At 70.9% G+C, this 164852-nt stretch carries 150 protein-coding genes, 1 tRNA gene, 4 pseudogenes and 1 riboswitch; of the genes and pseudogenes, 78 read left to right on the top strand and 77 right to left on the bottom strand.

What is annotated here, in order from left to right; all coding sequences use genetic code 11:
- The 6 genes from Q8W67_RS10955 to Q8W67_RS10980 all read right to left on the bottom strand — a co-directional run.
- On the bottom strand, positions 1-1402 hold a 1402-nt coding region (locus Q8W67_RS10955; protein ID WP_305545116.1), incomplete at its 3' end, for a HAMP domain-containing protein.
- A gap of 547 nt (positions 1403-1949) precedes the next feature.
- Positions 1950-3458, bottom strand: coding sequence for a carbohydrate porin (locus Q8W67_RS10960; protein WP_305545119.1), 1509 nt, complete (start codon positions 3456-3458; stop codon positions 1950-1952).
- Between the two features lie 445 nt (positions 3459-3903).
- Positions 3904-5172 carry a bifunctional phosphopantothenoylcysteine decarboxylase/phosphopantothenate--cysteine ligase CoaBC gene (gene coaBC / locus Q8W67_RS10965; RefSeq protein WP_305545122.1) on the bottom strand — a complete coding sequence of 423 codons (1269 nt, stop codon included), beginning with the start codon at positions 5170-5172 and terminating at the stop codon, positions 3904-3906.
- Between the two features lie 41 nt (positions 5173-5213).
- Complete coding sequence (locus Q8W67_RS10970) at positions 5214-5936, bottom strand: di-trans,poly-cis-decaprenylcistransferase (protein ID WP_305545125.1); 723 nt, start codon at positions 5934-5936, stop codon at positions 5214-5216.
- A 77-nt stretch (positions 5937-6013) separates the two neighbouring features.
- A complete protein-coding gene (locus tag Q8W67_RS10975) occupies positions 6014-6403 on the bottom strand; it encodes a transcriptional regulator (protein ID WP_305545127.1) in 390 nt (129 codons plus the stop codon).
- Positions 6390-7007 carry a hypothetical protein gene (locus Q8W67_RS10980; RefSeq protein ID WP_305545130.1) on the bottom strand — a complete coding sequence of 206 codons (618 nt, stop codon included), beginning with the start codon at positions 7005-7007 and terminating at the stop codon, positions 6390-6392. The genes Q8W67_RS10975 and Q8W67_RS10980 overlap by 14 nt, the downstream gene beginning before the upstream one ends.
- 434 nt (positions 7008-7441) lie before the next feature.
- Here Q8W67_RS10980 and uvrB point away from each other — a divergent pair, with 434 nt between their 5' ends.
- Positions 7442-10159, top strand: coding sequence for an excinuclease ABC subunit UvrB (gene uvrB / locus Q8W67_RS10985; protein ID WP_305545133.1), 2718 nt, complete (start codon positions 7442-7444; stop codon positions 10157-10159).
- A 17-nt stretch (positions 10160-10176) separates the two neighbouring features.
- Here the strand turns inward: uvrB and Q8W67_RS10990 are convergent, their stop codons facing one another.
- Positions 10177-10395, bottom strand: coding sequence for a hypothetical protein (locus Q8W67_RS10990; protein ID WP_305545135.1), 219 nt, complete (start codon positions 10393-10395; stop codon positions 10177-10179).
- Positions 10396-10534: 139 nt separating this feature from the next.
- Here Q8W67_RS10990 and Q8W67_RS10995 point away from each other — a divergent pair, with 139 nt between their 5' ends.
- Positions 10535-11062 carry an ankyrin repeat domain-containing protein gene (locus Q8W67_RS10995; RefSeq protein ID WP_305545137.1) on the top strand — a complete coding sequence of 176 codons (528 nt, stop codon included), beginning with the start codon at positions 10535-10537 and terminating at the stop codon, positions 11060-11062.
- 82 nt (positions 11063-11144) lie between these two features.
- Entirely contained in the window at positions 11145-12902 is a 1758-nt protein-coding gene (locus Q8W67_RS11000) for a pyrroloquinoline quinone-dependent dehydrogenase (RefSeq protein ID WP_370693857.1), read from the top strand.
- 42 nt (positions 12903-12944) lie between these two features.
- Here the strand turns inward: Q8W67_RS11000 and Q8W67_RS11005 are convergent, their stop codons facing one another.
- Positions 12945-14270: an O-antigen ligase gene (locus tag Q8W67_RS11005; protein WP_305545140.1), complete on the bottom strand. Its 1326-nt coding sequence runs from the start codon at positions 14268-14270 to the stop codon at positions 12945-12947.
- A gap of 397 nt (positions 14271-14667) precedes the next feature.
- Here Q8W67_RS11005 and Q8W67_RS11010 point away from each other — a divergent pair, with 397 nt between their 5' ends.
- Together Q8W67_RS11010 and Q8W67_RS11015 are read left to right on the top strand one after the other, a co-directional pair.
- Positions 14668-15687 (top strand): NAD(P)-dependent alcohol dehydrogenase, encoded by a 1020-nt coding sequence (locus Q8W67_RS11010; protein ID WP_305545143.1) that lies wholly within the window; start codon positions 14668-14670, stop codon positions 15685-15687.
- A gap of 66 nt (positions 15688-15753) precedes the next feature.
- Positions 15754-16023: an N-acetyltransferase gene (locus Q8W67_RS11015; RefSeq protein WP_305545145.1), complete on the top strand. Its 270-nt coding sequence runs from the start codon at positions 15754-15756 to the stop codon at positions 16021-16023.
- A 174-nt stretch (positions 16024-16197) separates the two neighbouring features.
- On the opposite strand, the gene Q8W67_RS11020 is transcribed toward Q8W67_RS11015, so the two are convergent.
- From Q8W67_RS11020 to Q8W67_RS11030, 3 genes are all read right to left on the bottom strand, one after another.
- Entirely contained in the window at positions 16198-17100 is a 903-nt protein-coding gene (locus Q8W67_RS11020; RefSeq protein WP_305545148.1) for an alpha/beta hydrolase, read from the bottom strand.
- 83 nt (positions 17101-17183) lie between these two features.
- On the bottom strand, positions 17184-18194 hold the full coding sequence (locus tag Q8W67_RS11025) for a lytic transglycosylase domain-containing protein (RefSeq protein ID WP_305545151.1): 1011 nt from the start codon (positions 18192-18194) through the stop codon (positions 17184-17186).
- 31 nt (positions 18195-18225) lie between these two features.
- On the bottom strand, positions 18226-19602 hold the full coding sequence (locus Q8W67_RS11030; protein ID WP_305545154.1) for a CoA transferase: 1377 nt from the start codon (positions 19600-19602) through the stop codon (positions 18226-18228).
- 89 nt (positions 19603-19691) lie between these two features.
- Between Q8W67_RS11030 and Q8W67_RS11035 the strand changes: the two genes are divergently transcribed.
- The 4 genes from Q8W67_RS11035 to Q8W67_RS11050 are packed head-to-tail and all read left to right on the top strand — an operon-like array spanning position 19692 to position 24060.
- Complete coding sequence (locus Q8W67_RS11035) at positions 19692-21329, top strand: ABC transporter ATP-binding protein (protein ID WP_305545157.1); 1638 nt, start codon at positions 19692-19694, stop codon at positions 21327-21329.
- A gap of 2 nt (positions 21330-21331) precedes the next feature.
- Positions 21332-22552, top strand: coding sequence for a phosphopentomutase (locus Q8W67_RS11040; RefSeq protein WP_305545159.1), 1221 nt, complete (start codon positions 21332-21334; stop codon positions 22550-22552).
- A 13-nt stretch (positions 22553-22565) separates the two neighbouring features.
- Positions 22566-22757 (top strand): DUF1192 domain-containing protein, encoded by a 192-nt coding sequence (locus Q8W67_RS11045; RefSeq protein ID WP_305545161.1) that lies wholly within the window; start codon positions 22566-22568, stop codon positions 22755-22757.
- Between the two features lie 4 nt (positions 22758-22761).
- Entirely contained in the window at positions 22762-24060 is a 1299-nt protein-coding gene (locus Q8W67_RS11050; RefSeq protein ID WP_305545163.1) for a leucine-rich repeat-containing protein kinase family protein, read from the top strand.
- A 171-nt stretch (positions 24061-24231) separates the two neighbouring features.
- Here Q8W67_RS11050 and Q8W67_RS11055 read toward each other — a convergent pair whose 3' ends face one another.
- The 4 genes from Q8W67_RS11055 to fliL all read right to left on the bottom strand — a co-directional run bounded on the left by Q8W67_RS11055 (position 24232) and on the right by fliL (position 27569).
- Positions 24232-25083, bottom strand: a complete 852-nt coding sequence (locus Q8W67_RS11055) for a MotE family protein (protein ID WP_305545165.1) — start codon at positions 25081-25083, stop codon at positions 24232-24234.
- Positions 25080-25583, bottom strand: a complete 504-nt coding sequence (locus Q8W67_RS11060) for a DUF6468 domain-containing protein (protein WP_305545168.1) — start codon at positions 25581-25583, stop codon at positions 25080-25082. Before Q8W67_RS11060 ends, Q8W67_RS11055 begins: the two co-directional genes overlap by 4 nt.
- A gap of 74 nt (positions 25584-25657) precedes the next feature.
- Complete coding sequence (gene fliM / locus Q8W67_RS11065; RefSeq protein ID WP_305545506.1) at positions 25658-26875, bottom strand: flagellar motor switch protein FliM; 1218 nt, start codon at positions 26873-26875, stop codon at positions 25658-25660.
- A gap of 133 nt (positions 26876-27008) precedes the next feature.
- Positions 27009-27569, bottom strand: coding sequence for a flagellar basal body-associated protein FliL (gene fliL / locus Q8W67_RS11070; RefSeq protein ID WP_305545170.1), 561 nt, complete (start codon positions 27567-27569; stop codon positions 27009-27011).
- Positions 27570-27826: 257 nt separating this feature from the next.
- Between fliL and flgF the strand changes: the two genes are divergently transcribed.
- The 4 genes from flgF to flgH are packed head-to-tail and all read left to right on the top strand — an operon-like array spanning position 27827 to position 31345.
- The gene (flgF, locus tag Q8W67_RS11075; protein ID WP_305545173.1) at positions 27827-28567 is read left to right on the top strand and encodes a flagellar basal-body rod protein FlgF; all 741 of its coding nucleotides are present in this window, start codon (positions 27827-27829) and stop codon (positions 28565-28567) included.
- 14 nt (positions 28568-28581) lie between these two features.
- Positions 28582-29373: a flagellar basal-body rod protein FlgG gene (gene flgG, locus Q8W67_RS11080; RefSeq protein ID WP_305545175.1), complete on the top strand. Its 792-nt coding sequence runs from the start codon at positions 28582-28584 to the stop codon at positions 29371-29373.
- 46 nt (positions 29374-29419) lie between these two features.
- Positions 29420-30565, top strand: coding sequence for a flagellar basal body P-ring formation chaperone FlgA (flgA, locus tag Q8W67_RS11085; RefSeq protein WP_305545177.1), 1146 nt, complete (start codon positions 29420-29422; stop codon positions 30563-30565).
- A 33-nt stretch (positions 30566-30598) separates the two neighbouring features.
- Positions 30599-31345, top strand: a complete 747-nt coding sequence (flgH, locus tag Q8W67_RS11090; protein WP_305545179.1) for a flagellar basal body L-ring protein FlgH — start codon at positions 30599-30601, stop codon at positions 31343-31345.
- A 6-nt stretch (positions 31346-31351) separates the two neighbouring features.
- Here the strand turns inward: flgH and Q8W67_RS11095 are convergent, their stop codons facing one another.
- The 4 genes from Q8W67_RS11095 to Q8W67_RS11110 all read right to left on the bottom strand — a co-directional run bounded on the left by Q8W67_RS11095 (position 31352) and on the right by Q8W67_RS11110 (position 34509).
- Positions 31352-32650: a Gfo/Idh/MocA family protein gene (locus tag Q8W67_RS11095; RefSeq protein WP_305545182.1), complete on the bottom strand. Its 1299-nt coding sequence runs from the start codon at positions 32648-32650 to the stop codon at positions 31352-31354.
- A gap of 87 nt (positions 32651-32737) precedes the next feature.
- Positions 32738-33166, bottom strand: coding sequence for a PilZ domain-containing protein (locus Q8W67_RS11100; RefSeq protein ID WP_305545184.1), 429 nt, complete (start codon positions 33164-33166; stop codon positions 32738-32740).
- Between the two features lie 25 nt (positions 33167-33191).
- A complete protein-coding gene (locus tag Q8W67_RS11105; protein WP_305545187.1) occupies positions 33192-33953 on the bottom strand; it encodes a phosphatase PAP2 family protein in 762 nt (253 codons plus the stop codon).
- A 37-nt stretch (positions 33954-33990) separates the two neighbouring features.
- Positions 33991-34509, bottom strand: a complete 519-nt coding sequence (locus Q8W67_RS11110) for a 2'-5' RNA ligase family protein (RefSeq protein WP_305545509.1) — start codon at positions 34507-34509, stop codon at positions 33991-33993.
- A gap of 133 nt (positions 34510-34642) precedes the next feature.
- Here Q8W67_RS11110 and Q8W67_RS11115 point away from each other — a divergent pair, with 133 nt between their 5' ends.
- Positions 34643-35605 (top strand): hypothetical protein, encoded by a 963-nt coding sequence (locus Q8W67_RS11115; RefSeq protein WP_305545190.1) that lies wholly within the window; start codon positions 34643-34645, stop codon positions 35603-35605.
- Here the strand turns inward: Q8W67_RS11115 and Q8W67_RS11120 are convergent.
- Entirely contained in the window at positions 35599-35823 is a 225-nt protein-coding gene (locus tag Q8W67_RS11120; RefSeq protein ID WP_305545192.1) for a hypothetical protein, read from the bottom strand. The genes Q8W67_RS11115 and Q8W67_RS11120 overlap by 7 nt on opposite strands.
- 235 nt (positions 35824-36058) lie before the next feature.
- On the opposite strand from Q8W67_RS11120, the gene Q8W67_RS11125 reads away from it, so the two are divergent.
- From Q8W67_RS11125 to Q8W67_RS11150, 6 genes are all read left to right on the top strand, one after another.
- Positions 36059-37033 (top strand): glutathione S-transferase family protein, encoded by a 975-nt coding sequence (locus Q8W67_RS11125; protein WP_305545195.1) that lies wholly within the window; start codon positions 36059-36061, stop codon positions 37031-37033.
- Positions 37034-37127: 94 nt separating this feature from the next.
- On the top strand, positions 37128-37583 hold the full coding sequence (locus tag Q8W67_RS11130) for a hypothetical protein (protein WP_305545198.1): 456 nt from the start codon (positions 37128-37130) through the stop codon (positions 37581-37583).
- 83 nt (positions 37584-37666) lie between these two features.
- A complete protein-coding gene (trxA, locus tag Q8W67_RS11135) occupies positions 37667-38581 on the top strand; it encodes a thioredoxin (protein WP_305545201.1) in 915 nt (304 codons plus the stop codon).
- 49 nt (positions 38582-38630) lie between these two features.
- Positions 38631-39296 (top strand): LON peptidase substrate-binding domain-containing protein, encoded by a 666-nt coding sequence (locus tag Q8W67_RS11140; RefSeq protein WP_305545204.1) that lies wholly within the window; start codon positions 38631-38633, stop codon positions 39294-39296.
- 12 nt (positions 39297-39308) lie between these two features.
- Entirely contained in the window at positions 39309-39515 is a 207-nt protein-coding gene (locus Q8W67_RS11145) for a Trm112 family protein (protein ID WP_305545206.1), read from the top strand.
- A gap of 262 nt (positions 39516-39777) precedes the next feature.
- A complete protein-coding gene (locus tag Q8W67_RS11150; protein ID WP_305545209.1) occupies positions 39778-40167 on the top strand; it encodes a hypothetical protein in 390 nt (129 codons plus the stop codon).
- 6 nt (positions 40168-40173) lie between these two features.
- Here the strand turns inward: Q8W67_RS11150 and Q8W67_RS11155 are convergent, their stop codons facing one another.
- The 6 genes from Q8W67_RS11155 to Q8W67_RS11180 all read right to left on the bottom strand — a co-directional run bounded on the left by Q8W67_RS11155 (position 40174) and on the right by Q8W67_RS11180 (position 46415).
- Entirely contained in the window at positions 40174-40536 is a 363-nt protein-coding gene (locus Q8W67_RS11155) for an STAS/SEC14 domain-containing protein (RefSeq protein ID WP_305545212.1), read from the bottom strand.
- A 76-nt stretch (positions 40537-40612) separates the two neighbouring features.
- The gene (locus tag Q8W67_RS11160) at positions 40613-42844 is read right to left on the bottom strand and encodes a primosomal protein N' (RefSeq protein ID WP_305545214.1); all 2232 of its coding nucleotides are present in this window, start codon (positions 42842-42844) and stop codon (positions 40613-40615) included.
- Positions 42845-42909: 65 nt separating this feature from the next.
- Positions 42910-44076 (bottom strand): MFS transporter, encoded by a 1167-nt coding sequence (locus Q8W67_RS11165; protein ID WP_370693858.1) that lies wholly within the window; start codon positions 44074-44076, stop codon positions 42910-42912.
- Between the two features lie 54 nt (positions 44077-44130).
- Entirely contained in the window at positions 44131-44388 is a 258-nt protein-coding gene (locus tag Q8W67_RS11170; RefSeq protein ID WP_305545221.1) for a hypothetical protein, read from the bottom strand.
- A gap of 312 nt (positions 44389-44700) precedes the next feature.
- Entirely contained in the window at positions 44701-45993 is a 1293-nt protein-coding gene (locus tag Q8W67_RS11175) for an App1 family protein (protein WP_305545512.1), read from the bottom strand.
- 23 nt (positions 45994-46016) lie between these two features.
- Complete coding sequence (locus tag Q8W67_RS11180) at positions 46017-46415, bottom strand: DUF3775 domain-containing protein (protein WP_305545223.1); 399 nt, start codon at positions 46413-46415, stop codon at positions 46017-46019.
- A 304-nt stretch (positions 46416-46719) separates the two neighbouring features.
- Between Q8W67_RS11180 and Q8W67_RS11185 the strand changes: the two genes are divergently transcribed.
- Entirely contained in the window at positions 46720-48183 is a 1464-nt protein-coding gene (locus Q8W67_RS11185) for a hypothetical protein (protein ID WP_370693861.1), read from the top strand.
- 60 nt (positions 48184-48243) lie between these two features.
- Positions 48244-49566 (top strand): HlyC/CorC family transporter, encoded by a 1323-nt coding sequence (locus tag Q8W67_RS11190; protein ID WP_305545226.1) that lies wholly within the window; start codon positions 48244-48246, stop codon positions 49564-49566.
- 23 nt (positions 49567-49589) lie between these two features.
- On the opposite strand, the gene Q8W67_RS11195 is transcribed toward Q8W67_RS11190, so the two are convergent.
- Positions 49590-50978, bottom strand: a complete 1389-nt coding sequence (locus Q8W67_RS11195; protein WP_305545230.1) for an aminotransferase — start codon at positions 50976-50978, stop codon at positions 49590-49592.
- A 151-nt stretch (positions 50979-51129) separates the two neighbouring features.
- On the opposite strand from Q8W67_RS11195, the gene Q8W67_RS11200 reads away from it, so the two are divergent.
- Together Q8W67_RS11200 and Q8W67_RS11205 are read left to right on the top strand one after the other, a co-directional pair.
- A complete protein-coding gene (locus tag Q8W67_RS11200; protein WP_305545233.1) occupies positions 51130-51666 on the top strand; it encodes a hypothetical protein in 537 nt (178 codons plus the stop codon).
- A gap of 61 nt (positions 51667-51727) precedes the next feature.
- Positions 51728-52222 (top strand): glutathione peroxidase, encoded by a 495-nt coding sequence (locus Q8W67_RS11205; RefSeq protein WP_305545518.1) that lies wholly within the window; start codon positions 51728-51730, stop codon positions 52220-52222.
- A gap of 472 nt (positions 52223-52694) precedes the next feature.
- Here the strand turns inward: Q8W67_RS11205 and Q8W67_RS11210 are convergent, their stop codons facing one another.
- The 4 genes from Q8W67_RS11210 to Q8W67_RS11225 form a co-directional block, all read right to left on the bottom strand.
- Positions 52695-53483, bottom strand: coding sequence for an ATP12 family chaperone protein (locus Q8W67_RS11210; protein WP_305545236.1), 789 nt, complete (start codon positions 53481-53483; stop codon positions 52695-52697).
- A 149-nt stretch (positions 53484-53632) separates the two neighbouring features.
- Complete coding sequence (locus tag Q8W67_RS11215) at positions 53633-54298, bottom strand: HAD-IA family hydrolase (RefSeq protein WP_305545239.1); 666 nt, start codon at positions 54296-54298, stop codon at positions 53633-53635.
- 52 nt (positions 54299-54350) lie between these two features.
- The gene (locus tag Q8W67_RS11220) at positions 54351-54728 is read right to left on the bottom strand and encodes a hypothetical protein (RefSeq protein WP_305545243.1); all 378 of its coding nucleotides are present in this window, start codon (positions 54726-54728) and stop codon (positions 54351-54353) included.
- Between the two features lie 233 nt (positions 54729-54961).
- Positions 54962-56353: an RluA family pseudouridine synthase gene (locus Q8W67_RS11225; RefSeq protein WP_305545246.1), complete on the bottom strand. Its 1392-nt coding sequence runs from the start codon at positions 56351-56353 to the stop codon at positions 54962-54964.
- Positions 56354-56936: 583 nt separating this feature from the next.
- Here Q8W67_RS11225 and Q8W67_RS26810 point away from each other — a divergent pair.
- Positions 56937-57068, top strand: a pseudogene (locus Q8W67_RS26810) (hypothetical protein); the annotation flags it as partial.
- Positions 57069-57268: 200 nt separating this feature from the next.
- Here the strand turns inward: Q8W67_RS26810 and Q8W67_RS11230 are convergent.
- Positions 57269-57622: a HigA family addiction module antitoxin gene (locus Q8W67_RS11230; protein ID WP_305545249.1), complete on the bottom strand. Its 354-nt coding sequence runs from the start codon at positions 57620-57622 to the stop codon at positions 57269-57271.
- A 578-nt stretch (positions 57623-58200) separates the two neighbouring features.
- A riboswitch (cobalamin riboswitch) is annotated at positions 58201-58396 on the top strand.
- Positions 58397-58687: 291 nt separating this feature from the next.
- Here Q8W67_RS11230 and Q8W67_RS11235 point away from each other — a divergent pair.
- Both Q8W67_RS11235 and Q8W67_RS11240 read left to right on the top strand, forming a co-directional pair.
- Positions 58688-60877, top strand: coding sequence for a TonB-dependent siderophore receptor (locus Q8W67_RS11235; RefSeq protein ID WP_305545252.1), 2190 nt, complete (start codon positions 58688-58690; stop codon positions 60875-60877).
- Positions 60874-62343, top strand: a complete 1470-nt coding sequence (locus Q8W67_RS11240; protein WP_370693859.1) for a PepSY domain-containing protein — start codon at positions 60874-60876, stop codon at positions 62341-62343. The genes Q8W67_RS11235 and Q8W67_RS11240 overlap by 4 nt, the downstream gene beginning before the upstream one ends.
- A gap of 79 nt (positions 62344-62422) precedes the next feature.
- Here Q8W67_RS11240 and Q8W67_RS11245 read toward each other — a convergent pair whose 3' ends face one another.
- Positions 62423-64567 carry a TonB-dependent receptor gene (locus tag Q8W67_RS11245; RefSeq protein ID WP_305545258.1) on the bottom strand — a complete coding sequence of 715 codons (2145 nt, stop codon included), beginning with the start codon at positions 64565-64567 and terminating at the stop codon, positions 62423-62425.
- A gap of 156 nt (positions 64568-64723) precedes the next feature.
- On the opposite strand from Q8W67_RS11245, the pseudogene Q8W67_RS26815 reads away from it, so the two are divergent.
- Positions 64724-65093 (top strand): annotated as a pseudogene (locus Q8W67_RS26815) (GTP-binding protein); the annotation flags it as partial.
- Between the two features lie 106 nt (positions 65094-65199).
- Here Q8W67_RS26815 and Q8W67_RS11255 read toward each other — a convergent pair.
- The 3 genes from Q8W67_RS11255 to Q8W67_RS11265 form a co-directional block, all read right to left on the bottom strand.
- Entirely contained in the window at positions 65200-65721 is a 522-nt protein-coding gene (locus tag Q8W67_RS11255) for a MarR family winged helix-turn-helix transcriptional regulator (RefSeq protein ID WP_305545261.1), read from the bottom strand.
- Positions 65722-65910: 189 nt separating this feature from the next.
- Complete coding sequence (locus Q8W67_RS11260; protein WP_305545263.1) at positions 65911-66300, bottom strand: response regulator; 390 nt, start codon at positions 66298-66300, stop codon at positions 65911-65913.
- 132 nt (positions 66301-66432) lie between these two features.
- Positions 66433-67698, bottom strand: coding sequence for an adenosylmethionine--8-amino-7-oxononanoate transaminase (locus tag Q8W67_RS11265; protein WP_305545521.1), 1266 nt, complete (start codon positions 67696-67698; stop codon positions 66433-66435).
- Between the two features lie 128 nt (positions 67699-67826).
- On the opposite strand from Q8W67_RS11265, the gene Q8W67_RS11270 reads away from it, so the two are divergent.
- The 3 genes from Q8W67_RS11270 to Q8W67_RS11280 all read left to right on the top strand — a co-directional run bounded on the left by Q8W67_RS11270 (position 67827) and on the right by Q8W67_RS11280 (position 70508).
- Positions 67827-68960, top strand: a complete 1134-nt coding sequence (locus tag Q8W67_RS11270; RefSeq protein ID WP_305545266.1) for an aminotransferase class I/II-fold pyridoxal phosphate-dependent enzyme — start codon at positions 67827-67829, stop codon at positions 68958-68960.
- Positions 68961-69125: 165 nt separating this feature from the next.
- A complete protein-coding gene (locus Q8W67_RS11275; protein WP_305545268.1) occupies positions 69126-69635 on the top strand; it encodes an OsmC family protein in 510 nt (169 codons plus the stop codon).
- A 15-nt stretch (positions 69636-69650) separates the two neighbouring features.
- On the top strand, positions 69651-70508 hold the full coding sequence (locus Q8W67_RS11280; protein WP_305545271.1) for a class I SAM-dependent methyltransferase: 858 nt from the start codon (positions 69651-69653) through the stop codon (positions 70506-70508).
- Positions 70509-70522: 14 nt separating this feature from the next.
- On the opposite strand, the gene Q8W67_RS11285 is transcribed toward Q8W67_RS11280, so the two are convergent.
- A complete protein-coding gene (locus Q8W67_RS11285; RefSeq protein ID WP_305545274.1) occupies positions 70523-72118 on the bottom strand; it encodes a gamma-glutamyltransferase family protein in 1596 nt (531 codons plus the stop codon).
- A gap of 120 nt (positions 72119-72238) precedes the next feature.
- Here Q8W67_RS11285 and Q8W67_RS11290 point away from each other — a divergent pair, with 120 nt between their 5' ends.
- Both Q8W67_RS11290 and Q8W67_RS11295 read left to right on the top strand, forming a co-directional pair.
- Positions 72239-73696 carry a carbohydrate porin gene (locus Q8W67_RS11290; protein ID WP_305545276.1) on the top strand — a complete coding sequence of 486 codons (1458 nt, stop codon included), beginning with the start codon at positions 72239-72241 and terminating at the stop codon, positions 73694-73696.
- Positions 73697-73750: 54 nt separating this feature from the next.
- Positions 73751-75286 carry a sodium:proton antiporter gene (locus Q8W67_RS11295; protein ID WP_305545279.1) on the top strand — a complete coding sequence of 512 codons (1536 nt, stop codon included), beginning with the start codon at positions 73751-73753 and terminating at the stop codon, positions 75284-75286.
- A gap of 9 nt (positions 75287-75295) precedes the next feature.
- Here the strand turns inward: Q8W67_RS11295 and gshB are convergent, their stop codons facing one another.
- Together gshB and Q8W67_RS11305 are read right to left on the bottom strand one after the other, a co-directional pair.
- Positions 75296-76252, bottom strand: a complete 957-nt coding sequence (gene gshB / locus Q8W67_RS11300; protein WP_305545282.1) for a glutathione synthase — start codon at positions 76250-76252, stop codon at positions 75296-75298.
- 46 nt (positions 76253-76298) lie between these two features.
- A complete protein-coding gene (locus Q8W67_RS11305; RefSeq protein WP_305545285.1) occupies positions 76299-76592 on the bottom strand; it encodes a hypothetical protein in 294 nt (97 codons plus the stop codon).
- Positions 76593-77034: 442 nt separating this feature from the next.
- On the opposite strand from Q8W67_RS11305, the gene Q8W67_RS11310 reads away from it, so the two are divergent.
- On the top strand, positions 77035-77229 hold the full coding sequence (locus Q8W67_RS11310; protein WP_305545288.1) for a hypothetical protein: 195 nt from the start codon (positions 77035-77037) through the stop codon (positions 77227-77229).
- A gap of 59 nt (positions 77230-77288) precedes the next feature.
- Positions 77289-78107: a hypothetical protein gene (locus Q8W67_RS11315; RefSeq protein WP_305545292.1), complete on the top strand. Its 819-nt coding sequence runs from the start codon at positions 77289-77291 to the stop codon at positions 78105-78107.
- 7 nt (positions 78108-78114) lie between these two features.
- Here the strand turns inward: Q8W67_RS11315 and Q8W67_RS11320 are convergent, their stop codons facing one another.
- From Q8W67_RS11320 to Q8W67_RS11330, 3 genes are read right to left on the bottom strand one after another with little or no spacing between them, the layout of a single operon-like run.
- Complete coding sequence (locus tag Q8W67_RS11320) at positions 78115-78741, bottom strand: hypothetical protein (protein ID WP_305545295.1); 627 nt, start codon at positions 78739-78741, stop codon at positions 78115-78117.
- Positions 78729-79433, bottom strand: coding sequence for a DUF1214 domain-containing protein (locus Q8W67_RS11325; RefSeq protein WP_305545298.1), 705 nt, complete (start codon positions 79431-79433; stop codon positions 78729-78731). Before Q8W67_RS11325 ends, Q8W67_RS11320 begins: the two co-directional genes overlap by 13 nt.
- Before the next feature lie 4 nt (positions 79434-79437).
- Positions 79438-81741 (bottom strand): transglycosylase domain-containing protein, encoded by a 2304-nt coding sequence (locus Q8W67_RS11330; protein WP_305545301.1) that lies wholly within the window; start codon positions 81739-81741, stop codon positions 79438-79440.
- A gap of 329 nt (positions 81742-82070) precedes the next feature.
- Here Q8W67_RS11330 and Q8W67_RS11335 point away from each other — a divergent pair, with 329 nt between their 5' ends.
- Positions 82071-82562: a YcgN family cysteine cluster protein gene (locus Q8W67_RS11335; RefSeq protein WP_305545303.1), complete on the top strand. Its 492-nt coding sequence runs from the start codon at positions 82071-82073 to the stop codon at positions 82560-82562.
- Positions 82563-82610: 48 nt separating this feature from the next.
- On the opposite strand, the gene Q8W67_RS11340 is transcribed toward Q8W67_RS11335, so the two are convergent.
- From Q8W67_RS11340 to Q8W67_RS11365, 6 genes are all read right to left on the bottom strand, one after another.
- Positions 82611-83288, bottom strand: coding sequence for an NrsF family protein (locus Q8W67_RS11340; RefSeq protein WP_305545305.1), 678 nt, complete (start codon positions 83286-83288; stop codon positions 82611-82613).
- Entirely contained in the window at positions 83288-83971 is a 684-nt protein-coding gene (locus Q8W67_RS11345) for an RNA polymerase sigma factor (protein ID WP_305545307.1), read from the bottom strand. Before Q8W67_RS11345 ends, Q8W67_RS11340 begins: the two co-directional genes overlap by 1 nt.
- Complete coding sequence (locus Q8W67_RS11350; protein WP_305545310.1) at positions 83968-84687, bottom strand: thioredoxin family protein; 720 nt, start codon at positions 84685-84687, stop codon at positions 83968-83970. Before Q8W67_RS11350 ends, Q8W67_RS11345 begins: the two co-directional genes overlap by 4 nt.
- A 73-nt stretch (positions 84688-84760) precedes the next feature.
- Positions 84761-85555: a creatininase family protein gene (locus Q8W67_RS11355; protein ID WP_305545312.1), complete on the bottom strand. Its 795-nt coding sequence runs from the start codon at positions 85553-85555 to the stop codon at positions 84761-84763.
- Between the two features lie 119 nt (positions 85556-85674).
- On the bottom strand, positions 85675-86208 hold the full coding sequence (locus Q8W67_RS11360) for a protein phosphatase CheZ (protein ID WP_305545315.1): 534 nt from the start codon (positions 86206-86208) through the stop codon (positions 85675-85677).
- Positions 86209-86317: 109 nt separating this feature from the next.
- Positions 86318-86701 carry a response regulator gene (locus Q8W67_RS11365; RefSeq protein ID WP_305545317.1) on the bottom strand — a complete coding sequence of 128 codons (384 nt, stop codon included), beginning with the start codon at positions 86699-86701 and terminating at the stop codon, positions 86318-86320.
- Between the two features lie 294 nt (positions 86702-86995).
- On the opposite strand from Q8W67_RS11365, the gene Q8W67_RS11370 reads away from it, so the two are divergent.
- Both Q8W67_RS11370 and Q8W67_RS11375 read left to right on the top strand, forming a co-directional pair.
- Positions 86996-87982 (top strand): bifunctional riboflavin kinase/FAD synthetase, encoded by a 987-nt coding sequence (locus Q8W67_RS11370; protein ID WP_305545319.1) that lies wholly within the window; start codon positions 86996-86998, stop codon positions 87980-87982.
- A gap of 62 nt (positions 87983-88044) precedes the next feature.
- Positions 88045-88263: a DUF2093 domain-containing protein gene (locus tag Q8W67_RS11375; protein ID WP_305545321.1), complete on the top strand. Its 219-nt coding sequence runs from the start codon at positions 88045-88047 to the stop codon at positions 88261-88263.
- A gap of 3 nt (positions 88264-88266) precedes the next feature.
- Here the strand turns inward: Q8W67_RS11375 and lpxK are convergent, their stop codons facing one another.
- Genes lpxK through Q8W67_RS11390 form a run of 3 tightly spaced genes read right to left on the bottom strand, consistent with a single transcriptional unit; the run spans position 88267 to position 91363 of the window.
- A complete protein-coding gene (lpxK, locus tag Q8W67_RS11380; RefSeq protein ID WP_305545324.1) occupies positions 88267-89250 on the bottom strand; it encodes a tetraacyldisaccharide 4'-kinase in 984 nt (327 codons plus the stop codon).
- Entirely contained in the window at positions 89250-90581 is a 1332-nt protein-coding gene (locus tag Q8W67_RS11385; RefSeq protein WP_305545327.1) for a 3-deoxy-D-manno-octulosonic acid transferase, read from the bottom strand. Before Q8W67_RS11385 ends, lpxK begins: the two co-directional genes overlap by 1 nt.
- On the bottom strand, positions 90578-91363 hold the full coding sequence (locus Q8W67_RS11390; protein ID WP_305545330.1) for a lysophospholipid acyltransferase family protein: 786 nt from the start codon (positions 91361-91363) through the stop codon (positions 90578-90580). The genes Q8W67_RS11385 and Q8W67_RS11390 overlap by 4 nt, the downstream gene beginning before the upstream one ends.
- Before the next feature lie 267 nt (positions 91364-91630).
- Here Q8W67_RS11390 and Q8W67_RS11395 point away from each other — a divergent pair.
- Both Q8W67_RS11395 and Q8W67_RS11400 read left to right on the top strand, forming a co-directional pair.
- A pseudogene (locus Q8W67_RS11395) lies at positions 91631-92122 on the top strand (VIT1/CCC1 transporter family protein); the annotation flags it as partial.
- Positions 92123-92187: 65 nt separating this feature from the next.
- Positions 92188-93096, top strand: coding sequence for a metallophosphoesterase (locus Q8W67_RS11400; RefSeq protein ID WP_305545335.1), 909 nt, complete (start codon positions 92188-92190; stop codon positions 93094-93096).
- 69 nt (positions 93097-93165) lie between these two features.
- On the opposite strand, the gene Q8W67_RS11405 is transcribed toward Q8W67_RS11400, so the two are convergent.
- Positions 93166-93327, bottom strand: a complete 162-nt coding sequence (locus tag Q8W67_RS11405; RefSeq protein ID WP_305545337.1) for a hypothetical protein — start codon at positions 93325-93327, stop codon at positions 93166-93168.
- A gap of 322 nt (positions 93328-93649) precedes the next feature.
- Between Q8W67_RS11405 and Q8W67_RS11410 the strand changes: the two genes are divergently transcribed.
- The gene (locus Q8W67_RS11410) at positions 93650-95044 is read left to right on the top strand and encodes an amidase family protein (protein WP_305545340.1); all 1395 of its coding nucleotides are present in this window, start codon (positions 93650-93652) and stop codon (positions 95042-95044) included.
- Between the two features lie 46 nt (positions 95045-95090).
- Here Q8W67_RS11410 and Q8W67_RS11415 read toward each other — a convergent pair whose 3' ends face one another.
- Genes Q8W67_RS11415 through Q8W67_RS11430 form a run of 4 tightly spaced genes read right to left on the bottom strand, consistent with a single transcriptional unit; the run spans position 95091 to position 101659 of the window.
- Positions 95091-96233, bottom strand: a complete 1143-nt coding sequence (locus Q8W67_RS11415; RefSeq protein WP_305545523.1) for a M20/M25/M40 family metallo-hydrolase — start codon at positions 96231-96233, stop codon at positions 95091-95093.
- 11 nt (positions 96234-96244) lie between these two features.
- Complete coding sequence (locus tag Q8W67_RS11420) at positions 96245-97726, bottom strand: M81 family metallopeptidase (RefSeq protein WP_305545343.1); 1482 nt, start codon at positions 97724-97726, stop codon at positions 96245-96247.
- A gap of 34 nt (positions 97727-97760) precedes the next feature.
- Positions 97761-100118: a penicillin acylase family protein gene (locus Q8W67_RS11425; RefSeq protein ID WP_305545346.1), complete on the bottom strand. Its 2358-nt coding sequence runs from the start codon at positions 100116-100118 to the stop codon at positions 97761-97763.
- Positions 100115-101659: an acetolactate synthase large subunit gene (locus Q8W67_RS11430; RefSeq protein ID WP_305545525.1), complete on the bottom strand. Its 1545-nt coding sequence runs from the start codon at positions 101657-101659 to the stop codon at positions 100115-100117. The genes Q8W67_RS11425 and Q8W67_RS11430 overlap by 4 nt, the downstream gene beginning before the upstream one ends.
- A gap of 207 nt (positions 101660-101866) precedes the next feature.
- Here Q8W67_RS11430 and Q8W67_RS11435 point away from each other — a divergent pair, with 207 nt between their 5' ends.
- The 5 genes from Q8W67_RS11435 (at position 101867) to Q8W67_RS11455 (ending at position 107195) form a co-directional block, all read left to right on the top strand.
- Positions 101867-103468: an ABC transporter substrate-binding protein gene (locus Q8W67_RS11435; protein ID WP_305545349.1), complete on the top strand. Its 1602-nt coding sequence runs from the start codon at positions 101867-101869 to the stop codon at positions 103466-103468.
- 5 nt (positions 103469-103473) lie between these two features.
- Positions 103474-104865, top strand: a complete 1392-nt coding sequence (locus tag Q8W67_RS11440; protein ID WP_305545352.1) for an amidase — start codon at positions 103474-103476, stop codon at positions 104863-104865.
- A gap of 54 nt (positions 104866-104919) precedes the next feature.
- Positions 104920-105828: a LysR family transcriptional regulator gene (locus Q8W67_RS11445; RefSeq protein WP_305545355.1), complete on the top strand. Its 909-nt coding sequence runs from the start codon at positions 104920-104922 to the stop codon at positions 105826-105828.
- A 164-nt stretch (positions 105829-105992) separates the two neighbouring features.
- Positions 105993-106748 carry a glucose 1-dehydrogenase gene (locus Q8W67_RS11450; protein WP_305545357.1) on the top strand — a complete coding sequence of 252 codons (756 nt, stop codon included), beginning with the start codon at positions 105993-105995 and terminating at the stop codon, positions 106746-106748.
- A gap of 33 nt (positions 106749-106781) precedes the next feature.
- Positions 106782-107195 (top strand): cupin domain-containing protein, encoded by a 414-nt coding sequence (locus tag Q8W67_RS11455; protein WP_305545360.1) that lies wholly within the window; start codon positions 106782-106784, stop codon positions 107193-107195.
- A gap of 63 nt (positions 107196-107258) precedes the next feature.
- Here Q8W67_RS11455 and Q8W67_RS11460 read toward each other — a convergent pair whose 3' ends face one another.
- Positions 107259-107960 carry a sigma-70 family RNA polymerase sigma factor gene (locus Q8W67_RS11460; protein ID WP_305545363.1) on the bottom strand — a complete coding sequence of 234 codons (702 nt, stop codon included), beginning with the start codon at positions 107958-107960 and terminating at the stop codon, positions 107259-107261.
- A gap of 203 nt (positions 107961-108163) precedes the next feature.
- Here Q8W67_RS11460 and nthA point away from each other — a divergent pair, with 203 nt between their 5' ends.
- The 4 genes from nthA to Q8W67_RS11480 all read left to right on the top strand — a co-directional run bounded on the left by nthA (position 108164) and on the right by Q8W67_RS11480 (position 110091).
- Positions 108164-108823 (top strand): nitrile hydratase subunit alpha, encoded by a 660-nt coding sequence (nthA, locus tag Q8W67_RS11465; protein WP_305545366.1) that lies wholly within the window; start codon positions 108164-108166, stop codon positions 108821-108823.
- Positions 108820-109479: a nitrile hydratase subunit beta gene (nthB, locus tag Q8W67_RS11470; protein ID WP_305545368.1), complete on the top strand. Its 660-nt coding sequence runs from the start codon at positions 108820-108822 to the stop codon at positions 109477-109479. The genes nthA and nthB overlap by 4 nt, the downstream gene beginning before the upstream one ends.
- Positions 109476-109799 carry a nitrile hydratase accessory protein gene (locus tag Q8W67_RS11475; protein ID WP_305545371.1) on the top strand — a complete coding sequence of 108 codons (324 nt, stop codon included), beginning with the start codon at positions 109476-109478 and terminating at the stop codon, positions 109797-109799. Before nthB ends, Q8W67_RS11475 begins: the two co-directional genes overlap by 4 nt.
- A gap of 115 nt (positions 109800-109914) precedes the next feature.
- Positions 109915-110091, top strand: a complete 177-nt coding sequence (locus Q8W67_RS11480) for a hypothetical protein (RefSeq protein ID WP_305545536.1) — start codon at positions 109915-109917, stop codon at positions 110089-110091.
- An 82-nt stretch (positions 110092-110173) separates the two neighbouring features.
- Here Q8W67_RS11480 and Q8W67_RS11485 read toward each other — a convergent pair whose 3' ends face one another.
- Both Q8W67_RS11485 and Q8W67_RS11490 read right to left on the bottom strand, forming a co-directional pair.
- Complete coding sequence (locus Q8W67_RS11485; RefSeq protein WP_305545374.1) at positions 110174-111049, bottom strand: MBL fold metallo-hydrolase; 876 nt, start codon at positions 111047-111049, stop codon at positions 110174-110176.
- A gap of 59 nt (positions 111050-111108) precedes the next feature.
- A complete protein-coding gene (locus Q8W67_RS11490; RefSeq protein ID WP_305545376.1) occupies positions 111109-112119 on the bottom strand; it encodes an SDR family oxidoreductase in 1011 nt (336 codons plus the stop codon).
- Between the two features lie 301 nt (positions 112120-112420).
- On the opposite strand from Q8W67_RS11490, the gene Q8W67_RS11495 reads away from it, so the two are divergent.
- The 5 genes from Q8W67_RS11495 to Q8W67_RS11515 all read left to right on the top strand — a co-directional run bounded on the left by Q8W67_RS11495 (position 112421) and on the right by Q8W67_RS11515 (position 120602).
- Positions 112421-112648, top strand: a complete 228-nt coding sequence (locus Q8W67_RS11495) for a hypothetical protein (protein ID WP_305545379.1) — start codon at positions 112421-112423, stop codon at positions 112646-112648.
- Between the two features lie 739 nt (positions 112649-113387).
- Complete coding sequence (locus Q8W67_RS11500; protein ID WP_305545382.1) at positions 113388-116801, top strand: acyl-[ACP]--phospholipid O-acyltransferase; 3414 nt, start codon at positions 113388-113390, stop codon at positions 116799-116801.
- Between the two features lie 195 nt (positions 116802-116996).
- A complete protein-coding gene (locus tag Q8W67_RS11505) occupies positions 116997-117185 on the top strand; it encodes a hypothetical protein (RefSeq protein ID WP_305545385.1) in 189 nt (62 codons plus the stop codon).
- Between the two features lie 88 nt (positions 117186-117273).
- Positions 117274-119415 carry a penicillin-binding protein 1C gene (gene pbpC / locus Q8W67_RS11510; protein WP_370693860.1) on the top strand — a complete coding sequence of 714 codons (2142 nt, stop codon included), beginning with the start codon at positions 117274-117276 and terminating at the stop codon, positions 119413-119415.
- Between the two features lie 143 nt (positions 119416-119558).
- Entirely contained in the window at positions 119559-120602 is a 1044-nt protein-coding gene (locus Q8W67_RS11515; protein ID WP_305545391.1) for a cytochrome-c peroxidase, read from the top strand.
- Between the two features lie 42 nt (positions 120603-120644).
- On the opposite strand, the gene Q8W67_RS11520 is transcribed toward Q8W67_RS11515, so the two are convergent.
- Together Q8W67_RS11520 and Q8W67_RS11525 are read right to left on the bottom strand one after the other, a co-directional pair.
- The gene (locus Q8W67_RS11520) at positions 120645-121082 is read right to left on the bottom strand and encodes a hypothetical protein (RefSeq protein ID WP_305545394.1); all 438 of its coding nucleotides are present in this window, start codon (positions 121080-121082) and stop codon (positions 120645-120647) included.
- Positions 121079-121915, bottom strand: coding sequence for an ArsA-related P-loop ATPase (locus Q8W67_RS11525; protein ID WP_305545397.1), 837 nt, complete (start codon positions 121913-121915; stop codon positions 121079-121081). The genes Q8W67_RS11520 and Q8W67_RS11525 overlap by 4 nt, the downstream gene beginning before the upstream one ends.
- A 1232-nt stretch (positions 121916-123147) precedes the next feature.
- On the opposite strand from Q8W67_RS11525, the gene Q8W67_RS11530 reads away from it, so the two are divergent.
- Positions 123148-124200, top strand: a complete 1053-nt coding sequence (locus Q8W67_RS11530; protein WP_305545400.1) for a hypothetical protein — start codon at positions 123148-123150, stop codon at positions 124198-124200.
- Between the two features lie 19 nt (positions 124201-124219).
- On the opposite strand, the gene Q8W67_RS11535 is transcribed toward Q8W67_RS11530, so the two are convergent.
- Both Q8W67_RS11535 and Q8W67_RS11540 read right to left on the bottom strand, forming a co-directional pair.
- On the bottom strand, positions 124220-124933 hold the full coding sequence (locus Q8W67_RS11535) for a MarC family protein (RefSeq protein WP_305545403.1): 714 nt from the start codon (positions 124931-124933) through the stop codon (positions 124220-124222).
- Between the two features lie 60 nt (positions 124934-124993).
- Positions 124994-125728, bottom strand: a complete 735-nt coding sequence (locus Q8W67_RS11540; protein WP_305545405.1) for a methyltransferase domain-containing protein — start codon at positions 125726-125728, stop codon at positions 124994-124996.
- 141 nt (positions 125729-125869) lie between these two features.
- Between Q8W67_RS11540 and gloB the strand changes: the two genes are divergently transcribed.
- From gloB to lpdA, 9 genes are all read left to right on the top strand, one after another.
- Positions 125870-126646: a hydroxyacylglutathione hydrolase gene (gloB, locus tag Q8W67_RS11545; protein ID WP_305545407.1), complete on the top strand. Its 777-nt coding sequence runs from the start codon at positions 125870-125872 to the stop codon at positions 126644-126646.
- A gap of 308 nt (positions 126647-126954) precedes the next feature.
- Positions 126955-127572, top strand: coding sequence for a TetR family transcriptional regulator (locus tag Q8W67_RS11550; RefSeq protein ID WP_370693862.1), 618 nt, complete (start codon positions 126955-126957; stop codon positions 127570-127572).
- 428 nt (positions 127573-128000) lie between these two features.
- Positions 128001-128963, top strand: a complete 963-nt coding sequence (gene mdh, locus Q8W67_RS11555) for a malate dehydrogenase (RefSeq protein WP_305545415.1) — start codon at positions 128001-128003, stop codon at positions 128961-128963.
- 72 nt (positions 128964-129035) lie between these two features.
- Entirely contained in the window at positions 129036-130232 is a 1197-nt protein-coding gene (gene sucC / locus Q8W67_RS11560; protein ID WP_305545418.1) for an ADP-forming succinate--CoA ligase subunit beta, read from the top strand.
- A 2-nt stretch (positions 130233-130234) separates the two neighbouring features.
- Entirely contained in the window at positions 130235-131119 is an 885-nt protein-coding gene (gene sucD, locus Q8W67_RS11565; protein WP_305545421.1) for a succinate--CoA ligase subunit alpha, read from the top strand.
- Positions 131120-131377: 258 nt separating this feature from the next.
- Positions 131378-134368, top strand: a complete 2991-nt coding sequence (locus tag Q8W67_RS11570) for a 2-oxoglutarate dehydrogenase E1 component (RefSeq protein WP_305545424.1) — start codon at positions 131378-131380, stop codon at positions 134366-134368.
- 92 nt (positions 134369-134460) lie between these two features.
- Positions 134461-135780 carry a 2-oxoglutarate dehydrogenase complex dihydrolipoyllysine-residue succinyltransferase gene (gene odhB, locus Q8W67_RS11575; protein WP_305545427.1) on the top strand — a complete coding sequence of 440 codons (1320 nt, stop codon included), beginning with the start codon at positions 134461-134463 and terminating at the stop codon, positions 135778-135780.
- Between the two features lie 7 nt (positions 135781-135787).
- Complete coding sequence (locus Q8W67_RS11580) at positions 135788-136543, top strand: SDR family oxidoreductase (RefSeq protein WP_305545430.1); 756 nt, start codon at positions 135788-135790, stop codon at positions 136541-136543.
- A 67-nt stretch (positions 136544-136610) separates the two neighbouring features.
- Entirely contained in the window at positions 136611-138011 is a 1401-nt protein-coding gene (gene lpdA, locus Q8W67_RS11585) for a dihydrolipoyl dehydrogenase (protein WP_305545433.1), read from the top strand.
- A 37-nt stretch (positions 138012-138048) separates the two neighbouring features.
- On the opposite strand, the gene Q8W67_RS11590 is transcribed toward lpdA, so the two are convergent.
- The 3 genes from Q8W67_RS11590 to Q8W67_RS11600 all read right to left on the bottom strand — a co-directional run bounded on the left by Q8W67_RS11590 (position 138049) and on the right by Q8W67_RS11600 (position 141713).
- On the bottom strand, positions 138049-138906 hold the full coding sequence (locus tag Q8W67_RS11590) for a response regulator (protein WP_305545435.1): 858 nt from the start codon (positions 138904-138906) through the stop codon (positions 138049-138051).
- A 152-nt stretch (positions 138907-139058) separates the two neighbouring features.
- Positions 139059-140027 carry a tyrosine recombinase XerC gene (locus Q8W67_RS11595; RefSeq protein ID WP_305545438.1) on the bottom strand — a complete coding sequence of 323 codons (969 nt, stop codon included), beginning with the start codon at positions 140025-140027 and terminating at the stop codon, positions 139059-139061.
- A gap of 147 nt (positions 140028-140174) precedes the next feature.
- The gene (locus tag Q8W67_RS11600; RefSeq protein ID WP_305545441.1) at positions 140175-141713 is read right to left on the bottom strand and encodes a PAS domain-containing protein; all 1539 of its coding nucleotides are present in this window, start codon (positions 141711-141713) and stop codon (positions 140175-140177) included.
- Between the two features lie 187 nt (positions 141714-141900).
- On the opposite strand from Q8W67_RS11600, the gene Q8W67_RS11605 reads away from it, so the two are divergent.
- Positions 141901-142221 (top strand): YnfA family protein, encoded by a 321-nt coding sequence (locus Q8W67_RS11605; protein WP_305545444.1) that lies wholly within the window; start codon positions 141901-141903, stop codon positions 142219-142221.
- 6 nt (positions 142222-142227) lie between these two features.
- Here Q8W67_RS11605 and Q8W67_RS11610 read toward each other — a convergent pair whose 3' ends face one another.
- Positions 142228-142800, bottom strand: a complete 573-nt coding sequence (locus tag Q8W67_RS11610) for a peroxidase-related enzyme (RefSeq protein WP_305545445.1) — start codon at positions 142798-142800, stop codon at positions 142228-142230.
- Positions 142801-142935: 135 nt separating this feature from the next.
- On the opposite strand from Q8W67_RS11610, the gene ruvC reads away from it, so the two are divergent.
- Positions 142936-143559 carry a crossover junction endodeoxyribonuclease RuvC gene (gene ruvC, locus Q8W67_RS11615; RefSeq protein ID WP_305545446.1) on the top strand — a complete coding sequence of 208 codons (624 nt, stop codon included), beginning with the start codon at positions 142936-142938 and terminating at the stop codon, positions 143557-143559.
- A gap of 17 nt (positions 143560-143576) precedes the next feature.
- On the opposite strand, the gene Q8W67_RS11620 is transcribed toward ruvC, so the two are convergent.
- Positions 143577-143660 (bottom strand) — tRNA-Tyr (locus tag Q8W67_RS11620).
- Between the two features lie 256 nt (positions 143661-143916).
- On the opposite strand from Q8W67_RS11620, the gene Q8W67_RS11625 reads away from it, so the two are divergent.
- The 4 genes from Q8W67_RS11625 to Q8W67_RS11640 all read left to right on the top strand — a co-directional run bounded on the left by Q8W67_RS11625 (position 143917) and on the right by Q8W67_RS11640 (position 147201).
- Positions 143917-145767 carry a DEAD/DEAH box helicase gene (locus tag Q8W67_RS11625; RefSeq protein ID WP_305545449.1) on the top strand — a complete coding sequence of 617 codons (1851 nt, stop codon included), beginning with the start codon at positions 143917-143919 and terminating at the stop codon, positions 145765-145767.
- Between the two features lie 16 nt (positions 145768-145783).
- A complete protein-coding gene (locus Q8W67_RS11630) occupies positions 145784-146107 on the top strand; it encodes a hypothetical protein (protein WP_305545452.1) in 324 nt (107 codons plus the stop codon).
- 344 nt (positions 146108-146451) lie between these two features.
- Entirely contained in the window at positions 146452-146619 is a 168-nt protein-coding gene (locus tag Q8W67_RS11635; protein ID WP_305545454.1) for a hypothetical protein, read from the top strand.
- Positions 146620-146793: 174 nt separating this feature from the next.
- On the top strand, positions 146794-147201 hold the full coding sequence (locus Q8W67_RS11640) for a DUF3597 domain-containing protein (RefSeq protein ID WP_305545457.1): 408 nt from the start codon (positions 146794-146796) through the stop codon (positions 147199-147201).
- Positions 147202-147294: 93 nt separating this feature from the next.
- Here Q8W67_RS11640 and Q8W67_RS11645 read toward each other — a convergent pair whose 3' ends face one another.
- The gene (locus Q8W67_RS11645; protein ID WP_305545528.1) at positions 147295-148431 is read right to left on the bottom strand and encodes a polyamine ABC transporter substrate-binding protein; all 1137 of its coding nucleotides are present in this window, start codon (positions 148429-148431) and stop codon (positions 147295-147297) included.
- Positions 148432-148460: 29 nt separating this feature from the next.
- Positions 148461-148817, bottom strand: a complete 357-nt coding sequence (locus Q8W67_RS11650) for a RidA family protein (RefSeq protein ID WP_305545459.1) — start codon at positions 148815-148817, stop codon at positions 148461-148463.
- 181 nt (positions 148818-148998) lie between these two features.
- On the opposite strand from Q8W67_RS11650, the gene Q8W67_RS11655 reads away from it, so the two are divergent.
- Positions 148999-149262 carry a GlsB/YeaQ/YmgE family stress response membrane protein gene (locus Q8W67_RS11655; protein WP_305545530.1) on the top strand — a complete coding sequence of 88 codons (264 nt, stop codon included), beginning with the start codon at positions 148999-149001 and terminating at the stop codon, positions 149260-149262.
- A gap of 98 nt (positions 149263-149360) precedes the next feature.
- Here the strand turns inward: Q8W67_RS11655 and Q8W67_RS11660 are convergent, their stop codons facing one another.
- From Q8W67_RS11660 to rpsO, 3 genes are all read right to left on the bottom strand, one after another.
- Positions 149361-149582: a YgaP-like transmembrane domain gene (locus tag Q8W67_RS11660; protein WP_305545463.1), complete on the bottom strand. Its 222-nt coding sequence runs from the start codon at positions 149580-149582 to the stop codon at positions 149361-149363.
- A gap of 193 nt (positions 149583-149775) precedes the next feature.
- On the bottom strand, positions 149776-151998 hold the full coding sequence (gene pnp / locus Q8W67_RS11665; RefSeq protein ID WP_305545466.1) for a polyribonucleotide nucleotidyltransferase: 2223 nt from the start codon (positions 151996-151998) through the stop codon (positions 149776-149778).
- Between the two features lie 211 nt (positions 151999-152209).
- Entirely contained in the window at positions 152210-152479 is a 270-nt protein-coding gene (gene rpsO, locus Q8W67_RS11670) for a 30S ribosomal protein S15 (protein ID WP_007560136.1), read from the bottom strand.
- Between the two features lie 261 nt (positions 152480-152740).
- Here rpsO and Q8W67_RS11675 point away from each other — a divergent pair, with 261 nt between their 5' ends.
- From Q8W67_RS11675 to Q8W67_RS11685, 3 genes are all read left to right on the top strand, one after another.
- A complete protein-coding gene (locus Q8W67_RS11675) occupies positions 152741-154750 on the top strand; it encodes a hypothetical protein (protein WP_305545480.1) in 2010 nt (669 codons plus the stop codon).
- Entirely contained in the window at positions 154743-155363 is a 621-nt protein-coding gene (locus tag Q8W67_RS11680; RefSeq protein ID WP_305545483.1) for a hypothetical protein, read from the top strand. Before Q8W67_RS11675 ends, Q8W67_RS11680 begins: the two co-directional genes overlap by 8 nt.
- Positions 155364-155813: 450 nt before the next feature.
- On the top strand, positions 155814-157217 hold the full coding sequence (locus Q8W67_RS11685; protein ID WP_305545533.1) for an amino acid permease: 1404 nt from the start codon (positions 155814-155816) through the stop codon (positions 157215-157217).
- Here Q8W67_RS11685 and Q8W67_RS11690 read toward each other — a convergent pair.
- The 4 genes from Q8W67_RS11690 to Q8W67_RS11705 all read right to left on the bottom strand — a co-directional run bounded on the left by Q8W67_RS11690 (position 157201) and on the right by Q8W67_RS11705 (position 160749).
- Positions 157201-157611 (bottom strand): flagellar biosynthesis protein FlgC, encoded by a 411-nt coding sequence (locus Q8W67_RS11690; RefSeq protein ID WP_305545486.1) that lies wholly within the window; start codon positions 157609-157611, stop codon positions 157201-157203. The genes Q8W67_RS11685 and Q8W67_RS11690 overlap by 17 nt on opposite strands.
- An 82-nt stretch (positions 157612-157693) precedes the next feature.
- Entirely contained in the window at positions 157694-158554 is an 861-nt protein-coding gene (locus Q8W67_RS11695; protein ID WP_305545488.1) for a formyltransferase family protein, read from the bottom strand.
- Positions 158554-159321: an SDR family oxidoreductase gene (locus Q8W67_RS11700; RefSeq protein ID WP_305545491.1), complete on the bottom strand. Its 768-nt coding sequence runs from the start codon at positions 159319-159321 to the stop codon at positions 158554-158556. The genes Q8W67_RS11695 and Q8W67_RS11700 overlap by 1 nt, the downstream gene beginning before the upstream one ends.
- A gap of 120 nt (positions 159322-159441) precedes the next feature.
- On the bottom strand, positions 159442-160749 hold the full coding sequence (locus Q8W67_RS11705) for a capsule biosynthesis protein (protein ID WP_305545494.1): 1308 nt from the start codon (positions 160747-160749) through the stop codon (positions 159442-159444).
- A 338-nt stretch (positions 160750-161087) separates the two neighbouring features.
- On the opposite strand from Q8W67_RS11705, the gene Q8W67_RS11710 reads away from it, so the two are divergent.
- The 3 genes and pseudogenes from Q8W67_RS11710 to Q8W67_RS11720 form a co-directional block, all read left to right on the top strand.
- On the top strand, positions 161088-162584 hold the full coding sequence (locus Q8W67_RS11710; RefSeq protein WP_305545497.1) for a capsular biosynthesis protein: 1497 nt from the start codon (positions 161088-161090) through the stop codon (positions 162582-162584).
- A gap of 373 nt (positions 162585-162957) precedes the next feature.
- Positions 162958-164448, top strand: a complete 1491-nt coding sequence (locus tag Q8W67_RS11715) for an LTA synthase family protein (protein ID WP_305545500.1) — start codon at positions 162958-162960, stop codon at positions 164446-164448.
- Between the two features lie 207 nt (positions 164449-164655).
- Positions 164656-164852 (top strand): annotated as a pseudogene (locus Q8W67_RS11720) (sugar transporter); the annotation flags it as partial.

Here is a 164852-nt window from a genome sequence, read left to right on the forward strand (position 1 = left end):
CGACGTTGGAAGCCGCTTCCTCGGCGGCGGCCGCGACCGTGGTCGACTGGCTGGCGGTCTGGGTGGCGGTGGCGGTCATGGTCTGCGCGGTGGCCTGCAGTTCGGTGGCCGAGGCCGAGACCGACCCGATGATGCCGCCGACCGCGGCCTCGAAGCCCTCGGCCATCCGGCGCATGCCGGCCCTGCGCTGCTCCTCGACGGCCAGCCGCGCCTGTGCCGCTTCGTCCTCGAGTTGGCGGCTCCGGATCAGGTTGTCCTTGAACACCTGGACCGCCGCCGCCATCGCGCCGATCTCGTTGCGAAATTCGCGCTGTGGCAGCTCGACGGATGCATCTCCCGCCGCCAGCGCCTGCATCGTCGCCGTCATCGTCCGGATCGGACGCAACACGAAGCGGAACAGGGCGAACAGGCCGAGGCCGACAAGCAGCACGGAGACCAGCAGGGCCGCAGCATTGCGGACCAGCATGCTGCGGGCCTCATGGGCCAAGGCTTCGGCGCGCTCGATCATCTCGTCGAGGCAGACGAAGGCGAGATCCACGAGGGTGCCCTGTTCGGGCGTGTCGAATTTACGCGCCTGCTGAAGCGTAATCTCTGGAGGCTCATGCCGGCTCAGGGCCGTCGCAACGGCCAAGCGTCGGGCGAGGGGCACCCCCTCGAAATTGTTGGCTTGGGCTCGTTCGAAGGCGACCCGAACCTTGTCCGAAACGTCGAGAGCGGCCTCCGTGGCGGCCTTCCACGTGGCGTCGACCCGCCCGCGTTCTTCAGCGGCAGCCACGGTCTCGGCCGGCGACCAGAAAGTCCCGGCCGACAGGGATGTTTGCACCCGCAGCGCGACGGCTCCGCTCGCCATGCGCGCGGCCCAGGCCGCCCGCTTCAGGGCCAGGCCGCGCTCGAGGATCGCGTCGGATCGGGGGATCGCGGCATCGACCGCGTCGGTCGTCGCGATAAGGGTGTCCAGCAAAGCCTGGAACGCCGTCCGCGCCTCGTCGGTCACCGCGGCGTCGCGCTGCGTCCTGGGAACACGCAGAGCCGCGTCGATCCGCGGGCGGAGAGGGTCGACGCGTTCGCGAGCCGCCTGAAACCGGCCGAGCGTCGCCTTGACGGCCGGCAGGTCGAGGCCGCTCACCAGCGCCATGGCCTCGGTCATGCCGGTGATCACCCGCTGCCGGTCCCCGTAGAGCGACGACAGGGTTTCGCCGTCCATGGGCTCGTCAGCGGCGAGGAACTGCAAGGTGGACCCCCGCTCAAGCCGCGTCATGTACAGGGTTTGGAGCAACGCGCGGCTTGCCTGCACCAGGGTGATGACGGTCTGCGATTGTGCCGCCTGCGTCCGTACCGCGATGAGAGCACCCGTCGCATAGGTCAAAATGATGAGACCCAGGACGAAGAGCACGAGGCACATCGTTGATCGGATCGACAAACTCCGTACGCGAAACATTCCTCGTCTCCAGCGGCCATAAACAAACGATATCATGTATGCAAACAAATTTTTCAAGACATATGATAATTGATATAAAATATAAATCTGACTTACTATATGGAATGATCAAATAAAATATCTGTATAAAATTTGAAAATCAAGATTTTTATATCGAATTTTTTCAGCAGAAATGTCTCGACCTATTTCAGCGGAAGTACAACGATGGTCCAGCTTTTCTTTATCGTTGCCGAGAGGTGCAATTCGGATCGCCTCGCTCAGACAATCTTGCTTCGCGCACATACGGACGGGGCAGCGGCCGAGTCCTCTCGGCATGCGCGAGTCTCGCAGGGGCGGCCACCGGCTCGGCCGGAGCGCGAGATGCGGGCCGAGCGGATGGGCGACGCCGCGGGGCGGGCCTGTCGGAAACCCCGCGCGCCGACCACCGTTCATGCATGGAAGCATCCGCAGCCTCGACCGCTGTGGAATCGGACGAGGCGGAGAAGCGGGACGTGTCGTTCCGCATCATGCCCTAGAAATTGATCAGCGACTTCAAGCCCAGGACCACGACATCGGGCTTCGCCTCCGGGCTTCCTCGACGCGTAATATATTGAATGTTTGGCCTGATTATGATGTTTTCAGCAACATCTATACTATAGAAGGCCTCGACAAAGCGCTCCTGGGTCGGGGATCTCTTGTTCGACCGATTGAAGAGGTTGCTCATCGCGATGGCGTCGACGGCCCTGGGGTTGGGCGTGGTCTGACCGAGGCCCAAACCGATCCAGTCGTTCGGGCGCTCCGCACACCAGCCCTTGTAGATGAATCCGCTCGTCACCTGGGCCGAATACGTGGATGTCTCCTCATCACCGGCCACGGCCCGAACGAAGGCCGCGACGTTGCGCGTGGTGTTCGAAGGGTCCGGACGGTAGACCTCCTGGACGCCGACGAAATAGATGCCGTGTCGGTCGCCGCGATGCAGCGGCTGCCCTCGGTACGCGGCGAGGGGAAGCCAGCGCGTGTTCAGATAGACATCGTTTCCACCGCCGGTCTCGTACCATCCACCGACCCTGTAGCTACCCGCGAGGCTTAGGCTTCCGAATTTCGGGAACCAGGCCGCTTCCGAGAGGATGAGTGCGCCCGTCCCCCGGCTGAAATCGAAGCTGAGGCCGTCGGCGAGATTGTCCGGATTGACCTGATACGCCCCGATCTGCAGGTAACCCGAGTCTGCCGTACCGAGGCGGAGGCGGGTCGCCCATTGGCTGACCGGGAAGTTGTAAAGGTAGCTCCCGGCAATCTTGCCGGTCGGCATGGCGCACAGCGCGTTCATCTGGAACTCGCAGGAGAACCCCGCAAAGTCGTCACCGGTCGGCAGGCGGCCGAATTTCAGGTCGATCCACGGACTGAGTTTCTGATCGTACCAGAATTGGCTCAACCGCCAGATACGGCCCCGCCCGAAAACTTCTTCGACACTCGTCTGCGTGCCGAGATGCGCATCCAGCGTCACGTCGCGGCCTTCCCGGTGGGTGAAGGTGATGCCGCCGGATCCGCCTTCCAGACCGAGCAAGCGCTGGAAGTCGAACAGGCCGCGCGCGGCAAACTGGCCGGCGCCGCGCACGAGGGTCCGATCGCCGCCGGCCACGTTGGTCGCGGGCTGGTAGGCGTAATCCATGTTGAGCCGGATGCCGTGCGCCCACAGCACGTCGCGGATGCCACCCAGATTGCCGAAAACTCCGAATTGCGGCGGCACGCTGCGGGTGTCCGCCGAGCCCTCGGCGGGACGCGTGCCCGCCGCAGGCGTCGAGGGCCGCTCAAGGGGCAGCCGCTGCGGCGCGTCCGGACTGGTCACGAGCGGCGATTCGTCCCCATCGATCGGCGATAAAGGCCGCGCAATCGCTATTTCCGAAACTGAAGATCCGTATACGATCAGCAAAACTGATGCCGCGCGTTGAATAATTCTGTTCGACATGGTCGTTTTAGCCCAGACGTCGAAATTTGTTCCGACAATCCCTGCCAACAAGGCCCAAAATATGCGCCTTTGCAACCGTATATCCTTTTTTCTAAATTCGTATGTAGCTCTATTTCTATTTATATCGATATATAAATCCCATTTCAGCGTGCATTCGGAAGCTTGTTGATTGTTTTTGCAAGTATTTACCCGAAATATTCGATCATTTTAATTATCTCTATGAGAATTTAATGATTTTAAAATTGCGCGATCCGATTTCGTGACCGGAATATCGCGACCCGCCGGCGGTCGGGCCGCTCGGGAGAATCGGCTCTGTCGACGAGCGACATGGATCGAGCCGGTCGCGTCCGCCGCTGTTGGGTCGTGGCCGATCGGACGGAGGCGCGCAGCCGCGCGACCGAAGCCGCTCGGCTCGTCGGCTCCCGGGCCGCGACCCGCGTCGTCTCGCGTCAGCGGCCCTGCGGGCCGGACACGCGCCTGCCCGGGACGGCCCCGATATCGCGCCCGGAATCTAGAGGCTTCAGCTGTCCAGCAACTCGGCCAGATGCGCCACGAGGCGCCGCGCGACCTCGTCTTTGCCGAGGCGCGGCCACGACTCCTCGGCGCCGTCGCGGTGGATCAGGTGGACCGCGTTGTCGGAGCCCCCCATGACGCCGCCCTCGGCCGACACGTCGTTGGCCACGATCAGGTCGCAGCCCTTGCGGGCGATCTTCGCCCGCGCGTGGTCGAGCACCGTGTCGGTTTCCGCGGCGAAGCCGACGACCAGGGCCGGGCGTCCCGGGTTCATGCGCGAGACCGTGGCGAGGATGTCCGGATTCTCGACGAGGGGCAGCGGCGCCGGGCCGCTGCCGTCCTTCTTGATCTTCTTCGTGCCGGCCTCGCTCTGCGGGCGCCAATCGGCCACCGCGGCCGCGAAGACCGCGATGTCGGCCGGGAGCGCCGCCTCGACGGCGGCGAGCATCTCGCGCGCGGTCTCGACCCGGACTACGGCGACGCCGGCAGGGTCGGGGATCGCCACCGGGCCGGAGACCAGGGTCACGGCGGCGCCGGCCTGCGCGGCGGCGGCCGCGATGGCGTGGCCCTGGCGGCCGGACGAGCGGTTGGCGATGTAGCGCACCGGATCGATCGGCTCATGGGTCGGCCCGGAGGTCACGAGCACGCGCCGGCCGGCGAGCGGGCGCGGCTGCGCCTCCGCCCGCCCCGCCAGGAAGCCGAGGCCCGGGCGCGCGTCGCCGGCCTGCGCCAGCATCCGTTCCAGGGCGTCGGCGATCTCGTTGGGCTCGGCCATGCGGCCGGGGCCGGATTCGGGCTCGGCCATCCGGCCGGCGTTCGGTCCGACGAAGCACACGCCGTCGCCCTCCAGGGTGGCGCGGTTGCGGCGTGTGGCCGGATGCGCCCACATGCGCACGTTCATGGCCGGGGCGATCAGGATCGGCAGGGTGGTCGCCAGCAGGACCGTGGTCGCGAGATCGTCCGCGTGGCCGCCGGCCATACGCGCCATGAGGTTGGCGGTGGCGGGCGCCACCACCACGGCGTCCGCCTGGCGCGCCAGCTTGATGTGGCCGATATCGGCCTCCTCGGCCCGGTCGAACAGGTCGGTATGCGCGCGCTCGCCGGCGAGCGCAGCCGCGGCCAGGGGCGTGACGAATTCCTGGGCGCCCGCCGTCAGCACCGGGCAGACGCTGGCACCGCGCTCGCGCAGGCGCCGGATCAGGTCGAGGGCCTTGTAGGCCGCGATGCCGCCGCCGATGACGAGGAGGACGCGGCGGCGGGCGAGGGTCTCGGTCATGCGGGCGACCCTCTGCGCGCCGCGGCGCGCCCGTCAAGCCGTCAGGCCGCGGCAGGCACGGCCGCCGTCTTGAGGCCGCCAAAGCGGCGCTCCCGGCGGGCGAACTCGGCGACCGCCGCGGCGAGGTCGTCGGGGCCGAATTCGGGCCACATCCGGTCGGTGAAGTGGAGTTCGGCATAGGCCGCCTCCCACAGCATGAAATCCGACAGCCGCTGCTCGCCGCCGGTGCGGATCAGCAGGTCGACGTCTACCGGCGAGCCGTGCATCGTGCCGGCCACCAGCTCGCCGAAGCTCTCGCGCGTGGCCTCGCCGCCCTGGAGGCGCTGCGCCGCCGCGATGATCGCGTCGCGAGCGGAGTAGTCGACGCAGATGCGCAGGTGCAGCCGGCCGCCCGAGGCGGTGGCCGCCTCGGCCTGCGCGATCGCCTCGGGTATGCCGTTGGGCAGCCGGTCGCGGCGGCCCACGACGCTGAGCCGGGTTCCGGTGCGGGCGAGCCGCTGGGTCTCGTTGCGCAGGTAGGAGCGCAGCAGCCGCATCAGGCCGCCGACCTCGTCGGCCGGCCTCTGCCAGTTGTCGGCCGAGAACGCGTAGAGCGTGAGCGTGCCGATGCCGAGATCCGGGCAGGCCTCGGCGGTGCGCCGGATTGCCTCCACGCCGCGATGGTGCCCGGCCAGGCGCGGCAGACCGCGCTGCGTGGCCCAACGCCCGTTGCCGTCCATGATGATCGCGGCGTGCAGCGCCCCCGGCCCCGCTTCGCTTTGCATCGTAAAGTCTCCCGACATGGGCGTATCGCTGAGGTTTAATCGGATTGTGTTGAGAATCTCTGCGCGATCCGGCGTTCTCAGGCCGGTTTCGTGGCCGGATCGAGGCCGCGCAATCCGGCCTCGGGACTTCGCCCGGCGGCCACCGCGGCATCGCGCACGACCTGTTCGAGCACGCCGAGATAGCCGATGAAGCGTTGGCGCCCGGTCGCCGTCATGCGGCACACGGTCTGTGACCGGTTGTGGGCGAAGCCCTTCTCGAGACTCACCAGCTCGGCCTCGCTGAGCACGGCGAGGTGGCGGCTCAGGTTGCCGTCCGTGAGCCCGCACAGGCGCTTGAGATCGGGGAAGGGCAGCCCTTTCGGGTGCGCCACCAGGGAGGTCAGCACGCTCAGCCGCGCGCGCTCGTGGATGATCCGGTCCAGCCCCTCGTAGGAGAAGCGCCCGTCGGTGCGGTCAGAGGTCGTCATCGAAGGCCCGGGCGCCACGATGGATGATACCGGCCAGCCATCCCTGGCCGACCAGGAAGGGCAGGCCCATGGTCCAGGGGGAGAGGGCGTGCGACCCGGCGGCGATCGCCAGAACGGCGAGCCCCGTGAGCAGATACCATGCGCCGACACCCTGGACCGCGCGCGGCAGGATGCGCGCCGAGGCGAACAGGCCGAGCCCGACCAGAACCTGCCAGAGACCCGGCAGCATCCAGACTTCGCCGGGCGCGAAGCGGGCGATGACCAGGGCGAGGCAGGCGCCGGTCCCGGCGGCCGGCAGGAACACCTCGATCGCGTTCCACACCATCGCGTCCGCGAGGCCGGAATGGAGCCGCCGGCTCCGCCGCACCGCCTCGACGCCGATCAGCGCGAAGGCGACCAGGGCGGCCGCCACCCACAAGGCGAAGAACAGCCCCGGCCGCGCGGCCGGATCGCCGAGCCAGAGAGCCTGTCCCGCCGCGCAGGCCAGCGCCAAACCGCCGGTCGCCGCGACGGTGGCCGCGCCCAGTCCGCGAAAGGCCGTGTCGCGGGCGATCTGCGAACGGATCGCCACGATGTCGGCCAGCGCCTTGTCCAGATCCTGCATGTGCGTCAGCCCCCGCGCTGCATCATGCTTTGCACTGCAAAGTACCGGCTGGTCTCGGCCGTCGCAAGTCAATTCGCTGCGTCCAGATGCCCAATTTTCTCAGCATCGGGCCGATTGGTCGAGGCCAATGCACGGTGAATTCTACCTAAGTGTGGTAATTGCCCGTCCAGCCGCCGATGGTCGTCGAGATCGAACGGCGCCTTGACCATCCGCGAGGCCCCGTCGGTCGCGCGCTGGCCGAGCGCGGGATGAGGCCGCGGATGCCGCCCCGGAAGGCGAGCGCCCGGTCCGGGTCCGAGACCTCGGGATGGAGGCGCCCGATGCGGGTCCGCGGGCGGATCGGCCCGGCCCTCGGCGCCGCAACGCCACGGAAGATGAAAAACGCCGCGGCGGACAGGGTTTCTCGCGGCGCGTGCCGGGCCCATATTGTTCTCATGCCCGCTTCGAAGAAACCGCGCGCCGCTTCCGTCTCGGCCTCGTCCGCCAAGGCGTCGAAGCCCGAATTGAAACCCCTCGACACCTATCTGGCGGCGCTGCTGAACCCGGCGCTGAACCGCAACCGGCCGACCCCGCTCGAACCACAGTCCGAAGCGCCGCCGCGGCCGGGCAAACCCAAGAAGGCCGCCACCCGCCGGGCGGCGATCGCCCGCGACGGCTTCGCGGAGGCGCCACAGGCCGGCTACGCGCTGGGCGATGCGGCGGATGTCGATCCGCGCCTCGCCCAGGCGCTCGGGCTGACGCCGCCGGAGGACGGACCGGCGCCCGAGGGCGCGGACCTGCCGGATCCGGGCGGCGACGGCGGCGCGTCGGCGACCGTGAAGGCGCTGGAACAGCTGCTCACCGAGGGCAACCCGCTGTTCAAGGACGGGCAGACCTGGACCCCGCACCGGCCCGAGCGGCCGCAGAAGTCCGAGGGTGGCCTCCGGTTCACCCTGAAATCCGAGTTCGAGCCGGCCGGCGACCAGCCCACCGCCATCGCCGAACTGGTCGCGGGCGTGAACGCCCGGGAGCGCGATCAGGTCCTGCTGGGCGTCACGGGGTCGGGCAAGACCTTCACGATGGCCAAGATCATCGAGGAGACCCAGCGCCCGGCGCTGATCCTCGCGCCCAACAAGACCCTGGCGGCGCAGCTCTACGGCGAATTCAAGGCGTTCTTCCCCGACAACGCGGTCGAGTACTTCGTCTCGTACTACGACTACTACCAGCCCGAGGCCTACGTCCCGCGCTCCGACACATTCATCGAGAAGGAATCGTCGATTAACGAGCAGATCGACCGGATGCGCCACTCCGCGACCCGTGCGCTGCTGGAGCGGGACGACGTGATCATCGTCGCCTCGGTGTCGTGCATCTACGGCATCGGCTCGGTCGAGACCTACACGGCGATGTCGTTCACCGTGAGTCTGGGCGAGAAGATCGAGCAGCGCCAGCTCGTGGCCGATCTGGTGGCCCTCCAGTACAAGCGCATCCAGTCGGATTTCGCCCGCGGCACCTTCCGGGTGCGGGGCGATTCCATCGAGCTGTGGCCGGCCCACCTGGAGGACCGCGGCTGGCGGATCGGGATGTTCGGCGACGAGGTCGAGTCGATCGTCGAGTTCGACCCGCTGACCGGCAAGAAGATCGCCGAGCTGAAGTTCGTGAAGGTCTACGCGAACTCCCACTATGTCACGCCGCGTCCGACGCTTCAGCAGGCGATCAAGGGGATCAAGCACGAGCTGAACGGCCGGATCGAGGAACTCACCAAGATGGGCCGGCTGATCGAGGCGCAGCGCATCGACCAGCGCTGCACCTTCGACATCGAGATGATCGAGGCCACCGGCGCCTGCAACGGCATCGAGAACTATTCGCGCTACCTCACCGGCCGGAAACCCGGCGAACCGCCCCCGACCCTGTTCGAGTACCTGCCCGACAACGCCCTGGTGTTCACCGACGAGAGCCACGTCACCGTGCCCCAGATCGGCGGCATGTACCGGGGCGACTTCCGCCGCAAGGCGACGCTCGCCGAATACGGCTTCCGGCTGCCGTCCTGCCTCGACAACCGCCCGCTGCGCTTCGAGGAATGGGACGCGATGCGCCCCCAGACCGTCCACGTCTCGGCCACCCCGGGCAAGTGGGAGATGGAGCGCACCGGCGGCGTCTTCGCCGAGCAGGTGATCCGACCGACCGGGCTCGTCGACCCGGTCATCGAGGTGCGCCCGGCCCGGGCACAGGTCGACGACCTGCTGGGCGAGGTGAAGGCGGTCTCCCAGGCCGGCTACCGCACGCTGGTGACCACGCTCACCAAGCGCATGGCCGAGGACCTCACCGAGTACCTGCACGAGAACGGCGTGCGGGTGCGCTACATGCACTCGGACATCGACACGCTGGAGCGCATCGAGATCATCCGCGACCTGCGGCTCGGCGCCTTCGACGTGCTGATCGGCATCAACCTGCTGCGCGAGGGCCTCGACATCCCGGAATGCGCCCTTGTGGCGATCCTGGACGCCGACAAGGAGGGCTTCCTGCGCTCCGAGACCTCCCTGGTCCAGACCATCGGCCGGGCGGCCCGGAACGCCGACGCGCGCTGCATCCTGTACGCCGATTCCATCACCGGCTCGATGGAGCGGGCGATGGCCGAAACCGAGCGGCGGCGCACCAAGCAGCTCGCCTACAACGAAGAGCACGGCATCACGCCCCAGAGCGTGAAGCGCGGGATCAGCGACATCCTGAACAGCGTCTACGAGCGCGACCACGTCCAGGTCGACACCGGCCTGGCCAAGGATGCGATCACGGTGGGGCACAACCTCAAGGCGGTTATGGCCGACCTGGAGAAGCGGATGCGGGCAGCTGCCGCGGATCTCGACTTTGAGGAGGCGGCGCGCCTGCGCGACGAGCTCAAGCGGCTTCAGGCCACGGAGCTGCTGGTCTCGGACGACCCGATGGCCCGGCAGGGGGATGTGGAGCGCGAGGCCGGCAAGTACGGCCGCAAGGCGCCCCGGGGCAATGGGACGACCCGCATCTCCAAGCCGGACCTCGACAATATGGGCCCCGGCACCGACCGCGAGATGCCGGCGGGCGCCGTGCCGTGGCAGGAGCGGCCCAAGCCGCGCTCGACGCAGGGGCTCGGTGGCCAGAAGCCGAAATACAAGGGTGGGGGCGGCCGGAAGCGCGGGTGATCGGCGCACCGGGGCCGTCAGGCGGCCTCGATGTCCCGTCTCCCGGGGCGCATCGCCGAGGCCTCGCCCTCATCGACGATGGCCTGCGCGATCCGGACCACGAGGGCGTGGCAGGCCTCGTCGTAGCCGTGATGATCGCCCTGGACGGCCGCCCGGGCGACGGCACCGGCCCGTTCGCGGACGATCTCGCGCGCGATCCGGAGGGCATCGGCGAAGGGCTCATAGGGGCGCGGCATCGTCGCTCCGGCGGCGTCGAGCCTTCACGGCCCGGGTGGCCCCTGCAACGACCATCCCGCCGAAAGCGTTCCGGGCGGCGCTGGACGCGGGTGCCGTCCCGGCCCAGATCTGCCCGTGGTTGAAGCAGGCGAGCACGCGATGGCCCCCGAGACGAACACGCCCCCCGGCCTCGACGACGAGACCCTTGCCTTCGCGGCCCGGGTCTTCCAGTACGCCCGCATGGGCCACGCGGAGGAGCTGGCCGAGCTGTTCGCCCAGGGACTTCCGGCCAACCTGCGCAACGACAAGGGCGACAGCCTGCTGATGCTCGCGGCCTATAACGGCCAGGAGGACGCGACCCGGGTGATCCTTGAGGCCGGCGGCGACCCGGGACTCGCCAACGACCGCGGCCAGACGCCGCTCGCCGGCGCCGCCTTCAAGAACGAGCTCGGGATCGCCCGGCTTCTGCTCCGGCACGGGGCCGCGGTGGACGGGGTCGGCGACGGCTCGCGCACCGCCCTGATGACCGCGGCGATGTTCGACCGCACCGAGATGGTCGATCTGCTGCTCGCGCACGGCGCCGACCCGGACCGCCGCGACGCCTCCGGCCAGAGCGCCGCCGACTTGGCGCGGGCCATGGGCGCGCAGGCGACGCCGGCGCAGCTCGATCGCGCCGAGCGGCGTTGAAGGTCGGCAGGCGCCCATGCCTGCCAGTGCCGCCCACTTTGCACGGATACCGGCGCGCCAGACGCCCCACAGGAGAACAGCCTTGCCGCGATCGATTGGTGCCGCTGCCCTGGCCTGCCTCGCGGGGCTTGCGCTGCCCAGAGCAGCCATCGCCGCAGAGACCCCCTGGCCGGCCTTCGGTCACGACCACAGCAACCGCAACTTTTCCGACCTCGCACAGATCGACCGCGACAGCGTCGCCCGGCTGCGGCCCGCCTGGATGTTCCAGACCGGCGTGACGGGCTACTTCCAGGCGCAGCCCGTAATGGTCGACGGTGCGCTCTACGTCTCCACGACGCAGAACAACGTCGCGGCGCTCGACGCGCGCACCGGAAAGCCGCTCTGGACCTATACCCACACGCCGCGGACCGAAAAGATCTTCGGGCCGCCCTCCAACCGCGGTCTCGCCGTGTCGGACGGCCTGGTGTTCGAGGCGACCATGGACGGGCGGCTGATCGCCCTCGACGCCAAGACCGGCCGGATGGTCTGGGACCAGGAGGCGGTGCGCCCGGAGGAGGGCGAGAGCGAGACCGCGTCGGGGCTGGCCGGCAAGCTCGGCGGCAAGGCGGTGCAGGGGTCGAGCCGGCTCGGCTTCAAGATGCCGCCTCTGGTGGCCGAGGGGCTGGTGATCGTCGGCGTGACAGGCGCCGGCTACGGCCTGCACGTCGAGGATGCCGAGGGCGGCCTCGACGGCGGTGCCGTCGTGGGGATCGAGGGCGGCTACGGACGGCGCGGCTGGCTCGCGGCCTACGACGCCAAGACCGGGGCGGAGCGGTGGCGCTGGTACGTCACACCGTCCGAGGGCTGGGAGGGCGGCTTCGTCGGAGCCACGGCGGACGGCACGCCGCTCCATCGCGACATCGCCGCCGAGAAGGCTGCGGCGCCGGACCATCGCGACGCCTGGCGGGTGGGCGGCGGCTCGCTCTGGATGACGCCGGCCTACGATCCGGATCTCGGCCTGATCTTCCTCGGGACCGGCAATCCGGCGCCGCAGAATTTCGGCCTGTCGCGGCCGGGGGACAACCTCTACACGATGTGCCTCGTGGCCCTCGACGTGCGCACCGGCCGGCTGCGCTGGTATTCCCAACAGGTGCCGCACGACGAATGGGGCTACGACGTCGCCGCGCCGCCGTTCCTGCTCGACGGGCCGAACGGCGCGAAGGCCGTGGCCTCGGCGAGCAAGACCGGCTGGATCTACGTCCACGACCGCGCGACGGGAAAGCTGCTCGAACGCTCGGCGCCCCTCCTCGACCAGAAGAACCTGTTCGCGCCACCGACCCCGCAGGGCACCGTGGTCGCCCCCGGGCCGCTCGGCGCCGTGTCGTGGCCGCCCACCGCCTATGACGGGCGGCTCGCCTACGTGCAGGTCCGTCACGGAGCGACGACCTACACGGTCAAGACCGTGCCGGCCGCCGCGGGGCGCCCGGAGATCCGCTACACCGAGACCAGCGACGCCAAGGGCGAGCCGTCGTTCAGCACGCTCACCGCCGTCGACCTCGCCGACGGGGGCAAGATCGCCTGGTCGGTCCGCTCGGGGAGCCGGCTCTCGGGCGGCACGCTGGCGACCGCCGGCGGCCTCGTCTTCTCCGGCGAGGAGGACGGGCATCTCGACGCGCACGACGCGCGCACCGGCACGGTGCTGTGGCGCTTCCAGTGCGGGGCCGGCATCAGCGGGCCGGCGATGACCTACGCGCTCGACGGCAAGCAATACGTCGCGGTGGCGGCGGGGGGCGCCTCCTACACCAAGGCGGCCGGGTTCGGGACCGGCGACGCGCTGCTGGTCTTCGCACTGCCCGATTGACCCCGGCCGGGGCCGGCGACGGGGTCCGGCCTCTGGGCCGCCTCAGCCGGCCGCGATGGCGTAGCGCGTCCGCAGGCGCAGGCCGAACACCGCCATCATGAACATGCAGCAGGTGGCGTTGTTGCCGTTGTACAGCACCGTCTCGAACGAGGCCGAGACGAGGCCGAGGAACCACAGGCGCAGGAACAGCAGCGTCTCCGCGTCGAGCCTCGTTCCGCCGGCCACGCGCTGGAGGTCGCGCACCGGCCCGATCACGAACGCCGCCACGGTCAGCACGAGGAACGGGAAGCCGCCGATCAGGGCCGTGTCGAGATAGGCGTTGTGCGCGTGGTCGGCGGTGTTGACCCAGGTCAGCTCCTCGGAGCCGGCATACATGGTGCGCTCGGTCATCCAGAACGCGCCGATCCCCCAGCCGCGCCACGGGCGGATCAGGATGTTGTCGATGGCGAATTGCCAGATCTCGCTGCGCCCCGTGAAGGTCGCGTCGGTCAGGAGCGCGCCGACCGCGTCCTGGATCGCCGGGACCAGGACGGAGCCGATCGAGACCAGCGAGAACCCGACGATGGGGCCGAGCAGCAGCAGCGCCCGCAGGCCTCCGCCGGCCAGGATGCGGCAGAGGCCGGTAACGGCGAGGATCACCGGCAGCAGCAGGATCGCGGTCTTGGAGCCGCTCGCCACCAGGAAGCCGAGGGCCAGCAGCACGATGCCCCAGCCGAGCACCCGGCTCGCCGCGGCGGCGACGTAGAGGCCGACGATCACCAGGATCACCATGGCGGCGCCGGCCTCGTTCTTGTGCGGGAAGATGCCCCGCCACAGGCCCGGATGGCTCGGGTCGGAATTCACGTCGAAGGCCGAGTGGATCGCGAGGTTCGGCACCAGGGCGACCGCCAGGTAGGACGAGACCAGGATCACCAACGCGGCTCCGGCCATGGTCAGCGCCAGCTGCCGCGGGGACCGGGCCACGATCAGCACGCCGGCCGAGAGCATCGCCGCGATGGCGAACAGGGCCAGCCGTCGCAGCGACAGGCTCGGCTCGATCGACAGGAGGGCGGTGATCCCGAGCCAGAGGGCGCACAAGGTCAGGGAGCGCGTGGCGAGCGGGCGCAGATGGCGAAAGCCGATCCGGTGGATCGCCGCGGCCATCCCGAGGCCCGCGATGGCGAAGAGCACCTGGGTGAGCAGGCTGCCTCCCTCGGAAGCCGCGAGCGAGGACCGGTCGGACAGGTCCTCGAACCAGACGTGGTTCCAGAGGAGGACGAACACGGCCCCGTTCAGGAGCACCCGCAGGACGTCCGGCAGGTCGCGCCCGGCGACGCCGTGCCGCGCCTTCTCGGCCGGGATCTCGATCGCCGCGTCCGCCGAAGCCATGCCGTTCCACCGCGAGGGCCGCGTGTTGCGGCTCCGCCCATTCTAGCGGCGCACGGCCCTGGGACGATGGCTCAATCGGCCGTTGCACCCGATCATCTGCCGATAACCTTAGCACGGTCGCCGAACCGGTGACCGGCCCGCGGGCGGTCGTCAGTCGGCGATCGGGACGGCGGCAGGAGTCCAGGCCCTCCGGCCTGCAGCCGACGCGGCGGCTTTGCGACTGCAGACGCCGTTGGTCGAGGCGGTTAAAAGCGGTCGGAGGCGAGGTCGGCTCCAGTCCGGACGGGAGCGATCTCGACGCGACACACCAGGCCCGCCACCATCGCGGCACCGGCGCCGATCGCGCAACGCCGTGCGGAGCCGGTGCGCCATGCCCGACGCAACGAAGAGGTGCACCATGACCCTATCGGCATCCCGAGCCGTCATCGTCCAGCCGGGCGGCGGCTTCGACAAGGTGGGCTTCGGCGAGCGCCCCGTGCCGGAGCCCGGGCCCGGCGAGATCACCGTGCGCCTGCGTGCGAGCTCGCTCAACTATCACGACTACGCCGTGGTCAGCGGTATGTGGGGTCCGAGCGAGCCGCGGGTGCCGATGTCCGACGGCGCGGGCGAGGTCGAGGCGGTGGGCCCGGGCGCGAACCTCTTCGCGGTCGGTGATCGGGTCGTCAGCACGTTCTTTCCGACGTGGCTGGAGGGCGCGCCGCAGGTCGAGGGGTTCGCGACCGTGCCTGGCGACGGCATCGACGGCTACGCCCGCGAACGCATCACGGCGCCGGCGACGGCCTTCACCCATGCCCCCCGGGGCTGGGACCACGCCGAGGCGGCCACGCTGACGACGGCCGCGCTGACCGCGTGGCGCGCCCTACACGCGGATGCCGGCCTCAAGAGCGGTGATGTCGTGCTCGTGCAGGGCACCGGCGGCGTGTCGCTGTTCGCGCTGCAATTCGCCAAGGCCGCGGGTGCGACGGTGATCGCCACTTCGTCCAGCGACGAGAAGCTCGACCGCCTGCGCGGGCTCGGCGCCGACCACGTCGTCAACTACCGCGCCGATCCGGCCTGGGGCGAGACGGCCCGTGGCCTGACGGACGGACTCGGCGTCGATCACGTGCTCGATGTCGGCGGCCCGGCGACGCTGGAGCAGTCGATGGCCGCCGTGCGGGTCGGCGGCCACATCTCGGTCATCGGCATCCTCACGGGCGTGGCAGGCCCCCTCCCGCTGGTCCCGGCGCTCATCCGCCAGATCCGGCTCCAGGGCGTGCTGGTCGGCAGCCGGCGCCATCAGATCGAGATGGTCCGCGGCATCGAGGCATGCGGATTGCGGCCCGTCGTCGACAGCCGCTACCCCCTGGCGAACCTCGTGGAGGCGTTCCGGCACCAGGAGAGCAACCGCCATTTCGGCAAAATCTGCATCGAGATCTGACAAGCCGTCGCTGCGGCGCAGGAGGCACGACGGTGTCTCCTGCCGTCGTCCAATCCCACCGCCTCGATGAGCCTCGGGGTCGACAGCCCCGCTCTTCGCCACGCCGAGGCGAACGTGGGTCTCCTGGAACTGGATGTTCGCCAGCCGGGCACCGGCGAACTCGCCGACTTCGGCCTCACCTCGGGCGCGATCGGCCAGGGGATTGGCCGCGCGCTGGTGAACGCGGCAATCGGCCGGCCTTGGTCCCGCCCTATCGAGCGGCTCTGGTTGCATACCTGTACGCTGGACCACCCGGCAGCGCTCGATTTCTACCGGCGCTCCCGCTTCGAGCCCTAGGCCGTCCAGGTCGAAGTGGCGCCTGATCCGCGCCTCACCGGAGCACTGCCCCGGGATTGTGCTCCCCTGTGCCGGTGCTGGAATGCCGGCGCCGGTGTTCGGGTGGAACGCAAACGGGCGCCGGAAACCGGTCTCGCCGCGCGGGCAAGCGGCCGTGACGCCGGTGCAGTCCGATCACCGCCGCATCGTGTATTGCGACCGCCCCGCCGCCTGCCGCATCAGGAACGAGGCCATCTCGGCGAGTTCAGGAGCCTTGGAGCGGAATGTCACCGAGAGGGCGAGCAGCGTGTCCTTGTGGTCGAGCCCGGCATAGAGCCGCTCCTGCACGGGCACGTGCGCGGCGCGCAGCTTCGCGGCGAGACTGACCGTGTGCCTCGGCCGCACCACGGTGTCGGCGTCGCCGGTCGCCAGGAAGGTGGGCGGCGAGAGCGGGCCGGCGAAGGCCACCGGCTGCGTCGCGGCCAGGTCCAGGGCCTTCCCGAACACCTTGAGGGTGGTGTCCTGGTCGAGCGGCAGGAAGTCGTAAGGGCCGGACAGGCCCGCCACCGCCTTGATCACCTTGGGGTCGACGCCGGCCGCGGTCACGTAGCGCGGGTCGAGGCCGAGCATCACGGCGTTGTAGGCCCCGGCCGAATGGCCGGCCAGGACGATGCGGCGGGGGTCACCGCCATAGGCCGCGATGTTGTCCCGCACCCAGGCCAGGGCCGCGGCCCCGTCCTCCAGGAACCCCGGGAAGGGCGCCTCCGGGTAGAGACGGTAGTCGGGCAGCACCGTGACGAAGCCCTGCGCGGCGAGCGCGTGCCCAACGAAGGCATAATCGTCCTTGGAGCCGCTCTGCCAGGAGCCGCCGTAGAAGAATACCAGGACCGGCGCGCGCTCCGCCGCCACGGTGGGAACATACACGTCGAGCCGGCGCCGCGGCCCCTCGCCGAACGGCTCGTCCCGCGCCGCGAGGCGGCCGCCGGGATCCCGCGGGCCGATCGCGTCGAACAGGGCCAGCGGCGAGGCGGCGCTGAAGCCGAATGCCGCGAGACCGAGGCAGAGCAGGCTTGCAAGCGCGGTGAGTAGGCGTGTCATATCCCGTCCGGTTGCCCCGATCGGCGCATACGGCGCTCCGCTCGGGGCGGATTGATGACGGAAGCGGGGCCGGCCGGAAAAAATCAGGTCCGCAGCACGATGCAGGCGCCCCCGACCTTCCGGATGCGCCCGCACAGGTCGTCGGCGGCCTGCCGGCTCTGGGCCGGGAGCCGGATCCGGTAGAAGGCGCGGGTGCCGCGGTTGCGCAGGCGCGTCCCGATGATCATGGGCCGGGCCTCGCCGATCACCCCGGCATAGGCGGCTCGGGCGCGGTTGAAGCTCTGGAGTGCCAGCGCCTTGGAAAAGTTGCCGGCGAGCTGGATGCCCCAGGGCGCCGCGGGTCCCTCGTTCGGGCCCAGCGCGAAGCGGTCGCCGCGGGACGGGATGCGCAGGCTGGCGGTGACCTGCATGCAGGTCCGCGGCGCCTCCGGCTTGGCGGCGCCCTTGGGATCGCCCTTGGGATCGCCCTTGGCCTCGGACTTCGCGTCGGACTTCGCGTCGGACTTCGCGTCGGACTTGGCCTCGCCCTTCGCGTCCTTCCTCTCGGGCGCCCCGCCCTCGGGATACTCGATCGCCGCCGCGGGACCGCCGCGCCAATCCTCGGCCGGCGCCCCGGTGATGGCGGCGACGTAGGCGCGGGTCTCGGCGGGCAGGCCGCCATCCCCGGCGAGCCACTTGCTGACCCGCGCCGCGCCGCCGTTATAGGCGGCCGCGGCGAGCCCGAGATTGCCGAACTGCGTCTTCAGGTCCGCCAGCAGGTGGGCGGCGTGCGGGATCGCCTGTTCGGGGTCGAACGGGTCGAGGAGCCCACGCTCCCGCGCCGTGCCGGGCATGAACTGAGCCACGCCCTGCGCCCCCGCCGGACTGACGACGCCCACGCGAAAGCTGCTCTCGCGCCAGATCAGCCGGGTCAGGAACGGCACCGGCAGCCCGCGGGCCTTGGCGGATTCGTCGATCAGGCGGCACAGCGCCTGCTCGACAGTCTCGGTCGCGCCCTCGGACGGGGCGGCCGCGGCCGGGCTGGCGAGGGCGAGGGCGAGGGCGAGCGGGAGGAGGGCGAGCGGCGCGCAGAGGCGCAAGCAGAGGGTGTTCACGGCAGGGCTTGTAGCGGGCTCCCGATGCGGATCAATCCGCCCGTTCCACCGCCCAGGCCGGGGCGTCGTCCCCGAGCAGGCGCGCCGCCCGCCCCCAGCGCATCGCGACGCCGGCCACCGCGACCGGCGGCCGTAGGCGCCGCGCCGGCCCCCAGGACGTCGCCTCGACCTCCCGGGCGAGATCCTCGGGCCCCTCGGGCGCGGGCTCCTCCTCCGCAGCCGACGGCCCCGCCGCGGCCAGGAGCGCCGCCGTCCGGGCCAGGGACAGCCGCGCCGCGCCGCCGGTGCCGTCCGCCAGTCGCCGTGCGAGGAGACGGAGCACCGCCGCCGCCATGAGGTAGCCGGTGGCGTGGTCGAGGGCTTGGACCGGGAGCGGCACCGGCCTGTCGGCCCCGCGCCAGAGCTGCCCGGCCCGGGCGATCCCGCAGCTCATCTGAACCAGGCTATCGAAGCCGCGCCGGCCCGCCCAAGGGCCGGTCCAGCCATAGGCATCGAGGGACACGTCGACGAGGCCCGGCGCCAGCGCCCGCCGGGCCTGCGCCCCATAGCCGAGCCCGTCGAGCGCGCCGGGCCGGTAGCCGTGGACGAACACGTCGGCGCCCGCGAGCAGACCCTCGAAGGTCGCCCGGTCGGCATCCCGGCGCAGGTCGAGCCGGGCGCAGGTCTTGCCCAGCGTCACCTCCGGCACGAGGGCGGGCTCGTCCCAGTCCGGCGGATCGATCCGCAGCACGTCCGCCCCGAAGCCGGCGAGGAACCGGGTCGCCACGGGGCCGGCGAGCACCCGGGTCAGGTCGAGCACCCGCAGGCCCTCCAGAGGGCGCCCTGGAAGGGGCCGCCAGCGCGAGGCCGTCCGGTCGGCGGCGGGCTCGAACGCCACCAGCGGCTCGGCCGCCACAGCGCGGCCCTGCGGATGCGCCGCCCAATCGTCGAGCCCGCGCATCTCGGCCGCGCAGCCGCCCTCCGCCAGGATCGCGGCTTCCAGCTCCGCCTTGGCCCACCCCGCCACCGCCCGCCCCATGCCGGCCCGATCCGCCTGCGAGCCCAGCACCCGCTCGGCCGCCGCCCGGTGGTGCGGGGCGTTGGTGTGCAGCCGGATCCAGCCGTCCCGGGCCCGGTAATCCCCGGCGACCGGATCCCACGGGGCCGGCACGCGCCAGCCCTCCGGCCGGAGCGCGGTCGCGAACCAGAAGGAGGCGAGCCGCCGGTCAACCTTGACCGGTCCGTCGACGCCTGCAACCTCCGCGAGCGCCAGAGCGGCGGCCGCCACCGTGCCGGCGGCGAGGTCCGAGACCCGGAACGCCGACGGCAGGGCGCCCGCCCCGATGACGCGCAGTTGCGCGAGGGACCGGGGCGATCCTTCGAAGACACTCCAGATTTGCGCAGCGATAGCTTCGGCGAATTCCGGCATCTCGATCTCCCCGGCGGCCCAACCCGCACGATCGCCCCTCCGGCGCACGATAGACTAGGGTCCCGGCCCGGGCGCGCTATAAGGGCCCCATGTCAGAGGCCGAAACCCAGCCGCTCCTGTCCGTCGAGGGCCTGTCCGTCGCCTTCCGCTCCCGAGAGGGCGATACCGCCGCCGTCGACGGGATCGCCTTCACCATCGGCCGGGGCGAGACCGTGGCGCTGGTGGGCGAGTCGGGTTCCGGCAAGTCCGTCACCGCGCTGGCGATCCTGCGGCTGCTCGACGGAGCGGCGCGCCAGAGCGGGCGGATCCTGTTCAAGGGCCGCGACCTCGCCAGCCTGCCGGAGCGGGCGATGCGCGACGTGCGCGGCGCCGACATCACCATGGTGTTCCAGGAGCCGATGACCTCGCTCAACCCGCTCCACACGATCGAGCGGCAGATCGGCGAGGTTCTGGGCCTGCACCGCGGCCTGTCGGGCAAGGCCGCCCGCAAGAGGATCCTGGAGCTGCTGGAGCTGGTCGGCCTGCGCGACGCCGAGCGTCGCATGGGCGCCTATCCGCACGAATTGTCCGGCGGCCAGCGGCAGCGGGTGATGATCGCCATGGCACTCGCCTGCGAGCCGGACCTGCTTGTCGCCGACGAGCCGACGACCGCGCTCGACGTCACCGTGCAGGCGCAGATCCTGGCGCTGCTGGCCGACCTGCAGAAGCGGCTCGGCATGGCGATGCTGTTCATCACCCACGATCTCGGCATCGTCGAGCGTATCGCCGATCGGGTCTGCGTGATGCTGCGGGGCAAGATCGTGGAGACGGGCGAGACCGGGGCGGTGTTCGCAGATCCACAGCACGAGTACACCCGTCGACTCATCGCGTCGGAGCCGAAGGGCCGCGCCAACCCGGTCCCGGCTGACGCGGCGCCCCTGCTCGAAGCCGGCCCGCTCAAGGTCTGGTTCCCGCTGAAGACGGGCCTGCTGCGGCGCGTCACCGGCCACGTCAAGGCGGTGGACGGGGTCTCGCTGAAGGTCCGCGCCGGCGAGACCGTGGGGGTCGTGGGCGAATCCGGCTCCGGCAAAACCACGCTCGGCCTCGCCCTGCTGCGGCTGACCGGGTCGGAGGGCCCGATCGTGTTCCTCGGCAAGGCCATCGACGGCTTCGGCGTGGCGCAGATGCGGCCGCTCCGCCGGGACATGCAGGTGGTCTTCCAGGACCCCTACGGCTCGCTCTCGCCGCGCATGTCGGTGGCCGACATCGTGGCCGAGGGTCTGGTGGTCCAGGGCGCCGTGCGCTCACGGGCGGAGCGCAGCGCCGTGGTGTCCAAGGCGCTCACGGATGTCGGTCTCGACCCGGCCGCCATGGACCGCTACCCGCACGAGTTCTCCGGCGGCCAGCGCCAGCGCATCGCCATCGCCCGGGCCATGGTGCTCAACCCCCGCTTCGTCGTGCTCGACGAGCCGACCTCGGCGCTGGACCGCTCGGTGCAGGCGCAGATCGTGACGCTGCTGCGCGACCTCCAGCGCGAGCGGGGCCTCGCTTACCTGTTCATCAGCCACGACCTGAAGGTGGTCCGGGCGCTGGCGAACTACGTGGTGGTGATGCAGAACGGCAGGGTGGTCGAGGAGGGCCCCGCCGAGACGATCTTCGCGGACCCGCAGAACCCCTATACCCGCGCCCTGTTCAAGGCCGCCTTCGCCCTCGACAGCGACGCCCCCAGCGAGCTGGAGCCGGCCTGACCGTGGCGCGCGCGCTCCTCATCGTCCTCGATTCCGTCGGCATCGGCGGCGCACCGGATGCCGACGCCTACGGCGACGTGGGTGCCGACACGCTCGGGCACATCGCCGAGGCTTGCGCGTCCGGGCGCGGCGACCGGGCGGGGCTGCGGGCCGGCCCGCTGCGCCTGCCCCATCTCGCCGCCCTCGGGCTCGGACTGGCCGCCGCGGGGGCTTCCGGCCGGATCCCCCCGAACCTCGCCCCCGAGGGGTCGCCCAGCGGCGCCTACGGCCATGCCGTGGAGACGGCCGCCGGCAAGGACACGCCGTCGGGCCACTGGGAGATCGCCGGGCTGGCGCTTCCGCAGCCCTGGGGGCACTTCCCCGACACGCAGCCGACCTTCCCGGACGTCCTCACGCAGGCTCTGATCGCGCAGGGCGGCCTGCCCGGCATCCTGGGGGACCGCCACGCGCCGGGCGTGGCCATCGTCGACGCACTCGGTGCCGAGCACGTCCGTACCGGCAAGCCGATCTGCTACACCTCGGCCGACAGCGTGTTCCAGATCGCCGCCCACGAGGAGGCATTCGGTCTCGAGCGGCTCTACGCGCTGTGCCGCGTCGCGCGCCGCCTGTGCGACCCCTACCGGGTCTGCAGGGTCATCGCCCGGCCGTTCGTAGGCACGGCGGAGGCGGGCTTCCGCCGCACCGGCAACCGCAAGGATTTCGCGGTCGAGCCCCCCGGGCGCACGCTGCTCGACCGCGCGGAGGCGGCTGGCCGCAGCCTCGTGAGCGTCGGCAAGATCGGCGACATCTTCGCCCATCGCGCCACCGGCCGGGAGATCAAGCCGGGCGCCAACGCGGACTGCCTCCTGGCGGCCCTGGAGGCCTTGAAGGCCCTGCCCGACGGCGGCCTCGTCTTCGTCAACCTCGTGGATTTCGACACGGAGCACGGCCACCGCCGGGACGTGCCGGGCTACGCCGCGGAGCTGGAAGCGTTCGACGCCCATGTGCCGGAGATTCTGGCGGCCCTCAGGCCCGGCGACCTCGCGGTGATCACTGCCGATCACGGCAACGATCCGACCTGGGCGGGAACCGACCACACCCGGGAGCAGGTGCCGGTCCTGGCCTTCGGCCCGGGCGTGGCGCCCCGAGCGATCGGCCGGCGGGAAAGCTTCGCGGATATCGGCGCCACCCTGGCGGCCCATCTCGGCCTGGCCTGGGACGGCGCCGGACGAGAGTTCCTGTAGGGAGGAGGAAGACGTGCGAGACGACGACGACCGGCCGCGCAAGGCCGTCGCTCACGAGATCGGGCAGCCCCTCGACACGCTCTCGCTCTCCGATCTCGACGCGCGCATCGCGCTCCTGCGCGAAGAGATCGCCCGGATCGAGGCGGCGCGTGCGGCCAAGCAGGCGGCGCAGGGCGCGGCCGACGCGTTCTTCAAGCGGAGCTGACGGCTTGGACCGGACCGAAACCCTCGCCGCCCTGCGGCGCGGCGATCGCGCGGGCGCGCGCGAACTGCGCCTGCCCGACGGGCTCGCCGCCTTCCCCCGCGAGGTTTTCGACCTCGCCGACACGCTGGAGGTGCTGGACCTCGGCCGGGGCGGCCTGACAGACCTGCCGGACGATCTCGGCCGCCTGCGGCGGCTGCGGGTGCTGTTCGGCTCCGGCCATCCCTTCCCGCGCCTGCCGCCGGTCCTCGGGGATTGCCCGACCCTCAGCCAGCTCGGCTTCCGGGGCTGCGGCATCCGGGAGGTCAGGGCGGACTCGCTGCCGCGCGACCTGCGCTGGCTGACGCTGACCGACAACCGGATCGAGCACCTGCCCGCCGCCATCGGCGAGCGCCCGCTGCTGCAGAAGCTCATGCTGGCGGGCAACCGGATCGCGCAGCTGCCCGACAGCCTCGCGGAGGCGCGGAACCTCGAACTGATCCGCCTGTCCTGCAACCGCCTCGACGCGCTTCCGCCCTGGCTCGCGCGCCTGCCGCGCCTCGCCTGGATGTCCTACGCGGGCAATCCCGCCGAGCCGGCGCCGGAGCCTGCCGGGGCGACCCGCGTACCGTGGACGGACCTGGAGGTCGGCGACCTGCTCGGGGAGGGGGCCTCGGGCCGGGTCCATCAGGCCCTGTGGCGCGGGCCCGGCGGCGGCCGGGCCGTGGCGCTCAAGCTGTTCAAGGGCGCGATGACCAGCGACGGCCTGCCCGAGCGGGAGATGGAGGCCTGCCTCGCCGCCGGCACGCATCGGGCGCTCACCGGCGCGCTGGGCCGGCTCGACGGCCACCCCGAGGGCGCGCAGGGGCTGCTGCTCCGGCTGCTGCCGTCGCATTGGCGCGTGCTCGCCGGCCCGCCGAGCCCGGCGAGCTGCAGCCGCGACGTCTACGACCCGGCCCTACGGCTCGACCCGGGTCAGGGCCTGCGGATCGCGCGCTCGGTGGCGGAGGCCGTGGCTCACCTGCACGGGCGCGGTCTGCTCCACGGGGACGTCTACGCCCACAACACGCTATGGGATGCGGGCACCGGCGCAGCCGTGCTGAGCGATTTCGGCGCCGCTTCGGCGCTCCCGGCCGGATCGGCCGGCGCGGCGCTGGCGCGGATCGAGGTGCGGGCCGTCGGCATCCTGCTCAGCGAGCTGCTCGACCGCTGCGAGGGGGCGCCGGACGGTTTGCGGGCGCTGGCGGACGCCTGCACACAGGCGGACCCCGCAGGGCGGCCGAGCCTGAGCGAGGTGGTCGCTGAGCTTGGGCGGCGACCGGACTGAGCCGACCGGGTGGACCTGGATCCGGCCGACACGTCAGAAAAATGCTGCCCTTGAGGCTCAAGTCTCATGCGCTCGAACCACGCAACATATTTGCGTGACCGGCAACCGTGTGAGAAGTGCCGCCTTCATCCGGAAAGGCGCCCCGACAGCCGGGCCGACCGGTTTCAGCCCCTAGCGTGCCATCGGCCCCGGATCGATCGCCGGCAGCTCGTTCGCCGGCAGGGCCGCCCCGGCCTGGGCCTGCGCGCCCGCGGTGCCGCGGGCGCGGTTGGCGAGCGTCACGGTCAGGCGCTCGGCGGTCTCGGGCTGCATCGCCGAGAGCACCTCGGCCATCTTGCGCGGGTTCATGGCCAGCACGATGGGTACGAGCACGTCCTGCCCGAGCCGGTCGAAGACCCGGGCGGCGTCCTTGGGCTTCATGGTCTCGTACATCGTGACGATGTTCTTGAGCCCCTGCTTTTCGGCCTCCTCGCGGGCCTTGGCGGCGGAATCGACCTTGTCCTCCGCCTGCTTGAGGTCGCCCAGCCCGGTCTCGAGCTTGCGCTCGGCCTCGTTGAGCATCTTCTCGCGCAGTTCCAGTTCGTCGCTCTTCTGGCGCAGCGCGTCACGCCGGGCGCCGAGCTTCTCCAGGAGCGCGCGCTCGGTGGGCGAGCCCGGCTGCGCCTTGGCAGCCTCCGGCCGCGGCATCTCGGGCGACTTATCGGGCGCAGGCGGCGGCTCCTCCTTGGCGCCGACCGAGCCCGTGGTGACGGGATCGGGGGGCTCGTAGCCGGTGCGGGCCCGGGCCACCGCCCGGCCGTATTCGGGCAGCGTTCCCGTGCCCGGCAGGCCCACCTGCGCCAGGGTGAGCAGCTTGAGCAGGAGCAGGCCGCCCGCGGCGATCGCCACGGCATCGATCAGGCGCAGCCGCATCGGCCGCACCGGCTTCAGGCGCGAGCGGCGCAGGGCCGTGCCGGCGCGGCGCGGCGCCTTCGGGGTGGGCTGCGGCGCCGGCGGGAGCTTAGGGGCCGGGACGCCGGTCACGCGGCCCGGGCCCGGACGCGGGCGAGGGCGCGCTCGCTCATGGCCAGGGCCGCGGCCGCGGCGGCGCCGAGGCGCTCGCCGTTCGGGCTGACGGGCTCGGCCCGCGGCGCGACGGGCGCCTCGGGCTCGGGCACCGGCCGCGGGGCCGGCGGCTCCGCCCGGACCGGCGTGGCGCGCATCTGCGCCACGATCGCGCCGATGCGCGCCACAACGGTCTCCCCGGCCGCGACCTGGGCGGCCAGCTCGGCGGAGCGAGCGCTGGCGGCCTCGATGCGCGTGGTGAGGGTGCGGTCGCCGTCGTCGATCGCCGCGCGCAGGCCCGCGATGGCGCGCTCGGCCGTGCCGGTGGCCACCATCAGGTCGCCGATGGTCTGGCGCAGGGCCGCCTCGTCGCCCTTGAGCTGGCTGATCCGCCGCGACAGGCGCAGGGAGCTGACGATCGTGACCGCCAGGAGGACCGCGACCAGGATGTCGGCGGCGAGCGTGACGAAGAGACTCATGATCCGGCCCTCATCAAGCTGTCGTTCGTTCGGATCGCATGATGAGTCCGGAGCACCGGTTTCCGCGTCATGCCCTAGCTGTCCGAACGGTTGTTCATCGAGGCCTCGTAGGCCTGGAACGTCGTGCGCGAGCGGCGCAAAGGCCGCGTGACCTGCACGGCGATGTTGCCGTCGACCTGGCCGATCCGCCCCTGGGTCAAGGCCCAGTCGCCGCAGCGCACGGCGATCAGGTCGGACGGCTTGGCGTCGAACATCAGGGTGTCGCCGACCTTGAGGCGCATCACCTGCTTGAGCGGCAGCATCATCTCGTGCAGCACGGCCTCCATGGCCACGTCGGCCTGCCAGATCTCGGTGGCGAGGTGGCCCTCCCAGACATGGTCGCGGCCGAGCTTCTCGCCCATGAAGCTCTGGGTCAGCAGCTCCCGGATCGGCTCGATGGTCGCGTAGGGGAACAGGATCTGCAGCATGCCGCCGCGCCCGTCGACATCCAGGCGCAGGCTGATCAGGATCGCGGCGTTGCCGGGCCGCGTGATGGTGGCGAAGCGCGGGTTGGTCTCGATCCGGTCGATGCCGAAGCTCACGGGCGAGAGCGGCTGGAACGACATCTCCAGGTCGCCGAGCACGATCTCCACGAGGCGGCGTACCAGCGTCATCTCGATCGCCGTGAACGGCCGGCCGTCGAGACGGCTGGAGGAACCGCCGCGCTTGCCGCCGAGCAGCAGGTCGAAGGTCGCGTAGGCTAGATTCGAATCGACCGTGACGAGGCCCGAATTCTCCCATTGCTCGGCGCGGAACACGCCCAGCAGGGTCGGCAGCGGGATCGCGTTGAGGTAGTCGCCGAAGCGCACCGACGTGATGTTGTCCAGCGTCACCTCGACGTTGTCCTGGAACAGGTTGCGCAGGGAGGTCGACAGCAACCGGATCATCCGGTCGAAGACGATCTCCAGCATCGGCAGGCGTTCGTACTGGACGACGCCCGAATCGACGATGGCCTGAACGCCCCCGGCCCCCGAGGCCGAGAGCTCGCGCATGGAGAAGCCGAGGACGCCGTCGATCTCGTCCTGGTTCAGCACCCGGTCGTTGCCGGCGAGTTCGGGGAGGTTGTCGCTCTCCCCGTCCTCGATCATCGTCGCCCATTCGGCGGCGACGTCTCCGGCGTTGCGCGTGGTGCCCTGCTCGGCGAGCGCCGCGCCCCATTCCTCGGCGAGCGACGTGTCCCCGCCCTCGGCACCCTGCTCCAGGAGGGCCGCCGACCAGTCGTCCTCGGGAAGTTCGTCCTCGGGTTCCATCAGGAGCGCTCGTTCAATGCCGGGTTCGGAGCGACGCTGGAGCCGTGACCGGCTTCCAGCCGTTGGTGCGACGCGCGCTCTTTCGCCGAACCGGCATCACCGTCGGCGGTGAGCGCACTGCGGGCCTTCGGCCGGTTCACTGGACGATCACGTCCTTGAACAGCACCGCCTCCACCTTGGCTGGGTAGACGGCGACGTTGACGCGGCGCAGCAGCTCCTCGCGCAGCCGGTAGAGGCCGACCGAGCCGGCGAGGTCGCTCGGACGCAGCTCGCGCATGTAGACCTGGAGCGCATCCTCGACCCGCGGCATCACGGGCTTCACCTCTTCCTCCGCCTTGGCGTCCTTGAGTTCCAGGGTGATGCGCAGCTTGGCGTACTTGGCCTTGTCCTGCGGCATGTCGGGGCTGAGGTTCAGAAGCATCTCGCGCAGGTCGACGAACACCACCGGCTTCTTGCCGTCCGGGCCGACAGCGTCGTCGCCGTGGCCGCCCCCGTGGCCGCCGCCATGCCCCCCGCTCTGCGCAGCCTCCTTGCCGTCGCCGTGCCCGCCGCCGTGGCCCATCATCAGGAACGCGCCCGCGCCGCCGACCACCAGGACCGCGGCGGCCACGATGATCATGAGCTTCTTCTTGCCCTTCGGAGCCGCGTCCGCGCCGGCCTCGCCGTCCTCGGCGGCCTTTTTGGGCTTCTTGGCCATGGGAAATAATGCTCTCTCGCGGACGTCCGCGCGCCGGTTACCCTCGGATATCGAAGCATCACGGTTAACGCGCCGTTAAGCGGGCAATTCCTGCCGAGTCAGGTTTGCCGCGGCGCAGCCCCGGCCTCGCGACGGAGTCTCCGACCCCTCAACCAAATCCCTAAAATCAAACGGGAAATCGGCGCCGCAGCCGTTGGCACAGCGGATGCTGAATGGATCGTCGCCGCCACCGCGGCGCGCCAGTTCCAGAGTCCACGATGCAGAATGCCCTCTTCGTCGGCGTATCGAGCCAGATGGCACTCCAGCGCGAGCTGGACGTGATCTCCAACAACATGGCCAACGTCTCGACCACGGGCTTCAAGGCCCGGAACACCCGCTTCCAGGAATACCTGATGCCGGTGGCGAGCGCGGATAGCTTCGCCCGGCCCGACCGGCGCCTCTCCTACGTGATCGACCAGGGCACGAGCCTCGACCTGGGACAGGGGCCGATCGAGCAGACCGGCAACCCGCTCAACGTCGCCATCAAGGGCTCGGCGTTCATCGCGGTCCAGTCGCCGCAGGGCGAGCGCTACACCCGCAACGGCGCCTTCGAGATCGACCAGACGGGCGCGCTGGTCACGAGCGACGGCTACAAGGTCGCCGGCGACGGCGGGCCGATCACCATCAACCCGCAGGAGACCGGGCTGACGATCGGATCGGACGGCACCGTGTCGACCAACCTCGGCATCCGCGGCAAGATCAAGCTCGTCACCTTCGCCAATCCGCAGCGGCTCACCAACGAGGGCGGCAACCTCTACGCCTCGCCGGATCCCGCGCGACCGGCCGGGATCGACGGCCGGCTGGAATCGGGTGCGCTGGAGCGCTCGAACGTCCGGCCGGTGATCGAGATGACCCGGCTGATGGACGTGAACCGCTCCTACGCCATGGTGTCGAGCATGATCACCCGCCTCGACGACCTGCGGGGCACGGCGATCCGCCGCCTCGCCGACGTCGCGTAAGGGGGGCCCTTTCGATGCGCGCCCTCTATTCTGCCGCCACCGGGATGGCGGCCCAGGAACTGAACGTCCAGGTCATCTCGAACAACATCGCGAACCTGCGCACCACCGGCTACAAGCGCCAGCAGGTGCACTTTCAGGATCTGCTCTACCAGAACCTGCGCCGGGCCGGCTCCTCGACCTCCGAGCAGAACACCCAGCTCCCCGCCGGCCTGGCCCTGGGCTCGGGCGTGAAGACCACCTCCACGGCCCGGGTCATGTCGCAGGGCACCCTGAGCTCCACCGAGAAGGATTACGACGTCGCGATCCGCGGCGAGGGCTTCTTCCGCGTGACGATGCCGGACGGCCGCACCGCCTATTCCCGGGACGGCTCCTTCGACCTCTCGGCCACCGGACAGCTCGTCACCCGCGACGGATACCTCCTCGATCCGGCGATCACCGTGCCGCAGACGGCGACCTCGGTGACGATCAGCGCCACGGGCGCCGTCCAGGCGACGCTGCCCGGGCAGACGGCACCGCAGGCGCTCGGCCAGTTCCAGCTCTCGCGCTTCGTCAACAAGGTCGGCCTCGAGTCGATCGGCGACAACCTGTTCGTCGAGACCGCGGCCTCGGGGCCGGCGATCAGCGGCCTGCCGGGGGCGGAAGGCTTCGGCAACCTCCAGCAGAGCTACCTGGAAGAGGCGAACGTCAACGCCGTCACGGAGATCTCGTCGCTGATCGCCGCGCAGCGCGCCTACGAGATGAACTCGAAGGTCGTCACCGCCGCCGACCAGATGCTCTCCACCACCTCGCAGATGTTCCGCAGCTGACCGCGCGTCGCGCCCTCGCTTCAGGTCTCCGCCCATGTATGCCGGCATGCTCCCCGATTCCGCACTCTCCGACCTGCCCCTCGTCAGCACGGCGGTGGACGAGAGCGACCTCAGCCCGATCGTCCCCCGCACCCGCCCGCGGGTGTCGCCCCTCGGGGCCGCGGTGCTGCTGCGCGCGGCGCTCGCCTTCCTGACCTTCGCGGCCCTCGGCGCCCTGGCGATCCCCGCCATGGCGGAGACGGGCGTGCAGCAGGTGGCCCCGCCGAAATCCGAGCCGCGGCTGCGCGGCGACGTGACCGCGCGGGGCGATGTCCTGACGCTGGCCGACCTCGTCGAAAGCGCCCCGGAAGCCCTGGCCGGACGCCCGTTGTTCCGTGCCCCCGCGCTCGGCGCCACCGGAACGATCCAGACCCGCCGCATCGTCGAGGCCGCGACCGCCCTTGGGATCCAGGGCCTGGAGACCGGCGGCCGGATGCAGATCGCCGTGCAGCGCGCCGCCCGGCGCCTCGGTCCGCCGGACATCGAGGCGGCCCTGAAGCGCGGCCTGGAATCGGGCTACGGTCTCGACCCGCGCAGCGTGGCGGTCCGCTTCGACGGCGATGGCCCGACGCTCCTGGCGCCGGTGGACCTGAACGGGCAGGCCGCCGCCCTCGACATGACCTACGATCCGCGCTCCCACAGGGTGTCCGGCCTCGTCAGCCTCGGCGAGCGGCAGGCCTCGCTGCGGGTCTCGGGCGTGGTGATCGAGCTGCGCGAGGTGGCGGTGCTGACCCGGGCGCTCAATCGGGGCGAGCCGGTAAAGGAGAGCGACCTCGTCACCGAGCGCCGCCCGCGCGAGGCCGTGGCCGGCGACGCGCAGGCCGGCGCCTCGGCGGCTGTGGGCGAGGTCGCGCAGCACGCGCTTGCGGCCGGCACGATTCTCAGGATCTCCGACACGGCCCCGCCGGAACTCGTGGCTCGGGGCGAGAGCGTCACCATCGTGTACGAGACGCCGAGCGTCAGCCTGTCGATGCGCGGCCTCGCCAACGAGGGCGGCCGCCTGGGCGCCGTCGTCAACGTCGTGAACGTCACCTCGAAGAAGGTCCTCCAGGCGACCGTGATCGGGCCGGGCCGGGTCTCCGTCGGTCCCGGCCCCGTCGCCCAGCAGGGCGCCACCGCCCCGCAAGTCCAGGCGACCGCGTCCCTGCGCTGATCGCCCTCCTTAATGCGTCAACGAGTTCTCCCGATGGCCCGCCGCACTGTCCTGACCCCGCTCGCCGCCATGCTGGTCGCCGGCCTCGGCGCCTGCAACACCGCCGACCGGCTGTCGCAGGTCGGCGCCACCCCGGCCCTGTCGGCGATCGAGGATCCGACGACCCAGCCCGGCTATAAGCCGGTGCGGATGCCGATGCCCGACGTGCAGCCGGTCTCGTACGCGCCGAACTCGCTCTGGCGCACCGGCTCCCGGGCATTCTTCAAGGACCAGCGAGCCGCGCGGCTCGGCGACCTCCTGACCGTGAAGGTCAACGTCACCGACCAGGCCAACATCAGCAATGAGACCAAGCGATCCCGGGCCAGCGCCGAGAGCTTCGGGTTGCCGAACGCCTTGGGGCTGGAGAACAACGCCGTCGGCAAGTCCTTCGGCGTCGGCGGCACCGCGCTGCTCGCCGCCACCTCGGCCACCTCCAACGATGGCGCCGGCTCGGTCCAGCGCGCCGAGACCGTGACGACGAACGTCGCCGCGGTGGTCACCCAGGTCCTGCCCAACGGCAACCTCGTGGTCGAGGGCAAGCAGGAGATCCGCGTCAACTTCGAGGTTCGCGAGATGGTGGTGGCCGGCGTGGTGCGGCCGGAGGACATCGAATCCGACAACACCATCGACTCGACCAAGATCGCCCAGGCCCGGATCGCCTATGGCGGCCGCGGCCAGATCACCGACGTGCAGCAGCCCCGCTACGGCCAGCAGATCGTGGATATCCTGCTGCCGTTCTGAGACGCCTCAGCCTGCCTCCTCCGGCTCCGGCCCGCGTGTCACGTCGAGGCCGGACCCGGCGCCGGGGGGTGGGCCGACCTTGACCGGGCCGCCGGTGCGGGCGGATTCGTAGATCGCCTCCATCAGCACCTGGTCCTGCAGCCCCTCCTCGCCGGGCGTGCGCGGGCGCAGGTTCTCCTGGATGCACCGGGAGAAGTGGTCCATCTCCAGGGCAAACTGGTTCTTCGGGCTCAGGACCTTCTCGTCGCGGGCGCCGCTCTTGCCGTCGCGGTGCGCCACGAACAGCCGCTGGCCTTCGTACGCGAAGGCGTTCTGGAGATCGATGGTGGCGTTGCCGGTGTGCAGCGTCAGGCTGCGCGCCTCGTAGACGCCGTAGCTCGACAGGCACTGCGCGATCACGCCGGACGGGAAGCGCAAGGTGAAGCTGACCGTCTCCTCGACCTCGCGGAACTTCGGATCGTCGGGTGGCGCGTAGATCTGGGCGGTGATCAGCTCGGGCTCCTCGCCGAGCACCGCCCGGGTGGTGTTGAGGCAATAGAGCCCGATATCCGGCAGCGAGCCGCCGCCCGCCAGGGCCTTCTTGAGCCGCCATTGCTCCGGCAGCCCGGTGGTCTGTCCGTTGAACGCCTGGATCAGCCGGGGCCGGCCGAACTCGCCCGAGCGGGCGAGCCTGATCGCGGCACGGTTGTGCGGCTCGTACTGGCAGCGATAGGCGATCATCAGCTTGACATCGGCCTTGGCGCAGGCCGCGATCATGGCGCGGCATTCCGGCGACGAGACCGCCATGGGCTTCTCGCAGAGGACCTGCTTGCCGGCCGACGCCGCGGCCACGACGTTGTCCCGGTGCACGCCGTTTGGGGTGACGACGTAGACCGCCTGGACGTTCGGATTCGCCTTGAGCCGGTCCCACTCGTCGTAGCCGTAGACCGCGTCCTCGGGCAGGCCGTACTGCCGTGCCACGAGCTTGGCCTTGTCGGGGGTCCCCGACATCACCGCGGCGAGTCGCGAGCGCTTGGCCTCCCCGAAGGCCGGGAGGATCTCGTCGAGGCTCAGGCGCCCGAGCCCGACCACGCAGTAGCCGACGCGCTGGCCCGGGGGTTGCGGCGCCGGGCTCGGCGACGGCGGTCGATCACCGGGGCCGCGCCAGTTCGGGAACATCACGCGCCCGCCCTGGACCGCGCCGGTATCGGCCGGGACCGACGGGCCGGGTTGGGCCGCACGGGCCCCGCCGCCGAGGCCGGCGCCGGCCAGAGCGCCCCCCGCGGCGAGGAGGTTGCGTCGTGAGAGCCGGGTATCATCCGCCATGAGCCTTGCCGTTCTGCCGGATCGGGATCGCAGCACGGAGGCGCTGCAGCGTGGGCTGCGAACCACCGGTCGCCGGGCCCGTCCCGCTCAGTGAACGCAGGCGGGCTCCGGGCCGTTTCCCGCCATGAGCGCGGCGCGCAGACGCGCCACCTCCGCCTCGCTGTCGGCGAGGCGCCGGGCGACCGCTTCCGGCTCGGACGCCGCTGTCGTCACGTCGAAACCGATTCCGAACACATCGCCGTCACGCCAGGCCACCCAGGCCCGACGCGTTTCGCTCCGGCACGGGATGAACAGGTCGAAGCAATCCGGCAGCGTGGCCGTGGACGGGACGCGGATCTTCGCGCCGCCCAGGGAAACGTCGCGCACGATGCAGTCGATCTCTGGCAGGAAAGCGGCCACCCGCACGTGCCCGCCGAGGCAGACGCGGCGGCGGGCGGTGTGGCGGCGCTCAATCACGATCTCTTGTCCCCCTTGTTGCCGATCATCGCGACAACCGCCATCCAGCCCGGATGGCACCCTTAGGTCCACCTTAACTTCCGGTTTATCTTAACGGCGGCGGCGGGTCCGGCGCCTCGACCTCACCCCGGCGCTGGAGCTGGAGGGCGACGAACCAGCATAGAGACGCCCAGGCCGCGCCGATGCACCAGCCGGCCAGCACGTCGCTCGGCCAGTGCACGCCGAGATAGATCCGGCTGATCCCGACGAGCAGCGTCACCGCGACCCCGAGCCCGAGCACCAGGGCCTTCGCGCGCCGGTTGCGGTCCACCCGGGCGATCAGAACCGCCAACGTCAGGTAGGCGATGGCCGACATGGTGGCGTGGCCGCTCGGGAAGCTCGCCGTGAACACCTCCATGCCGTGCGGCACGAGGTCCGGCCGGGGCCTGCGGTAGAAGACCTTCAGCACCGTCGAGACCAGTTCGCCGCTGCCGACCGCGGCGAGCACGAACAGGCCGAGCCGCCGCCGTCCCGAGACCGCGAGATAGGCCGCGACCGCGCAGGTGAGGAACAGGACCGTGAAGACGCTGCCGAGCCCGGTGATGTCGCGCATCGTCTCCTCAAGCCAGGGCGGCCCGATCGGGTCGGACAGGTCGGCGGGGTTGCGCAGGCTGAGCAGGATCTTGCGGTCGAGCGCCGCGGTCGAGCCCTCGCCGACCTCGTGAGCGAGGTAGAAGAAGCCGTAGCCCAGGATGCTGACGCACAGCAGCGCGACCAGCGGGCCGACCTCGTTCAGCCGCAGGCGCAGCCAGACCGCCATCGCCCGCCCGGTGAGTGGATTGCGCCGCAGGTGGACCGGTGCCCTCATGGCCCGATCCCCGGAGGGGGCGTGAAGGCAGCCGACATCACGCGTTCTCTCCAAATGGCAGGCGCGCGACCCGCTCCCAGGGGCCGCCGAGATAGCGCCACAGCAGGGTCGCGGGCGCGGAGAAACGGAACGGCGCGAAGCCGGCCGCCAGGTCGGCGTGGAGCGCGCGCGCCACGTCCGGGGCGACCTTGTTCTGCACCGTCACGTGCGGGCGCCAGCCCTGTCGGTCCTGGGCGGTGAGCTGGGGCTCGAAGGCCCTGGCGAGGCGGGACCGGAAGTCCGACAGCGCGGCGCATTCCAGGACATAGGCGACGCCTCGCCCGGTGAAGCGCAGGCCGGTCACCGCGACCTCGGGAGGCGGGAGAGTGCGGGCCAGCGCCGTCGCCACCTCGATCACGCCCCGCTCCCGGTCGCCGGGCAGGAGATGGAACAGCGTCGCGTGGGCCGGGATGTGATTCAGGGCCTCCGGGAAGTGGAGGCGCCGCTCGCGATCGAAGCGCGCGAAGGTCGGCTCGTCGAAGGCGAGCGTCAGGATCAGGGGCTTAGCCTCATGCATGGCGGGCGACATGGCGCCCGAACCGGCTCAGGTCCAGTAGAGCACCCGCGCGGCCGGCGTCGCCAGGAGGCGGCGCGGGCGCCGGAGACGGGCTGGCCTAGGCGCCCGCTTGCGGTGCGGCTAAAGCACCGGCATGTCTGCAGGCAGGGAGAGCGTTCATGTCGGCCGCGATGGCTGGTTGTTCCTCATCGGGGGCAGCAACCGCGTCATGGACCGCTACCGGGGCGGCCTGCGGCACTGGCTGCTGCTGCGCGGCTGGACACGGCTGATCAAGGCCCGGGCCGCGCGGGCCGAGCGGCTCGGCATCCGCTGCCTGCACGTGATCGTCCCGGAGAAGCTGTCGGTCTACGACGACAGGACCGACGGCCTGCGCTACGCCCCGGACAAGGCCTCGACCCGCCGCCTCGCCCGGCGCCTGGCGCGGCACCCGGCCTATCTCGATCTCCTGGCTCCGCTCCGGGCGGCCCGCGACGGCCAGGTGCCGCTGTACCTGCGCACCGACACGCACTGGACCGCGCAGGGATGCCTGCTGGCCTACCGCGCGATCATGCGCGCCCTTGGGGCGATCCCGCCCGCCGATATCGGCGCGCGGCCGCAGGTTTTCTCCGATGAGGTGATGGACCTCGGCGAGAAGCTCCGCGACCGCCCCAGGGAGCGGCTGGACCGGTTCATGCTGCAGCGCGATGCGAGGCGGGTCGAGGTGGGGCCGCTGCTCGCCGCCTACGAGGCGCAGGGGCGCGACCGGGAGGCGCATGTCGGCGCCCATGTGGTCTATCGCAACGAGGCGGCGGGCGCCGACCCCCGGCGCCTGGTTCTGTTCGGAGATTCCTGCGCGCATTTCGACCCGTTCCTACTGACCGGGCTGCTCGCAGAGAGCTTTCACGAGGTCCACTTCGTCTGGTCGTCGAGCCTCGACTGGGAATACATCGAGCGGATACGCCCGGACATCCTGCTGTTCGAGCTGGCCGAGCGCTTCCTCGCCCGACTGCCGAGGGACGATTTCGACGTCACGGTCGCAGGCCAGCGCGGCACCGGCGGGCGCCTCGCCCGCCTCCGGACCGCATGGCCGAACGAGGGCCGTTCCCCCGCTCAGTAGAGAGCGGGATCCAGGCGGGCGAAATCGGTGGTGCTGGCCGCCTGATACGCGGCTAAGGATTCCGGCGCGCAGGCGATCCCGATCATCAGCACGAGGAGCGTCGCCACGCATGCCAGCGTCGCCGTGACCACATCCGCATGGCGCCTCAGGGCGTGGATCACCAAGCACCCGAGGGTGAACAGGGCCGCCTCCGCGACGGGCACCAGCGCGAGCGACATCGTTCACCTCCATCCGGTCTCCCGCCGAACCGGGACCGCTGCGGGCACGCAGCGACGGCGGGTGGCCGGAAAATGGCGGATCATGCCGCACCGCAACAGAAGCGTGGGCGCAAACCTGCGTTGCACGTAGCACTTTGGGGTTCCCGAACCGGTTCGGACGGCCGGCGGACGGCCCTTTCCGCTGCGCGGCACGGCCCCATCTCGCTTCGACTGCCTTCGGCTAAGGGACACGACGATGGGCCTCCTCGTAGACGGCGTCTGGCGCGACCAATGGTACGACACCGCCTCCACGGGCGGCCGCTTCGAGCGCAAGGCGTCGCGCTTCCGAAACTGGGTGACCGTGGACGGGGCGCCCGGCCCCTCGGGGGAGGGCGGCTTCCGCGCGGAGCCGGGGCGCTACCATCTCTACGTCTCGCTGGCCTGCCCGTGGGCCCACCGCACCCTCATCGGTCGCGCCCTGAAGGGCCTCGAGCAGGCGATCACCGTCTCAGTGGTCGACCCACATATGGGCCCCGAGGGCTGGGTGTTCGGCGACACGCCCGGCGCGACGGCGGACCCGATCCACAGCGCCCGGCGGCTCTACGAGGTCTACCTCGCGGCGGACCGGTCCTATACCGGCCGCGTCACGGTGCCGGTGCTCTGGGACCGGCAGCGCGCCACCATCGTGTCGAATGAATCCGCCGAGATCCTGCGGATGCTGAACGGCGCCTTCGGAGGCACCGGGCCCGACCTGTATCCGGAGGACCTGCGCGGGGCGATCGATGCCGTGAACGGCCGGGTCTACGATCGGGTGAACAACGGGGTCTACAAGGCCGGCTTCGCCACCGCGCAGGACGCCTACGAGAGCGCCTTCCGGGCTCTGTTCGACGAACTCGACGCGCTGGAGGCGAGCCTCGACCGCAGCCGTTATCTCTGCGGCGACCGTCTGACCGAGGCGGATGTGCGGCTGTTCACTACGCTGGTGCGGTTCGATGCGGTCTATGTCGGGCACTTCAAGTGCAACCAGCGCCGGATCGCCGATTACCCGAACCTGTCGAACTACCTGCGTGACCTGTTCGCTCTGCCGGGCGTCGCGCCCACCGTGAACCTCACGCACATCAAGCGGCACTATTACGAGAGCCACCCGACCATCAATCCGACCGGGATCGTGCCGCTGGGGCCGGACCTCGACTTCTCGGCCCCGAACGACCGGGCCCTGCGGTTCGGCTGAAGCGCCCGTCGCCCGGACGACCGGCGCCCGCGACCCTCGACTCGCGGCCGTAAGCGCCTAGTTCGATGGGAAAACGGAGGATCCCCGGTACGCCATGATCAACAACCTGCGTCTCGCATTGCTCTGCACTCTCCTCAGCCTGCCGAGCGCGGCGCACGCGCAGGCCGCGCTCCGGCTGGAGGGCTCCTGCGAGAAGCTGGTCATCGATGGCCAGGACCTCAGCCAATCCTGCAGCAACGTCCTGATGAACGCCGTCAGCCGCAACCGCACCAGCTTCGATTTCACCGCCGCGGACGGCCGGACGCTCAGCTTCAGCGGCAACGGCGCCCAGCAGGAGGCCACCGAGGAGACCGACCCGCTGCAGCCGATCAACCTCGTCATTGCCGGCAAGGACGGCACGCCGACGCTCGCGATCGGCGCCTGCCGCTTCTCCGCGCCGGAGCCCGGCCGCACCGCAATCACCTGCGAAGCCACCGCGGCGGACGGTCGCGCGTTCGCCGGCACCTTCGTCACCGCCGCGAAGGCGGCGCCCGGTGCGCCGGGACGCTGAGCGGGCGGCATGCGCCGGGCTGGTCAGAGCGCGTCCGAAGCCCCATTTAGGGGCTTCACGAAAAAGGTTCCGAAGCCAGACCGATGCTGAACGACACCCTCGCCGCGGGCGCTGCCCCGGCCGGCGAAACCGGCGCCTTGATCAAGGACACGACCACCGCGGGCTTCCGGCAGGACGTCATCGCGGAGTCGATGCACCGCCCGGTCCTCGTCGATTTCTGGGCGCCCTGGTGCGGCCCCTGCAAGCAACTCACCCCCGTCCTGGAGAAGGTGGTCACGGCGGCCGGCGGCGCGGTGGCCCTGGTCAAGATGAACATCGACGACCACCCGTCGATCGCGGGCCAGCTCGGCATTCAGTCGATCCCCGCGGTGATCGTCTTCCAGAAGGGCCAGCCCGTCGACGGCTTCATGGGCGCGGTGCCTGAGAGCCAGATCAAGGAGCTGATCGCCCGGGTCGCTGGTCCGATGCAGGATCCGGTCGAGGCGGCGATCGCCGAGGCCGCGAGCCTGATCGAGGAGGGCGACCTCGCCGGCGCTTCCGAGATCTACGCGGCGGTGCTGGAGCAGCAGCCCGACAACGTGGCGGCGCTGGCCGGCCTCGCGAAGATGCAGCTTGACGCGGGTGAGATCGAGAACGCCAAACGGGTTCTGGCAATGGTCCCGGAGGCGAAGGCCGCCGACCCGGCGCTCGCGGGAATCCGCGCCGCCCTCGAACTCGTCGAGCAGGCGGCCTCGCTGGGCGACCTCGCGGGTCTGCAGCGGGAGGTCGAGTCCAACCCGGACGCACACCAGGCGCGGTTCGACCTCGCACTGGCGCTCGCCGCCAAGGGCGAGCGCGGGCAGGCCGTCGATCACCTGATCGAGTTGCGCAAGCGCGACAAAGGCTGGAACGAGGACGGCGCGCGCAAGCAGCTCCTCCAGTTCTTCGAGGCCTGGGGCGTGATGGATCCCGACACGATCCGCGGGCGGCGCAAGCTCTCGACTCTGCTGTTCTCGTGAGTCGCCAGCCCGCGCTCTGGCCCACCCTGCGGCCCATTTGGGAGGCCCTATGAGCACGCATGCGACCTACAAGGGTCCGGGGGATTGCCCTGTCGTGATCCCGGTCTTCCCCCTGTCGGGCGCGCTGCTGCTGCCGCGCGGGCAGATGCCGCTCAACATCTTCGAGCCGCGGTATCTGGCGATGGTCGACGACGCGATGCGCACGGACCGGATCATCGGGATGATCCAGCCCGACCCCGAGGGCTCGGGCGCGGCGAACCCGAAGCTCTACCGGGTGGGTTGCGCGGGGCGGGTGACGCAATACGCCGAGACCGGTGATGGGCGCTACCTGATCTCGCTCACCGGCGTCAGCCGGTTCCGGATCACGAGCGAACTGGCCTCAACCAGCGCCTATCGCCGCTGCCACGTCTCCTATGACGACTTCGCGGTGGACTTCGAGCCCCGGGCGGGCGAGGAGCTTGTCGACCGCGACGGGGTGCTCAAGGCGCTGCGCGACTTCGTGGAATCGAACGACCTCAAGGTGGATTGGGCGGGGATCGACGAGGCGCCCGACGAGGCGCTGGTCAACGCCCTCTGCATGATGAGCCCGTTCGGCGTGCGCGAGAAGCAGGCGATGCTTGAGGCGCCGGACCTCAAAACCCGGGCCGAGATCCTGATCGCGGTCACGCAGATGGAACTGGTTCGCGGCTCTGGCCCCGAGCCGACGATGCAATAGGTTGCACGACCGATGACCAACGACCTCACCGTTCCCGTCGAGGCGACGCGCGTCGACCCGAAGCTTCTGGAGATCCTGGTCTGCCCCCTGACCAAGGGCACCCTGGAATACGATTCCGTCCGGCAGGAGCTGATCAGCCGCTCCGCCAAGCTCGCCTATCCGATCCGCGACGGCATCCCGATCATGCTGCCGGAGGAAGGCCGGCCGCTGATCGACTGACCACGACTGTCCGGGGCCGTGACGGGACCGACAGGACGGTCCGGCATGGGCCCGCCAACGTGTTTCAGCCATGCTCGCCAGCATTAGCCTGTGCCAGCTTGACTATTCAGGGCCCGATCGCCACTGGAACCTGATTTGGTCGGACGTGCCCGGCGGCCACACTATCGCCGCTTCTTTCGTTCAGCGTCAGGTCATCCTCGATCGATGATCCTGTTCCAGCGCCGCCGGATGAACGGCGCGCAACGCTGAAAGATTCCATCGCATGATTAAGCTGGTCGCTGCCGCGGGTCTCGCCGCCGGCCTGTCCCTCCCGGCCTGCCTGCCCGCCGTCGCGGCACAGGGCGCGACGAACGGGATCTGGTCGGTCGAGTTGGTCACGGAGAGCGGTCTGTGCAGTGCCCGCTACTCCTATGCGCTGGCGATCCGGCAAGGGCAGGTGCAGCTCGTCTCGGGCGGCGCGGGCGCGCGGGTCAGCGGCCATGTCGGCGCCGACGGCCGCGTCGGGCTCTCCGTCACCAACGGAACGGCCAGCGGCACCGGCACCGGGCGGCTCCAGTCCAGCAACGGCTCGGGCACCTGGCAGGTCGCCTCCCTCTGCTCCGGCCGCTGGACCGCGCGGCGCAGCGACGACCGTACCGCGCAGGCCGACTGATCGCCCTCAGGCGGCGGCGGCGAGCCAGGTGCGCGCCTCGTCGAGGCGGGCGCGCTCGAACACCTTGATCTGAGTCGGCGAGACGAAATTGAAGGTCTCGGCCAGCGCCTTCAGCCAGGGCGCGTCCGTCACCAGGGCGACGTGGCTGACGCTCTTCATCATCGAGAAGCCGAATCGGGGATCCTTGAAGAAGGCCGCCGGCTCCATGCCTTCGAAGGCGCGGATATCCTCGAGCAGCTTGATCTTGCCGCCCTGATCGAGGTCGGCCTTCATGGCGGTCATCGCCGCGTTCATTTCCTCGTCGGTGATCTTCCCGTCGACCACGATCTCGGCGACGTTCGAATCCGTTTTCTTGGTGTAGGTCAGCACTGATCGCTCCTCCGGGAACCGCACGCGTCCCGCAGCCGGTATCCGGCCGGGGTCCGCGGCCCGTGCGCGGAGTGTCTTACAAAAAGCTCTGCGGGTCGACATCGATCGCGACCCGGATGTTGCCGCGCACCTTGGGGCCCCGGGCGATCCAGGCGCGCAGGTAGGCCTGCATGTCGATGTTGCGCTCGGTCTTCACCAGCAGCCGGAATCGGTAGCGGCCCCGCACCAGGGCGAGGGGCGCCTCGGCCGGGCCGAGCACCATCACGCCCTCCGGCGGGTCGGCGGCGCGGGCCAGAGCCTGCCCGTGCGCCTCCGCGACCTCGCGCTCCGTGGCGGAGACGATCAGTGCGGCAAGCCGCCCGAACGGCGGCAATCCCGCCGCCTCCCGGGCCTGGATCTCCTCCGCGTAGAAGCGCTCGGCGTCCCCCGACAGCAGGGCCGCGATCACCGGATGCTCGGGCTGGTAGGTCTGGACCAGCGCCCGCCCGGGCCTCTCGCCGCGTCCGGCCCGGCCGGTGACCTGCTGGAGGAGCTGGAAGGTCCGTTCCGCCGCCCGGGGGTCGCCCGAGGTCAGACCGATATCGGCATCGAGCACGCCGACCAGGGTCAGGCCCGGGAAGTTGTGGCCCTTGGCCACGAGCTGCGTGCCGATGACGAGATCGCATTCCCCGGCCGCCACCGCCTCCAGTTCCTGCCGCAGGCGATCGGCGCCGCCGGGGAAGTCGCTCGACAGGACGACGATCCGGCGATTCGGGAACAGCTCGGCGGCTTCCTCGGCGATCCGCTCGACGCCGGGGCCGCAGGCGGTGAGGTTGTCGAAGATGCCGCACTCGGTGCAGGCCTCCGGCCGGCGCTCGGCATAGCCGCATTGGTGGCAGACGAGCGCCCGGCGGAAGCGGTGCTCCACCAGCCAAGTCGAGCAGTTCTTGCACTGGTAGCGATGCCCGCAGGCCCGGCACAGGGTCAGCGGCGCGTAGCCCCGGCGGTTGAGGAACAGCAAAGCCTGCTCGCCGCGCTCCAGGGTGGCCTTCACGGCGTTGACCAGAGGCGGGCTGAGGAAGCGCCCGCGCTCGGGCTGATCCTTGCGCATGTCGATGGCGGCGATGTCGGGCAGGCGCCGTCCGCCGAAGCGCTCGGGGAGCACCACGTGCCGGTAGCGGCCCCGGGCGGCGTTCACCCGGGTCTCGATGGAGGGCGTCGCCGAAGCCAGCACCACCGGGCATTCCTCCAGCCGCCCGCGCACCACCGCCATATCGCGGGCGTGATAGTGGACGCCGTCCTCCTGCTTGTAGGCGGCCTCGTGCTCCTCATCGACCACGATCAGGCCGAGGCGCGCGAAGGGCAGGAACAGGGCCGAGCGCGCCCCGACCACGACCAGCGCCTCGCCGGCCGCCACCGCGGCCCGCAGGCGCTCGCGCCGCTTTCCGCCGATGCCGGAATGCCAAGCCGCCGGCCGCACGCCGAAGCGCTGGGCGAAGCGGTCCAGGAACTGCGCCGTCAGGGCGATCTCGGGCATCAGGATCAGTGCTTGTCGCCCCGCCCGGATGCAGGCCGCGACCGCCTCGAAATAGACCTCGGTCTTGCCCGAGCCGGTGACGCCCTCGAGCAGGACAGGCCGGATATCGGCCGCGCCGGACGGGGACGCCGGCCCGGAGGCCGGGTCGCCGGCGGTATCGTCGGCCGGCGGCCGGTGCCATGGGAAGGGCCCGACCAGGGCCGCCACCGCGTCGGCCTGGGCCGGCGACAGCGGCGCCCGCGGGAAGTCGGGATCGGGGCGCGGGGCGGCCGGCTCGGGCTCGACCGCCACCGTCTCCAGGGCGCCGTCGTCGATCAGGCCGTCGACCACCGAGAGCGAGACTCCAGCCTCCTTGGCGAGCGCGCTCTTGCCCCGCAGCGCGCGGTCGGCGGCCACCGCCAGCACCTTGGTCCGCGCCGCGGTCGGCCGGGCGGGGAGCTTGTCGGTGATGCGCACCGCCACCCGGGCGGTCTCGGCCGCGGCGGCCTCGTCGGGCAGGCGCAGCACCATGGCAAGCGCCGAGCCCTTCGGCGCCAGCGTGTACCGGGCGATCCAGTCGACAAGGCTGCGCAGCGGGTCCGACAGCGGCGCGAACGGCAGGCGGTCCGTCACCGGGCGCAGGTTCGAGCCGCCCGCCGTCTCGGTCAGCCCCCAGACGACCCCCACGATCTCGCGGGGCCCGAGCGGGACCTGGACCACCGCGCCGACGGTGAGGTCCAGTCCGGCGGGCACGACGTAGCTGTAGGGCGTGTCGAGCCCCAGCGGGATCAGGATCTCGGCGACAGAGGGCATGCAGGGCTTATCGGGCGGGTCCGTTCCGGGTCCGTACCACAGGGCCGGCAAAAGAGCCCACGCCTTCAGCCTCGGCGCAGGCCCGGCACCAGCGGCAGGGCGGCGAGGCTCAAGCCCGCCATCGCCCAGAAAGCCGGTGCCCCGAACGCGCCGTAGAGGGCGCCGGACGCCAGGGTGGCGAGCACCCCGGACAGGCCGAGGCCCAGCGTTCCGTAGAGTGCGAGCGCGGTGGCCCGGAGATCCAGGGGTGTGGACTCCTCGATGAGCCCCAGACAGGCGAGATGCAGGAGCGCGAAGCTGAACCCGTGCAGGGCCTCGACAGCGGCGAGATACGGGATCGCGGTGGTCCAGCCCAGCACCGCCCAGCGCAGGCCGCCGGCGCAGGCCGCGACCGCGACCCCGGCCGGAAGCCCGATCCGCGCCAGCAGCCGGGGTCCCGCGAACAGGAAGACCAGCACCTCGGCCGCGACCGATTCCGACCAGAGCAGGCCGGCGGTGCCGGGTCCGATCCCGGCGCCGCGCCACAGGATCATAGCGAAGCTGTCATGCATGGCGTGTGCGCCGATCACCAGCGACGCGGCGAGCACCGTGCGGCGGAAGCGCGCCACCCGGACCAGTCGGGAGAAGCCCAGCCACGGCGGTCCGGCATTCGCCGCGACCGAGGCGCCGGACGGCAGAGCCAGCGCCGCCCCGGAAGCGGCCGTGAACAGGATTCCGCTCGCCACTAGGGCGCCTGAGAGGCCGAAGGCCGCGATCAGCCAGCCCGCGGCGCCGGTCGCGGCGATGAAGGCGGCCGACCCGGCGGCCCGGACCCAGCCGTACTGGAAAACGGACCCGCCCCGGGCGGCGGCGAGGGCCAGGGCGTCGGCGAGCGGCGCGGGGGCCGCGGTTCCGAGTGCGTAGAGGAGGGCCGGCCCGAGGAGCTGCGCGAAGCCCGTGCCGGGCAGGTGAGCCAGGGTGGCGAGACCCGCGAGCGCGACGCTCGCCGCCAGGATCGGGCGGGCCGCCTTCCGCCGGTCGGCGAAGGACCCGGCCAGCGGCCCGACCACGAGGCGCAGGGCGCCCGCGGCAGAGAGCAGGATGCCGATCTCGCCGGGCGTGAGGCCCCGCGCGGCCAGGAAACCCGGCAGGATCGGGGAGAGGCCGCCATAGGCGCCGTAGAGGGCGGCGTACAGGACGAGGAAGCGGACGAGACCGCCCCTCCATGCCACGCTGGTCGCCCCCTCCCGCATGGGCCGACCTTAGCAGCCCGGTGCCCCCGCGTCAGAGGCGCCGGAGAGAGACCCTCAGGACGGGCGGCGGACGGCGTAGCGGTAGCGGCGCCCCTGCGCGTCCAGCAGCTCGCTGTCGGACCCCTCCTGCCAGACGACCTCGTCCTCGGGGCCCGCGGCGTTCGTGAGGACCGCACCGCGGACGATGTCGAGACTGAGGCCGAAGCCATAGTTGGTCGCAGTGGCGTCCGTGATGGCGGCCGAGATGTCGGCCTCGTCGGGCAGGCAGGCGAACAGCACGCCGTCGGCGATGGCAAGGGTGTAGGTTTGCACGGAAAGGCTCCAGAGATTTCCAAGAGCGGGGGCCGGCGCGCGAGCGCCCGAAGCTAGGAGGCCCGTTCGGGAAGTGAAGCGCGTTCTCCGAAATGCTGCATTGCAACATGGTGTGTTGGCGCCGAGGCGCAAGATCCTCGGAGCCTCAGACGTCAGCAGGCCAGATGCGCGTCCAGGGAGCGGGCCGTCTCGCCGACGGCCCGGCGGGTCTCAGGCGCGTCCAGGCTGACAGGTCCTGCGCGCGCGACAGGCTCTCGAATACCGGCAGGGATGCCGCGATCTCGGGGGCGCGGGGGGTGATCCCGCGCGGGATCAGGTCTCGACCCGGGGCAGGGCGGCCGGATGCTCCGGCGCGACCACCACGGTGGCGGGGACGAGGCCGTCGCCGGCCAGAGCACCCGCAACGGCCTCGGGCGAGATCGTGGGCTCGTCGAAGGCCCCGCCGGGCTCCGGAGGTTCGGCGGTGATCCGCGTGGTCGCCCGGCGCGGCTCCACATCCGCCCCGGCGGCGTGCTCGTCGGCGACGCCCGCGACGGCCTCGGGTGCGATCAGGCCGATCCCGGCCGCGTGCTCCGCCATCGCGACGCTGTCGGCGGCGAGAACCAGGCTGGAGCCCGCCCGGGCGACGGCACCGGCGAGCCGCACGATCTCCTCCGCCCGGGCGGCATCGGTGGAGACGTTGCGGATGTAGACGGCGAGCACCCGCCCGGGATGCTCCTCCACGATCTGCGCGTAGACTTCCGGGTCGTGCTGCCCGCTGTCGCCGATCAGCACGAAGGGCAGGTGCCGGTAGAGGGCCATCATGTGCCGGATCAGCGCCTGCTTGTGATCGGTGGCCCGGCGCGGCAGCGGGTGCGTCCAGGACAGGCCCCATTCCCGCAGGAACAGCACCGGCCCCGCCGGGATGCCGTGGCGCTGGAAGAAGTCCGAGAGCATCTCGTACAGGCCCCAGGGGGCGCGGGAGACGTAGAGCATCGGGTTGCCCTCGGCGCCGCCGGCGCCGGCATGCAGGGCCCGGTACAGGGCGGCGACGCCGGGGAACGCCACGCGGCTCTCGGCATCCTCCACGAACAGCCGCCAGAGCATCTTCAGCTTGTTGGCGACCCCGGTGTGCATCACCGTGTCGTCGATGTCGCTGACGACCACGCAGCGGGCACCGTCGGGCGGGATGAACACCGCGCCCTCTGCGGAGATCGGCGGATCATCCTCCAGGACCAGGTCGACCGGGTGCCATTCGTCCGGGCGCCCAGAGAGATCGCGCGGAAACAGGTGCAGGCGGAAATAGCCGTCCCGATCGGTCTCGACGCGCGTCGCGTCCCCTCTGAACCGGGCCGTGACGGCGGCACCCGCCACCTTGCGCCGGGCGATGCGGCGGCGCAGGTCGCGCCACTGCGCCCGCAGGGACTCGGGATCCTCCCCGGGATTGCCCGGGGATTGCCGGAAGACCCGACCGATCAGGAAGATCTCCTCGCGCGAGCCGTAGCCGCGGTAGGGCTCGACCACGAGCCCCCCGCGGCCCTTGCCGCCGTGCCCCTGGGCGCGGCGGACCGGGCGGGTGAGGACCCGCAGCGCCTTGGTCGCACCCCGGCGCGCCCGGGAAACCATGGCGCCGATCTCCGGTCGGGTGCTCACGCCTGCGGAAGTTCGGGGCTGAGCCCCATCGCGTCGAGGCCCTCCTCCAGGAGGTCGCCCGCATCCGGCGTCCGCAGCAATTCCCGCAGGGCGCCCTCGCCGGCGACCTCGCGCTCGCGGGCAAACCGCACCGCCTCGCCCCACTCCTCCGGCTCCATGTCGCCGCGCCCGATATAGAGCAGCGCCAGCAGCTCGGCGCGGGAATCGTCGTCGAGACCGGAGATCACGCCGCGGACCTCGGATTCGGTGGCGTCGTCGGTGCCCGAAACGAGGACGTCGGTGGACCCGTCGTCGATCGGGTTGGAGCCGGAATCGGGATCGGTGTTGCCCTCCTTCACCTCGATGGCGCGCAGCCGCAGGACGATGTCGGTGACGGTTTCGACGGCGATATCCATGGGCTGTTCTCCGGACGCTCACAGGGTCGGGCGTTGCGGCCCTCAAGCCGCGACAACGGGCGAGCGGGCACCGGGTTCGCTTCGCCGGGCGGCGGACCCGGGGATGGGTGGTCCGCACCACTTCCCGGTCTCATGACGGTGGGATAGAGGCTGCGAGGATTTTCCGACAACCGGATCAACATCGGCGATCGACGTGAATTCATCGAAGAGTGCCGGGGCGACGCCTGCCGATATCGTCGATCCCAAGCCCCGGCCCAAGTTTCGGCCAGAGTTTCGGCGCCCGGCGGCGCGTCGCGGGACGCTCCTGGCGGCATCCGCGATCGGGGGCCTGATCGCGTCGGCGCCGGGTCCCGTCCAGGCTCGCGCAGCGAGCTACGAGGGCAGCGCGCCGAGCTGCTTCGTCACCGGCGGCGGGAGTCTGGAGATCTGCCGGGACGGCACAGAGGCCGAGGGCGTGCTGATCGCCCCGGCGCCCTGCGCCTTCGTCCGCGGCGTCCAGATCCTGCGGCTGGCCCGTGCCGAGGCGCCCGGTCCGCTCCAAGCGATCTTCCAGGGGCAGACCCCGGTCGCGGCGCGCCACCGGGACGAGCCCTGCCCGGAGCGGCGCGCGACCGACAGCCGCGACGGCGGCTCGCTGCGCACCGGCCGCAGCCCGGAGGCGCTGGCCACGACGTTGCCGCCCTCGGCAGACCGTTTCTGGGTCGACCTCCCGGAGGAGCGCGCGCACAAGCGCGGCTGGTCGGAGCCGACGCCCGCCGCCGAGGGCATCGGACCGCGCGACCCGGTCGCGGTCTCCGGCCGCGACTGGGCCGGGGAGGCCTACAGCTATGTCTTCCTGCTCGGGCAGGAGCGGGTGGGCGTGTCCGGGGATCAGGACGAGGACACGAAGGGTCGCAAGCGGCGCGGGCGGGACGATCCCGCGGAGGGACCGGCCGACGTCCGGCGCCGGGTGCAGATCGAAGCCCGGACCCTCGACTTCCAGACCTTCGAGATCCGCACGCGCACCCCGGACGGCTACGGGCTCACCTGGACGCCGTTCGCGCCCGACGCCGACCGCGGGCGCGGCACCCCGCCCAATCCAGCGGCGGTGATCGACGAGGCGGGCAAGCCGATCGCCTCGGCCTGCACGGCGCCGGCCTTCGAGACTCACGGGCTCTCCGGCTCGATCAGCATCGTCGATCGGACCTACCACTACGTCTACACGGACGTGCTGCCCGAGGATTGCGGCCTCGCGCCCGAGAAGCGCCGCACCGCGCTCTACCTGCGCACGTCGCAGGACCTCTCGGCGCCGAAGGTGTGGTCCGCGCCGCGCCGGCTCGCCGGGCCGCTGCCGCCGGGGAGCCTGGTGCGGGTGGCGCGCGCCAAAGGCATGCAGCGCTGGGCGGTGTCCTACACCTGCCAGCGGCCGGCCAACGCCCCCGGTGGCCCCGTGGCCGATATCTGCCTGCAATACACATCCGACATGACCCTCGACGGGATCGGCGCGCTCAAGCTCTACGCCGATCCGGTGGAGGCGGGCCGCTCGCCGGCCTATCTCGGGCTGCGCTCAGGCGGAGACGGCAGCGGCCGCTACGACCGGAGCGCGCATTTCTGGATGACGGACCCCCAGGGCAACCTGGAGACCCCCGCGATCTATCCGGGCAAGGCCGGCCTCCTGACCTGGCTCGACCGCCTCGCTCCGACCGCCTCCGGCCGGGACACGTCGAGCCTCTACGGGCGGCCGGTCTATTGGGCGACGTGGACGGTGCGTTCAATCGGCGGGCAATAAGCCCCGGGAGACGCTATATGGGCGCCCGAACCGCCGTGTGAGGCGCGCCTGACGGACCCGATGGAAACCCATATCGACCTGTGGTTCGCCGCGAGCATCGTGGTGATCTCGCTGCTGCTCTCGGCCTTCTTCGCGGGGGCGGAGACCGCCTTCACGGCCGCCTCGCGGGCGCGGATGCACGCCCTCGAACAGGCGGGCGACCCGCGGGCGGCGATCGTCAACCGCATCCTGGCGATCCGCGAGCGCTTCATCGGCGCGATGCTGATCGGCTACAACATCGTGGCGATCGGCGCCTCAGCCTTTACCACCAGCGTGCTCACTGCCCTGTTCGGCAAGAGCGGCGTGATCTACGCGACGGTGGGGATGTCGGTGCTGGTCATCGTCTTCGCCGAGGTGCTGCCGAAGACGCTGGCCATCTCCAAGCCCGACAAGGCGGCGCTGCTCACGGCCCGGCCGGTGGCCTTCGCGGTGGCGATCATGGGGCCGGCGGCGATCGCCATCGAGCACCTCGTGCGGTTGATGCTGAAGCCGTTCGGGATCACCATCGGCGAGAACCAGTCCTTCCTCAGCGCCGCGGAGGAGCTGCGCGGGCAGGTGGCGCTGATGCACCGGGAGGGCGGGGTCGCCAAGGCCGAGCGCGACATGCTCGGCGGCCTCCTCGACCTGTCGAACCTGACGGTCTCCGACGTGATGGTCCATCGCACCAAGATGCGGGCGATCGACGCCGACCAGGCTTCCGAGGACATCGTCCGGGCGGTGCTGGCCTCACCCTACACCCGGATGCCCCTGTGGCGCGGCACGCCCGAGAACATCGTCGGCGTGCTCCACGCCAAGGACCTGCTCCGGGCGCTCGACGCCGCGGGCGGCGATGCCTCGGGGCTCAAGGTCGAGGCGCTGGCCCTGGAGACGTGGTTCGTGCCGGGAACGACCGCGCTGCGCGCCCAGCTCAAGGCCTTCCTCACCAAGAAGACCCACTTCGCGCTCGTGGTCGACGAATACGGCGAGGTGATGGGCCTCGTGACCCTGGAGGACATCCTGGAGGAGATCGTCGGCGAGATCGCCGACGAGCACGACGTCACCGTCTCCGGGGTTCGCCCTCAGGGCGACGGCTCGGTCAATGTCGACGGCGGCGTGCCGATCCGCGACCTCAACCGGGCGATGGACTGGAAGCTGCCCGACGACGAGGCCACCACCATCGCGGGCCTCGTCATCCACGAGGCCCGGACCATCCCCGACCAGGGGACGGCCTTCAATTTCCACGGCTTCCGCTTCCAGGTGATCCGGAAGGCCAAGAACCGGATCACGACCCTGCGGATCACGCCGCTGACCCCGACGGGGATCCAGGCGACCGCGCAGGTGGAGGCGCAGCGCGGCGCGGTGTGACCGCCCTGCGCCGGGCAGCGGTATCAGCCCGGCATCGGCTCCAGCCCCTCGGCGCGGATCCAGTCGCGGGTGCGGTCGAGGGCCCGGCCCAGGCGGTCGAACAGCGCGTCGATCTCGTCGGGCGTGATGATCAGCGGCGGGCAGACGGCGACGCGGTCGCCGGCCAGCGCGCGCACGATCAGCCCTTCACCCTGCGCGAAGGCGACGCAGCGCGCACCCACCCCCGCCTTCGGGTCGTACTGGCGCTTGGACCCCTTGTCGGCGACGATCTCCAGGCCGCCGATCAGCCCGATACCCCCGGCCTCGCCGACGATGGCGTGGTCGGCCAGCGCCGCGAGCCGGCGCTGGAAGTGCGGCGCCTTCTCGGCCGCGCCCTCGATCACCCGGTCGCGCCGGTAGATCTCGATCGCCTTCAGTGCCACCGCGCAGGCCACCGGATGGCCGGAATAGGTGGTTCCGTGGCCGAAGGTGCCGATCTTCTCGCTCTGGCCGACCAGGGCCTCGTAGAGCGGTTCGTCAATGCTCACGCCGCCCAGCGGCATGTAGGCCGAGGTCAGGGCCTTGGCGAAGGAGATCGAGTCGGGTCGGATCCCCAGGGCCTCGCTGCCGAACCAAGTGCCGAGCCGGCCGAAGCCGCAGATCACCTCGTCGGCGATGAGCCGGACCTCGTATTGCGCCAGCACCGGCTGGATGGCCGCGAAGTAGCCCCGCGGCGGCACGATCGCCCCGCCCGCCCCCATCACCGGCTCGGCGATGAAGGCGGCCACGGTCTCGGGCCCCTCGCGCAGGATCGTCGCCTTAAGCTCGGCGGCGAGCCGCGCCGAATAGGCCTCCTCGGTCTCCCCCGACTCGGCGCCCCGGTAGTGGTGGGGGCAGGAAACGTGCAGGAAGCCCGGCAGCGGCAGGTCCCAGTCGGCGTGGTTCGCCGCGAGGCCGGTCAACGAGGCGCTCGCCACCGTGACGCCGTGATAGCCCTTCTGCCGGGCGATGATCTTCTTCTTATTCCGGCGCCCGAGGGCGTTGTTGTAGTACCAGGTGAGCTTCACCTGGGTGTCGTTGGCCTCGGACCCCGACGAGGTGAAGAAGATCTTCGAGGTCGGGACCGGCATCAGCTCCTTCAGGGTCTCGGCGAGTTCGATCGCGGGATCGTGGCTGCGGCCGGAGAACAGGTGGGTGAACGGCAGGCGGCCCATCTGGGCCTGGGCCGCCTCGACGAGTTCCGCGTTCGAGTAGCCCAACGCCGTGCACCACAGCCCGGACATGCCCTCGATATACGGGCGGCCCTCCGTGTCGTAGACGTGCACACCCGCGCCGCGCTCCAGCACCAGCGGGCCGGTGTGCCGGTGCGTCGACAGGTTGGTGTAGGGGTGAAGCAGTGTTTCGACGTCGCGGGTCGCGAGATTCGAGAGCATCGTTCGCACCGTCCTCATCCCAAAAGGTCCGCCGCCACACTACCGACCCGATGCCCGTGCAGGTAGTCCCGTGGACCGGCGCACGGCCGCTGCCGGACGCATGACCTACGTACAAGTGCCCCACGCGACTGCCCGACGCGACGCCCGATCCATGCTCAATCCCGAAGCCATCGTCGCCCACCCCGCCCCCGGGCGCGTCTGCGGCGCCTGCACCCTCTGCTGCAAGGTCTACGACGTGCCGGCCGTCGCGAGCGTCGCGGGCCAGTGGTGCCGCCACACGAAGGCCGGCCAGGGCTGCGCGATCCACGGCAGCCGACCCGATCATTGCCGGGCGTTCCACTGCCTGTGGATGACGGAAGCCTGGCTCGGGCCGGAATGGAAGCCGGACCGCGCCAAGATGGTGCTCACCCTGGACCCGGTCTCGCGCAACATGAACGTGCAGGTCGATCCCGGCCAGGCGAATGTCTGGCGCCGGGAGCCCTATTACGGGCAGCTCAAGCGCTGGGCGGCGGCCTCGGTGCCGCTGCGGCGCCACGTGCTCGTGCACGTCAACAAGACCACCACGGTGGTCCTGCCCGACCGCGACGTCAGCCTCGGGGTGGTCGGGCCGGACGAGCGGATCGTCGCGCGCGACCGGATGACCCCGCAGGGTCCGAGTTTCGACGTGCAGAAGGTCCCGGCCGCCTAGAGCCGCATGCGGCACGTTTCGGGATCTTGCGGAGACCGCCGGTTTGCCTGACTGTTCGGGCATGATGACGGTCCACGACTTCACCGTTACCGCGGCGGACGGGAGCCCCTACGCGCTGGCCCGGCATCGCGGCGAGGTGCTGCTCATCGTCAACACGGCTTCACGCTGCGGCTTCACCCCGCAATACGAGGGGCTGGAGGCACTCTGGCGCCGCCACCGGGCTGCGGGTCTCACGGTCCTGGGCTTTCCCTGCAATCAGTTCGGCGCGCAGGAGCCAGGAGATGCCGCGGAGATCGCCCGCTTCTGCACCCTGACCTACGACGTCAGTTTCCCCGTACTCGGCAAGGTCGCGGTGAACGGATCCGGGGCCGAGCCGCTCTTCGACCATCTGAAACGAGCCTGCTCGGGCCTGTTCGGCACCCGGGCGGTCAAGTGGAACTTCACCAAGTTCCTCGTCGGCCGGAACGGCCGGGTCATCGGCCGCTTCGCGCCCACGGCCAAGCCGGCCTCCCTGGAGGCGCAGGTGCGGACCGCCCTGGCCGAACCGGCCCCCTGACCCGGCGGAGCCTCAGACCCGGTCGAGATCGGCCTCCGCAGGGCAGGGCGCGCCGCCGCGCCGGCCGGCCCCGGTTCCGCCTCCACAGCAGGGCCCGCCGGGGCGCGATCCGCGAGGGCCGCATCGCGTCGCGCAGGGTCCCGACCGGGACCGGGCTTCCGCGATCTTCCGCAGGGTCGGGTCCGGAGCGCCCCCGACCAAGGCCCGGCGCTCCAGAGCCGGAAGCGCCTAGCGCATGCCCTCGTCGTCAGAAGTCTGTTCACGCGCGATGTGGGTGGCGAGCCCGACTTCGAAGCGGCCCGAATGACGGGGATCGGCGTTCATCGCCGGTCCGAACACCGGAATACTGGACCCTTGCGTCGATCTCCGCCGGATGTCGGCCGGCTGTGATGCGTCGCGGAATCGAGTCCGGGCCTGTCGCGCCCGTGCATCTGTGCCGCCGGCCCGCCCCGAACGGGCTGCGCCGACCGGCTCAGACGCTGGCGATGAGATCGGCCGCGGCCTCGAATTCCGCGCGGCGCGCCTCGATCCGGGCCTCGGCCTCGGCGTCGCGGCCCCAGATTGCGGCCTGATAGGTTTCGTCCACATGGGCCGCTTCCCAGGCCTGCGCCGGGGTGAGGCGGCCCCGCAGCACCGCGAGGGCGATCAGCAGCGAGCCGGTGAGGGTGGTGAGCGTGTGCAGGCCGGCGAGCCGGAACGGGTCCTCGACCGCCGCCACCGCTCCGGAAAGCGCCCGCACGGTGTCGAACGGCTGCTCGACATGCATCACGCCCTCGCTGAGGATCACACGGGCGCCGAACGCGTCCCGCGCCCAATCGAGGATCGGATCCCAGGCGGCGGCCTGCGCCGCCACCAGCCGGTCCGGCTCGCCCGCCCGATAAGCGAGGAGGTCGGTGCCGGCATAGGCGCAGAGATCGGCCACGACGGCGGCGTGCCGAGGCGCGACGCCGTCGATGGCGGTGTTGGCGAGCCGGGTCAGCGGCATCCCGGCCGGATCGATCACCGTGTCCTGGGCAGCCCACTCGGCCGCGATCTTCTCGGCCAGGGCCCGCGTCGGCAGCCGCAGCGGGTTGCGGGCCGGCGTGTTGGCCGGCCGGCCGTCGAGGGTCAGCCGGAAGCCGCCCGCGTCCTCGGAGAAGCTGGCCGCCTCGTAAAACCGCCGGGGAAGGGCGGGCTTGGAATGGCCGCGGGCCGCCCGCACCGGGTCGGGCCGTTCGTCGCCGCCCGGTTCGCCGAGCCAGTCTGTCGTCACGTCGCTCATGGATCCGAGATAGGGGCTTCCGGGCTCGCGCGCGAGCCTCTCGGAGTACGCGCCGCCGACGTGGAGACCGGTTCGGCACAGGCGGGCGCGTCACATCACGGCGCTGGAGCCGTGCACGCTCGCAGCGCGATCGCGCACGGCCCCGGGTGTCAGGCGGATGCGTCCGCGCCGCCCGAGAACAGGCCCTCCAGCGCGCCGGCGCTCGAGACCACCGTGACGGCCCCGGCCCCGTACAGGGCGCCGGGCGGGTGGTAGCCCCAGGCGACCCCCACGGAAACGGCGCCGGCCGACACGCCCATGGCGATGTCGAAGGTCGTGTCGCCGACCATCACGGTGGCGTCGGGGGGGCAGCCGGCCTCGTCCATCGCCTGCAGCAGCATGGTCGGGTCGGGCTTGGACGGCGCGTCGTCCGCGCTCTGCGTGGTTGCGAACCAATCCGTCCAGCCGTGATGCGCGATCAGCCGGTCGACGCCGCGCCTGGACTTGCCGGTGGCGAGGCCGATCAGCACGTCCTCCCGGGCATGGAGCCTCGCCAGGAGGTCGGCCATCCCGGGAAACAGGGGCTCCTCGTAGGCGGGATCGAGGCGCAGGCGGTTGTAGGCCTGCTTGTAGCTCTCCGAGAGTTCCGCGATCGGCCCGTCCTCGCCGACGAGGCGGCGGAACGCCTGCGGCAGCGACAGCCCCACCACCGAGAGGGCTTCGCGCCGGCCCGGGGCCGGCAGGCCGTTCTCGGCGAACGCCAGCCCCTGGGCCGCGACGATCAGGTGCTGGCTGTCGACCAGGGTACCGTCGACGTCGAAGACGATGAGCTTCATCGTCCGCGGCGGGCCGGCCGTAGCCCCGGGACGCCGGGCGCGCCGCGGCCGGTCACGGCTTCCGGCCCGGTTGCGCCGGCTGGCCAGGGGCGTTCGGCTGCGCCGGCTGGCCGCGCGTGCGCTCGTAGCCGAGTCTGCAGCGGATCAGGAATCGGCGGCGCTTGCCGCCGCGCAGGCCGCGTTGGTGCGAGGCGCGATTGCAGGCCGCGTAGGATCGCCGGCGGCGCTCGGCCCGGGCACTCGAGGCCGGGCGCGGGGCTGCCTGCGCCGGGGGCGTGGCCTGGACGGGCGTCGCCGCCGGCTGCGGCGCGTCGGTCGGCGGGGGCGCGTTGGCCGGCACCATGGGCTTGGCCGCCTCGCCCGGCGCCGCGTGCGCGGTCGGCGCGACGAGGCACAGGGCGGCGAGGCAGGCCAGCATCGCGAGCTTCATGCGTCAGGGTCTCGAACCGCCGGAAATGAGCCCCGCGACGGATCGGCGGGGCGCGGGGCAGCATATGAGGCACAGCGACCGATTGCCAAGGCATGCCGGACGCGAGGCCCGCGGATCGTGGAGTCGCTCCACCGAGGATAGCGCGCCTCCGATGCGGTATGCGTCGCGGGGCGCGACGCTGCCGATGCCATCTGCCGCAGCGTAAGGCCCGGCGCCGGGCGCCGCTCGGGCACTCAGGATTCCGGCGCCTCCACGATCGGGTCGTAACGCGAGGCCTCGAAGCCCAGGAGGTTCCAGCTCTGGGCCATGTGCGGCGGCAGCGGCGCGCTCACGTCCACGGGCTTGCCGGTGCGCGGGTGCGGGATGACGATCCGGCGGGCGAGCAGGTGCAGGCGGTTCTGGATGCCGCCGGGCAGCTCCCAGTTCTCCACGGAGAAGTATTTCGGGTCACCGACGATCGGGTGGCCGATATGGGCGGCGTGGGCGCGCAGCTGGTGCGTGCGGCCGGTGACCGGCTTGAACGACAGCCAGGACAGCTTCTGCGCAGCCTGATCCACCATCGCGTAGTAGGTCAGCGCGTGGCTCGCGCCCTCGTCGCCGTGCTTGGCCACGCGCATGCGCGCGTCGGCATCGGTCGGCTCGTCCTTGGCGAGGTAGGTCGAGACGCGCCCCTGGCGCACCCGCGGCACGCCGGCGGTGAGCGCCCAGTAGATCTTACGCGCCGCGCGCGAGCGGAAGCTCTTGGCCAGCGTCGCGGCCGCCAGGCGGGTCTTGGCGACGATGAGGCAGCCGGCCGTGTCCTTGTCGAGGCGGTGGACGAGACGCGGTTTCTGGCCGTCCGGCCCGGTGAGCGCCGCGAGCAGCCCGTCGACGTGGCGGACCGTGCCCGAACCGCCCTGGACCGCGAGGCCGAACGGCTTGTTCAGCACCATCATGTCCGCGTCCTCGTAGAGGATCAGCGAACGCAGGAACTCGGCATCGTCCTGCTCGCGCGCGGCGTTGCGCGGGCGCTCCGAGGGCTGGTCGAGGCGCAGCGGCGGCACGCGCACGTTCATGCCCGGCTCCAGCCGGTCGTTGGGCTTGGCGCGCTTGCCGTCCACCCGCAATTCGCCCTTGCGGACGATGCTCTGCACCCGGGTGAAGGGCAGGAGCGGGAAGCGGGCGGTGAGGAAGCGGTCGATGCGCATGCCCGCCTCGTCCGCCTCGACCGTCAGGGTCTGCACGCCGGAGGCGAGGGTCGCGGAGGCGGCGGCGCGCTGCTCGCGCCGGGTCGGGCCGGCGGGCGGGGCAGGGGGCTCCGGCCGCTTCACCGCGGGCTTCGCGACCGGATGGGCCGCCGGTTTGGCCGGGACCTTGCCGCGTGCGGGTGCAGCCCCGCTACAGCCCGGTGGGCCGCCCGGGGCGACGCGCGGCTTCGGCTTCGCGGAGGCGGCAGGCTGGGCGGCGCCCTGCGCGGTCCAGGGGTCGCGGGCGCCAGCATCGTCGCCGCGGTTCCGCGCCGCCCGCTCGGCAGCGTCGCGGGCGCTGGTGCGCGGACCGGTGCGGGCGCGTCCGTCGAACGAGGGCTTGCCAGGCTGTGGCCTGCGCCCCTTCGGGCCGCCGCGTGGGGGTGGTCGTGTCGTCATGATTCCGCCGGGCCCCGTCTCCGCTTCGGACGGAGCGTCCGGGCGCATGGGCCGCGGCGTCGCGGACGTCCGGACCGATGGGATTGCCCGGCTGTAGCATCGCCCGCGCGCAGCGGCAAAGGCGGACGGGCCGGGGACAACTCGGGGTTTCCGGACACGGCCGATACGCGGCGGCGACGAGGTCGGTCGCACTGGACTTCAGACCTCTGCACAAGAACGACCTGCGACGGGCACAAGGCTTCCGCGAGAGAGGCCCTGCACGACAGCTTTCCCATTCCCGTTTCCGCGTCCGAGCGGGCTTGAGACTCAGCCCAGCGCACGCCGTTCCCGCGAACACCGGACGCTGCCACGCTGTTTGCAGATTACACGAGCGATTTCTCTCTTGCCCGCCATCGCCCCTGACATCCGCATGCCGCGCCGGAGCAGACCGAAGCGATGAGCCGCGCCGGTGACCACCTCGCAGCGTGTCGATCGGCCGAGCGGCTTGCGATCGTCCTTCGCGCGGAGCCCGCGATGCCGATGGATGGCTCCATCCGGGCGGCGGTGACCGCAGCGTCTCGATCGGCTTCGCCGATGGGGCAACGGCTGCGGCGTCGAGATAGCGGCCCAAATGGCCGCTCGGTTGCTGGACCGCCCCGGAATCTGGCGCGTTTGGAGCTGCTGCGACGCCGGCAATGCTGGATCAGCCAAGATCCCGACACGTGCGGGGGTGTGATTCGAAGGTTCGATTCGGCGCTTCGCCGTTCATCCCAAGGTCTCGCTCGAGCCGTGCGATCGTAAGCATCTTTCCGTATTACGCCCCTGAGCCGGCGCTGACGCCACGCGGGATGGACTAACCGGGCAATAAGATCAGACTGATGAAAGAGCGTTTTTCTCTTTCATCAGTCCAGCGGACAGCGATGCTGTCACGAAGCCCTATGCCGCCGAGCGACGCTGACCGACCGCAGGCCGAACCTTGCCTGGCTGTGATCCGGACTTGGCTGCGAGCTGGATCTGGACGGTTCGGTCGCGCTCCCGGGCAGCGGCAACATCGAACCGCGTCTGCATGTCCATCAAGGCGTCCATGCTGAACCCGAACGTCTTCTCGATCTTGAGGGCCATTTCGGCCGACAGGCTCTGCTTCTCACTCAGGAAATCGGAGAGGGTCTGCCGTGGGACACCCAGGATGCAAGCGGCGCCCATAATGCTCAGGTTGCGTGGCTCCAAAATCTTGCGGCGGACGAAGCCGCCTGGATGAAATGGCCTTGCTAATCTGTATCCATCGTCCATTGTAATCCCCCATTGCGGTCTTTTATTACATCAATACCGGACCTCAATCCGCTCATCATTTCGCGGTCGTTTTCCAAAATCTCGCGGCTGGGCCTTCTCGGTGCTTGATCCAGAGACGAGGTATTTGCAAATCGAACCCGATTTATTGTGCTACTTTGTTCTTTGAAGAGCCAAACTGCAGTCCGCACTCTTTGACGGGCAGGGAAAATCGCACCAAAGCCCGACATCTTCCAGACGATTGTGGTGTTTATAATTTTTCAGCAATCGTTCACCCGAGAGGAATTCGATTATTCCCTCGGACGATGGAAGGCGAGTCGGTTAACAAGCGATTCTGGATCGTGTCAACTTTGATTTCGAGATCGATACAATATTACGGCCTTAAATATTGCCGGCTTATTATATTTTTAAAATGATTTAAGGAAAAAGTTCGCCTATTCAGTGCCGCCAGTTAACATCTTAAGAACTCGAATGCTGAGATATCGAGCTGTCATCTTCGTCTTTCTCCGCGAATCCGCAACCGCGCTGGCCGCCATCGCCCCGCGTAAATATCCACAGGGTTGACGGAACAACCTCACACAGCCAAGCTCGACGGTGACGGTTCCCCTCGGGGATCAAAAGGGAACGCGGTGAGGGGCTCGCCCCGAGGCCGCGGCTGCCCCCGCAACTGTAAGCGGCGAGCCCTTCACCACCACGTCACTGGGCCCAGGCCCGGGAAGACGGTGCGAGGGCGGCGACCCGCGAGCCAGGAGACCTGCCGTCAGCCGTGGTCACACGCGAAACGCGTCGGGCGGGGTGTCCTGGCGGGTGTCGAGTTGCCCGTGCGATATGCGCGGTCGGCGAGGCCTCGTTCGCGGTGACGTGCCACAGCAAGCGCGCCCGCGTCCCCCGTCCCGATGTCCTTTCCCGTCGTTCCGATCTCGGCCGCGCGCCTGCGCGGGTCGATGCCCGCTCCCTACGACATGCCTCTGCAGGGCAGCTCGAAGCACGACGGAGCATTTGTAATGTTATTACATTGCTTATAGGACAGATAGACCGGCGGCTGCCGCGCATGGACCTTCTCTCGTCATGCCCCGATCCAACATTCTTCTCGGCCCCAGCGGCCAGCCCAAACCGCTCTGCGGCCTACTTGTCGTGCTCTTCGCGAGCCCGGTCTCGGCCCAGGAGGCGGTCACCCTGGATCAGCTCTCCGTCGAGGGCGAGGCCGCGGGCGATCCGAACCGGGCTGCCCCGAACGGCCTGAACCTGCGCACCCCCGACCGGACCGCGAGCCGGATCGGCCTGACGCCGCTGGAGACGCCCGCTAGCCTCGACATCGTCGCGGGCGAGACCGCGCGGCTTCGCGGCCAGGACACGGTCGCCGAGGCCGTGACGCAGGACGCCACCGGCATCACCACGATCGCGGCGCCCGGCAACGGCAACGGCGCTTTCACGTCCCGCGGCTTCGCGGGGCCGAACTCGGTCCAGCAGCTCTATGACGGCACGCGCTTCTACGTCGGCGCCAACACCGTCACCTTCCCGTTCGACACCTGGAACGTCGAGCGGATCGAGGTGCTGCGCGGGCCGTCCTCGGTGCTGTACGGCGACGGCGCCATCGGCGGCGTGATCAACGTGGTGCCGAAGAAGCCGGCCTTCGTGCCGATCAACACCGCCCGCGCGGTGATCGGCACCGACGGCATCACCCGGCTGGCGCTGGATTCGGGCGGGGCGCTCGGCCGCGAGGAATTCGGCGACACCTTCGCGTACCGGCTCAACGTCAGCGGCAACCGGGCCGACGGCTGGATCCGACCAGAAGGGAATTTCCGCAACCTCGCGGTCTCGGCCGCCCTGCTGTTCCAGCCAAGCCCGGACCTCGCCTTCACATTGAGTCACGACCTCGGCTACCAGGAGCCCGCACGGTACTGGGGCACGCCCCTGATCGAGGGACGGATCCCGGACCTGATCCGGTTGAACAACTACAACGTCCGTGACGCGAAGATCACCTGGGCGGACAACTGGAGCCAGTTCAAGACCGAGTGGACGCCATCGGCCGACATCACGGTGCGCAACACGGCCTATAGGCTCACCAGCCGGCGCCACTGGCTCGATGTCGAGCAGTATTCCTTCAACCGCGGCACCGGCTTGATCGATCGGGGCGATTACCTGGAAATCTACCACAGCCAGGAGCAGGTCGGGGATCGCCTCGATGCGACGGTCCGGGGCAGCCTGTTCGGCCTGCCCAACCAGTTCGTGGCCGGGTTCGACGTGAACCACGTCGATTTCCGCCACACCAACAACTTCTATTTCGACCAGACCACCAGCGTGCCGCTCACCGGCTACGATCCGGGATACTTCCCGCAGTCCGGCCGGGCACGGCCCGCCTACGCCACGCAGACGAGCCAAGCCTCGGCCTTCGCAGAGGACCGGGTGATCCTGTCGGAAAAGCTCTCGTTCCTCACGGGTGTGCGCCTCGACGTGCCGACGCTCCACCGGGAGGATCTGCAGACGGGCTCGCAGTTCGAGCGGACCTACCGGGCGCTGGGCTACCGGTTCGGCCTGGTCTACAGCCCGACGCCGGACAGCGCGCTCTACGCCCAGTACAGCTTCGCCACCGATCCGGTGAACAGCCTCATCACCCTGTCGCAGTCGCTCGCGGGGTTCCAGCTCGCCACGGGCACGCAGGTCGAGGTCGGCGCCAAGGGGCTCGCCTTCGACGGCGCGCTGGAATGGACGATCGCCGGCTACCGCATCGTCAAGGACAACCTGATCTCGGCCGTGCCGGGCCAGCCGACCGTCTCGACGCAGGTCGGGAGCCAATCCTCGCAAGGGGTCGAACTGGCGCTCGGATGGCGCTTCGCCCCGGGCTGGCGCCTCGACGGCAACCTCGCGCTGCTCCACGCGCAATACGACACGTTCGACCAGAGCGTGAACGGCGCCACCGTCTCGTATGCCGGCAACCAGCCCATCGACGTACCCGAGCGGGTCGCCAACCTCTGGCTGACCTGGGATGTCTCGCGGGACTGGACCGCCCGGGTCGGCCTGCAGAATGTCGGACAGGTCTACAGCGATTTCGGCAATACGGCGCGGCGGCCGGCCTACAACCTCGTCAACCTCGTGCTCGACCATCAGGTCACGACCGAGTCCCGCCTGTCGCTGCGGGTCTACAACCTGTTCGACAAGGTCTACGCGATCAGCGGCAACGCGGTGAACGGGGTCGGTACCAACTGGCTGCTCGGGCGCCCGCGCTCGGTGGAGGTCGCCTACACGGTGACGTGGTGAAACCCCGGCCCTTGGGACGGATCGGCAAGGCCGGGCGCCGCTGGCTGATCCTGTTCCATCGCTGGGCCGGGATCGCCGCGGGGCTGTTCTTCGCCCTGTGGATCGGGTCCGGGCTCGTGATGCTCTACGTGCCGTTCCCGGCGCTCAGCCAGGCTGAGCGCCTCGCACGTCTTTCCCCGATCGCCTGGGATCTGGTCTCGGTCCCACCGGATGATGCCCTGAGGGCCGGCGGCCTCGGTGGCGTACCGGCGGTGTTCGGGCTGGAAATGCGCGGCGGCGAGCCGGTCTACCGGATCACCGGCGAAGGCGGGGCACGGGCGACGGTCTCGGCCCGGACCGGCGCGCGGCTCGGCCCGGTCGAACCCGAGACGGCGCTGCGCCTCGCGGCCGGCGACCGCGCGGCGGCGCGCGTGGATCCGGTCGAGCGCGACCAGTGGACCGTGACGGCCCGCTACGATCCACTCCGGCCCTTCCTCAAGGTCACCCTCGGCGACGCGGCGGGGACCGAGCTCTACGTCTCGCAGGTCACCGGGGAGATCGCCCTCGATACGACGCGGTCCGAGCGGGCCTGGAACTGGCTCGGCTCGGTGCCGCACTGGATCTACCTGACGCCGCTGCGCGCCCGGACGGAACTGTGGCGGGCCGTGCTGCTGTGGCTGTCGGGCTTCGCCGCCCTCGGGGCGCTCAGCGGTCTCGCGGCCGGGATCTGGCGCCTGCGCCTCCGGCGCCGCTACGCGCGCGGGGCCGTGACGCCCTATCGCGGGCTCGCGCGCTGGCACCACCTGATCGGCTTGGCGGGCGGCCTGGGGCTTGGCGCCTTCATCCTCAGCGGCTGGGTCTCCATGAACCCGAACCGCTGGTTCACGTCGGCCAGGCCGCCCGATGGACTGCGGGCCGCCTATGCCGGGACGCCGCCGGCACTTCGGCTCGATGCCCGGACCCTGCGTGATCGCGCAGGGCCCGGGACGCTGGCCCTGCGCTTCGCCGCCATCGGCGGCCGTTGGTCGGTCATCGCCGAGACACCGAATGGGCCGCGGACGTTCGGCCCGGACGGCCCGGCCGGCCTCGACACGGATGCCATCGCGGCGGCCGCCGCCGGGGTGGTCTGCGAGGGCACTTTGCGGAAGCTGGAACGTCTCACCGCCTTCGATGCCTACTGGTATCCGCACGGGGCGGATCCGCGGCCTCTGCCGGTTCTGCGGCTGCGCTTCGACGACCCGGCCGCCACGTGGCTCCACATCGATCCCCGGGACGGCACGATCCTCAACCGCCTGGACCGTTCGGGCCGAGTCAACCGCTGGCTGTTCGACGCGCCCCATCGCCTCGACCTGCCGGGACTGACGGACAAGCCGTCGCTGCGCGGGGCGGCCCAGTGGGTCCTGAACCTGCTCGCGGCCGGGATCGCCGTGACCGGGATCATCGCGGGCTGGCGGCGGATCGGCCGGGGCCTCGCCCAGTCCCGCTAGGTCGCCGTCTGCCTGCCCTGACGGGTGGATCGGCATGACGGCGGCGGTTTCCGATTGCCCAAGCGGGGCGGACGGCCCCTCAGAACCGGGCCGTCAGGAACAGCCGCACGTTCCGCCCCGGCAGCAGGATCTCGTCCTTCTTGAACGAGGTCGCGTTGCGGATATCGGCGTCGAGCAGGTTGCGGCCCTGGACGCCGAGCGTGACCTCGCTCGCGCCGTACACCGTCGGATCGAGCGCCTTGGTGTAGCTCAGCTCGGCGCGCAGGTCGTCGTAGCCGGGGGTGGGCGTCTCGAACAGGGCGGTCGCCTGATGGCTGAAGGCGTGGAGCAGGTTCACCCGGGCGAACCAGCCATCCGCCCGCAGGTAGACGCCGCCGCCGAGCCGGTAGGGCGGGATGCGCGGCACGTTGGTCCCGTCGTCGAATTGGGCGCGGACGAAGTCGACCTGCGCCTCGATGCCGGCGAAGCCGTTGCCCACCGGCACGAGGTCGTACTGGCCGATGACCTCGGCGCCGTAGAAGGTGGCGTTCTGCTGCTGGTAGACGATCTGACGGTTGGCAGTGCCCGCCCCACAGGACGCGAAGTCGTCGTCGCAGGTGAGGCCCGTGTAGTTGCGGTAGATGAAGCCGGTATAGCGCGTGTAGTAGCCGGTGGCGTCGAGGCGCAGCCGCCCCTCCGCCCGGCGGATGCTGGCCTCGACGGTGCGGGCGCGCTCCTTCTTGAGGTCCGGGTTGCCGATCTCGAAGGTCGCGGTGGCGTCGTGCGGCCCCTGCGAGAACAGCTCGTAGCCGGTCGGCCCGCGCTCGACATAGGAGCCGGTGAGGCTCGCCACGAAGCCGTAGGGCAGGTCCTGCAGCGCGCCGATGCTGGCGCTCTTGGGCGCGAAGCGCCGGGTCCGGGCGTACTGGACCGGGTCCTGCCCGTCGACGGGGACGTAGTCCGCGGAGAACTGGGCGGCCGTGCTCGACAGCCGGTCGACCTCGTAACGCCCGGCCGCCTGCAGCCGGGTGCCGGGGCGGAGTTCGAGTTCCTCGAACAGGTAGACCGCGTTGGCCCGGGACTCGGTCTTGGGCAGGAACGATTCGAGCTGGGTGTTGATCACCCGCCGATCCGACTGGAAGCCCAGGGCGCCGGTGAGCCTGCCGAACGCGGTATCGACCGGGACATGCTGGAGCTCCAGGCGACCCTCAGCCTCACGGTTCTTGAAGATCGCCTGCACGCCCTCGATCCCGTCCGCGCCGATGCCGACCTCGTTGTGGCGGTAGACCGAGTAGCCGGCCCAATAACGGATCACCTCGAACGGCCCGTCCAGCGGCCGATACTCGCCCCGCGACAGGACGCGGTCCTGGTTCGGGGTGAGGCGGGTGCGGTCCTGCTCGGCCACGCCGCCCGGGATCGCGTAGACCGCGTCGTAGTGGCTGAAGGAGATGCCGACGAAACCGCGGTCGCCGATGGCCGAGATGCCGACCGCGCCGCCCTGCGATTCGGTGTAGGAATTGCGCTGGATTCCGCCGGGGATCGCGTAGCTGTCGTTGGCGGTCTTGAACCCGTCGGCGTGGACCGCGACGCCGTCGCCGCCGGCATCCACCGTGGCGGCGCCGAGCCGGCCGTTGTCGACGCTGGAGAAGCCGCTGGTGACCTGCCCCTGGACCCCGTTCGCCGGGATGAAGGTCGGCACCCGGTTGTTGTCGGCCGAGACCACGCCGCCGATGGCGCCGGAGCCGTAGCGCAGGGTCGCGGGGCCGCGGATCACCTCGATCCGGTCGGAAACCAGCGGGTTCACCGGAACCGCGTGATCCTCGCCGAGATCCGAGACGCCGCCGTTGACGATGCCGTTCTCCTGGATGCGCACCCGGGCATTGTCGAGGCCGCGGATGATCGGCCGCGAGGCCGCGCCCGGCGCGTAGGTCGTCCCGGAGATGCCCGGCCGGTCGAACAGGGCGTCACCGAGCGTCCGGGGCTGGTCGCGGGCGATCTGCTCCTGCGTCACCACCGTGACGGGCGAGAACGTGTTGGTGGCCACCGGCAGGATGCCGGCCGGCACGGAGGCATCCGCCGCCACCGCCGGCCGGGACGGCTGGATCGGGCTCGGGCTAGTGACGCTGATCTCGTCCAGGGCCACCGCCTGTTGCGCCCGCGCCGGGACGACCGCCAGGAGGCCGGCAAAGAGGGTCGACGGCAGGATCGTGCCGGAGCGAAGACCGAGGTGGCGAGGCAGGGACATCGAGACTCACATATTGTTATATCGTTTCAATCTCGCGGCACCGCGGGCCCGTGCAAGGCCGGATCGGACATCGGGCCGACTCGGATCGGAAACGTTACATCATTGCAACAACCGAGGCGGCGAGACTGGATCCGGTCATAGGTCCGGGGCGGGGCGGGGCGCTTCGACTACCTGCTGATCGTGGGGACCGGCATCGCCCAGCCGTTGCCGATCGCCTCGACCTTCGCGTTCCGGGACGAGGACGGCGACGCCCTCTCGGATGTCGCGCGCCTCGACACGATGGAGACGGTGGTCGACGCGATGACTTGGCTCACGGATCACGGCACCGCGGCGTTCCTGCGCGAGCGCGGCGACCGCCGGGGCCGAGGATTCCCGCACCCTCGTGGACGTCCTGGTGGCGCAGATCGAGTTCGCCGACGTGGTCGTGATCAACAAGGCGCAGGATGTCACCGCCGAGCACCGCCAGGCGCTGGTGTTCATCGGCACCGGCATGGATCAGGCCGCGCTCACTGCGGCGCTTGATTCCTGCCCGATCGCGACCGGTGCGGGGGCGGGGGCGTTCGACCCCGGACCCTATCGCGAACTGCCGGACCCCTTCCCGGCCTGGCGGCGCGCGGCGTGAGGGCCGCCGGTCAGGTCGGCAGCGCCTCGGCTTCGTCTTCGGCCTCGATCTCGGCATCGACCTCGGTGGTCTGACCGGAAGCGCCGGCCGCCTCGGCGAGGCCGCGGGCGGCCTTGCGCAGCAGCTTGCGCAGGCGGCGCCGGTCGGTCTTGTCGAGGTGGTCCAGCAGCTCGGCCTCGACCTCCTCCTGGATCCGCTCGATCGCCTCCGCCTTCGCCAAGCCGGCCTCGGTAAGCTGCACGCGCACCACGCGACCGTCGCCCGATTCGGCCCGGCGCTCGACGATGCCGAGTGCGGCGAGCCGGGTCACCGTCTTCGAGGCGGTGGGAGGCCGCACCCGCAGCAGGGCGGCGAGATCGCCCATCGTCATCGTGCCGGCGGCGGCCAGAGCCTGCACCACCTGCTCCTGCCCGGCGAACAGGCCGAGCTTGGCCAAGCGGTCACCGGTGCGCGCCCGGTGGAGACGCGCCGCCTGAACCAGCGCCCAGCCGACGCTGCGGATGCCGGGCGGCCGCATCTTCTTGGATGGCATCTCGGGCGCCGCCGAATCCTCGGCCTGCCGATCACGTTTCTGCTTGTCGCCCACCGGAGCGCCCGCGTCTGTGCCGGCGGCCGCCGGACCATCCTGAACCTGCACCGTCTACCCCCGTCATGCGGCCGCCCGGGACGCTGTGGCGCCGGCCGGTGACGCTGCGATGACGGGACCGAACCGGCCGCACGCTCAGCAGTGCATCAGGCGCTTCAATCGGTCCAGGATGTCCTCGCCCGTGCAGGGCCGGGCGATGAAGTCGGCGTGTGCCGGCATGCGCGCCGGATCCGGCGCGGCCCGCCCGGACACGATGAGAATCGGCAGTTGCGGCCGGGCCTCGGCCACCGCGCTCGCGAGGTCGAACCCGTCGGTCTTTCCCGAGAGCTGCACGTCCGTGACGAGCCCGCAGATATCCGGGCGCGCCTGGAGAATGCTGAGCGCGCGCTCAGCGGAGGCACATTGCACGGTGTCGTAGCCGCCATCCTCCAGCACGTCCCCGAGGTCCATGATCGTCAGCGCCTCGTCCTCGACGAGGAGGATCACCGGCCGATCGCCGCCCGAACCCGTCTGCTCGCTCGCCACTGTGTACTCCCTCCGGCAGCGTCCAGCCGCGAGGGCCGCCGCACGCATGTTCCGCCGTGAGCCCAACGGCAGAAACGGTTCCAGGTTGCAGGGCGGCCCGGCGGCGGCGCGCGCGATCGTAGGGCCGGGCAGTCAGGACACCCCGCCGGCCCGTTCGGTCACGACCGCCGCGACCGCGTCGATCAACCGGTCGAGATCCGCCGGCTCGATGGTCAGTGCCGGCGTGAGGTAGACGATGTCGCCGAACGGGCGCACCCACACCCCCCGGCCGAGGAAGCGCGCCTTGAGCGCCGCGAGGTCGGGCGCGGACGCGAATTGCACCGCCCCGATAGCGCCGAGGACACGGACGTCCGCCACGCCGGGCACGCCCCTGAGGCGTGCCAGCCCGTCCGCAAGTGTCCGCCCGATGGCGCGGGCCTGGTCCAGGCGCGGCTCGGTCTCGAACAGGTCGAGGCTGGCATTGGCGGCCGCGCAAGCCAGGGGATTGGCCATGAAGGTCGGGCCATGCATCAGCGCGGCGGCCGGGTCGTCGGACCAGAACGCGTCGAACACTTCTGTCCGGGCGATGGTGGCGGCGAGCGCCATCGTGCCGCCGGTCAGCGCCTTCGACAGGCACAGGATGTCCGGAACGATTCCGGCCTGCTCGCAGGCGAACAGGCTGCCGGTGCGCCCGAACCCGGTGAAGATCTCGTCGGCGATCAGGGGCAGGCCATGGCGGCGCGCGAGGTCCGCGACAGTCGCAAGCACCTCCGGCGGATGCATGCGCATGCCGCCCGCGCCCTGGACCAGCGGCTCGACGATCACGGCGGCGAGTGTTTCGCGATGGGCCGCGAGGGCCGCGTCGAGGGCCGCGGTCTCGGCCCGGTTGCACGGCAGGTCGCAGAAGATCTGGCCGGGCAGGTAGGCGCCGAAGCGGCGGTGCATACCCTCCTCGGGGTCGCAGACCGACATCGCCCCCATCGTGTCGCCGTGGTAGCCGCTCCTGAACGCGAGTACCTTCGTTCGGCCGCTCACGCCGCGGTTGAGCCACATCTGCACGGCCATCTTCAGCGCGACCTCCACGGCGACCGAGCCCGAATCGCTGAGGAACACGTGGTCGAGATCCCCCGGCAACAGGGCGGCCAGCCGCGCCGCCAACCGCTCGGCCGGGGCATGGGTGAGGCCGCCGAACATCACGTGCGGCATCCGCGCCAGCTGGTCCGCCACGGCGCGCGCGATGTGTGGATGGTTGTATCCATGCACCGCCGTCCACCAGGAGGCGATGCCGTCCACCAACTCGCGTCCATCGGCCAGCACGATGCGCGTGCCGCGGGTTTCCACCGCCTCCAGGGGCTGCGCGGCCAGCCGCATCTGCGTGTAGGGCCGCCAGAGATGGGCGCGGGAAGATTCAGGCGTCATGGCGGATGGATGGGCGGCCTCGATGGCGCGGGTCAAGCGGGGTCGCCATGCGTCGGTCATGGTCTGAGCCGGCTCGGCCCAGCCTGCCGGCTTGACATCCGTGGCACGTGCGGCCCCATCCACCGGCCATGGACAGCCTCGACACCTTCGCGCGCACAAAACTGGACGCCTTGGAAGCCGGCAGCCTGCGGCGGCGGCTGGTTCCCACCGAGCGCGGGGCCGGCGCCGCGGCGGCGCGCAAGGGGAGGGCGCTCGTCTCGTTCTCCTGCAACGATTATCTCGGCCTCTCGCACCACCCGCGGGTGACGGCCGCCGCGCAGGACGCGGTCGCGGCCCACGGGGCCGGCGCGGGCGGGTCCCGGCTGGTGACCGGCGACCACCCGGTCCTCGGCGCGCTGGAGGACAGGCTCGCGCGGCACAAGGGCACCGAGGCCGCCCTGGTCTTCGGCAGCGGCTACCTCGCCAATCTCGGCATCACCCCGGCCCTGGCGGGGCGCGGCGATCTCGTCCTGCTGGACGAACTGTCCCATGCCTGCATGTGGGCCGGGGCGCGGCTCTCGGGCGCGCGGGTCCTGACGTTCCGCCACAACGATCCGGCCGACCTCGCGGCGAAGCTGGCGGAGCACCGCCCGCAGCACGGCCGCGCCCTGGTGCTGACCGAGCGGGTGTTCAGCATGGACGGCGACCGGGCGCCGCTCGGCGACATCCTGGGCGTCGCGCAAGATTTCGACGCCTGGACGCTGGTCGACGACGCGCACGGGATCGGCGTGGTCGAGGATGGGCCGCGGGCGCCGCTCGAGATGGGCACCCTGTCGAAGGCACTGGGCTCGTATGGCGGCTATCTCTGCGCTTCGAAGCCGGTGGTCGACCTGATGACGAGCCGCGCCCGGAGCTTCGTCTACACCACGGGCCTGCCCCCGGCCTCGGCGGCCGCGGCCCTGGAGGCGCTGGCGATCCTGGAGGAGGAGCCCGAGCGCCGCGCCCGGCCCCTGAGCCTCGCCCGGCGCTTCACCGCCCGGTTGGGCCTGCCCGAGGCCGAGAGCGCCGTGGTGCCGGTCTTGGTCGGAGAGGCGCAGGCGGCCCTGGCCATCTCGGCGGCGCTGGAGACCGCCGGCTTCCTCGTGGTGGCGATCCGCCCGCCGACGGTGCCGGCCGGGACAGCGCGGCTGCGGGTCGCCTTCTCGGCGGCCCATGACGAGACGCAGGTCGATGCCCTGGCCGAGGCGGTGGCGGCGCTCACGGGTCGTGCTCCCCGTCCGTGATTCGCCCTCGGGGCCTCGATGTCACGCGTTCGCCTGCGCCGGGCCGGTAGCCAGTCCGGCGGCGAGGGCTCTATACCTCGTCCCGGACGCTCCCGCCCAAGAGGAGCCCGGTCCGGCGCGAGGCAGCGCCCGACGCCGTGACAGAGCAACCGTGAGGACGACGCCATGGACGCCACCGCGCTGCGAGCCCTGCAGGCTCCGATCAAGGACAAGTACCGCACCGCGCCGGATGCCGCCGTGGTCACCCTGAAGGCGAAGGGCACGCTCGACGACGCAAAGATCGCCTGCAAGGTCGAGACCGGCCGCGCCATCGCGGAGGCCGGGCTCCACCCGGCCAGCGGCGGATCGGGGGCGGAACTGTGCTCCGGAGACATGCTGCTGGAGGCGCTGGTCGCCTGCGCGGGCGTGACCCTGAAGGCGGTGGCGACCGCACTGGAGATCCCGCTGCGCGCGGGCACGGTGAGCGCCGAGGGCGACCTCGATTTCCGCGGGACGCTGGGCGTCGACAAGGAGGCTCCGGTGGGCTTCCGCAGCATCCGCCTGTTCTTCGAACTCGACACCGATGCGCCGGAGGACAAGCTCGCGCAGCTCCTGAAGCTGACCGAGCGTTACTGCGTCGTGTTCCAGACCCTGAACCACAAGCCCGAGCTGTCGGTCGCCGTCACCACGACGTAAGAGGGAGAGAGGGCCATGGCCGGCGGGATCACACAGGCGGAGTATTGGAACGGCGAGGTCGGCGCCCGCTGGGCCCGCAACCAAGCGGTGCTCGACGCGGTGTTCGCGCCGCTGACCGAGGCCCTGTTCGCGCGCGCGGCCCTGCGCGCCGGCGAGTCGGTGCTCGATATCGGCTGCGGCTCGGGCGCGACGACGCTGGAGGCCGCCCGCCGGGTCGGGCCGCACGGGAGCGTCACCGGCGCGGACATTTCGGCGCCGCTGCTCGCGGTCGCCCGGACCCGCATCGACGCGGAGGCATCCGGCGCCGCGCCGATCCGGTTCGTCGAGGCGGACGTGGAGCACGCCGATCTCGGCGGCTCCGGTCAGATCCTGTCGCGCTTCGGCGTGATGTTCTTCGCGGATTCAGGCCGCGCCTTCGCCAATGTCCGCCGGATGCTGCGTCCGGGCGGGCGGCTGACCTTCCTGTGCTGGCGCGCGCTACGCGAGAACCTCTGGGTGAGCGTGCCCCGCGAGGCGGTTCTGCCGCTGCTGCCGGAAGCACCGCCGCCCCCGCCACCGGACACGCCGGGCCCATTCCGCTTCGCCGACGCGGATGAGCTGGCCGCGCTCCTACGCGGCGCCGGGTTCGGGACCGTAGCGTGCGAAGCCCTCGACCGGGACGTGGTGCTCGGCCGGGGCAGCACCGAAGCGGAGGCGGCCGAGGCCGCTGCCCATGTGGCGTTGAACCTCGGGCCGACCTCGCATCTCGTGCGCGAGGCCGCGCCGGAGCTGCGCGCTCGGGCGGAGGCGGGGGTCACCGAGGCCTTGCGCCGGCACGCGGAAGGAGGCGCCGTGCGCCTGCGCGCCGCCTGTTGGCTCGTCCAGGCCGGCTGAGCGGCCCCGCGCGTTCAGAAGCCCAGGGCGCCGCCGTCGGAGCGCGGGTCGTGCATGGCCTCGATCCGTCCGTCCCGGGCCCGGCGCACCAGCATGCCGGCATGGCCCAGCGTGTCGCTGTAGGGGGCGCCGACCGGCTCGATCTGGTGGCCCATGCGCTCGAGCGCAGACAGGATCGCGGGATCGAACCTGTCCTCAACCTTCACGCTCAGCGACGGCGCCCCCCAGGTCCGCCCGTAGAGCAGCCGCGGGGCGTCAACCGCGTCCGCGACCGAGAAACCGTAATCGGCGTACCGGCAGAAGATCTGGGCCTGGAATTGCGGTTGGCCGTCACCGCCCATGGAGCCGTAGGCCATCACCCGGCCGTCGTCGAAGCAGGCGAGCGCCGGGATCAGGGTGTGGAACGGCCGGCGGCCGGGCTCCAGCGGGTTCACGGCCGCCGGGTCCAGCGAGAACGAGACGCCGCGGTTGAGCCAGTCGATGCCGGTCCGCGGCAGCACCACCCCGGAGCCGTACTCCCAGTAGACCGACTGGATGTAGGAGACCGCGAGGCCGTCCCGGTCGATCGCCCCCATCCAGACCGTATCGCCGGGCGCGTCGCGCAGGGGAACCGAAGCGGCGCGGGCCATGTCGATGCGCGCGGCCTCTGCGGCCATGCACTCCGGCCCAAGGAAATCCGCCGGGTCGTGGCGCAGGCGGTCGAAATCGGTCACCACCCGGTCGCGGATCGCGAAGGCCCGCTTCGTCGCCTCGATCAGGCCGTGGTAATGCGCGGTGGTCTCCGGGGCGGCGACGTTCAGCCGCTCGAACAGGCCGAGGATGATCAGCGCCGCGAGCCCCTGGGTCGGCGGCGGGAAGTTGAACAGCGTGGCGTCGCGGCGGCGCAGGGCCAGCGGCGCGCGCTCGGCGGGCCGGTAGGCTTCGAGGTCGGCCCGGGTCACCGGCGCGCCGAGGCGTTCCAGATCGGCGCCGATCTCATGGGCGATGTCGCCCCGGTAGAAATCGTCGAGCCCGGCATGGGCGAGCTGCTGCAGCGTGGCCCCGAGGGCGGACAGCTTGCGGATCTCGCCCGCCCGGTAGGGCTTGCCGTCCTTCAGGAACGTCGCGGCGAAGTTCGGGGCTTCGTGCAGCGTGTCGCCCGGCTGCGGCCTGTAGCGCTCCTCGCTCGGCGAGACCGGCACGCCGTCGCGGGCCTGGGTGATCGCGTCGGCGAGCAGCGTCTCCAGGGGCAGGCGCCCGCCCAGCGCCTTCGAGAGGGCCAAGGCCAGCTCCCAGCCGCCGACCGCGCCCGCCACCGTCACCATGGCGTCGGGGCCGCGGGCCGGGATCGCGTCGAACCCCTTCTCGCGGTAGCGCCGGATCGTGGCGTGGCGTCCGGCGGGCCCGCAGGCCTCGATCCCGCGCACCCGGCCGCCGCGCTCGCGCACCAGCCAGAAGCCATCGCCGCCGATGCTGTTCATGTGCGGGTAGACGACGGCGATCGAGGCCGCCATCGCAACCATCGCCTCGATGGCGTTGCCGCCCTGCGCCAGCACAGTCCGACCGGCCGAAGCAGCGAGGTGGTGGGGCGCCGCGACGGCGCTGTCGGTGAAGACGGGGGTCTCGGGCATGGATGGTCCTGTGGTGTTCCGGCCGCAGCGTTAGGCAAGTCTGCGGCCGCTGCAAAGCCTGCCCCTCCCGAGGGCGCGCCGTGGTATGCTGGACGACAGTACGCCGTACCGAAGCCGCCGATGCCCCTCAAGCTCCTGTCTCGGTTCGCGATCGGTCTCGGCCTCACGCTCGCCGCGGCTCCGGCCGCGGCTCAACAGCAGGTCCGGACCATCCTTGAAGGCGCGGGCGCCGATCCCCGTATCGCGGTGGCGCAGCCGGAGACCACGAGCCAAGCATCCGGCGGCTATGTCCGCTCGGTCGAGCCGTATCTCGGCCCGCTCGGCGATCCCCTGGGGATCCGCCCGATGCTGAAGGCGCGCGGCATCACGTACAGCCTGACCTACATCGCCGACATCCTCGGCAACCCGTCCGGCGGGATCCGGCAGGGCGCCGTCGTCGAGGACCGGCTCAACCTGCGGCTCAATCTCGATCTCGACACGCTCGCCGGCTGGGAGGGCGCCACCGTCCACGCCAACGCCTATTTCATCCACGGTACCGGCCTGTCGCGCTACTTCGTCGGCAACCTGCTCACCGCGAGCGTCATCGAGGCGCTGCCGTCGACCCGTCTCTACGTCCTGTGGTTCGATCAGAGCCTTATGGACGGCCAGCTCGGCATCCGGATCGGCCAGCAGGCCGCCGATACCGAGTTCTTCGTCAGTCAGACCGCGACCCTGTTCGTGAACTCGACCTTCGGCTGGCCGGCCATCACCGGGCTCGACCTGCCGAGCGGCGGCCCGGCCTATCCGCTCTCCGCACCGGCGATCCGCGCCAAATACGCCCCGGGCAACGGCTTCTCGCTGCAGGTGGGGCTCTACGACGGCGATCCGGCCGGCGCGAACCGCCCGGGCAACGATCCGGACGCACAGCGCCTCGACCGCACCGGCACGAATTTCCGCGTTCACGATCCGGCCCTGATCGTCGCCGAGGCGACCTACGCGTACAATATCGAGCCCGGGGCCAAGGGCCTGCCCGGCGACATCACCGTCGGCGGCTGGCAGCATTTCGGCCGCTTCGACAGTCTGCGCTTCGACATGACGGGCGTACCGCTGGCCGACCCGAACGCGGCCGGGATCGGGCGCCCCCTGCGGGGCAATGCCGGGATCTACGCCATCTACGACCAGACCCTGTTTCGCGAATCCGGCAAGGACGATGAGGGCCTCGGCTTCTTCGTGCGCGTCGCCTATTCGCCGACCCGCTCCAGCCTGATCGACGCCTATGTCGACACCGGCCTCGCCTACAAAGGTCTGTTCGACGGCCGCGAGGACGACACGATCGGCGTCGGCCTGGCCTATGCCCGCGTCAGCGACGACGCCCGTCGAGCCGACCGGGACACGATCTTGTACGGCGGCGTCCCGATGCCGCGGCGCAGGGCCGAGACCGTGGTGGAGGCCACCTACCAGGCCGTCGTCGTTCCGGGCTTCACGGTGCAGCCGGACGTCCAATACGTCTTTCATCCGGGCGCCGGCATCGCGGGCCCGGACGGGCATCGCCTGCGCAACGCGGCGGTGCTCGGCCTGCGCGCCACCGTGCAGTACTGAACGGCCGCCCGGGCCGAGCTTGGAACGGTCGCGGCGCCCGCCTCTTTCAGGATCATGTTGATCTTCGAGTGGGTTGTCGGCGTCCTGTTCAGCGCCGTGCTTTTGGCCGGGCTGGCGCGGCGGATGGGGGCGCCATACCCGGCCTTCCTGGCTCTGGGGGGCGTCGGCCTCGCCTTCGTTCCCGGCGTGCCGAACCTGCGGCTCGATCCCGAGCTCGCGCTGGCCCTGTTCCTCGCGCCGGTTCTGCTGGACGCAGGCTTCGACGCCTCGGTGCGGGACATGAAGGCGAACTGGCGCGCGATCTTCGGGCTGGCAGTGGGGGCCGTGGCGGTGACGACCCTCGCAGTCGCGGTGGTGGCCCGTCTGGTCGTGCCCGACATGCCGCTCGCGGCCTGCATCGTGCTCGGCGCCGTGGTCGCCCCGCCCGACGCGGTGGCGGCGCTGGCGGTGCTCAAGCATGCGCCGATGCCGCACCGGCTCGCCACGATCCTGCGCGGCGAGAGCCTGCTCAACGATGCCGCCTCGCTGATCATCTACCGTCTCGCGGTCGGGGCCGCGATGGCCGGCGGATTTCACACGGCCGAGGTCGCCCCCGCCTTCCTGTTGGGCGTCGTGGCGAGCCTCGCGGCCGGTCCCTGCCTGGGGTTGGCCTTCGTCGCGCTGATGCGGCGCGTCACCGACCCGGCGAGCACGATCGTGATTCAGTTCGTCGTCGCCTTCGGGATCTGGCTCGCCGCGGAACGGCTGGAGATGTCGGGCGTGCTGACCATCGTCACCTTTGCCATCACCGTCGCCCGGAGGGCGCCCGGCATCACGGCTCCGCGCACCCGGGTGATCTCCTACGCGGTCTGGGACACGGCGGTGTTCGTGCTCAACGTCCTGGCCTTCGTGCTGATCGGCATCCAGATCGACCCTATCCGCGACCGGCTGACGGGCGCCGATGCGTGGCAGGCCCTGCTGCTGGCGGCAGCGACCTTCGCCACCGTGGTGGTGACGCGCCTCGCCTGGGTGCTGCCGACCACGGGCCTGAGCGGGCTCGGCCTGCGGCAGGCGGGGGCCCGGGCCCGGCTCGGGCCGGGCCTGGCCCTGTCCTGGGCCGGGATGCGCGGCATCGTCACGGTCGCGGCTGCCTTGGCGCTGCCGGCGGACTTTCCGTACCGGGATCTCGTGGTGTTCACCGCCTTCTTCGCCGTGCTGGGCACGCTGATCGTGCAGGGCCTGACCCTGCGCCCTCTGCTGGCCTATCTGAAGCTGGAGGATGACGATCCGGTCGGGCAAGAGGTCGGCCGCGCCCGGGCCGCCGCCTACAAGGCCGCCCTCGACAGCCTCTCGGAATCGGGGGACGAACCGGCGATCGACTCCCTGCGCGCGGAGTTCCGCTCGGCGCTCGCAGAGGCGGACGCGCACGACGAGGGCCGCGCGCCCGAGAGCCTGCCCTCGGACGCGGCCCGCCGCCGGTCGGTGGAGGCCGCCCGTGACGCGGTCCTGACCCTGCGCCGCCAGGGCCGGATCGGCGAAGACGCCTTTTACCTGCTGGAGGAAGAGTTCGACTGGGCCGAACTCAATGCCACGCCGGCTGCGGATACGTGAGCGCGGCGCTCACGCGCCCTTGCGTGCCGCGATCCGCGCCTCGATCGCGTCCCAGACCGCCACGGAGAGGTCGGGGCCGCCCAGCCGCCGGATCGCCCGGATGCCCGTCGGAGATGTGACGTTGATCTCGGTCAGGTGACCGTCGATGACGTCGATCCCCACGAGGATCAGGCCGCGCCGCGCCAGCTCCGGGCCAATGGTCGCGCAGATCTCGCGCTCCCGCTCGGTCAGCTCCGACGCGGAAGCCGCGCCGCCGCGGACCATGTTCGAGCGGATGTCGCCCACCGCCGGCACCCTGTTGACCGCGCCCATCGCCACGCCGTCGACGAGGATGATGCGCTTGTCGCCTTCGGTGACCCGGTCAAGATACCGCTGGACCACCCAGGCCTCCCGGAAGGTCGTGGCGAACAGGTCGAACATCGAGCCGAAATTCGGGTCGTTCTCGGTGACCTTGAAGACGGCCGCGCCCCCGTGCCCGTGCAGCGGCTTCATCGCCACGGTGCCGTGCTCCAGGCGGAACGCCTCGATCTCCGCCTTGTCGCGGCTGATCAGAGTCGGGGGCATCAACTCGGGGTAGTCGAGCACGAACAGCTTCTCGGGCGCGTTGCGCACCTCGAAGGGGTCGTTGACCACGAGCGTCTCTGGGTGGATCCGCTCCAGCATGTGCGTGGCCGTGATGTAGGCCATGTCGAAGGGCGGATCCTGGCGCATCAGCACCACGTCCGCCTCGGCGAGGTCGATCCGCTCCGGCGGCGCCAGGGTGAAGTGCGCGCCCTCGACGTCCTGCACCGTCAACCGCTCGACTCGGGCGGTCACGCGCCGGCCCTGCATCGAGAGCCGGTCCGGCGTATAGTAGACAAGGGAATGCCCCCGCCGCTGGGCCTCCAGCAGCAGGGCGAAGGTGGTGTCCCCCGCGATCCGGATATTCTGGATCGGGTCCATCTGGACGGCGACGGTCAGGCCCATCAGAAACGCCCTTCGCCAGCGGCGCGAGTCTCGACCGGAGGTGGCCTCACTCGTCGGACAGCGACTTGCTGCCGGTGCGCTTGTCGTAATCGCCGATCGCCGAGCGGCACTCGGGAGACAGGCGCTTGCGGTTGCGCATCATGCACTTGTCCGCGTCGGAGCTGTTCGGGTCGACGCCGGCGCATAGGCGGAAATAGTCGTTCGCGCAGCCGAGTTGCAGTCCCTGGTCCTCGCGCTGGGCGTAGGCCGGGCCGGTCGCGAGTGCGAGGAGCGCGAGTGAAGCCGCGGCCAGCCCGCGGTGGCGGGAGGAGCGCAGGAGTCGTTCCGAAACCAGTCGCATTCAGCGGTGTCCTCAAATCGCGATCGCGCGGAAAAATCGATGGGCAGGGCCCCGTCCGCCTGCGTCCGGCATATCGGTCGCGCACGGCGGTAGGCAAGCGCGGCAAGCCCGCAGGGGTTCCACACGGGCGGTTCCGCGGCCACGCTTCGGCCCGGTGTGGCGTCCGGGCCGCACGGCGCTGCCCAGGCGGATGAGACGAAGGTCCTGTCGCATAAGAAAAAGACCCCGTCCGGGCTCGGACGGGGTCTCAGTCAAAGGGAGGAAACGCCCGCCATGGGCAGAACCGTTCTCGCAATTCGCTTGCCAACACCGCCGGCACGGCTCGGAACCGCCGGCAAGACTCCGTTAACCACGTCATGCTGAGTTGTCGCCGTAGCCCTTGCCGACGCCCTCCGCAGGGCCCGGGCGCTGCCGCTCGGACCGCCGACAGGAGCCGGAGACCATGACCCCATTCAAGCCGCTGGAGACTGGCGAGACGCGTCTGCCGATGCGCGAACCTGCGCGCGAGGCGTCGGCCGTCCTGGTTCCGTTTCCAGGCCCGAAGACGCGGCGTACGCGCCGACTTCCACGCTCCGACGAGCAGCGCGGCGAGATCCTGTTCTTTCTCGGCGTGCGCTACGAGCGCCTCGCATCCTGACCGCATCACGGCGGGCGCCCGGCCCGGCCGGCCGCGCAACGCTTCCGACGGTTTCGATCATGCCCGCTGCGGACCGCCAGCGACTGAGCTGCCTTCGAACGGCAGCCCGCATCCTGCCGGCAGGCACGGCGTTGGCGCTGCTGGCCGCCTGCACCCAGACCGGCGATTTCGGCCGGCCCCGGACCGGCATCTGGAACGGTCTCGTCGACACGACCGGCAGCTTCACGATCCGCGATCGCGGACGAGTAATCCTCGAATCCAGTCTAACCGACGACGAACAGGCCTTGCGCGACCGCGCGTGGCGCTTCCTGCAGCCCGCCAGCGCCTTCACGGCGTTCCAGGACCTGCTGCTCGGGCTGGCGAGTGCGCACGCGATGCCGGCGACGTGGCGGTTCGAGGAGATCGGCGCCTATTACGACGCGTTGACCGCGGAGCCGTCGCGCTCGCCGGTCTCGCGCTATCGCCAGCTCGGCGACGACGCCACGGCCGATGCCCGCCTGATCCCCATCTTCACGGCGCTCGCGGCGCGGGTCATCGACGCGGACGCCGCGCGCCTGCGCAGCCTGCCCTTCGCCAACACCCTCGACGACGCGGACGTGCGGCTGGCCGCCCAGCGCGTCGCCGAGAACCGCTGCCTGATCGCCTGGGTGCGGTTCGAGGCCGGCCTGCGGCTCGCGCGCTACCGGTTCGCCCTGCAGCATCTTTTCGCCGCAGCGCCGGCGCCGGAATCGGTGGCGGCCGAGCGGTCCCTGGCGATGCTCGCCGCGCGCCGCAACCTGCTGGACCCGCTGCTGCCCCCGGACGCGGCGGCCCGGTGCGGCCTCGAAGCCGTCCCCCTTCCGATCGCCCAGGCGGCGCCGCTCGTCGTCAAGGATTGAGCCGCCGCTACCGCCCCGCCGGCTTGCCGCCCGGCTCCTTGCCGGGCGGGTCGTCCGCCGCCGTGTCGGTGGTGCAGGAGACGGCCTGGACCGCGGCGTTGGCGGCGGGCCGCTGGCTCGGCAGGCCGGCGATCACCCGCACGACCACGAAGCCGCGATCGTCCGGCGCGACGATGCGGACGTCGCGGCTCGGGTCGTTCTCGTCGTCGTCGGCCAACGCCTCGTCGTATTGGGCGCGAGTGAGGATCACGAGGTCGAGGGCGCCGCGCACCGCGGCCTGGTCGGTCACCGCGTAGAAGGCGCCACGCCTTGCATGCGCCGCCAGGGACAGCGACAGCGGGCCGGTGCGCGCCGAAACGCGCATCGGCCCGTCGGCGAGATCGTAGGCGCAGACGCCCACCGCCACGGCCGGGTCCGGGATCGGCAGCCACGCCTCGGGCGGGGAGGGGTCGTCCCCAGTGGCCACCGTGTAGATCGGCTGCGGGTGATCCAGGCTCTCGCTGGTGCGGGCGCGCGAGACCGCGTCCTTCTCGGACAGGGCGGGAATCGCCAGCACCGCGGCGATGTGTACGATGCCGGCGAGCACCAAGCCAATCAGCGTGGCGTAGACGAAGCGCGGACTCACGAGGCACATCCCAGGCGGGTAATGGCCGGGACAGAGTCCCGGTCGAGGGACCCGACGCTGGCGGCCACCGGCGTGTCGTAGAGGCGCAGCGCCAGGCGCACCGGGCCGCTGGCCCGGGGGATCGGCAGCCAATTGCCGGGCTGGACCTCGGGCGCGAGCACCACCGTGAACCGCCCGTCGGCTGCGCGCAGGACCTCCGTGGAGGTGAAGCCCTCGCGAAGGGGCGGCTGACCGGCATCGCGCGGCCCGCGGCCCGCGACCGTGAGGGTCCAGGCCCGGGCCGGCGGCGTCCCGCCGCCGATGCGGTAGCTGCAGGTGGCGTCGAGGGCTTGGCCCTGGTCGTCGACGGCAGCCGTCAGCAGCAGGCCCTCGCCGACCGCCAAGGGGATCTCTCCCCGGCGGGCATTGACGGCACGGGTATAGGGGTCGGAATTCGCGGCGCCGGCCCTGGGCCACGCGGTCCAGGCGCCGACCTGCACGCCGCCGAACGGGTAGCCGCCGCTCGTCGCCCAATCAGCACTGGCGAGGCCGAGGACTCCTCCGAGCGCCAGGGCGTAGACCGCGAGGCCCGCGACCGAACTCTTGCGCCAGACGCGCACGACGAGCCGGCCGGCACCGCCGAGGGAGCCGGTTCCGGGCGCGGGCTGGGTTTCACCCGCCGCGGAGCTGCGGCCGGAGCTTCCGGGGATCGCGAGCCTCATCCGCTCACCGCACCTCGATGAAGCCGCCCACCGACCGGGCGCCTTCGGCCACCTCGCGGGGCTGGACCGCGGGAGCCACCACCGCGCGGTCGCCGGGCTTCCGGTCCGCCTTCGGCGGGGTCGTGTCGCCTGATCGGGCATCCGGCCGCGATGACGCAGCGGGCGGGCGCTCGACGGTGCGGAACAGGCCGTTGAGGCCGCCGATCACCTCGAAGGAGCGGCGCGAGAGCTTGCCGTAGGCGCTGGCATTGGGATCGATCGGGGCGGTCGGCCCGCCGGAGGCCTGCTGCTGGGCGGCGCGCGGGCTCTCCTTCAGGCCGGGCAGCCCCTTGATCTCGATGCCCTGATGGGCCGGCTCCATCACGTCGTGCCACGTCTGGGCAGGCAGGGAGCCGCCGGTCAGCTTGTTGGTCGAGGTGTGGTCGTCGTTCCCGAACCAGACCGCACCGACGTAATTGCCGGTGTAGCCGACGAACCAGGCGTCGCGGTAGGCGTTCGTGGTACCGGACTTGCCGGCGACTTTCACGCCCTCCAGCTGGGCCCGCTTGCCGGTGCCCTCCTCGACGACCTTGTTGAGCATGAAGTTCATGTCGGCGACCACCTGGGGCGAGAGCACCCGCTCCGGCGCCTCGTCGGCGTGGCGGTAGAGCAGCTCGCCCGAGGAGTTCTTCACCTCCATGGCGGCGTAGGGCTTCGCCCGGAAACCGCCATTGGCGAACACCGCGTAGCCGGCGGCCTGGTCGATCACCGTCACCTCGTCCGAGCCGATCGGCATCGAGACCGTGTCGATCAGGTTCGAGGTGATGCCCATCCGGTGGGCGATCTCGATGATCTTCGCGCGGCCCGCCTTGGCGGCCCGGGCCTCGTGGGTGATGCCCATGGCCTTGCCGAGCGCGATCGAGATCTTGATCGGGATGGTGTTGATCGACTTCGCCACGGCGAGCCACATCGGCACCCGGCCGGCATAGGAGCGGCCGTAATTCTGCGGGCACCAGTTGCCGATGCAGACCGGGCTGTCGACCACAGCGGTTTCGGGCTTGAACAGGCCTGAGGCCAGCGCGGCCGAGTAGACATAGGGCTTGAACGAGGAGCCGGGCTGGCGCAGCGCATCGGTGGCGCGGTTGAACTGGCTCTCGCCGTAATCGGCGCCGCCGACCATGGCCCGCAACGCCCCGTCAGGGTCGAGGATGACCATGGCGGCCTCGTCCACGTCGTAGGCGTCCCCCGACTTGCGCAGGGTGTCGGCCACGACCTCGTCGGCCCGCTTCTGGATCGCGAGGTCCAGGGGCGTCTTGACCACCAGCACCCGGTCGTTGCGGAGCTTGCCCGCATCGGCCATGGCCTTGATCTCGCCGAAGGCCCAGTCGAGGTAGTAGTCGGCGGTGATGTCGCGGGTGCGGGTCACCGGCGTCGCCGGGTTGCGCAGGGCGGTCTGGATCTGGCCCTCCGTGACGAACCCCGCCTCGACCATGTTGTGCAGCACGTCCGCCGCGCGGGCGCGCGCGGCCGGCAGGTTGACGTGGGGCGCGTATTTCGTCGGCGCCTTGAACAGGCCAGCGAGCATGGCGGCTTCCGCGAGGCTGATGTCCTTGAGCGGCTTGCCGAAGTAATAATCCGCCGCCGCCACGGCACCGAAGGTGCCGCCGCCCATGTAGGCGCGGTCGAGGTAGAGCTTCAGGATCTCGTTCTTCGTCAGATGGCTTTCCAGCCACAGGGCGAGGAACGCCTCGTTGACCTTGCGCTCCAGGGACCGCTCGTTCGTCAGGAACAGGTTCTTGGCGAGCTGCTGGGTGATCGAGGAGCCGCCCTGCGTGCCGCCGCCGCCGCGCGAGTTGTTGACGAGCGCCCGCAGGGTGCCGATCGGATCGATGCCCCAGTGCTCGTAGAAGCGCCGGTCCTCGGTGGAGACCAGCGCCTTGATCATGATGTCGGGAAACTCGTCGAGCTTGAGCGAGTCGTCGTGCTTGATGCCGCGCCGGCCGACCTCGGTGCCGTACCGGTCGAGGAACGTGACCGCGAGGTCCTGCTGCTTGAGCCAGTTGTCGCTGGTCAGCTGGAAGGCGGGCTGCGCGAGGGCGAGCATCACCACCGCGCCGCCGGCCCCAAGGGTCACGGCCTCGCTGGTCAGGTCGAGGGCGACCCGCTTCCAGCCGAGGACCGCGAACCGGCTCATGACGCGCTGGAAGCGCTCGTAGGCCGCCCCCGTCGAGCGGCCGCTGTCGTAGAGCCCGGCATTGACCCAGGCGTCGAACGCCAGCGCGGCGCGCTCGATACGGATCTTGATCTCGATGAGCGTCGGCAGGCGCACGATGTCGGACCCGGCTTGTCGAGCGCCTTCGCGGCGGATGGTCGAGCGCCCGCGCCGCGGGCATGGAACCCGCGGCCGAGCCACCGCGCGGCATACCCGTCCTTAGCAGGATCCGGGACCGGCGGCGAGGCTCTGCGCAATCTCGCGGAACATCGCGCAACGAGCAGCGGCGTAACGCGCGACCGCCCGCAACGGTCGCACCCGGGGCGCCCGCTTGGGCACGATCCCTGGCGCGGCGATGGAGGTGCCGCGAAGGCCGTCGCGACCCGCTTGCCCCGGGGCGCCGGCTCGGGCAGAGACACGGCCTTCCCGATCGAGAGACGTGACAGATGCCCAAGCCCGAGGCGCCGCGCCGCGGGGTCGCCGAGCCGTTCTGGCGGACCAAGACGCTCGAAGCCATGACCACGTCCGAGTGGGAGAGCCTCTGCGACGGGTGTGGCCGCTGCTGCCTGATCAAGCTGGAGGACGACGAGACCGGCGAGGTTCACCACACCGATATCGGGTGCACGCTGCTCGACGGCCTCACCTGCCGCTGCCGCGACTACGCCCGCCGCCAGAAGCGGGTGCCCGACTGTGTCCGCCTGACACCCGAGGCGGTGCGCACGATTCCGTGGCTGCCGCCGACCTGCGCCTATCGCCTCGTGCGGGACGGCGAGCCCCTCTATCCATGGCATCCCCTGGTCTCGGGGCGGGCCGCAAGCGTGCACGAGGCCGGCATCTCGATCCGGGGCCGGCTCGCCGGCAACGAAGAGGAATTTTCCGACGACGAGCTGCCGGACCGGATCGTGGACTGGCCGGGCCTGGACCCGGACGAAGCCTGACGCCCGCCCCCCCCGGGACGGGAACCGGCAGGGCGTCCGGCGCGGCGCTCAGCCGGTCGCGGCCTGACGGTCGAGCAGCCGGCCGCCGGCGAGGCCGTTGAGCCCGATAACCCCAACAACGGCCACGGCATGGATCAGCAGGTCGGTCGCGGTGGCGTCGTGCGGGTGGAACGGCATCAGCAGCGCGGCGGCGGCGGCCGCCGCCGCGAGCCCGCCCAGGGCGGCCGTGAGGTTCGGACGCAGGGGGCATGCTCGGCGCAGCATCATGACGATCAGCACCGAGAGCGGCACCGAGACGCAGACCAGGAAGCTGAAGCAGCCCGTGACCTCGTGGGCGTTGGGGATGTCGGTGCCCGGGGCGACCCATCCGCGCAGGCAGCCTAGCCCGCTCGCGCAGACCCAGAGGGCGAGCGGCGGCAGCGGCAGCAACGCCCAGGCCGTGGGGCGGCCCGGCACGCTGGTCGCGAAGGCCGCGAAAGCCGCGAAGGCCGCCGTCAGCACCGCGCCGGCCGCGGCGAGGGCGAGATCGGGGACGCGCATGCGCAGCATGAACCCGGTGGCGTCGATCCGGGTCGCGAGGACCAGCCCGAAAAGCAAAGCCGCGCCGAGCCACAGGGCGGCGCGCGCGGCCGGCCCCGGCAGCGGCCGGACCGGCTCCAGGCCGCCCGCGAGATCCTCGACGAGTCGCTCGTGACGGCGCGGGTCGCGGCTGGCGAGGTCGACCATCAGCCCCGCTCCTGCGTCAGGCTGGCGCGCAGGGCCTTCAGGGCCCGGTGCAGGTTGACCTTCAGCGCCCCCTTGCTCCGCCCGGTGAGCGCCGCAGTCTCGTCGAGGGACAATTCGCGCAGGCCGAGATGCTCTACCGCCTGGCGTTGCCCCTCCGGCAGGGACGCCACCGCGCGGGCGAGGGCGGCGGCGCGGTCGCCCGCCTCCAGCCGTTGCCCGGGCTCGGGACCGGGATCGGCCTCGGCCTCGTAGGCCAGCGGATCGTGAACCTCCCGCGGCCGGCGGCCGGCCCGGCGCAGGCGGTCGATCGCCCGGCGCTGGGTGATGGCGCGCAGCCAGGGCAGGAACGGGCGCGCGGGATCGTAGCTCGCCCGAGCCCGATGGATGGTCATCAGCGTATCCTGCACGACGTCGTCCACCGCTTCGCCACGCACGCCCTGCGCCCGCGCGATCGCCGACACGACGGGCAGGCAGGCCTTCAGCAAGGCGCGGTACGCGGCTGCGTCACCGCCCTGTGCCGCCGCCATTAGAGCCGCGAGTTCCCCTTCGAGCACCGTCCGGGCTCCGCCGCCGATCCGCTCACCGGCACAGGCTGAGTCTAGCCTGGCGTCGGACCCCGGCGCCAGCGCCCATCCGTGCGCCGCGATGCCGCCCGGCATTCCACCCGAGAGGGCGAGGATCATCGCAGGCTCTCCCGGGCGGTCTCGGCGAGCGGGCCGCCGAGGCGCGCCGCGCCCAGAATGCGGCCGTCGGCGGCCTGGAGGAGCAGAGCCGCAGTCTCGCCCTCCGGGGTCGCCGCCTGGAATGTCGCGGCGGCGCCCGACCAGGGTCCGAGGTCGCGCACCGAACGGACGACGTTCGCCTGCTCGATGGTGCGCCCGGCATTCTCGCCGCGCAGGACCCGGGTCGCGTGGCTCGGGTCGAAGCCGATCAGCAGGACCCGTCCGGCGCCGCTCCCGTCCCCGACCCGCGCGGCGATGCCCGTGCCCGTCCGAGCCAGCGTCACGGGGATCGCCGCCCCGGCGCCCCGCGCCCGCGCGATCGCCGCCCGCAGGCCGGCCTCGTCGGAGCCGACCAGGGCCGCCTGCCCATCGACCACGGCCTGCGGGGTGTAGCTGGCGCCGCCGAACCGGGCGGCGTAATCGCCCTGGCGGGCGGTGGCGGCCCGCAGGGCGTAGGGATCGCGCCAGTCCAGATGGTTCCAGTAGGTGACGTGGAAGGCCAGCGGCAGCACGCCGGCCCCTTCGCCGGCGAGCCGGCCGATCAGCGCCTCAGCGGGCGGGCAGGACGAGCAGCTCTGGGAGGTGAACAGCTCGACGACGACGGGGCGCTCCGCCGCGACGGCCGGACGGCCGGCGGCGAGCAGCAGGGCAACGGTGATCAGGGCGACAGGTCGCATGGCCGGGCCTCCGGCGCGCCGGCGGATCGGACCCGGCGCGTGATCGACCTGTTCGGCCGCGCGCAGGCGGCGGTTACACCGGGGAAGCCCCGTCGAGCTCGAACCGGTCCACGTCCTGCAGCAGCGCCACGAAGGCGTTCGCGCCGTGAGCCAGCGCCGCCTGCCCCGCCTCCGCGGTTCCGAGCCGCGCATCGCCCATGGCGCCTGAGGGGTGGAGGTCGCCCGCCTTCCAGGCGAAGGACGCGGGGCGGCCGGCACGCAGGTGCGTGAAGTCGCGCACCATCGCCAAAGTCCGCGGCGGGAAGTCGGCGATCCGGTCGGTCCGCACCAGATCCGGACGGAGGGCCAGCATAAGCGCGGTCTCGATGCCGCCGGCATGGATGCCGTGGGCGATCTCGCCGGCTGGGAACAGGCCGTCCGGGTAGCCGAGGCGAGCCCAGGAGGTCGTGACCGCGACCATGCCGAATCGCGCCCGCAGCTCGCCCGCCACCAGATCGATGACGGCGCTGTTGCCGCCGTGGCTCGTGACGATCACCAGCTTGCGGCAACCGGCGCGATGGATCGCGGCACCGAGTCCGGTCCAGGCGGCCAGCGCCGTCCCGGTGTCGAGGGTGAGCGTACCCGGAAAGCCATCGTGCTCGTCGGACTTGCCGATCGACTGGACCGGCAGCACCAGCACGTCGAGATCGTCGGGTACCCGCTCGCGCATGCGGGCCAGGTAGCCCTCCGCGATGATCACGTCGGTGGCGAGCGGCAGGTGCGGCCCGTGCTGCTCGATGGCGGCCACCGGCAGGACCGCTACGGCCCGCCGCATATCCCGCCCTGAGAAATCGTCCGTGGTCAGTTCGGACCAGAGCCGCGCCGCCATTCCTGCCCGGGACCTTCTTCCGACGCCGTCAACGCGCGGCGGCTGCTCGCCGAGACGATGTAACCGGCCCGGCCACGCGGAGTCGACGGCCGCAATGTCGCCGGGCGATCCGGGAGGCGTCAGGCGAACAGCGCGTCAATGTCGTCTTGCGAGGGAGTCGCGTCGACGGCCTGGGGGCCGTTGAGGAGCAGATCGTCCGCGCGGGCGCGGCGGGCGCGCTCGGCCGGATCGATCGAGGCCGCGTCGCGGGCCTTCACGGCACCGACGAAGCGGGCGAGCCGCTGCTCGAACAGCCTCAGCGCCTCGACCACCTTGGCGATGCGCTGGCCGGTGATGTCCTGGAAGGCACAGGCCTCGAAGATCGTGTTGATCCGCTCCTCGACCGCCTCGCGGTAGCCCGGCCCGTCCGGAAGTCCGAGCATCGCCTCAGCGGCTTCCATGATCGTGTTGGTCGCGCCCGCCGTGGCGGCCACGACGCTGCCGAGTTCCTCGTGCGCCATGGGAATGCGGTCGCGACTCATCTCGTTCGCCCGCAATGCGCCGATCTCCTCGCGCATGTGGGCGATGTAGTCGGCGATCTCGATCAATTCGGCGATCACGGCATGCGGTTCCCTGAACCGCACTTCCGATTGCCGCGCAGCGGCTAACGACATGCTCTCCTCCTGAGATCGGCGACCGTCGACGCCGGCCGCATCGCTCTTGGGCGCCTTCCGGCGTATCGGCGGTTTCGTCTGAGGGGGCGAGGACTGTGCCACGGGACGATCAGTTCCCGCAGACCGCCTCGATCTTCGACTTGAGCGTCGCCGCATTGAACGGCTTCACGATATAATTGTTCACCCCCGCCTTCTTGGCGGCGATAACGTTCTCGGTCTTCGATTCGGCGGTGACCATGATGAACGGCGTGGTCCGCAAGGTCTCGTCTGCCCGCACATGGCGAAGCAGCTCATAGCCGGTCATCGGCTCCATATTCCAGTCCGATATCACCAAACCGTACTTGCGATTCTTGAGACGGGCAAGTGCAGCCGTACCATCCGAAGCATCATCGACCTCTTCGAAGCCCAGCTGCTTCAGAAGATTACGGATAATGCGGACCATCGTCTGGTAATCATCGACAACGAGGATCGGCATGCTCAGATCGAGAGCCATGGATCAACTGCTCCGTAATTGCCCGGCGGGAAGCCGCGGCGGCTCCCGGAACGATGAACGCTTCACTAACGCTGCAAAATAGCGGCGCCGCATAACATTTAAAATAGGGGTCGCGCATTGCGAACCCGTTAATCGGCGCAGGCGTCGCACCGCATCGATCCGTGCGGTGTTGCAGCGCGGTCGCAGTTCGCTTGACCCCCCGGGCGCCTTTCGGCAGGGTCCGGCCGCGTCGGGCCCCTCGCGGACTCCTCAGGCGATTCCATCCGACCCCTCCGAGCTTCCGACTCCGAACCGATGGTCCCAGGCGACGACACGGCCGCGCGGCCCTTCACGATCTGCCGCGCGGATACGCCGGTCCCGCCGGCCCTGACAGGGGCCGTCGCGGCGATCGGCAATTTCGACGGAGTCCATCGCGGCCACCGCGTGCTCGTCGAGAACGTGCGCGCGGCGGCGCGCGAGGCCGGCCGGCCGGCGGCGGTGCTGACCTTCGAGCCGCATCCGCGCGCCTATTTCGCGCCCGATGCGCCGATGTTCCGCCTCACCTCGCTCGCCGCGAAGGAGATCGTGTTCGCGCGCCTCGGCCTCGACGGGCTGATCGTACGCGCCTTCGACGGCGCGCTGGCCGCCACGGGGGCGGCCGCCTTCGTGCGCGATTTCCTCAAGGGGTCGCTCAGCCTGTCCGGCGTGGTGGTCGGCCACGATTTCCACTTCGGCCGCGGCCGCGAGGGCACGCCCGCGATTCTGGCCGACCTCTGCCGCGGGGCGGGGTTGAGCTGCCGGATCGTGGCACCGGTCGCCCTCGGGGGCGAGACGGAGCCGGTCTCGTCGAGCGCGATCCGCGCGGCGCTCGCGTCCGGCGACGTCGCCCGCGCCAACGCCCTGCTCGGTTATCGCTGGTTCGTCCTCGGCCCGGTCCGCCACGGCGACAAGCGCGGGCGCCAGCTCGGCTTTCCCACCGCCAATGTGATGCTGCCCGATTGCGGGCTGGCGCATGGGATCTACGCGGTGCGGGTGCGCCTCGGGCCCGGCCGGTTCTGCGACGGCGTGGCGAGCTACGGCCGCCGTCCGACCTTCGACGACGGTGCACCGCTCCTGGAGGTCTACCTGTTCGACTTCTCCGGAGACCTCTACGGGCGCGAGATCGCCGTGGAGTTCGTCGGCTACATCCGGGGCGAGGCGCGGTTCGCCAGCGCCGACGCGCTGGTGGCGCGCATGCACGTGGATGCCGATGCGGCGCGGCTCATGCTGGCCTCCGACGACACGCCCTCGATGCTCGCCTGATTCTCCGAGGCAGCGCGGCTGACGCGGATCGTGTACAAGGGCGGATCGATCGGGAGGCGGATGTGCTGGGTCGTTACGAGCGCGGGAACAACGGCGAGGCCGTCGTCGAGTACGGCGACGGCACCATGCGGGTGGTCAAGCCCGGCAGCTTCGTGCGCTGCGCGGTGACCGGCGAGCCGATCCCGCTGGACGGGCTGCGCTATTGGAGCGCCGCCCGGCAGGAGGCCTATGCCTCGCCCGAGGCGATCCTGAAGCGTCTCAAGGAAGCCGGGCGCCCGTAGCGCTCACGGCGCGCCGCCGAGCGCGTGCCGGACCTGCCGTCGGAGAGCGTCCGGATCGTCCGGCACGAGGCGCACGCGCAGGACCCGCACCCGCGCCGCGAAGTCGGCTGGCAGGCGCACAGCATCCTTCTCGGTGGTCACGAGGTCGGCCCCGAGCCTTTCCGCATCCGCGGCCAGAGCGGCCAGTTCGGCGGCGCGATAGGGGTGGTGATCCGGGAAGGAGCGCATCCCGACGAGAGCGGCTCCCGTGCCGCGCAGGGTCGCAAAGAACTTCTCCGGCCGCCCGATTCCCGCGAAGGCGAGACAGCGCCGGCCGACCAGTTCGGAGCTGTCCGCGTCCAGGCGCGCGCGATGGACCGCAAGGCCGCGCCGTTCGGCCATTCGGGCGACTGCCTCGCCCGGTGCCCCGTCGCCCACCAGGATCAGCCCGGCGACGTGCGGCCATTGCCTCTCGAGGGGCGCCCGCAGGGGGCCGGCCGGGAACGGCAAACCGTTGCCGATGCCGGCGCCGCCGTCGACCACGGCCCAGGCGAGATCCTTGGCAAGCGACGGGTTCTGCAGTCCGTCATCCATCACGATCGCGTCTGCGCCGAGCGACCGGCACAGGGCGGCCCCCGCCGGGCGGTCCCGGGACACGATGGTCGGCGCGCGGCGGGCCAGCAGCAGCGGCTCGTCGCCGACCTCCGCGGCTCCGTGCCGGTCCGGATCGACCCGGACAGGACCGGCCAGGCGCCCGCCATAGCCGCGGGACAGGAAGGCGGGCGCCCGGCCGAGTTCGGCCACCAGGGCGGCCACCGCCAACGCGGCGGGCGTCTTGCCGGCACCGCCGAGCGTGAAGTTCCCCAGGCACAGGATGGGACAGGCCGCCCGCGCGCCCGTCCGATCCATGCGCCGGGCGGTGAGCGCGCCATAAGCCGCGCCGAGCGGTGCGAGGCAGCGGGCGGCCGGGTGATCCGCGCCCGCCGCCCAGAAGCGCGGCGGCCGCATCAGGCCCGGGCGAGGGGGCGCATGAGGCCCTCCCGTTCGAGACGCTGAAGCTTCATCTGCGCCACGAACGGGTCGAGGACCGCCAGCGTGCGGGCCACCGCGCCCTCGAAGGGCTGCAGCGCCCGCTGCCCGGCCTGCGCCATGCTGTCGAGCCGGGCCGCATCGCCCAGGAGTTCCCCGGCGACGGCCGCGAGCTCGACGCCGTCCCGCACTGGCAGGGCGGCTCCGGCCCGGTCGAGCGCGCGGTAGACCACCGCGAAATTCTCGGTGTGCGGCCCGTGCAGCACCGCCGTGTCGAGGCGCACCGGCTCGATCGGGTTCTGGCCGCCCCGCGGGACGAGGGAGCCTCCGAGGAACACCAGCGGGCTGAGCCTGTAGAACAGGCCCATCTCGCCGATCGTGTCGGCCACATAGATCTCCACGGAGGGATGGGGACGGCCGCCGCTGGAGCGCCGCGCGCTGCGCAGGCCGAGGGCGGTCGCGCACTCGGCCGCCTCAGTGCCGCGGGCGGGATGCCGCGGGGCGAGGATGGTCAAGAGCTGCGGAAACTTCGCCTTCAGCACCGCGTGGGCGTAGGCGATCATGGCCTCCTCGCCGGGGTGGGTGCTGGCCGCGACCCAGACCGGCCGGCCGGCCACCATGGCGCCCAGATAGGCGAGCTGCTGCGGGTCGGCCGGGGGTACCTGGGCATCGAATTTCAGGTTGCCGCTGATGCTGACCCGCGGGGCGCCGAGCTTGGCGAAGCGCTCGGCATCCTCCTGGGTCTGCGCGAGGCAGACCGCGATCCGGGCCAGGAGCGCCTTGGCGGTACGCGGACAGCGCTCCCAGCCCCTGAACGACCGCTCCGACATGCGCCCATTGACCAGGATCAGCGGGATCTCGCGGGCGTCCAGCGCCAGGATGGTGTTCGGCCAGATTTCCGATTCGGCAACGATGGCGAGGTTCGGCTGCCAGTGGTCGAGGAACCGCGCTACCCAGCGTGGCGCATCGAGGGGGATGTACTGGTGCACCGCGCCGGGGGGCAGGCGGGCCCCGATCAGCTCGGCGGCCGCGCGCGTCCCGGTGGTTACGAGCACCGAGAAGCCGCGACCGATCATGCCCTCCACGAGCCCGACCAGCGACAGGACCTCACCGACGCTCGCGCCGTGCATCCAGGCCAGGGGCCCCACCGGGCGTGCCCGGCCCGGCAGGCCGCGGCGCTCCGGCAGCCGCAGCGGGTCCTCCTTGCCGTGATGCGCGCGCCAGGCGAGCAGACCGGTGAGCGCCGGCTCGCCGACACGCAGGCCGGCGCGGTAGGCTTGCAGCGGCAGGGTCACGGACGGCATCTTCACGCCACGTCTCCCATTCGGGCGGTCGCCGCCGCCGGGGACGCATCGCGATAGAGCGCCGCACGGTCGGGGCGCCCGACCAGCGCGTAGGCGCGGGCATGCACCCGGTTCATCTCGGCCTCGACGTAGTGCCGGAGCGCCTCGAACGCCTCGCCCTCGCAGTCGCGCGCCACGTAGATCGGCTCGCCCAGCACGATCGCCCCACGGCCGAAGGGCAGGCCGAGGCAGGCGCGGTCCCAGGACTTGAAGCGCAGGTGCCGGCTGGTCACAACGGCGGCCGGGATGATCGGGCGGCCGGACAAGCGCGCCAGCGTCAGGATTCCGGCGTCGCAGCGGCGCGAGACCTTCGGCACGTCCGCGCTGAAGGCGACTGATTCGCCGGCCTTGAGCGCGCGCAGCATCGCCCTCAGCCCCTCCGCGCCCCCCTTGGCGCGGGTATCGATCGCCCGGCCCCGGCCGCGGGCGCCGGATGCCCGCATCACCCGCACGCCGAGACGCTCCAGCGCGATGGTGTTGATGTCACCGTCCGGGTTCTTCGAGATGATCGTGGCGACCGGATCGCTCGGTCGGCGCATGAACGGCATCATGATGTGCTGCCCGTGCCACATGCCGGCGATCAGCGGCAGCTGGGCATCGATCCACCGGTCCGCGGCGCCGGGACCTGCCGCTCCGGCATGCATTTCGAAGCGGTTCGTGACCCGCACGAGCCGGAGATAGGCGGCCGCGACGCGGCCGAGGACGCGCTGGACGGCGCGATGTCGGAGGATACGCTTGCCGAGACTCATGACACGCCTGTGGCAGCCGGAGCGAACACCGCTCGCACAGACCGGGGCCGGATTCGTCCGTGCACGGTCTAGTCCCCGCCCCTGAGCCAAGGCAACCGGATCCGTCGACCGTTCGATGAAAGCGACCGCCTCGTGACCGGCAGCGAAAACGCGGCGGGCAGGCTTGTTTAGATGCATTCCAAACTGTAGATTGGAATGCATCTAAACAAGGAGCCTATTGCCGTGGCAGCCGTCCTCGAAAACATGATCGATACCGGGCTTGAAGCCCGTCGCGCCTTCGTCCTGCGCTACGTGCAGCCGGGGCTCGCCGGCCTGATCGACGGCTCGGTGTCGACCCTGGCTCCCATCTTCGCGGCTGCCTTCGCCACGGGCCATAACGGGGCAACCTTCCTGGTCGGGCTCGCGGCCTCGGTCGGCGCCGGGATCAGCATGGGGTTCACGGAAGCGTTGTCCGACGACGGCAGCGTCACCGGGCGGGGCGACCCGTGGCTGCGCGGCCTCGTCTGCGGGGTCATGACGACGCTGGGCGGCCTAGGGCACACGCTGCCTTACGCGATCCCGGACCGGCTTCCGGCGGGCTGGCCGAATCCGTTCGTCCTCGCCACCAGCCTCGCCGTACTGGTGGTGGTCGTCGAACTCGTCGTCATCGCGGCGATCCGCACACGCTTCATGGCGACCCCGTTCTGGCGTGCGGCCCTGCAGGTGATGGTCGGCGGTGCGTTGGTCCTCGCCACGGGCATGCTGATCGGTAGCGCTTGACGTGGGGGCGCGCGACCGCGATGCGGGACGCGTCCCGTGCCCGTCTCGAGCGTTGACCCCCGGCGTTGACCTTCCGCCTCGCCCATCTCAGTGATCCGCATGTCGGCCCGCTGGGCCGGGTGCGCCTGCACCAGCTCATCGGCAAGCGCGCCACCGGCTACGCCAACTGGCGGCGCGGCCGGTCGCGCAGCCATGACATGGCCGTGCTCGAGACCCTGGTGGCAGACCTGAAAGGGCAGGGTGCCGCCCACGTCGCCTGCACGGGCGACCTGTGCAACATCGGCCTGCCGAGCGAGTGGGAGACGGCGCGCACCTTCCTGGAGGCGCTGGGCGCGCCCGAGACGGTGAGCTTCGTGCCGGGCAACCACGACGCCTACGTGCGCGGCTCCCTGGAGGGGTTGCTCGCCGCCTGCGGCGGCTACACGGGCGACGATTCGGGCTCGCGCGGGCGCTTTCCCTACCTGCGGCGGCGCGGACCGTTGGCGCTGGTCGGCCTCTCGAGCGCGATCCCCACGAAGCCGTTCGTCGCGACGGGGCGCCTCGGCGCGCCACAACTCGCGGCCGCCGAGGCGCTGCTGCGGGCGCTCGCCACCGAGCCGGGCAAGCCGTTCCGGGTGGTCATGATCCATCATCCGCCGCAGCCCGGAGGAGCCTCGCCGGGGCGCGAACTCAAGGATGCCGCCGCCTTCACCGCGATGATCGCGCGGGCCGGCGCCGACCTGATCCTGCACGGGCACAACCACATCGCCAGCAGCACCCTCATACCGGGGCCGGACGGGCGCGCCGTCCCGGTGATCGGCGCACCCTCGGCCTCGGCGCGCCCGGACGGGCACGGGGGGATGGCGGCGCGCCGGGCGTCCTACCTGCTGTACGACATCGACCGATCGGGAGACGGCTACGCGGTCACCGCCCGAAGGCGCGGCCTCGATGCCGCCGGAGCCGTCTGCGATCTCGGGCCGGTCGCCCTAGCCTGAAGGCGGCCGGCGGCCTGCCGTCGGGCCCGAGGCCGGGGCGGCCCGCTCGGGGCGCCGGCCTCGGGGGGCTCAGTTGCTCGCGGAGACGAGATCGGCGCGCTGCTGCCGACTGATGCTCGCTTCGTAGCGCTCGGCCTGCAGGCGGGTCAGACCGCTGATCAACGCGAGAGTCCCGCGATAGACTGTGTAGGTGCCGTCGTGAGTCGGCTTGACGCGAATCACCTCTGCCATGGGAGCCTACCTTGTGCTGGAGGTTGCCTGTCTTCGTCGGAGGAGAGCGATCCCTTTTTTGCTGAATTGTCCGATCGAACGCGCGAACGACAGCGAGGTTAGCAATTGGGTAGGGTCTGACAAGGGTCAGTTACGGCTAAATGCTTAGTTAATTCTGTTGCAGTGCGGCAAAGCCTTGCCGGCGCTGGTGATCCGGGGCTGCGCAAAAAAGCGGCCGCGCGCTTGCATAAAGGATATGATCACTAGGGGCCTCGGGGCATACCCGCGCGCCGCGAATCCGGAACGGATCTCGCCCCGGCGGGGCGCGAAAAAGGGATACCCCATGCAGCTCTGGCGTCTGACGGCGACCGACCTCGCGGCGTTGATCCGCACCGGAAAGGTTTCGGCCCGCGAGGCCGCGCAGGACGCGCTCGGGCGGCTCGACGCGGTCAACGGCCGGATCAACGCCGTCGTCGAGCACCGACCGCAGGATGTGCTGGCGCAGGCCGACGCGGTCGACGCCGCGCGTGCCCGGGGCGAAGCGCTCGGTCCGCTGGCGGGGGTGCCGGTGACGACCAAGGTGAATGTCGACCAGCGTGGCTTCGCGACCACGAACGGGCTGCGCCTCCAGCGTGATCTCGTGGCCGCCGACGACAACCCCGTGGTGGCGAACCTGCGCCGGGCCGGCGCGGTGCTGCTCGGGCGGACCAACACGCCGGCCTTCTCCCTGCGCTGGTTCACCACCAACCAGCTGCACGGCGAGACCAGGAACCCGCGCGATCCCGCGCTGACGCCGGGGGGCTCGTCCGGCGGGGCGGGCGCCGCGGTCGCGGCTGGGATCGGGGCGATCGCCCAGGGAACCGACATCGCCGGCTCGGTGCGCTACCCGGCCTATGCCTGCGGCGTGCACGGCCTGCGCCCGAGCCTGGGGCGCATCCCGGCCTGGAACGCCTCGTCGCCCGAGCGCGGGATCGGGCCGCAGCTCATGGCGGTGTCGGGGCCGCTGGCGCGCAGCATCGCGGACGTGCGTCTCGGTCTGCACGCGATGGCTGCGCCCGATCCGCGCGATCCGTGGTGGGTACCGGCCCCGCTCGAGGGTCCGGCTCTGCCGCGCCGGGCGGCGCTCTGCGTGCGGCCGGGCGGCCTCGCGGTGGTGCCGGAGGTCGAGGCTGCCCTGCGGGATGCGGCGCGGCGCCTGACCGAGGCCGGGTGGACGGTCGAGGAGATCGCCGACACGCCCCCGATCCGCGAAGCGAGCGCCTTGCAGATCCAGCTCTGGCTCGGCGACGGCTACGGGGTCGCCCGGGCGGCCGCCGAGCGCGAGGGCGACCCGGCGGCCATCGACCTCCTAGAGCATTTCCGGGCGCACGCGGAGACGATGCCGCCCGACGCCCTCGCCAAGGCGCTCACCCGGCGGGCGACGCTGGCGCGGGACTGGGCGCTGTTCCTCGCCGCGCATCAGGTGCTGCTGGTGCCGGTCTCGGCCGAGCTGCCCTTCCCGGACGGGCTCGACCGGACCGGCGAGGCCGGGATCGCACGCGCCTTCGAGGCGAACCTGCTGCAGGTCGGCCTCGCGCCGATCGGCGTCCCGGCGCTCACCGTCACCACCGGCCTCGTCGGACGCACGCCTGTGGGCGTTCAGCTCGTCGCATCCCGGTACCGGGAAGACCTGTGCCTCGCGGCGGGCGCGGCGATCGAGGCGGCCGGGGCACCCGAGATGCCCGTCGATCCGGCCTGAGCGGCGACGCAGGGCCGCCCGGCATGAACCCGGGCCCGTACCGCCCTTACGATGATCGGGCTGCGCCGAGATTCGCCAGCAGGGCCGCGAACAGCCGCGCCCGCTTTGGCAGCGTGCCGATCAGCACGTGCTCGTCGAGGGTGTGGTAGCCCTCGCCGAGCGGCCCGAGGCCGTCGAGGGTCGGGATGCCGTTGGCGCCCGTGAAGTTGCCGTCCGAGCCGCCCCCGGCACTGCGATGGGGCAGGCGCTGGCCCAGCGCTTCGCTCACGGTCCGCGCCCGTTCGTAGAGGGCCATGCAGCCCGCATCCGGCTCCCAGACCGGCCGGGTAACGCCGCGGGTCACGGTGAAGCGGACGCCGCCCTCCTCGCCCGACAGCGCCAGCATCCGCTCGACGCCGCGGTCGAGGTCGTCCTGGCGCTTGGCCATGCTCAGCGCCTGCCCGCGGCACAGGGTCGGGACGCAGTTGACCCACTGCCCGCCCGACACGATGCCGGTGGAGTAGGTGCAGTCCGCGTCCGACATCGCGTCGATGGCCAGGATCATCCGCGCCATGGCGCGGATCGCCGAGCGGCCCTCGTGAGGCGACGAGCCGGCATGGCTCGGGCGGCCCAAAGCCTCCAGGTCGAAGCGCGCGATGGCGTAGCGGCCGGTGACGACCCCGTTCTCCGGCAGGCCGGGCTCGGGCACCAGCACGAAGGCGTGGCGGGCGGCCTCCGCCTCAATCAGGTCGCGGGTCGAGGGGCTGCCAACCTCCTCGTCGCCGGTGAACAGCACGGTCACCGGCAGCGGCGTCTCGACGCCGGCCGCCGCCAGGGCGCGGATCGCGGCCAGCGCGATCACGTTGCCGCCCTTCATGTCGAGGATGCCCGGACCGTAGGCGCGGTCGCCCGCGATCCGCCAGGGCAGGCTCGCCAGCGTGCCCACCGGATGCACCGTGTCGAGATGCCCGAGCACCAGGATTCCCGGCAGGTCGCGGCGCCGGTGAGGGAAGCGGGCCCGCACGCAGCCGCTCAGGCCCATCCGGCCCGGGATGGTCTCGACGGCGGCCCCCGCGATGGCGAGGTCGCGGGCGGCCACCGCCATCATCCTGTTGACCGCGGCGGCATCATGAGTCGGGCTCTCGCATTCGACCCAGGGCCGCAGCGTCGCGAGGATCGCGTCGGCGTCGAGGTGCAGGTCGGGGATCATCGGTTCCGGCTTCATCGGACTGTCTCCGCGGCGCCAGCGGCGAACGGGTCGGCGACCCGGGGCCAATAGAGGCCCGAACGCTTGGTGTAGGGGATCGTGCCGTAATCCGGCGGGACGGCGCCGGGTGCCGCGACGTAGCGGACCGCACTCGCGATGGGCGCGAAGGCTGCATAGAAGTGCTGCATCGACTTCACCACGACGATCCGCTTGTCGTCGAGGGTCAGCCCGAGCCCCGTGAAGGCGTCGGGCGCGAAGGCCTGCTGGCGGATGTGCGTCAGAACAACGTGGATCCCGTCCGCCTCGATCCAGGCGGAAGGACCGAGATGGGCCCGGCCTCCGCTGAGCCCGCCCTGGCTGTGGTCGTCCGAGAGGCCGCGGACGGTGACACGCAGGTCCACGGGATCGCCCGAGGTCACGCCGCACTTGCCGCCGACCCGTAGGGTGAAGGCCGCCCCGAGCCCGGCCTCGTGGCAGATGCCGACCGCCCCGGGATCCCAGATCAGGCCGAGCGCCACGTCCCGGACGCCACGCCGGGCCAAGCGGGCCAGGATCGCGGTGTTGTCCGAGGGGGCGCCGGCGCCGGCATTGTCGGCGAAGTCGGCCAGAACCATCGGGCGCGGGTCGGTGGAGGCGAGGGCCGCGTCGATGGCCACGTCGATCGTGTCGCAGCGGCTGGATGCGGCCTCGCGCATTGCCCAGACCTCGCCGGCGAGTTCGTCGGCGAGCGCCTGCGCCCGGTCGATATCGCCATCGGCCACCACCAGGATCTTGGCGCCCACATCCGGCACGTCCCCCCACGGGAACCCGTGGCCGAAGGAGACCGACAGGATGCCGTCCCGGCCCTCCAGGGCCTCCATCCGGCGCACGAAGCCGGAGACCGGCTCCCGGCTGGTGCGCCACATGTCGACCATCCGGCAATCGGCGTAGGCCATGACCGGCCGGATCGCCCCGGAGGCGGCGCCGGTCACGAGCGGATAGAGATCGCGGGCGCGGTCGACGATGTCGGTGTGGGGGTATTCCTTGTAGATCACCATCACGTCGGCGCTCCGCCGCATCGTCTCGGTGAGATGGCAGTGCAGGTCGAGCTCGACACCGATCGTGGCCTCGGGGCCCACGATGGCGCGGACCCGCTCGAGGGTGTCGCCCTCGCAATCGTCGTAGCCCTCGGCCACCATGGCGCCGTGCATGAACAGCAGCACCGCGTCGACCGGCATCGCGGCCCGAAGGTCCTCCAGAAGCGCGTCACGCAACTCCTCGTAGACCGCCCGCAGGGTGATCCCACCGGGCTGGGCGAACGTCGAGAGGCTCTCGACAACGGCGTGCCCGTCCGCCTCGGCCATGGCGCGCCAGGCCCTGAGACCGATGTTGCTGAGGCGGGGCGGATTCCGGCTGCCGTCGCGGCGGGCGTAGTCGGCGAGGAAGGCCGCGCGGCCCGTGGGCAGCGGCGCGAAGGTGTTGGTCTCGGTGGCCAGTCCGGCGATGAAGATCTTCAAGGTCTCAGCCCCCTCCCACCCGGACGGCCGCCGATCAGGCGGAGGCCGGGCTCAGCGCGATGATCGTTTCGGTCGCCGCGTCCACCGCCTCGCGGCCGTAGAGCATCGGCAGGTAGTCCCGGCGGCCCCAGACGGGCGCCAGGTCGGCGTAGTGCCGGCTGCCCGGGTCCCCCGACTGGCCCGGAACGTTGACGAAGACCGACCGGTCCCAGTCACCCACGTCCACGACCATGCGGAACGAGGCGCCGTGGGTAAGCCGGAACGTGTCAGTGCGGTACTCGGCGTGCATGACCGATGCCGCGGCGCCACCCACCGGCAGCGGACCGACATCCCAGCCGGGATCGGGCCGCAGGGCCGTGAGCGGATGCGCGAACAGGGCGTGGTGCAGGCCGCCCCAGGACCACGCGGCGGGATCCGGGCCCAGCCGTTCCCGGCAGGTGCGGAAGGCGGCGCCGAGGGCATCCGCCAGAAGGGCAGCGCGCGCGGCCGGATCGAGGCCGGTCTCCAGCCGCTCGATCAGGCTCTGCGTGTCGCCGGGTGGCAGCAGGCGGCGGGTCCCGGAATCGGGCACCAGGGCTTCGAGAAGGGCAGGGCGCAGGTGGCCGACCCAGAACACCTCGATGAGGGCAGCGGCGGCGGAGTCCGCGTGCAGCGCCCCGTCGAACGGTGACAGCAGATCCCAGCCCTGCGCGACATCCGGATCCGCGCCCACCGGCAGCGCCCGCACCAGCCGGGCGAGCCGCAGGGCGGGCTCGGAGAAGACGTCACCCTGGAGCGCCTGGGACTGCTCAAGGCCGTGCCTGGGCTGTCCGTCGAGCACCGCACGGATCCGGCGGGCGCGCCAGGGTTCGGCCCATTCGAAGCCGACCTTCAAGGCCTCTGCGGGGAAGTCCGGCGGCAGGTTCATGGCGTTGGCGGTCGCGATGTAGCCGTCCGCCGGGTCGATGCTGCGGGGCAGGGCGTCGGGATCGTGGAAACCGGCCCAGTCGTAGCGGCCGTCGCCCGGCGCCGGGAGCAGGCCGTCATGGGCAGGCCGCACCGGCGCCTTCCCGGCCATGAACCACGCGATCCGCCCGGTCACATCGGCGTAGAGCTGGTTGACCGAGGGCGCCGACCAGTGGCGCAGGGCATCGCCGAAGGCCTCCGGGGTCGTGGCGCCGAGATAGGCGAGGCTGCCGAGATAGGCGGCAGCGCCCGGCTCGGACCAGACGGTGCGCAGCGCGAAGGCGCGGGCGGGCATCTCGCGGAGCACCGGGCCATGCCGGGTGAAGCCGAGCACCACGGTCTCGTCGGGACCGCCGCGCACCGGGATGGTTTCGGTGATGCGCGCGATCCGCTCCCAGCCGTCGCCGTACCGGTAGCGGTCCGGATCGGCGGGATCGGTCTCGCAGACGAACAGGTCCTCCTGGTCCATCGGAGCGATGGTCAGGCTGAAGGCGGCGTGGCCGTTATGGCCGATGGAGATGCCGGGCAGAGCCGGCTCGCCCGCGCCGATCACGTCGAGGCCCGGGGCGGTGAGGTGGACCGCGTAGCGGAGCGAGGGCTGCAGGTAGATCCGGTGCGGGTCGCTCGCGAGGATCGGGCGGCCGGTGTCGGTGCGGGACGGCGCCACCACCCAGTTGTTCGAGCCTTCGGACGGCTCCTTCGGCGCGGCGCGCGGTCCCCGGGTGACGGCGCCGTGCGCGTCGACCCCGGTCCAGTGCCACGCCTCGGCGCGCGGCGCCGCCATGCGCTCGGGCGTGAACCCGACCGGTGCGGTGGCCAGGCGGAAATCGTCCAGCAGATCGTCGGGCCAGCCGGCGGCATCGATCCCGTCCGGGATCACCGGCTCGTGCGGCGGGCTGATGCGCTTGCGCACATCGTCGGCGGCGAGCCCGGCAGCGCGGGACTCGCCCCGGGCGAGCACCCGGGCACGGGCGACCTCGGACAGGACGTTTCGGACCAGCCCGTGGCTGCGGATGCGCACAACGTCCTCCGGCCGCCACGGGGACGGGCGCGTCTCGGTCACGGCGAATTCGGGCGGCAGCAGATCGGGTCGCGCCTCGGTCAGAACCACGAAGGCGTTGATCCCGTCCACGAAGGCCGTGACGATCGCCCGCGTGTCCTGCGGCCCGTAGGCGGCCCACTCGGCCGCCATGTCGCCCCGATAGAGAAACAGCCGCGCGGCGCGATCCTGGGCGATGTAGCCCGGCCCGAAATCCGCCGCCAGCAGGCCGAGGCCGCGCTTGCGCCAGAGGTCGAGCTGCCACAGCCGGTCCCGGGCGGCGTTGAAGCCCTGGGCCCGGAAGGCGTCCAGCGCGGTCGCGGCGCGGATATGCGCCACGCCCCAGCGGTCGACCCGGATCTCGGCCGGGCCTTCGAGCCCGGGGAGGGGGTATTCCGCCCCGCTCACAGGCTCACTTCGATGAGGTACGGGCCGGGCTTGGCCAGCGCGTGCTGGAACGCGTCGATGAAGGCCGCGAGCGTCTCCACACGCCGGCCATCGACCCCGAAGCCGCGGGCGAGGCTCACCCAATCCACCGCCGGGTCGTCCAGGCTCAACATGCCGATCGCCTTCGGGCCGGGATTGAGCGCGCCGACATTGGCGAGTTCCGCCCGCAGGATCGCGTAGGACCGGTTCGACCAGACCAGCGTCACCACGTCGAGGCGCTCGCGCGCCTGGGTCCAGAGAGCCTGCGCGGTGTAGAGCCCGCTGCCGTCGGCCTGGAGGTTGATGACCTTGCGGTCGGGACAGGCCACGGCCGCCCCGGTGGCCATCGGAATGCCGAGCCCGATCGCGCCACCGCTGAGCTGGAGCCACGTATGCGGCGCCGCGTCCCGGGTGAGGGCGAAGAAGTTGCGCCCCGTGGTGATCGACTCGTCGCAGATCACCGCATTGTCCGGGATGAGCGCGCCGAGGACCTGGCCGATCGTGTCCTGGTCGAGGGGGCCGGAGGTGGGCAGGCTCGGCCGCGCCGCCGCGGCGATGGGCTCGGCGGGCGGCGCCGCGACGGCCTCGGCCAGCCGTTCCAGAGCGTCGATCTGGTCCTCCCCGGGGGTGGCCAGCGTGATCGTCGTGGAGCCTTCGGGAGCGAGCAGGCTCGGCTTTCCGGGATAGGCGAAGAAGCCCACCGGCTGGGTCGCCCCGATCAGGATGATGTGGCGGAACCCTTTCAGCGCCTCGATCGCCTGGTCGATCGGGTAGGGAAGCCGCTCGATCGGCACGGTGCCGGCGCCGCGGTCGATCCGGGCGTTGGAGGTCATCGCCATCAAGTGCGCGCCGGTCTTGCGGGCGATCCGGTCTGCGATCACCCGGCCCTCGCCGCGCACAGCCCGGTCGCCGAGATGCAGCAACACCGGTTCGCCGCTCGCCAGCGCCCTGGCGGCGGCCGCGACCGCGTCGTCGCTGGCCAACGCCCGCTCCGGGACCGCCGGCACGGGCGCGATGCCGGTTCCGGGATCCCATGCCGTATTGGCCGGCAGGATCAGCGTGGCGATCTGCCCGGGCGCCGTGCGGGCGGCGGCGATCGCGGCGGCACCGTCGGCGCCGATCTCGGCGGCGCTCATGCCGGTGCGCAGCCAAGCCGAGACCGGCGCGGCCAGCCCTTCGATGTCGGAGGTCAGCGGCGCGTCGTATTCCCGGTGGTAGGTCGCGTGCTCGCCGACGATGTTGACGATCGGCGTGCGCGCCCGGCGGGCATTGTGCAGGTTGGCGAGCCCGTTGGAGAGGCCGGGCCCGAGATGCAGCAGGGTCGAGGCCGGCTTGTCGGCCATGCGGCCGTAGCCGTCCGCGGCGCCGGTGGCCCCGCCCTCGAACAGGCACAGCACGCAGCGCATGCCCTCGACCCGGTCGAGGGCGGCGACGAAATGCATCTCCGAGGTGCCGGGATTGGTGAAGCAGACCTCGACCCCGCCGGCGACGAGGGTCCGGACCAAGCTCTCGGCCCCGTTCATCGTGGTTGGCGTCCCATCGGTCACGGGCGGCTCCATTCTTTCGGGCCGGCGCTGCCGGCGACTCGCATTCTTTATTACCGTGACGCAGCCGGGGTCGAGCGCAAGGCCTGAAGCGCGTCATCGCCCGTTCGCAGGACGCCGGGATCATGGCACGATGTGGCGCGGGATTTGCCGCTGTCGCGCTTCAACTTCGACGAACGGGATACGATGACACTTCGCCGCCTGATTGCTCTCTCGCTGGCCGCCCCTCTCGCCCTGGCCGATCCGGCCAGCGCCGAGAGTGTGCTGCGCATCGCCATGACCGCGACCGACATCCCCACGGCGACCGGGATGCCGAACAACGGCTTCGAGGGCATGCGCTTCCTCGGCTACCCGATCTTCGAGGGGCTGGTGCAGTGGGATCTGAAGAGCACCGACAAGCTCGCGGGCATCATCCCGGCGCTGGCGGAGCGCTGGGAGCAGGATCCGAACGACAAGACGCTCTGGACCTTCCATCTGCGCCAGGGCGTGAAATTCCATGACGGAACGCCGTTCGACGCCGATGCGGTGATCTGGAACCTCGACCGCTACTACCGGAACGACAGCCCGCAATTCGAGGCGCAGGGCGCCGGCATCTCCCGTGCCCGGGCGCCCCTCGTCGGGAGCTACAAGAAGATCGACGACGCCACCGTGCAGATCAAGACCACGCAGGTGGCGTCGTACTTCCCGTATATGGTCGTCTACCTGCTGTTCACGTCGCCGAACTCGTTCGAGAAGGCGGGCCGCGACTGGAGCAAGGTGGCGGCGCTGCCCGCGGCCGGGACCGGCCCGTTCAGGATCACCCGCGTGGCCCCGCGGGAATCGGTCGATCTCGCGAAGTTCGACGGCTACTGGGACCCGAACCGGATGGCCAAGGTCGACAAGGTCCGGCTTCTGCCGATCCCCGAGGCGAATGCCCGGGTCGCCGCCCTGCGGTCGGGGCAGGTGGACTGGATCGAGGTGCCGGCGCCCGACGCGATCCCGTCCCTCAAGCAGGCGGGCTTCACGATCACCACGGGCTCCTACCCGCATGTCTGGCCTTACATCTTCAACATCGGCGCCAAGGACAGCCCGCTGAAGGACGTGCGCGTCCGGCAGGCGCTGAACTACTGCGTCGACCGGGCTGCCCTCGTCGAGCTCCTGAACGGCACGGCCGAGCCGGCCTCGGGCTGGCTCAACGACAAGGACCCGAATTTCGGCACTCCAAAGAACCGCTACGTGTTCGATGCTGCCAAGGGCAAGGCGCTGCTCGCGGAGGCCGGCTACACCGACAAGAAGCCCTTCAGCCTCAAGGTGATGATCTCGTCTTCCGGCTCGGGCCAGATGCTGCCGATGCCGATGAACGAGTACCTGCAGGAGAACCTCAAGCAGGCCTGCGGCGTCGATCTCAGCTTCAACGTGGTCGAGTGGCAGGTGCTGCTGAATTCGAGCCGGGCGCTGCCGGACGCGCCGAGCCTGCAGGGCTCGATGGCGCTCAACGTCTCCTCGCCCTCGTCCGACGCCAGCGTGATGGCGCGTTACTTCGCGGGCGACCGGTTCCCGCCGAACGGCTTCAACTTCCCGAACTGGAAGGACGATCAGTTCGACGCCGCCCTCAAGGCGCTGGCGGAGACCACCGACACCAAGGTGATCGACGTCCAGACCAAGGCTGCCCACGAGCGACTGGTGGACAACCCGCCATGGCTGTTCGTCGTGCATGACCTCAATCCCCGCGGGATGTCGAAGAAGGTCCACGGCTTCGTCTCGCCGCAATCCTGGTTCGTCGACCTCACCCTCGTCAGCGTGCAGTGAAACCGATGTCCGATATCGATCCCGTGAACGCCCCCGCGGCCGACCTCGCCCGGGCAATCCGGTCGCGCGCCCTCTCGCCGGTGGACGCGGTGGATGCGATGCTCGGCCGGATCGAGCAGCTGGAGCCGAAGCTCCAGGCCTTCACCGAAGTCTTCCGCGAGGATGCGCGCCTCGCCGCGGAGGGCGCCGACCGATCGATCCGCGCCGGCCACGCGGTCGGGCCGCTCCACGGTGTCCCGGTGGTGCTCAAGGACCTCATCGATCTGGAAGGCCGGATCACCATGGGCGGCTCGGCCGCCCATCGCGCCCGCCGGGCAGAGCGCACCGCCACGGTCGCCCGGCGCCTGATCGCGCAGGGCATGATCGTGATCGGCAAGACCCATACGGTGGAGTTCGCCTATGGGGGCTGGGGCACCAACCAGCACCTCGGCACGCCCTGGAACCCCTGGGACTCCCAGACGCCGCGCACGCCCGGCGGGTCGAGCAGCGGCACCGGCGTCGCGGTGGCGGCCCGCATGGCCCCCTGGGGCATCGGGACCGATACCGGCGGATCGGTGCGCCTGCCCTCGGCCTTCTGTGGGCTCACCGGGTTGAAGGTGACGGTGGGGCGCGTCTCGACCTGGGGGATCGTGCCGCTCTCGACCACCCTGGACTCGCCCGGCCCGCTCGCCCGCACCGTGGAGGATGCGGCGTTACTCTACGAGGCGATCTCCGGCCCCGATCCCCTCGACCCGACGACCCGCGGAGTCCTGCCGGACGCGCCCTGGCCGACCCTGAACCGCGGGGTGCGCGGCCTGCGGCTCGCCCGGATGCCCGCGATCGAGCGGGAGGGCGTCGCCGCCGACATGCTGGACGCCTACGACGCGGCCCTCGACCTGCTCGCCCGGCTGGGGGCCGAGATCGTCGACATCGCCCTGCCGTTCCGGTTCAGCGAATGCGTGGCGATGAGCGGGATCACCAACGCGGAGGCCTATTTCGTCAACGGCGCCCTCGCGGAGGATCCGGCCGCACAGCTCGGCGACGCGGTCAGGGCCCGGATCCTGGCCGGTGCGGAGGTCTCGGCGCAGGAATATCTCGGCACGCTCCACCGCCGCGCCGCGATGAAGCTGCAATATGCGGCCGCCCTGGAGGGGATCGACGCTCTGCTGACGCCGACCACGGAATGCGCGGCCGTGGCGCTCTCCGAGGTCGACGAGGCGCATCTGCCCTCCCGCTTCACCCGGTTCGGCAACCTGCTCGATCTGTGCGGGCTGGCGCTGCCGGACGGCTTCACCGCATCCGGGCTGCCGCTCTCGCTGCAGATCGTCTGCCGGGGTTACGACGAGGCGATGGCGCTGCGGATCGGACAGGCCTACCAGCGGGCGACCGACTGGCACCTGCGCCGGCCGCCGGTGTGACGGGCGGCGCTCAGGACGGTTGCGCCGACGCTGGCGCGTCGTCACAACCGCTCCGTGCAGCTCAGCCGTGCCGACCTCGCCGATTTCGGCTACTTCCTCGCCATCGCGAAGCATCGCAGCTTCCGTCGCGCGGGCCTTGAGCTGGGCGTCAGCGCGTCGGCGCTGAGCCATGCCTTGAAGGGGCTGGAGACGCGGCTCGGCGTTCGCCTGCTCAACCGGACGAACAGGAGCGTCACGCTGACCGCGGCCGGCGAGGAGCTGTTCGCCGCGGTCGAGGCTCCGTTCGCGGCGATCGGTATGGCCGTCGAGGCGATGAACCGCCATCGCAACGAGCCGGCGGGCCGCATCCGGCTCAACGTGCTGGAACATGCGAGCGCGCTCCTGCTCGCCCCGGTCCTCCCGACCTTCGTCCGACGCTATCCGGAGATCGAGATCGACGTGCGCGTCTCGAACCATCTCCTGGACGTGATCGAGACCGGCGCCGATGCCGGGATCCGGTACGGCGACACCGTTCCCAAAGACATGATCGCGCAGCGCCTCTCGGCCGACATACGCTGGGTCGTGGTGGGCGCCCCCGCCTACCTGGAGCGCTTCGGCACGCCGGCGCATCCGGCCGATCTCCTGGCCCATCGGGGCCTGCGCGTCCGCCTCGGCAACGACGACATCTATCACTGGGAATTCGAGACCGACGGATCGGCCATGGCCCTCGACGTGCCGGGGGCGCTGACGCTCGACAACACGCAGCTCGTGATCGCGCTCGCGCGGGCCGGTGCGGGGCTAGCCTATCTGCCGGAGCCCTGCGTGACGGCGCTGGTCCACGCCGGCGACCTGCGCCCTGTTCTCGACGCCTGGTCTCCCGTCGGTGCCGGCTTCCACCTCTATTATCCGGGACGGCGGCAGCTCCCGACCGGCCTGCGCCTGTTGATCGCCCTCATCCGCGAGATGCGCCCGCTCGGCCTGTAGCGCGCGGCGTGCGGCTGTGGCGCGATGAGGCGCGCTCATCGTTCCGTTGAGGCGACGGCACCTGCTTCGCCGAGCGTCAGCCCGCTACATCGAGGCCGACGATCGCGGACGCGGTCCCCATCGGGACAAGGCCGGTCCGCCTCCGAAGCCAACGAGGTCACGCCATGTCCAGAGCAAACCGCTTCGTCGGCAAGGTCGCCTTCGTCACCGGAGCCGCGAGCGGCATCGGGCGCGCCACCGCCGTCGCGTTCGCCGGCGAAGGTGCGCGCGTCGCCCTCGTCGATCGGACGGAGGACGCGCTCCGGCATACGGCCCAGGCAATCCGGGATGCGGGGGGCGAGCCGCTGACCATTGCCTGCGACGTCTCGCGGCCCGATGAGGTCGAGGCGGCGGTCGCGCGCACCGTCGCGGCGTTCGGCCGGCTCGACATCGCCTTCAACAACGCCGGCGTCGAGAACACGGCGGCGCCCGTCGCTGAGATCGCGCTCGATGCGTGGGATCGCATCCTCGACATCAACCTGCGCGGAACCTTCGTGTGCATGAAGCACGAGATCGCACAGATGCTGCGCCAGGGCGGCGGGGTCGTCGTCAACACGTCGTCGGGCGCAGGCATCCGGGGTGTGGCGGGCGGGGCGAGCTATGCCGCGTCCAAGCACGCCGTCATCGGCCTGACCAAATCCGCCGCCCTCGATTATGCCAAGTCGCGGATCCGGGTGAACGCGATCCTGCCCGGCAATATCGAGACACCGATGATGGACCGCTTCACCGGGGGCGACCTCCAGAAGGCCATCGACCTGGAGCCGGTCGGGCGGCTGGGCAGGCCCGAGGAGATTGCCGAGGCGGTGCTGTGGATGAGTTCCGACCTCGGTGCCTTCGTGACCGGCGCATCGATCTCGGTCGATGGCGGCTGGTCGCTCTGACGGGGACGGTCACGAACAGGGAAGGCCCATCCCATGGACATCAAGCGCAGCGGAACACAACCGTCCGGCCAGGGTCCGGCCGACTGGTTCACCGGCACCGTTCGGATCGACCCGCTCTTCTCCGCCCCCGATCCGGCCCGCGCGGCCGGGGCCAGCGTGACGTTCGAGCCGGGTGCGCGCACCGCTTGGCACACGCATCCGCTCGGTCAGACGCTGATCGTGACCTTCGGGTCCGGCTGGGTGCAACGGGCGGGCGGCCCGATCCAGGAGATCAGGCCGGGCGACGTCATCTGGTTCGAGCCCGGTGAGAAGCACTGGCACGGCGCCACAGCGACGACGGCGATGACCCATGTCGCGATCCAGGAGCGCCTGGACGGCACCGCCGTGACCTGGCTGGAACAGGTCACGGACGACCAGTATCGCGGCCCGCAGGTCTTGCCTGACTGAGGCCGCCGACTCCCGGGAACGGCTGAAGCGTCGGACTGTCCGGCGTCGGCGCGAACGGCCTCCTCAGGCGGGCGCCTGGCCCGCCACGACCACGCCGAGCGTGTCGAGGAGCGAGGTGCGCGCCCGGCTGACGCGGCTCTTCACGGTTCCGACCTGGCAGCCGAGTTTGGTCGCCGCCTCCTCGTAGGTGTGGCCTTCCGCGCCGACCAGCAGCAGCGCCTGCCGCTGCGCGGCCGGCAGGTCTTCGAGCCGCTCCCAGACGACCTTGAGCGTGCTCGCATCCTCCTGGTCGGACAGGCTGGTCATCTGGCTCGCATGCGTCCCGTCCACGTCCTCGACCTCGCGCCGGTGCTTGCGCAGTTCGGAATAGAACTGGTTGCGCAGGATCGTGAACAGCCACGCGGTGAAGTTCGTGCCGGGCCGGAACCGCGCCTGGTTGGCCCAGGCCTTCACGAAGGTCTCCTGCACCAGGTCGTCGGCGCGGCTCACGTCGCCGACGAGCGAGAGCGCGAAGGTGCGCAGAGCCGGGAGCGCCTTTATGATGTCGCTGCGGAAGTCGAAGGCCACGACTTGGCCGTGCGCCGCAAGCGCGGCCTCGAAGCGCGCGACGAGGCCGGCAAGCTGCGCCGGCAGCGGCTCCTGCTCGACGACCTGGAAGTACTCCCGGATCGGGAAGGCGAGATGCTGACCGATCACAGTGGGATAGCCTTTCGCGTCGCAGGCGCGCCCGGTCCCCTCCGACTGATTCGCTTTGGCATCGATCATGCGCGTATCCTGGTCCCCGACGCTTGGTATACTGGAATGGCTCTAACTGCCGTAACGTCGGAAATCTGAACCGATGCCAAACAATCCCGGAAATATCGGGCGACTTCGGCATCGTCGCCGGGGCAACGGGGATTGGTATCCGGCAGGGGGAGTAGCGGCGGCCAGTGCGCCGAGGCAGGATGCCGGGTGCGAGGAGAAGCGGGATGAGCCACGACCACGCGCACCATGACCACCAGCATCACGGCAGCGACCTCTCGCCGGTCGAGGCGCGGGTGCGGGCCCTGGAATCGCTGCTGACCGAGAAGGGCTACATCGATCCGGCGGCCCTCGACGCCCTGGTCGAGCTCTACGAGACCAAGGTGGGGCCGCATGCGGGTGCCCGCGTGGTCGCCCGCGCATGGGTCGATCCCGGCTTCCGGGCGCGGCTCCTCTCCGACGCCACGCCGGCGATCGCCGAGCTCGGCATCGGCGGCCGCGGCGGCGAACACATGGTGGTGGTCGAGAACACGTCCGAGACCCACAACCTCGTCGTCTGCACCCTCTGCTCCTGCTACCCCTGGCCCGTGCTCGGCCTACCGCCGGTCTGGTACAAGGCGCCTCCGTACCGGGCCCGGGCGGTGATCGACCCGCGCGGCGTGCTGGCCGAGTTCGGGGTGAGGCTGCCGGACACCACGCGGATCGTCGTCTGGGATTCCACCGCGGAGACCCGCTACATGGTCCTGCCGATGCGCCCTGCCGGAACCGAGGGCCTCTCCGAGGAAGACCTGGCCGCCCTCGTCACGCGCGACGCGATGATCGGCACGGGCCTGCCCGGGTCGGTTCCCGCCTCGCCCTTGGACTCGCCCTTGGAGATGCCGGCATGAACGGCGCTCAGGACCTCGGCGGCGCACACGGCTTCGGCCCGGTGGTGCCGGAGCGCGACGAGCCGGTGTTCCACGCCGCATGGGAGCGCCGCGTCTTCGCGATGGCGCTGGCCATGGGCTATACCGGCGCGTGGAACCTCGACGGCAGCCGCGCCGCCCGCGAGTCACTGCCGCCGGCGCAGTATCTCGCATCGAGCTACTATGAGATCTGGCTGGCGGCCCTGGAGAAGCAGGTCGCCGACTCGGGCCTCGCGACGCCCGGAGAGATGGCGGCGGGCCGAGCCTCGGCGCCGGCCAAGCCAGTGGCGCGGGTGCTCTCTGCCGACGGCCTGGAGGCGCGCTTCCGTACCGGCTTCCCGAGCAGCCGCGAACCCGAATCTCCCGCCCGCTTCGCAGTCGGCGACGCCGTCATCGCCCGGAACATGCATCCGACCGGGCATACCCGCCTGCCGCGCTATGTGCGGGGAAGGCGGGGCCGGATCGAACGCATCGACGGCGTCTTCGTCTATCCCGACACGAGCGCCCATGGGGCCGGGGAGAATCCGACTTGGCTGTACACGGTCGGCTTCACGGCCCGGGAACTGTGGGGCGAGAGCGGCGATCCGGGGGGGCTCGTCACGGTGGCGGCTTTCGAACCTTATCTGGAACCGGCGTGAGCGACCCGTCGCCGAAGGCCTTCGCGGCGCCCTGGGAGGCTCAGGTCTTCGCCCTGGTGGTGTCGCTGAAGGAGGCCGGCCTGTTCACCTGGACCGAGTGGGCGGAGCGCCTCGGCCGCGAGATCCGTCCCGCCGGCGACTCCGAGCGGGCGGCCGATTACGGCGCCTGGCTCGCGACGCTGGAGTCGATCCTGGCCGAGCGCGGGGTGGCGGCGGCCGAGACCGTCGCCGCACGGACTGCCGCGTTCCTGCGCGCCGCCGAGGCGACGCCGCACGGCCAGCCGATCCGCCTGGAGAACGATCCGCTCTACCGTCCGTGAACCCGCGGCGCGCCGCGCGTCCGCTCAGCACTCCGTTCAGTGGCGCCAGATCGGCGACATCGGAATGGACCCTCGTTCTCGGGTCGCACCGATCGCAGGGTGGGCGGATCGATCGATGGCGACCCTGAATTCCGCGCGCGACGGCGCGGTGGCCGCCACCATCGCCGACGTGGCCGAGGAGACCGGCGCGGCGGCCAGCCAGGTCCTGAACGCGGCCTCGGAGCTGTCGCGTCAGTCCGAGCACCTCACCGCCGAGGCCGCCCGCTTCCTCGACACCGTGCGGGAAGCTTGAGGAAGTCGCGCCCCGAGGGCGCACCGGCAAGACGCCTGCCTACTGACCGCAGCCAGCCGATCCACCGTGCGAGCGATCCGCGCTACAGTCCATGAACCGGAAGCACGTCGAGCGGCACCGGGGCAGCGTGCGAACGACCGGTGAGCAATCGATCGAGGAGCGCCAGCACCTCGGGCCGGCCGCAATTCCGCGCGGCCTCGAACGGCGTCCAGGTCTGAACGAAATCGAGTTGTGCGAAGACATCGCGGTAGCGGCGGAGCTCCTTCGCGGTCAGCGGCACGCCGCGCACGAAAGCCTTGTGGGCCGAGATCGTTGTGGCGCGGCGGGGATCGGCTGGGTCCAGTTCGAACTTCAGCGCATCGCCGCAGAAACAGATTCTTCGCGCCCGATCGTAGAGCACCGCATGCCCGTCGAAATGGCCCGCCGTCCGGTGCAGCTCCAGGCCCGGCAGCGGCTCCAAAAAGTCATCGTAGGGCCAGCTCACCTGCAGGGCCGCACTCCAGGTGAAGTCGGCGGCCGGCAGACAGAGTTCCGGATCGAACCGGTCTTGGAGTTGCACGAGAGCGCCGTAGGAATGCGGGTGCGAGGCCGACAGCACCCGCATGCCGCCGAGGCGCTCGATCTGGTCCAGGGCGGCCTCGCTGAAGACCGGGCAGCCCTCGAAGCCCATGTTGCCGTGCTCGGTGCGGATCAGGTAGGCGGACGGCCCGATTCCGGAGACGGGCTCGTTCCAGAAGCGCCAGATGCCGGGTTCCAGCTCCTCCCAGTGACAGGGAAACGACGCCTGGGCCTCCCGGGCCGTGCGGAAGCGCCAGCCGTCCTGCGGCACGACGTGGCGGGCGTCGAGGCACAGCGGGCAGGCGGCCGGCCTCTCGAAATGGCGCTGCCAGAACCCGCAATTGTCGCAGGTGTAGGCGGGCAGCTTCAGCGCGCCCGCGAAGGGCAGATAGCCGGGCATCGTCTCAAGACCTTCCTCGCGGCGGCTGATTTAGCAGGCAATGTCGGGCAGCGCAGCCGTTAGCGCCGCTCCGGGAAGCGCCGCGGCGGACGAGCCGCCAGGGCCGCCCCCGCAAGCCCCAGCACAGCAAGGCCGGCGAGGCCGCCGACCAGCAGATCGCGGGCGCGGCTTGTGCAGAACTCGCCCCGGGTCGTCTTCGTCCGGTCGGTGAACCGCCCGTCGATGCCGACGTCGCCGGGCACGGGATCGTAGAGGTTGCCGGCCTTCTCGGGGATCGCCTCGTCGGCGAGCTGCGCCGACCACATCGCGGCGGCCTTGCGGTCCGCGAGGGCGGGGGCGATCGCCTGGGCGGCGGCCATCATCATCGACGAGCGACCGACCCAGACTTCCCGGCGCGGGTGCTCGACGGCGTACAGGATAGCCTCGGCACAGAGACGGGGGTCGAAGACCGGATCGGGGGCGTACTGGCGCCGGCCGGTGCGGTTGCGCGCCCAGTTGAATTGCGGCGTGTTGACCGCCGGCAGGTAGACCACGCTTAGGCTGACGGCGACGCGGTCGTGGATCAGCTCGCAGCGCAGGGCATCGGTGAAGCCGGAGACCGCGAACTTCGCCGCGCAATAGGGCGCCTGGAGCGGGGCCGCCCGGATGGCGAGACCGGACGAGACCTGGATGATCGCGCCGCGGTTGCGCCGCTTCATGTATCGCAGCGCCGCCAGCGTGCCGTAGACTTGGCTGAGATAGGTGGTCTCGGTGACCCGGCGGTACTCGTCCGGGGTGATCCGGTCGGCCGGGTTCACAACGGTCGACATGGCGTTGTTCACCCAGGCGCGGATCGGACCGAGCTGGGTCTCCACCCGCGCGGCGGCCGCGTCCACCGCCGCCGGGTCGGCGACGTCGGCCGCGATCGCCAGGACAGGCCGGCCGTAGGCGGCAAGGGCACGCTCGGCCGCGGCGAGCCGCCCGGGATCGCGGGCGATTACCGCCACGGACCAGCCGGCCTCGGCGAAGCGATGAGCGGTGGCGAGCCCGATCCCGGCGGTCCCTCCGGTAACGACTGCCACTCGTGCCATGCCGGACTCACGCGCTGTCGAAGAACCGGTCCGGCAACGGATGTCGGGGCGCTCGGTTGCGCCGCGGCGGCGTGCCGGAACGTCACGGCGGTCCCGATTTTCGGTGCCGGCCGCGCAACATCCGGCGATGGTCGCGGTTGACTGCGTAGGATCGGGAGCGGGGCCGAATCTCGATCCGCCCGGCTTCGTGCATCGCCCTGGACCCGGGATGCGGGACGTCGCACCAAGATATTGTTTCGCATCGTCTTTTCCCGAAAGCCGGCGGCCACGCTTCGGGACGATGCTCTGGAGGGTCGGAGCCATGCGCTATGGACGACGCGCTTCCCTGCCCATCGATCCGTGGCCGCAAGCGTCGCTCGGCGAGCGGATGTCGGTCGGGCTGGTCCTGACGTTCCTGCTGCTCGTGCCGTTCTGTGCCGTCGGCGCCGCCCTCGTCGTGATCTCGGCTTTGGGGACACACATCTATCGGTCCTACGATCTCGGTGCCTCACTGCGTATGCGGATCGAGCGGCGCGCTGCCGGGAGATGAGCGGCGTGTGAAGACGCGCGGCTTCGCAGCGATGGACGAGGCCCGGGTCCCCGTCCTGAAGGGAGGGGGATCGACCCGTCGATCCAAGTATCGGCCTCGCTGAGATGCGCGATCCGCACCGGCTCAATCTGGCTCGGGACAGTCGGATGGCGCGCATCGTCGCCCTGTCGAGCGCGCCGACCCTTTCCCAGGCGTTTTTCCAGGGGCATGCAGCGCCAGAGGAATACGACGCCAGCACAAGACGGCTTGCAGTGTCCGTTCGCCCCCAGGCTGTATCGCGGTCCACCGCGGCGATTGCACCGCTTCGCCGCCCGCGGCGGGCGGGGTTCGGATCGCCGTCCACTGACGGTGCGGGCGTCCGGGAAACAGGCGCGTCTCATCCGCCGGAGAGGGCGCAACCGCTTTGAAAATCCGGCCGCGGCGTCGCCCCTGACCGCACCGTGACGCGGCGCGCTGCCGAATCGACAACGGGCGCGTCTTGGCATGCGGGTATCGACCGCTGCCGCAGGGCCCGAGATCGGGTTTTCCCGAGTGTCTCAAGGTCGAACCGGAAGGACGGTGCGAACCTGCCTAGGATCGGGTTTTGACCGTCGCGCTCGCGCCGGCGCAGGTAACGGCCTTGGTCGAGAAGGGCCTGTCGCGCCGGGCCAAAGCTCGAAGAGCGACACGCCCGCGCCCCCGCGCGATTTGACCTCGGCGTATCGGCTGGGCCAGTCAGGTTCGGAACCGAGAGATCGCCATGTTCCGTTCCCTGATGACTGCCCGGCGCTTCGCGCCGCTGTTCTGGTGCCAGTTCTTCTCGGCGTTCAACGACAACTTCCTGAAGAACGCCCTCGCATTCCTAATCCTGTTCGGGATCGGCGGCCAGGCGGATGCGCACGCGGGCGTCCTGGTGACCCTGGCGAGCGCGGTGTTCATCGGGCCGTTCTTCATCCTGTCGGGCCTCGGCGGCCAATGGGCCGACCGGCACGACAAGGCCCTGATGGCCCGCAGGCTCAAGTTCGCCGAGATCTTCGCGGCCGGCGCGGCCGTCCTCGGCTTCCTGCTGCATTCGGTGCCGGTCCTGTTCGTGGCGCTCGGCTTGTTCGGGACGATCGCGGCCCTGTTCGGCCCGATCAAGTACGGGATCCTGCCGGACCACCTCCGCCGCGAGGAGCTGCCGGCCGGCAATGCGCTGGTCGAGGCCGCCACCTTCCTGGCGATCCTGCTGGGCACGATCGCGGCCGGCGCGGCCTCGGCGCTGGGCGGGTCGGGGCTCGTGTTCGGCGCCCTCGTCATGGCCTTCGCGGTCCTGTGCTGGCTGTCGGCCCGGATGATCCCGCCGACCGGGGAGGGGGCGCCGGACCTGCATGTCGACCGCAACATCGCGCGCTCCACCTACGCGCTGCTGCGCGATCTCTGGGCGGACACGCAGCTATGGCGCGGCTCACTGATCGTGAGCTGGTTCTGGCTGGTCGGCGTGGTGGTGCTGTCGCTGCTGCCGGTGCTGGTGCGCGGCGCCTTCAACGGCACCGAGACGGTGATCACGCTGCTGCTCGCGCTGTTCTCCATCGGCATCGCCTTGGGGTCGGGCCTCGCCTCCTGGCTCGCCAGCGGCCGGATCGTGCTGCTGCCGACGCCCGTCGGCGCGGTCCTGATGGGCCTGTTCGGCCTCGACCTCGCCTGGACGGTGGGGCACCTGCCGCCGCCGCCTGCGGAGGCGATCGGCCCGTTCGACTTCCTGCAGACCGGCCACGGCCTGCGCGCCGGGATCGACTTCCTGGGGCTCGCGGTGTCGGGCGGGCTCTACATCGTCCCATCCTTCGCGGCCGTGCAGGCCTGGGCCGAGAAGGCGATGCGCGCGCGCATCATCGGAGCGGTCAACGTCATGACGGCGGCCTACATGGTGGCCGGCACCCTCGCCCTGGCGGGGCTGCAGGGCGCGGGCCTGTCGACCGCCAGCCTGCTCGCCGTCGTGGCGGTCCTGAACCTCGTCGTCGGCGCGGTCGTGTTCGCCACCCTGCCGACGAGCCCGTTCCGCGACGCGCTCTCGATCCTGTTCCGGGCCTTCTACCGGCTGGAGGTCCGCGGGCTCGACAACGTGGCGGCAGCCGGGCCGAACTGCATCCTGGCGCTCAACCACGTCTCGTTCCTCGACGCCCCGCTGGCGCTGTCGCTGCTCGACCAGGAACCGGTCTTCGCGGTCGATAGCGGGATCGCACAGCGCTGGTGGGTGCGGCCGTTCCTGCGCGTCACCAAGGCGATACCCCTCGACCCGACCCGGCCGCTGGCCACCCGGACGCTGATCAACGCGGTCAGGAACGGCGAGACTCTGATCATCTTCCCCGAGGGACGGCTCACCGTCACGGGCAGCCTGATGAAGATCTATGACGGCGCCGGGCTGATCGCCGACAAGTCGGGGGCGATGGTCGTTCCCGTGAAGATCGACGGGCTGGAGCGCACCGCGTTCTCGCGCCTGTCGCGCAGCCAGGTCCGGCGCCGCTGGTGGCCCAAGGTGACCGTCACGGTGATGCCGCCGGTGCGCCTGACGGTGGACGACGCCCTGCGGGGCAAGGCACGGCGGCAGGCGGCCGGGGCGGCCCTCTACGGAATCATGTCCGACCTCCTGTTCCGCACCACCGACATCGACCGCGGCCTGATGGCGGCGCTGATCGAGGCGGGGGACCGCCACGGCTGGGGCCGCACCGCGCTGGAGGACCCGGTCACGGGCCGCCTGACCTACAGCCGGCTCGTCACGGCCGCGAATGTGCTCGGCCGCAAGCTGATGCCGCTCGCCCCCGCGGGCGGCCGGATCGGCATCATGCTGCCCAACGCCAACGGCGCGGCTGTGACGCTGTTCGCCCTGGCCTCGGCGGGCCGGGTGCCGGCGATGATCAACTTCTCGGCCGGGCCGGCCAACGTGCTCTCCGCCTGCCGGGCCGCGCAGGTGCGCAGGATCCTGACCTCCCGGGCCTTCATCGAGAAGGGTCGGCTGGGCTCGCTCGTCGAGGCGATCCGGGGATCGGTCGAGCTGGTCTATCTGGAGGATGTGCGCGCCAGCATCACGACGCCGGACAAGATCCGCGCGCTGCTCGGTGGACGGCGTCCCCTGGTGGCGCGCTCGGGCGAGGACCCGGCCGCGGTGCTGTTCACGTCGGGCAGCGAGGGCACGCCCAAGGGCGTGGTGCTGGCCAACCGCTGCATGCTCGCCAACGTGGCGCAGGTCGCGGCCCGGATCGATTTCGGCCCGACCGACAAGGTGTTCAACGTGCTGCCGGTGTTCCACGCCTTCGGCCTCACGGCCGGGCTGGTGCTGCCCCTGGTCTCGGGGGTGCCGGTCTACCTGTACCCGTCGCCGCTCCACTACCGGATCATCCCGGAGCTGATCTACGGCTCGAACAGCACGGTGCTGTTCGGGACCGACACGTTCCTGGCGGGCTACGCCCGGGCCGCGCATTCCTACGACCTGCGCTCGCTCCGCTACGTGGTGGCCGGCGCCGAGGCCGTGAAGGAATCGACCCGGAAGACCTGGGGGGAGAAGTTCGGCCTGCGCATCCTGGAGGGCTACGGCGTCACCGAGTGCGGACCCGTGGTGGCGCTCAACACGCCGATGTTTAACCGCTTCGGCACGGTCGGGCGGATCCTCCCCGGTATCGAGACCCGCCTAGAGCCTGTGCCCGGGATCGAGGAAGGCGGCTGCCTGTCCCTGCAGGGTCCGAACATCATGCTGGGCTACCTGCGGGCGGAGAAGCCCGGCGTGCTGGAGCCGCCGCCGGACGGCTGGCACGACACCGGCGACATCGTGGCGATCGACGCCGCGGGCTTCGTCACGATCAAGGGGCGGGCCAAGCGCTTCGCCAAGGTCGCCGGCGAGATGATCTCCCTGGCGGGCATCGAGGCGCTCGCGGCCGAACTCTGGCCGGACCACCCGACCGCGGTCGCGGCGGTGCCGGACCCGCGCAAGGGCGAGCGGCTGGTGCTGTTCACAGAGGAGAAGGGCGCCACCCGGGCCGCCTACCAGAGCTTCGCGAAGGCTCGGGGCGCCTCGGATGTCGCGATCCCGGCCGAGGTCGTGGTGCTGGACGCGGTCCCGATGCTGGGCAGCGGCAAGATCGACCACGTCGCCGTCACCAGGCTCGCGCTGGAGCGGGTGAAGGAATCCGCAGCCGCTTGAATAAGTCTATGGCAGCCAGAGGTTGCGCTTCATCCAAACGGGGGATGCGGCCGAACGCGGGATGGCCTCGTATGACCAATACAGACCCGATTCGGTCGATCCTCATGGAGGCCCGGTTCGGGACTGGATTTTGCGCCGCGTGCGCATGTCGATGAGGGGCTGAACATGCTGAAAGGCAGGCAATTCCCGGTTTGGATGACCAGACGGACCTACTTCAAGCGGATCGAACGCTGGATGAAACCCGGCAAGGCGCGCAAGCCCGAGCCACCGAGACTCGAGCCCGGGCTCGCCGCGGTGGCATCCAACGTCGTGCCCTTCCCGATCCGGGCAGGCCATGCGGGCCGGCCAGCCTTCACGGCCCTGCGCGGCGTCGGCATGGCCTGAGCGGGGGCGGGCCCGGCCGGGGCTTGCCCGCCGCACCGGATCGGTGAATCTGTGTGCGGCGCCGGCAGACCCGGGAACTGGAGGATGCGTGCCGCACCACGGGCCTGATCCCTGCGGAGCCGCATCGCCCCGGGCTCGCGGCGTTCGGCGATTTGCGGGGCGCCTGGGCCTGGCCGCCGCGGTGCTTCTTCTCGGGCTCCCGGTCGCCGCCCTGTGGCGCTACGTGGAGACGCTCCCGCCCCTCGACCTCGCGGCGGCCTCGGCGCGCTCGACGGTGGTGCTCGATCGATCGGACGCGCTGCTGCGCCCCTTCGCCACCGCGGACGGCCGCTGGCGCCTGCCCGTGACCGCGGCCTCGGTCGATCCGCGCTATCGCGCGATGCTGCTCGCCTACGAGGACCGGCGGTTCGCGGCGCATCCCGGCGTCGACCCGGTGGCGATCCTGCGCGCCGCGTCTCAGTGGCTGGCGCATGGGCGGATCCTCTCGGGGGGCTCCACCCTGTCGATGCAGGTCGCCCGGCTGGTCGAGCCGCGTCACGGGCGTTCCCTGGCGGCCAAGCTGCGCCAGATGGTGCGCGCGGTCGCGCTGGAAAGGCGGCTCGGGAAGCCCGGTCTGCTCGACCTCTACCTCGCGCTCGCGCCCTATGGCGGCCCGCTTGAAGGGGTGCGGGCGGCGAGCCTCGCCTATTTCGGGCGGGAGCCGGTGCGGCTGACCGCGGCGCAGGCCGCACTCCTGGTCGCCCTCCCGCAATCCCCCGAGACCCGTCGGCCGGACCGATTCCCGGAGCGCGCCCGGGCAGCCCGCGACCGGGTGCTCGAGATGGCGCGGGCCCGGGGCCTCCTCACCGCGGCCGAGGCCGCCGCCGCGCAGGCCGAGCCGGTGCCGGCCGTTCGAAAACCCTTCCCGATGCTCGCGGCCCACGCCGCCGAGGAGGCGGTCGCGGCCGAGCCCGGGGCGTCGGTGATCCGCCTCGGCATCGACGGGCGGCTGCAGGCGCGGCTGGAGACCCTGGCGGCGGAGCGCGCGGCCGCCTCCGGCCCCGGCCTCTCGGCGGCGATCCTGGTCCTCGACAACCGCGACGGGCGCGTGCTCGCCCAGGTCGGCAGCGCCGGCTATCTCGATCCGAGCCGGCGCGGGGCGATCGACATGACCCTGGCAATACGCTCGCCCGGCTCGGCGCTGAAGCCGTTCGTCTACGCCCTGGCCTTCGAGGAGGGCCTCGCGCATCCCGAGACCTTGCTGGAGGACCGTCCCGCGCGCTTCTCCGCCAGCTATGCGCCGGAGAATTTCGATCTGACCTATCAGGGGACGGTCACGGCGCGGCGCGCCCTGCAGCTCTCGCTCAACGTGCCCGCAGTCACGCTGATGGATGCGGTCGGGCCGGCGCGCTTCATCGCCCGGCTGCGCGCGGCCGGCGCCGGGATCCAGCTCCCGCGAGAGGCGGCGCCGGGCCTGCCGGTGGCGCTCGGCGGCCTCGGCATCACGCTCACCGACCTCGCGCGGCTCTATGCCGGGCTGGCCCGCGGGGGCGCGGTGCCGGTCATCCGGCGCGGGGCGGGGCCCGCCGCCGGGACAGGCCCGGAGAACCGAGTCACCGAGCCGGTGGCGGCGTGGTATGTCGCCGACATCCTGCGCGGCACCCCGCCGCCGGAGAACGCCCTGCCGAACCGCATCGCCTACAAGACCGGCACGTCCTTCGGCTACCGCGACGCCTGGGCGGCGGGGTTCGACCGGCACGTGACGGTGGTGGCATGGGTCGGACGGCCGGATGGCGCCGCCGTTCCGGGCCTCGTCGGCCGCGTGGTCGCCGCCCCGATCCTGTTCGACGCCTTCGCGCGCCTCGGGATCGAGCCCGAGCCGATCCCGCAGCCGCGCGACGTGCTGGTTGCGGCCGGGTCCGGCGGCTTGCCGCCGCCGCTCCGGCGCCTGCGCCGCGAGGCGGCGGATGCGCAGGGGCCGGCGCTCAGGATCGCCTATCCCCCGGACGGGGCCCGGATCGATCTCGGCCTCGGCGGCGGTCCGGGCGAAGACCGGGCGGCCGGAGGCCCGGGGCTCGCTCTCAAGGCCCTCGGCGGCGTGCCGCCGCTGACTTGGCTGGTCGATGGGCAGCCGGTGGTTCAGACACCGCGGCGCCGGGCCGAGTGGTTCCCGGGCGGCGTCGGATTCGCGCGCATCTCGGTACTCGATGCCACCGGCGCGAGCGACAGCGTTTCGATCCGGCTTGAGTAGGCGCACAACGTCGTTGTCGGCAGCGAAATGGCTCGGGATGCGTCATTATGCATCCGAAAATACATGTCCCGGCGTCCGTCTTGCTGGTTTGATTCACCGACTATCAACGAATACCGGCGCAAGGCTGGCCCGCGAGGTCGGTAATGGCTTGGAAGGTCGGCGCCGCGATGGCGGTGCTTCTCGGGATGGTCGGTGTGGGAGTCGGTGTCGGCGGCGGCCCCGATCCGCGCCGTGCCGGCTGGCGCGAGACCTATCGCCCGCCGGCCGAGATCCCGTTCCCCCCGGAGAATCCCTACACGGCGGCCAAGGCCGAGCTTGGCCGGCGGCTGTTCTTCGATCCGATCCTGTCCGGCGACGGGGCGCGCGCCTGCGCCACCTGCCACATCCCCGATCTCGCCTGGGGCGACGGGCGCGCCCGCGCCGCGACGCGCATGCAGGGCGACATGGACCTGCGCACACCGACGCTCATCAACGTCGCGTGGCAGGACGGGCCGCTCGGCTGGGACGGAAAGTTCCGCACCCTCGAATCCGTGGCCGCCATGCCGATCGCCGCGCCGGCCAATATGAACCTGCCGATACCCGACGCCCTGGCGCGGCTCGCGGCCGACAAGAGCTACAGGGCGGCCTTCGCCGATGCCTTCAACGATCCCGCCATCACCCGTGAGCGGCTGGATGCGGCGCTGGCGACCTTCCAGCGCCTGATCGTAACCGGCTCGACCCCGTTCGACCGGTGGATCGCAGGCGACGAGGGCGCGATCGGCGAACCGGCCAAGCGCGGGTTCGACCTCTTTAACGGGCGCGCCGGCTGCGCGGGCTGCCATTCCGGCTGGTCGTTCACCGACAACTCGTTCCACGACATCGGCGTCGGCACCGGGGCGGATATCGGCCGTGGCCGGTTCATGCCGACGTCGGTCGCCCTGCAATACGCCTTCAAAACCCCGACGCTGCGGGAGATCGGCCAACGCGGCCCCTACATGCACGACGGCTCGGTGCCGACACTCGAGGCCGTGATCGACCTCTACGACCGCGGCGGGATCGCGCGACCGAGCCGGTCCCGCGCGATCAAGCCGCTCAACCTCACCCGGACGGAGCGGGCGGACCTCCTGGCGTTCCTCGCGACGCTCTCGGCGGGCGGAAGCCGCGATCTCGTCACCGCGTCCTTCACAGCCGCAGCCCCGGCGCCCTGAAGGGCGGTCTCTCCCGGCAGGCCCGCGGGAGGCGCGGCATGATCAGCGAGCCAAGCCCTGCTGAGGCCCTCCCGGGATGCGCCGCTCACGGGCCTCGAAAGCGGCGGCGAAGCGAGCCTCGCCGGCCGTGTATTGATGCGAGAGGTTCACAAGCGCGACGATGGTGCAGACGCTCCCGAGAACGCTCGCGACCACAACGCCGAGCAGCACGTAGATCGTCAACGTGTTGCGTCGCAGATCGGCCGAGAGACTTTGCGCCGTCTCCCGGCTGGCCTGAGCGATGCTGTCCCGCGAGTTGACCAGTTCGTCGTGCATCTCGCTGATGACATGGGTCGCCATGTACAAGAGCAGGAGATGAACGACGAAGTCGTCGTCCGTCGTGGTGTTGAGCGCGGCCGCCACGCGCACGGCGAGTTGCCGCTCCCAGGGCAGGAGGTCGCGGCCGTGGACCGTGCGGTAGAACCTCTCGAGGTTGGTCAAGGCCGGAGCGCCTCGCGCCACGCCGCGTGGAAGTTGCGCCGGAGGCGGCGACCCTCGACGCGCAGACGCATCGGTGCCCTCGTCGCCAAATCCAGCCACGTCATGTGCTGGATCCGCAGCGCCTCGACCAGGCGCTCACCGATCCGTTCCAGTTCGAGGGCGCGGAAGTTCGGCTGCGCGCGCAACTGCCGCACGAGGTCGGAGGTTTCCAGATAGTCGAAGTTGGTCGCTTGGGCCGTGTTTTTGGCCAGGATCGCCCGGTCGCATTCGAGCAGCATCGGCCGGAGTTCCTTCAGAACATCCAGCGCCGTCGGATCGACCGCACCGGCCGCCACGACCACGCACAGACGGATGCCTTCCTCACGGCAGCTCTCGACGATGATCTCGCTGCAGCGCCGGGTCGTCTCCGTGTCGCCCGCCGGAAAGTCGACCACGATGAAGCGCTCGGCCGCGTCCGCCACGCGCTCGATCATGTCCTGGCACAGGGTCGGATCCACGCGGCCGGTCGAATCCTCCGCGCGCAGGCGCTGCCGATGACAGGACACGCCCGGGCGGCGCGAAACGAAGTTCGCGCCCCCCGGCTCGGTCTCCCGCAACAGCGCCGGGGGGAAATGCTTGTTTGCCGGGTCGGTGTCGATCGCCAGCACCGGACCGGCCTCGGCGCAGAGATCGGCGATCTGCAACGCGATGGTCGTCTTGCCGACGCCGCCCTTGCCGCCCAGGCAGAGGATCAGGACCTTCGCGCCCCCCGAACCCAGAAGGTCCTGCTGGATGTCCTGTATCTCGGTGGGGGTATACCAGGCCGGAACCTTGAGCTGCGTGGCATCGGTCATGTGGCGTCTCCTTGCTGAGCTGATCGGTGCAGGGCTCGTCCACGCGTGCGCTGCCGCGCCGCGCGGGGACGTGCCTGCGGTATTGCCTCGGGCGGGGTTGTCATGGCTCGCGCGCGACGTCCGGGCTCGGCCCGGTCGCCTGCGGGGGTCAGGAATCCCCGCGCGCCCGGCCGTCGCGGCCGACCCGCATGGGGTGATCCGGCACCGCGACAGCGCCGGATCTTCGACGGCGCGGCGGCGCGGTGAAGGACGGAGAGATCTCAAGCCGTCGATCCGGCCGCGCGTCGGCCATCCGCGACGCTGACGGCGGTTGCCCGAGGCCTGCCGCGACCCTGCGAAGGCAGGGCCGCACGGCTGGCCGGTCCGGGTTCGCGCAGGTGAGCGCGGTGCTGCGGCAGCGCCACGACCCGCGTGCCGGGCCTCGGAATTCTTTCCCTTGTCACCGTGTGCACTCCGTTGCTGACCCGATACCGCCGACGGGGGGCCGCCTGAGCTCCTCGTGCGATCCGGGCCGCGCAGGTCCTAGAACTCGCTCAGCTTATCTCAAGAGGCAAGCCTGCGCACATCGAACTTGACGAATTATGTACCCTCATTTCCAAAAAAATATCGAACCTTCCGAGCGATGTTATTGCATTTTTTCTAAAATATAATTGTCTATTACGCAATTTATTGCCAATTTAGCCGCAAATAATCTTATAATACGATGATAATATCTCTATATTTCTGATATTACTTGCGGATATATCGACACCAAGACTCGGCCCCGAGGCGATCGGCTCCAGATCTGCAAGCCGCCGCGACGGCGCAGGCGAGCACCACAAGACCAAATACCTATGCCTGAAGGGTCTCCCGTCGGCGAACACGCCAAGGGTATCCGCGGGGAGGCGGAGGGCGGCTCGGCGGTGCGACCCTGCACATGCGACGGGTCTTTGCGCCGCAACTCCAGCGGGATTCAACCTGGGGCGCCTTCGGCGATTCGCTCAGGCCGCGCCGCGCGTCACGGGCGGCCTGAGCGCCGACCCGAGAGGAATATCGGTCCGGCGGGGGCCTTCCGGCCGGGGCCGAGCCTCCCCCGACCGCGCTCCAGCGGAACCGTCGCCCCGGACTGCCCGCTGGAAATCCACAGCGTTAACCTTCCACTCATATTCGTTAATAAACCATTGGCGAAGTCGCGACGAAGATATCTAAATAGCTCGGTAACCACGGTGTCGCTGTGCAGCGGCGAGGGTTCGATGCTCGCGTTCAAAAGTAAGCGCCCGTCTTTCGGTCTGGCCCTCGGCGCCGCGCCTCCACTGGTGCTCGTCGCCACGAGCGAGGCCCAGGCTCACGTGAAGTGGTTCTGTGCCTACGACGTGGCCGGGCAGCCGCAGGGCCTTGAGCAGGTGCTCTGCCTGAATTTCGAATGGCTGACCGCACTCGCCCTGGTCTGCCTCATGTTCGGATGCCTGGCCGAGGGAACGCCGCTCGGCGGCGCGCTGCTCAACGCACTCGATCGTGTGACGACCCGGGTCCGGACCGACACCGAACTGCTGGTCCGCGCCACGCTCGGCTTCTTCCTGGTCTCCCTCTGGAGCCTCGGCGGCATCATCCTCACCCCGGAACTCAAGACCGATGTGACCTGGATCCCGTGGCTTCAGCTCGCGCTCGCGGCCTGCCTGATCTGGCGCCGCACGATGCCGATCACCGGCCTGGGCATCGTCTTCCTGTTCAGCTTCGCCACCGCGCAGTACGGCGTGTTCCACCTCGCCGACTATCCGATCTTCCTGGGCGTGGCCGCCTACCTGATCTGCCAAGGCCTCGACCTCACGCCCTTCGAAATCCGCCCGCTCGACATCGTGCGGTGGTCCGCCTCCATCACCCTGATGTGGGCCTCGATCGAGAAATGGGCCTATCCGGAATGGAGCGCGCCGCTGCTGGCCGCCAAGCCGCAGATGACGATGGGTGCGTCTCCCGAGCTGTTCATGCAGGCCGCCGGAGTCATCGAGTTCACCCTGGCCTTCGCGCTGATCTGGACGCCGCTGGTGCGGCGCTCGGCGGCGATCATCCTGGCGGCGATCTTCGTCTCGGCGGTCGTCCAGTTCGGCAAGGTGGACGCGGTCGGCCATTCCGGGATCATCGTGGTCCTGCTCGCGATCGCCGCGGATGACACCCGCATGACTGTCCGGGCCCGCCACGCGGTGTTGGCGCCAGCGTGGTACGGTGCGGCGCTCGCCACCTTCCTGTTCCTCTACTACGTCGGGCATGCCGCCCTGTTCGGCGGCCTCGACGCGCTGCCTGTGATCTGACGGCTGATCCCGGCCCCTGTCACCGCGCCGCGATCAGCGGCGCGAACACGTCGGTCAGGCCGGTGATCAGGATCTGCGTCCCGACGCAGAGCAGCAGGAAGGCGAAGAGACGCCCGGTCACCCGCGCCCGGGCCGGGCCGATGAGCGCCACCACCCGGTCGGCCGAGGCATAGATCAGCGCGACCGCGAGCGCCACGGCCAGCGCCGCCACCGTGACGCCGAGGTAGAAGCCGAACCGGTCCGCGTAGGCCGACGGCCGGTTCGCACCCAGGGTGATCGCCACCGCGATGGTGCCGGGCCCCGTGGTGAACGGCAGGGTCAGCGGAAAGAAGGCGATCTCGGAGAGCGGGCCCGGCGCCGGGTCCCGGCCAAACTCGATCGGCGCCGTACCGCGCTCCTCGGAGCCCGCGGCCTCGGCCTGCTTGCGCGCCTCGCGCGCCTCCGGCCGGTTGAGCTGGCTCCAGGCCGCGGACATCACCACCAGGCCGCCCGCGATGCGCAAGGCCGCGAGGGTCACGCCGAAGAAGTTGAGGATCGGCGTGCCGGCCCAGAGGGCGCCCAGCATCACCAGGGCGGCGTAGACGCCGATCCGGCGCGAGAGCAGCACGCGCTCGGCTTGGCTGTAGGCACCCGTCACCTGCGCGAAGATCAGCGCCCCGCCGATCGGGTTCACGATCGCGATCAGGCTCGAGAGGGCGAGCAGAAACTGCTGGGCTGTGAAATCGATGCTCATCGGCGCCGCCGCTTGATGGGTGCGGTCCTATACGACCGGCGCCTTAAGAACCGTGACAGCTCAGCCCGGGGAGGGCGCGGGCACCAGTACCCGGGCCGGGGCGAGACGGCGGGCGCGGCGCACCTGCTGCACAGCCACCGCGCGGTAGAGCTGCTTGGTCGCGTCGACCACGTGCAGGCCGGCGAAGGGCAGGGACAGCCCGGTGCCGAGCCGCTCCCAGGCCGGGCCGGTGCGCAGCATCAGACGCGAGCGCACCGGCGGCATGTACAGCGTCTCGGCCCAGCCCTCCGGGGAGAACAGCGTGTCGCGCATCAGCCGGCCGAGCTGCGAGCGGCTGTAGGGCTGGCCGTGGCCGAAGGGCGTCGCCTCGCGGCGCGCCCACACCCCCCGCCGGTTGGGCACCACCAGGATCATCCGGCCGCCGGGGGTGAGCGTGCGCCAGACCTCCTGCAGCAGCTCCGTCGGGCTCTCGACCGATTCGAGGGCGTGGACCAGGATCACCCGGTCGATGGCGGCCTCGGGCAGCGGCATCATGGTCGGATCGGCCAGCGCCGTGCAGGAGCGGCCGGAGCCGGGCCAGTTCACCACCCCCTGTGTGGCCGGCATGAAGGCGAGGGTGCGCTCGGCGATGCAGTGGATCGGACCGAGATACGGCGTCGCGTAGCCGATCCCGAGGACGCGCAGGCCCGACACCGAGCCGAGGAACCCATGGAGCGCACGGGCGACCACGCGATGCGTCTCAGCCCCCAGAGGGCTCGCATAGAAGGCCCGCAGGCCGTTGACGTCGAGACGCATGGAGGATCAGGACACCGAGCGCGGAGCGACTGTCGTACTCAATGGTGAGCCGCGGAGCGCGCGGCAAGCACCGAAGGAACCCGGCCTTGCCGATGCCTGTTCACGGCAGCAGCTTTCGCGCCACGTGAGTGAGGGAATCCGATGGCCGCCGAGACCCAGATCCGAACCTTCCTCTGCCGCAGCGACAATATCGGCGTCCTGATCCGAGACCCGGCGACCGGCGCCTGCGCGGCGATCGACGTGCCGGAGGCAGGCCCGGTCATGAAGGCCCTGGACGAGACCGGCTGGCGCCTGACCGACATTCTGGTCACCCACCGGCACGGCGACCACATCGCGGGCATCCCCGAGGTCAAGTCGGCGACGGGCGCCCGGGTGGTGGCGCCCGCCAAGGCCGGCGCCGCGGTCCCGGAGGTGGATGTCGCGGTGCGCGAGGGGGATACCGTGCGGGTCGGCGACCTTCGGGCCGAGGTCTGGGAAACGCCCGGCCACTGCGCCGACCACGTCACCTACTGGTTCGCCGAGGCGGGCCTCGTCTGTTCCGGCGACACGTTGTTCACCCTGGGCTGCGGCCGGGTGATGGAGAGCCCGCCCGAAACCCTGTGGGGCTCGCTGCGGCGCTTCGAGGCGCTGCCGGACGAGACCCGCGTGTTCAGCGGCCACGACTACGTCCTGGCCAACGCCCGATTCGCCCTGGCGGCGGACCCGGACAACCGCGACCTGTTGGCGCGCTTCTCGGAGGCCGAGCGGGCCAAGGATGAGGGCCGCTTCCTGATTCCCTCCACCATGGGCGCGGAGCGCGCCACCAACCCGTTCCTGCGCAGCGGCGTTGCAGCCCTGGCCAAGGCGGTCGATCTGGCGCCCGGCACCGATCCCGAGACGGTGTTCGTCGCCCTGCGTGAATGGAAGAACCGCTTCTAAGGCAGGTGATAACCAAGAAAATTTTGTTGCCTTCTCAAGGCGAACTGACACATACGGGGTGCAAGCGGCACCAACCCGCTAGGTTAACGGGCTCCCGGGGGGAAGCCGTAACGTCAACGCGAAGCGCCGGGACGCTTCAGCCGGTATGATGGGGGTCCGTCTCGCCCTACCACCTGTCCACCTCCCGCCTTCCGCTCCCTTTTCTCAAGCCAGAGTCTGACGGGTTCAGGGAAGAGGCGCTCGGCGCCAAGGCCAAACTCCCTGGAGCCGACGCGAGCGACAGCGACGCGCTTCGGGATGCCGGCGATCTGGCGAGCCCGTCTCGGCCGCGCGCGCCGGTGGCAGCCGACGTGCGTCTGCTGGGGATCGCCACGGAGCATCTCTCCCGCCTCGGGCCCAAGCGCGTGACGGTGGTCGCCGTCGCGGCGGAAGCCGGCATGACGCACGCCAACGTCTATCGCTATTTCCCGTCCAAGGATGCGCTCCTCGACGCGGTGGCGGGGCGCTGGCTGCGCGAGGTCGAGGCGCGGCTCGCCGGCATCGCCGACGCGCCCGATCCCGCCGACGACAAGATCGAGCGCCTGCTCACCGCCCTGGCGACGGTGCAGCGCGACGCCCTGGTCGACGAGCCGAACCTGTTCGCTGTCCATCTCGACGCCACGGTCTCCGCCCGGCCGATCGCCCGGCGGCACCGCGTGCGGCTGCGCAGCCTCGTCGAGCGCGTGGTAGAGGAAGGCATCACCTCCGGCATCTTCTCGGCCCGGGACCGGGAACGGGCGATCGCCTACATCTTCGACGCGAGCTACCGGTTCACGCATCCGCTGGCGATCCAGCACGATGCGGAGGTTCCGCGCGACTTGATCGAGGCCCGGTTCGGCGCCGTCATCCACGCGATCCAGCGGGTCCTACGCTCCGGCATCCTCTGAGGCCGGGCGACCGCGCGTATCATTGGCCGGCACAGCATCGTCGAGGCCCGGACATCGCGTCCGGGCTTTTCGCGTTTCGGGGGCCGCCGCCCGGCGTCCTCCGGATACGACGCCGATGCCGGAATCCGTGAAATGACAAGCTTCCGAATCTGTCATCTCGGCTTTGCCGCCCCGCCGGCGCGGAGTGCACTGCACCTAAAACCTTCGCCGCATTGGCGTTTCGACACGGTGCCGGCCACCGCCCGGGTGCCGTAGTCGATCGAACGTGTTCCCCCGCAACCGCGCATCGGGTTGAAGCGACGGTGCTTTTCGGCCACACAGCCGCGCAGATTTCAGAGCGGCGAATCCCGCATCGAGGCCGGCGGCCGGACGGTCTCGGCGCCTCGCCCATCCCACCGAAGACGACACGCAGCGGAGGTTGATCCGACATGGCTCGCAACAAGATCGCGCTCATCGGTGCCGGCCAGATCGGCGGCACCCTTGCCCTCCTGGCCGGCCTGAAGGATCTCGGCGACGTTGTGCTGTTCGACATCGTCGACGGGGTGCCGCAGGGCAAGGCGCTGGACATCGCCGAGGCGGCCCCGGTCGAAGGCTTCGACGCGACCTACGCGGGCGCGAGCGACTATGCCGCCATCAAGGGCGCCGACGTGGTGATCGTCACCGCCGGCGTGCCGCGCAAGCCCGGCATGAGCCGCGACGACCTGATCGGCATCAACCTCAAGGTGATGCAGGCGGTGGGCGAGGGCATCAAGGCCTACGCGCCGGACGCCTTCGTGATCTGCATCACCAACCCGCTCGACGCGATGGTATGGGCGCTGCAGAAGTTCTCCGGCCTGCCCCCCCACAAGATCGTCGGCATGGCCGGCGTGCTGGATTCGGCCCGGTTCCGCCACTTCCTCGCCGAGGAATTCAAGGTCTCGGTGGAGGACGTCACCGCCTTCGTGCTCGGCGGCCACGGCGACGACATGGTCCCGCTGGTGCGCTACTCGACGGTCGCGGGCGTGCCGCTGCCCGACCTGGTCAAGCTCGGCTGGACCACCCAGGAGAAGCTCGACGCCATGGTCGAGCGCACCCGCAAGGGCGGCGGCGAGATCGTCAACCTGCTCAAGACCGGCTCGGCCTTCTACGCGCCAGCCGCCTCCGCCATCGCCATGGCCGAGAGCTACCTGCGCGACAAGAAGCGGGTCCTGCCCTGCGCGGCCCATCTCGACGGCCAGTACGGCGTGACGGGCATGTTCATCGGCGTGCCGATCGTCATCGGCGCGGGCGGCGTGGAGCGCGTTCTGGAGGTCACGTTCGACCCGGCCGAGAAGGCGATGTTCGACAAGTCGGTCGCCTCGGTGACCGGCCTGATCGAGGCCTGCAAGGGTGTCGACAGCAACCTCGCCTGAGGCCATTCGGAGCCGGGCGCGCCAGTCCCGGTTCGCCCGCCCGAAGCCATCCGTTCGTCCGACGAGGTCCCGATGAACATCCATGAATACCAGGCCAAGGCCGTGCTGAAGGAGTTCGGCCTGCCGGTCTCCCGCGGCGTGGCGATCTTCGACGCCTCGGAGGCCGAGGCCGCCGCCAGGGAACTCGGCGGCCCGGTCTGGGTCGTGAAGAGCCAGATCCACGCGGGAGGCCGCGGCAAGGGCACCTTCAAGGGCGCCCCGGCCGGCGCCAAGGGCGGCGTGCGCGTCACCAAGTCGATCGACGAGGTCAAGCAATACGCCGGCGAGATGCTCGGCCAGACGCTCGTGACGATCCAGACCGGGCCGGCCGGCAAGCAGGTCAACCGGCTCTACATCGAGGAAGGCGCGCAGATCGCCGAGGAATTCTACCTCTCGATGCTGGTCGACCGCGTCACCGGCGGCGTCGCGTTCGTGGTCTCCACCGAAGGGGGCATGGACATCGAGGCGGTGGCCCACGACACCCCCGAGAAGATCCACACCATCCCGGTCGACCCCGCCACGGGCGTCATGCCCCACCACGGCCGCGCGGTCGCCAAGGCGCTGGGGCTCACCGGGGCCCAGGCCAAGGAAGCGGCCTCGCTCACCGAGAAGCTCTACGCGGCGTTCGTGGCCAAGGACATGAGCTTGCTGGAGATCAACCCGCTGGTGCTCACCGCGGACGGGCACCTCAAGTGCCTCGACGCCAAGATGGCCTTCGACTCGAACGCGCTCTACCGGCACCCGGAGGTGCTGGCCCTGCGCGACGAGACCGAGGAGGACGCCAAGGAGATCGAGGCGTCGAAATACGACCTCGCCTACATCGCGCTGGAAGGCACGATCGGCTGCATGGTCAACGGCGCCGGCCTCGCCATGGCGACGCTCGACATCATCAAGCTCTACGGCGAGAGCCCGGCCAACTTCCTCGACGTCGGCGGCGGCGCCTCCGAGGAGAAGGTCACGGCGGCGTTCAAGATCATCACCGCCGACCCCAACGTGAAGGGGATCCTCGTCAACATCTTCGGCGGGATCATGAAGTGCGACGTCATCGCCCGCGGCGTCATCGCGGCCGTCAAGGCGGTGGGCCTGCAGGTGCCGCTGGTGGTGCGGCTCGAAGGCACGAACGTCGAAGAGGGCAAGGACATCATCCGGGGCTCCGGCCTCAACGTGATCCCGGCGGACGACCTCGACGACGCCGCCCAGAAGATCGTCGCCGCCGTGAAGGGAGCCTGATCATGTCGGTGATGATCGACGCGAACACCAAGGTCATCTGCCAGGGCTTCACCGGCAAGAACGGGACCTTCCACTCCGAGCAGGCCATCGCGTACGGCACAAAGATGGTCGGCGGGACGAGCCCCGGTAAGGGCGGCTCGAGCCATCTCGGCCTGCCGGTCTTCGACACGGTGGCGGAGGCCCGCGAGGCCACCGGCGCCGACGCCTCGGTCGTCTACGTGCCGCCGCCCGGCGCCGCCGACGCGATCTGCGAGGCGATTGCCGCCGAGATCCCGCTGATCGTGTGCATCACCGAGGGCATCCCGGTGCTCGACATGGTCAAGGTGAAGCGGGCGCTCACGGGCTCGAAGTCCCGGCTCGTCGGGCCGAACTGTCCCGGCATCGTCACGGCGGGCGAGTCGAAGATCGGGATCATGCCGGCCAACATCTTCCGGCAGGGCTCGGTCGGCATCGTCTCGCGCTCGGGCACGCTGACCTACGAGGCGGTGTTCCAGACCTCGAATGCCGGCCTGGGCCAGACCACCGCGGTGGGTATCGGCGGCGACCCTGTGAAGGGCACCGAGTTCATCGACGTGCTGGAGCTGTTCCTGGCCGATCCGAAGACCGAGTCGATCGTGATGATCGGCGAGATCGGCGGCTCGGCCGAGGAGGAGGCCGCGCAGTTCCTGCGCGACGAGGCCAAGCGCGGGCGCCGGAAGCCGATGGTCGGCTTCATCGCCGGCCGCACGGCACCTCCGGGCCGCCGCATGGGCCATGCCGGCGCGATCATCTCGGGCGGCAAGGGCGGCGCCGAGGACAAGATCGCCGCCATGGAGGCGGCGGGCATCCGCGTCTCGCCGTCGCCGGCCCGGCTCGGCTCGACCCTGGTCGAGGTCCTGAAGGGTTGAGGCCGCGCGCCTGCGTTGCGGCCATCGCAGGGCCGCAACGCCCATATCGACGGGGCGGGGCGGTCTCTCGCCCCGTTTCACTTCACGCATCGTCCCCGACAGGGGCTGCCGGCTCCCGGCACAGGACCATGCGGACCAAGAACCGAGCGCATCGTCCCGGATCCGACATCCGGCCACATGCGCGAGAGGGCGATCCGCCCCGCGAACGGGTCGCCGGAAGGGCAGGGCAGCCTGCCCGCGCGACAGGATGAACGGACCATGGCACGCCAGGACGTGAACGAAGCGCTCCTCGAAACCTCGTTCCTCTACGGCGCCAACGCCGCCTACATCGAGGAATTGCAAGCAGCCTACGCCCGCAACCCGGCCTCGGTGGATCCCGAGTGGCAGACCTTCTTCAAGGGTTTGGGCGAGGACGAGACCCTCGTCGAGAAGAACGCCGCCGGTGCCTCCTGGGAGAAGCCCAACTGGCCGGTGCCGCTGAACGGCGAGTTGGTCTCGGCGCTCGACGGCAACTGGGGCGCCCTGGAGAAGGCGATCGGCGAGAAGATCGTCGCCCGGGACGCCAAGGAGGCGAAGCCCGGCAAGCCGCAGGACAGCGTCACGGCCACCACCGGCGTCTCGGTGGAGCAGGCCACGAAGGACTCGGTACGGGCGATCATGCTGATCCGCTCATACCGCATGCGCGGCCACCTACACGCGAAGCTCGACCCGCTCGGGCTGGCGCCGCGGGGCGACCACGAGGAGCTGCACCCGCAGCATTACGGCTTCACCGAGGAGGCCGACTGGGACCGCCCGATCTTCCTCGACAACGTGCTGGGCCTCCAGTTCGGGACGATCCGCGAGATCGTCGACATCCTGGAGCGGACCTACTGCCAGACGCTGGGCGTCGAGTTCATGCACATCTCGGATCCCGCCGAGAAGGCGTGGATCCAGGAGCGCATCGAGGGCAAGGACAAGGAGATCTCGTTCACGCCCGAGGGCAGGCGCGCGATCCTCAACAAGCTGATCGAGGCCGAGGGCTTCGAGAAGTTCCTGGATCTCAAATACACCGGCACCAAGCGCTTCGGCCTCGACGGCGGCGAGGCGATGATCCCGGCGCTGGAGCAGATCATCAAGCGCGGCGGCGCGCTGGGCGTGCGCGAGATCGTGCTGGGCATGGCCCATCGCGGCCGGCTCAACGTGCTCACCAACGTGATGGCCAAGCCATTCCGGGCGGTGTTCCACGAGTTCAAGGGCGGTTCCGCCTCCCCGGCGGAAGTCGAGGGCTCGGGCGACGTGAAGTACCATCTCGGCGCCTCCTCGGACCGCGCCTTCGACGGCAACAACGTCCACCTGTCGCTCACCGCCAACCCGTCCCACCTGGAGATCGTCGATCCGGTGGTGCTGGGTAAGGTCCGCGCCAAGCAGGACCAATGGGCCAAGCCCCATATCCAGCGCTCCAGCGTGCTGCCGCTTCTGATCCACGGCGATGCCGCCTTCGCCGGACAGGGCGTGGTCGCGGAGTGCTTCGGCCTGTCCGGCCTCAAGGGCCACCGGACCGGCGGCTCGGTGCACTTCATCATCAACAACCAGATCGGCTTCACCACCGACCCGCGCTTCTCGCGCTCCTCGCCCTATCCGTCGGACGTGGCCAAGATGGTCGAGGCGCCGATCTTCCACTGCAACGGCGACGACCCGGAGGCCGTGACCTTCGCCGCCAAGGTGGCGGTCGAGTACCGGCAGAAGTTCGGCAAGCCGGTTGTGATCGACATGCTCTGCTACCGCCGCTTCGGCCACAACGAGGGCGACGAGCCGGCCTTCACGCAGCCGAAGATGTACCAGCGCATCCGCAAGCACCCCTCGGTGCTGGAGAATTACGGCCGCAAGCTCGTCGAGAACGGCACGCTCGATCAGGAAGCGCTCGATTCCCGGAAGGCCGAGTTCCGCCAGATACTCGACAGCGAACTCGATGTCGCCACCAACTACAAGGCGAACAAGGCCGACTGGCTCGACGGCCGCTGGTCCGGCTTCAAGGCCGTGCACGAGGATGTGGACGACCCGCGCCGCGGTCGCACCGCGGTTCCGGCCGAGACCCTGCAGGAGATCGGCCGGAAGATCACCCAGGCGCCTCCCGGCTTCCACCTCCACCGCACGATCCAGCGCTTCATGGACAACCGCGCCAAGGCGGTGGAGACCGGCGCCGGCATCGACTGGGCGACCGCAGAGGCTCTGGCCTTCGGGGCGACGTTGCTCGACGGCAACCGGGTCCGCCTCTCCGGCCAGGACGTGGAGCGCGGCACCTTCTCGCAGCGCCACGCGGTGGTGATCGACCAGGAGAACGAGCAGCGCTACACGCCGCTCAACGCCATCCGCGAGGGCCAGGCCTCGATCGAGATCATCAACTCGATGCTCTCGGAGGAGGCGGTGCTCGGCTTCGAGTACGGCTATTCGCTGGCCGAGCCGAATGCCCTGGTGCTGTGGGAGGCGCAGTTCGGCGACTTCGCCAACGGCGCGCAGGTGGTGATCGACCAGTTCATCGCGAGCGGAGAGCGCAAGTGGCTGCGCATGTCCGGCCTCGTGCTGCTGCTGCCGCACGGCTACGAGGGCCAGGGCCCCGAGCATTCCTCGGCCCGCCTGGAGCGCTACCTGCAGGCCTGTGCCGAGGACAACATGCAGGTCGCCAACGTCACCACCCCGGCCAACTACTTCCACATCCTGCGCCGGCAGCTGAAGCGGGATTTCCGCAAGCCGCTCGTGCTGATGACGCCGAAGTCGCTGCTGCGCCACAAGCGCGCCGTCTCGACCCTGGACGCCCTGGCGGAAGGCTCGACATTCCACCGCGTCCTCTGGGACGATGCCGAGGAGGAGGGCGCTCCGAACAAGCTGGTGCGCGACGACAAGATCCGCCGCGTCGTGCTCTGCTCCGGCAAGGTCTACTACGACCTGCTGGAGGAGCGGGAGAAGCGCGGCCTCAACGACGTCTACCTGATGCGCGTCGAGCAGCTCTACCCGTTCCCGCTCAAGGCGCTGGCCACCGAGATGGGCCGCTTCCGCAACGCGGACGTGATCTGGTGCCAGGAGGAGCCCAAGAACATGGGCGCCTGGTCCTTCGTCGAGCCCTATCTCGAATGGGTGCTCGGCCAGGCCGGCTCCGCGGTGAAGCGGGCCCGCTACGTCGGCCGGCCGGCCTCCGCATCCACGGCCGTGGGTCAGATGTCGAAGCACCAGGCGCAGTTGCAGGCGTTCCTCAACGAGGCGCTGGCCGTCTGATTCCCCCATGATTCGGCGGCAGTCCGAGAGGGCCGCCGCTCCCGACTCCAGGCCGTCCGGCGCGGCCCAATCAATCCGGCAGAACTGACCCCATGGCTACCGACATCCTCGTACCGACGCTCGGCGAATCCGTGAGCGAGGCCACCATCGGCCGCTGGTTCAAGAAGCCCGGTGACACGGTCGCGGCCGACGAGCCGATCGTCGAACTGGAGACCGACAAGGTCACCCTGGAGGTCAACGCCCCGGCCGCAGGCGAGCTCGGCGAGATCCTGGTCAAGGACGGCGAGACGGTGGAGCCCGGCGCGCTGCTCGGCTCGATCGTCGAGGCCGGCGCGGGCGGCGCCAAGAAGGCGACCCCCAAGGAGGCTCCGAAGGCGGTCGCCGAGACCAAGGCCGACAGCCGCAGCGAGGCCCCGAAGCCGGCCTCTGCCCAGAAGGCCGAGGCTCCGGCGCGGGACTCCGCGGCGGGCTACGGCAACCACGGAGAGGCGGGGGCGGCCGGCTCCCAGCGCCCGACCGGGGACAACGGTCCGGCGGTGGCCAAGCTCGCCCGTGAATCCGGCGTCGATCCGGCGGCCCTCAACGGCTCCGGCAAGGACGGCCGCGTCACCAAGGGCGACATGCTCGGCGCCATCGCCAAGGGACCGGCCCCGGCGTCGGCCAAGGAGGCCCGCCCGACCCTGCCCCGCGCCCCCTCGGCGCCGGACGATGCTGCGCGCGAGGAGCGCGTGCGCATGACGAAGCTGCGCCAGACCATCGCGCGCCGCCTCAAGGACGCGCAGGACACGGCCGCGATGCTGACGACGTTCAACGACGTCGACATGTCGGCCGTGATGGCGATGCGCAGCCAGTACAAGGACATCTTCGAGAAGAAGCACGGCACGAAGCTCGGCTTCATGGGCTTCTTCACCAAGGCGGTGATCGGCGCCCTCAAGGACGTGCCGGCGGTCAATGCCGAGATCGACGGGCAGGACCTCGTCTACAAGAACTACTACCACATCGGCATCGCGGTCGGCACCGATAAGGGCTTGGTCGTGCCGGTGGTGCGCGATGCCGACGACCTCTCGATCGCGGGCATCGAGAAGACCATCGCCGGCTTCGGCAAGAAGGCCCGCGACGGCAAGCTGTCCATCGAGGACATGCAGGGCGGCACCTTCACGATCACCAACGGCGGCATCTACGGCTCGCTGATGTCGACGCCGATCCTCAACGCGCCGCAATCGGGCATCCTCGGCATGCACCGGATCGAGGAGCGCCCGGTGGTGCGGGCCGGCAAGATCGAGGCACGCCCGATGATGTATCTCGCGCTGTCGTACGACCATCGCATCGTCGACGGTAAGGAAGCCGTGACCTTCCTGGTGCGGGTGAAGGAGGCGCTGGAAGATCCGGCGCGGCTCGTTCTGGACCTCTGAGGCCGCGATGTCGGGCACTGACAGCAAAGTCGCCATCGTCACCGGCGGCAGCCGCGGCATCGGCCGGGCGGTGTCGCTGCTCCTGGCGGAGCGCGGCTACGCGGTCTGCCTGAGCTACGTGTCGGACGGCGCCGCGGCGCAGGCCGTGGTGGATGCGATCACCGCGACGGGCGGCCAGGCGCTCGCCGTGCGCAGCGACGTCGCCAGCGAGGCCGACGTGATCGCCTTGTTCGAGGCCGCCGACCGGCTCGGACCGCTCGCCGCGCTCGTCAACAACGCCGGCGTCGTGGACGTGAAGTCCGACGTGGCCGACATGAGCGCGGCCCGGCTCCAGCGGATGATGAACACAAACGTGGTCGGCAGCTTCCTGTGCGCCCGCGAGGCGGTGCGGCGCATGTCGACCAAGCGCGGCGGCGCCGGCGGCGCCATCGTCAACCTGTCCTCGGTGGCGGCGCGTCTCGGCGGCCCCGGCCAGTTCGTCGACTACGCGGCCTCGAAGGGGGCGATCGACAGCCTGACCATCGGCCTCGCCCGCGAGGTGGCCGGGGAGGGCATCCGCGTCAACGCGGTGGCGCCCGGCATCATCGCCACCGAGATCCACGCAAGCGGCGGCGAGCCGGACCGGGTGGCGCGTCTCGGGCCTGGCGTCCCGATGGGCCGCGCCGGCACCGCCGAGGAGGTGGCCGCGCCGATCGTGTGGCTGCTCTCGGACGAGGCTTCCTACACCACGGGCGCCATCCTCGACATCGGCGGCGGCCGCTGAGCCCAGCTCGACACCACCTCCTCTGCTGCCCATCCCAAGCGGCACGACCGACCGGAAGCGAACGCCCATGTCCTACGATCTCGTCGTCATCGGCACCGGCCCAGGCGGCTATGTCTGCGCGATCCGCGCGGCCCAGCTCGGCCTGAGGACCGCCGTGGTCGAGAAGCGCGCGACCCACGGCGGCACATGCCTCAATGTCGGCTGCATCCCGTCGAAGGCGCTGCTCCATGCCTCCGAGGCCTTCGAGGAGGCGAACACGCACTTCGCCGATCTCGGCATCGAGGTGAGCGGCGTGAAGCTCGATCTCAAGAAGATGATGGCCTTCAAGGCCGAGGGCGTGGCCGGGAACACCAAGGGCGTGGAGTTCCTGCTCAGGAAGAACAAGGTCGACACCTTCCACGGCACCGGCAAGATCGCGGGCGCGGGCCGGGTCGAGGTCGTGTCCGAGGATGGCGGCAACCAGATGCTCGAGACCAAGAGTATCGTCATCGCCACCGGCTCGGACGTGACGCGCCTGCCGGGCGTGACCATCGACGAGAAGGTCGTGGTCTCCTCCACGGGTGCCCTCGAACTCGACCGGGTGCCCAAGAAGCTCCTGGTCATCGGCGCCGGGGTGATCGGCCTGGAACTCGGCTCGGTCTGGCGGCGGCTCGGCGCCGAGGTGACAGTGGTGGAGTATCTCGACCGGGTCCTGCCCGGCATGGACGGCGAGGTCGGCAAGCAGTTCCAGCGGATCCTGACCAAGCAGGGCATCGACTTCAAGCTGGCGACCAAGGTGACCGGCGTCGAGGCCGGCAAGAAGGGCGCGAGCGTCACCGTGGAGCCGGCCGCGGGCGGCGCGGCGGAGAGCCTGCAGGCGGACGTGGTCCTGGTCGCGATCGGCCGGGTGCCCTACACGGAGGGCCTCGGCCTCGACACGGTGGGCGTCCAGCGGGACGACAAGGGTCGGATCCTCACGGATTCGCACTACGCCACCAACGTCACCGGCATCTACGCCATCGGCGACGTGATCGCCGGGCCGATGCTCGCCCACAAGGCCGAGGACGAGGGCGTCGCGGTGGCCGAGATGCTGGCCGGCCAGTCCGGCCACGTGAATTACGGCGTGATCCCGAACGTGGTCTACACGTTCCCGGAGGTCGCCTCGGTGGGCAAGACCGAGGAGGAGCTGAAGAAGGACGGCGTCGCCTACAACGTCGGCAAGTTTCCGTTCACCGCCAACGGCCGGGCCAAGGCCAACGGCACCACGGAGGGCTTCGTGAAGGTCCTGGCGGACGCGCAGACCGACCGGGTGCTCGGCGTGCACATCGTCGGGGCGGATGCCGGCAACCTGATCGCCGAGGTCGCGGTGGCGATGGAGTTCGGCGCCTCGTCCGAGGACATCGCCCGCACCTGCCACGCGCATCCGACGCTCACAGAGGCGGTCAAGGAAGCGGCCCTGGCGGTGGCCAAGCGCGCGATCCACGTCTGATCGGCCGAAGGCCCGGCAGACTGGCCCTGGCGCGCGATCAGGCGATCTTACGCCGGGCGTTCGGCAGGTCCGCGATCCGCAGGAGCGCGCTCGGCGCCGGCGGGGCCGTCAGCGCGTTCAGGAGATACGGCCGGCGCAGCCCCAGAGCGTTGTGGAGCGCGAGGTCGATGTCGCGGGCGTAGAACGGCATCCGCAGCACCGCGTCGACGCCGAAGTAGCGCCCGGCCTGGGCGACCGGCTCCAGCTCGGAGGTGGTCAGCAGGGTGATCCGGGTCGCAAGGCCGAGCGGCTGGATCTGGCAGGCGAGTTCCATCCCGTCGATGCCGCCGAGCTTCACGTCGATGAAGGCGAAGTCGTATGCGCCGAGCTTGAGCTGCTTCAGGGCGTGGCGGCCGCAATCGGTTTCCTCGAGTTCGATGGCGAAGCCGCTGCGCGCCACCACCCGGCTGATCGCCGAGCGTCCGGCCGCCGACGAGCAGGCAAGCAGCGCCCGCGTCGGCGCGCGACGGCGGGCATCGGCGTGCAGGAGTTGCTCGATATGGGCCGGGTCCAGGGGCGTCTTCAGCACCTCGTAGGCGCCGAGGCTCTGGGCGATCTCCTGCCAATGTGCCAGCACGCGGCTGGCGACCAGCACCAGGCAGGGCGGCTCCGCGCCCGCCCGGCGCGCCACAGCGACGGCCTCGGGGCCGCTCAGATCATCGAGCTGGAGGCCCACGAAGGCGAGGGTAGGGCGCTGCCGGAGCAGGATGTCGCAGAGGGCTTGGCCGGAGGTCGCCTCGTCGATCACCGCCCGGGAATCGAAGCGCCGGACGATCGCCCCGAGAGAGGCGCGGCGGCCTGCATCGCAGTCGGCGATCACGACACGCGCGGGCGACCTCCCGTCCTCGATCTGCATGGCATCCGTCCAAACCGACCCGTCCCGATTGCGTATGATGGGCGAGGATGATGACGAAGTCCTTAAAAGCCGGCCAGTTTTGCGGCGCTTGAGTTATTCGGCCCATTTGAAGTTGCGCGAATAAAGCTTGCAAAAGGCTCGGCCCCTCCAGATCAGCGTCCGGCTCTTGGATGAGCGGCCGCGTAGGCGCTCATGAGCCGGGCGGCGTCGACCTGGGTGTAGAGCTGCGTCGTCGACAGGGAGGCGTGGCCGAGCAACTCCTGGATCGCCCGCAGCTCCCCCTGGCGGGCCAGCAGATGCGTGGCGAAGGAGTGGCGCAGGGCATGCGGCGTCGCGCTATCGGGCAGGCCGAGGGCGCCGCGGGCCCGGGCGACGGTGTACTGGATGATGCGCGGCGAGAGCGGGCCGCCGCGGGCACCCACGAACAGGGGGCCCTCCGGCGGCAGCGGCAGCGGGCAGGCGGCGAGGTAATCGGCCACGGCCTGGGCCACCACGGGCAGGATCGGCACCATGCGCTGCTTGCCGCCCTTGCCGAGCACGGTGACCTGATCGCTGCCGGGAAGCGGGGCATCGCGTCGCATGAGGCCCAGGGCCTCGGAGATGCGCAGGCCGGCCCCGTAGAGCAGGGCCAGCACCGCGGCGTCCCGGGCGAGAATCCAGGGCTCGCGCTCCTCGCCCGCGCGGAGGCCCGTGTCGGTGAGCGCCACCGCGGCGGCGACCGGCAGCGGCCGGGGCAGGCGCCGCGGGACCTTCGGCGAGCGCACGCCGCCCAGCGCCGAGACGCTGCCGAAGCCTTCGCGCTCCAGGAAGCGCGCGAACGAGCGCAGGCCCGCGAGCATGCGCATCAGCGAGCGCCCGGAGACCTCGTCGGCCCGGCGGGCGGCCATGAAGGCACGGATGTCGCGCACCTTCAGCGCCACCAGCATCGGGATGGTCGGGGTGCCGTGCCGCGACGCGAGGTGGACGAGAAACTGGCGCAGGTCGCGCCCGTAGGCCTCGACGGTGTTCGGCGCCATCCGGCGCTCGCGCGCCAGCCCGTCGGCCCAGGCACGCACCGCCTCGCGCAGATGCGCGTCGCCCGGAAGCAGAACCAGATGGTCGGCCGTCTCGCGCGCGCTCATGGCCTCAATCGATCGGATTCTCCTTGCCGCAGGATTAACGCGTGGGCGCCGGCATTCCCGGCCGAGTCGACTCCGGACCGGGCGCAGCACCTCGGGCGCCCCTTATGCCCGGATTCCCGCGCCCGCCATCACCGCGAAGGCCGCCCCTCAGGTCGAGACGCCGTCCTTGCCCTGGAAGCCGGTGAGCGGTGCGGTGAGCTCGCAATGCAGCCCGGTCTGCCGGTAATCCAGGGCGACTTCCCCGGCGACGGTGCCGGCCAGGACACGCTCGATCAGGCGCGTGCCGAATCCCTTGCGCGTCGGCCGGAGCACCGGCGGGCCGCCGGACTCGCTCCAGGTCAGCCTGACCTGCGGCTCATCCTCGGCGGCTTCGATGCGCCAGGTGACGGTAACGTTCCCCATCTCGGCGGTGAGCGCCCCGTACTTCGCGGCGTTGGTCGCCAGCTCGTGGACCATCAGCGCCAGGGCGAGGGCCGCCTTCGGTCCGATATCGAGGGCCGGCCCTTCGATCCGGAGGCGGCCGGCGCGTGCATTGTCGTGGAGCGCCAGCGCGCCGCGGATCACCGCCTCCATGCCGGCCTGCTCGGCATTGCCCGCGAGCAGGATGTCATGCGCCTTGCCAAGCGCCAGAAGGCGCTGGATCAGGGCGTCGCGCGCCGACTCGATGTCGGCGGCGCCGCGCAGGGTCTGCGACGCGATCGCCTGGACCATGGCCAGGGTGTTCTTCAGCCGGTGGCTGAGTTCCTGGCTGAGCATCTCCCGATGCGCGTCGGCCTCGGCCCGCTGGGTCGCGTCGAGCATCACGCCGGTCACCCGGTTGGCCGAGCCATCAGGGGTGCGGACGATGATCGCCCGGTTGAGGATCGTGGCATAGGTGCCATCCGCCCGCCGGAAGCGGTACTCCGCGCTCCAGCGCATCTGCGCGCTCTCGACGGCGGCGAGGACGCTGCGGCGGACGCGCTCGCGATCCTCGGGGTGGATGTGCTCATACCACCAGACGGTGCTCGCCTCGATCTCGTCGGGCCGGTACCCGTAGAGCGTGCACAGCTCGTCGTCCCAATGGATCCGCCCGGTGTCCCGGTCCCAGTCCCAGATCAGGTCCGTGGTGGCCCGCGCCGAGAGGCGATAGCGCTCCTCTGAGGTGGCGAGGGCATCGCGGACAAGTCGCTCGGCCGCCAGGGCCTTCTCGCGCTCCCGGATTGCCCGGCGCAGTTCCAACTGCGCCATCACCTGACGCGCCAGCGCCCGCAGGGTAAAGGCCTGCTCGGGATACAGGCCGTCCGGTCGCGGCGCGGTGTCGATCACGCATAGGGTCCCGAACGGCACGCCGTCCTCCGTCCGGAGCACCGCGCCGGCATAGAACCGGATGAACGGCGCCCCTGACACCAACGGGTTCTCGCGGGTGCGCGGATCGAGGGAGAGATCGGGGATGACCAGCAGCCCACCCTCGGCGGTCATCGCATGGGCGCAGACGGACTGGCTCAGCGGGGTCTCGACGTCCGGGAAGCCGATCCGGGCCTTGAACCATTGCCGGTCGGCCGCGATCAGGCTCACGAGGCCCACCGGCACCGCGCAGACCTGCGTCGCCAGGGTGACGATGTCGTCGAAGGCCGGCTCCCTCGGCGTATCGAGGATGCCGTAACTGTGGAGGACCTGCAGGCGGGCGGTCTCGATCGGGTCTGACATGGATGGGGCCGCGATGGATCGGTCGGCGGAGGCCGGAAAGCATCCGGAGGCGATCTCGATCGACCTTAGCCGATCTCGCCGGACTGGGCATCTTGCACGTCCGGTCATGCCGCCGGGCCGGCGGCGTGATCAACCGCACTGTCCGCGGCAGCTCGCGCCGCGCGATGCCCCGTGCCAAGCTGGTCCGATGACCCTCCTCGCGTATGCCGGTGCCGCCCTCGCCGAGATCGCCGGATGCTTCGCGTTCTGGGCCTGGCTCCGGCTCGGCCGGTCCGCATGGTGGACGCTGCCGGGAATCGCCTCCCTGGTGGCCTTCGCCGGCCTCCTGACCGTGGTGGACAGCCCGGCGGCGGGGCGCGCCTTCGCGGCCTATGGCGGGATCTACGTCGCCGCGTCGGTCCTGTGGCTATGGTTCGCCGAGGGCCAGCGCCCCGACCGCTGGGACCTCGCCGGCAGCGCGGTCTGCCTCGCCGGCACGGCGATCATCCTGCTCGCCCGCCGGGGGTGAGGCGGCTCAGCGCCCCAGCGCGTAGAATTCCTCGTTCGGCCGCAGCTCCGCCGCGCTGGCGATCCGGTTCGACAGGGCGAACAGGGCGGTGATGGCCACGATGTCCCAGATGTCGTCCCGGCTGAAGCCGTGCCCGGCGAGCCCGGCATGGTCCTCGGCACCGACCCTGTCGGCCTGCGTCGCCACCTTGACCGCGAAGGCCAGCATCGCGCGCTGCCGCGGGGTGATGTCGGCTTTGGCGTAGTTGACGGCGATCTGGTCGGCCAGCAACGGGTTCCTGGCCCGGACTCGCAGGATCGCCCCATGGGCGATCACGCAGTACAGGCAGTTGTTGGCCGCGCTGGTGGCGACCACGATCATCTCGCGCTCGGCCTTGGTCAGGCCTCCGGGCCGGTCCATCAATGCGTCGTGATAGGCCATGAAGGCCCGGAACTCGTCCGGCCGGTGCGCCAGCGCCAGGAAGATGTTGGGCACGAAGCCCGCCTTCTCCTGCACCAGGGCGATCCGCGCGCGCAGGTCTTCCGGCATGTCGGACAGCTTCGGCACCGGGAAGCGGCTGATCGGGGTGTCCGCGCTCATGGTCCTACTCCCTTGGTGAAACCGGGCGTTCACGATACGTACGGCACGCTCGGGCCGATCGTCGAGAGCATCATCCCGAACGGTGGTTGCCGGCTTCCGGAAAGAGATGTTGCGCAATCAAAATCCTGGAGCGTCATGAGCCGCACCGTCCGCATCCTGGGCATCGATCCGGGGCTCCGCCGCACCGGCTGGGGCCTTATCACCGCACAGGGCAGCACGCTGACCTACGGCGATTGCGGCGTCGTCACCTCCGACGGCGATCTGCCCCTGGCGCTGCGCCTGCGCGAGCTGTTCGAGGGGATCGGCCGCATCGTCACGGCGCACAAGCCCGACGAGGTCGCCGTGGAGGAGACCTTCGTCAACAAGGACGCCCAGGCGACGCTCAAGCTCGGCCATGCCCGGGCCATGGCGCTCGTGGTCCCGGCTTTGGCCGGGCTGCCGGTGTTCGAGTACGCCGCCAACCTGATCAAGAAGACCGTGGCGGGCTCCGGTCACGCCGAGAAGGTCCAGATCCAGGCGATGGTGCGCTTCCTCCTGCCGAAGGCCGAGTTCCGCGTGGCCGACGCCGCGGACGCGCTGGCCATCGCGATCACCCATGCCAGCCACCGCGACGCGCACGCGCTCCGCCGGGCGCACCTGCCGGGGGGCAAGAAGCCGAGCCTCACCGGCCAGGCGGCCGCGGGACAGGGACTCGCCGGGCAGGGGTTCTCGGCCGCCGCCGCCGCACGCATCGAGGCCGCGCTGGCCAAGCAGGGCTGACGGGATGTGAAGGAACTTGGTGGGGGAAGTAGGACTCGAACCTACGAAGCTTACGCAGCGGATTTACAGTCCGCCCCCTTTGCCGCTCGGGACATTCCCCCAAGGCGGGCATTCGCGCCCGCGGCGCCCTTATGGTGAGGGGTTGGACGGGTGTCAACGCTTGTCGTCGCCCGATCCGCAGCGCGCAGCGTCGAGGCGCCCGCCACGCGGTTCGAATGATACGGCCCGGCACCGCGCAGCCGTCGCGCAAAGACGCGGGTTACGCGAAGGAAAGGCGAACATCCCTGCGGTCCAGGGGATTCACAAAAGAATCCGGATCGGCCACGGTGCGCGGATGTCGCCCTGCTTCGCCGGCCCTTGACCCGTCCCGCCCCGTCGCTGCGGTCCCACCAGCGCACGCTGATGGCCCTCGTGGCGGCCATGGCGAGCGGGGAGGCGGCCCATGTCCGAGACATCCTGGCGGCGGTGACCCCCGGCGGCGGCAAGTCGCTGCTGCCGGTGATCGCCGCGCACCGGCTGATCGCGGCGGGCCGGGTCGAGCGCGTCGTCTGGGTGGTGCCCAGGGATTCCCTGCGCCTGCAGGCCGAGGAGGCCTTTGCCGACCCGCTCTGGCGCGCGGCCTTCGGCCATGGGCTCAGCGTGCGCGCGGCCGACAACGAGCGCGACCCCGCCCGGGGGCTGGCCGGCTACGTCACGACCTACCAAGCGGTCGCCGCCGCACCGGCGCTCCACCTCGCGGAGGCACGGGCGCACCGCACCCTGCTGGTCGTCGACGAGGTCCATCACCTGCCGGTGCCGGGGCGGCCGGGCGCGGACGAGGCCGCCGCCGAGGAGGCCGAGGCCGGGGCATGGTCCCGGGCGATGCTCCCCCTGATGGAGGCGGCCGCGATCGGCCTGTTCCTGTCCGGCACCCTGGAGCGGGCAGACGGGCAGCGCATCCTCGGGCTGCCCTACAGACCCGCCGCACCAGGCCGCGGGCCGGAGCTCGACCTCGACGCGCCGGGGCTTGCGGTGATCGGCTACTCGCGGGCGCAGGCGCTGAGCGAGCGGGCGGTGCTGCCGGTGACGTTCGGGGCCATCGACGGCGAGGCGAGCTGGCTGGAGGGCGGGCGGATCGCCGGGGACAGCCCCCGGGTCGGCCCCCACCGGCTCGGCGCGGGGTCGGTCCGGGTCACCACGCGGCCGGCCCTGTTCACGGCCCTGCGCACCGGCTTCGCCCGGGACCTCCTGAGCGAGGCGTTCTTCGCGACCAAGCGCCTGCGGGCTCGCCGCCGGGCCGAGCTTCGCCTGCCGCCCGGCCAGGTGGTCCGCGGGCTCGGCAAGCTCCTCGTGGTGGCGCCGGACCAGTCGAGCGCGCGATCCTACCTGGCGACCCTGCGGGACTGGATGCCCGCGGGGCAGGGGCAGCGCGACGTCCGGCTGGCGACCTCCGGCCAGGGCGACGCCCATGCGGCGCTCGCGGCCTTCCGCCTCACGCCGGAGCCGGCGGTGCTGGTGACCGTGGCGATGGCCTACGAGGGGCTCGACGCCCCCGAGGTCGCCGTGGTGGCGGCCCTGACGCATATCCGCTCGCGGCCCTGGCTCGAGCAGATGCTCGCCCGGGCCACCCGGGTCGACCCGCATGCGGGCCCCTACGATACGCAGCAGGCGCTGGTCTTCCACCCGGACGACCCGCTGTTCGCCCGCTTCCGCCTGGAACTCGAGACCGAGCAGGGCAGCAGCGTGCGTCCCCGGCGGGAGCGGCCGGCCTCTGCGATCGTTCCGGAACGGCTCCGCTGGCGCGACGAGGATCCCGCCGGGATCACGCCGCTGGAGAGCAACGCGATCGGGCTGCGCTACGCCCTGCTGCGCCCGCGCCTGGCCGAGCCGGCCCCCGTGGCGCCGGCACCGGAACCGCCCTCGATCACCGAGCGGACCCTGCGCCAGAGACTCGCCGCCGCGGTGGCGTCCCAGGCGGTGGAGGACGAGGCCTCCCTGCGGGTGCCGCGCGGCGGCAACCTCGCCCATCGCTACAACGCCGTGCTCAAGCGCGTTCTCGGCAAGGGCCGCGCGACCATGACGATGCCCGAGCTGGAGGCGGCGCTCGCCTGGCTTGAACGCAACCGCCTCGCGGACCATCTCGACCGCCTCGACGGCGACGCCCGCTACGCGTGGTCCGCCCGCCAGCGCCGCGGCCGCTGGCAGCCGGAACGCGCCGCCGGCCGTTGAACGGAAGGAGGGCCCGATGACCGGGAGCTTGCCCGACGCCTTCGCGGCCACGCTTGCCGAAGCCGGGCCACCGCAGGCCTGGCCGGCGCCGCTCGCCGCCCTGTGGTGGCTCTCCAGGGATGCGCCCGGGCCGGACGAACCCGCCTGGGAGCGCGCGCATGCCCTGGTCCAGGCGGCGTCCGGGCCCGACGCAGCCTGGGTCCACGCCCATCTCCACCGGATCGAGGGCGATGCCGGCAACGCGCGCTACTGGTACGAACGCGCCGGCCGGGCCGTCCCGAGCGATACGCCGTCGGAAGAGCGCGCCGCCATCATCGCAGCTCTGTGGGACCCGGCCTGATCGCCCACCTGTCGCTCCCTATGGATCGAAGGGCGCTGCTTCGCCGTTCCTGGCTGGAGACGGGAGCCGCCCGACGTTGGGCAGATCGGCAACTACTTCGTCGATCACGCGTGATTGCTGTATTTGTCCATAATTACCACACCAATACTGTCGATTTTTTATGGAATGACGTTTTTATATCGATCTTTGCTTCATTTCTTAGATGAAATATCTGTTGACCATGTGGAGAAAATTATTCTCCAGTTATGAATTCGAACATTTTTCGCCATCTACGTCCTTTTTGCTCTCGCACGTAGGCGAAATCTGACTATTGGTACGCATATAGATTCCGGAATCAAGGGAACGTGCTGGTCGCCGTGATGAGCTTTGGATGTCTAGTCTGCGGTGTGGGTCTCGCGGGTCTTTCGCTGCGCGATCCCGCGCGCGCGGTCGCGCTGGAACGGTGCAGCGGGATCTGCCTCCTGCTCGGCCTGTGCCTGCTCGGGATCGCGCTGCACAGAGCCCACGGCTGAAGCCCTTGACGTGACACGCTTGGCTGCATCGATCCGGTATCCCGCCCGGCGGCAGGCGCCCGAGATACGGGTGGTCGCCACCCGATCGAACCGATTGCTCGGAACGCCCGGCTTCACAGCCGGTTGTCAGGCCGCCCGACGCGGAGATCGGGCTTCGAGAATCGGAGCGGATCCATGAGCCTCCTCGGCAGCATCGTCAGCAAGATCCTTCACCCGTTCGGTGGCGGGACCGCAGACGCCGCACCCGCGTCCACGGCGGGCTCGGGCAGCCCGTCCAGCTCGGGCACTCCGTCGGCGCCGGCCGGAAGCGCGGGCGGCGGCGAACCCGTCGACGTCGCGGCGGTCCTCACCGGCATGGCCGAGAAGAACCCGCAGAAGCTCGACTGGCGCCACTCGATCGTGGACCTGATGAAGCTCCTCGGCCTCGAGTCGGATCTTGCCTCGCGCAAGCAGCTCGCCGACGAGCTGCATTACACCGGCGACAAGGACGATTCGGCCACGATGAATATCTGGCTGCACAAGCAGGTGATGCAGAAGCTCGCCGAGAACGGCGGCAAGGTGCCGGAAGACCTCAAGCACTGACCTGTCGCGGTCCCCGGGTCTCGGCACCGCACGGCGCCGAGACCCGACGTCGGACCTGCGCGAAATCCACATCCGCCATCCGGATGGGATCGCTCAGCGCCCGGTACGGACCCGGGTCCAGAGCCGGGTGACGTAGCGCTGGGTCTTGTCGTCCCAGGCGGTGTTGATCGACAGGCGCTGCATCGTCGCCTCGTCCGGGTAGATGCCGGGATTGTTCAGGATCTCGGGCTTCACGAACCGCTTGGCCGCAAGATTGCCGTTGGCATAGGCCACGAAGTTGGTGTTGGCCGCCGCCACCTCGGGGCGCATCATATAGTCGATGAAGGCCAGCGCCTCGGCCGGATGGGCCGCATCCTTCGGGATCGCGAAGGTATCGAACCACATCAGCGCCCCCTCCTTGGGCACCACGTAGGCGATCTCGATGCCGTTCTTGGCCTCCTCCGCGCGGCGCCTGGCCTGCATCATGTCGCCCGAGTAGCCCACCGCGATGCAGATATCGCCGTTGGCGAGCGCCTGGATGTATTCCGACGAGTGGAACTTCCGCACGCTGCCGCGCACCTTGTAGAGCGCGTCGGTGACGAGCGTCAGGTCGTCCCAGCGCTTGGAATCGGCCTTCGCGCCGAAAGCCGGGAGCATGCTGGGGATCAGATCCTCGGGACTGTCGAGCATCATGATCCCGCAATCCTTGAGCCTACCGGCGGAGGCGGGGTTGAGGACGATGCTCCAGGAGTTCAGCGACGCGTTGGCGCCCAGGCGCTCGCGCAACGCCCCGACATTGTAGCCGATGCCGGTGGTGCCCCACATGTAGTCGACGGCATAGGCGTTGCCGGGATCGTAGACGGCCAGCCGGCTCGTGATCTCGGGCCAGAGGTTGCCGAGGTTCTTCAGCTTGGACTTGTCGAGGGGCAAAAAGGCGCCCGCTCGGATCAGCCGCTGCAGGTAGGGGCCCGACGGAACGACGATGTCGTAGCCGGAACGGCCTGCCAGCAGCTTGGTCTCCAGGATCTCGTTGTTGTCGTAGGTGTCGTAGACGACCTTGATCCCGGTCTCGCGGGTGAAGGCGTCGAGCACCTTCGGGTCGATATAGTCCGACCAGTTGTAGATGTTGACCACCCGCTCCTCCGCGGCCCGGGCGGGGGCGGCCAGCCCGAGGGCGAAGAGCGCCGCGAGCAGGGCACCCCGCCCGGCGACCGCGGCGAACGCGCAGTGCGCCACGAGGCCCCGGAGCATCGTCTCGACCCGACCGGTCCCGGGGCCGCTCACGCGCTCCTCGCGGCGACGACCACGATCTCGACGCGGTACTGCGGCTCGCACAACCGCGCCTCGACGGTGGCGCGCACCGGTGGGCTCTCTCGGGAGACCCAGGCGTCCCAGGCCGCGTTCATCTCGGCGAAATGGGCGATGTCGGCGAGGTAGACCGTCGCCGACAGGATATGATGCTTGTCGCTGCCGGCAGCGGCGAGCAGGCGGTCGATCTGGTCCAGGATACTCTGCGTCTGAGCCGTTACCCCGGTCCCGACCGGATCGGAGGCCACCTGGCCGGCGAGGTACACGGTGTTGCCGTGGATCGCCCCTTGCGACATCCGCGCCCCGGTTTCGATCCGTTCGATGCTCATTGCGTCCTCCACGCCCGCGAAACGCGCGTATCTGCCGTCGCGCCAGGCCGGACGTAAAGGGCGGCGCGCCGACGCGCCGCGGGAACCCGCGGAAAATCACCCGCTGCAGACCGCTTACGGGCAACCGGGTTGGGCCAACACGCGTTCATACGGCATCGCTTGTCATGCCTTGGGGTTCGTCATGGGTATTCTCTGGACCATCATCATCGGGTTCCTCGCCGGAATCATCGCCAAGTTCCTCATGCCGGGCCCGAATGAGCCGTCGGGCTTCATCCTCACGACCATCCTCGGCATCGTCGGAGCCTTCTTGGCGACTTTCATCGGCCAGGCGGTGGGCTGGTATGGACCCAACCAGGGCGCGGGTTTCATCGGCGCGATCGTGGGCGCCGTGGTGGTGCTGTTCATCTACGGCATGATCGCAGGCCGCCGCAGCACGACCATCTGACCGCCTTCAAGCGGCCGAAACGAGAGGGGCGCCCCGCGGGGCGCCCCTTTTTCTTGTCCTCTGCCCAGACCGGTCGGCCGTTGGTCCGGACTTGGCGCTCAGAGGTGCTCGGCCGCCGCCTTCACGGCGCAATGGCCGGTGGCGCCCCGCACCGCCAGGCCGACGCCGACGACCAGGGCCAGCAGGCTGAGGATCTTGTTGGGCCGCGGCTGCGCGGCGGCCGCCGCGATCCCGAGGCCCAGCGCCACCGAGACGGCGCGCTCAGTGGTGGTCAGGTTCGGCTGACCGCTGAAGATGTCTTGGATCATGTCGTTGGCCATTCAAAATCTCCGGTGCGAAGCCGCCGGGCGAACGCGGGATTCGGCGGCGCGTTCCCCCGCGACCGGGGCGGGCGGGCGGCAGCCCGCGGATCGGCCCCGGCGCAGACCAAAGAAAAAGGCGCGGTCCCGAAGGACCGCGCCCATCCCGTCGTCTCCGCGCCGGCCGAGGCCCGCGCGGCACAATCCCTGAGGCTTACTCGCCGGCGGTCTCGCGCCGACGCTCGCCGCGGTGGCGGCCACCGTTATCCTCGCGCCGGGGCTCACCGTCGCGCTCGCCGCGGCTCGACTCGCGCTCGGCCTTCACCTTGTCGGTGATGTCCTCGCCGGTCTGCTGGTCGACGACGCGCATGGAGAGGCGGATCTTGCCGCGGTCGTCCTGACCGAGGAACTTCACCTTCACCTTCTCGCCTTCCTTGACGACGTCCGTCACCTTGGCGACCCGCTGGGCGGCGAGTTCCGAGATGTGGACGAGGCCGTCCTTGGCGCCGAAGAAGTTCACGAAGGCGCCGAACTCCATGCACTTCACGATCGTGCCGTCGTAGATCATGCCGACCTCGGGCTCCGCCACGATCGAGCGGATCCAGTTGTAGGCCGCCTTGATCGCCTTGCCGTCGGCGGAGGCGATCTTCACGATGCCGGTATCCTCGATGTTGATCTTGGCGCCGGTCTTCTCGACGATCTCGCGGATCACCTTGCCGCCGGTGCCGATCACGTCGCGGATCTTGTCGGTCGGGATCTGCATCGTCTCGATGCGCGGGGCGTACTCGCCGAGCTCGGGCCGGGCGGCGGTGAGCGCCTTGGACATCTCGTTGAGGATGTGGGCGCGCCCGTCCTTCGCCTGGTCGAGGGCGACCCGCATGATCTCCTCGGTGATGCCGGCGATCTTGATATCCATCTGGAGCGAGGTCACGCCCTCGTCCGTGCCGGCCACCTTGAAGTCCATGTCGCCGAGGTGATCCTCGTCGCCGAGGATGTCGGACAGGACCGCGAAGCGCTCACCCTCGAGGATGAGGCCCATGGCGATGCCCGCCACCGGACGGCGCAGGGGCACGCCGGCATCCATCAGCGACAGCGAGCCGCCGCAGACCGAGGCCATCGAGGACGAGCCGTTCGACTCGGTGATCTCGGACACGACGCGGATCGTGTACGGGAACTCGTGGGCCGGCGGCAGGACCGGACGGATCGCCCGCCAGGCGAGCTTGCCGTGGCCGATCTCGCGACGGCCCGGCGAGCCCATCCGGCCGGTCTCGCCGACGGAATAGGGAGGGAAATTGTAGTGGAGCAGAAAGCGCTCCTTGTAGGTGCCGTCCAGGGCGTCGATGAACTGCTCGTCCTCGCCGGTGCCGAGGGTGGCGACCACGAGAGCCTGGGTCTCGCCGCGGGTGAACAGCGAAGAACCGTGGGCCCGGGGCAGGACGCCGACCTCGGAGACGATCGGGCGGACCGTCTTCAGGTCGCGGCCGTCGATGCGGGCGCCGGTGTCGAGGATGTTCCAGCGAACGACCTTCGACTGCGCCTCCTTGAACGCCGCCTTGACCTTCTCGGCCGGGAACTTCTCAGCGCCTTCGGGGCAGAGGGCAGCCATCACCTTGGCCTTCACGGCGTCGACGGCGGCGTAGCGCTCCTGCTTCACCGTCTTGGTGTAGGCGGCGCGCAGTTCGGCCTCGCAGACCTCCAGGACCGCCTTCTCGACGTCGGCGTTCTCGGGAGCCTTGAAGTCGCGGGGCTCCTTGGCGGCCTTCTCGGCGAGACGGATGATCGCCTCGATCACCGGCTGGAAGTGCTTGTGACCGAACATCACGGCGCCGAGCATCACGTCCTCGGAGAGCTCCTTGGCCTCCGACTCGACCATCAGCACCGCGTCCTGCGTGCCGGCGACGACGAGGTCGAGGGACGATTCCTCCTTGGTCTCGGTGACCAGCGGGTTCAGCCGGTAGCCGCCGTTGATGTAGCCGACCCGGGCGCCGCCGATCGGACCCATGAACGGCACGCCCGACAGGGTCAGCGCCGCGGAGGCCGCGACCATCGCGACGATGTCGGGATCGTTCTCGAGGTCGTGGGTCAGGACGGTCACGACAACCTGGGTGTCGTTGCGCCAGCCGTCGATGAAGAGCGGGCGGATCGGGCGGTCGATCAGGCGGGAGACCAGGGTCTCCTTCTCGGAGGGACGGCCCTCGCGCTTGAAGTAGCCGCCCGGGATGCGACCGGCCGCATAGGCCCGCTCCTGGTAGTTGACGGTGAGCGGCATGAAGTCGATGCCGGGCTTCGGCTCCTTCGTGGCGACCACGGTCGCGAGCACGGAGGTCTCGCCGTAGGTGGCGACGACGGCGCCGTCGGCCTGGCGGGCGACCTTGCCGGTCTCCAGGACGAGCTTGCGGTCGCCCCACATCAGCTCTTCGCGTTGAACGTCGAACATTCTTATCTCTTCCTTGCCTTCGGCGGGCCTTAGCCCGGCGCCGCCGGGGGCAAGACGGCGCGACACTTCCCGGGGCTGGAAGTGTCGCGCGATCCTGCCCCGACGCTGGCGCCTCGAAGCGGCCCGTTTTCGGGCGGCCGGACCCATTCCGACAGCCCGAGATCGTAAAACGCGGCCCCGAGCCGGGCTCGGAACCGCGCGGAGTCTCGCCTTAGCGGCGGATGCCGAGACGCTCGATGAGGGCGCGGTAGCGGGCCTCGTCCTTGCGCTTGACGTAGTCGAGCAGCGAGCGGCGCTGCGAGACCATCTTCAGGAGGCCACGGCGGGAATGGTTGTCCTTGCCGTGAGTCTTGAAGTGACCGGTCAGGTTGGTGATCCGCTCGGTGAGGATCGCCACCTGGACCTCGGGGGACCCGGTGTCCTTGGCGTCCTTGCGGTGTTCCTTGATGAGCGCGGTCTTGCGCTCTGCCGTGATCGACATCGCATGCCTTTCGGGTTGTGCTGGTTCGGATGCGGCGCCCCGCTGAAGGGCGCGCGAACTCGGCGTTCGGCCGGTGCCGGGATGTCGTCCAGCACGGTCACAGCGCCAAGCGGCTCAAGCCCCGCCCGGTAACCCGGGCCGGGGCCGCGCGATCCATACACGAAACCGTCGGATATGCCAGCCCCGGGCCAGGCGGCCCCGTCGAGGGAACAGTTAACGCCCGCGTGCTAGGCGAGGCCGGATACGAAGTGCGGTCCGGCGATGAACGGCAGCCTCTCGGACGCGTGCGGCGTCCTCGTCGCGACGCTGCTCGGCGTCCCCCTGATCCTGCTCCCGGGCTATGCGCTGGGCACCGTGACCGGGATCCTGGGGTTTCGCACCCTCTCGACCGGCCGCCGCCTGCTGTGTTCCGCCCTCCTGGGAATCGGCCTGCTGCCGGCCCTCGACAGCCTTCTGGTCCAGGCGACGGGCGTCCCGGCCGCCGCCCTGGCGAACGGCGCGCTCGGCCTGACGGCGCTGGTACCGGCGGCCCGCGCCTTGCGGGGCCGGTTCGACCGGCAGGTCCTGGCGCCGATGCTGGCCCTGGCCGCACTCTGGCTGGGGATCGTGGCGTACGCGCTGATCGATCTCGACACCGGCACCGCCCTGTATCAGCCGGTCACGGTCATCGACCTCGTCAAGCACGCCGCCCTGACCCGCACGATCGCCGAGAGCGGGCTCCCGCCCCTGGACCCGTTCTTCGCCCGGCCGGAACGGGCCGGCTACTACTATTTCTTCTATACGCTCTGCGGGCTGACCGACTGGTCCGGCGGTGCGTTGGTCGACGGGCGTACGGCTTTCGCCGGGGTGGCCTTCTGGACCGGGATCGGCCTGCTCGGCCTGTTCGACCGGCTGCTGGCGGCGACCGGCCTCGTGCGGGATGCGTCCCCGCGCCTCGTACGCAGCGCGACGCTCTTGCTCCTGCCGGCGGCCGGCCTCGACATCCTGCTGGTCGTCAGAAACCGGATCGCCACCGGGATCTGGCTCCCGATACCGGAATGGCTGAACGAGCAGGTCCTGAACTGGCCGGCCTCCCTGGTCTGGGTCCCGCACCACGTCGCAGGGGCGCTGGCGGCCTGGCTCGGGCTCCTGGCGCTCGCCGAGGCCGCCGACGGCGAACGGCCGGGACGGCGGGCGGAAGCCGTCGCAATCGCGGTGGCGGGAACCGCGTTCGCGGCCTGCGCGGGCCTGTCGATCTGGATATGCCTGGGTGCAGTGGCGGCGGCCGGGACCTGGCTGGCGCTCCTCGCCGTCGAGCGCCGCTGGCGCGAGGCGGGCCGGCTCGTCGCGGCCGGCCTCGTCGCCGCCCTCCTGGCCGCGCCCTACCTGCGCGGCCTTCTGGCGAGCCGGACCGAGACCGGGCCGGTCGTCGCGTTCGCGGTCCGGGGCTTCGGTCCCCTGGAAGGGGTGGCCGAGGAGCCCACACTGAGCGTGCTCCGGCTGATCCTGCTGCCGGTCAACTACTATCTCGCCTTCGGGGTGCTGGCGGCCGGCACGCTCCTGTTCTGGCGCGTCGTCCCGCGGCGCGACGCGCATGCCCGCGAGGCGGGGCGGCTGCTGACCATCGTGGCGGCGTCGTCCCTGCTGATCGGAGGCTTCCTGCGCTCGGCGATCCTCTATAACGACCTGGGCTGGCGCGTGGTCCTCCTGGCGCAGGTCGCCGCGCTGGCCTGGTCCGTCGCGGCCCTAGTGCGGCTGGCCGGGGCACGGCTGCGGCTGCCCGGACTGCTCGCAGGGCTGCTCCTGCTCGGATACGCCACGACGCTCTACGGCTTCGCCGGGATGCGCGCCTATCCCGCCGCCGCCAATCCGAAATTCGCATTCCTCAACGGGCGCCCCGACATCGACCGGGACCTGCGCGCGGCCTATGCCTGGGCCGGCGCGCACTTGCCCCGGAATCTCGTGCTGCAGCAATCCCCGGACCCGCCGCGCGTGTTCGACTTCGGCCTCTACGGAGCCCAGCTGGTGGCGGTGGCCGACCGGGAAGCGCGGCTGTTCGGAGCTCCGCCGGAGGCCGTCGCGGCGCGGATCGCGCTGGTCGCGTCGATCTTCGGCGAACCCCTCACCGGAGCCGAGACGCGAGGCCGGGCCAGGGAAGCCGGCATCGGCGCCCTGATCGTCACCGAGCAGGACGCGCCCTGGGGGCACCCGGAATCCTGGGTCTGGCGCACCCGACCCGTCTATGCCGGGCCGCGCGTCCGGATCCTGCGCGTCGAGGATCTCGATGAGTGAGCGCACCCCCTCGCGTACGGGCGACACGCTGCGCTGGCTCGCCGCCCAGGGGGCGCTGCATGCAGGCGCGCTCACCCTCGGCTTCGCCGGTTTCGTGCTGCTGTTCCAGACGGATCTCTGGTCCGGCGTGACGATCCTGTTCTACCGCGGGCTGATCCTGCTGGTGGTCGCCTTCCTGGCCACCCTCGGGGTGACGGCGATGCTGGCCGGAATCGGCCGTCCCTGGGGCCTGCGCCGGCGGGACGCCCTCGGGGCCTGCGTCCTGTCGCTGTCCCTGAACCTCAGCGTCTTCGTGATCTTCCCGGTGACCGTCGACCGCTCGATCAGCGTGTTCCTGCTCGGGCAGATGGCGGCGCAACCCGAGGAAAGCTTCAGCCCCGAGCGGGCGCAGGCGGTGTTCGAATCGGTCTATCTCGGGGCGTTCCGCCAGATCGAGCGACGCCTGGCGGAGCAGAGCGCCTCGGGCAACATCGCCCCGTCCGGGACGGGCTACGTCATCACCCGGCAGGGCTGCGCCTTCATCCGGTTCTCGAGGCTCGTCGCGCGCATCTTCCGAACCGATCCACGGATGGTCGAGGCGCGGCCACCGGCCCCGGCAGAGCCGACGCGCTGACCGGCGACCGAAATTACGCTGCGGCACCGTCCCGGACTGCGGCGGCGAAGCGCTTTCCTCGGACTCGATGCACCAACGGTTGATTGCTCACGACCTGTCGCATGACCGCCCGGCGCTGCCTGCCCGTGGCGGCAGCGGGCCTCGGGATCGGGGTGCCGGAGCCGCGGGCGCCGCGATCGCGTGGGTCCTCGGAGCGCTCCCGAGGCGGCCACGGACACCCGTGAGATCACCAGTACGCTGACGGATATCACGGGCGACGGCCAGGTCATGGGGTCCGAAGCCGGGCGCGTCCTTGCCTCGGTCTGCGATCTGTCGGAGGAGTGCGCGAACCTGCGTGCCGAGGTCGGCCGATTCCTGGCTTCCGGGCGCGCGGCCTGAGGCACCGGCTCGGAACTTGCTCGCCGGGTCCTCAGCCATCCCTTCCGGCGGACGCAGACCGTGAGCCGACACCTGCCCGATCCCGTCGCGATCGTTCGGCCTGAGACCCCGACCCCCGGCAACCCGGATCTGTCCCGGAGCCTCACCGCCCCGGGCCTCGTGGCCATCGGGCTCGGCGCCACGATCGGCGCGGGCATCTTCGTGCTCACCGGGACGGCGGCGGCGCAATATGCGGGCCCGGCGCTGAGCCTGTCCTTCGTGATCGGCGGCGTCGCCTGCGGCTTCGTCGGGCTGTGCTACGCCGAGCTGGCCGCGATGATCCCTGAGGCGGGCTCCACCTACACCTACACCCGCGAGAGCCTGGGCCGTCTGCCCGCCTGGATCATCGGCTGGGACCTCGTGCTCGAATTCGCCATGGCGGCGGCCACGGTGGCGGTCGGTTGGTCCGGCTACGCGCAATCGCTCGCGGCGGATTTCGGCCTGATGCTGCCGCCCGCGCTGTCCGGGGCGCCCGGGGACGGCGGCCTGATCAACCTGCCGGCGGTCGGCATCGTGCTGCTGCTGACCGCACTCCTGACACGCGCGACCCGGGAGGCCTCCCTGGTCAACGGGCTTCTGGTGGCGGCCAAGATCGCCATCATCCTGGCCTTCGTGGGGGTCGGCGCGATGCATATCCAGCCGGACCTCTGGCACCCGTTCGTGCCGCCCAACGCCGGCACGTTCGGCGCCTACGGCTGGAGCGGCGTGTTCCGTGGGGCCGCGGTGGTGTTCTTCGCCTTCATCGGCTTCGAGACCGTCGCGACCGCGGCGGGCGAGTGCCGGGCGCCCCAGCGCGATGCGCCCGTCGGGCTCATCGGGTCGCTGGTGATCACCACGATCCTGTACGTGGCGGTGGCGGCGGTGCTCACCGGGCTGGTGCCCTACCGGGAGCTGGACGTGGCCGACCCGATCGCCAAGGCGATCGACCGCATCGACCTCCCGGGCTTCTCGATGGTGATCAAGGTCGGCGCCCTGCTCGGGCTGACCACCTCGGCGCTCACGGCACTCTACGGGCAGGGCCGGATCTTCTTCGCCATGGCCCGCGACGGGCTGCTCCCCGGCCTCTTCTGCCAGGTCAATTCGGAAACCCGGGCCCCCGTGGCGAGCCAGGTGGTGATCGGGCTGTTCACCGCGGCGGTGGCCGGGCTGGTGCCCATCGACATCCTGGGCGAGATCGTCAGCATCGGCACGCTCCTGGCCTTCTGCCTCGTCTGCGCCACCGTGCTGATCCTGCGCCGGACGGAGCCCGACCGGGAACGGCCGTTCCGCGTGCCGGCGGCGACGCTCGTGGCCGCGCTCGGCATCCTGTCCTGCCTGGTGCTGATGGCCTCGCTGCCGGCCGACACCTGGATCCGCCTCGCGGTCTGGCTGGTGATCGGGCTCGCGATCTATGCCGGCTACGGCCGGCGCAACGCCCGGCTCACCCGAGCAGGTTGAGCGTCGCCTGGGAGAGGGCGTCGATGGAGGCCGAGGCGCTGAGGTTCAGCTCGTAGTTCCGGATCACCCGCTGCAGATCGGCGGACTCGACCGCGACGTTGACGTTCGGCAGCCGGACATAGCCCCGGCTGTCCGCGGCCACGTTGGACGGGTCGTAGCGCCTGCGGAAATCGCTGGTGTCACGGACGATGCGTCCCACCGGGTCGCGCGGGCTGTCGGCGTCGACGGGCCGGAACACGGCGATCTTGCGGGCGTAGGGCGTCCCGCCCGGGGTCGCCGGGGTGGAATCGGCGTTCGCGATGTTCTCGGAGATCGCCCGGATCTGCCCGCCCTGGATCCGCCGGCCGAAGGCCAGCGCGTCGGAGGCCGAGCGGAGGGCGCTGGTATCCGGCATGCGCGTGGACTCGATCGGCGGCGGGAAGAGACCGGACGATCTTTTTCGAAACAGGCTTAAAGGTCGGTTAAGGACGCCGGCCTCACGCGGCCCGGCCCGACAGGCTCACGGCCTCGCGCAGGTCCCGCCCGTCGGTGAGCCGCAGGCCCCGTCGGCGGAGATCGGCCAGCATCGCGCGGTCCGGGAACGGGCAGTAGGGCAGGACCTCGGTGTTCCGGCCCTCGGGCATGCGGCCCGTGCGGGCGATCTCGTCGAGCAGCCGGTCCAGCATCCCGCGCCCATGCGCGTGGAGCGCCACGGCCGCTCCGGTGGCGGTCGTGCCGACGGGCAACCGCACCGCCTCCTGCGCGAGGATCGCGCCGGTATCGATCGTGGCGGCCAGCCGGTGCAGGGTCATGCCGAAGCTGCCCGGCCCCTCGGCCAGCGCGTGGATCGTCGGAACCGGACCGCGATGGCGCGGCAGCAGGCCGGGATGGCCGTTGATGCCGCCGAGGCGCGCCAGCCCGATGGTCCCGGCCTTCAGGATCTGGTCGAAATGGTAGGTCAGGATCAGGTCGGGCGCGCTCTCGCGCAGGGCGCGGGCGACCTCGGGCCCGTTCACGTCGTCGACCGTCAGGGTCGGGATGCCGAGGCGCCGGCACAGGGTCTTGAGCGGGGTGGATTCCGGCGCCTCGCCGCTGCCGGATACCGCCTGGGTCAGGGGCGCCAGGGGGCGTAGCAGGTCCGGCAGGCCGAAATTCACCGCCAGGTAGGGCAGGATCCCGGCGCCGGAGCGCGCGAGATGGCGCCGGACCTGACCGGTCAGGCCGCCGCTCGACGGCCGCTCGGCGTTCGAGAGCCCGACGAAGGCGATGTCGGCGCGGTGGTCGGCCACGAACCGGCGCACCACCCGGGCATTCGGCAGAGCCTCCAGCACGAACAGGGCGATGCGGGCGCGGGCCATCAGCGGCGCGGCCGGCGCTGGAACCGGAAGGCGTAGAGGCCGGCGCGACGGATGCTCTCCGGCAGGAGCAGTACGGTCCGCGCCAGCGCCGCGAGGATGAACGGGAAGGCGATGACGTCGCGATCCGCCGCGATGCCCTTGGCGATGTGCACGGCCGCGTCGTCGGCGCTCATCTCCAGTGGCCGCCAGCCCTTCAGCTCGCCGCCCATCGGGGTCTTCACGTAGCCCGGCGTCACGACGTTGACCTTCACGCCGCGGGGGCCGACCTTCTGGCGCAGGGCGAGCCCGTGGGCGACCAGCGCCGCCTTGGCGCCGCTATAGGCCGGCGCGTCCTGCAGCGGGGCGTAGGCCGCCAGCGAGGACATCAGCGCGATCTGGCCGCGCCCGCGCTTGAGCATCAGGGTCAGGGCGGGCAGCACCACGTTGAGGGAGCCCGTGTAGTTGATGTCGGCGGTCTCGAACGCCGTCTCCTCGGTCTCGACCTCGCCCTTCTGATTGCCGCCGTTCACCGCGGCATTGGCGATGACGAGGTCGAGCGCTCCGGCCGCGTCGGCACGGTGCACGAGCGCGATCGCGGCGGCGCGGTCGCGGGTGTCGAGGCGCGCGGACTCGACTGCGGCTCCGCTGGCGCGGCAATCCCGGGCCACCGTCTCCAGGCGCTCGGTGTTGCGTCCGACGAGGATGAGGCTCACGTCGGCCTGCGCGTAGTGACGTGCGAGGGCGGCGCCGATGCCGCTCGACGCGCCAGTGATCAGAATGCGGGGCATGCGGCGGGTGCTACGCCGCGGAGCGTGGAAAGATCAAGGTCGAGACGGGCGCAGCGGCGTTCAAAGCAACGCCAGGACCGCCGAACTGTTCGGAAAAGCCGACGTCCCGGCCCTCCGACGTCAATAGACCGGCGCGAGTTGACCGTCGCGCTCGTCACCTTCGCGGATCGACCGGGCCGCCGCCAGCATCGAATCGGGCAGGGCGGATTCGATCCGCGGCACCGATCCCGCCACGGCCCGGTCAATCGCCTCCTTGGAGAAGAAGCCGCCATTGACCTGCGTCCGGTGCAGCACGACCCGGCGGAAATCGGCCATCAGGCCCATGTCGGGCGCGGTCGGATCCGTCCAGAACCCGTCGAGGTCGCCCTGATGGGTCAGCCCGGCCATGTTGTAGATCGCGGTACCGACCGCGTGGGTCGGGCGGCCCATCTCCAGGGACAGCATGCCCACCGTCGAGTTGACGATGACGACGCCGCGCGCGCCCTTGATCAAGGTCGGAAGGTCGCCGCCGTCGATGAAGTCGAGGCGGTCGCTGACGCCGTGGCGCCGGGCCGAGGCGCGGGCGAACTTGCGCCAGTTGATCAGGCCGCTGTCCAGCGGGTGCAGCTTCACCAGGAGCCGCGTCGGCGCCGATGACGCGTCGGCGAAGGACTTGATCACCCGGTCCATGAAGCCCTCGACGCCGAGGAACGGCGAGTGGACCCGGATCTGGTAATCGCTGTCGAGCTGGAGCGGCAGCAGGAAGTAGTCGCAGCCGACCGCGCGGTAGATCTCGTCGCAGCGCGCCGCCTCGCGGCGGGTATGGGCGCGCCGGGTGAACTTCTTGATCCAGCCCGCATATTCGGCGGCGATGTGGGTCGGCCGGTGGCTGCGGAAATGCGGATAGAGATAGGGAAACGCGATGTTGGCGATGTTGTAGCCCACGTCCCAGATGCTGCGGCGGGCCATATCGCCGGTGGAGGGCATCGCCCGGCCGGGCTGCGGCAGGCGTCGCGCCAGGGCGCGGACCTCGTCGGCCGTGCGCGGCAGCGTCGAGAACCCGTTCACGCCGCCGAGTTCGCAGGTGATCCAGTTCGGGCGGATGTAGCCCTCCTCGAACACGTGGACGCGCAGGCCGCGGACCTCCGCGATCATGCGAGCGGCCTTGTGGAACGGCCGGCAATCGCCGAACAGCACGATGTCGGTCACGCCTTCGCGGTCGAGATACGCCTCCAGATACGTGCCCCAGGCCTCGCGGCGGCCGCGGTAATTGTCCGCCTTGCCCGTCCAGAACAGCCAGTCGCCGGGGCAGAGATTGATGCGCCGCACATCGTGCCCCCGTGCGCGCAGCGCCTTGCCGAGATCGGAGAAGAACGGAGACGCGATGCCCTGCAGGAACAGAAAGGTCGCGGGGCGGTCGCGGAGGGCGTCGGAGGCGGGCTTCTGCATTCCGCTGCGCTTCTTATCCTTGACCCTTGGCCAGCCTGAGCCGGACCGGAGAGAATGACCAGACGTGGCACGCCGCGTCGCGGCGGGGCAATCCAAGGCCGCGCCGCAGGACGGCGTTTCCGCTCCGGCGTGGCCCGCATGCAACGGTCGCGCTGTTCGCGGCCACGGTTCGGATTGAGCGCCCAATCACGGCGACGATATGTCCAAATCCTTTCCAGGACGTGGCGCGCGCGGCAGATCGCCGAGGTTGTCCACGCGATCCCGGTCATCCCACGCCGGCGAAAATGCGCTACAGGCGGCCCGGACGAGTCAACCGAGCGGAGCCGGGCGCGCAGATCATGTCCCTTGAACCGACCCCGTCGCTCTACGCGACCGGCCGGACGATCCGCCGCCTGCGGGCGGACATCGAGGCCGCGACGGGCCTTGCCTTCGCGCGGGCCCGGCCCGGCGCGGCCGGCGCGGTCTGGGGTGCGCGGAGCCTGCCGGCGCGGCTGCTCGCTCTCGGCGGACGCCGCCGCCTCGTGGTGGCACCGGGACCGCTGCTCAGTCCCTATGACCGGCCGGAGACCGGGTTCTCGTCCCTGCAGATCAGCCTCGACGGCGCGCCGCTCGGCGGGGAGGGCGGCGTCCATTACCTCGATCCCTGGACCCGGCAGCCGATCGACCGCGCGGCCTGCGCCGACCGGGTGGCGTGGCTCGCCGCGCGGTTCGCCGAGAACGACCGGCGGGTGATCTATGTCGGCATGTCGCGCTGGAAGCGGCCGGCCCTGGACGTGCTCGCTGCCGGCCCGGCCGGACGCCCGGTCCACACCATGACGGCCGAGGCCGCGGTCGAGGCGGGCCGGCGCCACGACGGCCGCATCCTCGCCTGGGCGACCCGCGCGCCGGGCCAGCTGGAGGAGGCCTGCGCCCGGGCCGGCCTGCCCCTGGCCCGGGTGGAGGATGGGTTCCTGCGCTCCGTCGGCCTCGGCGCGAGCCTGCAGCCCGGCGCCTCCATCGTGGTCGACGACCTCGGCATCTACTACGACCCGCGCCGGGAGAGCCGCCTGCAGCGCCTGCTGGCCGATTCGACGTTCACCCCAGAGCTGGTGAGCCGGGCCCGGCGCCTGCGCGAGGAGGTCGTGGCGCGCCGCCTCAGCAAGTACAATGTGGGCCTCGACGCCGCCGCCCTCGACTGGCCCTCTGGCCGGCGGATCGTGCTGGTGCCGGGCCAAGTGGAGGACGACGCCTCGGTGCAGCACGGCTCGCCGCTGGTGCGCTCGAACCGGGCCCTGCTGGCGGCGGCGCGGCGGCGCAACCCGGATGCCTTCCTGCTCTACAAGCCCCATCCCGACGTCGAGGCGGGGTTCCGCCCGGGCGTCATTCCGGAAGCCGAGGCGCTCACGCTCGCCGACCGCATCGTGGCGGGGATCAGCATCGTCGACCTGCTGGACCGGGTGCACCATGTCGAGACCATGACGTCGCTCGCAGGGTTCGAGGCACTGATCCGCGGGCTCAGCGTGGCGACCCACGGCCGCCCGTTCTACTCGGGCTGGGGCCTGTCGGAGGATCTGGCGCCAGGGGCCGACCGCGGCCGCAGGCTGACGCTGGACGAGCTGGTGGCCGGCGCGATGATCCTCTATTCGCGCTACCTCGATCCCGTGGCGATGAAGCCGTGCAGCCCCGAGCAGTTGCTCGACCGGCTCAGCGCCGCCCGCGAGGCCGCCCCGCGCAGCGCGCTCTCGATTGGCCGCACGGCCCGCCTCGTCATGCGCGCGCGCTACGGCCTCCTCAATCCGGTCGTGCGGGCGCTGCGCAGCCGGCGCGGCGTCGGCCGCGAGGCCGGGCCGCGCTAGTGGTTGGTCGATCGCCCCGCGTCGGGTTCGGAAGGCTGCACCGTGAGGCCGGGGCTCGCCGCAGGCGCGAGCACGGAATCCGGAGCCGCAGGCTGCGCCGGATCCTGCGGTACAGCCATCCCGGATCGGACGATCGCAGCGGGACCGGATCCGCGGCTCCGCTGCGCGGCACCGGAATGCCGGCGACTTTCCCCGGGTCATCGAGCAATCGTAAGGGGATAGAGTTGGCTGCTGCAACCGCGGTTGAGCAGAGGGCTCTCGAGCTTCCGCATCAGGAACATCCCCGAAACCCTTGTTTCAACGTACCTCCTTGCGCCGGATCGCGCTTCGTTCCGGCGGAGCGCCCGCACGCCCCTCGCCGAGTTCTCGAACCGTGACGACGTTCCTCACCGCCACCGGCCTCGCGCTCGCCCTCTGCCTCGCCCTGGAGGTCTTCGTGGGCGATTCGATCGCACGGGCGAGCCTCGCGCCGCGGGACCTTGCCCTGCGGCTGCTCGGCTACCTGCTGGTCCTGCTGTTCTGGTTCGCATTCTCGTGGCGGCCCTGGCTGGCCGGGCTGACCTGCGTGATCTCCGTCGCGGCGCTGATCTATGTCAGCCGCGCCAAGCGTTCGGTGATCGGCGAGCCGCTCCTGTTCAGCGACTTCGCGCTCCTGCCGCAGGTGCCGCGCCATCCGCAGCTCTACTATATCCCGCCCCTCTGGGATCCGCGGATCTCCGTTCCGGTGATCCTGACCCTCATCGCGACGGTGATCTGGTACCGGACCGAGCCGAGCGTGCTGCCGGGCGCGCCGGTGCCGCGCGTGGCCGCCCTGCTGGGCCTGCCGCTGGCGCTCTGGCTGCTGGTGCGCACCGCACCGCGTCCGCCGCTGGCGGGGCTGGTCACGCTCTGGTTTCCCCGGCCCGACCTGGAGGCGGACGTCGCCCGGGTCGGCCTGCCGGCGAGCCTGCTGGGCTATACGGCCCGGGCCCTGGCCGGCAGCGCCCCGGTGCCCGAGGCGCCCGCGCTGCCGCCCGGGCCGGGCGACGACGTCGTCGTGGTGATCCAGCTCGAATCGTTCATCGACCCGGAGCGCCTCGGTGGCGCGCCGCTGCCCGCCCTGGAGCTGTTCCGCACCCGGGCCGCGCAGTACGGCCGCCTGCGGGTCCCGGCGCACGGCGCCTACACCATGCGCAGCGAGCACGCCGTGCTCACCGGCCGGCCGTCCGACAGCCTCGGCTTCGGCCGGTACGACCCCTATACCTCCCGCAGCGGCGACGAGCCGACGAGCCTCGCCCGGCTGGCCCGGGACCGCGGCTACGGGACCCTGTTCCTGCACCCGTTCCACCGGGATTTCTTCCGCCGGGCGCAGGTGATGCAGGCCTTCGGCTTCACCGATCTGGTGATGAGCGAGGCCTTCGCGGAGGCTCCGCGAGTCGGCCCCTATGTCGGGGACGTGGCCCTGGGCGAGCGGCTGCTGGACGAGGTCCGGGAACGGAGCACGCCGCTGTTCCTGTTCTGCGTCACGATGGAGAACCACGGGCCCTGGAAGCCCGGGCGGCTTCCCGGGATCGACGATCCACAGGCGCAGTACCACCACCACGTGGTCAATACCGGGCGCATGATCGAGGACCTCGTCGCGGGGCTCGACGCCCTGGCGCAAGCGCGCGGCCAGACCGTCACCCTCTGCGTATTCGGCGACCACGCGCCCTCGCTGCCGACCTGCAAGCCAGGCTTCGGCGACCGGACGACCGACTACGCGGTGTTCCGCTTCGGGCGGCCGGCGGTCGTCCCGCGCCGGCTGGACCTCGCCGCCGACGCCCTCGGGCGGGAGCTTCGCTCCACCCTCGCTACCGCATTTGCGGACACGCCCGAAAGCACGTGATAAGGTTAAGCTTACGGGTGCTAAGCGTGACAGTGCCACGCTGGTGACGCATTACCGGCCGATAGCGAGGCCGTCCGAGAAGCGGGTGCCGCGAGGCGCCCGTCCGTTCGACGCGGCCGTTAAAGCGATCGCAGCGTTTGGCGGTCACCATGGATGCCCCGGCCCGAGCCAGCGATGGCCAGGGACCGGCCAGGAGAAATCTCAGTGATGCTGCGTAAGACGGCGCTCACCGCGCTGATGGCCGCCCTCGCGGCAGGCTCCGTGGCTGGCTGCACGTTCCTGCCTGCGGCGGGTCCGACGGCGGGCGCGATCGAGGCGGGCGCGCAGGTCGCGACCGCCGACGGCGGGCTGCTGGCGCGCTACGAGATCATCGACGTCACCCCGGCCGTGGTCGAGGCCCTGCG

Origin of the sequence: Methylobacterium sp. NEAU K (assembly GCF_030700285.1) — a bacterium.
Classification (GTDB): Bacteria; Pseudomonadota; Alphaproteobacteria; order Rhizobiales; family Beijerinckiaceae; genus Methylobacterium.

What these genes read in the sequence shown, in the direction of transcription:
- Q8W67_RS11580 (WP_305545430.1), top strand. Translation starts at nt 135,788, where the DNA reads ATGTCGGGCACTGACAGCAAAGTCGCCATCGTCACCGGCGGCAGCCGC.
- Q8W67_RS11320 (WP_305545295.1), bottom strand. Translation starts at nt 78,741, where the DNA reads ATGTGCCTCGTGAGTCCGCGCTTCGTCTACGCCACGCTGATTGGCTTG.
- Q8W67_RS11500 (WP_305545382.1), top strand. Translation starts at nt 113,388, where the DNA reads ATGTTCCGTTCCCTGATGACTGCCCGGCGCTTCGCGCCGCTGTTCTGG.
- Q8W67_RS11435 (WP_305545349.1), top strand. Translation starts at nt 101,867, where the DNA reads ATGACACTTCGCCGCCTGATTGCTCTCTCGCTGGCCGCCCCTCTCGCC.
- Q8W67_RS11145 (WP_305545206.1), top strand. Translation starts at nt 39,309, where the DNA reads ATGACCAACGACCTCACCGTTCCCGTCGAGGCGACGCGCGTCGACCCG.
- Q8W67_RS11590 (WP_305545435.1), bottom strand. Translation starts at nt 138,906, where the DNA reads ATGCAGATCGAGGACGGGAGGTCGCCCGCGCGTGTCGTGATCGCCGAC.
- coaBC (WP_305545122.1), bottom strand. Translation starts at nt 5,172, where the DNA reads ATGACCGAGACCCTCGCCCGCCGCCGCGTCCTCCTCGTCATCGGCGGC.
- Q8W67_RS11680 (WP_305545483.1), top strand. Translation starts at nt 154,743, where the DNA reads ATGAGTGAGCGCACCCCCTCGCGTACGGGCGACACGCTGCGCTGGCTC.
- Q8W67_RS11275 (WP_305545268.1), top strand. Translation starts at nt 69,126, where the DNA reads ATGGACGCCACCGCGCTGCGAGCCCTGCAGGCTCCGATCAAGGACAAG.
- Q8W67_RS11150 (WP_305545209.1), top strand. Translation starts at nt 39,778, where the DNA reads ATGATTAAGCTGGTCGCTGCCGCGGGTCTCGCCGCCGGCCTGTCCCTC.
- Q8W67_RS10990 (WP_305545135.1), bottom strand. Translation starts at nt 10,395, where the DNA reads ATGCCGCGCCCCTATGAGCCCTTCGCCGATGCCCTCCGGATCGCGCGC.
- Q8W67_RS11700 (WP_305545491.1), bottom strand. Translation starts at nt 159,321, where the DNA reads ATGCCCCGCATTCTGATCACTGGCGCGTCGAGCGGCATCGGCGCCGCC.
- Q8W67_RS11215 (WP_305545239.1), bottom strand. Translation starts at nt 54,298, where the DNA reads ATGAAGCTCATCGTCTTCGACGTCGACGGTACCCTGGTCGACAGCCAG.
- Q8W67_RS11130 (WP_305545198.1), top strand. Translation starts at nt 37,128, where the DNA reads ATGATCAACAACCTGCGTCTCGCATTGCTCTGCACTCTCCTCAGCCTG.
- Q8W67_RS11010 (WP_305545143.1), top strand. Translation starts at nt 14,668, where the DNA reads ATGACCCTATCGGCATCCCGAGCCGTCATCGTCCAGCCGGGCGGCGGC.
- Q8W67_RS11265 (WP_305545521.1), bottom strand. Translation starts at nt 67,698, where the DNA reads ATGACGCCTGAATCTTCCCGCGCCCATCTCTGGCGGCCCTACACGCAG.
- rpsO (WP_007560136.1), bottom strand. Translation starts at nt 152,479, where the DNA reads ATGTCGATCACGGCAGAGCGCAAGACCGCGCTCATCAAGGAACACCGC.
- nthB (WP_305545368.1), top strand. Translation starts at nt 108,820, where the DNA reads ATGAACGGCGCTCAGGACCTCGGCGGCGCACACGGCTTCGGCCCGGTG.
- Q8W67_RS11490 (WP_305545376.1), bottom strand. Translation starts at nt 112,119, where the DNA reads ATGGCACGAGTGGCAGTCGTTACCGGAGGGACCGCCGGGATCGGGCTC.
- Q8W67_RS11095 (WP_305545182.1), bottom strand. Translation starts at nt 32,650, where the DNA reads ATGGCGGATGATACCCGGCTCTCACGACGCAACCTCCTCGCCGCGGGG.
- Q8W67_RS11325 (WP_305545298.1), bottom strand. Translation starts at nt 79,433, where the DNA reads ATGAGGCTCGCGATCCCCGGAAGCTCCGGCCGCAGCTCCGCGGCGGGT.
- Q8W67_RS11245 (WP_305545258.1), bottom strand. Translation starts at nt 64,567, where the DNA reads ATGTCCCTGCCTCGCCACCTCGGTCTTCGCTCCGGCACGATCCTGCCG.
- Q8W67_RS11430 (WP_305545525.1), bottom strand. Translation starts at nt 101,659, where the DNA reads ATGAACGGGGCCGAGAGCTTGGTCCGGACCCTCGTCGCCGGCGGGGTC.
- Q8W67_RS11225 (WP_305545246.1), bottom strand. Translation starts at nt 56,353, where the DNA reads ATGACGACACGACCACCCCCACGCGGCGGCCCGAAGGGGCGCAGGCCA.
- Q8W67_RS11285 (WP_305545274.1), bottom strand. Translation starts at nt 72,118, where the DNA reads ATGCCCGAGACCCCCGTCTTCACCGACAGCGCCGTCGCGGCGCCCCAC.
- Q8W67_RS11220 (WP_305545243.1), bottom strand. Translation starts at nt 54,728, where the DNA reads ATGAAGCTCGCGATGCTGGCCTGCCTCGCCGCCCTGTGCCTCGTCGCG.
- Q8W67_RS11120 (WP_305545192.1), bottom strand. Translation starts at nt 35,823, where the DNA reads ATGTCGCTCGCGCTGGTGCCCGTCGCGGAGGCGGCCCTGTTCACCCTC.
- odhB (WP_305545427.1), top strand. Translation starts at nt 134,461, where the DNA reads ATGGCTACCGACATCCTCGTACCGACGCTCGGCGAATCCGTGAGCGAG.
- Q8W67_RS11505 (WP_305545385.1), top strand. Translation starts at nt 116,997, where the DNA reads ATGACCAGACGGACCTACTTCAAGCGGATCGAACGCTGGATGAAACCC.
- Q8W67_RS11345 (WP_305545307.1), bottom strand. Translation starts at nt 83,971, where the DNA reads ATGATCCTCGCCCTCTCGGGTGGAATGCCGGGCGGCATCGCGGCGCAC.
- Q8W67_RS11480 (WP_305545536.1), top strand. Translation starts at nt 109,915, where the DNA reads ATGGCGACCCTGAATTCCGCGCGCGACGGCGCGGTGGCCGCCACCATC.
- sucC (WP_305545418.1), top strand. Translation starts at nt 129,036, where the DNA reads ATGAACATCCATGAATACCAGGCCAAGGCCGTGCTGAAGGAGTTCGGC.
- Q8W67_RS10980 (WP_305545130.1), bottom strand. Translation starts at nt 7,007, where the DNA reads ATGCAGGATCTGGACAAGGCGCTGGCCGACATCGTGGCGATCCGTTCG.
- Q8W67_RS11455 (WP_305545360.1), top strand. Translation starts at nt 106,782, where the DNA reads ATGGACATCAAGCGCAGCGGAACACAACCGTCCGGCCAGGGTCCGGCC.
- Q8W67_RS11125 (WP_305545195.1), top strand. Translation starts at nt 36,059, where the DNA reads ATGGGCCTCCTCGTAGACGGCGTCTGGCGCGACCAATGGTACGACACC.
- flgF (WP_305545173.1), top strand. Translation starts at nt 27,827, where the DNA reads ATGCAGAATGCCCTCTTCGTCGGCGTATCGAGCCAGATGGCACTCCAG.
- Q8W67_RS11595 (WP_305545438.1), bottom strand. Translation starts at nt 140,027, where the DNA reads ATGAGCGCGCGCGAGACGGCCGACCATCTGGTTCTGCTTCCGGGCGAC.
- Q8W67_RS11495 (WP_305545379.1), top strand. Translation starts at nt 112,421, where the DNA reads ATGCGCTATGGACGACGCGCTTCCCTGCCCATCGATCCGTGGCCGCAA.
- trxA (WP_305545201.1), top strand. Translation starts at nt 37,667, where the DNA reads ATGCTGAACGACACCCTCGCCGCGGGCGCTGCCCCGGCCGGCGAAACC.
- Q8W67_RS11115 (WP_305545190.1), top strand. Translation starts at nt 34,643, where the DNA reads ATGTCTGCAGGCAGGGAGAGCGTTCATGTCGGCCGCGATGGCTGGTTG.
- Q8W67_RS11210 (WP_305545236.1), bottom strand. Translation starts at nt 53,483, where the DNA reads ATGAGCGACGTGACGACAGACTGGCTCGGCGAACCGGGCGGCGACGAA.
- Q8W67_RS11015 (WP_305545145.1), top strand. Translation starts at nt 15,754, where the DNA reads ATGAGCCTCGGGGTCGACAGCCCCGCTCTTCGCCACGCCGAGGCGAAC.
- Q8W67_RS11360 (WP_305545315.1), bottom strand. Translation starts at nt 86,208, where the DNA reads ATGTCGTTAGCCGCTGCGCGGCAATCGGAAGTGCGGTTCAGGGAACCG.
- Q8W67_RS11600 (WP_305545441.1), bottom strand. Translation starts at nt 141,713, where the DNA reads ATGTCAGACCCGATCGAGACCGCCCGCCTGCAGGTCCTCCACAGTTAC.
- Q8W67_RS11280 (WP_305545271.1), top strand. Translation starts at nt 69,651, where the DNA reads ATGGCCGGCGGGATCACACAGGCGGAGTATTGGAACGGCGAGGTCGGC.
- Q8W67_RS11355 (WP_305545312.1), bottom strand. Translation starts at nt 85,555, where the DNA reads ATGGCGGCGCGGCTCTGGTCCGAACTGACCACGGACGATTTCTCAGGG.
- Q8W67_RS11335 (WP_305545303.1), top strand. Translation starts at nt 82,071, where the DNA reads ATGCCCAAGCCCGAGGCGCCGCGCCGCGGGGTCGCCGAGCCGTTCTGG.
- Q8W67_RS11675 (WP_305545480.1), top strand. Translation starts at nt 152,741, where the DNA reads ATGAACGGCAGCCTCTCGGACGCGTGCGGCGTCCTCGTCGCGACGCTG.
- Q8W67_RS11570 (WP_305545424.1), top strand. Translation starts at nt 131,378, where the DNA reads ATGGCACGCCAGGACGTGAACGAAGCGCTCCTCGAAACCTCGTTCCTC.
- nthA (WP_305545366.1), top strand. Translation starts at nt 108,164, where the DNA reads ATGAGCCACGACCACGCGCACCATGACCACCAGCATCACGGCAGCGAC.
- Q8W67_RS11105 (WP_305545187.1), bottom strand. Translation starts at nt 33,953, where the DNA reads ATGAGGGCACCGGTCCACCTGCGGCGCAATCCACTCACCGGGCGGGCG.
- uvrB (WP_305545133.1), top strand. Translation starts at nt 7,442, where the DNA reads ATGCCCGCTTCGAAGAAACCGCGCGCCGCTTCCGTCTCGGCCTCGTCC.
- lpdA (WP_305545433.1), top strand. Translation starts at nt 136,611, where the DNA reads ATGTCCTACGATCTCGTCGTCATCGGCACCGGCCCAGGCGGCTATGTC.
- gloB (WP_305545407.1), top strand. Translation starts at nt 125,870, where the DNA reads ATGGCCGCCGAGACCCAGATCCGAACCTTCCTCTGCCGCAGCGACAAT.
- Q8W67_RS11705 (WP_305545494.1), bottom strand. Translation starts at nt 160,749, where the DNA reads ATGCAGAAGCCCGCCTCCGACGCCCTCCGCGACCGCCCCGCGACCTTT.
- Q8W67_RS11255 (WP_305545261.1), bottom strand. Translation starts at nt 65,721, where the DNA reads ATGCCATCCAAGAAGATGCGGCCGCCCGGCATCCGCAGCGTCGGCTGG.
- Q8W67_RS11030 (WP_305545154.1), bottom strand. Translation starts at nt 19,602, where the DNA reads ATGCCGGAATTCGCCGAAGCTATCGCTGCGCAAATCTGGAGTGTCTTC.
- Q8W67_RS11710 (WP_305545497.1), top strand. Translation starts at nt 161,088, where the DNA reads ATGTCCCTTGAACCGACCCCGTCGCTCTACGCGACCGGCCGGACGATC.
- flgA (WP_305545177.1), top strand. Translation starts at nt 29,420, where the DNA reads ATGCTCCCCGATTCCGCACTCTCCGACCTGCCCCTCGTCAGCACGGCG.
- Q8W67_RS11450 (WP_305545357.1), top strand. Translation starts at nt 105,993, where the DNA reads ATGTCCAGAGCAAACCGCTTCGTCGGCAAGGTCGCCTTCGTCACCGGA.
- Q8W67_RS11200 (WP_305545233.1), top strand. Translation starts at nt 51,130, where the DNA reads ATGCTCAATCCCGAAGCCATCGTCGCCCACCCCGCCCCCGGGCGCGTC.
- lpxK (WP_305545324.1), bottom strand. Translation starts at nt 89,250, where the DNA reads ATGCGGCCGCCGCGCTTCTGGGCGGCGGGCGCGGATCACCCGGCCGCC.
- mdh (WP_305545415.1), top strand. Translation starts at nt 128,001, where the DNA reads ATGGCTCGCAACAAGATCGCGCTCATCGGTGCCGGCCAGATCGGCGGC.
- Q8W67_RS11365 (WP_305545317.1), bottom strand. Translation starts at nt 86,701, where the DNA reads ATGGCTCTCGATCTGAGCATGCCGATCCTCGTTGTCGATGATTACCAG.
- Q8W67_RS11540 (WP_305545405.1), bottom strand. Translation starts at nt 125,728, where the DNA reads ATGCGTCTCGACGTCAACGGCCTGCGGGCCTTCTATGCGAGCCCTCTG.
- Q8W67_RS11060 (WP_305545168.1), bottom strand. Translation starts at nt 25,583, where the DNA reads ATGAGTCTCTTCGTCACGCTCGCCGCCGACATCCTGGTCGCGGTCCTC.
- Q8W67_RS11235 (WP_305545252.1), top strand. Translation starts at nt 58,688, where the DNA reads ATGCCCCGATCCAACATTCTTCTCGGCCCCAGCGGCCAGCCCAAACCG.
- Q8W67_RS11190 (WP_305545226.1), top strand. Translation starts at nt 48,244, where the DNA reads ATGGAAACCCATATCGACCTGTGGTTCGCCGCGAGCATCGTGGTGATC.
- fliL (WP_305545170.1), bottom strand. Translation starts at nt 27,569, where the DNA reads ATGGCCAAGAAGCCCAAAAAGGCCGCCGAGGACGGCGAGGCCGGCGCG.
- Q8W67_RS11640 (WP_305545457.1), top strand. Translation starts at nt 146,794, where the DNA reads ATGAGCCTCCTCGGCAGCATCGTCAGCAAGATCCTTCACCCGTTCGGT.
- Q8W67_RS11270 (WP_305545266.1), top strand. Translation starts at nt 67,827, where the DNA reads ATGGACAGCCTCGACACCTTCGCGCGCACAAAACTGGACGCCTTGGAA.
- Q8W67_RS11405 (WP_305545337.1), bottom strand. Translation starts at nt 93,327, where the DNA reads ATGGCAGAGGTGATTCGCGTCAAGCCGACTCACGACGGCACCTACACA.
- Q8W67_RS11605 (WP_305545444.1), top strand. Translation starts at nt 141,901, where the DNA reads ATGACCCTCCTCGCGTATGCCGGTGCCGCCCTCGCCGAGATCGCCGGA.
- Q8W67_RS11485 (WP_305545374.1), bottom strand. Translation starts at nt 111,049, where the DNA reads ATGCCCGGCTATCTGCCCTTCGCGGGCGCGCTGAAGCTGCCCGCCTAC.
- Q8W67_RS10995 (WP_305545137.1), top strand. Translation starts at nt 10,535, where the DNA reads ATGGCCCCCGAGACGAACACGCCCCCCGGCCTCGACGACGAGACCCTT.
- Q8W67_RS11645 (WP_305545528.1), bottom strand. Translation starts at nt 148,431, where the DNA reads ATGCTCCGGGGCCTCGTGGCGCACTGCGCGTTCGCCGCGGTCGCCGGG.
- Q8W67_RS11535 (WP_305545403.1), bottom strand. Translation starts at nt 124,933, where the DNA reads ATGAGCATCGATTTCACAGCCCAGCAGTTTCTGCTCGCCCTCTCGAGC.
- Q8W67_RS11415 (WP_305545523.1), bottom strand. Translation starts at nt 96,233, where the DNA reads ATGATCCCCGACCTGCACCTCGACGCCGACGCGATCCTCGCGACGCTG.
- Q8W67_RS11205 (WP_305545518.1), top strand. Translation starts at nt 51,728, where the DNA reads ATGATGACGGTCCACGACTTCACCGTTACCGCGGCGGACGGGAGCCCC.
- Q8W67_RS11140 (WP_305545204.1), top strand. Translation starts at nt 38,631, where the DNA reads ATGAGCACGCATGCGACCTACAAGGGTCCGGGGGATTGCCCTGTCGTG.
- Q8W67_RS11440 (WP_305545352.1), top strand. Translation starts at nt 103,474, where the DNA reads ATGTCCGATATCGATCCCGTGAACGCCCCCGCGGCCGACCTCGCCCGG.
- Q8W67_RS11110 (WP_305545509.1), bottom strand. Translation starts at nt 34,509, where the DNA reads ATGCATGAGGCTAAGCCCCTGATCCTGACGCTCGCCTTCGACGAGCCG.
- Q8W67_RS11310 (WP_305545288.1), top strand. Translation starts at nt 77,035, where the DNA reads ATGACCCCATTCAAGCCGCTGGAGACTGGCGAGACGCGTCTGCCGATG.
- Q8W67_RS11655 (WP_305545530.1), top strand. Translation starts at nt 148,999, where the DNA reads ATGGGTATTCTCTGGACCATCATCATCGGGTTCCTCGCCGGAATCATC.
- Q8W67_RS11525 (WP_305545397.1), bottom strand. Translation starts at nt 121,915, where the DNA reads ATGACCGATGCCACGCAGCTCAAGGTTCCGGCCTGGTATACCCCCACC.
- Q8W67_RS11230 (WP_305545249.1), bottom strand. Translation starts at nt 57,622, where the DNA reads ATGGACGATGGATACAGATTAGCAAGGCCATTTCATCCAGGCGGCTTC.
- Q8W67_RS11515 (WP_305545391.1), top strand. Translation starts at nt 119,559, where the DNA reads ATGGCTTGGAAGGTCGGCGCCGCGATGGCGGTGCTTCTCGGGATGGTC.
- Q8W67_RS11165 (WP_370693858.1), bottom strand. Translation starts at nt 44,076, where the DNA reads ATGCGGGAGGGGGCGACCAGCGTGGCATGGAGGGGCGGTCTCGTCCGC.
- Q8W67_RS11460 (WP_305545363.1), bottom strand. Translation starts at nt 107,960, where the DNA reads ATGATCGATGCCAAAGCGAATCAGTCGGAGGGGACCGGGCGCGCCTGC.
- Q8W67_RS11020 (WP_305545148.1), bottom strand. Translation starts at nt 17,100, where the DNA reads ATGACACGCCTACTCACCGCGCTTGCAAGCCTGCTCTGCCTCGGTCTC.
- Q8W67_RS11370 (WP_305545319.1), top strand. Translation starts at nt 86,996, where the DNA reads ATGGTCCCAGGCGACGACACGGCCGCGCGGCCCTTCACGATCTGCCGC.
- Q8W67_RS11695 (WP_305545488.1), bottom strand. Translation starts at nt 158,554, where the DNA reads ATGGCCCGCGCCCGCATCGCCCTGTTCGTGCTGGAGGCTCTGCCGAAT.
- flgG (WP_305545175.1), top strand. Translation starts at nt 28,582, where the DNA reads ATGCGCGCCCTCTATTCTGCCGCCACCGGGATGGCGGCCCAGGAACTG.
- Q8W67_RS11410 (WP_305545340.1), top strand. Translation starts at nt 93,650, where the DNA reads ATGCAGCTCTGGCGTCTGACGGCGACCGACCTCGCGGCGTTGATCCGC.
- pnp (WP_305545466.1), bottom strand. Translation starts at nt 151,998, where the DNA reads ATGTTCGACGTTCAACGCGAAGAGCTGATGTGGGGCGACCGCAAGCTC.
- Q8W67_RS11660 (WP_305545463.1), bottom strand. Translation starts at nt 149,582, where the DNA reads ATGGCCAACGACATGATCCAAGACATCTTCAGCGGTCAGCCGAACCTG.
- Q8W67_RS11035 (WP_305545157.1), top strand. Translation starts at nt 19,692, where the DNA reads ATGTCAGAGGCCGAAACCCAGCCGCTCCTGTCCGTCGAGGGCCTGTCC.
- Q8W67_RS11350 (WP_305545310.1), bottom strand. Translation starts at nt 84,687, where the DNA reads ATGCGACCTGTCGCCCTGATCACCGTTGCCCTGCTGCTCGCCGCCGGC.
- Q8W67_RS11005 (WP_305545140.1), bottom strand. Translation starts at nt 14,270, where the DNA reads ATGGCTTCGGCGGACGCGGCGATCGAGATCCCGGCCGAGAAGGCGCGG.
- gshB (WP_305545282.1), bottom strand. Translation starts at nt 76,252, where the DNA reads ATGGGCCTGACCGTCGCCGTCCAGATGGACCCGATCCAGAATATCCGG.
- Q8W67_RS11650 (WP_305545459.1), bottom strand. Translation starts at nt 148,817, where the DNA reads ATGAGCATCGAACGGATCGAAACCGGGGCGCGGATGTCGCAAGGGGCG.
- Q8W67_RS11390 (WP_305545330.1), bottom strand. Translation starts at nt 91,363, where the DNA reads ATGAGTCTCGGCAAGCGTATCCTCCGACATCGCGCCGTCCAGCGCGTC.
- Q8W67_RS10970 (WP_305545125.1), bottom strand. Translation starts at nt 5,936, where the DNA reads ATGCAAAGCGAAGCGGGGCCGGGGGCGCTGCACGCCGCGATCATCATG.
- Q8W67_RS11290 (WP_305545276.1), top strand. Translation starts at nt 72,239, where the DNA reads ATGCCCCTCAAGCTCCTGTCTCGGTTCGCGATCGGTCTCGGCCTCACG.
- Q8W67_RS11530 (WP_305545400.1), top strand. Translation starts at nt 123,148, where the DNA reads ATGCTCGCGTTCAAAAGTAAGCGCCCGTCTTTCGGTCTGGCCCTCGGC.
- Q8W67_RS11195 (WP_305545230.1), bottom strand. Translation starts at nt 50,978, where the DNA reads ATGCTCTCGAATCTCGCGACCCGCGACGTCGAAACACTGCTTCACCCC.
- sucD (WP_305545421.1), top strand. Translation starts at nt 130,235, where the DNA reads ATGTCGGTGATGATCGACGCGAACACCAAGGTCATCTGCCAGGGCTTC.
- Q8W67_RS11175 (WP_305545512.1), bottom strand. Translation starts at nt 45,993, where the DNA reads ATGGTTTCCCGGGCGCGCCGGGGTGCGACCAAGGCGCTGCGGGTCCTC.
- Q8W67_RS10975 (WP_305545127.1), bottom strand. Translation starts at nt 6,403, where the DNA reads ATGACGACCTCTGACCGCACCGACGGGCGCTTCTCCTACGAGGGGCTG.
- Q8W67_RS11340 (WP_305545305.1), bottom strand. Translation starts at nt 83,288, where the DNA reads ATGGTCGACCTCGCCAGCCGCGACCCGCGCCGTCACGAGCGACTCGTC.
- Q8W67_RS11295 (WP_305545279.1), top strand. Translation starts at nt 73,751, where the DNA reads ATGTTGATCTTCGAGTGGGTTGTCGGCGTCCTGTTCAGCGCCGTGCTT.
- Q8W67_RS11610 (WP_305545445.1), bottom strand. Translation starts at nt 142,800, where the DNA reads ATGAGCGCGGACACCCCGATCAGCCGCTTCCCGGTGCCGAAGCTGTCC.
- Q8W67_RS11160 (WP_305545214.1), bottom strand. Translation starts at nt 42,844, where the DNA reads ATGCCCTCTGTCGCCGAGATCCTGATCCCGCTGGGGCTCGACACGCCC.
- flgH (WP_305545179.1), top strand. Translation starts at nt 30,599, where the DNA reads ATGGCCCGCCGCACTGTCCTGACCCCGCTCGCCGCCATGCTGGTCGCC.
- Q8W67_RS11690 (WP_305545486.1), bottom strand. Translation starts at nt 157,611, where the DNA reads ATGCCGGATACCAGCGCCCTCCGCTCGGCCTCCGACGCGCTGGCCTTC.
- Q8W67_RS11305 (WP_305545285.1), bottom strand. Translation starts at nt 76,592, where the DNA reads ATGCGACTGGTTTCGGAACGACTCCTGCGCTCCTCCCGCCACCGCGGG.
- ruvC (WP_305545446.1), top strand. Translation starts at nt 142,936, where the DNA reads ATGAGCCGCACCGTCCGCATCCTGGGCATCGATCCGGGGCTCCGCCGC.
- Q8W67_RS11630 (WP_305545452.1), top strand. Translation starts at nt 145,784, where the DNA reads ATGACCGGGAGCTTGCCCGACGCCTTCGCGGCCACGCTTGCCGAAGCC.
- Q8W67_RS11180 (WP_305545223.1), bottom strand. Translation starts at nt 46,415, where the DNA reads ATGGATATCGCCGTCGAAACCGTCACCGACATCGTCCTGCGGCTGCGC.
- Q8W67_RS11315 (WP_305545292.1), top strand. Translation starts at nt 77,289, where the DNA reads ATGCCCGCTGCGGACCGCCAGCGACTGAGCTGCCTTCGAACGGCAGCC.